The sequence below is a fragment of the Janthinobacterium sp. P210006 genome (genome assembly GCF_036231885.1).
GTDB classification, from domain to species: domain Bacteria; phylum Pseudomonadota; class Gammaproteobacteria; order Burkholderiales; family Burkholderiaceae_D; genus Janthinobacterium; species Janthinobacterium violaceinigrum.
In genome coordinates, this window is sequence record NZ_JAZARD010000003.1 from 173,015 (window position 1) to 402,717 (window position 229,703).

Below are 229,703 nucleotides of genomic sequence, written 5' to 3' on the forward strand. Positions count from 1 at the left end.
GCAGCCGCTCCAGGTGCAGCTTGGTGCCATAGCCCTTGTGCTGGTCGAAGCAGTACTCGGGATAGGCCGCATGCAGGTGCACGAGGGCCGCGTCGCGCGCCGTCTTGGCCAGGATGGAGGCGGCGGAAATCGCATCGACCTTGTGGTCGCCGCCGATGATGGCCATGCCGCGTACCGGCATCACGGGGCAGCGGTTGCCGTCGATCAGGGCCAGGGTCGGCACGGTCGCCAAGGCTTCGACGGCGCGGCGCATGGCCAGCATCGATGCCTGCAGGATGTTCAGGCGGTCGATTTCCTCTTCCGACGCTTCGGCAATGGCCCAGGCCAGGGCCTTGGCCTTGATCTGCGGCGCCAGCAGGTCGCGTTTGGCTTCGGTGAGCTTTTTCGAATCGCGCAAGCCGTCGATGGGCTGGTTCGGATCGAGGATCACGGCGGCGGCGAAGACGGGGCCGGCCAGCGGGCCGCGCCCTGCCTCGTCGACGCCGCAAACGATTTCGTCGGGCGAGAATGGCAAGTCGTCAAACAGGCCGGGATAGATATTTTTCACGTTGAGTCTTTGGTTGGTACGGCGGTTGAAGCGGTGATCGGGAGTTACTTGCGGTTGGCAGCGATGACCTGCATGACCGCGTTGGCGCTCTCGCGCGCACTGTCGCGCAGCAGGCTGTGATGCATGTCAGTGAAGCGCTGCACCAGGCGCAGGCGCCCGGGCACGTCGCTCAGCTGCTGCCACATGGCCTCGGCCAGCGCTTCGGGGCTGGCCGCATTCTGCAGCAGCTCGGGCACCAGGTAGTCGCGCGCCAGGATATTCGGCAAGCCTATCCACGGCTGGTAGCCCATGTGGCGCATGATTTCCCACGAGGCGCGCATCATCTTGTAGGCGATGACCATGGGCTTCTTGTACAGCGCCACTTCCAGCGACGCCGTGCCCGACGCCACCAGCACCGCATCGGCGGCGCAGATGGCCGTGTGCGAGCCGCCATCGGTCAGCAATATCTCGACGTCCTGCAGGCCCGCTTCGCGGACCAGCTGCAGGAAGTACTGGCGCTGCTTCTCGCCGGCCATGGGCGCGACGAAACGCAGGGAGCGGTCGCGCGCCAGCAGCAGCTTGCAGGCAGCCACGAATGCCACCGCATTGTATTTGAGTTCGCCCATGCGGCTGCCCGGCATCAGGGTCACCACATTGGCGTCTTCCGGCAAGCCCAGGGTGCGGCGCGCGGCCGCCTCGTCGGGCTGCAGGGGTATCATTTCGGCCAGCGGATGGCCCACATAGGTGACGGGCACGCCCGCCTTGCGGTAGATCTCTTCCTCGAACGGGAAGATCACCAGCATGTGCGAAACGGCCTTGATGATTTTCTTGATGCGTCCGCCGCGCCAGGCCCAGATCTGCGGCCCGATGTAATGCACGGTGGGGATGCCGCCTTGCTTCAGCTGCTGCTCCAGACCCAGGTTGAAGCCCGGGTAGTCGGCGCCGATGAAGACGGCGGGCCGCTCGGCCAGCAGCTGGTCGCGCAGCGCGTTCTGGATGCCCTTGATTTCGCGGTAGCGGGGAATGATCTCGAACAGGCCCCGTACCGTCAGCTTGTCCAGCGGCCAGTCGGAAACAAATCCCTGTTTGGCCATGTGCTCGCCGCCGATGCCGTGGAAGCGTGCGCCGGGCAGCTGCGGCACGAGGCCGGACAGCAGCCGGCTGGCCAGCAGGTCGCCCGACACCTCGCCGGCGACGATGGCGACCGACAGGCCGCTGGCCTGGTCAGCGGACGATGCCACGCGACGCCACGCCAAGGAATTCGCGCATGGAGCGAATGTGTTCCGCCACGTCGGGCGACGACGCCGCTTCTTCTTCGAACAGGGCTGCCTTGGATTCTTCCAGGGTCAGGCCGGAACGATAGATGATTTTGTACGCGGCGCGGATGCCGTTGATCTGTTCGCGCGTAAAGCCGCGGCGCTTCAGGCCTTCGATATTCACGCCATGCGCTTGCGCCGGATTGCCGTTCAACAGCACGAACGGCGGCACGTCCTGCGTCAGGCTGGTGCTCATGCCGACAAAGGCGTGTGCGCCGATCTTGCAGAACTGGTGCACATTGGCGAAACCGCTCATGATGACCCAGTCGCCGATTTCCACGTGGCCCGCCAGCTGGGCATTGTTCGAGAAAATCGTGTTGTTGCCCACCAGGCAGTCGTGCGCCAGGTGCACATACGCCGAAATCCAGTTGTCATTGCCCAGGCGCGTGACGCCGCCACCCTGCACGGTTCCCGTGTTGAAGGTGCAGAATTCGCGGATGGTATTGCGGTCGCCGATTTCCAGGCGCGTCGCCTCGCCCGCCCATTTCTTATCCTGCGGCTGCGCGCCGATGGAGGAAAACTGGAACAGGTGGTTGTCGCTGCCGATCGTCGTATGGCCGTCGATGACCACGTGCGGGCCGACCCTGGTACCGGCGCCGATGCGCACGTGCGGACCGATGATGGTGTACGGACCCACCTCGACCGAGCTGTCGAGCTCGGCCTTCGGATCGATGACTGCCGTGGAGTGGATGGCCGCCATTACTGCCCCGCTGGCTGGCTCGCAGACTGGCTCGCATCCTGCGCGCTGCGGATGGTGCACATCAGTTCCGCTTCCAGCGCCACTTTGCCGTCGACGGAACCGACTGCCTTGTATTTCCAGATGCCGCGCGAGACGCGCAGGATTTCCACGTCCATCTTCAGCTGGTCGCCCGGTTCGACAGGACGCTTGAAGCGCGCATTGTCGATGCCGACGAAGTACACCACCGAATTCTCGTCCGGTTTCACGCCCATCGACAGGAACGACAGCAAGGCCGCCGTCTGCGCCAGCGCTTCGATCATCAGCACGCCCGGCATGACCGGCTTGTGCGGGAAGTGCCCCTGGAAGAACTCTTCGTTCACCGTCACGTTCTTGATGGCGGTGATGGTCTTGTTCGCTTCCCAGTCCAGTACGCGATCAACCAGCAGCAGCGGATAGCGGTGCGGCAGCAGCGATTTGATGGCCAGGATGTCGAGGGTCTTTTTTTCAGTAGTCATTTTTCGTCTTGCGTGGTCAGTGTTTTAATTGTTTTTTCAAGCGTGCGGATCTTCTCGCGCATGCTTGACAGGTTGCGCACGATGGCGGCGCTCTTTTCCCAGTCGGCGTTCTTGGCCAGCGGATAAAAACCCGTGTACTGGCCCGGTTCCGCGATCGAGCGCGAGACCATGCTGCCCGAGCCCACGTGGACGCGGTCGGCGATCGTCAAATGGCCCAGCACCATGGCGGCGCCGCCAAAGGTGCAGTACTTGCCGATGATGGCGCTGCCGGCCACGCCGACGCAGCCGGCCATGGCCGTGTGCGCGCCGATATGGCAGTTGTGGCCGATCTGGATCTGGTTATCGAGCTTGACGCCGTCTTCGATGATGGTGTCGGCCAGTGCGCCGCGGTCGATGGTGGTGTTGGCGCCGATGTCGACATCGTCACCGATCACCACCCTGCCCGTCTGCGGGATCTTGATGTACACGCCGCCCTCGTTGGCGAAGCCGAATCCGTCGGTGCCGATCACGGCGCCCGAATGGATGATGCCGCGCTGGCCGATCACGCAGCGCGCATGGAACGTCACGTTGGCCAGCAGTTGCGTGCCCGCGCCGATGACGGCATCGCGGCCCACCACGCAGCCAGGGCCGATGACGCAGCCGGCGCCAATCACGGCGCCCGCTTCGATCACCGCGTGCACGCCGATGGAGGCGCTGGCATCGACTTGCGCGCTGGCGTCCACAAAGGCGCTCGGATGGATGCCGGCCGGGGCCTTGATCTCGTGCAGGGCGGCGAAATACTGCGCCGCGCGCGCGAAATAGACATAGGGATTCGGTGTGACGATGCGCGCGCCCGCGTACTCGGCGCCGATCAGCGCGTCGTCGGCCGGCGTGAGGATCAGCGCGGCGGCGCCGCTCTGGGCGGCCTGTGCGCGGAATTTACTATTGCTGAGAAAGCTGATGTGCGAAGCGCCGGCGTCGGCCAGCGGTGCGATCCCTGTCACTTCCAGGTTGGGATCTCCCGCCAATTGCCCACCGAAGCGTTCGACCAAGTCTCCTAGTCGAGTGCCCATCTGATTACCTTTATAAATACGCCTGCCAGTGCACGCAGCGCATGCACTGGCAGGCTTCAAACCGTGTCGATTACTTGTCCAGCGCCTTCAAGACCTTGTCGGTAATGTCGATGCGCGGGCTGGCCCACAGGGCTTCCTGCAGCACGATGTCATAGCCTTCGATATGCGCCATCTGCTGGATGATGGTGTTGGCTTTTTCCGCGATGGCGCTGCGCTCTTCGTTCGTGCGCTGGCTCAGGTCTTCGCGGAACTCGCGCTGGCGGCGTTGCAGCTCCTTGTCCAGCTCGAAAAACTCGCGCTGGCGCTTGGCGCGCTCCGCCTCGCTCAGGGTCGGCATATCCTTTTCCAGCGCTTCGTTGGCGACCTTGAAGCGGGCCGCCAGTTCCTGCACGGCCTTTTCGCGCGAGCGGAACTCTTCGGCCAGCTTGGCGCTGGCCAGCTTGGCCAGCCTTGATTCGTTATAAATACGTTCGCTGCTGATCCAGGCGATCTTCGACTCCTGAGCCTGCGCCTGCACCGGCAACAGCGAACTCCAGCACAATGCGATCACGGCAAGGGACTTGGGCAGGGTAGCGGATGCGGTGTTCATGATACTCCATGGTCAAAAAGTAAAAGCTGTCGCCCCCGTTCAGATGGCCGGTTAGAAACCGGTACCCATCTGGAACTGGAAGCGCTCCAGGCGGTCCGTCGGCTTGGCGTTCAGCGGCTTGGCATAGCTCAGCTTGAGCGGGCCCACCGGCGAAATCCAGCTGATGCCCAAGCCAGCAGAATAGCGCAATTGCGAGATCCGCATTTTTTCGCCTTCCTGGTAGACCTGGCCGCCGTCAAGGAAACCGAACCAGCGCAGGCTGCGGTCATTGCCCGAACCGGGGAATGGCATCTGCAGTTCCGCGTTGCCGATCAGGCGCGACGCGCCGCCCAGTGCATCGTTGGTGCTCGGTTCGACCGCGCCCAGCGAAGAACTCAGGTAGCCGCGGACCGAACCGATACCGCCGCCGTAGAAGTTCTTGAAGACGGGGTACACGTGATTGCCGATACCGTGGCCGTAATCGATCTCGCCCTTCAGCGCCAGGGTGACCTTGCTGAACAGCGGACGGAAATACTGGTGCTCATAGATGGCACGGAAGTATTTCTGGTCGCCGATCAGGTCAGCCTCCAGATTGACGCGCTGGTAGCGGCCGATCGATGGCGTCAGGGCGCTGTCGCGGCTGTCGCGCTGCCATGCCGCCGTCAGCGGGATGGAATTCGTGGTAGCCGAACCGATACCGTCCGACGGGCCGCCATTGTCGATCACGTACTGCTTGAAGCGGATCGGGCTGGTGATGTCCGTTTCGATGCGCGAACGCTCGGCGCCGATGCCGAAGAAGACGGTGTCGACTTCCGAGAACGGCACGCCGAAGCTGACGCGGCCACCCGTTTGCTTGATCTTGTAGCTGCCGATGTTCAGCGCCGGCGGTTCCGTCGTACGCAGGTAGACTTCGAAACTGCGCGAAATGCCATCGTCCGTATAGTACGGATTGGTTTGCGAAAACGCAATCGTACGGCTGTAATGGCTGGTATTGAGTTCGATGCCCACCGTGTTGCCGCTACCGGCGAAGTTGGCCTGCGAAATCGATGCCGACAAGGTGAACTTCTCCGACTGCGAGAACGCGCCGCCGATCAGGAAGTTACCCGTCGGCTTTTCCACCACCGTCACGTTGACGTCGACCTGGTCGGTCGTGCCCTGCGCTTCCGGCGTGTCGATGGTCACGTCCTTGAAGTAGCCCAGGCGGTCGACGCGGTCGCGCGACAGCTTGATCTTGTTGCTGTCATACCAGGACGATTCGAACTGGCGGAATTCGCGGCGGATGACTTCATCGCGCGTGGTGGTGTTGCCGGCGATATTCATGTGGCGCACATACACGCGCTTGCCCGGATCGATGAAGAAGGTAAAGCCCACTTCATGCTTTTCGCGGTTGATTTCCGGATTCGCGTTGACGTTGGCAAAGGCATAGCCGAACGTGGCCAGGCGGTCCTGGATGCGCTTGTTCGTGGCCGTCAGGCGCGCGCCCGAATAGATCTCGCCTTCGCGCATCAGGTTCAGGGCTTTCAGCTCCTCTTCGCGGCCGAACATCTCGCCTTCGAACTTGGTGCCGGCGATCTTGTACTTCTCGCCTTCGGTGATATTGATGGTCAGGTAGATATCTTTTTTATCGGGCGTGATCGACACTTGCGTCGAGTCGACCTGCATCTCGATATAGCCGCGGTCCAGGTAGTAGGACTTGAGCGACTCGATGTCGCCCGTCAGCTTGGTCTTCGAATACTGATCGGCCTTGGTGTACCAGCTGAACCAGCCGCCCGTGTTCAGGGCCAGCTGTTCGCGCAATTCCTTGTCGCTGAAGGCCTTGTTGCCGACGATGTTGATCTGCTTGATGCGGGCCACGTCGCCCTCGTCGACGGCAAACACCACGTTGACGCGGTTGCGCTCGATCGGCGTGACGGTGGTGGTGATCTTCACGCCGTACAGGCCATGCGACAGGTACTGGCGCTTGAGCTCCTGTTCCGCGCGGTCGACGGACGCCTTGTCGAAGATCTTGGCTTCACCGACGCCGATTTCCTTCAGCGCCTTGACCAGCACGTCCTTTTCAAATTCCTTGGTGCCGGTAAATTCCACGGAAGCGATGGCCGGGCGTTCCTCGACCAGCACCACCAGCACGTCGCCGTCGACTTCCAGGCGCACATCCTTGAAAAAACCCGTCGCATACAGGGCTTTGATGGCGGCGACACTCTTCTCGTCGGAGAACGTCTCGCCCACGCGCACCGGCAGGTAGCTGAAAACAGTGCCCGCTTCAGTACGCTGGATCCCTTCGACCCGGATATCCTTGACAGTGAATGGCTGGACGGCCAGCGCGTGGCCGGCACAGAAGGCCATGACGGCAGCGCCGATCAGGCTGCGACGAAAGGAAGGCAAGGCAAAACGAGCAGAATGTAATTTCATTGGGGTTATTCAATGGGTAAATCAATGGACAACATACACAAAAGATTGCTTGTGCGACTCACGCAATGGCATCAACCACGGCCCTAATTCAGCAATCGCAACACGTCATTAAAGACGGCAAGCACCATCAAGGTCAGCAACAAACCGATCCCCAGGCGCTGGGCAATCTCGCCTACGCGCTCCGGCAAGGGGCGTCCGGTCAAAACTTCCAGCGAATAATACAGCAAATGCCCGCCATCCAGAACAGGAATGGGTAGCAAATTCATCACGCCCAGACTGATACTGATGAAGGCGATGAAGCTCAGGTAGCTCACCAGGCCGATGCGCGCCGTCTGGCCCGCGTAATCGGCGATGGTAATGGGACCCGTCACATTCTTCAGCGAGACCTGGCCGGTGATCATTTTACCCAGCATTTTCAGGCTCATGACACTGGTATCCCAGACCTTGGCGGACGCCTTGCCCACGGCAGAAAACGGTCCGGAGGCCACGGTGATCATATCCGGCACCTGTCCCAGCTTTGCCTGGATCTTACCAACTGTTACAGCTCCCTCTGCTCCTGTGCCCGGCACGGCGTCCGGCGTGATGGCCAAGGTCAGGTCTTGGCCCTGGCGCAAGAGCTGCAATTGCAAGGTCCGGCCCGGCGCCTGGCTCAGGGTGGCGATGACGGCCGCCACGTCGTGCACGGGCTGCTCGTCGATGGCCAGCAGCTCGTCGCCCTTCTGCAGGCCGGCGCGCGCGGCAGCGCCGCCTGGCATGATTTCCATCAGGGTGGGCGCCGAACGGGCCAGGGTCAGGCCCAGCTTGCCCAGCACGTCGCCTTCCAGGTCCGTTTCCGTCAGGCTCGCCGTCGGCAAGGTCGCTTCCTGCTGGCCCCGGTCGGGACGGCGCACTTCGATGCGCGCCGGCTGCTTGTCGAGGGCGGCCTGGATCAGTTCCCAGCGCAGCTCGGACCAGCTGGCCACGGCCTTGCCATTCACCGCCTCGACCGTATCGCCGCTGCGCAAGCCTGCCGTATAGGCAGCCGTCTGCTCGGCCACGGGGCCCAGCTTGCTCGACGGCTCTTCGATGCCATGCATGAACAGGCCAGCGTACAGCACGATGGCGACGAGGAAATTGGCCAGCGGGCCGGCCGCCACGATGGCGATGCGGCGCCACACGCTCTGGCGCGTGAATTCGCGGCGCAATTCGCTTTCCGGCAAGTCGCTGAGGTCTTGTGCGCGGCTGTCGAGCATGCTGACATAGCCGCCCAGCGGCAGCGCGGAAATCGCCCATTCCGTCTGGTCCTTGCCAAACTTGCGCGAATACACCACTTTTCCCATGCCGATCGAAAAACGCAGCACCTTCACGCCGCACCAGCGCGCCACCAGATAGTGGCCCAGCTCGTGCAAGGTGATCAGTGAACCGAGCGCGACGATAAAGGCCAGCAAGGTAGTGATGAGCGTCATGCAGCCAGCCTTTGGGCGATATACGCGTGGGCGGCAGCGCGGGCCAGGCGGTCCTGCTCCATCACGGCCTCGATGCTGGAGGCGGCGCCATGCGGCACCGTCTCGATCACATGCGCGATGACGCGGTCGATCTGGCGGAAGCCGATCTGTTCGTCGAGGAAGGCTTGCACGGCCACTTCATTGGCCGCGTTGAGCAGGGCCGGCGCCGTGCCGCCTGCGCGCAAGGCGTCGAACGCCAGCGCCAGGCAGGGGAAACGGCGGAAATCGGGACGTTCGAACTGCAAGGTGGCCACCTGGGCCAGGTCCAGCTGCGCCACGCCGGAAGCGATACGCTGCGGATACGCGAGCGCATGGGCGATGGGCGTGCGCATGTCGGGATTGCCCAGCTGGGCCAGCACAGAACCGTCGATGTACGACACCATCGAATGGATCACGCTTTGCGGATGGATCAGCACCTCGATCTGCTCGGCCGGGGCGCCGAACAGCCAGTGGGCCTCGATCACTTCCAGGCCCTTGTTCATCATGGTGGCCGAATCGACGGAAATCTTGCGTCCCATGGCCCAGGTCGGGTGCTTGCAGGCCTGGTCCGGCGTGACCTTGTCCAGCGTCTCGACGTCGCGCGTGAGGAAGGGGCCGCCGGACGCCGTCAGCACGATCTTTGCCACGCCGGCGGCGCCTGGCGCGCGGCCATGGGCGTGCGGCATGCATTGGAAGATTGCGTTGTGCTCGCTGTCGATGGGCAGCAGCACGGCGCCGTTGTCGTGCACGGCGTCGATGAACAGCTGGCCCGACATGACCAGTGCTTCCTTATTGGCCAGTAATACTTTCTTTCCGGCACGTGCCGCCGCCAAGGTGGGCGCCAGGCCGGCCGCACCGACGATGGCCGCCATCACGCCCGTCACCTGCGGCGCGCTGGCAATGGCGCACAGGGCCGCCTCGCCATACTCGACTTGCGTATCGACGCCCTGCCCGCGCAGCAAGCGCGTCAGTTCAAGGGCCGCGTCAGCCGTGGCGACGACGGCGCGCTGGGGACGGAACTGCAGGCACTGGGCGGCCAGTTCGGCCACACGGGTATGCGCGCTCAGCGCATACACGCTGTATTGCTCGGGATGACGCGCGAGCACGTCCAGGGTAGACACGCCGATCGAACCGGTGGCGCCAAGGATGGTGATGTATTGCATGAGTTTCCTTAAAGCCAGCTGGCCACGAGGGCGGCAAATGGCAAGACCGGGATCAGTGCGTCGATACGGTCGAGTACGCCGCCATGGCCAGGCAGCAGGTTGCTGCTGTCCTTGATGCCGGCGCGGCGCTTCAATTGGGATTCGAACAGGTCGCCGACGATGCTGGCGGCGACGATCAGCAGCAGCACCAGCAAGGCGACCAGCCATCCGCGGCGCAATTGCAGCTGCACGGCGAAGGTGTCTTGCAGGACCGGCAGCGATGGCGCGGCAACGATGGTGATGGCGGCGATGACGAGCACGGCGATGCCGCCGCCGATGGCGCCCTCCCAGGATTTCCCCGGGGAAATACTTGGCGCCAGCTTGCGCTTGCCGAAAGCCTTGCCCGAGAAATACGCGCCGATATCGGCGATCCAGACGAGCGCCATCACGGACAGCAGGTACAGCGGGCTATGCAGGAACAAGGCGATGATGGCGACGAAGCAGCCGACGATGGTGACCGGATAGACCAGGCTGAGCAAGGTATTGCCCAGGCCTTCGGTGGGCGACAAGCCCGTCGCCAGCGAGGGCACGAAGCGGATCAGCCAGATGGCCACGCACAGGGCGAACCAGAAATTGAGCTGCGCCATGCCGTTGCCGACAAAAAACGTATAAGCGAAGGCAGCAGTCCAGACGGCGGCGATCAGCAGCGCCTGGCGATTTTTGAAAATGCGGAAGCTTTCCCATACGGCGGCGCCGAAGAACGCCGTGGCGATCACGGCGAAGGCGGGGAAATAATTCAGATACAGAACCGGCAGCAAGACCGCCAACAAGACCAGGGCGGTGATTATCCGTGTTTTCAGCATCAGTTTGTCTTTTCAGTTAGTTGCGCGCTGGTACGGCCAAAGCGCCGTTCGCGCTGCTGGTAAGACGCGATTGCCGCGTCGAGGCACTCGTCATTGAAGTCGGGCCAGAAGGTTTCGGTGAAAAACAACTCAGTGTACGCCAGTTGCCACAGCAGGAAATTGGAGATGCGCTGTTCCCCGCCCGTGCGGATGAACAGGTCGGGCTCGGGCGCATAGGCCATGGCCAGGTGCGGCGCCAATTGCTCTTCCGTGTATGCGTGCGTGGCGGGCTGGCCGTTGGCGGCAGCCTCGGCCGTCATTTTGTTGACTGCCTGCATGATGTCCCATCGGCCGCCATAGTTGGCGCAGATGGTCACCGTCAGGCGCGTATTGCGTGCCGTCTTGCGTTCCGCATTGGCGATCAGCGTTTGCAGCTGCTCATTAAAGCGCGACAGGTCGCCCACGACTTTCAGGCGGATGTCGTTGGCATGCATCTTGACCACTTCGCGTTCCAGCATGGTGACGAACAGGCGCATCAGCATCGACACCTCTTCTTCCGGGCGTCGCCAGTTTTCCGAGCTGAAGGCAAACAGGGTCAGATACTCGACGCCCCGCTCGAGACAGGTCTCGACGACGCCGCGCACGGCGTCGGCGCCCTTGACGTGGCCAGCCACGCGGGGCAGGAAGCGTTTGGTTGCCCAGCGGCCATTGCCATCCATAATGATTGCCACATGGCGCGGCACCGTGCCCACCTCGGGTACTGCCGTTGTCGAACTCGAATAGATCATGAAAACACGAATACCAAAAATAAAAGATAACTATTATGCGCCAAATAGCACTGCCCGGAAAAGCCATGCTTTCCCGGGCAGCGTCAAAAGAACTGAAAACTAGACCGTCAGCACTTCTTTTTCTTTGTCGACCACCATCTTGTCGATGTCGGCGATAAACTTGTCCGTCAGTTTCTGCACTTCTTCCGACGAGCGGCGCTCATCATCCTCGGAGCAGGCTTTTTCCTTGACCAGTTTCTTCAGCGACTCGTTTGCATCGCGGCGAATGTTACGCACGGCAATCTTCGCGTCTTCCGCTTCGCTCTTGACCAGCTTGACCATTTCCTTGCGGCGCTCTTCCGTCAGCGGCGGCGTCGGAACGCGGATCAGGTCACCCTGTGCCGACGGGTTCAAGCCCAGGTCCGCGTCGCGGATGGCTTTTTCGACGGTCGAAGCCATTTTCTTTTCGTATGGCTGCACACCGATGGTGCGTGCATCGATCAGGGTCACGTTGGCCACCTGGGTCAGCGCCGTCGGCGAACCGTAGTAGTCGACCATCACGTGGTCCAGGATACCCGTATGGGCGCGGCCGGTACGCACTTTGGCCAGGTCGGCCCGCAGTGTTTCCAGCGATTTCGTCATACGTTCCTGGGCGTTCTTTTTAACGTCAGCTAAGGACATGCTGCTCTCCAATCTTGATAACAATGAATATTCTACTTTGCCGGATTCAGCAAACAAACCCGCGCAGTCGGGAGTGCCGAAACCGTTCAGGGCAAGGCGCAGAACCGAAGACGCTACGAATAGTACATAACGTGGATCAGGCGCCGCAACGCAACCATGGACGGTTCTCGGTGCTCCTTATTTCTATACGTGGACCAGCGTGCCTTCATCCTCGCCCATGATGACGCGCATCAGCGCGCCTGGCTTGGTGATCGAAAACACCTTGATCGGCAGCTTCTGGTCGCGGCACAGGGCGAATGCGGTGGCATCCATCACTTGCAGGTGCTTGGCGATGGCGTCGTCGAACGTAATCGTGTTGAACAGGGTGGCGTTCGGATCCTTCTTCGGATCGGCCGTGTAGACGCCGTCGACCTTAGTGGCCTTCAGGACGATCTCGGCGCTGATCTCGGAACCGCGCAGGGCAGCTGCCGTGTCGGTGGTAAAGAACGGGTTGCCCGTGCCGGCGGCGAAGACCACAACCTTACCTTCTTCCAGGTATTGCAGGGCTTTCGGGCGGACGTACGGCTCGACGACTTGTTCGATGCCGATGGCCGACATGACGCGCGCGGTGATGCCCACGTGGCGCATGGCATCGGCCAGGGCCAGTGCGTTCATCACGGTGGCAAGCATGCCCATGTAGTCGGCGGTGGCACGGTCCATGCCTTGCGCGCCAGGCGCGACGCCGCGGAAGATATTGCCGCCGCCAATCACGATTGCCAGTTCCACACCCAACTTCGCCACCTCGGCCACATCGGCCACCATGCGCTCGATCGTGGCGCGGTTGATGCCGTAGGGATCATCGCCCATCAGGGCTTCGCCGGACAACTTGAGGAGGACGCGCTTGTAGGCTGGTTTTGACATGAGCTGGGGCTCCATAAATGAGGTTATTCGAGTATGACATGGCGCAGCGCCTTGCAGCGCCGGATAGGCGCGCGGGGCTGCCCATGCCGCCGCCCGGCACGACAGGTGCGGGCGGGCCAAAAAAACGGGCCTCTCGGCCCGCTTTACTTACGCTCCCTGGGAGGCAGCCATCTGTGCTGCGACTTCTGCTGCGAAGTCGTCTTGCTTCTTCTCGATGCCCTCGCCCACTACGTACATGGCGAAACCTTTGACGCTGGTGTTAGCCGCCTTCAGCATTTGCTCAACCGACAGCTTGTCGTTTTTCACGAAAGCCTGGTTCAGCAGGGACACTTCTTTCAGGTACTTCTGTACGGAACCTTCCAGGCGCTTGGCCAGGATTTCCGGCGATTGCGCTGGCTTGCCTTCGGCGGCCGCTTTGGCTGCGTCTTCTTCGGCTTTCAGTTGTGCAACCGAACGCTCTTTTTCGATCAGTTCCGCAGGAACTTGCTCGGACGACAACGACACTGGCTTCATTGCAGCAATGTGCATGGCCACGTCTTTGCCCACTTGCTCATCGGCGCCGTCGAATTCGACGATCACGCCAATGCGCGAACCGTGCAGGTACGAAGCCAGCTTGGCGCTGGTTTCGAAACGCTGGAAGCGGCGGATGGTCATGTTTTCGCCGATTTTGCCGATCAGGGCAGCGCGCACGTCTTCCAGGGTCTTGCCATCGAGTGGCAGGGCCAGCAGGGCAGCTACGTCAGCCGGGTTGTGTTCTGCTACCAGACGGGCAGCGTTGTTGGCCAGTGCCAGGAAATCGTCGTTTTTCGCAACGAAGTCGGTTTCCGAGTTCACTTCGACCAGGGCGCCTACGCCATTGGCGATGTAGGTTGCCACGACGCCTTCAGCGGTGATGCGTGCCGATGCTTTCGATGCCTTGCCGCCCAGTTTGACGCGCAGGATCTCTTCCGCACGAGCCATGTCGCCATCGGCTTCGGTCAGTGCTTTTTTGCATTCCATCATTGGTGCGTCGGTTTTGCCGCGCAATTCGCCTACCATCGCTGCTGTAATCGCTGCCATGTGTTTCTCCTGATTCGGTGAGTCGATAGTCGCGGCCGGGCATGCATGCCTCGCCAGCGGTCACTATCGTTTTTTTGTTAAAAAAAAGGGGGAGCTGCTGCCACCCCTTTTCCCTTACTGCTGTGCTTACAAACGGCTATCTTGCGATAGCCTGGCCATTAAGCCTGTTCGTTTACTTCGACGAATTCGTCGCCAGCGGCTGCTTTAACCATTTCAACAACTTCGTTACCGGCAGCTGCACGGCCTTCGATGATTGCGTCAGCAACACCGCGAGCGTACAACATGATGGCTTTCGAGGAGTCATCGTTACCTGGGATCACGAAGTTCACGCCTTCTGGGGAGTGGTTGGTATCGACAACGCCGATGACCGGGATACCCAGTTTAGCTGCTTCGGTGATCGCACCTTTGTGGTAGCCGACGTCCACAACGAAGATTGCGTCAGGAATGCCGCCCATGTCCTTGATGCCGCCGATCGATTTTTGCAGCTTGATCATTTCGCGGGAGAACATCAGCGCTTCTTTTTTCGACAGCTTCTCGATCGAACCGTCTTCGATCATCGCTTCCATGTCCTTCAGGCGCTTGATCGAGGTTTTGATCGTTTTGAAGTTGGTCAGCATACCGCCCAACCAACGTTGATCAACGAAAGGCACGCCAGCGCGTTGTGCTTCAGCAGCGATGATTTCGCGAGCTTGACGCTTGGTGCCAACCATCAGGATGGTGCCACGGTTTGCAGCCAGTTGACGCACGTGCTTCATTGCGTCCTGGTACATCGCCATGGTTTTTTCCAGGTTGATGATGTGGATCTTGTTGCGATGGCCGAAGATGAACGGCGCCATTTTTGGATTCCAAAAACGGGTTTGGTGACCAAAGTGGACACCGGCTTCCAGCATTTCGCGCATTGTTACGGACATTATTAACTCCAGGGTTGGGTCTGGAATCCGATCAGTCACCATACAGGCACCCTTGTCGACCGGATTCGCGTGTTTATATAAAATTAAAGACACTGTTTTACTGCATTGCTCAAAAGAGAATTCAAGCAACCCGGGATTCTACACCGAAATGCCCGCCGCATCAAGTGCGCGCGACAAATCGCCTGCCCTGCAGAAACAGCCCTTGCACCAGCGTGGTGCAAGGCGCGGCGGCGGCGCTTGCCGATCGCTATTTCCCCCACAAAACCCGGCCCGCCCATAGGAAGGAGGCGGCGGATTCAGGGCGCCTCGTTTATAATTTCGACATATTTGCAGACTTTCCCTCCCTTGCGCAGGAATCGTCTGTGCTTTTCACCCCGAATTCTTGCAGATTGCGAATTACACCATGTCCACCATCCGTATCAATACCGCCGCCGACATCGAAGGCATGCGCGTTGCCGGCAAGCTCGGCGCCGAAGTACTCGACTACATCACCCCCTTCGTCAAGGTGGGTGTCACGACGGGCGAACTGGACCGCCTGTGCCATGAATACATGGTCAACGTGCAAGGCACCATCCCTGCCCCGCTGAACTATTGCCCGCCCGGCTACACGCCCTACCCGAAGGCCATCTGCACGTCCGTCAACGACGTCATCTGCCACGGCATTCCCGGCGACAAGGTCTTGAAAAGCGGCGACTCCGTCAACCTCGACATCACCGTCATCAAGGATGGCTACCACGGCGACAACAGCCGCATGTTCCTCGTCGGCACGCCGACCATCCTGGCCAAGCGCCTGTCGGAAATCACCTATGAATGCATGTGGCTGGGCATCGACCAGATCAAGCCCGGCGCCCACCTGGGCGATATCGGCCACGCCATCCAGCAGCATGCGGAAAAAGCCGGCTACAGCGTGGTGCGCGAATTCTGCGGCCACGGCATCGGCAAGGTCTTCCATGAAGAACCGCAAGTGTTGCATTACGGCAAACCTGGCACCCTGGAACGCCTGGAAGCGGGCATGATTTTCACCGTGGAACCGATGATCAACTCGGGCCGCCGCGAAATCCGCGAAATGAACGACGGCTGGACCATCAAAACCAAGGACCGCAGCCTGTCGGCGCAATGGGAACACACGGTGCTGGTGACGGAAACGGGCTATGAAGTGCTGACCGTCTCGCCCGGCATGCCGCCACCGCCGGCCCTGATCCTGAACAAAGCCTGATACTCCACCGCACGCACCGCCACCCAGGGCCCAGATGAAAAAGCAAGTTCGGGAACAGCTGAAACAGCAACTGAAAGCCGACCGCCAGGTCGTCATCGGGGCCTTCCAGGCCGACGGCAAGCCTGAAAAACTGTTGCGCAGCCTGCGCCACAGCGTCGATGGCGTGCTGGCGCGCGCGTGGCAGGAGGCAGGTTTGCCGCCCGGCACGGCCCTCGTGGGCGTGGGCGGCTATGGCCGCGGCGAACTGTTCCCCTATTCCGATGTCGACCTGCTGATCCTGCTGCAGCAGGCGCCCGATGCGGCCACGCAGGAAAAACTCGAGGAACTGGTGCAACTGCTGTGGGACCTGGGCCTGGAAATCGGCCACAGCATCCGCACGGTGGACGAATGCCTGGTCGAATCGAAGGCCGACATCACCGTGCAAACGAGCTTGCTCGAGGCGCGCCTCGTGTGCGGCAATGCCGAGCTGTTCGCGCAATTGCAGCAGCGCTATGACGCGGCCATGGACCCGCAGGCATTCTTCCAGGCAAAAACGGCGGAAATGCGCCAGCGCCACGCCAAATACGAAGACACGGCTTTCAGCCTGGAACCGAATTGCAAGGAAAGCCCGGGCGGCTTGCGCGACCTGCAGGTCATCCTGTGGGTGGCCAAGGCGGCCGGCCTGGCCAATTCCTGGCGCACCCTGGCCACGGGCGGCCTGATCACCCTGACGGAAGCGCGCCAGCTGATGGAAAAGGAGCGCGCCTTCAAGGATATCCGCGTGCGCCTGCACCTGCATGCGGGCCGGCGCGAAGACCGCCTCGTGTTCGACGTGCAGACGGCCATCGCCGAATCGCTGGGCTTGCAGGCCACGGGCAGCGGGCCGCACATGCGCCGCGCCAGCGAATTCCTCATGCAGCGCTATTACTGGGCCGCCAAGACGGTGACCCAGCTCAACACCATTCTGCTGCAAAACATCGAAGCGCGCCTGTTTCCGCAGGACGATGTGGCCCTGCCCATCAACGCACGCTTCAATGAAGTCAACAGCCTGATCGATATCAGCGCCGACGATACGTTTGAGCAATATCCGTCAGCCATGCTGGAAGTCTTCGTGCTGATGACGGAACGCCCCGCCCTGAAGGGCATGACGTCGCGCGCCACGCGGGCCCTGTGGCACGCGCGCTTCAAGATCGACGCCGCCTTCCGCCAGGACCCCGTCAACCGCGCCCTCTTCCTGCGCATCATGCAAGCCCCGGTCGGCATCATCCATGCGCTGCGTCGCATGAACGAGATGAGCATCCTGGGGCGCTACCTGCCGAATTTCCGCCGCATCGTGGGCCAGATGCAGCACGACCTGTTCCACGTGTACACGGTCGACCAGCATATTTTGATGGTGGTGCGCAATATGCGCCGCTTCACCATGAGCGAACATGCGCACGAATATCCGTTCTGCAGCCAGCTGATGGCCGATTTCTCGCAATCGTGGCTGCTGTACGTGGCGGCCCTGTTCCACGACATCGCCAAGGGCCGCGGCGGCGACCATTCCAAGCTGGGCGTGGCCGACGCCACCCAGTTCTGCCAGGACCACGGCTTGTCCGCCGAGGACACGGAACTGGTAGCTTTCCTGGTGGAAAATCACCTGACCATGTCGCAAGTGGCGCAGAAGCAGGACCTGTCCGATCCGGACGTCATCGCCGCGTTCGCGAAAGTGGTCAAGGACGAGCGCCACCTGACGGGCCTGTACCTGCTGACGGTGGCCGACATCCGCGGCACCAGCCCGAAAGTGTGGAATGCCTGGAAGGGCAAGCTGCTGGAAGACCTGTACAAGATCACCCTGCGCGTGCTGGGCGGCGAGCCGCACACGGCCGACCGCGAACTGAAGAACCGCCAGCAGGAAGCGCTGGCCACCCTGCGCCTGTACGGCTTGCCGCCGGACGCCCACCTGAAGCTGTGGCAGCAGCTGGACGTGGCGTATTTCCTGCGCCACGACGCCTCCGACATCGCCTGGCAGACGCGCTCGCTGTATGACAAGCTCGACAGCAAGTTGCCGGTGGTAAAATGCCGGCTGGCGCCCATCGGCGAAGGCTTGCAGGTGGCCGTGTACATTCCCGACCAGCCCGACCTGTTCGCGCGCATCTGCAGCTATTTCGACCGCAAGAACTTCAGCATCCTCGACGCGAAGATCCACACGACCAAGAATGGCTATGCGCTCGACACCTTCCTCGTCACGGAGCAGAACTTCGCCAAGAGCTACCGCGACATCATCAGCCTGATCGAGCATGAGCTGGGCGAGCTGCTGCAGTCGCAAACGCCGCTGCCGCCGCCGGGCAAGGGACGGCTGTCGCGCCTGTCGCGCACCTTCCCCTTCCAGCCGACGGTGGACTTGCGGCCCGACGAAAAAGGCCAGTACTACCTGCTGTCGGTGGCCGCCAACGACCGCACGGGCCTGCTGTATGCGATCGCCAATGTGCTGACCAAATACCGCATCAACCTGCACACGGCCAAGATCATGACCCTGGGCGAGCGGGTCGAAGACGTGTTCCTCGTCGACGGTCCCGCGCTCAACAATGCCCGCAACCAGATATTGCTGGAAACCGATTTACTCGATGCGCTGAAAGTGTAAGCTTTCCGCGCAGCGCCTACCCTTACTGAAACTGAAACAACATGACCGAAGAATTATTACGCTTGTCCAAACGCATGTCCGAACTGGGCCTGTGCTCGCGCCGCGAAGCCGATGAATGGATCGCGCGCGGCTGGGTCCGCGTAGATGGCAAGGTGGTGTCCGAGCTGGGCAGCAAAGTCTACCCGAGCCAGCGCGTCACCGTGGAACGCCAGGCGGCGGCCGAGCAATCGAAGCGCGTCACCGTGCTGATCAACAAACCCGTCGGCTATGTCAGCGGCCAGGCCGAAGACGGCTACACGCCTGCCGTGGCCCTGATCAAGGCGGAAAACCGCTGGGCGGAAGACCGCAGCCCGGAACAGTTCCACCCCACGCAGCTGCGCAGCCTGGTGGCCGCCGGCCGCCTGGACATCGATTCCGTGGGCTTGCTGGTGCTGACGCAGGATGGGCGCGTGGCCAAGCAGCTGATCGGCCACGATACCGATATCGACAAGGAATACCTGGTGCGCGTCAGCTACACCAAGGGCGGCACCCTGCCCGACAGCGAGCTGAAAAAGCTCAACCACGGCCTGTGGCTCGACGGCAAGCCGCTGCTGCCGGCCAAGGTGCGCTGGCAAAATGAGGACCAGCTGAGCTTTACCCTGCGCGAAGGCAAGAAACGCCAGATCCGCCGCATGTGTGAAGCCGTGGGCCTGAAAGTGCTGGGGCTCAAACGCGTGCGCATCGGCAAGGTCAAGCTGGGCGACTTGCCGACGGGCCAGTGGCGCTACCTGAGCGCGGACGAACAGTTTTAAGCGACGGCATCAAGGCGGCATGCCGCGTGGCATGCCAGGCTACATAAGCAACAGGAATATAGTGATATAAAATCAATTATTGTGATTTACTTAGTAAATATTGCCTTAAACCTATACACTATTCCCCATTAGAACAAAAGAGATACGCTGTCGTGAACGATCCCATCCCCAATCCCCTGCGCAAGGGCGCGCCCAGCCTGGCCGACGTGGCCGAGCCGATGGCGCCCGGCACCAAGCCGCACCATATGAGCGACCCGTGGGATATCGGCGAAACCCTGTGCAGCCTGGCTGATAACGGCGACGCCATTTCCATCTACCCGACGGGCGGCGAAGACGTCATCATGGCGCGCATCCTGTCCGTCGATGACGACTTGCCGCAATTCGTGCTGGAACTCAATGAAGGCGCCACCCTGCCCGAAGGGGGCGCCACGTTTGTGTCGTGGGTGCAAAGCGCCAAGCTGCAATTTACGATCAATGGCGAATGGGAAGCGTATCCCGAGCGGCCCAACGTCTACCTGACCAACTTCCCCAGTCATTGCCTGGTGCTGGAGCGGCGCGAATCGGCGCGCCTGGAAACGCCGCTGGGCGTGTACTACCTGGCCGCCTTCGTGCTCGAAGGCCGGCCGTATGAATTGCAGCTGTACGATTTCTCGGCCGGCGGCATCGGCATGCGCGCCCACCCGCGCGACACGGTGGGCCTGTACGTGGGACGCAAGCTGTCGCGCGTGCGCCTGGAGCTGGGACCGGACAAGGTCATGATCGCCGACCTGGAAATCCGCCTGTCGCGCACCTTCCGCTCCTTCCTGCTGGGCGAGCAGGTGCAGATCGGCTGCCGCTTCCTGAACCTGACGGATGCCATGCAGGACGAGTTGAAAATGCTGCTCGATAACCTGGGCAGCAGCCGCAAGGTGCGCTAGCGCCCCTTCACGCATGAAAAATGGCCGCCCAGCTGATGCTGCGCGGCCATTTTTTGTACTCGTTCACTGCTATCGCCAGCAACATTTGGGGTCTGACCCGCCGGGTCAGACCCCAGGTGACGCAGCAATCAATCGTCGTCGTTGGGATCCAGATCAGGGAACATCACTTCCGTGTAACCGAATTGCGTAAAATCAACGATACGCATCGGATACAAAATACCGTGCAGGTGGTCCACTTCATGCTGCACCACGCGGGCATGGAAGCCGTCGCAGTCGCGGCTGATGGGCTGGCCAAACTGGTCCACGCCTTCATAGTGCAGCTCGCTCCAGCGCGGTACGCTACCGCGCAGGCCGGGCACGGACAGGCAACCTTCGAAACCCTCTTCCTTGCGCTCCGACAAAGGCGTCAGCACAGGGTTGATCAGCACGGTTTCCGGCACTTGCGGCGCATCGGGGTAGCGCAGATTCTGCTTGAAGCCGTAGATCACCAGCTGCAGGTTGACGCCGATCTGCGGCGCCGCCAGGCCCGCGCCATTGGCCGCATGCATGGTGTCGAACATGTCGGCGATCAAGGCATGCAATTCGGGGGTGTCGAAGTCACGTACGGGCTCGGCCATGCGCAGCAGGCGCGGATCGCCCATCTTCAGAATCTCGCGTACCGTCATTTTGCGTCCAGTGCCGATTGCAGTTCTTGCAGATAAGTACGGAAGGCAGCGCCCGTTTCCGCATGTTTCATGCCCATCGCCGTGGTTGCCTTCAGATAACCAAGCTTGGAGCCGCAGTCATAACGCTGCCCCTGGTAGCGGTAGGCCAGCACGCGCTCTTCGCGCATCAGGGCGGCGATGCCGTCCGTCAACTGGATTTCGCCGCCCGCGCCCGTGCCCAGGTTTTCCAGGTGGCCGAAGATGCGGCTGGTCAGCACATAGCGTCCCACCACGGCCAGGGTCGATGGCGCCTCTTCGGGTGCAGGCTTTTCCACGATGGCCGAGACCAGCTCCAGATCCGGTTGATAATTCTTTGCCGACACAATACCGTACTGTTTGGTTTCCGCGCGCGGCACGTCCTGCACGGCCAGCAGCGAGCAATTTTCATACTGGAAGACATCGGTCATCTGCGCCAGCACGGGGCGCACGCCCTCTTCCACATCCATGAAATCGTCGGCCAGCAAGACGGCAAATGGCTCGTCGCCGATCACGGGACGGGCGCACAGCACGGCATGCCCCAGGCCCAGCGGTGCCGACTGACGGATGTAAATGCAATTGATATGCTTGGGAATGACGTTTTGCACCATGTCGAGCAACTGGCGCTTGCCGGCCGCTTCCAGCTCCGACTCCAGCTCATATGCCGTATCGAAATGGTCTTCGATGGCGCGCTTGTTGCGCCCCGTGATGAAGATCATTTCCGTGATACCGGCCGCCACCGCTTCTTCCACGGCATACTGGATCAGCGGCTTATCGACGATGGGCAACATTTCTTTCGGCTGCGCCTTGGTCGCAGGCAAGAAACGGCTGCCCAGGCCGGCGACGGGAAAGACTGCTTTTCTGATTTTTTTCATGGGTCTTCTGTAATATTTCGAATGATTAATCCTGCGCGAGCAAGGCCAGCAAACCAGCCTCGTCGAGTATGGCCACGCCCAGTTCCTGGGCCTTGGCCAGCTTGCTGCCGGCGTCAGAGCCGGCCACGACATATCCTGTCTTCTTTGACACCGAGCCGCTGACCTTGCCACCGGCCGCTTCGATCAGCTCTGCCGCCTCGTCGCGGCTCATATTCGGCAAGGTGCCCGTCAGGACGAAGGTTTTGCCATCCAGCTTGCCGCCGGCGGCTGGCATTTCAGGCAATTGTGACAGCAATTCATCGCGCAGGGCGTCCAGTTGGACAAGCAGCCTGACATTGCTCTCATCGGCCAGCCATTGCGCCAGCGACTCGGCCACGGCGGCGGGCAAGCCGGCATGGAAGCTGGCGCCCTGCGCGGCCAGGCTGGCCAGGGTCACGCCCCGCTCCACCAGCTGCTTGCTGCGCGGCTCCGTCAGCTTGGGAATGCCGATGGCCGCCAGCAGCTTGGTCTGTTCCAGCTGCGCGCGCAGCTTGGCGCTGGGCGCGTGTTCGCCCTGCGGCGTGACACCCGCGTCAAGCAAAGCCTGCAGCGCCTGCTGATTCTTTTCCTCGGCAAAGAAATCGGCGATCGATACGGCCACCGTGCCGCCGATATCGGGCAGCACGCGCAGCAAGGCTGCCGGCGCCCGACGCACATGGTCCAAGCTGCCCAGCCATTCGGCCAGGGTCTTGGCCGTCGATTCGCCCACGTGACGGATGCCCAGCGCAAACAGGAAACGCTCCAGCGGCGGGCGCTTGCTTGCTTCGATACCGGCCAGCAAGTTTTCCGCCCATTTGGTGGGGATCTTGCCTTGTTGCACTGTTTCCGGTGTCGAACCATCGCGCTCGTCGGCGCGCAGCTTCATCTCCAGCAATTTATCCAGGGTCAGGCTGTACAGATCCGCCAGGCCATGCACGTATTCCAGTTCGACCAGCGTATCGATATACCGTTCGCCCAGGCCTTCGATATCCATCATGCGCCGGCCCGCAAAATGGCGGAACGCTTCCTTGCGCTGCGCCGAGCAGAACAGGCCGCCCGAGCAGCGCGCAATCGCCTCGCCCTCTTCGCGCACCACGTGCGAGCCGCACACGGGGCAGCTTTCCCGCATCTTGAACGGCGGCGGCGCCGGTTCCGGGCGCTTTTCCAGCACCACGGACAGCACCTCGGGAATCACGTCGCCGGCGCGCCGCACGACGACGGTATCGCCCACGCGCACATCCTTGCGCAGCACCTCATCTTCATTGTGCAAGGTGGCATTGGTCACCGTCACGCCGCCCACGGACACGGGCGCCAGGCGTGCCACGGGCGTCATGGCGCCCGTGCGGCCCACCTGGATGTCGATGCCCAGCACCACCGTCAGCGCTTCTTCGGCGGGGAACTTGTGCGCCAGCGCAAAACGGGGCGCGCGCGAGACAAAGCCCAGCTCCTGCTGGTCTTCCGTCGCGTTCACCTTGTAGACGACGCCATCGATTTCATACGGCAAGGCGGGACGGCGCGCGCCGATGTCCGCGTAGTAATCGAGCAAGCCCTGCGCGCCCTGCACCACCTTGCGCTCTTTCGACACGGGGATGCCCAGGGTGTCGTACCAGTCCAGCAAGGCCGAATGGGACACGGGCATGGCGGCGCCATCGAGGGCGCCGATGCCATACGCGTAGAAGCGCAGCTTGCGCTGCGCCGTGATGCGCGAATCAAGCTGGCGCAGGCTGCCCGCCGCCGCGTTGCGTGGATTGGCGAATTCCTTGTGCCCCGCTTCGCGCTGGCGTTCGTTCAGGCGGGCAAAGTCCGCCTTGAACATCATCACTTCGCCGCGCACGTCGAGCAAGGCCGGAATCCTGTCGCCCTGCAGGCGCAGCGGGATGCCGGCGATGGTGCGGATATTCGCCGTCACGTCTTCGCCCGTGGCGCCGTCGCCGCGCGTGGCGGCCTGCACGAACAGGCCGTGCTCATAGCGCAGGTTGATGGCCAGGCCGTCGAACTTCACTTCGGCCGCATACGCGACGTCGTGCCCATCGAGTTCCAGGCCTTCGCGCACGCGACGGTCGAAATTGACGATGTCGTCATCGGTGAAACCATTATTCAGGGACAACATCGGCACCGTGTGCACGACTTGCTCGAATTGCGGCAAGGGCGCCGCGCCCACGCGCAAGGTGGGCGAATCTGGCGTGCGCAAGTCCGGATGGGCCGCTTCCAGCGCCTGCAGTTCGACAAACAGCTTGTCGTACTCGGCGTCGGGAATGGTGGGATTGTCGAGCACGTGGTAGGCGTGCAGATGCCGATTGAGTTCGGCAGTGAGTGCCAGGACGCGCTGGGCGGCGTCCTGGTTGATCGGATCAGTCATTGTTGCGGGATTCTTCAGCTAAATAAACGCAGGGCGCGGGTGGAACCGGCCGGAATGTCGGCCGCGTCCATTTCCTGGTAAAACTCTTGCACCTGGCCGGCGATCTCGGCCAGCGCCGCGTCCGACAGGGCCTGGTTGTAATCGTCGACGATGGTGGCGTCGAGGCGGCCCACCAGCGCCTTGGCGCAGGCGACCATGGCGCCGAAACCGTCGCGCGCGGGCGCCACGCAAGGCACGTCCAGCAGCAGGGTCAGGCGGGGCGTCGTTTCCTCGGCCAGGGTGACATTCGTCGACAGCGAGAACAGATAGCTGCCATCGCCGTCCGGCATGACGAAACGGCCATCCGGGCGCACGTCGAAGCCCTGTTTTTCCAGCGCGAACAGCAAGGTGGAAATGGCCCACGGCGCGCCATTCGTGTGCAGGTTGACGCCCAGCTGGGCATCGTGGCCGGCCACAAAGCGGTGCAGATTGCGCGCTTCAGCCATCACTTCCATCATGTCGGGCACTTCCGGCTCGGCGCCGATCTCGTCGGCCACGCCACGCAAACGCGTGACCAGTTCCGAGTATTCCAGTTCATTCAGTGCCGTGCTGCGGCTGGCCAGCTGCACGCCACCCTGCATCTTGGTGTAGACACCGCCATGCGTAATCGGTTCCCAGTCGCCGTTCACATGCAAGCCGATGAAATGCACGGGCTTGTTGCCGACCAGGCGCAGGGTTTGCAGCACGGGCAGGATCTTGTCGCCGCGCACGGGCGCTTCCAGCGACAGGGGCAGCAGGCAATCGATCAGCGGGTCGACCAGGCTGGTCGCCTGCTCGCTGGCCGCGCTGACTTCTTCCTGCACGGGCGCGGCAGGGGCGGCGGCGGGAACGGCTTGCGCCACCGCATCATCCAAGGACGGCTCCGCATGCACGGGAGCGTCGGGCACGGGCGCCGCTGGCGGCGCGCCGAACGACGGTTCGGCCTTGACGGCAGGCGCGGCGTCGAAGCGCGGTTCCTGGCGCACGACGGGTTCCTGGACGTCGGCCACGGGGGCGTCGCCCTCGCGCATCAGCACGTCGTCGTGGTCCGTGGAAAAGGCGCGTTCCACGCTTTTCTTGGCCTTGTATTCCTGCCATTTGTTGTACGAGAAAACACCGACGATAAAGACGCCGCCGGCGCCGAACAAGGTAATTTGTAAGTCTGTCATGCTGCTTGTGCCTCGGTAGCAAAATTTGCGGCGGACTCCATGTCCACCGCCACGATGCGCGATACGCCCTGCTCCTGCATCGTCACACCGATCAATTGATGGGCCATTTCCATCGCAATCTTGTTATGCGAAATGAAAAGGAATTGGGTCTGGTCGGACATGCGCTTGACCATGCGGCAGAAGCGTTCCGTGTTCGAATCGTCCAGCGGTGCATCGACTTCGTCGAGCAGACAGAACGGCGCCGGATTCAGGCGGAACATGGAAAACACCAATGCGGTCGCGGTCAGCGCCTTCTCTCCACCCGATAACAGGTGGATGGTGGCATTTTTCTTGCCGGGAGGCTGCGCCATGACTTGTACACCGGAATCGAGAATCTCGTCGCCCGTCATGGTCAGCCTGGCCTGGCCGCCGCCGAACAGGATGGGGAACAGCTCGGAAAAGTGGTGGTTGACCTTGTCGAACGTGTCTTGCAGCAAGTCGCGCGTTTCCTTGTCGATCTTGTGGATCGCGTCTTCCAGGGTGTTGATCGCTTCCGTCAGGTCGGCATTCTGCGCGTCGAGGAAATTCTTGCGCTCGGAAGCCTGCGCCAGTTCGTCCAGCGCGGCCAGGTTGACGGCGCCCAGCGACGCGATGGCGTTCGTCAGCCGCGTCACTTCGCCCTGCAGATACGATGGACGCATGTCCGGGTGCAGCTTTTCCGTCAGGGCCGCCTCATCGGCGCCCGATTCCAGCAGCTGCTGGGCGAATTGTTCCTGGTTCAGGCGCGCGGCCTGTTCCTTGAGCTGCATTTCCATGATCTTGTCGCGCTGCGGCTGCAGGCTGCGTTCCGACTGCGTGCGCGCATCCTCGGACAGGCGCAGCTGCTGCGTGATCTGGTCCAGTTCATGGCGCGCGTCGGCCAGCGCCCGCTCCTGCGTGGTGCGGCGCTCGAGCAAGTCCTGCAAGCCGTCGGCGGCCGCGCCGCTTTCCAGGTTCGCCAGTTCCAGTTCGCCCGCCTGCAGGCTGGCCGTCACCTGCTGGGCCTGCGTACTGGCCGTGGCGATGTTACGGCGCAATTCCTCGATCTTCGCGCGGTGGGCTTTTTCCGCGTATTCCGTATCCTTGGCGGCCCGCTCCAGGTCGCGCAAGGCTTCGCGCGCTTCGGCCAGGCGTTGTTCCTTCTGCAGGAAGTCCGTATGGCCGTCTTCGTGCGCTTCCTGCAAGTTGCCCAGCTCCATGTCCAGCTGTTCGAATTTTTCTTCCGATTCCAGCTTGGTCTGCATCTGTTCCGCTTCCTGCGCGGCGATTTCGGCCAGGTCGGCGCCGATCTGCGTGCTGCGCTGGTTGAAGCGCGCTTCCACTTCCGACAGTTTCACCACGTCCAGCTGCAAGGTATGCACGGACGAGGTCAGCTGCTGTATGCGCAGGCGCAAGTCGGACAAGTTGCGCGTCAAGGTTCCCACGGCCGCGTCGGCCCGCACGGAACGGGCGCGCGCCTCTTCGGCCAGCAATTGCTGGGCGCGCAACTGCTTGCCGATATTGTCGATTTCCTGCTGGCGGCCCAGCATGCCTTCCTGCTCCGAGTCGGCCGCATAGAAGCGCACGCTGGTAGCCGTGACCACGTGACCGGCCCGCGTGACGAAATAGCCGCCCGGCGGCAATTTCGTCCGCTCGGCCAGCGCTTCGGCCGCGTCTTCCACGGCGTAGGCGTTGTACAGCCAATCCTGCAGCAAGCCGCGCAAGCCCGGATCGTTGAGTTTCAGCAAGTTCAGGAACGGTTTCAAGCCCGCCACTTCCGGCAGGGGCAGCGGCGCCACGGTCGATGGCGCATACAGGGCCAGCTTGGCAGGCGGCGCGTCGGCAAAGAAAGCCTTGGCCCAGTCGATGTTCGACAGTTGCAGGGCCGACGTGCGCTCGCGCAGGATCGATTCCATGGCCGCTTCCCAGCCCGCTTCGATCTGTAGCTTTTGCCACAGGCGCGGCAAAGTGTCGAGCTCGTGCTTTTTCAGCCATGGCTGAACCTTGCCCTGGGTCTGTACCCGTTCCTGCAATTGTTTCAAAGCGGAAAGACGCGCTTCCAGCTGGGCATTGGCAGCCGTTTCGGCATTGACTTGCGCCTGCGCCTCGGCCCGCTCCTGCTCCAGCTTGGGCTGCTGTTCCAGCGCTTCTTCCAGGTAGAAACCCTGCTCTTCCAGGGTTTGCTGCTTTTCTTCCAGTTGCAGTTTCAGGTTTTCCAGGTGACTGCTGTCGGGCAGGCTCAGGCTGTTCTTTTCCTGCTGCAGGCGCTCGCGGCGCGTCAACAGGCTGGCCAGGATGTTCGATGCGTTGCGCTGGTGCGCCGATTCCAGTTCCAGCTGCTGCTGGGCCTGCATAATCCGCGCGCGCGATTCCGTGCTCTTGTTTTGCGCGGCGCGCCAGGCGGCGTCCAGCTCGGGCAATTGCTCGCCCTTCTGTTCGGCCATCATTTGCGACTGTTCCACCTTGGCGGCCAGCTCTTCGAGGTGGAATTCCGCCTCTTCGATCTGTTCCTGGTACTCGACGCCCTGGCTGCTCCACTGGTCGCGCTGGGCCGTCAGGGTGGCCAGTTGCGCCTGCAGGCGCGCGCGAGATTCGATGACGAACTTGATCTGCGCTTCCAGGCTGCCGATTTCCGCATTCGTCTGGTACAGATGGCCTTGCGCCGTATGCAGGCGGTCGCCCACGGCAAAGTGCGCCTGGCGCATCTGTTCCAGGGTCAGTTCCACGTTGCGCAGCTTGGCCGTCTGTTCTTCCAGGTCCGTCTGCGCCTGTTCCACTTCGCGGAAATAGCGCGTCTGCTCGTTTTGCGCCTCGTTCTTGCGCAGCAGCCACAACAGTTTCTGTTTTTCTTCCTGGTCCGCCTGCAAGGCGTGGAAACGGGTGGCGACGGCCGCCTGCGCTTCCAGCTTTTCCAGGTTGGCGTTCAGTTCGCGCAGGATATCTTCCACGCGCAGCAGGTTTTCGCGCGTGTCCTGCAAGCGGTTTTCCGTCTCGCGGCGGCGTTCCTTGTATTTCGACACGCCCGCCGCCTCTTCCAGGAAGACGCGCAATTCTTCGGGGCGCGACTCGATGATGCGCGAAATCATGCCCTGGCCGATGATGGCGTAGGCGCGCGGGCCCAGGCCCGTGCCGAGGAAGATGTCCTGGATGTCGCGCCGGCGCACGGGCTGGCCGTTGATGTAGTAGGTGGAGGTGCCGTCGCGCGTCAGGGTGCGCTTGACGGCGATCTCGGCGTACTGGCCCCACTGGCCGGACGCCTTGCCATCGTTATTGTCGAACACCAGTTCCACGGAAGCGCGGCCGGCAGGCTTGCGGTGCGTGGAGCCGTTGAAAATGACGTCCTGCATGGACTCGCCGCGCAATTCCGACGCTTTCGATTCGCCCAGCACCCAGCGCACGGCGTCGATGATGTTCGACTTGCCGCAGCCATTCGGCCCGACCACGCCCACGAGCTGGCCTGGCACCTGGAAATTGGTGGGATCGACGAAAGACTTAAATCCCGACAACTTGATGGAAGAGAGACGCACGTGTTTTAGAGTTCCTGGCCTATGCTGGCGGTTGTTTTATGGGTGAACCCGGTTCATATTCAGTTCATGGCCGCCAGGGGCGCCATGATCACCATTGCGGCGGCGGCCTGGCCACTCACCGCAGAGAGTGGTTCATCATACCATTTCCTGATGCTTTTCTGGCCAAAAAACAGCAGCATCGAGTGCCGGCCGGCAGCATCTTAACGGGCTGGGCGGCCATCCTGCGCCAGTTTCCAGTCGTCACGGGAAAAAACGCGTTCATGGCCGGACAGCACCATGGCCAGTTTTTGCAGCCACTGCTCGGTCGGCATGGGCTCGGCCTTGAAGCTCAGCGCCACCATCAGCACCAGGCTGGCCAGGGCCAGCGCATGGCTGACGGCAAAATTCACGGCGCCGCGGGCATTCCACATGAAGCCCAGCGCCAGCGCCAGGCCCAGCACGCAGCCGCTGACGGCTTCCGACACGCTGTGCGCATGCACGACCACGCGCGAAATGGCCACCAGCACGGCAAACGCCACGCCCACGAGCACGCCGGCATGGCGCCAGCGCGGCGGGGCCCGCTGCAGCAACACGTACATCAGCACGGGAAACACGGCGCCGGCCCGCATGGCGTGGCCGCTGAAGCCCGTAAAATCGAGCGCGCTGCTGCCCACGCCCCAGCTCATGAAGGCCAGCTTCGACAGCACCACGAGGGCCAGGCCGCCGCCGTACCACAGGCTCCAGCTGAGCACCAGGCGCCACTGGCGCGAGACGAGCAGCCACAGGGCAATCGCCACGCCAGCCGGCCCCATCACGGACATATCGGCCGCAAAAGAAATCCCATTCCACCAAGTCATTGCGCCTGTACTTATTTCATGATCAGCTTGCACTATGCCACGACTCGGCCCTGTTCCGCGCGGCTTTTGCTGTGCTGCAGCGAAGAATTACATTCCATTACAAATTTTCCAGCCCCAACCCACCGGCCCGGCCGCCGCCAGGCCCGCGCCACAGGTCAGATATTCGTCAGGCGCTTGCCCTTGGGCGGCGCAAAGTCGCTGATCGATTCGATCAGCCCCACCTCCAGCGCCTGGTCGGCCGTCAGGTGCAGGTCCGAATACGCATGCACCTGCCACTGCTCTTCCGTCAGGCTGACGTGGCCGCGCAGGATGCGCTCGGTACGCATGTCGTCGGCGCGCAAGCCCTCGACGATGATGCTGAGCGCGTCGGGACGCGAACCGGGCGACGCCGTCGCATGCGACTTGTGCACCATGAAGCGGGCCGTGTCGCTGGCGTGGCGGTGGCGCCCCGCCAGGAACAGGGTGACGGCGATGGACGCGACGGCGCCTGCGTTATAGGTAATGATGTCGAGCGGCAACTTACTGAGGAAGTTGTACAGGCAGATGCCGTCGCTGACGTAGCCGCCATTGGACTGGATCAGGATGTGCGCGGTGGTGAGCTTGTCGTCCGTGATGTCGGCCACGGCGTTGAAGACGCGCCGCACCATATCGCTGTTGACGTCGCCCGAGAGGGTAAAGTAGCCGTGCTGCTCGGTGTTGTTTTGCGTCTCGCTTTGTGTAGTGTTCATGGCAGGCACCCGCAAGAAAGCCAGGATTTCATCATAGCGCATTCCCGCACGGCCAGGCGCCCTTTTGCAGCGGGCCAGCGCCCCTCCCAGCCCCGTAAACCGGGGCTTTTGCTGCAATTTGGCAATGTCTTTTCAGATTGACAGAAACACCCTGCTGGCATATATTCCTCCCACTTGATCGGGAGAGGGCAAACCAGCGTTGCCGCCGAAGGGGCACTACCCAAAAACTCTCAGGCAAAAGGACCGATCAGGCGGACTGAAGCTGTTGCTTTGGCGACACGTTTCAGCTCAACTCTGGAGAGCGGCCGCGGCATATGCCGGCGGCCCACCGAAGGGGCGCACGGGGCAAGCCCCCGTAATCTCTCAGGTACAAAGGACAGGGGGGTCAGTGATCACGCCGGAAAGCCGTGTTTGGCTATTGTGTGTTCTGTTAACTTCCCCTTTACCTTCGTCCCGAGGAATCCATGACGCTCAAAGCGACCCCACTCAACAACGCCCACCGTGCCCTTGGCGCCCGCATGGTCGATTTCGGCGGCTGGGACATGCCCGTCAACTACGGCTCGCAAATCGAAGAACACCATGCCGTGCGCCGCGATGCCGGCATGTTCGACGTGTCCCATATGTGCGTGGTCGATATCGAAGGCCCCAACGTGCGCGCCTTCCTGCGCGGCTTGCTGGCCAATAACGTCGACAAGCTGCAAGTGTCGGGCAAGGCACTGTATTCGTGCATGTTGAATGCCGAAGGCACCGTCATCGATGACCTGATCGTCTACTTCTTCAACGAAAACTGGTTCCGCCTCGTCGTCAACGCGGGCACGGCGGAAAAAGACGTGGCCTGGATGCAGCAGCAAAACAGCAACACCAACAGCGGCCTGACGATCACCGAACGCCGCAATGCCAACAATCCGATGGCCCTGGTAGCCGTGCAAGGCCCGAACGCGCGCGCCAAGGTCTGGCAAGTGCTGCCGCAGACGCAAGCGGCGTCCGAAGCCATCAAGCCATTCAACGTCGTCATCGTCAAGGACACGCCCTTCGGCGAAGTCATGCTGGCGCGCACCGGCTACACGGGCGAAGACGGCTTTGAGATCGGCGTGGCCGCCACCCAGGTGGAAGCGCTGTGGAACGCGCTGGCAGCTGCCGGCGTCAAGCCGGCCGGCCTGGGCGCGCGCGACACCCTGCGCCTGGAAGCGGGCATGAATCTGTACGGCCAGGACATGGATGAAAGCGTCAACCCGCTCGACGCGGGCCTGGCGTGGACCATCGACCTGGTCAGCGAACGCGATTTCATCGGCAAGGCCGCCCTGCTGGCCAAGGGCCAGAACGCGCAATTCGTCGGCCTGATCCTGCGCGAAAAAGGCGGCGTGCTGCGCGCCCATCAAAAAGTCATCATCGCCGGCAGCGCCGCCACGGGCGAAATCACCAGCGGCACCTTCAGCCCGACCATGCAGGAAGCGATTGCCCTGGCGCGCGTGCCGAACGGCGTCGCCGTGGGCGACACTGTGCACGTGGAAATCCGCGGCAAGCAGCTGGCCGCATCCGTCGTCAAGCTGCCTTTCGTGCGTAACGGTAAAATCCTGGCTGCGTAAGCGTATTAGAGCCGCCCGCAAGACCGTACAACCATAATCAATAACGAACACTTACCATCTGGAGCCACACATGAACATTCCTGCAGACCTGAAGTACACCGCTTCCCACGAATGGGTACGCCTTGAAGGCGACGGCACGATCACCGTCGGCATCACCGAGTACGCGCAGGACGCACTGGGCGACATCGTCTTCGTCGAACTGCCAACCGTGGGCAACACCTACGGCGCCGGCGACGACGCCGCCGTGGTGGAATCGGTCAAGGCAGCGAGCGACATCTACGCACCGATCGCCGGCGAAGTCGTGGCCGTCAACGACGACGTAGTCAACTCGCCAGAGTCGATCAACGCCGACGCCTACGCCAACTGGCTGTTCAAGATCAAGCCAGCCGACGTGTCGGCCCTGGACGGCTTGCTCGACGCTGCCGCCTATGGCGCCACCACCAGCGCCTGATCGCGTTTGACTCACGGGCCGCGTTTGCGGCCCGTTTGCTTTTTTCCAGCAGCGCCCGCGCGCCGCCTCCCGGTTTTTCAGTCTTTTTTGGCCTCTATATCATGACCCGCACCAGCCTGACCCAACTCGAAGCACGCGATGCCTTCATCGCCCGCCACATCGGCCCTTCTTCCACCGAACAGCAAGCCATGCTGGCGACCCTCGGCTATCCATCGCGCGCCGCGCTGATCGACGCCCTGGTCCCGGCCAACATCCGCAACAAGGGCGCCCTGCCCCTGGGCGCCTACTCGCAGCCGATGCCGGAACAGGAAGCCCTGTCGCGCCTGAAAGCCATCGCCGGCAAGAACCAGGTGCTCAAGTCCCTGATCGGCCAAGGCTATTACAACACCTTCACGCCAGGCGTCGTACTGCGCAACATCTTTGAAAACCCGGCCTGGTACACGGCCTACACGCCTTACCAGCCAGAGATTTCGCAAGGCCGCCTGGAAGCGATCCTGAACTTCCAGCAAGTGATCACGGACCTCACCGGCATGGGCATCTCGAACGCCTCGATGCTGGACGAAGGCACGGCCGCCGCCGAAGCGATGACCCTGATCCAGCGCGTGGGCAAGTCCAAGTCGAGCGTGCTGTATGTCGCCAACGACGTGCTGCCGCAAACCCTGGAAGTGGTGCAGACGCGCGCCCAGCCGATCGGCATCGAAGTACGCACCTTCGACCCGGCTGAAATCGAATCGCTGGACGCCTGCTTCGGCGTGCTGCTGCAATACCCGGGCGTGAACGGCGTCGTGCGCGACTACCGCGCCGGCGTGGAAAAGCTGCACGCGAATGGCGCCATGGTCATCGTCGCGGCCGACCTGCTGGCCCTGACCATGCTCACGCCTCCGGGCGAATGGGGCGCCGACGTCGTCGTCGGCAACAGCCAGCGCTTCGGCGTGCCGCTCGGTTTCGGCGGCCCGCACGCGGGCTATCTGTCCACGCGCGATGAATTCAAGCGCAATATGTCGGGCCGCCTGGTGGGCGTGACCGTCGACGCGCAAGGCAATAAGGCGTACCGCCTGGCCCTGCAAACGCGCGAACAGCATATCCGCCGCGAAAAAGCGACGTCGAACATCTGCACGGCGCAAGTGCTGCTGGCCGTGATGGCCTCGATGTACGCCGTCTACCACGGCCCTGCCGGCCTGCTGCAGATCGCCCAGCGCGTGCACCGCTTTACGGGTGTGCTGGCCGCCAACCTGAAGACCCTGGGCTATGGCGTCGTCAACGCGAGCTACTTCGACACCCTCACCATCAACGTGGCCGATGCGGCGCAGCTGCATGCGACGGCCATGCACCACGGCGTCAACCTGCGCAAGATCGACAATACCCACGTGGGCGTGTCGCTGGACGAAACCACCACGCGCGACGATATCGCCCTGCTGTGGAAGGTGTTCGCGCACGGCCTGGCCAACGCGCCTGCCGCGCCTGACCTGGACGCCGTCGAAGCAAATGTGACCAGCGCCCTACCGGCGCAGCTGGCGCGCGAGAGCGCCTACCTGACCCACCCCGTCTTCAACAGCTACCACTCGGAACACGAAATGCTGCGCTACCTGCGCAGCCTGGCCGACAAGGACCTGGCGCTGGACCGCACCATGATCCCGCTGGGCTCGTGCACCATGAAGCTGAACGCGACGAGCGAAATGATTCCCGTCACCTGGCCCGAGTTCTCGAACATCCACCCGTTCGCGCCCGATGCGCAAACTGTGGGCTACCGCGAAATGATCGCGCAGCTGGAAGAAATGCTGTGCGCCTTGACGGGCTACGCGGCCGTCTCGCTGCAGCCGAACGCCGGCTCGCAGGGCGAGTACGCGGGTCTGCTGGTGATCAAGGCCTACCACGAGTCGCGCGGCGAAGGCCACCGCAACATCTGCCTGATTCCGTCGTCGGCGCACGGCACCAACCCCGCCTCGGCCAATATGGTCGGCATGCAGGTGGTCGTCACCAGCTGCGACGCCAACGGCAACGTGGATCTGGCCGACCTGAAGGCGAAAGCGGAAAAGCACAGCGCCAACCTGGCCTGCGTGATGGTCACCTACCCGTCCACCCACGGCGTGTTTGAAGAAGGCATCCAGGAACTGTGCGAGATCATCCACTCGCACGGCGGCCAGGTCTACATCGACGGCGCCAACATGAACGCGCTGGTGGGCGTGGCCGCTCCCGGCAGTTTTGGGGGCGACGTGTCGCACCTGAACCTGCACAAGACCTTCTGCATCCCGCACGGCGGCGGAGGACCAGGCGTGGGCCCGATCGGCGTGGGCGCCCACCTGGCGAAGTTCCTGCCGAACCAGCGTTCGTCGGGCTACCAGCGCGACGCCGCCGGCATCGGCGCCGTCAGCGCCGCGCCATTCGGCTCGGCCAGCATCCTGCCGATTTCGTGGATGTACATCGCCATGATGGGCGCGGAAGGCTTGACGGCCGCCACCGAGACGGCGATCCTGGCAGCGAACTACATCGCGCGCCGCCTGGCGCCGCACTACCCCGTGCTGTACTCGGGCCACGACGGCCTGGTCGCCCACGAGTGCATCCTCGACCTGCGCCCGATCACGGACGCCACCGGCATCAGCAACGAAGACGTGGCCAAGCGTTTGATGGACTTCGGCTTCCATGCGCCGACCATGAGCTTCCCCGTGCCGGGCACCCTGATGATCGAGCCGACGGAAAGCGAATCGAAAGTGGAGATCGACCGCTTCATCGACGCCATGATCGCCATCCGCGCGGAAATCGCCAAGGTCGCCAGCGGTGAATTCGACCACGACGACAACCCTTTGAGGAACGCGCCGCACACGGCACAGGTATTGATGTCGGACAACTGGGAACGCAAGTACAGCCGTGAAATCGCGGCCTACCCCGTCGCTTCCCTGCGCCAGCGCAAATACTGGCCGCCGGTCGGCCGCGCCGACAACGTGTACGGCGACCGCAACCTGTTCTGCGGCTGCGCGCCGATCAGTTCATACGAAGAAGAGTAAGCGCCGGGCGCCCGCTCCGGCGGGCATATCGACGACAAGAAGGCAGGCCACGCGGCCTGCCTTTTTTTATGCCGGCACATCCACGTAGGTCGGATTAGCGCGCAAGCGCGTCATCCGACACAGGGTTGGCGCTGATGGCGATGTCGGATGACGCTCCGCTCATCCGACCTACAACGTGACAACGCTACAACGCCAGCAAGGCCGCGCCCGGCAATCCCAGGGCGGTGCCCAGCATCGTCAGCAACACGACATCGCGCCGCTCGCAGCGGGCGCGGTGCGAACTCCAGGCGGCAAACAGCAGGGCCACGGCCACGCCGCTGAGCGAAATACCCACTTCCGTCATGCCGGCTCTCCCCGAGGATGCGGCGCACCCGTCACTATTTCTTTTCTCATCGTCCTCATCCTTTTCAGTTAGCGAGCAACTTATCCACTTACCTACCTATCGGTAGGTAGCCAGTGTACAATAAAAAAGACGGCAGTGTCCATGCCGGTTTTTTGACAACACGAAGGAATCGCAATGCAGCAGAAAACCCCTCTCCCCGCCGCCAGTCTCGGGCTGGCCGCTTCCCTGGCCCTGGTGGCCGTGCTCGGTCCGGCCGGCATCGACATGTACCTCGCTTCGATGCCGGCCATGGCGCGCGAACTGCACACCTCGTATGCGAACGTGCAGCTGAGCCTGACCGTCTTCCTGCTGGCGCTGGGCGGCGGGCAATTGCTGTGCGGCCCCCTGACTGACATGCTGGGCCGGCGCCGTCCGCTGCTGGCCGGCCTCGCCGTCTACATTCTTGCCGCCGCATGGGCGTCGCAGGCGGACCAGCTGAGTATGCTGCTGCTGGCGCGGCTGCTGCAGGGCCTGGGCGCGGCGCTGACCCTGGTGGTCGTGATGAGCATGGTGCGCGACGTGGCCGATGGCGTCAAAGCGGCGCAGCTGTTTGCCCTCCTGATGACCATCGTGGGCCTGGCGCCCGTGCTGGCGCCCGCCGTGGGCGGCTTGCTCGACGCCCATTACGGCTGGCGCGCCGTGATGCTGGCCCTGGCCGCGCTGGGCGCCGTGACCTTGCTCAACAGCGCGCTGTTCCTCCCAGAAACCCTGCCGCTGGCGCGCCGCGTGTCGCCGCGCGGCATGCACCGCACGTATGCGCGCATCGCGCTGGACCGCGCCTTCCTGCTGCCTGCGCTGGCCCTGTCGGCCAGCTTCTTCTTCCTGTTTGCGTACATCGGCGGCGCATCGCTCGTGTACCAGCGCGATTTCAGCCTGTCCGCGGGCAGCTTCGGCCTCGTGTTCGGCGCCACGGGCGTGGCCGTGCTGCTGGGCGCCATGGCCAGCGGCCGCCTGGTGGCGCAGTACGGCGTGGCGCGCCTCTGCGTGGCGGGCAGCATGGCCATGCTGGGCGGCGCCGTGCTGGCCCTGCTGGGCGCATGGGCGGGAGCCGACATCGCCGCCGTCGTGCCGGGCATGTTCGTGGCCCTGTTCGGCCTGGGCATCGCGGAAGCGGCGCTGATGGCCATGGCCATGGGCTCGCAACAACGCGCGCTCGGTTCCACGGCCGCGCTGCTGGGTGCCTTCCAGATGACCTTGTCGTCGCTGGCCACGCCGCTGGCGGCCAGCCTGTCCGAAAGGGGGCCGCTGCCCTGGCTGCTGTTCTTGACCGCGGCCGGCCTGCTGGTATCATGGCTGACCCTGGCAACTGCGCGCGTCCATCCGGCACCCGCCACCAGCCTGGGGGCGCACTGACGCCTCACTCACTATCACCCCAATGATGAAAAAACGCTCGGCCTCGGCCGATAACATCTGTGCCGTCGCCGTCGTGCACTTTTCGGAACATGGCTACGATGCCTCGTCCCTCAGCGACATCGCCGAGCAGGCCGGCATGCGCAAGGCGTCGCTGTATTCGCACTTTGCCGGCAAGGACGCCCTCTTCCTCGACGTGTTTGCCGACGCCCTGGCCGAAGAGCAGGCGTTCATGGATGGCTGCTTTGCCGACGAGGCGGCGCTGCCCGCGCCCGGCGGCCAGCTGGCCGGCGCCCTGTATTGCGACCGCATGGCGCAGCGCTATGCGGATTCGGCCCATCTGCGCTTCTTGCTGCGCACGGCGTATTTGCCGCCCGCCCCCCTGCGCGTGGAAGTGGGCACGGGCTACGAAGCCTTGCTGGCGCAACTGCAGCGCCATTACGTGGCCAGCCTGGGCCGCCTGGCGCCCGCCCTGCCGCTGCAGCGCATCGCACTGTATGCGCAGGCCTACCTGGGCATCGTCGACAGCCTGCACGTGGAGCTGATCTACGCGGGCGGCGCCGCCCTGCAGCAGCGCCATGCGGCGCTGTGGCAGATATTGTCCGATTCGCTGGCGATGACCACGCAACCTGGCTGAGCATGCGGTCTGCCACAGCCACATTACACTTTGGAAACCTAAGATTTCTTCAGTTGACACTCTTGCAGCACGTGCATAAGATGCCCCCATTATTCATTTACGGAGTCCCACGTGGGTACTTGTTCTAGTGACAGTAGCCGATCTTGTATCGGTGATTGCCTCGGCAGCTAAACAGCAAGCAACACGGAACTCCGTTTCCTCCGTGCCTTGCCAAGCAAGGTGCGGTGTCTCGCGCGGCCAGTCTGGCTGCGCGCCTCTCCCCCTCTTTCCGACCGCGACCGGCTACTGACCCGGATTGCCCTCAAGCACCATGGCTGCTCATGGTACGCTTGCGGCACGCAAGTCTTGCCTGCGGCTGCGCCGCCCGTCAACACCTCGTCGTGAAAGGAAGAGCATGAATCTCTTCACCCGTTTGTTCGAATCGTTCCTGCGCAAGCGCCATACGGCCAGCCATTTCCGCCGCCGTGCGATGCCGCTGGAAAACAGCACGGCCCGCCCCGTGCCCGACCACCTGGCGCGCCAGTTGCTGACGGCCGCCCATGAAGACCTGGAAAGCGCCCTGAACCGCCTGCACACGCGCATCGAAGGCTTGCGCGATGCCGAGGCGCAAGTCATCGGCGCGCAGACGGGTCCGAACGAAGTCGAGCACGAAAAGCCGCTGGCCTGGTACCAGCACCTGTGGCTGTGCTACAAGAATCCGTTCAACCTGCTGCTCACCGTACTGGCGATTGTTTCCTACCTGACAGAAGACCCGAAGGCAACCATCGTCATCGGCACCATGGTGATCTTGTCGACCCTGCTGCGCTTCGTGCAGGAAGGCCGCTCGAACCGCGCCGCCGAGCGCCTGAAAGCCATGGTCAGCAATACGGCCACCGTGCTGCGCAATGGCCAGCGCATCGAGCTGCCCATCCGCCAGCTGGTACAAGGCGACATCATCGTGCTGTCCGCCGGCGACATGATTCCCGCCGATTGCCGCTTGCTGTCCGCAAAAGACCTGTTCGTCAGCCAGGCCGCCATGACGGGCGAATCCTTGCCGGTGGAAAAGATGGCCGAACTGGCCGACGCCCATGGCAAGGACCCGATGGAGCTGGCCAATTTGCTGTTCATGGGCACGAACGTGATCTCGGGCGCCGCCACGGCGCTGGTCCTGGCCACGGGCAACCGCACCTATTTCGGCACCATCGCCACGCGCGTGACGGCCACCGAGCGCACGCCCACGGCCTTCGAGGCGGGCGTGAACAGCGTCAGCTGGCTCTTGATCCGCTTTGCCCTCGTGATGGCGCCGCTCGTCTTCCTGATCAATGGCTGGACCAAGGGCGACTGGATGGAAGCGTTCCTGTTCGCCCTGTCCGTGGCAGTGGGCCTGACGCCGGAAATGCTGCCCATGATCGTCACCAGCACCCTGGCCAAGGGCGCCGTGAAACTGTCGAAAAAGAAAGTCGTCGTGAAACGCCTGGATGCCATCCAGAACTTCGGCGCCATGGACGTGCTGTGCACGGACAAGACGGGCACCTTGACGCAAGACAAGATCGTGCTGGAGCGCCACACCGACGTGTTCGGCCAGCAATCCGATGAAGTGCTGCAATTCGCCTACCTGAACAGCCACTACCAGACCGGCTTGAAAAACCTGCTGGACCGCGCCGTGCTCGACCATGTGGAACTGCAGACGGAAATGCAGCTGGCACGCGACTACGTGAAAGTCGATGAAATCCCGTTCGACTTCGTGCGCCGCCGCATGTCCGTCGTCGTCTCCGAGCGCGACGACCACCATGAACTGATCTGCAAGGGTGCCGTCGAGGAAATTCTCGCTGCCTGCAGCCACCTGCGCCTCGGCGGCGTGAGCATTCCGCTCGATGCGGCCCTGCTGGCCAAGGTGCTGGAAACCACGCACGGCCTGAATGCGGAAGGTTTGCGCGTGGTGGCCGTGGCCGTCAAGGAAGTGCCGCCGCACAAGACCGTGTACGGCGTGGCCGATGAAACGGCGCTGACCCTGATCGGCTATGTCGCCTTCCTCGATCCGCCGAAGGAATCGACGGCGCCCGCCCTGCGCGCGCTGGCCGAACATGGCGTGACCGTGAAAGTATTGACGGGAGATAACCACCTCGTGACGGCGAAGATTTGCCGCGAAGTGGGCCTGGCCGTGCATGGCGTGCTGCAAGGCCCGCAGCTGGACGACATGGATGACGCCACCCTGGCCAGGGCGGCCGAGGACAACACCGTGTTTGCCAAGCTCAGCCCGCTGCACAAGGAACGCCTCGTGCGCGCCCTGCGCGGCAACGGCCATATCGTCGGCTTCATGGGCGACGGCATCAACGACGCGCCCGCCCTGCGCGCGGCCGACATCGGCATTTCCGTCGATTCGGCCGTCGATATCGCCAAGGAAGCGGCCGACATCATCCTGCTGGAAAAGAGCCTGATGGTGCTGGAAGAAGGCGTGCTGGAAGGCCGCCGCACCTTCAGCAACATGCTCAAGTACATCCGCATGACGGCCAGCTCGAACTTCGGCAATGTGTTTTCCGTGCTGGTGGCCAGCGCCTTCCTGCCGTTCCTGCCCATGCTGCCGCTGCACCTGCTGGTGCAAAACCTGCTGTATGACGTGTCGCAGATCGCCATTCCGTTCGACAATGTCGACGCTGAACTGATCCAGAAGCCGCTGAGCTGGAACCCGCGCGACATCGGCCGCTTCATGGTGTTCTTCGGTCCCATCAGCTCGATCTTCGACATCAGCACGTTCATCCTGATGTGGCATGTGTTCGGCGCGAATACGCCAGAACAGCAAACCATGTTCCAGTCCGGCTGGTTTGTCGTGGGCTTGCTGACGCAAACCCTGATCGTGCACCTGATCCGCACGCCCAAGCTGCCCTTCATCGACAGCATCGCTTCCGTGCCCCTGCTGGTGGCCACCACTGCCATCATGGCCGTGGGCGTATTCCTGCCGATGGGACCGCTGGCGACCTACTTCAAGCTGCAAGCCTTGCCGTTGGGCTACTTCCCCTGGCTGCTGGGCATCCTCGTGTGCTACACCCTGCTGACGACGTTCATGAAACGCGTGTACCTGCGCAAATTCGGCTGGCAATAGTATGATGGGCCGCTCTTCCTCCTCACAAAGGCACGCATGAGCGGCTCCCCCCTTTCCAAACGCACGCAGGCCCTGCTGCTGTCCGCGCTGGTCTTTCCCGGCAGCGGGCATTTCCTATTGAAACGCAAGGCGCGCGGCTGCCTGTTTGCCGTGCCTGCGCTGATCGCGCTGGTGCTGGTGTTGCGCCAGATCATGGCACGATTGGATCAAATCATGGCACAGATCGACAGCGGCGCGCTGCCCCTCGATGTGCAGCTGATCGTGGAAAAAGTCGACGCCCTGTCCGCCAATGACGGCCCCGCCATGACGGTGGCCGTTTGTGTGCTGGTGGCGTGCTGGATCGGCAGCCTGGTCGATACCGTGCTGCTGAAACCCTGAGATTATTGTGACTTGGCGCCTGGCAAAGGCGTCTCAGCCCGCATCGTCCTTGACGCGGCGCGGCTTCGGTCCGCGCACGGCGGCAATGCGCGCCTCGCTGCGCACCTGCACGCGGCCGCTGAACCAGCCCTGCAAATCCTCGCCAAAGCCGGCCGGCGCCATGCTGCCCACGCCTTGCGCCAGGTCCGCCAGGGTGGTCTTGTCCAGCTCGGCGCGCATGCTTTTCTCGGCGCGCAGCATCAAGGCGTGGATGCCGCACACGCCGCTGGTCATCCAGCCGGGCGGCTCGCCTTCGTACAGGGTGCAGCGGCTGCGGATCTGCTGGCAATCGAACAGCGGTTTCGGACCTTCGATGGCATCCACCACGTCGAGCACGCTGATGTCGCCCGCCGGGCGCGCCAGCTGGTAGCCGCCGCGTATGCCTTCCGACGCCGTCACGATGCCCGCCTTCTCCAGCTTGGGGAAGATTTTTGCCAGGAACGAGACGGAAATGCCCTGCAATTCCGCCAGATCGCGGCTGCTGGCAGGCTCGGCAAGCGGCTGCGCCAGATACAGCAGGCAATGCAAGCCATACTCGGTGCCGCTTCCATAATGTGCCATGATGCCATTCCTCCGTTGCAAAACGGGGACTGTAGCACTCCCCGTTTGCAGCCGCAAGGTTACAGCGACAGCTCGAACGCGGGATCGGCCGCGGCCAGCGCCGCCGCGCTGTCGGCTGGCGGATAGATCACGCGGCCATTGATGGCCACCTTCAAGGCCTTGCCTTCGCTGCCCGTCATCCACACCTTGCGCTCCCAGCCCTGCGTGACGACGGCTCCCCACGCGCCCAGGTCCAGGCACGTCACATAATACGGCTGACGGTAGGGCCGCGTGGCCAGCCCCAGCAGATCGGCCACGGCATTGTCGCCCGAGGAACGTCCGAGGAACATGGCGTGCTGGCAACTCATCAGCGTGTGATTGCCATCGTCGTCCGTGGCCGCGACGGCCGCGTCGCCCGTGGCAAAGACCTTGCCTGCGCCTGGCACGCGCAAGTCGTTCGCCACCCGCAGGCGGCCCGCCGCATCCTTGTTGCCGGGAATCTGCGCCGTCAGCGCGCTGGCCCGCACGCCCGCCGTCCACACCACGGTGGCCGCCTCGATGCGCTCGCCATTGGCCGTCGTCAAGCCTTCCGCATCGATGGCGGCCACGGCTGAACCGAGCCGGCATTCCACGCCCAGCTCCGCCAGCGCCTGCTCGATCACGGGACGCGGTCCCGGCCCCAGGTCGGGACCGATGTCGGGCGCCCGCTCGACGATGATCACCTTGATCTCGGCATCCTGGCCCAGGATGGCGCGCAGGCGGGCCGGCAGCTCGGCCGCCAGCTCGATGCCCGTGAAGCCGCCACCGGCCACGATGACCGTATTGCGCGCAGCCGATGCGGGACGGGCGGCCAGCCCGTGCAGGTGCGCATCGAGCGCCACCGCGTCGTCGCGCTGGTCGGTGCTGAAGGCAAATTCTTGCAGACCCGGAATCTCCGGCCGGAACAGGCTGCTGCCTGCCGCCAGCACCAGGCGGTCATAGGCCAGGGTGGAACGGCTGCCGTCGGCGGCCACGATGTCGACTTCGTCGCTGGCACTGCGGATGGCTTCGACCTTGCCCGCGATGAAGCGCACGCCCGTGTCGTCGAACAGTTGCTGCAGCGGCGCCACCATGCTGGCGGGCGCCGGCTCGTACAGGCGCGGGCGCATCGTCAGCACCGCTTCGGGCGCCACCAGCGCCACTTCGATGTCGCCTGCCGCAACGTTTTCCAGCTTCAGGCGGCGCACGGCAGCCAGGGCACTCCACAATCCGGCAAAGCCGGCACCAATGATCAATACGCGCTGTGTCATGTTTTTTCTCCTTGATTTGATAACACAGACTATATCACTCCGTGTTATGTCGTGCAAGCGGACAACGTAAAATGGCACAGGCCGCCTTGCGGTCCGCGCCGCACTCGCGTAGATTCGCGGCACAACAATTATGGAAAGCACCATGCAAGAGGAGTCGGCAACATTGGAGGCGGCCGCGTTCAAGAGCGAGCGGACCCGGGCGCGCCGGCTGGCGGCGCAGGAAGGCATCAGCAACGACGTGGCGCTGCAGCGCATACTGGAACAGGCGGCCGGCACGCAAGGCCTTGCCGCCCTGCTGGCGTCGCGGGCGCAGGCGCGCGCCGCCGAAGCGCAGCGCAAGGCGCAAAAGATCAGCGACCGCCAGCAAGCGCAAGCGGCCCGGCGCCAGCCGGCGGGTCCCGCTTCGGCGTGGCGCGGCTGGTTCGACGGCTCCGCGCACCCGAATCCGGGCAAGCTGGGCATCGGCGCCCTGCTGCTGGGGCCGAATGGCGAACGCATTGAAGTGAGCGAGGCGGCCGGCTATGGCAACAGCAGCGAAGCGGAATATGCGGCCCTGACGGCCGTGCTGCAGGCGGCACTCGGCGTGCGTCCGCCACCCATGCAGCTGCTGCTGTACGGCGACAGCCAGGTGGTGATCAACGATGTATTGGGAACGACGGCGGCAGGCGCCAGGGGACTGGAAACGCAGAGGGCCACCGTAGTGGCCCTGCTGGAACAATTACACGATGTAACGCTATGCTGGCTGCCGCGCCACCGCAATGGCGAGGCGGACCGGCTGTCGCAGCTGGCGATCGCCGGCTGGGTGGAGGACGATCCTCCACCCCTTGCCATTTAGGCGGCGCGGCCGATCTGCAATGGCTCTTGCGGCGCCTTGGCCGCCGGGCGCTTGCCGCCGCTCACCGCCTTCAAGCCGCCGGCGCCGGCCTGCTGGCCAGTCAATTTGAACACGCTGACCACTTGCGCCAGGTTGTGCGCCTGGTGCTGCATCGATTCGGCGGCGGCCGCCGACTCTTCCACCAGTGCCGCATTTTGCTGCGTGACGGCATCCATCTGGCCGATGGCCCGGTTGATCTCGTCGATGCCCACGCTTTGCTCGCTGCTCGCTGCCGTGATTTCCGTGATGATGTCGCTCACGCGCTGCACGCTGTCGACGATGTCGTTCATGGTCGAACCGGCTTGCGCCACCAGCATGCTGCCCGCGTTGACTTGTTCCACGGACGCGCCGATCAGGGTCTTGATTTCCTTCGCCGCCGAAGCGGAACGCTGGGCCAGGTTGCGTACTTCGGACGCCACGACGGCAAAGCCGCGGCCCTGCTCGCCCGCGCGCGCCGCTTCCACGGCAGCATTCAGGGCCAGGATATTTGTCTGGAACGCGATGCCGTCGATGACACTGATGATGTCGACGATCTTGTTCGACGAGGCATTGATCGATTCCATCGTGCCCACCACTTGCGCCACCACTTCGCCGCCCTTGACGGCCACCTGCGCCGCCGAAGCTGCCAACTGGTTCGCCTGGCGCGCATTGTCCGCATTCTGTTTCACGGTGCTGGTCAGCTCTTCCATCGACGACGCCGTCTCTTCCAGGGAACCGGCCTGCTCTTCCGTGCGGGAAGACAGGTCCTGGTTGCCGGCTGCAATTTCCGTCGACGAGGTCGCGATGCTGTCCGTGCCCGTGCGCACTTCGCTGACGATGTTGAGCAGGCTCGTGTTCATGTCCTTCAGGGCCAGCAGCAGTTGCCCCGTTTCATCCTTGGCGCTGGCGTCGATCTGCGCCGTCAAGTCGCCATCGGCCACCTTGCGGGCGATCTCCACGGCCGTGCGCAGGGGGCGCACGATGCCTGTCGTCAACAGCCAGGCGCAGACGACGCCAAAGCCCAGCGCCAGGGTGGCCAGGGTCAGCAGCAGGTTGCGGCTGGTCTTGGCGACTTCATCGATTTCGCGCGCCGTGGCGTCGATGCTGGCGCGCTGGTGCTGCAGCATGTCATTGACCACTTTCAGGTATTTGGTCGAACCGGGCACGAAGACGCCCTGGAACGCCTTCTCTGCCTCCGCTTCCTGCCCATCCGCCTTCAGCTTCGACACTTGCGCGCGCGAATCGAGGTAGACCTTGCGCTGCTCGCTCACCAGGCGGAACAGTTCCTTTTCTTCCGGGCTGGAAATCAGCGCTTCGATTTTCTTTTGCAGCTCGCCCGATACCACGGACGACTGTTTCGCTTCTTCCGCGAAATACGCGCCCAGGGTCGTGTCGCTGCTGCGCGCAATGGCCGTGGTGCGGCGCACGCCACTGTCGATCTTCGCATACCAGTCGGAAATATAGCGCTCCTTGGCCAGCGGCAGTTCCATCATGCTGCGCGTGGCCATGGCCACGTCATGCAGACGCCACACGCTGATGCCCGTGATCAGCATGGAAAACAGCAAAATCACGGCAAAACCCAGGCCGAGGCGCACACCAATACTGACGTTTCTTAACAAATTCATGTGAATATCCTAAAAAAGCGGAACCAGACTATATAAAAAGGGAACAGCGAAGGGGGGACAGCGGCTGCCCGCGGCAGCCGCGGCAGCATCAGCGGGTGCCGCGGCAGCATCAGCGGGTGCCGATGCGCAAGGCAGTGTGCGGCGCTGCCGGGCGTTTCTGCGCCGGCTTTACGCCATGCACGCCGCCGGCGCCGGCCTGCTGGCCATTGAGTTTGAAGACGCTGACCACTTGCGCCAGGTTGTGCGCCTGGTGCTGCATCGATTCGGCAGCCGCCGCCGACTCTTCCACCAGCGCCGCATTTTGCTGCGTGACGGCATCCATCTGGCCGATAGCCCGGTTGATCTCGTCGATGCCCACGCTTTGCTCGCTGCTGGCCGCCGTGATTTCCGTGATGATGTCGCTCACGCGCTGCACGCTGTCGACGATGTCGTTCATGGTCGAACCGGCTTGGGCCACCAGCATGCTGCCCGCGTTGACCTGTTCGACCGAGGCGCCGATCAGGGTCTTGATTTCCTTCGCCGCGGAAGCGGAACGCTGGGCCAGGTTGCGCACTTCGGACGCCACCACGGCAAAGCCGCGGCCCTGCTCGCCCGCGCGCGCCGCTTCCACGGCCGCATTCAGGGCCAGGATATTCGTCTGGAAGGCGATGCCGTCGATCACACTGATGATGTCGACGATCTTGTTCGACGAGGCATTGATCGATTCCATCGTGCCCACCACCTGCGCCACCACTTCGCCGCCCTTGACGGCTACTTGCGCCGCCGAAGCCGCCAACTGGTTCGCCTGGCGCGCATTGTCCGCATTCTGTTTCACGGTACTGGTCAGCTCTTCCATCGACGACGCCGTTTCTTCCAGCGAACCGGCCTGCTCTTCCGTACGGGAAGACAGGTCCTGATTACCGGCTGCAATCTGCGTCGACGAGGTCGCGATGCTGTCCGTGCCGCTGCGCACTTCGCCGACGATGTTGAGCAGGCTCGTGTTCATGTCCTTCAGGGCCAGCAGCAGTTGCCCCGTTTCATCCCTGGCGCTGGCATCGATCTGCGCCGTCAGGTCGCCATCGGCCACCTTGCGGGCGATCTCCACGGCCGTGCGCAGGGGGCGCACGATGCCCGTCGTCAAGACCCAGGCGCAGACGACGCCAAAGGCCAGCGCCAGCGCCGCCAGCACCAGCATCAGGTTGCGGCTGGTGTTGGCGACGGCGTCGATCTCGCGCGCCGTCGTGTCGATCGTGGCGCGCTGGTGCTCCAGCAAGTCCGAGACCATCTTCTGGTACTTGGCGGCGGCCGGCACGAAGGTCTTTTCAAACACCTCGTTGGCCGCGTCGACCTGCGATTCGCCCTTCAGCTTGTAGACCTGGTCGCGCGAGCCGATGTACACCTTGCGCTGTTCCAGCAAGCCCGCGAACATGGCTTTTTCCTCGGGCTTGTCGATCAAGGCCTCGATCTTCTTTTGCAGCTCGGCCGAGCTGGCCGACGAGACTTTCGATTCTTCGGCGAAATAACCGCTGAGCGAGGTATCGCTGCTGCGGGCAATCGCGATGGTGCGGCGCACGGCGCTGTCGATGCGTCCATACCAGTCGGAAATATAGCGTTCCTTGGCCAGCGGCTGCTCCATCATGACGCGCGTGGCGCTGGCCACGTCGTGCAGGCGCCAGACGCTGATGCCCGTAATGAGCATGGAAAACAGCAAAATCACGGCAAAACCGAGTCCCAGGCGGACACCGATGCTGACGTTGCGTAATACATTCATGTGACTATCCTAAAAACCCGGATGCCGGCGTGGCGGCCGGCCGGCGCTCCCGCTCTGGGCGGGCGCTGGCTGGCTGACGTGGCGAAACGGGCGTAAAAAGTGAAACTGAAGTGAAACTGGCGCACGGTTCGGCTGAACCGTGCGCCAGGAAATGCGCTAGCGTGCGCCTTGCAGAAAAAGCAAACAATGCTTGGGGTCAATTGTTCCCTACAAACATGACCTAACTGACCTTCAGCAAGAATTTAGGCAGCCAGTTTTTCAATCAAACCCATGTCGGCGCTGGACATCAGCTGGTCGATATCGACGAGGATCAGCATGCGCTCGTCGATGGTGCCCAGGCCGATCACGTATTCCGTGTTGATCGAGCGGCCCATGTCCGGCGCCGGCTTGATCTGTTCCGGCAGCAAGGTGGTGACGTCGGAGACGCGGTCGACGACCATGCCCACCACGCGGTTGCCGATATTGAGGATGATGACGACGGTAAACTGGTCGTAGCTGGGAGTGCCCAGGTTGAACTTGATGCGCATGTCGACGATCGGCACGATGATGCCGCGCAGGTTGACCACGCCCTTGACGAACTCGGGCGCGTTGGCGATGCGGGTCGGCGTTTCATAGCTGCGGATTTCGCTGACTTTCTGGATGTCGATGCCATACTCTTCCTGGCCCAGGGTAAAAGCCAGGTATTCGGCAGCCTTGGCAACGGTTGCGCCAGCGTCGCTGGAAATGGTGTTCATGATAATCCTTTAGGAATGTCGCAGGACGCGCCTCTCACCGGCCTTTGGGCGCCCATATGGAATTTATTAAATAATGCACTGAAATTGCAATGCGGCAATGTTACCGCATGTAAATTTTCAGTGCACTAAAAAAGAGCATCGTTCTTTCCGCGAGATCACGATTACCTGACTTTGTCGCAAAAGCATCACGCCTGGATACCAGCCGCTATTGTGTCGCTATTGTGCCGCCTTCGCCCCGCCATCCTCTTCCGACGGCAGATTGAACGACACTGTATAGACAAAATCCATGGTGCAAGGCACACCGCTGCACAGTCCCGGCTTGTAGCGCTGCTTGATCGCGGCAGCTGCGGCAAAGTTCGCCATCTTGTCGTCCGGCGATTCGAAGATGGCCACTTCCTTGCCCTCCCCCTTGCTGTTGACCTGCACCGCCAGCACCAGCTTGCCCCGTACTTGCAAGATGCGCTGTGCCGCATACACCTCGCGCAGGAACGGCTCCAGGCCCTTGATCGGATAAGGAGGCTCGTCCGCGGCCGGCAAACCCTCGTACTGGTCTCGCACGCTCAGCTTCTGTTCCTCGGTCAATTGCGCATAGCTGTAATTCACGGGAATGCTGCCCTTGACACCCTTGCGCTTGATGATGGTGCCTGTCTCCGCCATATCCTCGCTCAAGGTATAGCGGGGAGCCTCCTGGGCCCAGGAAGCTGCGTGGCCGCAGGCAAGAAACAAACCGGCTATCAGCCAATAACGGGGCATTGATTATCCTTTGCAATGTGGAATTATTATTTTTCAAAAATATCTGATAGGCAATAAAATACCAAGGCGCGCATTCTGCTTAGAAGTAAATAAAAAAGCAAGTGCCTAAAGCAATGGATGCATGCGCGGCGGCGTTTTATGCCACACTGGCGGCCCCTGCTTTTTACGACTGTGAACATGCATTCTTTGCTTTCCCAATGGCAACCACGCCTGCTGGCGCTGGCCACGGCCGGCCTGGGCGACGACAGCGCCCACGACATCAACCACCTGCAGCGCGTCTGGCGCAATGCCAGTGTCCTGCTGCAAGAGCATGCGCAGGCCGACGCCCTCACCGTGATGGCCGCCTGCTACCTGCACGATCTGGTGAACTTGCCGAAAAACCATCCCGAGCGCCACCTGGCTTCGCGCCAGGCGGCAGCGCTGGCGTGCCGCCAGCTGGCGGAGCTGGATTTCCCGGCAGAAAAACTGGCCGGCGTGGCCCACGCCATCGAGACGCACAGTTTTTCCGCCGATCTGCCGCCGCACACGCTCGAAGCGCAGATCGTGCAGGATGCCGACCGCATCGACGCGCTGGGCGCCGTGGGACTGGCGCGGTTGTTCTATACGGCGGCGCGCATGGACAGCGCGCTGGCCCATGGCACGGACCCGCTGGCCCGGCATCGCGAACTGAATGACAAGGCGTACGCGCTCGACCATATCGTCACCAAGCTGGACAAACTGCCCGGCAAGATGCAGACGGCGGCGGGCCGCAGGCTGGCCGAACAGCGGCTGGCCGTGCTGACGGATTTCCGCGCCGCCTTTGCCCAGGAATGGGGAATTGCCGGCTAGCATGGGTGGCGATAGCCAGCACCGCCCATGCTGTCTATAATACAAGGCTCAGCTATCACGCCGTGGCGTCGGCAGGAATCTGCAACGCGCCGGCGCAACGCCAACAACTGAACTCCGCACGCCGCACGGCGGCGCGGAGTGCGCGCCGAAAGCATGCATGTCCGATAAAACCAGCCCCGACAGCCAATCACCGTCGTCCCCCGCCGCGCCCGCGCGTGCCGACAACCTCAATTTCATCCTCGTCTGCGTCTTCATCGACATGCTGGGCATCGGCCTCGTGGTGCCCGTGCTGCCCATCCTGATCGGCGACTTTGTCAGCGGCAAGGATCAGCAAGCATTCTGGTACGGCATCATGGCGGCCGTCTTCGGCTTGCTGCAATTCATCTTCATGCCCATGCTGGGCGCCATCAGCGACCGCGTGGGACGCCGTCCCGTGCTGCTGTACTCGATGGCCGGCATGGGCATCAACTTTCTCGCCACGGGCTGGGCGCCCAACCTGGCCTGCCTGTTCATCGGCCGCATCATCGGCGGCGTCTCGTCGGCCAGCATGTCGGTGGCGTCCGCCTATGCTTCCGACATTTCCACACCCGACAACCGCGCCAAGAGTTTCGGCAAGATCGGCGCCGCCTTCGGCCTGGGCTTCATTTGCGGCCCCATGCTGGGCGGCCTGCTGGGCGAGGTCAATCTGCACCTGCCGTTTTACGTGGCGGCGGGCCTGTCGGCGGCCAATTTCATCTACGGCTATTTCTTCGTGCCCGAGTCGCTGCAGCCGGGTCCGCGCGCGCCGTTCACCCTGGCCCGCATCAATCCGTTTGCCGCCCTGCTCAAGCTGGTGCGCCGCGTGGACATCCGCGGCCTCGTGCTGGCCTTCGGCCTGATGACGTTTGCGCAAATGATGCTCAACACCACCTGGGTGCTGTACACGCATTTCCGCTTCGACTGGACGCCGCGCCAGAACGGCATCGCCCTGTTCTGCGTGGGCCTGTGCGCGGCCGTGGTGCAGGCGGGCTTGCTGGGCATCCTCATCAAGCGCTTTGGCGAAGTGCGCCTGTCGCTGCTGGGCATGGCCTCGGGCGCCCTCACCTACCTGCTGTACGGCCTGGCCACGCAGGGCTGGATGATGTATGCGCTGATCCTGTGCAACCTGCTGGCCTTTGCTGCGGGCCCGGCCCTGCAAGGCATCATCTCGAAGGCGTCCGGCGCCGGCGAACAGGGAGAACTGATGGGCTCGCTGCAATCGATCAGCAGCCTGGGCATCATCATCATGCCTTTGCTGGGCAGCATGATCCTCGGTGAAGTGAGCCATTTGCCGCCCCAGGACTGGCGCATCGGCAGCACCTTCTATCTGTGCGCCATCATGCAAACCCTGGGCATCGTGGTGGCCTGGCGCTACTTCAAGGCACAAAGCGCGGCAAGACTTGTGGTTTCCACCACAAAGTAGTCAGCAGGATAATATTGCATTTGGGAAATAAATAGGCGAGAATGGGATAATCAACCGCGCGTTACCGACGCCCGGCATTCGATGGTGAGCAAGGATGGGTATGACTGACTTTTATTTCAGCGCCTGGCGCCGAACCGTGGCCGTGCTGGCGCTGGCGCTGCCGTCGCTGGCCGGTGCGCAATGCTCGCGCGACATCCAGGTGCCCGTCTCGGCCATCGGCGCCAGCGTGGTGGTCAATGGCGCCAGCATCGGCGGCATCTATCCCGACCTGCTGCGCAGCATGGGCACGCGCCTGGGCTGCAATTTCATCTTCACGGCCGTGCCGCGCGCCCGCCTGGAAGCGATGTTCGAGGCGGGCAAGGCCGACTTGCTGATGCCGGCCAGCAGCACCTTGCGGCGCGACCAGCATGGCCTGTTCATCCCCATGTTGGGCAGCCGCCCCCTGCTGATCTCGCTGCAGGGCGCGCGCGCGCCCATCAACACCATGCAGGAACTGATCGAGCGGCGCGAACTGCGCGTGGCGCTGGTGCGCGGCTACGACTATGGCGCACCGTACCAGGCGCTGGCAAAAGAGCTGAGCAGCCAGGGACGCCTGTTCTACGAAGTCGATGCGCTGTCCGTGGCGCGCCTGATGCAAAGCGGCTTCATCGACGCCACCATCATGGCGCCCACCATCCTGGCCGGCGTGGCGCAAAACGATGCGCGCGTGTATGGCCTGGCCGACCGCCTGCGCCTGGAAGCGCTGCCGGAATTACCGTGGGGCATGAGCGGCATCTACCTGTCGCGCAAGTCGCTGACGGCCGAAGACCAGGCGACCTTGCGCGACCTGCTGGAAAAGACGGGCCGCTCGGGCTCCCTGATGGACGCCTTCCAGCGTCATCACCGCCAGGAACTGCTGTCGCTCAGCATACGCCCCCGCTAAGGCTGGCATGTCCGGTCTTGTCGTCGCCGTCGTCCTGTTTGCCGCCCTCCTGCACGCCAGCTGGAATGCCATCGTCAAGTCGGGCAAGGATACCTTCCTCAGCACGGTGCTGGTGTCCGTGGGCGCCGCCCTGATCTCGCTGGCCGTACTGCCCTTCGTGCCTGCGCCGGCGCCCGCCAGCTGGCCCTACCTGGCCGCCTCGGCCGTGGCGCAGCTGGCCTATTACTCGCTGCTGGCGGCCGCCTACAAGGCGGGCGACATGAGCCACGCCTATCCGCTGATGCGCGGCAGCGCGCCGCTGCTCGTGGCGCTGGCCAGCTGGCCGCTGATCGGCGAACGGCTGTCTTCCATGCAGATGGGCGCCGTCGCCTGCATCTGCGGGGGCATCTTCGGCCTGTATGTTGCCGCGCGCACGCCCGCCATCGGCAGCGTGCCGAGAAACACGGGACGCGCCACCGCCTTTGCGCTGGGCAACGCCTGCGTCATTGCCAGCTATACCCTGATCGACGGTATCGGCGTGCGCCTGTCCGGCGCGCCGGCCGCCTACACGATGTGGATTTTTGTCTTGAACGGCGCGGGACTATTGCTGTGGACGGCATTGCGCCGCCCCGCCGACTTGCTTGCCTATGCGCAAACGCAATGGCGCCTGGCCGCCGTTGGCGGTTTCGGCACCCTGGCTTCGTACGGCCTGGCCCTGTGGGCCATGACACAGGCGCCCGTGGCCGCCATCGCGGCCCTGCGCGAGACGTCGATCCTGTTCGCCATCGCCATCGCCGCCCTGTTCCTGCGCGAAAAAATCAGCCCCCGCCGCTACCTGGCCATCGGCCTGATCGCGGCGGGAGCCATCCTGATGCGAATCGCTTAGCGCGCGTCGAGCGGCGCTATCGGCAACTCGATGGCGCTGGCCGCCCCTGCCGCGTGGTACACGCGCTGCGTCGCCTTTCTATAATGGCCGGGGTCGGCCAGGAAGATGTTCGGCACGTAAATTTGCGGATTGCGGTCGTACAGGGGGAACCAGCTCGACTGCACTTGCACGGCAATGCGGTGGCCGGGCAGGAAGACGTGATTTGCGTTCGGCAAAGCGAAGCGATAGCGCTCCACTTTGCCCGCCGGTATCGGCGTCGGGTGTTCGAAGCTGTCGCGGTAGCGGCCGCGGAAGATATCCATCGCCACGCCCAACTGGTAGCCGCCCATGGCTGGCTGCGACGGCACTTCGTCCGGATACACGTCGATCAGTTTCACCACCCAGTCGGCGTCCGTGCCGCTGGTGGCGGCAAACAGGTTGACCATCGGCGCGCCAGCGATGCGCACGGCCGTCTTCAACGGTTCGGAAACGTAGCTGAGCACGTCCGTGCGGTCCGCATAGCCGCGCTGGTCGCTGACCAGCCATGGCTTCCACACGTCGGCGTCGGTGAGGCGCACGGGACGGACCACGAAAGGCACGGGTTTCGCCGGATCGGCCACGTACTCATCGAACGCCCCTTCAGCCGCATCCGCAGCGCCCGATGGTGCCGCAAAACCCAGCTTGGAACCGTCCTGCAGGTAGATCGGCGTCAGTTTCGTGTCGCACGTCTCGCAAGCCAGCGGCCATTGCTGCAGGCGCTGCCACTGGTTGGTGCCGCTCTGGTACGACACCACGGGCGCCGTGTTCGCGTCCGGCGCGCCATCCTTCAGGTATTGATTGAGGAATGGCTGCATGACCTTTTCGCGGAACTGGCGCGCCGTGTCGCCGTCAAACTTCAGGGCGCCAAGGCTGGAACCGTCATAGTTGACGCCGCTATGGCGCCATGGGCCGATGGCCAGGTAATTGAGGTTGTTGCGCTTGTCGCGCCCCTCCATCGCCGCGTAGGTGGCGTAGGGGCCATAGATGTCTTCCTGGTCCCACTGCCCCACCACGTGCATGGTGGGCACGATCAGCGGGCGCTTGGCCAGGATCTTGTCGAGTGCCTGTTCTTGCCAGTAACTGTCGTAGGCTGGGTGCTCGAACAGTTTTTTCGTGTAGGTCAGCTTGTCGATGCCGAATTTCTTCGCGAAATCGCCGGCCGAGCCGATGCGCAGGTACGCGTCGTACTCGTCATACACGCCCAGCGCGGGCGCCTCAGCGCTGCCGCGGGCGCTCGTCTGCCAGGCCAGGTAGGACAGGCTGGGCATGCGGAAGGCGCCGTTGTGGAACCAGTCGTCGCCGCGCCAGCCATCGACCATGGCACTCATAGGGATGGCCACCTTCAGGGCCGGATGCGGGTCGACCAGGGCCATCAGCACCGTATGGCCTTCATACGAGGAACCCAGCATGCCCACCTTGCCATTCGTTTCCGGCACGTTTTTCACCAGCCAGTCGATCGTGTCCCACGCATCGGTGACGTTGTCCACCTTGGTATGGTTCAAGGGGCCGCGCACGGGGCGCGTCATCACATAATCGCCTTCCGAGCCATGCTTGCCCCGCACGTCCTGGAACACGCGGATGTAGCCGTTCTCGACCAGGGTGTCGTCGCCCTGCGGCAAGGTCGCCAGCATGCTGGGGCTGGCTGCGCGCTGGGCGCGGCGGGCCGCATTGTACGGTGTGCGCGTAAGCATGATGGGCGCTTTCTGGGCGCCTTTCGGCACGACGATCACCGTGTACAGCTTGACGCCGTCGCGCATGGGGATCATCACCACGCGCTTGACGTAATCGTTCAGGTCGGGCATCACCAGCTTGGCGCCGATATCGGGCGTCATGGGCGGCGTTTGCGCCAGCACGGGCGCAGCAAATAGGGAACTGATAACAAGAGCCAGACCGGTGAGCCGGACGGGGGACGAAACGCGCATACTGTTCTCCAATGGATTCATGCCACGCAAAAGTGGCCGAACGGCAATAGTACCCGGAAAGCAAGTCCTGCAGAAGGCCAGCCTCTGACGCGGCGCAGCAGATATATGGGGCCGCAACTTGACAGAACGCGTACGAACTGCAACCATAACGCCATGAAATTTATCCCGTCACAACACGCCTGCTTGAATTGGTGGTCCCGCTCACTCCGCGCGGCCACTGCATAGTGATGTGATCATGATCAACGCCGCCTCGATCGGTGGCGTAACAGGCTTCAGCCTGGATCATCCCCGATGCAGGCGGCTCGAAAGGAAACTTGATGAGCTTGCCGAACACCCCCGATACTCCCGACACCGATAACACCCCGGCCGCGCCCCTGTCGGCTGCCGCCATCGCTTCGCAATCCGTGATCCTGACGGGCGACCGCCCCACCGGTCCCTTGCACCTGGGCCACTTCGTCGGCAGCCTGCGCGACCGCGTCGCCTACCAGAACAGCTACAAGCAATTCATCATGCTGGCCGATGCGCAAGCGCTGACGGACAATATGGACGACATCGACAAGGTGCACCGCAACGTCGTTGAAGTGGCGCTCGACTACCTGGCCGTCGGCATTGACCCGACGAAAACGACCGTGTTCATCCAGTCGCAGATCCCGGAACTGGCCGAGCTGACCTTTTACTACCTGAACATCGTCACCGTGGCGCGCCTCGAGCGCAACCCCACCGTCAAGGAAGAAATCCGCCTGCGCGGCTTCGAGCGCGACATCCCGGCCGGCTTCCTCACCTACCCGGCCAGCCAGGCGGCCGACATCACGGCCTTCAAGGCGGGCGTGGTGCCCGTGGGCGAAGACCAGATTCCGATGATCGAGCAAACGAATGAAATCGTGCGCCGCTTCAACCGCATGTACAACCGCGAAGTGCTGATGGAATGCAAGGCGCTGGTGCCGGACATCGGCCGCCTGCCCGGCATCGACGGCAAGGCGAAGATGAGCAAGTCGCTGGGCAACACCATCAACCTGGGCGCAACGCCGGCGGAAATCACGGCTGCCGTGAAAAAAGTGTACACGGACCCGCTGCACCTGCGCGTGGAAGACCCGGGCCACTTGGAAGGCAACGTGGCCTTCACCTACCTGGACGCCTTCGATCCGGAAAAAGCGGCGCTGGCCGAGATGAAAGCCCACTACGTGCGGGGCGGCCTGGGCGACAGCATCGTCAAGAAGCGCCTGGACGTGGTCTTGCAGGAATTGCTGGCGCCGATCCGCGCCCGCCGCGAAGAGTTCGCCAAGGACAAGGGCCAGGTCATCCAGATGCTGAAGGAAGGCACGTTCAAGGCCCGCGAAGTGGCGGCCCGCACGGCCGATGAAGTCAAGTCGGCGCTGGGTCTCAACTATTTCTGACCACCGCTAGCAATAGCAAACTGATGCGCCCTGCCGGAGTCGGGTAGAATCCCGTCTCCGCCAGGGCTATTTTTTTGCCTAACCCAACAGCAAAGTCCGGGGTCGAACCCTTAGGGTCCGCCCCCGGCACTTGACTTAGGGTCACCATATATTGAAACGTAGCTAATGACCGACTCCGCTATCGAACAGCTGCTGCAGCAGCATTTTTCCATCGATGCGCTGCAACAGGCGCCCGCGCCCCTGCAGCAGGCGCTGCGCATGCTGGGCGGCTGGCTGGCTGCCGAGCGCGCCGAGCCGTATCCGCACACGCCGTATGCGGAACTGCTGACGCAACTGGCCGACACCAGCCTGCCCGCGCACGGCATGCCCGTGGCGGATTTCCTGCAGGAGCTCGACACCACCGTGCTGGCCAATACGGCCCAGCTGAACCATCCCCAATACATTGGCCACATGACGCAGGCCCTGCCCTGGATCAGCGTGCTGGCCGAAGCGTTTACGGCCACCCTGAACCAGAACCAGGTCAAGATCGAGACGGCCTATGTGTCGACCCTGATCGAAAAGCAGATCCTGGGCTGGCTGCACCGCCAGGTCTACCAGCAGGCCGACAGCGTCTACACGCAGGCGATGGCCGCCACCAGCGGCGCGCTGGGCAATGTCGTCAATGGCGGCACCATGGGCAATTTGACGGCCCTGGCCGTGGCGCTGGAAAGCCAATTGCCCGGCACGCGCAAGCGGGGCCTGTTTGCCGCCATGCAGGATGCCGGCCACGCGGGACTGGCCGTGATCGGCTCGGCCCGCAGCCATTATTCCGTGAAAAAGGCGCTGGCGACCCTGGGCCTCGGTGAAAACGCCCTGCACCTGGTGGCCGTCGACCGCGACAACCGCATCGACGTCGCCGCGCTGGAAGCCACGATTGCCGACTTGAAATCGCGCAATATCAAGGTCGTCGCCATGATCGGCATTGCCGGCACGACGGAAACGGGCGCCATCGACCCGCTGGCCGCCATGGCGGCCATTGCGGCTCGCGAAGGCATCTGGTTCCATGTGGATGCGGCCTGGGGCGGCGCCCTGCTGATCGCGGAACAGTACCGCGCGCTGTACGACGGCATTGCCCTGGCCGACTCCGTCGTCATCGACGGGCATAAACTGCTGTGGGTACCGATGGCGCAAAGCATGGTGCTGTTCAAGGACAGCGCCAGCCTGAACCTGCTGAAACACAACGCCAACTACATCTTGCGCGACAACTCGGGCGACCTGGGCCAGACCTCGCTGGAAGGCTCGCGCCGCTTCGACGCCCTGAAACTGTGGACCTCGTTCAAGGTGCTGGGCGTGTCCGGCTACACCACCTTGCTGCAACAGGCGGCCACCCTGTCCGGCCAGTTGCAGGACTTGCTGGCAGACCAGCAGGATTTCGAACTGCTCACGCGCTCGGACACCTTCATCCTCACCTACCGCTACGTGCCTGCGCATTTGCGCCAGCGCATGGAGGCCTTGCTGGCTGGCGGCCAGCTGGACGTGGCAACGGAGCTGAACAAGCAGCTGAACACGCTCAACGCCAAGCTGCAAAACCGGCAAAAGGCGCAGGGCCACAGCTTTGTGTCGCGCACGGTGCTCGAATCGACGCGCTACCCTGGCCCCACCAACGTGCTGCGCGTGGTCATGACCAATGTCAAGACGCGCCCCCACCACCTGCGCGCCATCCTGGCCGAACAGCGGGCCATCGGCCAGGCGCTGGTAGCCGAACTGGGCTTATAAAAGGCTGTTGTTAAAATTCAATAGTGTCCATCACCCGGCAGTGCTAGAATTTCCACCGGAGATGGCATTCCTCCCACGCAACTCTGCGTGAACCGCCCTCGGGCTGATGATGCCTGCACACTTTCCTGGATAGCCGGAAAGTTGCAGGCATGCGCCCGGCGCCAATGCAGCTTCCGCCACCTGTCCAGGTTCGGCCCACACCAGACGACTGGACACGCATGATGACCCGCCTCACCGCCCTCACCGATCTATTGCTGCATCTGCTGAAATGGCTGCTGCTCGCCTTTGCCGTGGCCGTCCTGGCCGGCACGGCCTCGGCCGGCTTCCTGTTCGCCCTCGACTGGGCAACCACGACCCGCCTGGCGCATGCCTGGCTGATCTGGCTGCTGCCCGTGGCGGGCTTTGCCGTCGGCTGGCTGTATTTACGCTACGGCAATAGCGTGGAAGGGGGCGCGAACCTGCTGATCGATGAAATCCACGATCCGAAAAAAACCATCCCCCTGCGCATGGCGCCGCTGGTGCTGGGCGCCACCGTCGTCTCGCACCTGTTCGGCGCCTCCGTCGGGCGCGAAGGCACGGCCGTGCAGATGGGCGGCGCGCTGGCGGACCAGCTGACCAAACTATTCCGCCTGGACAATGAAGACCGCCGCATCATCCTGATGGCCGGCATCAGCGCCGGCTTCGCTTCCGTTTTCGGCACGCCGCTGGCGGGCGCCATTTTCGGCCTGGAAGTGCTGGCCATCGGCCGCCTGCGCTACGAAGCCATGCTGCCCTGCCTGGCTGCTGCCGTCATCGCCGACCAGGTGGGCTTGCTGTGGGGCGTGCAGCATGTGCATTACGCCGTACCCGGCATTCCCGCCATTTCCGCCATTTCCGCCTGGACCCTGGGCGCCATGGTGATCGCCGGCGTGCTGTTCGGCGTGACGGGTAAACTGTTTGCGCAAGCCACGCACGGCTTGAGCGGACTGATGAAGCGCTGGATCGCCTACCCTCCCCTGCGTCCGCTGGCGGGCGGCCTCGTCGTCGCCCTCGCCGTGTGGCTGCTGGGCACGAATCGCTACATCGGCCTGGGCATCCCCACCATCGTCGATGCCCTGAAGGAGCCGCTGCCCGCCTGGGATTTCCTGGGCAAGATGGCGTTTACCATCGTCTCGCTGGGCACCGGTTTCAAGGGCGGCGAAGTGACGCCATTGTTCTTCATCGGCGCGACCCTGGGCAATGCGCTGGGACCGCTGCTGCACCAGCCCGCTGTCCTGCTGGCCGCCATCGGCTTCGTTGCCGTATTTGCGGGCGCGGCCAACACGCCCATCGCCTCGACCCTGATGGCCATGGAACTGTTCGGCGCCGAGATCGGCGTGTATGCGGCCATCGCCTGCGTGGTGGCCTATTTGTTTTCCGGCCACGCGGGCATTTACCGGGCGCAGCGCAGTGGCCACACCAAGCGCACGCCCCACAAGGAACTAGAGCCATGACCCAGAATATCTACGACAACGACGCCTTCTTCACGGCCTACAGCCAGCTGCCCCGCTCCGTGGGCGGGCTCGGCAGCGCACCCGAATGGCCGGCCTTGCGCGCCTTGCTGCCTGCGCTACACGGCAAGAACGTGCTGGACCTGGGCTGCGGCTATGGCTGGTTCTGCCGCTGGGCTGCGGAAGCGGGTGCGTCCCGGGTGCTGGGCGTGGACGTGTCGGAAAAGATGCTGGCGCAGGCGCGCGGCATGGGCGAACACCCGGCCGTCAGCTATGCCAGGATGGACCTGGAACAGCTTGCCGTGGTGCCAGCGGCCTACGACCTCGTCTACAGCTCGCTGGCATTCCACTACATCGACAATTTCGCGGCCTTGCTGGCCGCCATCCGTCATGGCTTGAAACGGGACGGCAAGCTGGTGTTTTCCATCGAGCACCCGATCTTCATGGCACCGCGCCAGCCCGGCTGGCTGACGGATGCGCAAGGCCGCAAGCGCTGGCCCGTCGACAGTTACCAGCAGCAAGGCCCCCGCGTATCGGACTGGCTGGCGCCCGGCGTGATCAAGCAGCACCGCACCATGGGCACGACCATCAATGCACTGCTGCAAGCGGGTTTCCAGCTGGAGCACGTGGAGGAATGGGGTCCCAGCGATGAACAGGTCGCCCTGCAGCCGGCGCTGGCGGAAGAACGCGAACGGCCGATGCTGCTGCTCATCGGCTGCGGCCTGGCGTAGTCCCCCTCAGCTGGCCACGTTGCGGGTAAAGCGCAAGGTGGATGGACCAGCGTTGACATAGCTGTACGCTTGCGCGCTGCTGAACACGAAAAAATCGCCCGTGGCCAGCCGTTTCGTTTCGGCCGCCAACTCCAGCTGCAACTCGCCTTCCAGCACATAGAGCATTTCGCTGAAGCCGGCCGGGTCCGCTTGCGCATCGTAGCGTTCGCCCGGCGCCAGGGTCCACGACCACAGTTCCACCTGCCGGCTGGCGGGCGCGGCACCGAGCAGCACGGCCTGGCTGGCCTGCGACTCGCTTTGCCACATCAGCACGCGCAAGCTGTCATGCGGCTGCCGCGGCGGCTGCACCAGGTCGACAAAGGCCACGTTCAAGGCGGCGGCCACATGGTCGAGGTTGGCCAGGCTGATGTTGGTGCCGCCCGCTTCCACGCCATTGACCATGCGCCGGCTCAGGCCCGACTTGCGGGCCAGCTCGTCCTGGCTGATACCGGCGGCCAGGCGCAAGCGCCGCAGATTTTTGGCCAGGTGTTCCAGCACGCCACCGGCCTCGGCTTGACTGCGCAATATATTGCTCCTATTATGATGGGAAATATTTTGCTCATAGCATAGCCCCCCATGAAAACACACGCAAGTCCCCCGCCCGCCCTCGGCCTGCCCGAACTGGCCCTGATCGCCATCACCTTCATCTGGGGCGGCACTTTTCTTGTCGTGCAACATGCCGTGACGGTCAGCGGTCCGCTGGCCTTCGTGGCGGCCCGCTTTGCCGTGGCCGCCAGCATCGGCGCCCTGATCTGCCGGCGCCAGCTACTCAAGCTGAGCAAGGCCGAGTTATTCACGGGCATGGCCATCGGCGTGAGCATCTTTGGCGGCTACGCGCTGCAAACCTATGGCTTGATGCATATCACCAGCAGCAAGTCGGCCTTCATCACGGCCTTCTATGTGCCCATCGTGCCGCTGGTGCAATGGCTGGTGTTCAAGCAGCGGCCCCGCCCTGCCGTATGGGCGGCCGTGGCGCTGGCTTTCGTGGGATTGGTACTGTTGACGGGCACGGATGGCTTGAGCATGGCATTTGGCACCGGCGAGCTGATCACGGCCGTGGGCGCCATCGCCATCGCCCTGGAAATCATCCTGATCAGCCGCGTCTCGCCGCAGCTGAACATCCTGCGCGTGACCATCGTGCAGCTGGCCACGGCATCGCTGATCGCCGTGCTGCTGATGCCCGTGATGGGCGAAGCGCCGCCGGCCCTCAGCCGGACCTTCATCCTCAGCGTGCTGGCGCTGGGCTGCGCCAGCGCGCTGATTCAATATGTGATGAACTGGGCGCAAAAGCGCATTTCCGCGACGAAGGCCACCTTGATCTACGCGGGCGAACCCGTGTGGGCAGGCGTCATCGGACGCATCGCCGGCGAGCGCCTGCCGGCACTGGCCATCGTGGGCGCGGTCCTGATCATTGGCGCGGGCATCCTCAGCGAGTGGCGGCCGAAAAAGGCACGCGGCGCGGCCGAGGCCCTGCAGCCATAGGGCGATTGCGCAACATCAGACCGACACCCTGGCCTTCAGCCCAGCCCCATCTCTTCTGGCCAGTCGGGAAAGCCCAGCGCGTGGGCGGCCCGTACCAGACTGGCTTGCTCTTCCACACTGGCATGCCGCAATTCGGCGGCGATCGATTCCAATGCGGCAATGTCGGTATCGGGATCACTTTCCTCCTGGCCTTCGATGTAGGTGGTGGCGAGTATCAGGGCGCGGGCGAGGGTATCGATATGCTGCTCCAGTAGTGATTCAAGAATGATGCTTCAATCGGCCGCGCGCCGCAGCGCCGCATCGCCATGCAGGGCAAACGGCACGGCCCTGGCCCAGCGGTTCGAGGACAGCGAGAACGTCAACGCGCGCACCTGGTGATACCAGCCGGCAGGCACGTACAGCATGTCGCCCGGCTCGACGATGCATTCGATCATGCTGGCCTGGCGCGCCAGCGGGAAACGCTCGAAATCGGGCGCTTCCGGGTCGAAGGGCGAGCCGAACAGGATGGCGTTCGCCTCGCTGGGATACAGGAAGGCGTCGTGGTGCGGCGGCGACAGGATGATGCGCTTGCGGCCCCACACTTGCGCAAAGATATTGTCGTCGTAATCGCAATGCAAAGGCGTGACCGTGCCGGCCGGCCCCACCCAGAAACGCGGCGGCCCCATCTTGTCGAAGTAGGTGGGCCAGTGGCACAGGCGGTTCAATTCGCGCAATTCCAGGTTGCCCAGATAGGGCGGCAATGCATGGCTCCCCTCTTCCACCAGGTCCAGGTATTGCCCCATCGACATGTCCTGCATGGCGCGGTCCGGCGCAAATGCCGTGTTGATGTAGTCGCCCACCCGCGCGCGCACGGGCACGTGGCTGAACTGTTCACGCAAGACCTCGGGCCCCAGCGCAGACAGGGGCCAGCGCTGCACCAGCCCCCGCATCAGGAAGGGCAAGCCTTGCGCGGCGCGCGCGCGAAAGGCGGCGGCGTCCAGCATGCCCAGGCGCGGCACGGCGCTGATGGCCGGCAAGCCGCGCGCTGCCTGCCTGATGGCTACGCGCATGGCGTCGATGGACGTGACGCCGCGCACCTGTGCATCCTTGTGTTCGCGCGCCAGCTTGCGCGCCAGGGCCGCTTCGGGCGAACTGAATTCGGCTGGCGGCCTGGGCGGCAGCGCGCGGGACACGATGGGGCTGGCCGCACGCTGGTGCGGCACTTTCTTTTCTACAGACATAAACCTTCTTTGCGATCGGACGCCGCGCGGCATGGCGCGGCAATGCGCCATTTTAAGCCAGCAAGGCCCGTTTCAGCACCTCGGCCTGCTCTCCCGCCTGACGCGCCTTCTCCGCGTATTCGCCGGCCGTGCCCGGATGCAGCCAGGCCTGGGCCTTGGCGGCCAGGTTCAGGTACAGCTTTTCCTTTTCCTGCAAGGCCCTGACGGCGGCCCAGATGGCGTCTTCCGCCTTGTCATGCTGTAACTCGCCGAGCACGTGCGCCGTGAAACTGTGGCCCGTGTGGCAGCGGAAACGCTGCGGCTGCTGGCCGTGCAATTCCCACAAGGTGCCCTGGCATTCAGGACAGGTGAAAGTGGATGGCGCGGCGATTTTTTCCAGTTGTTCCATGTTCCCCACTCCCCGGGCAAAACGGTTTTCCACGGCGATCCACGGGGGCGCGGGCTGCAAGGGCTGTGTTGCCTTGGGCGCCGCCGGCTTGCCGCTGGCCAGCGCCAACAGGGCTGGGCCGATCTCGGCGGCTGGCAGGCGCCAGTCCACCTCGACATGGTCGATCGCGCTTTGCGGCATCGACGGCGCCGCCGCGTCCTGCGGTTCCTGCACCAGCGCCTTGCCGCCGCAAGCCTTGATGGCCTGCAAGCCCGCCGTGCCATCGTCGAGGTAGCCGCTGAGGATCACGCCCACCACTTTCGGTCCGAAAGCGGCGGCGGCACTGCGGAACAGGGGATCGATGGCGGGACGCGTATGGTTTTCCTTGGGACCACGGGTCAGTTCGACCATCGCCCGGCCGGCCAGGTTGGCAACGAGCATGTGCCGGTCCGGCGGCGCCAGCAGGATGCGCCCGGCATGCACGGGTTCGCGCTCTTCGGCAAAGCGCACGGGCAAGGCGGCAGTCTTGCCGAGAATGTCGGGCAGCAGGCTCTTGCGCGCCCCCACATGCGCAACCACCAGCACGGGTGCCGGCAGACTGGCAGGCAAGGCGGCAAAGATGGAGGACAGCGCTTCCACGCCGCCGGCGGAAGCACCGATGAGTATCAAGGCCTGCATGCCAGCCCCTTTCGCTTCAGGTCCAGCAGGTATTCTGCTGCGCCCCGCATCGCGATTCCGTGCGCCGTTTAACACAGGACCTCATGAAACCATGACACCCCGCGACGCATCGGCGCCGGAGAAAACCTGGGGAGCGGCAGCGAGTTGTGGCCAAGCAGCGCAACCGTACTTTACGCCGAGCCGGTGAGCATCTCAGGCCGCAAAGCGCGACGCGCAACAGGTTTGCTCGGGCGTCCTCAGACAGGCGTTTTGAAGATGGGATCGACGATGAACTGCTGCGCCTTGATGCGCAAGGTACGCTCTTCGTCCAGCTCGGCGCGCGTTTCGCCCAGCTCTTCGCGTTCCGCTTCCAGTTCCAGGCGCGCGGCCGCCAGTTCCGTTTCCACGCGCGTCAGGCTTTCCAGCTTCAGCTGGGCCTGGATCAACTCGGCGCGCGCCGCTTCGGCAGCCTCTTCCAGGCGTGGGATGCCTTCGAGCTTGAACTGCGCCTTGGCCAGGTCCATGCGCGCCTGTTCGGCCGCCTCTTCCAGGCGCGGCAAGCCTTCCAGGCGCAGCTGCGCCTTGGCCAGGTCCGTACGTGCCTGGTTCGCTACTTGCCGCTCGCGTTCAAGTTCCTCGCGCAAGGTTTCCAGCTCGCCCGCCTGCAGGTCGAGCAACTCTTGCTGGCGCTCGTTCTCGCTGGCCAGGTCCATCAATTCCTGTTGATTGTCGTTCATCTCGGCTTCATGCGCGCTGTGGCTGGCGCTTAATTCCTGTCCTACATAATCGAGGATGGCTTGCTGCAGCACGGGCGACAGTTCGGCGGCGGCAGCGATCTGGCGCTGCGCGCCCGCCTTGCGGCGCTGCAGCAGCTTGCTGATGGTGCCCAAGCAGGCGCCGTTGCCCAACCGTTCGCGCAAGGCGCGCACCGTGATGGCCTGGCCTTCGCCTGCCATCGCTTCCATTGCCGCATTGATCTGTTCCGCGCTTACTTTTGCCATTGTCGTGTGCTCTTGAATGTTACTCAGGGTCATCTGGGACTATCTTGCCCAGGGGCATCATCTTATGCCAGCGGCGGCAAAGCGTAAAGTATTTCTCAATAGAAATTGCAATTGCACAACGGAACCGTGTGCAAACATGCGGCTTCCGCTGTTTTACTCTTCCAGCAAGCCGTTTTCCGTGAGCATGTCCTGCACCAGTTCCAGCCGCAGCACGGGGTTGTCCTGGCTCAGCAGTAGTTGTTTTTGCATGGCGGTCAGGGACAGCAGCTCGCACCAGCGGTTCGCCACCCAGCCGCACTCGTCGAGCCGGTATGGGGGTTGCAGGGGCATTTGGTCGGGGGGAATCTTCTGCTCCTGCAAGGTGCGTATCAGTGCGCCGAGCGCGTCGGCCACGTTTTGCTGTTCTTGCGGGATGGGAATGGCTTTATCGGCCGGCAAGGTTTCAACCTGCGCCATCCACAAGCCATGCTTGAGCTGTCCGCTGGAGACGATGTGGAAGCGCTGCATGCCCATGCATTTGATTTGCAGCAAGCCAGACAGGGGCGCGGACCAGTCGATGATACGCGCCAGGGTTCCCACGGGCGCCAGGGTTTCCTGCTGGCCCGGCTTGCGCACTTCCGTGCCGTCCAGCAGCTGCACCACGCCGAACGGCTGCTCGCCCATGATGCACTGGCGTATCATGTCCAGATAGCGTACCTCGAAGATCTGCAGGGGCAGATAGCCATCGGGATACAGCACCGTATTGAGCGGGAACAAAGGTATCGAGGTCATAGGCGCATGATGATGGCACGAATGGCATATCCGTGCAGCGCGCCTTGCCCTGCCTGGCCAACTTCCCCGATTACTTGTAGAAGCGGCGCTTCTTGGCTCGCTCGGCCGCTTTCGGCGCCAGCACCTTGACGGTTTTTTTCTGGATGGCGCCGCCGGCGGACGTGCCCGGCACGCGGTGTTCCGCTTCGTAACCGGGCTCTTCGCTGCGTTTGAGGGTTTGGCGCGTCAGCGCTTCCACGGCCGACAGCAGTTCCACCTCGTCGGCGCAGACGAGCGAGATCGCTTCGCCCGAGGCGCCCGCGCGGCCCGTGCGGCCGATGCGGTGGATATAGTCTTCCGCCACGGTGGGCAAGTCGAAATTGACGACGACGGGCAATTGGTCGATGTCCAGGCCACGGGCGGCCACGTCGGTTGCCACCAGCACCTGCACCTCGGCAGATTTGAAGCGGGCCAGCGCGCGCAGCCGGTTCGGCTGGGTCTTGTCGCCGTGAATCGAATCGGCGCGCACGCCCTGCTCCAGCAAGGTATTAACCAATTGCTCGACGCCCTTGCGCGTCTTGACGAAGACCAGGATCTGGCCCCAGCGCTTTTTCTTCATCAGGTGCAGGAACAGTTCCGGCTTGCGTTTCTTGTCGCACACGATCACCGACTGTTTCACGGCCTTGACCGTGCTGTTGCGCGCGCTCACTTCCACCGAGACGGGATCCTTCAGCATGGTCTTGGCCATGGCGCGGATGGCGTCCGAAAAGGTGGCCGAGAACAGCAGGGTCTGGCGCTGCTTGGGCATGGTCATCAGCAGCAGATCGAGTTCGCGCTCGAAGCCCAGGTCCAGCATGCGGTCCGCCTCATCCAGCACCAGGGTCTGCACCTGCTCGAACTTGACGGCGCCCTGCGTCTGCAAGTCCAGCAAGCGGCCCGGCGTGGCCACCAGCACGTCGAGGCCCTTGCGCAATTTGCTGATCTGCGGCTCGATGGGCACGCCGCCATAGGCGACAAAGCTGCGCAGCGGCAAGTTGCCGCCATAGCTGCGGAAACTGGCATAGACTTGCTCGGCCAGTTCGCGCGTGGGCACCAGCACCAGCACGCGCACGCACTGGGGCGCCACCACGCCTTCCAGGGTCAGGCGCTGCAGCAGCGGCACGGCAAAGCCGGCCGTCTTGCCCGTGCCCGTCTGGGCGGCAGCCATCAGGTCGCGCCCGGCCAGCACGGCAGGAATCGCTTGCGCCTGCACGGGCGTGGGCTTGGCATAGCCGAGCTCTTCAAGTTTGCGGACCAGGGGATCGATCAGGCCGAGGGAGGAAAACGTCATGGGGAAAGCAATCTTGGCAAAGTAAAAGGTGGCGCGCACGGACGGGCCGTGCGCGCGATTGCCGAGATTATAGGCCAGCGGGGATGCCGGCCGGGGTTTTCAGCACGAGAGTGCCAAGCAAGCGGCAAGTACGCCGCAAGCAGGCAGCGCCGTCAGAACTTCATTTCCAGGGTGGCGCGCGCCTGGGGCGAGCTGGGCGAAATGCTGTTGCGGATGATCGTGCCGCTGGCGTCCGCATACGTAGTGGTGCTTTCGAAGTCCTGCGCCAGCAGGTTGGACACGGCCAGGCGCAGCTGGTTTTTCGCATCGAATTTCCACAGCGCGTAGATATCGAGGTCGCGCCGCGGCGACGTGTAGGCGCTCTGGCGTTCGGTGATGCGCACGGGGCCGCCATTGCGGAAATTGAAGCTGCCGCCCGTGGTGAGCATGCCATCGGGCGTCTTGTAGTCGAGGCCGAAGTTGCCGCTGACGGGCGTTTGCTGGTCGAGCCTATTATCCGGCCCCGGCACCTGCTCCACCTGCGACCAGTTGCGGCTGACGCTGGCGCGCAAGTCGATGGCGGGCACGGGTGCGGCCAGCACGGCGCGCAGCGGGAACTTTGCTTCCAGTTCCAGTGTCTGCGTATTCGCGCGGCCATCGTTGACGGGCGTGGACACCCAGCGCTCATTGATGAACAGCAAGCCCTGGCGCGTGTAGCCATCGATGCGGCGGGCCGACGCGCGCGCGCTGAGCAAGGCGCCTTCGGCCCAATAGTGTTCGTACGAAGCGTCGATGCCCAGCGCCAGCTCCGGTTTCAGATATGGATTGCCTTCGCGGTCAGGGTCCGTCTGGCTATTGTTGGTCGAGGTATTGCGGCGCGGAATCAGGCTGGACGTGGGCTGCGCCTTGTAGGTGCGCGTCAAGGCCAGGCGCACCTGGTCGCCCTTGGTATCGGGCAACTTCCACAGGGTTTGCAGCAGCGGGCTCCACACGCTGGTGCGCTGATTTACTTCGTCATAGGTGTCGCCCGCGCTGCGCGTATCGATGCCTTCCCAGCGCACGCCCGCATACATGGACCAGCGCGGCGTGAGCTCCCATTCATCCTGCACGTACAGGGCCAGGCGCTTGATGGTGGCGTCGAAGCCTTCATCGCTGTTGACGGGCGGGCGCGCGCCCGACGCGTCCTGGGCCGCTTCGCGCTGCCGGCGCGCTTCCTCGCGCTCCGTGTAGGCGCCATCCCAGCCCATGGACAAGGCATGGCCGGGCAGCAAGGGCGTGGAATACTTGCCGGTCGAGCTGACACCGTTTTCCGTCGCCTTCACGCCCACCTTGCGTTCGAGCGCCAGGCCGCTGCCATCGATAAAGCCCTGCTGCAGGCTGTCGGAGGTATTGCGGGCGGCCGAGCCGCCAATTTTCAGTTCCAGCTTGGCGCCGCCGTCCAGCTTGTGCACCCACGTCAGGTCGCTGCGGCCGAAGGCATTGTGGTTGCTGGAGCTGCCCGTATTGGTGTCGTAATCGGGGCGCAAGCCCAGCGCCGTCTCGGCGCGGCTGAAATTGCGGTGGTTCGAGCGGCCCCCGTTGAAGAAGAATTGCGCCGTCAGGCTGTCGCCGCCGGCCAGCACCCAGTTCAGGCGCGGCGACAGGTTGATGCCTTCCGGACGGCCATCGCCCGTGCCGCTGGTACGGCGCAGCAGGTTTTGCCGGCCGTCGGGCGCGTAGCCCAGTTCCAGTCCGGGATTGTCGTAATGGTAGTCGTAGCGGAACAGCGAGCCGGCCAGCGAATACGAGAAATTGCCGTCGCGGTCGGACAATTGCACGTTGACGCTGGGCGAAAAGCTCACGTCGCTACCCTGCACGCCCAGCTTGAGCTCGCGCTGCGCCGTTTTCACGGCTTTTTTCAGCACCACGTTGATGGTGCCGGCGATCGACTGCGTGCTGTACTCGGCGCTGGCCGCGTGCAAGATCTCGATGCGCTCGATCACGTCGGGCGACAGGGTGTCGAGCGAAAAACCGGCCGGCGCCCGTTCGCCGTTGAGCAATATCTGCGTGTAGCCGCTGCCCAGGCCCCGCATGCGGATTTCGCCGCCCGAGCGTCCGGCCGCGCCGGACACGGTAATGCCGGGCAGGCGCTTGAGCACGTCGGTGACATTGCTGTCGCCATACTTGAGGATTTCCTCGCTGCTCACGATCATCTTGCTGGCCGTATCGTCGCGGCGCGGATCGTAGCCGCTGCCCTTGACTTCGACCTTTTGCATGGCAGGCGCGGCGGCCTTTTCGGCCTTCAGCGGCGCAGAAGGGGCAACAGCGGCAGCATCCGTCTCGGCGGGCGTTTCGGATTGCTGGGCCTGGGCATTCCAGGCAAGTAACACAGCGGAACAAAGTACGGTAAGGCGTAGGCAACGGCGTGGCATCATGACCTGGCTGAAAAAAAGTTGGCTGAATAAAAATGGCTAAAAGCTAAAAAACAGGCCGCCGTATTGTGCTGCAATTTTTTCCGACTGGCACAGTTTCCTGAAAATATTTCCTATGGCAAATTAAATTCGGTGGCAGACTGCGATACGCACCCTTGCATACGGCGCATATCATTGCGCGCCACATCGCCGCTATAATGCGTTTTCATCATTATTCCCATCACCCCGTCAAAGGCTTCCCATCGTGTCTGACCGTCTTGCCGTTTTGCCTCAATATCTGCTGCCCAAGGGAGCGTTGACCAACTTTGCCGGCCGGATCGCCGGTGCCAAGGGCGGCGCCATGACCACACGGTTGATCCGCTGGTTCGTCAGCCGCTACAACGTCAACATGGATGAGGCGCTGGACCCGGACATCACGCACTACGCGAGCTTCAACGACTTTTTCACGCGCGCGCTGCGCCCCGATGCCCGTCCGCTGGCCAAGGCCGACTACGTGTGCCCCGTCGACGGCCGCATCAGCCAGTTCGGCACGATCGACAAGGACCAGATCTTCCAGGCCAAGGGCCACCATTTCAGCACCACGGCCCTGGTGGGCGGCGATGCGGCCCTGGCGGCCCAGTTCGAACACGGCAGCTTCGCCAATCTGTACCTGAGCCCGCGCGACTACCACCGTATCCACATGCCCTGCGATGGCCGCTTGACGCGCATGATTTATGTTCCCGGTGAACTGTTTTCCGTCAACCCGACCACGGCGCGCGGCATTCCCGGCCTGTTCGCCCGCAACGAGCGCGTCGTCTGCGTGTTCGACACGGCCAACGGCCCCTTCGTCATGACCCTGGTGGGCGCCACCATCGTCGGCAGCATGGCCACCGTCTGGCACGGCGTCGTCAACCCGCCCCGCACGGGCCAGGTGCGCGACTGGAGCTACGTCAACGACAACGTGGTGCTCAAGCAAGGCGAAGAGCTGGGCCGCTTCCTGCTGGGTTCCACCGTCGTCATGCTGTTCCCGAAGGACACCGTGGCATTCAATGCCAACTGGCAACCGGCCGGCCCCGTGCAACTGGGCGAAGTCATGGGCAACCTGCCCAAGTAAGACAGCACGACGCGCGCCTATACGGGCGCGTCGGTGCGGTACATCTCTTCCATCAAGTCCAGAAACGCGCGCGTCTTGGCCGGCATCAGGCGCCGGCCGGGAAACACGGCCCAGCCCGTGACCAGCGGAAAGCTCCATTCCGGCAGCACGCGCACCAGTTCCCCCGTCGCTACATAGGCCTTGGCAAAGCGGTCCGTGCTGGCCGCGATGCCCACGCCCGTGCACGCCATGCGCACCAGCAATTCCGGCGAGTTCGCCAGCAGGCGCACGGGCAAGTCCCGTTCCCACGTTGTCTTGCCGCGGATCAAAGTCCAGTGCACGAGGCCATGCACGGACCGTGGCAAACTGAGCAAATCGTGACCATACAGATCGTCGGGATGCTCGGGCAAGCCGTGCACGCTCGTGTATTGCGGCGAGGCATACAGGGCCAGGGTGCTGAAGGCCACGCGGCGCGCGGCCAGGCTGGCGTCGTCGGGCAGGTTGCCCATGCGGATGGCCAGGTCGAAGTTCTCTTCCAGCAAATCCACGCGGCGCGCCGACAAGTCCAGTTCCAGCGAGATGGCCGGATAGCGGCGCACGAACTCGGCCAGCACCTGGCGCATCAGCGCATCGCCGAAATCGGCCGGCATGGAAATGCGCAGCAAGCCGCTGGGCCCCGCCTGGCGGTGCTGGGCCAGCGCGCCGGCCGCCTCCGTTTCCTCGACCACCTTGCGCGCATGCTCGAGCAGGCTGGCGCCAAACTCCGTCAGCGCCAGCTTGCGCGTGGTACGCAGCAGCAGCCGTTCGCCCAATTTCGCTTCCAGCAGCGAGATGCGGCGCGACAATGTGGACTTGGGCAAGTCCACGCGCTGGGCAGCACGGCTGAAACTGCCGCATTCGACGACGCGCGCGAACAACAGCAAATCTCCGGGATCGATATCCATCACTGACCTTTACACTTAATTGTTCCATTAGTGGATTAATGTTATCCATTTTAACGGCTTCCGCATCAATTTTGGAATTGCTATAGTTCATCCATCGCAAGACACCTCACAACGGAGAAACAAGATGAACATCCTGCAAATCAATTCCAGCGCCCGCAGCACCGGCTCCGCCTCGACCCGTCTGGCTGACGCCATCGTTACCCGCGTACAAGCCGCCAACCCGGGCGCCGCCCTCGTGCGCCGCGACCTGGCCGCCGCACCGCACCCCGTGCTCGACGAGCCGACCCTGCAAGCGCTGTTCACGCCAGCAGACAAGCGTACGCCGGAACAAGCGGCCCGCATCGCCCTCGACGATGCGCTGATTGCGCAAGTGCAAGCAGCTGACGTGATCGTCATCGGCGCCCCCATGTACAACTTCGGCATCACCGTGCAACTGAAAAGCTGGTTCGACGCGATTGCCCGCGCCAACGTCACCTTCAAATACACGGAAAACGGCCCCGAGGGTCTCTTGACCGGCAAGAAAGTCTATGTGGGCCTGTCCCGCGGCGGCTTGCACCGCGACAGCGCGCACGACAGCCAGGTGCCTTACCTGAACACCATGTTCGGTTTCCTGGGCATGACCGACGTGCAGTATGTGTATTCGGAAGGCATGGGCATGGGCCCGGAAGCCGTGGCCAAGGCGCAAGCGCAAGCGGACGCCGAGATCAACGCGATCCTGGTGTAATCCCCAGCAGTGAAAGGGACGGCGCACTGGCGCCGTCCCGGCCTAGAGGAGAGAACAATGAGCGATACCACCACCGTCAACAAGCCACGCGCCGTCGAGCGCGTGATCGCCGGCCAGGCCGTCATGGATGGCGCCGGCGTGAAGATCAACCGCGTGCTGACGCAGCAGCTGCAGCGCCGCCTCGACCCGTTCTTGATGCTCGATAACTTTGCCAGCGACAAGCCGAACGACTATATCGCCGGCTTTCCCGAGCATCCGCACCGGGGCTTCGAAACGGTCTCGTACATGATCACGGGGCGCATGCGCCACAAGGACAGCGCGGGCCACGAAGGCTTGCTGACGTCGGGCGGCGTGCAATGGATGACGGCCGGCAGCGGCGTGATCCACTCGGAAATGCCGGAACAGGAAGAAGGCGTGATGGAAGGTTTTCAGCTGTGGCTGAACCTGCCCGCGCGCGACAAGATGCGCACGCCGTGGTACCGCGATTTCACGAGCAGCGAAATCCCCCGCTATACGACGGACGCGGGCGTAAAAGTGCAAGTGATCGCCGGCGCCAGCCATGGCGTGACGGGCGCCGTGCAGCGCGAGCTGACGGAACCGCTGTACCTCGACATCGACTTGCCGGCGGGCACCAGCTTCGAGCAACCGCTGCCGGAAGGCCATAACGCCTTCCTGTACACGTTCCGCGGCGAAGTGCAGGTGGACGGTAAGGCCGTGCCCGCCCTGCGCATGGCGATCTTTGCCAACACGCCAGGTTCCAACGGCGTGCGCATCGAGGCGCCGCAAGGCGGCCGCGTGATTCTCGTCGCCGGCCAGCCCTTGAACGAGCCGATCGCGCAGTACGGCCCGTTTGTCATGAATACCCAGGCGGAAGTGTTCCAGGCCGTGCAGGACTTCCGCGAAGGCAAGTTTGGCGAGACGGCGGCGCAATAAAGTTGCCTGTTCCATCAAAAACCTGCAGTCCTCCGGGCCTGCAGGTTTTTTTCGTGCCGACTATATTGTTGCTTTTCAATTACACTGACGGCAACATCATTCCACAAAGCATTCCATGCAGCCCACGCCCAGCAACACCGAACACGACGCCACCCATTTGCACGCCCACCTGAAAGGCGATGCCAAGCACACCCATTCGTTCGAGGGGCGCAGCCAGAGCATCCTCGCGTGGGCGCTGGGCCTGACCCTGTCGTTTGCCGGCATCGAGGTGGCGGCCGGCTTCCTGTCCAATTCGCTGGCCCTGATTTCCGACGCGGGCCACATGGTCACGGACGCGGCCGCGCTGGGCCTGGCACTGCTTGCGCAACTGATCGCGCGCCGCCCGCCCTCGCCGCGCCACTCGTTCGGCTTTGGCCGCGCCGAAGCGCTGGCCGCCTTCGTCAACGGCCTGGCCATGCTGTGCGTGGTGGGCTGGATCTGCTATGAAGCCGTGCTGCGCTTTTCCTCCCCGCAACCCGTCAAGGGCGGCATGGTCTTCATCGTCGCCTTCATCGGCCTGGCGATCAATGTGGTGGTGGCGTGGGTCTTATCGAAAGACAAGCAGAGCGTCAACACGCGCGCCGCCCTCGTGCACGTGATGGGCGACTTGCTCGGCTCCGTCGCCGCCATCGTTGCCGGCGCCGTCATTTACTTTACGGGCTGGATGCAGATCGACCCGCTGCTGTCCGTGCTGGTGTCCCTGCTGATTTTAAAGTCGACGTTCGGCGTGCTGCGCGAGTCCTACCACTTCCTGATGGAAAGCGTGCCCATGCACATCGATTACATCGCCGTGGGCACGGACGTGGAACAGGTGGACGGCGTGATTGCCGTGCATGACCTGCATGTGTGGGACATGTCGCCGGGCCAGCCGGCCCTGATCGGCCACGTGGAAATCGAGCACCTCGACCATTGGCCGAAGGTCTTGCGCGCGATCAAGAAGATGTTATTGAGCAAGCATGGCATCGACCACATCACCCTGCAGCCGGAGACGGCCGCGATGGCGGGATTGCATGCGGGTGACAAGACGCATTAACACCAAGTTCAACAAGCGTCACAACGTCTGACAAAACCGTAGCGAGCGGAAGGTAGAGGTGGTCGAGAAGCGCAACCGTACTCTAGTACGGTGAGCATCGCAGGCCGCCTATACCGACGCGCAGTAGGTTTGGTCAGGCGTCAGCTACGCCGTGCCTCCAGCACCCCGCTCACATCCTTGATCACATTCAAGGCCTTCAACAACTGCGCCGTCGAGCTGATCTCGGCCGTAAAAGTCATGCGGGCCTGGCCCTTGGCGCTTTGGGTGTTGACGCCGATCACGTTGATCTTTTCGCGCGAGAAGATTTCGGAGATGTCGCGCAGCAAGCCCTGGCGGTCGCCGGCGAGAATGAAAATATCGACCGGATACACGGTATCGTGGCCACCCGTGCTGCCCCACTCCGTGAAGATCACGCGCTCGGGCGCCTTGGCGCGCATTTCCTCGAAATTCTTGCACGTGGCTCGGTGGATGGAAACGCCCTTGCCGCGCGTGACGAAACCCACGATGCTGTCCGGCGGCGCCGGCTTGCAGCACTTGGCCAGCACCGTCATCAAGCCCTCGGTACCCACTACCAGCACGCCGGACTTGGCGCCCTGCTCCACGCTGGACGCGCGGCTTTTTCCCACCAGCACGGCGTCTTCCGGCACCGCCACTTCGCCATTGTCGTGCAGCGCCTGCTCCACGTGGCGCAGGCTGAATTCATCCTTGCCGACCGACAGGAACAGCTCGTCGACCTTGGCAAAGCCCAGCTTTTGCGCCAGCGCTTCGAGATTGACGGCCGTCTTGCCTTCGCGCTGCAACGATTTTTCCACCAGCGCACGGCCATGGGCCAGGGTTTCCTGCATGTCGATAGCGTGGAACCAGGCGCGGATTTTTGACCGCGTGCGCGTGCTGACGGCGTAACCGGCGCTGAGCCAGTCGCGCGACGGCCCGGCCGTGCCCGGCGCGCCCTTGGCCGTGATGATTTCGCAGGTCTGGCCATTCTTTAATTGCGTATTCAGGGGCACCATAATGCCATCGACCTTGGCGCCGCGGCAGCGGTGGCCCACGTCCGTATGCAGGTGATACGCAAAATCGACGGGCGTGGCGCCGACGGGCAATTCCAGCACCCGCGCTTGCGGCGTCATGACGAAGATGCGGTCGTCCAGGGTGGCGGACTTGAGTTTTTCCACCCATTCGCGCTGGATTTCCTCCTGGCCCACGACGGCGTCGGCCACCTCGGTTTTCCACGCCAGCAACTGGCGCAGCCAGGCGATCTTTTCGTCGTACTTCTGGCCGGCAAAGTTCGAACCGCCCTCTTCCTTGTAGCGCCAGTGCGCCGCCACGCCGTATTCGGCAAAGCTGTGCATTTCATTGGTGCGGATTTGCACTTCCAGCGGCCGGCCATCCTCGGCCGTCACCACCGTGTGCAGCGACTGGTAACCGTTGGGTTTCGGCCGCGAAATGTAATCGTCGAATTCCTTCGGGATGGGGGTCCAGATATTGTGGACCACGCCCAGCACCGTGTAGCAAGTCTTCACGTCGGCAACGATGACGCGGAAGGCGCGCACGTCGTACAGGGCCGTGAAATCGAGCTCCTTGCCGCGCATCTTGTTCCAGATGCTGTAGATGTGTTTCGGGCGGCCAAACACTTCCGCCTGGATGCCGGCCGACGCCAGTTCCGTCTGCAGGCGCAGGATCGCCGAGGACACGAAGCCCTCGCGCATCATGCGCTTTTCTTCCAGCATCTTGGCGATGCGTTTGTACGCTTCCGGTTCGATGAAGCGGAACGACAAGTCTTCCAGTTCCCACTTCAGCTGCCAGATGCCGAGGCGGTTGGCCAGCGGCGCGTACAGATCCAGCGTTTCCTTGCCGTATTCGCGCGTCATTTCGTTGAACAGTTTTAATTCAGCGAAGTAACGCAAGGTCGTCACGCACGCTGCCAGGCGCACCAGCACGACACGCATATCGGAGGCCATCGCCAGCAGCATCTTGCGCAAGGTTTCCACCTGGGCCACGGCTTGCTGCGCCGCATTCTTGCCCCGGCCTGCGCTGCCGCCATGCTGCGCCTGGGTCAGCGCGCGCAAGCGGATCAGCTGGCGCACGCCCGTGGCCAGGTCGCACACCTGCTTGCCGAAGCGCGGCTCGATATCGGCCGCGGTGTCCGGCTCGAGCAGGGTCAGCTCGAACATCAGGCCGGCAATGCGCGTTTCCGCATCGCTGCGCAGGAAAGCCAGGGTGGTGGCCACGCCGATGGCGAAGTCCAGCGCGGAGCGGCCGGCAAAGGTCAGCTTGTCGCCATACGCGTCGGTGGCATACGCGAGCGCGTCCAGCACGCGCGCGCTGTCCGGCGCACTCAAGCCCTCTACCAGTTGTTCCGAGGTGGCGCTATTCGGGGCCGAGATGGAAACCATGTGATACCTTATAAACTTAACAACTCAATAACTGAATAACAATAACTGAATAACTTAGCGCTCTGCAGCGATGATGACGATTTCTACCAAGCAAGCCGGATTGGCCAGTTTCGCTTCCACCGTGGCGCGCGGCGGCGTGTGGCCGGACGCGACCCAGTCATCCCACACTTCATTCATGCCGGGGAAATCCTTCATGTCGGCGATGTAGATCTGGCACGACAGGATGCAAGTCTTGTCGCTGCCTGCTTCCATCAGCAAACGGTCGACGTGGCCCAGCACTTCGCGCGTCTGGCCGACGATACCCTGCGTCGTGTCTTCGGCGATCTGGCCGGCCAGGTAGATGGTGTTGTTGTGTATGGCTACTTCGGAGAGGCGCTTGCCTACGTGCAGTCGTGTAATTTCCATGCTCTTCTTTCAGTCGTTTCAAAATCTGTACAGCGTTACCGGCTATTTATTTGCCCAGCAAAAACTTGCGGGCGATGGCGATCTGGTCGTCGTGGACGAACGTGGGCGCGTGGCCCACGCCGGCGATTTCCACCAGTTCCGCCTTCGGGCCGCGGCCCAGCATCAAGGTGGCCGTCTCGTGCGACAGCAAGTCCGATTCCGACCCGCGCACCAGCAAGGTGGGGCAGCGCACGGCATCGTATGCGGCCCACAGCATGGCTTCGTCGCTGGCCGCCGATTCCGGCGTGGCCGAGCGGAACGGCATGGCCAGGCCCATATCGTAGTGGCGGCGCCAGTGGCCATCCTTGTCTTGCCGCAGTACATCCACCGCCAGTTTATGCCATTCCGCGTCCGTATGCGGGCCGAAGCTGGCGGACACGTCGCGCACAAACTTGGCGCCCTGCTCGAAGGTTTCGAAACGCAAGTCCTGGCCGATGTAGTCGCCGATGCGCTGCAACGCTTCCGGCGCCAGGGTGGGACCGATGTCGTTCAGGACCAGCTTGCTGATCGGGCAGTTGGGCAACGATGCCAGGCCAAGGCCGATCAAGCCGCCCATCGAGGTGCCGAACCAGTCCACCGTCTGGCGCTCGCCATTGGCCAGCACGCGCGCCAGCAGGGTCACCATGTCGCTCACATATTGCGGTACGCGGTAAAACTGCGGATTGGCCAGCCAGCCCGAGCGCCCGCGCCCCACCACGTCGGGGCAGATGACGCGGTAATCGCTGGCCATGGCGCGCGCCAGGTTGTCGAAGTCGTCCGCCACGCGCGTCACGCCATGGGCGCAGACGAGTACGTTCGGATTGTCGGGCGCGCCCCACTCCTTGTACGACATGGTGTGCAAGCCTGCAGGGGAGATGCACTGGACGGATTTGATGCTCGCTTCGATCATGCCATTCCTTATCACACCGGAAAAACCTGCTGCGCGTCGGTGGTTGCGGCCTGCGATGCTCACCGTACCAAAGTACGGTTGTGCTTCTCGGCCACAACTCCCTTCCGCTCGCCAGGGTTTTGTCCGGCGTCGTTATTTGGTAGTAAAAAACAAAGAAACCGGCGATTTGCCGGTTGCCTCGCGCGCGACGCTACGGCAGTGTAGCGCAGCGCGGGCAATGCTCCAAGCGCACGCCTGAAATGCTGCGCCGCAGCACGCCAGTCATGGGGCAATACCCGATATAGCGAAAATGCATATCTGCGGTTATCCACAATTGAGCGGGCCTGGCAATGGGCGGATGATCGCAGCATCAACCCGCAAGAGGAGACCACTCGTGAAAAAACCATTCTATAAAATCCTGTACGTGCAGGTGCTGTTCGCCATCGTGGCCGGCGTGCTGCTGGGGGTGTTCTACCCTTCGAACGCCGTCGACATGAAACCGCTGGGCGACGGCTTTATCAAACTGATCAAGATGATCATCGCCCCGGTGATCTTCTGTACCGTGGTCTCCGGCATCGCGGGCATGCAGGACGTCAAGAAAATCGGCAGAGTCGGCGGCAAGGCCCTGCTGTACTTTGAAATCGTCTCCACGTTCGCGCTGGCCATCGGCTTGCTGGTTGCCAATATCCTGAAACCGGGCGCCGGCTTCAACGCCGATCCGGCCCACCTGGACGCCAAGTCGATCGCGCAATACACGCACGCCGAAGGCATGACCACCGTCGACTTCCTGATGAACATCATCCCGAAGACCTTCGTCGATGCCTTCGCCAAGGGCGACATCCTGCAAGTGCTGCTGATCGCCGTACTGTTCGGCTTCTCGCTGTCCCTGCTGGGCGAGCGCGGCCGTCCCGTCACCAAGCTGATCGACGAGCTGTCGCATGCCATCTTCGGCATGGTCAACATCATCATGAAAGTCGCTCCCATCGGCGCATTCGGCGCGATGGCCTTTACCATCGGTAAATACGGCCTGGCGTCGCTGATCCCGCTGGCTAAACTGATGGGTTCGTTCTACCTGACCTGCTTCCTGTTCGTCTTCGTCGTGCTGGGCCTGATCGCCAAGTACACGGGCTTCTCCATCGGCCGCTTCCTGCTGTACATCAAGGAAGAACTGCTGATCGTGCTGGGCACGAGCTCGTCGGAATCGGCGCTGCCGGCCCTGATGAAAAAACTCGAGCGCCTGGGCTGCTCGAAACCGGTGGTCGGCCTGGTCGTGCCTACCGGCTACTCGTTCAACCTGGACGGCACCAACATCTACATGACCATGGCTGCCCTGTTCGTGGCACAGGCCACCAACACGGACCTGACCATCTGGCAAGAACTGACCATCCTGGGCGTGGCGATGCTGACCTCGAAAGGCGCCTCCGGCATCACGGGCGCCGGCTTCATCACCCTGGCCGCCACCCTGGCCGTGGTGCCGACCATCCCCGTGGCCGGCATGGCGCTCATCCTGGGCATCGACCGCTTCATGAGCGAATGCCGCGCGCTGACGAACTTTGTCGGCAACGGCGTGGCCACCATCGTCGTGTCGAAATGGGAAAAAGAACTGGACATGGACAAGCTGCACAGCGAGCTGGCACATCCAACCCACCCGACCGACGACGCCTATGTCGCCCCGACCGTAAATATCGTCAAGTAAGCCGTACGCTTCATTGAAAAGCCCCGCAGAGCGATCTGCGGGGCTTTTTTCATGCGCGCGGGTTTTATTGCATCATCAACATAGAGTAAATCATGCATCAATATTTCATTAGATGATCAATGAATGAAAAACGATTACAGTTACACCACTGTTCGCCGGCAAGCTCCCGCATAATGACATTGCGTTAATGCAAGCCTGACACCGAACCATCCACCCTTTTGAATGGAGTACGTCATGTCCCTCACGCCCGCCTTCTACGCCACCTGGAGCCCACGCCTGCTGGGCCTGCTGCGCATCATCCTCGGCTTCCTGTACATCCAGCACGGCACCGCCAAGCTGTTCGGCGCGCCCCACGTGGCCATGTTCGACGGCCTGCAACTGTTTTCCCTGATGGGCGCGGCCGGCGTGCTGGAACTGGTGGGCGGCGCCCTGCTGCTGGTCGGCCTGTTCACGCGTCCCGTCGCCTTCATCCTGTCGGGCCAGATGGCCGTCGCCTATTTCATGATGCACGCGCCAGCCGCCTTCCTGCCCATCCTGAACGGCGGCGAAATGGCCGTCATGTACTGCTTCGCCTTCCTGTATTTCGCGGCAGCGGGCGCCGGCGCCTACAGCCTGGACGGCTTGCGCGGCAAGGCTGGCGCATAAAAAAAGGGCGGACATCGCTGTCCGCCCTGCTTCGATACGACGCTCCGCTTGCTTACACGGCGGACACGTCCAGCTCAGCGCCCGTGGCCGCCTGCACTTGTTCCTTGCTCACGCCTGGCGCCAGTTCCACCAGTTTCAAACCGTTTTCCGTCACGTCGATCACGCCCAGGTCGCTGATGATGACGTCGACCACGCCCACGCCCGTCAGCGGCAGGTCGCACTGTTTCAGCAGCTTGTGCGACGTCGTGCCATCCTTGGCCGTGGCCACGTGTTCCATCAGCACGACGACGCGCTTGACGCCGGCCACCAGGTCCATGGCGCCGCCCATGCCCTTGACCATCTTGCCTGGAATCATCCAGTTCGCCAGGTCGCCTTTTTCCGACACCTGCATGGCGCCCAGGATGGCCAGGTTGATCTTGCCGCCGCGGATCATGCCGAACGAGTCGGCCGAGCTGAAGTAGGCGGCGCCCGGCAAGGCCGTCACCGTCTGCTTGCCCGCGTTGATCAGGTCCGCATCGACTTCATCGTCGGTGGGAAACGGGCCGATGCCCAGCAAGCCGTTTTCCGACTGCAGGAACACTTCGATATTCTCCGGCACGTAGTTCGCCACCAGGGTCGGCAAGCCGATGCCCAGGTTCACATAAAAACCGTCCTGCAATTCTTTCGCCGCGCGCGCGGCCATTTCGTCTCTAGTCCAAGCCATGATGTTCTCCGTATTCTTTTTTAAGCTTCGGCGCGCACGGTGCGCTGCTCGATGCGTTTTTCCGGGTTCGCGTTGACCACGATGCGGTGCACGAAGATGCTGGGGGTATGCACCTGGTCCGGGTCGATCTCGCCCACTTCCACCAGTTTTTCCACTTCGACGATGGTGATCTTGCCCGCCATGGCCACGTTCGGGTTGAAATTGCGCGCCGTCTTGCGGTAGACCAAATTGCCCGCGCGGTCGGCCATGTAGGCTTTGACCAGCGATACATCGGCCACCAGGCTGCGTTCCATCACGTATTGTTCGCCGTCGAATTCGCGCAGCTCCTTGCCGTCGGCAACGATGGTGCCCACGCCGGTTTTCGTGAAGAAGGCGGGGATGCCGGCGCCGCCGGCGCGCAGCTTCTCGGCCAGGGTGCCTTGCGGCGTGAATTCCAGCTCCAGTTCGCCGGCCAGGTACTGGCGCGCGAATTCCTTGTTTTCGCCCACATAGGAGGCGATCATTTTCTTGATCTGGCGCGTGGTCAGCAGCTGGCCCAGGCCGAAGCCGTCCACGCCCGCGTTGTTGGAAATGGCCGTCAGGCCCGTCACGCCCGAATCGCGCAAGGCGCCGATCAGGGCTTCGGGGATGCCGCACAGGCCGAAGCCGCCGACGGCGATGGTCTGGCCATCTTGGACGATACCGGCCAGCGCCGAGGCGGCGTCAGGATAAACTTTATTCATGGGTGTCCCTCTATCTTTTGTTAAGCTTTGGTCTTGAGTCCATGACTCAGGCAGCGACTCAGCATAAAATACGCGAGTGGAAAGTACAATACCGTAGAACTACCGGCACCGTGCCGGCAATCCCCCTGTGAGAGTGATACGTATCAGATGAACGCCGCGTCAGCCATCGATTATGAAAGCATCTTCCTGCACGCGCCCGTGGGCATGTGCATGTCGGAAAACCGCATCATGCGCAGCTGCAACGAAGCACTGGCAGCCATGTTCGGCTATGCGCGGGCCCAGCTGGACGACCAGTCGTTCGAAGTACTCTACCCCACGCACGATGAATTCCTGCGCACCGGTGACCGCATCATTCCCATCATGAACGCCAAAGGCCGCTATTCGGACGAACGCATCATGCGGCGCAGCAATGGGGAATTGTTCTGGTGCCACGTCACGGGCCACGCCATGCTGGCCGCGCAGCCGCTGGGGCCGGGCATCTGGACGTTCGAGGATGTCAGCGAGAAGCGTCCCGTGACGGCGGAGCTGACCCCGCGCGAGCGCGAAATCGCTGCCCTGTTGGTGGAAGGCAAGACCAGCAAGGTCATCGCCCGCCAGATCGATCTCAGCCCCCGCACGGTGGAAATGCACCGTGCCAAGCTGATGCGCAAGTTCGCCGCTTCCACGTCGTCCGAGCTGGTGCACAAGCTGGTGGGCTTGCAGCTGCAGCGCTGACGACGCGTTAAGGCGCGCCGCCCTGCTCCCGCTTGGCCTGTTCGTACTTGATGATTTTCAGTACCCTGGAATTGGCAAAATACTGGATGCAATTGAGGGGCGAATAGAAAATATCCGTCTTCCATTCGCCCGACACCAGTTCCTTGCCCGTCGGGTCGTCCGCCGGCTGGAAGATCGTATCGGCCAGAATGCGATGCACGCCCGACACATTCGGTCCCGATTCATGCCACGTCGAACTGTGCATGACGACGAAATCGCCGGGATTCAAGATCGGCGTGACCTTGACGAACTTGATGCTGAAACTGTCGGGATTGATTTCGCCCGCATCGCCGAGATAACCGAGTTTATGCGAGCCCGCATAAAAACTCATCGCACCATTCTCTTCATCCACGCGGCTCAAGGCGGTAAAGATGCTGCATTTGTTCAGGTTACCCAGGTGGTAGCAGCTATCCTGATGCAGAAAGACCTTGTTCGGGCTGAACGCATCCTTGATGACGAAGCGGTGATTGTATAGCGCCACGTCGGGACCGAATATGCGCGACAGCGTTTCGGCATAGACGGGTGCGCGGTACATTTCCAGCAAGGTTGCGGGCAATTCCTCCGTCAGCGAAACGGGATTGGCCTGGCTGACATTGCGGCCCGAGCGCAGCTTGGCATCGTAGAAAATATCCCATGCATGCTGCCACTGCGCCAGCAGGTCCGGCGCAATGGCATTGCGCACGACAAACACGCCCGTCTCCCGGAATACTTCGGGCAGGAATTGCTCCCCGCTGATGCGCCGCAAAACGTCTTCGGCCTGTTCAGTTACCGCAGCCAGTGTCATCGCCACTCCTAGATAAAACGGAACGTCAGTTCGTTGTCTTGCGTGTTCTTGAACTTGTTGCACTTCGCCAGCACGTTATATTTAATGGGGAACAGTTCGCGGTCCGGCGTTTCCAGAATGTCGATTTCAATGATGTCGAAATCGCGCAGCAAGGCGCTCCAGCCATGCTCGGTAATACGCCAGCAATCCGGGATCGGGCCATGGATGCGCCAGTTCAAGGGAGCGGAAATGAGCAGATAGCCTTCATGCTTGAGGATGCGGCGGATTTCCTTGACGGTGTCGAACGGATTGAGCGTATGTTCGATCACTTCCAGGCACACGACGCAGTCATACGCGCTGTCCGCGATGGCCGTGTTGACCTTGGTGATGTCGCCCACCAGAGTGGGGCTGTAGGTATCGACGATATCAAAGGTATCGACGTTGAAATTGCTGAAGTTTTCGCGCACGGTGGAGCGATCCTGCGGCCCCACTTCCAGCAGCTTGCCCGTTTCACCGGCAAGCTTGGCGGCGGTTCTTGCAACAAAAGCGTTCAAGTGGTCGCGCGCCAGCTGAAATGTGTCATTATCAAACTTCGAGGGAGTTGCCATCGTAAAATTCTCGTCTAGTGGTTATGCTGGGACGCTATGCCGCAAGCAAAAACATCATAGCCGCTAATTTTCCACGTGGCAACAATCCCCTGGCCTGGCCCCTACATGCTGGCCATGCCGCCATCGGCCGAGATGATGGCGCCGTTGATGAAATGCGAATCCTCGCCCGCCAGCAGCAACAGCAGGCCATCGAGGTCTTCCGGCTTGCCCGGACGTTTATTGGGCAGCATTTCGATCAGCTTCTTGCCCTGCTCGGTGGCAAAGTAATCTTCGTTGATTTCCGTGGAAATGTAGCCGGGGCAGATGGCGTTCGTGTTGATGCCGTACTTGCCCCACTCCACGGCCATGGCGCGCGTCATGTGCACCATGCCCGCCTTGCTCATGCAATACACGCCGATCTGCGGCAGCACCTGCAAGCCCGCCATCGAGGCGATATTGATGATGCGGTGCTGTTTCTTCGGGTCGCCCTTGGCCCGCGCGATCATGCGCTTGGCCGTCTGCTGGGCCACGAAGAACGACCCGCGCAGATTGGTATCCATCACGAACGAGTAATCTTCGGGCGTGACGTCGACCAGGCGTTGCGTGGTGGAGACACCGGAGTTGTTGACGAGGATATCGATGGGGCCCGCTTCCGTTTCCGCATGCGCGATGGCCGACTTGATGCTGGCAAAGTCGGTCACGTCGAGCGACACCACGTGCGCGGCACCGCCGTCCGCTTCGATTTCGGCGCGCAGCTCCTTGAGGCGTTCCGTGCGGCGCGAAGCGAGCACGACTTGCGCGCCGGCCTGGGCCAGCACTTTCGCAAAGCGCGCGCCGAGGCCGCTCGATGCGCCGGTAATCAGGGCAATCTTGCCCTCGAAATTGACTTCTATGCCCACGAGCTACTCCTGTTTTATTTTAGATAACACTTTGCGCCGTGCCGATGGCAGGCGGGCAAAATCGCCCGCGGCGCACTCGAGCAAAAGTAAACGCCATCATTACACAAAATGGCCGGATTTAGATTGCGGCGAGGGGCAATGTCACGCAAAATGGCGCCAAAGTTGCAATCCTCGCCAAAAACAAGCACACTCGTGCTTAAATTTCTTCGAAGATTCCTCACCCACCCATTTAGTGACTATAAATCGAGACCATGACACAGCCTAATAACTTAGTTGAACAGTACGGACCGCGCGAAACCATGGAATACGACGTGGTGATCGTGGGCGGCGGCCCCGCAGGCTTGGCGGCCGCGATCCGCCTGAAGCAGCTGGCCGCTGAAAAGAGCCAGGAAGTGTCCGTCTGCGTACTGGAAAAAGGCGGCGAACTGGGCGCGCATATCCTGTCGGGCGCCATCATGGACCCGAAAGCGCTGACGGAACTGATTCCAAACTGGAAAGAACTGGGCGCGCCCCTGAACACGGAAGTGACGGAAGACCGCATCCTGTTCCTGACCGAGACCAAGGCATATAAAACGCCGGGCTTCGCCGTGCCTGCCTGCTTTGAAAACCACGGCAACTACATCGTTTCCTTGGGCAATGTGGTGCGCTGGATGGGCCAGCAGGCGGAAAACCTGGGCGTGGAAATCTTCCCCGGCTTCCCTGCCGCGGAAATCCTGTACAACGACGACGGCTCCGTAAAGGGCGTAGCGACCGGCAACATGGGCGTCAAGCGCGACGGCGAACCGGGCCCCGACTTCCAGCTGGGCATGGAATTGCACGCCAAGTACACCCTGTTTGCGGAAGGCGCACGCGGCCACCTGGGCAAGCAATTGATGGCCAAGTATGACTTGAACGCCGGCAAGGACCCGCAATCGTACGGCATCGGCATCAAGGAACTGTGGGAAATCGACCCCGCCCAGCACAAGCCGGGCCTGGTGATCCACTCGAGCGGCTGGCCGCTGGACACGAAAACCTACGGCGGCTCCTTCCTGTACCATCTGGAAAACAACCAGGTGATGGTCGGCTATGTGGTGGGCCTGAACTACGAAAACCCGTACCTGTCCCCGTACGAGGAATTCCAGCGCTACAAGACCCATCCGGAAATCCGCAAGTTCTTCGAAGGCGGCAAGCGCATCTCGTACGGCGCGCGCGCGATTGCGGCCGGCGGCCTGCAATCGTTGCCGAAACTGGTGTTTGCGGGCGGCGCACTGATCGGCTGCGATGCGGGCTTCCTGAACATGAGCCGCATCAAGGGCAGCCACGCAGCCATCAAGAGCGGCATGCTGGCGGCGGACGCGGCCTTCGGCGCCCTGGGCGAACAGCGCCAGCACGACGAACTGACGAGCTACCCTGTCGCGTTTGAGCAATCGTGGCTGCATGAAGAACTGCACGTGGCGCGCAACGTCAAGCCATGGCTGTCGAAAGGCCTGTACCTGGGCAGCCTGATGACGGGCATCGACCAGCTGATCTTCCGCGGCAAGGCGCCGTGGACCCTGCACCACTCGCATGGCGACCACGAATGCCTGAAGCCGGCCGCCCAGTCAAAGAAGATCGTGTATCCGAAACCCGACGGCAAGCTGACCTTCGACAAGATGTCGTCCGTGTTCATCTCGAACACGAACCACGCGGAAGACCAGCCCATCCACCTGACCTTGAAGAACGCCAGCGTGCCCGTCGACGTCAACCTGGCCACGTATGCGGGTCCGGAAGCCCGTTACTGTCCGGCCGGCGTGTACGAGTTCGTGAAGAACGACGACGGCGCCGAACGCCTGCAGATCAATGCGCAGAACTGCGTGCACTGCAAGACCTGCGACATCAAGGACCCGACGCAGAATATCGTATGGGTGACACCGGAAGGCGGCGGCGGACCGAACTATCCGAACATGTAAGCTTCGGCCCCATGCATGGCGACAGCGTCGCCAGCTGGCAGGAAAACAGCGCGCTCCCTCACGGTAGCGCGCTGTTTTTTTATTAAAAATATCATATTCCCCTACGCTTTGACCGGCCAGCAACACCTTGTTTGCCTTGCGATGGCATTCCTGGACAAATTCCACCCGGAAAGTTTCTCAGAAGCACTTCCAGCAGTTACAATTCTCTCTGCTAAATATTTCACCTCCCGTCCGCCCATGAACGCAAACGCCCTTCCAGCAGTGCCCTTCGACGCCGAATTGCAGCAGGCAATCACCGAACACCAGGCGGGCCGTTATGCGGAGGCGGAAGAGCTTTACCTGGCGATTTTGCAGGCGCAGCCGTATCACGCCATTGCCAACCACAATATGGGTTTGCTGGCGGGACAAGTCGGGCAATACCAGGCGGGTTTGCCGTATCTGCACAAGGCCCTGTCCGTCAACCCCGACGAAGGCCAGTTCTGGCTGTCGTACGCGGATGGCTTGCTGAAGGCAGGCGAACGCGAACAGGCGCTGGAGATCGTCACGGCGGCCATCGCCCGCGGGCTCGATAACGAACAGTCGCAAAGCTTGCGCAACCGCATCGAATTGGCGATCGCCGCCACGCCGACAGCGCAGGAAACGCAGCACGTCATCGCGCTGTATCAAGCGGGCCAGCATGCCGAACTGGAAGCGGCCAGCCGCGACCTCACGCAGCGCTATCCCGAATCGGACTTTGCCTGGAGCGTGCTGGGCACCGCCTTGCAATTACAGGGCAAGGATGCCTTCGATGCACTGCAAAAAACCGTGCAGCTGGCGCCCAACGATGCCGAAGCGCATGGCAACCTGGGCACCGCCTGGCAGGAACGGGGCATGTACGCGCAAGCCATCGACAGCTACGCGCGCGCGCTGGAATTGAATCCGGACTTTGTCGAAGCCTACGGCAACCTGGCGGCAGCGCTGCAGGCGCAAGGCGAGCTGGAGCAAGCCGAGCAGGCATACCGGCAGGCGCTGGCGCTGCGCCCCGACTACGCGAAGGGCCATTTTAATTTAGGCAACACGCTGAAGGCCATGCAGCGCAGCGCCGAAGCCGTCAGCTGCTATCAGCGGGCGCTGGCCCTGCTGCCCGGCGACGCAGAAATCTACCTGAATCTGGGCAACGCCCAGCAAGACTTGAAACAATGGCAAGCTGCCATCGTCAGCTATCGGGCCGTGCTGCAACTGGCGCCGCACACCAGGGACGCCCATGCCAATCTTGCTGCGGCACAACACGAAGCGGCAGAATATGATAACGCCGTGGCCAGCTACCGGCGCGCCATCGCGGCGCAGCCGGACGAAGCCACGCTGCACAACAACCTGGGGCGCGCGCTCCAGTCGCTGAACAAGGCGGACGAGGCCATTGCAGCCTATGAACAGGCGATCTCGCTCGACGGCGGCTTCACCCAGGCGCTGAGCAATCTCGGATTGCTTCAATGCAAACAAAAAAACTATGCGGCGGCAATCGGCTACTGCGAACGCGTGCTGCAGCTGCAGGCCGGCGATGCGCAAGCCTGCATCCAGCTCGCCATCGTCCATGGCGCGGCCGAGAACCGGGACCATGCGCTGAAGTATTTCCAGCAAGCTATCGAGCTGGCGCCCGACAGCGCCGTGGCGCACAACCATCTGGCGGACTACTACAGCACCATCAAGCGCTTTGAACCGGCGATTGCCGCCTACCGCCGTACGCTGGAACTGGACCCCGACAATAGCGAGGTGCATAACCATGCCGGCGTCGCATTGCAGGAGCTGGGCCGCTACGAGGAAGCCGGCGCGGCCTACGCGCGCGCGCTGGAGCTGGAACCGAGAAATACGTCGGCGCTGTGCAACCGGGGAGCGGCGCACCAGGCCCAGCAGCAACTCGACCAGGCCAAACAGTCCTACCTGGAAGCCCTCGCCATCGACCCGCAATTCGCCCGCGCGCACTTTGCATTGGGCAATTGCCATGTGCTCATGAACGACAGGCTGAAAGCGCTGGAATGCTATGAGCGGGTGCTGGAGATCCAGCCCGACTATCGCGACGCCTACGTCAATATCAGTGCCACCTTGAGCAATATCGGCCGCATAGATGAAGCCATTGCAGCCTGCCGCAAGGGCCTGGCCCTGTGCCCGCTGTGGGAAACCCTGTTCAGCAATTACCTGTTCCTGCTGTCGCACAGCGCCGACATCGACGCCGAAACGCTGTTTGCGGAACACCGGCGCTTCAGCGACACCTTCGAAAAACACATTGCCGAAACGCACAGCGGACACGGGAATTCCCGCGATCCCCTGCGCACCCTGAAAGTCGGCTTCGTCTCGGGCGACCTGCATAACCATCCGATACCGCATTTCCTCATTCCCGTGCTGGAAAACCTCGTCGATGGCGTCAAGCTGTCGCTGCATGCCTACCATAACAATCCGCAAAACGACGAGGTCACGCAACGCCTGCGCGAACTCATTCCCCACTGGCGCCAGGTGGAGCACCTGTCCGACCCGGAGCTGGCGCAGCTGATCCGCGACGATGGCATCGACATCCTGATCGACCTGTCCGGCCACACGGGCAAGAACCGCCTGCTGATGTTTGCCGCCAAGCCGGCGCCGCTCCAGGCGAGCTGGATCGGCTATCCGCTCACCACGGGCCTGGAAGCGATGGATTACTACCTGAGCGATCCATTCTTTTCGCCGCCCGGCAGATTCGACGACCAGTTCACGGAAAAACTGCTGCTGCTGCCTGCCTGCGCACCGTTCCTGCCATCGGAATATGCGCCCGGCATCGAGCCTGCGCCCGCGCTGAGCAATGGCTACCTCACCTTCGGCAGCTTCAACCGCCTGAGCAAGATCAATCGCCAGGTGGTCGCGCGCTGGTCCAGGCTGCTGCGCGCCCTGCCCGATTCCCGCATGCTGCTGGCCGCCATGCCCACGTCGGCAGCGCCCGAGCAATTGCGGGACTGGTTCGACGCAGAAGGCATTGCGCCGGAACGCCTCACGTTTGAAGGACGCACGGGCATGAGCCAATTCATGGCCATGCACCACCGCGTCGACCTGTGCCTCGACACCTTCCCGTATGGCGGCGGCACGACGACCTTCCACGCGCTGTGGATGGGCGTGCCGACCCTGACCACGGCCGGACCGACCTTGCCCAGCTGTGCCGGCACCTCCATCCTGCGCCAGGTCGAGCTGGAAGAGTTCATCGCCACCGACGACGACGATTTCGTGCGCAAGGGCGTGGCCATCGCGGCCAACCCCATGCTGCTGGGCGCGTACCGCCTCAGCGTGCGCCACCGGCTGGAACGCTCGACCATGGGCAAGCCGCAACTGATCGCGGAAGGATTCGAGAACGCCTTGCGCATCGCCTGGCAGCGCTGGTGCGAAGGCTTGCCGCCCGTTTCGTTCGAAGCCCCCGTGGCCGTGCCCAACCCGCCGATCGGATTATGATGAGCGCTCAAAAAAACAAACCCGTCTATGTGACCCAGCCCCTGCTGCCGCCGCTGGAGGACTTCCTGCCGTACCTGGAGACGATCTGGGACAACAAGATCCTGACCAACGGCGGCCCCTTCCACCAGCAGCTCGAGCAGGCGCTGTGCGACTACCTGGGCGTCAAGCACATCTGCCTGTTCGCCAACGGCACGCTGGCCCTGATGACGGCCCTGCAGGCACTGCGCATCAATGGCGAAGTGATCACGACGCCGTACTCGTTCGTCGCCACCGCTCATTCTTTGCTGTGGAATAACATCAAGCCCGTGTTTGCCGACATCGAGCCGCACAGCCTGAACCTCGATCCTGGCAAGATAGAAGCGGCCATCACGCCGCAGACGACGGCCATCATGCCCGTGCACTGCTACGGCCGGCCATGCGATATCGAAGCGATCGAGAAAATCGCCGACAACTACAACCTGAAGGTGATCTACGACGCGGCACACGCGTTCGGCGTGCGCCACCAGGGGGGCAGTGTGCTCAATCACGGCGACCTGTCCGTGATCAGCTTTCACGCCACCAAGATCTTCAACACCTTCGAAGGCGGCGCCATCGTCTGTCCCGACGCCAAGACCAAGCAGCGCATCGACCACCTGAAAAACTTCGGCTTCGTCGATGAAGTGACCGTCGTGGCCGCCGGCATCAATGGCAAGATGAGCGAGATCAACGCCGCCTTCGGCTTGCTGCAGCTCAAGGGCATCGACGGCGCGCGCCAGAAGCGCAAGGCGATCGACGCGCATTATCGCCAGCACCTGGCCGGCATCGACGGCATCACTTGCCTGCAGCAGGGCGATGGCGACGCGGCCAACCATGCGTATTTCCCGATACTGGTGGGTCCCGGCTACCCGCTGGCCCGCGACGCCCTGTTCCAGCTGCTGCGCGACCAGGAAATCTATGCGCGCCGCTATTTTTATCCGCTGATCAGCGACTTCCCCATGTACCGCGGCATGCCGTCCGCCGCGCATGCGAACCTGCCTGTGGCGCGCCTGGCGGCGTCGCAGGTGATCTGCCTGCCCATCTATCCGGACCTGGAGATGCACACGGTCGACGCCATCGTCGCCATGATCGCCGCCCCCGTACTGGCGCAGGAGCAGGCAAGGAGCATCGCCTGATGCATATTTCCACCGAAACCAATTTCACGGGCGTGGCCGAAGACCATCGCTGGTCGCCGGAATTCACGGTGCTGGGCTACGAGGATGGCGCCATCAGCACCCTTCCCCACCAATTTTTCCGCGACTGGCTGGACCGGGAACCGGAAGGCTGCCACTTCTATATCGGGCGCTGCTCCGGTTTCGGCGTGGGTTCGCTGGTGAAATACGACAGCGCGCAGCAAAGCCTGTGCGTGGGCCGCTACGTGGCCGGCGGTTCGCGCCTGCGCTTCCTGCTCAATGGCCAGCACGAGATGCGCACCATCTCCACCTACATGCTGTCGCTTGCCGGCGGCGGATTGAAGAACGTCGTGGCGCCAGAGTACGGCGACACCGTGATCCGGAACGACGTCTGGATCGGCGACGAAGTGATGGTCCTGGGCGGCAGCATCATCGACAACGGCTGCGTGATCGGCGCCCGCTCGCTGCTGCCGCCGAATTTCCGCAGCGAACCGTATGGCGTGTATGCGGGCTCGCCCGCGCGCCTGATCCGCTACCGCTTCCCGGAGAAAGTACGGGCCGCGCTGGTCGAACTGGCCTGGTGGGAAATGCCGCTGGCCTGGGTACGCGAAAACAATGCCATGTTCCTGGAAGACATGTGCACGGACGAGGCAAAGGCCCTGCTGATCATCGACATCCTCAAAAACAGCCGCCAGGAATGGGAACGCGAGCACGGCAAGATATCCGCCTGAGGATAGCATGCTGCCCCCATTCCCCCTGACGCCACCGACACCTGACCCAACGGCCCCGCATGCAGAACCACGCCCAACTTACCGCCATCGCCTATCACCTGCCGCAGGCCACGCTGACCAACGACGCCCTGGCGCAGGAACTGGGCGACTGGTCGGCGCAAAAGATCTTCGACAAGACGGGCATCGCCGAACGGCATATCGCCGGCCCCGATGAAACGGCCAGCGACCTGGCCTACCATGCGGCGGAAAAGCTGTTCGCCGAGCACGCCATCGGGCGCGACGGCATCGACTTCCTGATCCTGTGCACGCAGGCGCCCGACCATTTGCTGCCCAGCAGCGCCTGCATCCTGCAGCAGCGCCTGGGCTTGCCTACCTCGTGCGGCGCGCTGGACATCAACCTCGGCTGTTCCGGCTATGTGTATGCGCTGGCGATGGCCAAGGGCCTGATCGAGGCCGGCATCCGCAAGCAGGTGCTGATCCTGACGGCCGACACGTATTCCAAGTTCATCAATCCGCGCGACCGCAGCGTGCGCACCCTGTTTGGCGACGCAGCGGCGGCCAGCGTGGTGAGCGGCGGCGCTGCGCAGCAGGCCCTGGGGCCTTTCGTGCTGGGCACGGACGGCAGCGGCGCGCAGAACCTGATCGTCCCGGCCGGCGCCATGCGCCTGCCCCGCAGCGCGGCCACGGCAGTGGCAAGCGAAGATGCCTCGGGAAACTGGCGCAGCCAGGACGACCTGTTCATGGACGGCGCCGAGATCGTCCAGTTCACACTGGGCGCGGTGCCGCGTACAATGCAGGAATTGCTGGCAGCCGCAGGCAAGACGCTCGACGATATCGACCACGTGATCTTCCATCAGGCAAATAAATTCATGCTCGACGCCTTGCGCCGCAAGATCCGCATCCCGGAAGACAAATTCGTGATTGAAATCGATACCGTGGGCAATACCGTCTCGTCGACCATACCGATCGCCATCGCGCGCGCGCGCCAGTCGGGCCGCATCCAGCCCGGCGACAGCGCCCTGCTGCTGGGCTTTGGCGTCGGCTATTCGTGGGCCGGCACCCTGGCGCGCCTGTAGGGCTGCGCACCGATCCACGGACGGCACGGCGCCAGGACCACCCCGCTCACTGACATCTCATAGACCTGTTACTTATTCCGAAAGAAATGATTATGCAAGAATTCTTCAACGGCATGGCCGACATCCTGGAAATCGACGCCGACAAGATCGGCCCGCAGCTGAACCTGGGCGACTACGCCTGGGATTCGCTGGCCATCATCTCCACCATCGCGCTGGTCGACGACCTGTTCGACCAGATGCTCGATGGCCAGGCCCTGGCGCAATGCGTGACCCTGGCCGACGTACTGGCATTGATCACCGTCAAGGCCTGAACATGTCCCGCCTGCGTCTCGCCTCGGGCTTGCCGTTTACCGCCGCGCACCTGGCCCTGCGCGGCGTCGTCTGCGCCCTGCCGCGCACGGAAATCCACAATGCCGCGTTCGAGGAGCGCTTTGGCGCCGCCGGCGTGGCCGACGTGAGCAAGATGATCGGCGTGCAGTCGCGCCGCCGCGCGCCGGAAGGCCAGACCACGGCCGACCTGTGCCAGGCGGCGGCGGAAGCCCTGCTGGCAGACCTGGGCTGGGAACGCGACAGCGTCGATGCGCTGATTTTCATCTCGCAAACGCCCGACTATGTGCTGCCGGCAACCGCCTGCGCGCTGCATGGCCGCCTGGGCCTGCACAAGGCCTGCGTGGCATTCGACGTCAACCTGGGCTGCTCGGCCTACGCCTACGGCCTGTGGCTGGCATCGAAAATGCTCGACGGCCAGGCCATCGGGCGCGTGCTGCTGCTGGTGGGCGACACCATCAGCAAGACGGTCGACGACAGCGACCGCGCCACGGCGCTGCTGTTTGGCGACGCGGGCACGGCCAGCGCGCTGGAATTCGACCCCGCGGCAGCGGCCAGCCACTTCATCCTGGGCAGCGACGGCAGCGGCGAGCGCCACCTGATGATGGCCGCCAGCGCCTGCCGCCCCTACCTGGGCGACGATGCGCGCCTGGCGCAGCGCGATGCGGCCAAGCTGTACATGGATGGCGGCGAAATCTTCAATTTCACGCTGAAGAACATCCCGCCGCTGGTGGCCGACCTGCTGCATTTTTCCGGCCGCCAGGCGGAACAGATCGATGCGTTCCTGTTCCACCAGGCCAATACCTTCATGCTCAAGCACATCATCAAGAAGACCAAGCTGCCGCCCGAGCGCGCGCCCATCAATATGGACCGCTACGGCAATACCTCGAGCGCCTCGATCCCGCTGCTGATCTGCACCAGCCTGGGGGAGCAGGCGCAAGGCAAGACCGTGGCCATGTTCGGCTTCGGCGTCGGCTATTCCTGGTCGGCCGCCCTGCTCGATCTGGGGTCGCTGAGCGTCAACCGCCTGATAGAGATCTGATCCCATGATATTTACTTCCGACATGCTCGCCGGCCAGCGCATCCTCGTCACCGGCGCGTCGTCCGGCATCGGCCGCGATACGGCGCTGCTGCTGGCGCGCTGCGGCGCCCAGCTGCTGATCACGGGCCGCGACGCGACGCGCCTGGAGCAGACCTTGCAGGCGCTGCCCGGCGACGGCCACGTGGCTGAAACGCTGGTGCTCGATGGCGGCGACCACATCGTCGACTTCATGAAGCGGGCCAGCGACGAGCGGCCTTTTTCCGGCCTCTTCCACGCCGCGGGCGTGGAATTGCTGCGCCCCGTCAAGCTGTCGAAGGCGCAGCAGTTTGACGACGTCTTCGACTCCAGCGTGAAGACGGCGCTGGCGCTGGGGCGCGCGGCCGCCCTGCGCGGCGTGATGCGCGATGGCGCGGCGCTGCTGTTCATGTCCTCGGTGGCGGGCCAGAGCGGCCAGTCCGGCATGAGCGTCTATTCGGCGGCCAAGGCCGCCATCGACGGCCTGGTGCGGGCCCTGGCCGTGGAACTGGCGCCGCGCGCGATGCGCGTCAACAGCATTGCCGCCGGCGCCGTCGCCACTGAAATGCATGCGCGCCTGACGCGCGGCCTGCCCGACGAAGCGATGCAAGCCTACCAGCAGCGCCATCCCCTGGGCTTCGGCTGCAGCGACGATATCGCGCAGACGGCGGCCTTCCTGCTGTCGCCGGCGGGACGCTGGGTCAGCGGCGCCACCTGGGCCGTCGACGGCGGCTACCTGGCACGCTGAAGCGGCACGCCCATCCGCCTGATCACCTACTGGAAACCGCATGAAAAACATCATCGTCGTCGGCGCCGGCCGCTTTGCCCGTGAACTGCTGTGCTGGCTGGAAGACAGTCTCGATCCCGCCAGCGAGCGCATCGCCGGCTTGCTGGACGACACCCTGCCAGCCATGCCCGCGCTGGACGCCGACTATGCCTACCCCGTGCTCGGCAGCATCAGCGCCTATCAGCCGGCCCCCGGCGACGCGCTGCTGCTGGCGATCGGCGCGCCGCAAGACAAGCTGCGCATCGCCGAGGAACTGGCGGCGCGCGGCGCGCGTTTCCACACGCTGATCCACCCGAGCGCCATCGTGGCGCGCACGGCCCGCCTGGGCCAGGGCGCCGTCGTCTGTCCATTTGCCCTCGTATCGGCCGGCAGCGACGTCGGCGACTTCGTCACCATCAACAGCTATTCCAGCATCGGCCATGACGCCGTGCTCGGCAAAGGCTGCACGCTCAGCTCGCACGTCGACATCACAGGCGCCGTGCGCCTGGGCGCGGCCGTGATGGTGGGCTCGGGCGCTTCCGTCCTGCCCCGTGTCGCCGTCGGCGAGCGCGCCACCGTCGGCGCGGGCGCCGTGGTGATGCGCCGCGTCGCCGATGGCGCCACCGTATATGCCCAACCGGCCAAGACCTTATGACTGCCATGCAACAAGCACAACAACTGCGCGACGGCTTCTGGCACCTGCTGTGCCATCGCAGCGAACTGCCGTCCAGCGGCGACTATCTGAAGATGGAATGGCTGGGAGAAGAAGTGGTCGTATATAACGACCAGGGCAATCTGCTCGCCTTCGACAATCTGTGCCCGCACCGCGGCACGCGCTTTTTCACGGAAACGCACGGCAACGCGCCGCTGGCCTGCCCCTACCACGGCTGGTCGTACCGGGCCGGCACCATGCATATCCCGTGCCGCGAACGCTATGCGCAAGCCGACCTGGACAACGCAAAGCTGCACACGCTGCAACTGGACTGGTGCGCCGACTTCCTGTTCGCCGCGCCCGCGCCACGCATGACGCTGGAGGAGCAGCTGGGCGACACCTACGCGCTGCTGGCCGATATTTCCTTCAATATCGCGGGCCGCAGCGACGTGAACGCCTATGCCTACGAGTGCGACTGGCGCATCGCGCTGGAAAATGCGCTGGAACCGCTGCACGTGCCTTTCGTTCACCCGGAATCATTAGCTGAATTACAACTCGGTGACGGCAGCAACCAGTTTACGCCGTGGACTTCCGTGTGGCAGGCGGAACTGGGCAACGCATCCATGGCAAAAAAATTGCGCTCCATCAAGCGCCTGTTCCAGCTGGACCAGCAATACGAAGGTTATCAGAGCCTGTACCTGTTTCCATTTACCATGCTCTCGTCGACTTACTCGTATTCCTACTCGCTGCAGCATTTCTTCCCGTCCGCGCAGCCGTGGCGCACGCACTTTTCCAGCCGCCTGCTCAATGGGGCCGCCAGTCCGTCCAGTGCGGCCGCCCTGCAAGGCTTTTTCGATTCCAGCGCGCGCATGAACCGGCAGGTATTTGACGAGGATCATGCCATCTGCAAGCGCATCGCCAAGGATGCGGCCGACAATCCCCGCTTTGGCATCCTGTCGAGCGACGAAGAGAAAATCGCGCATTTCCGTGCCTGCCTGCAGGCCGCCACCGCCGACTAAGCCCCCGTACGGGAGCAAGCTCCCGGGCCCCGGCAAGGCTGGCAAAATAATTTAAAAGTTTTTCCTCAAAGCATTTAATTAAACGGCGGGACCTGTCGCCTTGTGAAGTTGGGAGCAGCTAAAAGTCGCTCCTAACCGCAACCACCCAATTAGGAATGACACCATGCTGAGCCTTCACACCAACGCTGCCTCCCTGTCGGCACAAAATTCGATCTCGAACACCCAATCCAAACTGTCGACTTCGATGACGCGCCTGAGCACCGGCTTCCGCATCAATTCGGCCATGGACGATGCTGCCGGCCTGCAAATCGCAACGCGCCTGAAAGCACAAACCAGCGGCATGACCGTTGCCATGAACAACACGCAAAACAGCACCTCGCTGCTGCAAACGGCTGAAGGCGCGTTCGCCGAAGTCACCAACATGCTGGTGCGCATGAAGGATCTGGCCACCCAGGCAGCCGATGCTTCGTCGACCGCCAACGACAAGACCGCAATGCAAGCTGAATACAATGCATTGGGCCAAGAGCTGTACAACGTCATGACCAACACCACGTTCGGCGGCACCAAGCTGCTGGGCGACGGCACCGCAGGCAAGGGCACGCTGTCCGCTTCGATGACGTTCCAGATCGGTGCAAGCTCGACGGAAAAAATGAGCTTCGACGTGTCGGGCAACCTGACCTCGCTGAACGCTGCCCTGACGGGCCTGAGCGCCAACTTCGCCGCCACCGCATCGACGGGCGCGACGGAACTGACCACGTCCGCCAACAACACCATCGGCCTGCTGGCTTCCGCCATCGACAGCGTCAGCACCGTGCGTTCGGCACTGGGCGCGACGGCTAACCGTCTGGACCACGTCAACACCAACTTGTCGAACATCGCCACCAACACCAAAGCTGCTACCGGCCGCATCATGGACACCGACTTCGCTACCGAAAGCTCGAACATGACGTCGTCGCAAATGCTGCTGCAAGCTGGCACCGCGATGCTGAAACAAAGCAACAGCATGTCCTCGATGGTCATGTCCCTGCTGCAATAATATCGGCCTGGCCGCTTGCGGCCCGTTCATTGAAGCCAGACTGCGGTCTGGCTTTTTTCATATCTGCAGCCCCGCCACGCAGTACGGCAGCGTCATTCGCCCCATCGAATGAGCTTGCCAGCAAAAAAATCATAGCATTCGAAGAAAATTTCCTTAAAGCATTTAATTAATGCCGCGGTACGGTCGTCTTGTACTGATGGGAGCAGGAAAAAGGCGCTCCTAACCGTAACCACCCAATTAGGAATGACACCATGCTGAGCCTTCACACCAACGCTGCCTCCCTGTCGGCACAAAATTCGATCTCGAACACCCAATCCAAACTGTCGACTTCGATGACGCGCCTGAGCACCGGCTTCCGCATCAATTCGGCCATGGACGACGCTGCCGGCCTGCAAATCGCAACCCGCCTGAAAGCACAGACCAGCGGCATGACCGTTGCCATGAACAACACGCAAAACAGCACCTCGCTGCTGCAAACGGCTGAAGGCGCGTTCGCCGAAGTCACCAACATGCTGGTGCGCATGAAGGATCTGGCCACCCAGGCAGCCGATGCTTCGTCGACCGCCAACGACAAGACCGCAATGCAAGCTGAATACAATGCATTGGGCCAAGAGCTGTACAACGTCATGACCAACACCACGTTCGGCGGCACCAAGCTGCTGGGCGACGGCACCACGGGTTCGGGCGCCACCCTGTCGACGTCGATGACGTTCCAGATCGGCGCAAGCTCGACGGAAAAAATGAGCTTCGACGTGTCGGGCAACCTGAGCTCGCTGAACGCTGCCCTGACGGGCCTGAGCGCCAACTTCTCGAGCGCTGCCTCGACGGGCGCAACCGAGCTGACCGGCACCGCCAACAACACCATCGGCCTGCTGGCTTCCGCCATCGACAGCGTCAGCACCGTGCGTTCGGCACTGGGCGCGACGGCTAACCGTCTGGACCACGTCAACACCAACTTGTCGAACATCGCCACCAACACCAAAGCCGCTACCGGCCGCATCATGGACACCGACTTCGCTACCGAAAGCTCGAACATGACGTCGTCGCAAATGCTGCTGCAAGCTGGCACCGCGATGCTGAAACAAAGCAACAGCATGTCCTCGATGGTCATGTCCCTGCTGCAATAATATCGCCCTGGCCGCTTGCGGCCCGTGCCTCGAAGCCAGACTCCGGTCTGGCTTTTTTTTCGCCCGCACAACCATGCATTCCCGGCATATTTAACTAAATTGCCATCACGTTTAACGATGTTGCCGGCATAGTCGCCTATACAAGGTAGAACACCGAACAATCGCCTACCGGAGCCGCCACGTGCTGAGCATTCATACCAATACTGCCGCACTGTCAGCCCAGCGGGCCATGGGCTGGGCCCAGCAAATGCTGTCGACGTCGATGACGCGCCTCTCCACGGGCTTTCGCATCAACTCGGCCATGGATGACGCGGCCGGCCTGCAGATCGCCACCAGGCTGAGCGCCCAGACCAGCGGCATGGCGGTGGCCATGCGCAACACGCAAAACAGCACCTCGCTGCTGCAGACGGCCGAAGGCGCGTTTGGCGAAGTCACCGCCATGCTCGTGCGCATGAAGGACCTGGCCACGCAGGCGGCGGACGCCTCGTCGAACCAGAAAGACCGCGACGCCATGCAGGGCGAATACGATGCGCTGGGCGCCGAACTGTACAACGTGATGACGAACACCCGCTATGGCGGCACTTTATTGCTGGGCAATGGCAGCGCCGGCAAGGGCACCCTGTCGCAAGCGATGACGTTCCAGATCGGCGCCAGCGGCAGCGAGACCATGCAATTTAACGTGTCCGGCGACATGGGCAGCCTGGATGCGGCGCTGCAGGCGATCTCGGTCAATTTCGCGCCAGGCGCCACGGCGGGCAGCGAATTTGCCAGCAACGGCAGCGCCAACGGCATGATCGACCAGCTGGCGGCAGCCATCGACAAGGTCGGCAGCGTGCGCTCGGCGCTGGGCGCCACGGCAAACCGTCTCGGACATGTCTACAATAACCTGTCCAACATGATTACCCATACCAAGACCGCCATCGGCCGCATCATGGATGTCGACTATGCGGCGGAAAGCGCCAACATGACCTCGGCCCAGATGCTGATGCAAGCCAGTACGGCCATGCTCAAGCAAAGCCAGAGCATGAGCAAGCTGATTCTTTCTTTACTGCAATAATTGCTGGCCGGGCGCGATGGCGGATCCTATTCATACTTACCACCTGGAAGCAATGGCATGGCGATAGACCGTATTTCATCGGGCAATCCGGCTCCCCTGATTACCCAGCGCCTCGACGTCAGCCCCGCCACGCCCATGGTGCCGGGCGTGGTGCAGCCGCTGGTGCCCATCGGCCCCTACATGGCGCCCGCGCCCGACGCCGGTACCCTGCCCGCGCAACTGCAGCAGGGCCAGGACGGCCTGGCGTCGCTCATCAAACCCAATGCCGATGGTGCGGGCGGCGCCATGCCGCGCGACAGCAGCGCCATGCAAGTCAACCAGCTGTTCTTCACGCGCCAGCTGATATGGCAGCCGCCCGACGCGGCGCAGCTGGCCGCCTCGTGGCGCGTGATGGTCAAGACCTATGGCGAGCAGTACGCCGCCCTGCAGGAACAGGCGCGCGGCCAGCATGTGCCTGGCAACCTGTTCATGGCGGAACAGCAGCCGGCCCTGCTGCGCGAAGGCCCCCGTCCGCCATTGACGGTGGACAGCGAAGCGTGGCGCTTTGCCGTGTATGGCTGGGCCGGCCAACGCCTGCTGCTGCGCGTGCTGGCCAGCGACGAAGATGAAGACGGCGCGCCACGGCGGCGCGGCAAGGTGGCGCTGCGCGTCGAAGTAATCATCCTCGGCATCGGCCGGGTGGTGATCCAGATGGAGCCGGCCGGCGATGGCGTGCTGCTGGAACTGGCCGCCGATGAAGACGGCGCCCTGCGCCACTTGCGCCTGGCCCTGCCCGAAATCGCCGACGCCGTGCGGCGTGCGGGCCTGCGCCTGGTGCGCTGCCGCCTGAACCGCCAGCTGCACGCGCAGCGCGTGCACGGCAACTATCCGATGCAGGCGGCGGCCGCGTCGCTGTCGCTGCCCCTGTTCCGCGCCATGGCCGAAGTGGCGCTGCTGCTGACGCAGCCGCCGGCGGAAGCGGCGGCCAATCCCGACGAGCCCGCGGCACCGCCGGCCGAGGCCGAAGAGGAACCCGTCATCGTCTCGAAGGAAGTGGCGGCGCCGTTCGGCTACGACTATGGCGACGAGGAAGACGCGGCGCAAGGCAGCACCGTGCTGCTGCTGGCCGACGGCCAGGAACACGATCTGCTGCCGCCCATCGACGAGCAGGATTGAGGCGGCGCAATTAGTGCAGCACGATGGATGCGGCACAATTGATGCAGCAAAAAAAACGGCGCCCTAAGCGCCGTTTTTTTTGTTTAGCCCACCGTGCCGATGATGCTCACTTCGCGGTTTTCCGGGATTTCGTTATACGACAGCACATGCAGGCCAGGCGCGAACAGGCGCGCGTAGCGGGCCAGCAGCGGGCGGATCTGCGGCAGCACCAGCAGCAGCGGCGGCGTGGCCTGCTGCTTCATCTGCTCGCGCGCCACCGGCATGTTCACTTGCAGCTGCGACAGCAGGTGCGGGTCGATCGGGTAGTTATCCAGGGTGATCTTGCCCGACTGGCGCGCCTGGTTCAGCGAACCGAGCAGCATGTTTTCCAGTTCCCCGCCCAAGTTAAATGCCTGCATTTCCATCTTCTGGCCGAACAGGCCGCTGACGATCTGGCGCCGCAGCGCGCAGCGCACTTCAGCCGCCAGCAGGATCGGGTCTTTGGTCGTTTCCGAACTGTCGAGCAAGGTGGTGGCGATCGGCACGATATCTTTCAGGGACACGTTTTCTGCCAGCAAGACGCGGAACACGCGCAGCAGCTGCGTGTGCGTGAGCGCCTTGTCCAGCGCGCCCGCCAGCTTTGGCGACATGGCCGTCAGGCGTTCCATCATGTTGGAAACGTCTTCGTGGCGGAACAGCTCCGGCAAATATTCGCGCACCATCTTCGACAAGTGCGTGGCGATCACGCTGGGCGCCTCGATGACCTGGTAGCCCAGGCCCAGCGCATGCGCCTTTTCGCCGGGCTCGATCCACGTGACGGGCATGCCGTAGGCGGGTTCGATGCCGGGGATGCCGTCGAGCTGGCCATACACGTTCGGCGACGGGATCGCCATCAGGCGGTCGGCCTGCACTTCCGCCTGCGCCACCACGGTGCCCGACAGCACGATCGCATACTGCGACGGTTTCAGGGCCAGATCATCGCGCACGCCGATGTTCGGCAACAGCAAGCCCATCGACTCGGACAGGCTCTGGCGCACGCCCTTGACGCGCTTGTTCAGCGGCTCGCCCTGCGTCTTGTCGACCATGCCCACCAGCTTGTAGCCTAGCATCACCATCAGCGGCTGCACGGCAGGCAGCTGCTGCCATTCCAGCTCGGCCGGGCGCTCGTCGCGCAAGGCTGCCTCGATGGCCGCCATGCCGGCCGCGTCGGGCCCCTTCACGCGCTTGGTCAGGCGCCAGGCCACGAACGCCAGCACGGCGGCGAAGGTCATGAACATGAACCACGGCATGCCCGGGATCAGGGCCAGCGCCACCATCATGCCGGCCGCGCTGAAGATCACCGTCGGCGAGGTCAGCACCTGGCCCGCCACTTGCTGTTCGAAATCGCCCGAATCGCTGATGCGGGTGACCAGGATGGCGGCGGCGGCCGACAGCAGCAGCGCCGGGATCTGCGCGACCAGGCCATCGCCGATGGTCAGCAGTGCGTACTGGCGGAAAGCGTCGCCGAACGACAGGTCGTGCATCAGCGAGCCGATGGCCACGCCGCCCACCATATTGATGATCAGGATCAGGATACTGGCGACGGCATCGCCGCGCACGAACTTCGACGCGCCGTCCATGGCGCCGTAGAAATCCGCTTCGGCAGCCACGTCCTTGCGGCGGATCTGGGCTTTTTCCTGGTTGATCAGGCCGGCGTTCAGGTCGGCATCGATGGCCATCTGCTTGCCCGGCAAGGCGTCCAGCGTAAAGCGCGCCGACACTTCCGAGATGCGCTCCGCACCCTTGGTCACGACGGCGAAGTTGATGATCATCAAGATCACGAAGACCACGATACCGACGACGAAGTTACCGCCGATCACCACGTTACCGAAGGCCTCGATCACCTTACCGGCCGCATCCGCACCCGTATGACCGTGCAGCAATACCACGCGCGTGGACGCCACGTTGAGGGTCAGCCTGAGCATGGTCGTGGCCAGGATCACCGTCGGGAAGACGGAGAAATCGAGCGGCCGCTTGGCCGAGACGCTGACCAGGATGACGATCAGTGCCAGCACGATATTGAATGTGAACAAGATATCGAGCAGCACGGGCGGCAGCGGCAGGATGATCATCGCCAGGATCACCAGCAGGAACAGCGGCGTGGCGAACTTGTGGCGGCGCATTTCGGCAACCAACCGGTTCAGGAAATTCATGAAGGTACTACCTCGCTCAAATAAGATGGCACGACCACCTCGGTGGGAAATGGGGGCTGGGCGGCACGCTGCCCAGTACGGAATGCTTTCAGCTGCAGGATGTAGTTGAGCACCTGCGACACGGCCTGGTACAGCTGCACGGGAATCTGCTGCTGCACCTGGCTGGTGTTGTAGATGGCGCGCGCCAGCGGCGGCAACTCCAGCGTCTCGATATTGTGTTCCTTCGCCACTTGCCGGATATACAGCGCCATCTCGTCGACGCCCTTGGCAACGACAAACGGCGCCTCGGCGCGGTCCTGGTCATACTTCAATGCAACGGCGTAATGCTCGGGGTTGACGATCACCACGTCGGCGTCGGGCACGGTCTTGCGCACGCTGCGCCGGCCGATCTGCTGCTGCAGCTGGCGGATGCGCTGGCGCACTTCGGGGCGGCCTTCGCTGCTCTTGTGCTCTTCCTTGACATCCTGCTTGCTCATGCGCTGATTGCGGGCAAAGAAAAACGCCTGCGCCGGCACGTCGATGATGGCAAACAGCACGAAGACGGAGATCAGCGCCATCAGGCCGTCGAGCATCAGCGCCGAACCGTCGAGCATGGCTTGCTGCAGGGGGCGGTGCTGCAGGTCCACGTACTGCGTCAGGCTGGAACGGCTCACATGCACGAGCACCATGCCCAGCACGACGGCCTTGGCAATCGACAGGCCGAATTCAAAAGCATGCTTGGGCGCAAACAAACGGCCCAGGTTCTTGGCCGGGCTCAGGCGCTCCATCTTCGGCATCCAGTTCTTCGTGCTGATGACCCAGCCACCGGGGATCAATGAGCCGAGCACCACGAACAGGGGCACGCAGAACAGGGGCACGATCATCTTGATCAGCAAGCCCACGGACGTGGTAAACGCCATCGACATGGCATTTTCCAGCGCGCCCGTGCTGTCGAGCGGCATGAAGGCCATGGCGAACAGCGCGCGGAAACTGTCCAGATAACCGGGCAGCAGGTAGATGAAGACCTTCATGCTGATCAGGATGCCCAGCGCCGTCGACAGGTCGCGCGAACGCACCACCTGCCCTTCCTGGCGCGACTTCTTCAGCTTCTGCGCTGAAGCCTTTTCGGTCTTGTCGCCCGTGCTGCTATCGGCCATGGGCCCCACCTTTCCGCACGTGCCCTATAAGCGTAGCGAGCAAGTTCAATGCCGGGTTGAGTAGCGCAGCTGTACGGAGGTACAGCGAGCAACGGATGCCCGGAAGTGGACTGCGCATTAGCTTGTTGGCACGTGCGCTATCCATGGGCCACCCGCATCTGTTCGGCGATCATGTCCAGCACGCGGTTCGTCATGGCGACATAGTGCTCGGGAATAAAGCGCACGATCTGCACCAGCATCAGCAGGCCGAACATGGTGATCATGGAAAAACCCAGCGAAAACAGGTTCAGCGACGGCGCCACGCGGTTCAGGAAGCCGAAGCCCAGCTGCACCACCATGGTGGAAAAGACGATGGGCAAGGCCAGCAGCATGGCGGCGGCGAAGATCCACGCCACGTTGTACGCCACCGTCTGCAGCAGCATCGGCCCGTAGCCCTGCCCCACGGGCCAGGCCGTGAAACTGGCGCCGATCACGCCCGTCAGCACGAGGTGGCCGTCGATGGCGAAAAACACGATCATGCACATGATGGTGAGCAAGCCCGTGATCACGTCCGACGAGGTGCCGTTGAGCGGATCGTTCATGACGGCCATGGAAAAGCCCACCTGGCTCGACACCAGGTAGCCGAGCACCGACATGACGGACATGGCGAAATGGAAGGCCAGGCCGAGGACGAAACCGATGATGGCCTGCTCCAGGGTGGCCACGAGGGCGTGCAGGGAAAACGGATCGATCTTCAGCAAGTCCTGCGAGATGCCCGACGCCTGCATCACGGGCAGCATCAGGATCGCCAGCACCAGCGACAGCAGCACCCGCACGGGGACGGGCACCATGGCGTCGCCGATCACGGGCGAGGCGCTGAGCATGGCCAGGATGCGGCAGAACGGCCACCACACGGCCAGCAGAAACGGCAGCACCTGATTGAAAATCTGATCCATGGCGCGCGGCGCTATCCGACCAGGGTGGCGGCGCGCTGAAAAATGGACACGCAATAATCCATCAGGTAACCGGCCATCCAGCGGCCGGCCAGGATCAGGGCCAGCAGGGTGACCAGCAGGCGCGGCAGGAAACTCATGGTCTGTTCATTGATCGAGGTGGCCGCCTGCACCAGCGCGACCAGCAGGCCCATGAGCAAACCCGGCACGACCAGGATCACCACCAGCAGCATGACGACATGCAGCGCTTCGATGATCAGGTCGACGGCGACTTCAGGGGTAAACATGGATCAGTAGCCCTGTATGCTGGTAACGAGGGTGTTGACGGTCAGGGTCCAGCCGTCGACGAGCACGAACAGCAGCAGCTTGAACGGCAGCGAGATCACCAGCGGCGACAGCATCATCATGCCCATAGCCATCAGCACGGACGCCACCACCAGATCGATGATGAGGAACGGGATGAACAGCATGCAACCGATCTGGAACGCCGTCTTGAGTTCGGACAGCACGAATGCGGCCAGCTTGACCGTGAAGCTGTGGTCTTGCGGGCGCATGGTGGACGGCTCGCCCGCCAGGTGCGCGATCTGCGCCAGCGCCGCCTTGCTCGTCTGCGCCAGCATGAAGCGCGAAATCGGCACTTCGGCAATCTTCAGCGCTTCCTGCATGCCGATCTGGTCGCGGTCGTAGGGCACGAATGCTTCCTTCCAGACCTGGTCGCCGATGGGACGCATGACCAGCAAGGTGAGGATCAGGGCGATACCCGTGACGATACGGTTGGGCAAGCCCTGCTGCAGGCCCAGGGCCTGGCGCAGCAGGGACAGCACGATGACGAAACGGGTAAAGCTGGTCATCATCATGACCATCACGGGCAGCAGCCCGAGCAGGGTCATGACGACGAGGATCTGCATCTTCACCGACAGGTCGGTCTTTGCGCCCGGCACCACGCCGGACAGCAAATCCTGCGCCCCGGCGGCGCTGCAGCACAGCATCAGAACGGGAACAGCCAGCGCGGCAGCCAGCGCGCCGCGGCGCCGGCTCAAACCGGGTACCGCCAACTTCATGCTGTCATCAGGTCGAGATTGAGGCCGTCGAGGTCGATGACTTTCAGGCCATAGTTCTCGCCGGCCACCACCACTTCGGCACGGCCGATCGGCGTGCCATTGACCTTGATCACCAGCGGTTCACCGGCCAGCATGTCCAGTTCGATCACGCTTTCCGGACCGATGGCCATCAGCTCTTCCAGCGAAATGCGGGCCGAGCCCACTTCCAGGGTCAGGGTGACGGGAATCTTGCGCATCATCTGGGGAATGTCGCGCCGCGCGCGGGTGCTGGCCACGTCGGACACGTCGCCCTGGTCGATGATCATGTCATCGCCCAAGTCTTCCAGCAGGGTTTCGCTCTGGTTGGTATCGGTCATATTCATATTATTCGACATCTTCAAATGAGGTTAAACAGAGCTTGCCCTTGTGTTCGGAAACAGCAGCTGTAAATAAACGGGAATCGTCGAGCATCACGTCGGTGCGGCTCAGGCTGACGGGAATCACGTCGCCCACGCGCAAGTCGAACAAGGCGCCCAGTTGCACCTGTTTGCTGACGAGACGGCCTTCCAGGGTCACTTGCAAGCGCGAAGCGAGCGGACGCACGCTGCGCAGCGCCTTCTTCGCCTGCGCGCGCTCGGGCAGCAAGCCGCGCAGCACGTCGGCCATCAGGCGCTTGTCGAGCGAGAACCAGAAGTGGCCACTCTGCCCCGCTTCCACGTCGCTGAGCGCCACGGTGACGATCCAGCTGCCGCGTGCCGGGTGCACGCCGGACTGCACGGCGACTTCGGCACTGGTGTCGATGTCGCTGCTCTTGCCCAGGGTTTGCAGGTTCTTGTGGACGCGGGCGAACAAACTGCTGACCAACTGTTGTCCCAGCACCACAGCGAGGCGCTCCTCCGTGGCCGTCACGCGGACCTGCGCGGGATCGGGCAGCGCGCCCTTGGCGCCGGCACTACCATAGCGATAGTTCAGCACGCTCAAGAGTATCTGGCGTTCGAGGGTAAAGCCCAGCTGGCTGGCCGGCGTGGAAAAACTCAGCCAGCGGTTCACGCTGTCCTCGTCTTCCACGCGCGACAAGTTCACGGCGTCGATCTGGAAATTGCCCCAGTAGCGACGGCTCATCGGCTGGCGCAGGGCCACGGCCAGGTCGTCGCGCAGCTGGGCGCCGAATACATGCAGCAAGTGGACAGGACGTCCAAGCAGACAGGAATCGAGGACTTGATGGCGCACAGTTTGATCTGTCTTAGTGGTTATCATGTGGGTCATGTCGTATTGCGGTGGCAGAACAAATTATACGGATCGCCCGAAATTAAATACAGCATCATCTTGACCTTGCCGACGGGTCCGCAAGCAAACGATTGCGCATCGTATCGCATGCTAGATGACTACGGTGCTGAACAATACATGAAAATGCTAAATATTGCCATGTATCAATATTCCTTGAGCCAATCCTCTCTTTACTTTATAGTTGCCCCGAGGTAAGCTTATAGCGAGAAAATAGTGATTTGCAGTGCGCCATTCCGCTTACCTGATTCCGGTTTTTATGGCAGTTTCCAGTCCTCTTATTGCCACCAGCAGAAACTCTTATCAGTTAAATATTAGTTATCATGGCCATGTAAATCATGTCGGCGTGGGTTTGCTGGGTTTGTTTGAGTCTGCTTGAGCGGATGGTGTGGCAACTGATAAAACTGATGGGTCTGCAGGTCGGGCCGGGCAGGATGGCATTCCATGCACGACTGCCGGAATGGCAACACCAGTATTTCTGATTGATACGTCACCGCATATTGAAAGTAGAGGGCAAGATGAGCAACGAACTCGCAGGTCTGATCAAGGCCGATCTGGCAGCACTGAGCAATGACGCGCGCGCCCTGGGCGCCAGCATCGCGCCCGCCGCCCAGTTCGGCGCGCCGGAACAAGCCGGCTTCTCCTTTGCGCAAAGCATGAAAGACGCCATCGGCAAGGTCAACGGCGATGACCGCATGGCCGCACAGAAAATGAGCGACGTCGACAGCGGCAAGAGCGACGACATGGTCGGCGCCATGCTGGCCAGCCAGGAAGCAAGCCTGTCCTTCTCCATGTTGATGCAAGTGCGCAACAAGGTCATGGGCGCCGTCGACGAACTCATCAAACTGCCTCTGTAATCTTCACGTCCTGATCCCCGCCCAGCCTCCCAGCGAAAGTTACCCCAAGTGATTACCACCATGAAGTCCGCATTTGCGCGCTGGCGCCCTGGCGCCCAGCCCGCCATCCCGCCCGCCCTGCTGAAAAACCTGGTTCCCATCGTCGTGCTGGCCATCGGCATCACCGCCATGGTGACCATGTATGCCTGGCGCGACCAGGCCAACTACAAGCCGGTGTTTGGCGCGCGCGAAAAAGTGGCCGTGACGGACATGATGGCCACCCTGGACGCCGAGCACATCCCCTATCGCCTGCATCCGGACAGCGGCCAGGTGCTGGTGCCCGACGCCATGCTGGGCAAGGTGCGCATGCTGCTCGCCTCGAAGGGTGTGACGGCGCAGCTGCCGGCAGGCCTGGAACTGATGGACAAGAATGACCCGCTGGGCGTATCCCAGTTCGTGCAGGACGTGCGCTTCCGCCGCGGCCTGGAAGGCGAACTGGCGCAAAGCATCATGACGATGGACGCGATCGCTTCGGCGCGCGTCCATCTGTCGATTGCCAAGTCGACGTCGTTCGTCGCCAGCGACGGCGACAAATCGTCCGCTTCCGTGGTCGTGGCGCTGAAACCGGGCCGCACCCTGGCGCCGGAACAGATCGCCGCCGTCATCAATATGGTGGCCGGCAGCGTCGCCAGCCTGGCGCCCACGCGCGTGAGCCTGGTCGACCAGGGCGGCAACCTGCTGTCCTCGCACGTCGACCTGACGGACGGCTTCGATGCCTCGGCCGCCGGCAATGAAGGCGCGAAGCGCTTCCAGGATGAGATCCGCCGCAACGTCACGGGCCTTTTGGGTCCCGTCATCGGCGAAGACAACTTCAAGCTCAGCGTGACGGCCGCCGTGAACAACGACCGCGTGGACGAAACGCTGGAAAAATACGGTGAAGCCCCGAAAGTGACGAGCGAAGCGATGCGCGAAGAGCAGGAACGCAACCGCACCGTGGCCGGCATTCCCGGCAGCCTGTCGAACCGTCCGCCAGCAGCGGCCGTGCCGGCCCCGGCCGACGCCACGGGCGCCGCGCCCGCCGATGGCGCGCCGAAACCGTCCGACGACGGCACGGCCCGCAAGAACGCCACCACGCGCCAGTACGCGTATGACCGCAGCATCACGCAGATCAAGCGCAGCCGTGGCCGCCTGGAAAAACTCAGCGTCGCCGTCGTCCTCAACAGCGCCGCCGCACCGAATCCGAAGACGGGCTGGACTCCTGCCGAACTGGGCAATATTGAAAAAATGCTCAACAGCGGCCTGGGCATCAACGCCCAGCGCGGCGACAGCCTGAGCCTGACGGCGCTGCCCTTCCCGGCCAAGCCGCCCGTGGCGCAGTGGTGGGAAGAGCGCGACACCGTCGTCGATTTCAGCAGCTGGCTGCTGTACGCGCTGGGCGCCGTCCTCGGCTACTTCCTGATCCTGCGTCCGCTGATGCGTCTGCTGACCTCGCGCCTGGCGCCGCCGGCACTGAAACAGATCGATCCCGCCCTGGCACTGGCCGGCAGCACTGCCGCAGGCGCCAATGGCGTAGCCGCCGCCGGCGCGCCGGCGCTGGGCCTGAACGGCTTGCCTGCCCTGGAAGGCCAGGCGGCAGCCGCCACTGGCGGCAGCATGCCGGTCGTGCCTTTGCTGGAAAACTATGACTTGCCGCCACCAGGCTCGGCGGTCGACGTGATGGTCGACCACCTGAAAGTGCTGGCTGAAAAAGAACCCGAGCGTGTCGCCGAAGTCGTCAAACAATGGATGCAGAAAAATGGCCGAACTCAACAACAATAATCCCTCCGACGGCGCCGAATACGAAAGCGCCAGCCTGAACCCCGTGGAACAGGCTGCCATCGTGCTGCTGAGCATAGGCGAAGAACAGGCGGCCAATGTACTGCGCTGCCTGTCGCGTGAAGAATTGCTGGAAGTCACGCAAGTGATGTCGCGCATGAGCGGCATCAAGGTCGAGTCCGTGAAAACGGCCATGCAGACCTTCTTCGACGATTACCGCCAGCAAAGCGGCGTGCACGGCGCCTCGCGCAGCTACCTGAAGCGCTCGCTGGACATGGCGCTGGGCAGCGATATCGCAAATAGCGTGCTGAACAATATTTACGGCGACGCCATCCGCCCCAAAATGGCGCGCCTGCAATGGGCTTCGCCAAAATGGCTGGCCGAATACATCGTCAACGAGCACGTGCAGATGCAAGCCGTGTTCCTGGCCTTCCTGCCACCCGCGCTGGCGGGCCAGATCCTCGACGCCCTGCCCGTCGAAGGCCGCGACCTGGTGCTGCTGAACCTGGCACGCCTGGACGAGATCGACCGCGACCTGCTGGTCGAGCTCGACGAACTGGTGGGCCGCTGCCTGGGCACGCTCGACACGCAAAGCACCAGCGTGGAAGGCATCCGCCAGGCGGCCGAGATTCTCAACCGCATGCCGGGCAACCGCGCCGCGCTGGTCGAACTGCTGCGCGCGCACGACCCGGAAGTGGTGTCGGAAATCGAACTGAGCATGTACGACTTCCTGATCCTGGCCACGCAGAGCGATGTCACGCTCACGCGCATCCTGGAAGACGTGCCGATGGAACAGTGGGCCATCGCGCTCAAGGGTGCGGAACCGTCGATCCGCGACGCCGTGCTGAAAACCATGCCGCGCCGCCAGGCACAAAGCTTCGAAGACATGATGCGCCGTTCCGGCCCCGTGCCTTTGAGCCGCATCGAACAGACGCGCCAGGAAATCATGGCCACCGTCAAGGGCCTCGCCGATGCGGGCGAGATCGAAGTGCAACTGTTTGCTGAAGCGGTGATCGAATGAAACACTTCCGCTCGTATCGTTTCCCGCCCCTGTCGCAATTCATCGCCGCCGGCCAGCGCGCCTCCAACGAGGATACGGATGGCCAGTGGCAGGCGTCCGTCTCGGAAGGTTTCGAGCAGGGCCAGCGCGACGGCTACGAAGTGGGCCTGGTGCAAGGCCAGCAGGATGGCTACGACACCGGACGCAGCGATGGCATGGCGCAGGGCCGCGAAGAAGGCCGCAATGAAACCCTGGTGGCGCTGGACCGCCTGGCGCGCCCCGTCGACGCCATCCTGCGCGACCTGAAAAAAGTACGCGCCGATTACCGCGAAGCGCAGCGCAAGGAAGTGGTCGACCTGGTGGCCAAGGTGGCGCGCCAGGTGATCCGCGCGGAACTGGCGCTGCAGCCCGTGCAGTTGCTGGCCCTGGTCGACGAAACCCTGGCCTCCATGCCGCCCACGCGCGAAGAAATCGACGTTTTCCTCAATCCGGAAGAATTGAAACGCATCAGCGAACTCGATCCGAAGCGCGCCAAGCGCTGGAACCTGATCGCCGATGCGCGCCTCGACGCGGGCGAATGCCGCATCAAGGCGGGCGACAATGAAGTCGACGCGGGCTGCCATCAGCGCCTGTCCGCCTGCATGGAACAGGTCAGCAGCCACCTGGCGCTGGCCGCCGAACACGCAGACCAGGGCGCGCCTGCATGATCGCCGACACGCTGCGCAGTTTCGAGATCGGCGATATTCCGGTCGCGACGCCGACGGGCCGCCTGGTCGGCGCTTCCGGCCTGCTGCTGGAAAGCGCCGGCTGCCGGCTGCACACGGGCCAGCGTTGTCAAATTGAAACTGTGAACGGCGAGTGGCTCGATGCGCAGGTCGTGGGCTTCCGCGAAAAACTGTCCTATCTGATGCCGTTCAAGAAGGCCACGGGCCTGACCACGGGCGCGCGCGTGCTGCCCCTGCCCGACAAGGCCAGCCTGCAGATCGGCCCGTCGTGGCTGGGCCGCATGGTCAATGGCCTGGGCGAGCCGATCGACGACCTGGGCCGTCTCGGCGGCGAACACATCCTGGAAGTCACGCCGCCGAAGATCAATCCCCTGAAGAAACAACCGGTGGTCGAGCCGCTGGACGTGGGCGTGCGCGCCATCAACAGCATGCTGACCCTGGGCAAGGGCCAGCGCGTGGGCCTGATGGCCGGTTCCGGCGTGGGCAAGAGCGTGCTGCTGGGCCTGATCACGCGCCAGACGGTGGCCGACGTGGTCGTCGTCGGCCTGATCGGCGAACGGGGCCGCGAAGTGCGCGAATTCGTGGAAAAATCGCTGGGCGCCGACGGCTTGAAAAAGGCCGTGCTGGTGATCGCGCCGGCCGATGAATCGCCATTGATGCGCATCATGGCAACCGAACTGTGCCATTCGATCGCCGCCCACTACCGCGACCAGGGCAAGCACGTGCTGCTGCTGGTCGACTCGCTGACGCGCTATGCGATGGCCTTGCGCGAAGTGGCGCTGGCCCTGGGCGAGCCGCCGGCCACGCGCGGCTATCCGCCGTCCGTCTTTTCGAACTTGCCGCAACTGGTGGAAAGCGCCGGCAATGGCGCCCACCCGGAAGGCAGCATGAGCGCCATCTACACGGTGCTGGCCGAAGGCGACGACCAGCAGGACCCCGTGGTCGACACGGCGCGCGCGATTCTCGACGGCCACATCGTGCTCACGCGCGAACTGGCCGAGCGGGGCCACTACCCCGCCATCGACATCGCCGCCTCGATCAGCCGCTGCATGGCGCAGGTGATCACGCCCGACCACATGCAGGCGGCGCGCGCGCTGAAGGCATCGATGGCGCGCCATGCGCGCGTGCGCGACCTGATCCCGCTGGGCGCCTACGTGCCCGGCGCCGACCCGATCACCGACCGCGCCGTCCAGCTGCACGCGCCCATCGAAGCCTTCCTGTGCCAGGGCACCAAGGAAGAGGCGCCGATGGGACCGTGCATCGAACAACTTGAACAGATCATGGCCTAGGAGCATACGTGAGCGACGCGCATACCATCCGCAACCTGACCACCCTGGTCGGCCTGCGCAGCACCGAAGTGGAACGCCTGCAAGGCGAAATGGCGGCGCAGACGGCCGTGCGCGAGCGCTACCAGAAAAACCTGGAACGCCTGACGGGCCTGTACACGGATAGCGGCCCCAGCGGCGCCCTGCCCCTGGCCCTGTCCGTCAACTGCGGCAACTTCAAGCAAGCCGTCATGCAGATGGCCGACCAGCACCGTACCGACCTGCACCTGCACGAGGCCAACATGGCCGTTTCGCAGCGCGCCCTGAATACGGCCTGGGCCAAGCGCGAAGTACTGGACCAGGTGCTGACGCAAAAACAGAAACATGTTGCAAACGAGCAACAACGTGTCGATGCCAAGCGGCAAGACGAACTGGCAACGCAATTCTGGTTCCGCGGGCAGGTAAAATGAGGTTTGTGTAAGTTTCTTTCAGGAAAACTTCACGAAACGGGAATAGGGGTCGCCTTGTACCGGTATATCCCTTTATTCAGGAGTCTGGCATGGCAAGCGTAATTACCGCACCGCAATACGATCCAATCACCACGGCTGAAAAGCTGGCGACCAAGGCAGTTGCGACGCAAAAAGCGGACCTGATCGCCAAGAATACGCTGGCCAACAACACCGCGACGGCGCTGGGCAACCTGAAAACGGCCATTTCGGCCTTCCAGACCGCCATGACGGCGATGACCACCAGCAAATCCGTGCTGAGCCAGGCAGCCACCTTCAGCAATACGGCATATGGCACGGCCACGGCCGGCATCAAGGCCACGCCGGGCAACTACTCGTTTTTTGTGGAACAGCTGGCCACCGCGAGCCAGACTTCGTATGGCGGCTTGAGCACGATCAACGTGGCCGACGGCACGGGCAACCTGAAAGTGAAAATCGGCGATGGCGTGGGCGACAACACGCTCGACATCGACCTGGCCGCTGCCGACAAGGATGGCGACGGCAAGCTGACGCCGCAGGAAATGGCCGCGGCCATCAACGGCAACAGCAAGAACAATGCGCGCGTCACGGCATCGATCATCAATATCGGTAACCAGGCTCAGCTGGTCCTGACGTCGAACGTGACCGGCGTGGAAAACGCCGTCACGCTGGACGCGAACAGCGTCGCCAATACCACCTTGAAAACGGCGCTGACGGACTCCGCCAACATCAAGACCATGGTGGCGGCCAAGGATGCCGTCGTCTGGCTGGGCGCCCAGGGTACCGGCACCAAGATTACGCAGGCATCGAATACCTTCACCAACGTGCCCGACGTGAAGATGACGTTCACCAAGGCCATGACGGCCGGCGACAATCCCGTGACCGTCACGGTGGGTACCGACAATGCCGGCACCATCGCCAATGTGCAAGCCTTCGTCGATGCCTACAACAAGCTGAAAAGCCTGATGGATGGCATGGCCAGCCCTGGCGACCCGGCCAAGAACGTAGCCGCCGGCATTTTCGCCCACGACTCGGGCCTCAATTCCCTGCGCACCAGCATGGGCGACGCCCTGCGCATGACGGTCGACGGCGTGTCGCTGGTGTCGTATGGCATTACTGCACAACGCGACGGCTCGATCAGCCTGAACAGCGCCAAGCTGACGGCCAAGCTGGCCGACAACCCGGGCGGCCTGGACAAACTGTTTGGCAACAACAGCCTGTCCGCCCCTGCCGGCGTGCTGGGCGGCCTGGACAAGGTGCTGGCCCAGTGGGGCAACGTCACCAAGGGCCAGATCACCCAGCGCCTGGCCGCCAACGACAAGCTGCAAAAGAACCTGAGCACGAGCATGGACCGCCTGAGCGCGCAGTACGACACCGCCTACAAGCGCTATCTGGACCAGTTCACCCGCTTGCAGATCCTGCAAGAACAGATGCAAAAGAACGCCGACATGTTTGATGCCATGTTCGGCAACAACAAATCCTAAGGCGGGCGCGCCCGCCGCGCCGCAGCCAGTTAAACCGTGAAACAGTGAGAACCAAGACATGTTGAACAATGAAGCTTACGGCAGCTACCACGCCGTCAACCTGGATTCCCAGACCGCCCGCGCCACACCGGTCGAGCTGGTGCTGGTGCTGACGGACGGCCTGCTGGAAGAACTGGCGCGCGCGCGCGGGCATATCGTGGGCAAGCGCTACGAACAGAAGGCGATCAGCCTGGACAAGTGCACGCAGATCATCAACGGTTTGTCGAGCTCGCTCGATTTCGACAATGGCGGCGAAGTGGTGGTCAACCTGGCGCGCCTGTACGACTACTGCGTGGCGCGCCTGTACACGGCCGGGATCAAGCTGGACCCGACCCTGATCGACGAAGTGACGACCTTGATGACGACCATCAAGCGCGGCTGGGTGGGTGTCCAGGCCAACAATGCCTAGGCGCGCTGCGCTGCAGCAGCTGAGCCGGCAATTGAGCGCGGCAGTCGCGCAGCCGGACTGGGAAGCGCTGGAAAAACTCTCGGCCAGCCTGGCGAAAAACATCCCGCTGCTGGCCGAACGGGGCGCATGGAATGCGCTGGAACAAACAGAATTGTTGCAATTGCGCAAAATTCACGCGCAAGCGGTTAAAATTTGCTCTGAGGAAAAAGAACGCCTGGGTTTACACCTGGGTGCATTACAGGCAAATAAGGAAGGTTGGGTCGCCTACGCCGCGCTCGGCGAATACGACTCGGACGGGAATCAAGCATGATCATGAACTTCAACACGGCGCCGGCCGCTCCGGCACCGGCAGCCAATGCGGCACCCGCATCGGCGCCAGCGCCGGCACAGATTACCACCGTGCCCGGCACGCCGGGCTATGGAAGCAGTGCCGCTGCCGCTGGCAACGGCGTCGCCCCCTCCGCCCTGCCCCTGTTCGCGCAGGTGCTCGACGTGACGGGCGGGCAGACGGCCGATACGGCTGCCGGCGAGACCAATACGGCTGCGCCCGCCAAGGAGAGCGACAGCGACAGCCAGGCCGACAGCAGCCTGCCGGCCATGGCCGCCCCCATCCTCGGCTTGCCCGTCGCCATGCTGCCGCCGGCAGACGCTGCCGTGGTCGAGGCGCGCGCCAGCGCGCAAGCGCAAGTACAGACACAAGCGCAGGCAAATGTGGCGCAAGCCAATCCGGCACTCAACATCAGCCTGCATCCGGCTGCCATCACACTCACGGCCCAGGCAACGGCGCAACCGGCAGGCCGCGATACGCGCGAGCCGCTGGCCGCCGCCAACCCGGCGACGGCGGCCAAAAGCAGCGCACCGGCACAGCCCTTCGAATCGCTGCTGCAGCAAAGCGCTCCGGCCACAGCCGCCGTCCCTGCCGCTACCGTTGCCACGGCCGCGCGCGACGGCGAGCGCGGCGCCGCGACGCCGGCACCCGCCGCGCCCAACCAGGGCTTGACGGGCCTGGCAGGCACTCCCGCAACGGCAGCCCCGGCCGGCGACACGATCAAACTCAACGGCCCTGCCCAGCAATGGCAGGAACCGCTGCGCGAAGCGCTGGGCGAACGGCTGCAGACGCAGATCGGCCGCAACAGCGAGCATGCGACGATCCGCCTGGACCCGCCCATGCTGGGCCGCATTGAAATTTCCATCCGCCACACGGCCGGCGCGCTGCAGGTGAACGTCACGGCGTCGAATTCGGAAGTGTTGCGCCAGTTGCAAGGCATCGGCGAGAACATGCGCAGCGACCTGGCGCAGCGCCAGTACACCGAGGTGGCCGTCAATATCAGCGCCACCCCGCGCAGCCCCGCCGCCCAGGCCTTTGCCGAAGGCGATGCGCGCGGCCAGCGTCAACCGGGCCGCCAGCAGGACGATGCCGAACCGGGCCGCGCCCTGTCCGACGGCACGCCGACCGGCACGTCTTCCAGCACCACTTACGCCATGCATGAGCGAGAGTACACCTGATGAATATGAAAATGAAACTGATAGGCGGCTTTGTCGCCGTGGCCGTGCTGGCCGCCGGCGCGGCTGGCGGCGCCATGTGGTACCTGGCCAAGCCCGTAGCCGGACATGCCGAGGTGGCCGAAGCGAAAGCCCCGCCGCCGCCTGCCACGGGCAAGAAGGCGCGCAAGTTCATCACCCTGGATAAGGTCATCGTGATGCTGCGCCGCGGCCCTGGCGATGCTGAAACGCATTACCTGTCCGCTGACCTGGTGATCGCCACCACCGAGGAAAAGGAAAAGCTGACCAAGGACCACTTGCCGCTGATGCGTTCGATCGCCGTCAGCACCCTGTCGAGCTTTCCAATGGACAAGGCGCAGACCATGACGGTGGAGCAGTATGCCGAGCAGATCAACAAGGCATTCAATGTCAGCTATGAGCGCGAACAGATGGAAAAGCCCTTCACGGAAGTCATGGTCGGCAAGCTGATCATTGAATAAGCCAACACGCCAGCCGACCTAGTGGGAGATCCCGTGGCCTATGTAGAGCAATACCAGGAAGCGTATGGCGCCGGCGAATACGCGGCTGCCAGCGCTTGCGCGGCCGTGCTCAGCGTTGCTGAAGAGCAACAACATCTGGTGGCCTATGCCCCTTTGGTGAAGCGCATCGTGCGCCAGCTCAATTCGCAGGTGTCGGGCGCCATCGACCGCGACGACATGGAACAGATCGGCCTGATGGGCTTGCTCGAAGCCTTGCGCCGCTACGGCGTGCCGGACCAGTCGTTCGGCAGCTATGCCAGCCTGCGCATCCGCGGCGCCATCCTCGACGAGCTGCGGCGCCAGGACTGGCGTCCGCGCGCCGTGCGCCAGGAAAGCCACCGCCTGCGCGACAGCGTGCGCGCCCTGACCCGGCGCCTGGGACGCGAACCGCTGGAAGCGGAAATCATGGCGGCCCTGAAGCTGACGCCGGAAGCCTTCCAGGAATACCAATTGGCGGAAAACGCCGAGCTGATCGCCAGTTTCGACGAAGTGCTGCAGGAAAGCCTGGGACAGGCCGACAGCGCACCGAGCCCGGAAGAGCAATTGATGGTCCGGCGCAGCCTCGAGCAGGCACTGCGGGCGCTCGATGAACGCGAGCAGCGCGTGATCCAGATGTATTACGAATTCGAACTGAGCTATAAAGAAATCGCCGCCGTACTCGACCTGAGCGACGCCCGCGTCTGCCAGCTGAACAAGACGGCACTGGGCAAGATGAAAGCCATGCTGCAAGACGCATAAGTTTCAGTAGTAGTTTCAGCAAAACCCATCAAATTGATGCAGCACAATGACGCAGAAAGGCAGTTGACATGGTAATTATCGGTATCTTAATCGTGATGGGGTGTGTATTCGGAGGCTTCGCCCTGATGGGCGGCACCGTCCACGCGATCTGGCAACCGGTCGAGTTGATCATCATCATCGGCGCCGCCGTCGGCGCCCTGGTGCTGGGCAACCCCAAGCATGTACTCGGTGAAATGCTGCACCAGATGCGCAAGATCGTCACGCACAAGAAGCAAGGCTCGGAATTCCAGCGCCAGTTACTGCTGCTGATGTATGAACTGCTGCAAACGGCCGCCGGCGGCCTGAAGGCCCTGGACGCGCACGTCGAAGCCCCGCGCGAAAGCGCCCTGTTCCAGCGCTATCCGCTGGTGCTGGAAGAGCCGAAGCTGCTGGCCTTCATCGTCGACAACTTCCGTTTGATGGCAATGGGCAAGATCAACGCGCATGAACTCGAAGGCGTGCTGGAACAGGAACTGGAAGCCATCCACGATGAGCTGCTGCAACCGTCGAAGTCCCTGCACAAGATCGCCGAAGCCATGCCCGGTTTCGGTATCCTGGCCGCCGTTCTCGGCATCGTGATGGCCATGAATTCCGTGGCTGACGGCGCCGATGCGGCGGAAATCTCGGAAAAAGTGGGCGCCGCCATGGTCGGTACCTTCATCGGCATCTTCTTCTGCTACGGCGTGCTCGATCCGATGTGCAACATGATGAAACAGCTGGTGGGCGAGGAAGGCTCGACCATGGAATGCGTGAAGGTCGTGCTGGTCACGCACGTGGCGGGCAAACCGCCCCTGCTGGCCATCGATGCGGGCCGCCGCCTGGTGCAGCTGAACATCAAGCCAAGCTTCGCCCAGCTGGAAAGCTGGATCAATGCGCTGGAAGATGGCGGCGCCGAACAAGAGCAAGGCCAAGGCCGGGGAGGCCGCCGTGCTAAAGCCGCATGAGAAACATGAACAGGCCATCATCAAGCGTGCCGGCCGCAAGCATGACGACGATGGTCACGGCGGCGCCTGGAAAGTAGCGTTCGCCGACTTTTGCCTGGCCCTGCTGTCGCTGTTCCTCGTGCTGTGGCTGATGGCCGCGCGCGAGCAGCAGGCGATGAAGGAAATCATGATGGATGCGTCGGCGGGCAGCCGCCAGGGCGAAGGCCAGGGCGTCATGCCGGAACAGAAAGGCGGCCCCCGCGGCAGCCTGATCGAGCGCTTCCCCATGCCCCGCAAAGGCACGGGCGACACGCGCACGGAAGGCAAGCAGACGCAGGATGGCAAGGCCGGCGCCGCGCCGCAAAACCAGACCAAAGTCAGCTACCAGTCCCCGGAAGACTTGATGGCCCTGTCGCGCGCGCTCGATAAGCTCAGCGATGAAGCGGGATTGAAAAGCAACTTGCAGTCGGTGATCACGCCGTACGGCTTGCGCGTCATGTTGCACGATACGGACAAGCAAGGCATGTTCGTGCGCGGCAGCGCCGTGCCGACGGACCGTTTCCGCAAGCTGCTGCGCCAGATGGGCCCCGTGTTTGCGCAAATGGAAAACCAGATGCTGATCGTGGGCCATACGGATTCCTTGCAGTACGCCAATAACGGCTATGAAGGCTATTCCAACTGGACCCTGTCGGCCAACCGCGCCATGTCGGCGCGCGCGCAATTGCTGATCGGCAGCATGAGTCCGGACAGCGTGCTGCAGGTGGTGGGCATGGCCGACCGCGCGCCGCTGGACGTGAAAAATGCCAGCGCGGGCATCAACCGCCGCATCGAACTGTTAATATTGACGCGTGGCCAGGCCGACAGCATCGCCGCCATGTTCGGCATGGCCGGACAAAAGGTGCAAGGCGAAGAACTGCAGGTGGGTGAACCGGATTCGGGAACCTTGCAGCGCCTGCGCGAAAAACTGGGCCTGCCCGCAAAGAAGGAGCGGGATGAGCATGCAAATTAAGGGCAAGGGTCAACGTATGAAAATCTCCTCGGGCAATACCGGTGCTGCCGTACGCAGCAGCGCCGTCGCGCCTGCCGAGGCGATCGCCGAGCACGCGGGCGCCGCAGGCGCCATGGCCGGCTCGTCGGCGGGAGCGGAACTGCAATCGGCCGTGCTGCAACCGGCCATGGCCGCCCTGCGCGCCATGCCCGAAATCGACCACGAGCGCGTGGCCATGCTGCGCGATGCGCTGGCCAAGGGCGAGTTGCCGTTCGATCCGTCGAAACTGGCAGGCCTGATCCAGCGTTTCCACGGCGGTGAATCGTGACCGCGCCGCGCAAGGGCATCACGCGCCAGGAAGCCGTGCGCCGCGTGCTGCACGGCATGCAGGAAGACAGCGTCGGCTATGCCGCCCTGCAAACCTTGCTGGAAGAACAATTCCAGGCCACCCTGCACCACCGCAGCACGCAGCTGACAGAGCTGGCCGAGCAGGTGATCGCCGCCGTCGAGCCCCTCGATGCGCGCCGCCGCCAGCGCGTCAGCCTCGTCACCGCCCTGCTGGGCCCGCAAGGCGATATGGCACAATTATTTGCGTTGTTGCAAGAAGACGCACGCAGCAAGGCCGAGGCCAACTGGGCGGCGCTGGAACAGATGGTGCTGGAATGCAAGCGCCTGAATATCCGCAACAGCGATTTGTTAACAGAGCAGTACAGCATCATGCAGCGCGTGCTGCATGGCGAGGAAGATACGTATGCGCCAGGCTGATTTTTCACAGATGCGCGCCATGGCCGCCACGCCGTCGACGATGGCGACGCATGCCGTGCAAAGCAATATGCACGCGACTCCTGCCACCATAGCCGCCGGCAGTTTCGGCAGCGTGTTCCAGCAGGTGCAGGGCGAAGTGGCCCGCTTCATCGAGCAGGGCGGCGGCAACGCCACCCACCTGAGCCCGCAAGGACGCGCCTACCTGGAACAGAGCCAGCCCGTCAATGTGCTGGGCAGCATCAACCAGGGCGGCGAGATCGGCGAAGTGCAGCAGCAATTCCTCGCCTCGATCAAGCCGTGGACGGAAGAAACGGGCGCGCGCCTGGGCGTGGCGCCGGAAATCGTCGCCGCCCACGCGGCGCTGGAATCGGGCTGGGGCCAGCGTCCGCTGCGCCAGGGCACGGGCGCGGACACGAACAATCTGTTCGGCATCAAGGCGGGCGGCAAGTGGCAGGGCGACGTGGCCAGCAACCTGACGACCGAATATGAAGCGGGCAGCGGCACGGCGCTGAAGAAAACGGAGCGCTTCCGCAGCTATCCGGACCAGGCCAGCGCCTTCCGCGACTATGCGCAAGTGCTGCTGGACAATCCCCGCTACCGCGCCGCCCTGAACACGGGCACAGACGCGGGCGCCTTCGCGCAAGGCCTGGCGCGGGGCGGCTATGCCACCGATCCCCACTACGCCGCCAAGCTGACCCAGCTGGCGACGCGTTTGCAGCGCACGGCCGCCGCAGACTGATCGTCCTTAACGGCCGGGAATTTCGGCCGGTTCCACCACGCCCGCATCGACCACCCTGGCACGTATCACCGTGCCGCTGGTGGCGTTGCGCACGCGTATCACCTCTCCCAGCGCGCCCGGGTCCATCGCTTCGCCGGCCATGCTCACTTCCACCTGTTCCTTGCGCGCCACGATGCTCACCGCACTGCCCCGCTTGATCAGCATCGGCGCAGCCAGCTGCCCCTGGCGCAGCACTTCGCCGGCACGCAAGCTGCGCCGGCTCGACAGGCCGACGGCGCCGGGCAAGGAGGAAATACTGTCCGGCACCATCGTCACGTCGCGCCGCGCCAGCGTCACGTCGCCCGCCTGCAACGGCGTATTGGCCGTGACGGGCACGTTCGTCACGGCCACCTGGGCCGTGATCGTGCCGCGCGCCAGCATTTCATAGCGCCAACCGTTGCTTCCAGGACACACTGCCACAAAGCGCATGCGCTGGGCCGAGCGGCTGTCCGCCGATTCCAGCGCAACGGGCGCCGCGCACGCGGGCAAGGGGCGCGTGCTTTTCACGACGGTCACTTGAAACTGGGGTTCCAGCAGTCCTGCCGTGGCCGCCTGCTGTGTCAATTGCTCGCGCGCCAACTGTTCCACACGCGAAAATATATTGTCGGCTGGCAATTCTGCGCGTCCTGCACTACTATATAGGCTGGTCAGAAAAAATAGGCCCGGAAGCAGTATATGAGGATGTGGCACCCTGTTTCGGATCATCGTAATGCTGTTGAAATGAATCATTGCTAACCTTAATCAAAGATACTGAAGCGGCATGACCTTACCATGCGTCAACATGACCAGGCTGGGATTTTACCTCTGCACCACCTATTTTCTAGCCCGAACCGCAAAAAGCACGATCGAATTCAATACAAAGGATGACCATGGGGATTAATTTCAAGGACGCGCTGGGCGTGCATGCCGATGCACTGGCGCTGCGTGCCGACCGTACCCGCGTGCTGGCGGCCAACATCGCCAATGAAAACACGCCCGGCTTCCAGGCCATGGACATGGATTTCGGCAGCGCCCTGCAGCAGTTGCAGGACAATGAAGCGGGCCTGCTGTCCACCGATGACGACGCCAGCGCCCTGTACCGCGTACCCTACCACCCCAGCCGCGACGGCAATACCGTCGAAATCGGCGTCGAACAGGCGGCGTTCTCGCAGAATGCCACCGACTTCCAGACCAGCCTTACTTTCGTCAACATGAAACTGAAGGGTCTGTCCAAGGCCATTTCCGGACAATAAGGATCAGCATGAGCTTCCAGGATATTTCCAAGATCGCCGGTTCGGCGATGGCGGCGCAAACCGTGCGCCTCAACACCATCGCCAGCAACCTGGCCAATGCCGATTCCGTTGCCGGTTCCGAAGCCGAAACCTACCGCGCCCGCAAGCCCGTGTTTTCCGCCGTGATGGATGGCCCCGGTGCCAGCGGCGCCGGCGGCAGAGTACAGGTGCTCGACGTGGTGCAAAGCGATGAACCGTTGCGCAAGGTCTATGAACCGGGCCACCCGATGGCCAATGCCGACGGCATGGTGTTCTACCCCAACGTCAACCAGGTTGCCGAAATGACCGACATGATGTCGGCTTCGCGCGCGTTTGAAACAAATGTTGAAGTTCTGGGCCGCATCAAGTCGATGCAGCAATCGCTCCTCAAATTAGGTGAAGCATAATCCATGGAAACTAATCTCTTTACAAACAACACCGGCGGCAGCAACAGCGGCAGCAATGCCGTCAAGTCGCAGAGCAATGCCACCCAGGACATGTTCACCAAATTGCTGGTCGCCCAGATCAAGAACCAGGATCCCCTCGCGCCGACCGACCCGAGCCAGTTCGTCAATCAATTGACGCAGCAGGCCCAGACGGAAGCGATGCAGAACCTGTCGGCGCTGACCAGCGCCAATGCCAGCGTGCTGCAATCGATGCAGGTGCTGGCCCTGGGCGCGCAAGTGGGTTCCGAAGTGATGGTCAACAGCGAAACGGTGCAGCTCGACAAGAGCAAGGTCAGCGGCAGCATCGCGCTGGCGGCCGGCACCACCAAGACCACCGTCACCCTGAAAGGCATCGACGACAAGGAATACAAGATCGAACTGGGCGCCAAGACCGCCGGCACCGTGCCCTTCACCATCGATCCCGTCGCGCTGGGCATGCCTGCCGGCACCTATACCATGGCGGTCACCACCAATGGCACCGAAAAACCAACGGTCGACATCGCAGGCAAGCTCAACAGCGTGCGCCTGTCGTCCAGCGGCAGCATGATCCTGAGCGTGTCGAACCTGGGCGAAGTCAACCCTGGCGCGATCACCGGTTTTAACGGTAAGACGGCCTGATCCGCCCTTCCCTTCGTTTCCTGAACACTAATCTCGTCCTTCACTAAAGGAAGTCAACATGAGTTTCGACATCGCCCTGTCCGGTATCCAGTCCATCAACCAACAGTTGAACAGCACCAGTAACAATATCGCCAATGCGGGCACCTATGGTTTCAAGAGCAGCCGCGCCAACTTTTCGGCCATGTACGCCGGTTCGCGCGCCACGGGTACGGAAATCGGCTCGCTGACGCAAAGCATGTCGCTCAATGGCGGCGTGCTGAATACGGGCCGCGCGCTCGACGCGGCCATCGATGGCCGCGGCTATTTCGTCACGCGCGATGCGCAAAACACCATGAACTACAGCCGCGTCGGCATCTTCTCGGCCAGCAATGAAGGCAAGCTGATCGATGCGAATGGCCGCCTGGTGCAAGGCTATGCCGCCGTGAAAGGCAGCACCACCCTGGGCACCATGGGCGACATGATCATTCCGACGGGCCAGATTCCCGCCGTGGCATCGACCAAGCTGGCGTATGCCGCCAACCTGTCGTCCGAATGGACCGTGAAGACCCCGGCGTTCGACAAGACCAATGAGCTGAGCTACAACAGCGGCAAGTCCTCGATCGTCTACGATTCGCTGGGCGCCAAGCACTCGCTGGGCCAGTACTTCGTCAAGACAGCGGCGGGCGTGGACGTGCACTACACGTTCGACAATGTCGACGTGGCGCCGGTGACGAACATGACCTTCGACACCTCCGGCAATCTGCTGACGGGAAAAACGGCCACGCCGACCCTGCCGACGCCGCCTGGCGCAGCGGCCATGACGATCGCCATCGACTACACGGGCACCACCCAGTTCGCCGGTGAAGCAAACACCTCGACCGACCGCGCCGACGGCTATGCCTCGGGCACCTACACGGGCGTGGAACTGGCCAACGACGGCTCCGTCGTGGCGAAATACACGAACGGCCAGAAGCAAAGCATCGGCGTGATCGCGCTGGCCACCTTCCCTGACGAAGGCGCACTGACCGCCGTCAACGATACCAGCTGGGTTGCCTCGACCACGTCCGGCACCGCCATGTACGACCGCCCCGGTGTCGGCATGGCCGGCAAACTGGTGACGAGCTCGCTGGAACAGTCGAACGTCGACATCACCTCCGAACTGGTGGGCCTGATGACGTCGCAGCGTAACTACCAGGCCAACTCGAAGGTCATCTCGACCGAGAACGCCATGCTGCAATCGCTGATGCAAGCGCTGTAATCCACGATACGCAAAGGTAAAGAGCAATGGATGCGCTGATTTATACCGCCATGAGCGGGGCCGACCGCGCCCTGCGGGCACAGCAGGTACACGCCAACAACCTGGCCAATATCGAGACGGGCGGCTTTCGCGCCAACATGGAAGTGTCCACTGCCCAGCCGCTGCAGAACGGCTATGGCTACGACGACCGCCACATGACGCAGACGCAGTCGAGCGCCATCGGCACGCGCACGGGCACCATCAAGGAAACGGGACGCGAACTCGACGTGGCCGTCACGGGCCACGGTTTTCTCGCGGTGCAATGGCAAAACGGCGAAGCCTACACGCGCGCCGGCGCCATGGACCTCGATGAAACGGGCGCGCTGACCATCAACGGCCGTCCCGTGCTGGGCGAAGGCGGTCCCATCACGATTCCAGAGCACACCAGCCTGTCGATCGGCGCCGACGGCACGATTTCCATCCAGGTGCCGGGCACCGCGCAAATGCAGACGGTCGACAAGCTCAAGCTGGTCAACGCGGAAGCGGGCGAGCTGACCAAGAACGAGGCGGGACTGATCGTGGCGCGCAGCGGTGAAGACTTGCAGGCCGACCCCACGGTACGCCTGCGCGACCGCCACCTGGAAGGCAGCAACGTCTCGGCCGTCGAGGAAATGGTCGCCACCATGAGCCTGAACCGCAGTTTCGAGATGCAGATGAAAGTGTTCAAGGCCAGCGATTCCATGACGGAATCCGGTAACCGCCTGCTGGGCGCTTAAGCCCAACGCCAACCAATTATCAGGAGTAAACCATGAATCCAGCAATGTGGATCAGCAAGACGGGCGTGCAGGCACAAGATGCCAAACTGCAAGCCATCGCCAATAACCTGGCCAACGTCAATACCGTTGGTTTCAAGCGCGACCGCGTCGTCTTCGAAGACCTGTTTTACCAGGTCGAGCAGCAGCCGGGCACGCAGCGCGCCGACAACACCCTGTCGCCATCGGGCGTACAGCTGGGTAACGGCACGCACATGGTGGGCACGCAAAAGGTGTTTACCACCGGCAGCCTGCAAACGACGAGCCGCGAATTCGACGTGGCCATCACCGGCAACGGCTTTTTGCAAGTGCTGCGTCCGAACGGCGAAGCGGCCTACACGCGCGCCGGCCAGCTGGGCATCAATGAAAACGGCGTGATGGTCAACGCCCAGGGCTTGCCCCTGGTGCCGCAGATCACCGTGCCCAACAATGCCACGGCCATCACCATCGGCGAAAACGGCATGGTCACGGCCACCGTGCCGGGCAACGTCAACGGTACCCAGCTGGGCCAGCTGAACCTGACCAGCTTTGTCAACCCGACGGGCTTGCTGGCACTCGGCGAAAACCTGTTCCAGGAAACGGCATCGAGCGGCACGCCGACGGAAGGCCGTCCCGGCGAAGGCGCCCTGGGCAAGCTGAAACAGTTCGCGCTGGAAGGCTCGAACGTGCAGGTGGTCGAAGAGATGGTCGACATGATCGCGGCCCAGCGCACCTATGAAATGAACACCAAGGTGCTGTCGGCCGCCGACAATATGCTGCAATACCTGGCGCAAGCGGCACGCTGATGACAGTCGCCATGAAAGCCACGGCGGGCTTGCTGCTGGTGCTGATGGCCGGTTGCGCCAGCCAGCCGGCCGCGCCGGTAGCGCCCAGCTTTTCCGATACGCCGCTGCCCGTGGCGCCGCGCAGCGCTGCGCGCGGCGGCGTGGGCGGCGGCGTTTTCAATCCCGACGCGGGCCTGGACCTGATCTCGGACAGCCGCGCCTTCCGCGTGGGCGACGTCGTCACGGTAGCCCTGCAGGAAACCACGCAGGCCAGCAAGAAGGCCGGCACCTCGTTCAACAAGGGCTCGTCCGTCGGCGTGAAGGCGGCCAATATCCTCGGCAAGACCCTGCCCAAGACGGGCATCGACCTGTCGGCCGACCGCAACTTCGCGGGCGACTCGACCAGCACGCAGCAAAATGCGCTGTCCGGCGCCATCACCGTGATCGTGCAGGAAGTGCTGCCGAACGGCTTGCTGCGCGTCCAGGGCGAGAAAACGCTGACCCTGAACCAGGGCGAGGAATTCGTGCGCCTGCGCGGCTACCTGCGCGCGGCCGACATCGATTCCAACAACCAGGTCTCGTCCTTGCGCATCGCCAATGCACAGATCGCCTATTCCGGCCAGGGCACCCTGGCCGAAGCCAATACACCAGGCTGGCTGACGCGCTTCTTCGTCGGCCCATGGATGCCGTTTTAAGGTGACCTCATGAAATTTCGTTCCGCCCTGCCCCTGGCAGCCATGCTGGCCGCGCTCTCCGGCTTTGCCCTGCCCGCCAGCGCCGCGCAAGTGCTGCGCAACCTGGTCAGTATCGAGGGCGTGCGCGACAACCCGCTGGTCGGCTATGGCCTCGTCGTGGGCCTGAACGGCAGCGGCGACACCACCCAGGTGAAGTTTTCCAGCCAGTCCGTGGTCAATATGCTCAAGCAGTTCGGCGTGAAGATGCCGGACGGCGCCGAAGCAAAAAGCAAGAACGTCGCCACCGTCATGGTCAGCGCCGTGTTTCCACCAGGATACCGCCGTGGCCAGGCCATCGACGTGACCGTCTCGTCGCTGGGCGATGCGAAAAGCTTGCGCGGCGGCACCTTGCTGCTGACCCAGCTGCGCGCGGCCGACAATGAAACGTATGCGCTGGCGCAAGGCAACGTGGTCGTCGGCGGCCTCAACGCCACCGGCAAGAGCGGCTCGTCCGTCACCGTCAACACGCCCACCTCGGGCCGCATTCCCAACGGCGCCAACATCGAGCGCGAAATCCTCAGCGATTTCTCGACCAAGCCGACCGTCACCCTGAACCTGCGCCACCCGCATTTCGAGACGGCCATCAATATCGTCGAAGCCGTCAACCGCCGCTTCGGCGCCGTCGCCACCACGCGCGACGCCACCAGCGTGGAAGTGCTGGCGCCGGAAAACCCGACCCAGCGCGTGGCCTTCATGGCCAAACTCGAAGCGCTGTCCGTCGATGTAGGCGTCGACACGCCGAAAGTGGTCTTCAATTCGCGCACGGGCACCGTGGTCATCGCCGAAGGCTTGCGCGTGAAGGCGGCCGCCGTCACGCATGGCTCGCTGAAAGTGGTCATTTCCGAAAGTTCCAACGTCAGCCAGCCGGCGCCGTTCGGCCGCGGCCAGACCACCGTCACGCCGCAGTCGAAGGTCTCCGTCGACCAGGGCAACGGCAATATGTTCAAATGGCCGGCCGGCGCCAAGCTGCAAGCCATCATCGACGTGGTCAACAGCCTAGGCGCTTCGCCCGATGACATCATGGCAATTTTACAAGCCCTCGACCAGGCAGGCGCCATCGAAGGCGAACTGGTGGTCATATGATGAATATCAACGACAGCAGCAGCGCCCTGCCCTCGGCGCTCGACGACCGCTCCCCTGCGGCAGCCACGCCGGCCGACCCGCGCTATGCGGCCAAGGCCACCGAGGCGGCCGTCAAGTTCGAGGCGTTCTTCATCTCGCACATGCTGCGCCAGATGCGTTCGGGCACGCGCGAGATGGCGGGCGAGGACAGCGTCTTCAAGGACCCCATCAACAGCGACATGCTGGAAATGGCCGACAACCTGGTGGCCGACAAGATGGCCGGCCAGCGCGCCTTCGGCATCGCCGACGCCATCCTGCGCCAGCTGCTGCCGGCAGCGGGCGCCCCCGTGGCCGCCAAAAGCGCTGTCAAGACCGACAATATTGCAGCGCCGCTTAATAAATCCGTCTGAAGCGTCGCCTGTACAAGGTAACAACGATTCAATGCCTGCCCTCCCGCACGCGCCACTCTCTTCACGAAAGAAACTTGCCCAATGAGCATCATCAGCAATGCATTGTCAGGCAGCATCGCCGCCCAGGCCGCACTCAATGCGGCCAGCCAGAACATCGCCAACCTGCAGACGGCAGGCTATACCCGCCAGGGTGTGCTGCTGACCTCGCTTGGCGCAGGCGCGGGCGTGCGCTCGGCAGGCAATGGCGTGGAAGTGTCGGCCCTGCTGCGCTTTGCCGATGCCTATAAAAGCCAGCAAATGTGGCGCGCCGCATCGGACCAGGGCGCCCGTTCGCAGACCCAGCCATACCTGACGCAGCTCGAGCGCGTGATGGGCGACGATGCTTCCAGCATCAGCAACGGCATCGACGGCTTTTTCGCTGCCCTCAATGCCTCGGCCGTCGACCCTACGTCGACGCCGCTGCGCCAGCAGATCGTCACCTCCGCCGACGCCATGGCGCAACGCTTCAACAGCATCAGCACCGTCATGAGCAACCAGTTGCTGTCGGTGCAGCAGCAACGGGCGGCGATCGTGCCGCAAGCCAATACCACCCTGGCCAATATCGCCGCCCTGAACCAGCGCATCAGCACTTCCACGGCCGCGGGCACGAATGTGTCGTCGCTGATGGATGCGCGCGACCAGCTGATCGACGGCCTGGCCGCGCAAATGGGCATCGAAGTGCTCGACCAGCCGGACGGTTCGCGCAATGTCTCGCTGAAATCGGGCCAGCCGCTGGTCATCGGCAGCATGGCCGGTACCCTGAGCAGCAACATGACGAACACGGGCCAGCAAACGCTGAGCCTCGATTTCGCCAAGTCCTCGTACACGCTCGATCCGGTGGCCATCGGCGGCCAGATGGGCGGCCTGGGCGAGTTCGAGCAAAATACCCTGAAGCCGCTGCAGCAGTCGCTGCAGGACATGGCCACCCAGCTGACCAGCAAGGTCAACGCGCAGCTGGCACTGGGCAAAACCATGGCGGGCACCACGGGCGGCCCCCTGCTGGTCTATACCAATGGCAAGCTGAGCATTACCCCCGGCTTCAACGCCAAGGACCTGGCCCTGTCGCTGACGGGCGCGGCTGGCGATAGCGGCAACTTGCAGAAATTGATCGATATCAAGAACCAGCCGATCACCGTCAGCTGGGTAGGTTCCGTCCTGATGAGCGATGCGGATACGCAACTGGTCGGCAAGCTGGCCATCTACAGCCAGCAGAACCAGGCGCTGCTGAAGACCTCCAATACAGTGCGCGCGCAAGCCATCGACGACTGGAAGTCCACCAGCGGCGTGAACAAGGATGAAGAAGCGATGAGTCTGGTGGAATTCCAGAATATGTACCAGGCAAACATGAAAGTCATTTCCGTGGCGAATACCTTGTTTGATGCCACTTTGCAAATGATGGGTTAAGGAGAAACATATGCGTGTCGCCAGCAGCCAGTACCAATCGCTGATCAATATTTCGCTCCAGCAAAACCAGGAACGCATCAATTACCTGACCCAGCAGATGTCGTCGGGCCTGCGCATCCAGCTGCCATCGGACGATCCGATCGGCAACGTGCGCATTTCGCGCCTGACGCGCGAGCAAGCCATGGTGACCCAGTACCAGGACAATATCGCCACGGTCAAAGTGCGCCTGCTGAAAAACGAGAACTACCTGTCGAGCATGGTTACCGACATGGGCCAGGCGCGCGACCTGCTGGTGTGGGCCGCCGACGGCAGCAATACGCCGGGCGACCTGAATGCGATGACGCAATCGCTGACCGCCATGCGCGACAGCGTGCTGTACACGGCCAACCTGAAGGACCAGGAAGGCCGCTACATGTTTTCCGGCACGGCCACCGACCAGGCGCCCATCAAGTACGACCCGGCGGCAGCGCCCGGCTCGCGTTACAGCTACGTCGGCAATACCGACACGCAGACCGTCGTGGTCGGCAATGGCGTGACGCAGGCGGCCAACGTCGACGTGAAGAACCTGGAAGTGTGGCTCAACAAGATCGATCTGGTCGTCACCACGCTCGGCACGCCGGGCGTCAACCCCAACGATCCGGCCGTGCGCGCCATCGTCAACGACGGCCTGGGCGGCACCGATGACGGCATGGATTTGCTCTCCGGCAAGATCGCCATCTTCGGCGGCGCGCAAAACATCCTCACCACGCTTTCCGGCAACCTGGCCAATGTGTCGCTGTCGAACGATTCGGCCCTGCTGGACCTGAAAAAGACCGACATGGGCGCGGCAGCCATCGAACTGACCGGCTACCAGACGGCCCTGCAGGCAACGTACAAGGCCTACACCAAGGTCGGCACCATTTCCCTGTTTGATCTTCTCTGACCATCATGCAAATCGTTCAGACCTCTTCCTCTTCCGGCGTCAATGCCAAAGGCGCCGGCACAGCCCGCGTCGTCGATGACGCGTCCGCCGCCATCAACGGCAATGCCGGCGCGCGCAGCGAGGCGCCGGCGGCGAGGAGTTCGACGGCAAGCCTGCAGCGTGGCCTGAGCAACTGGGATCACCAGCTGCAGGGAGAGATTTCCAACGCGCAGCAAACGCTGGACTACCTGGAACGCAGCAGCAGCCAGCTGCAGGCGCTGAAAAGCGAACTGGCGGCCAAGCTGGCCGCGCGCCAGGGCCGCGAAGGGCAAGTCGAAGCGCGAGTACGCCAGTTCAGCAATACCTGGCGCCAGCGCGCCAGCGCCTCGGGCGGCACGCTCGATGCCCAGCTCAGCTATAGCAGCCCGCAGGCGGCACAGCAGCAGTTCAGCATCCGCGGCCTGACCATGGCCAGCCTGCAGGAAGGCCCGCAGGAAGTGCTGGCGTTTTCCGTGGGCGGCGCGAACCAGGCCTTGCGATCGGTAAATATCGAACCCGGCCTGAGCGAGAGCGAAATCGTGTCCCGCTTCGACCGCGCGTTGATGCCGTCAGGTATCAGCGTCAAGCGGGGAGAGAATGGCGAACTGGTGTTCAGCACGCCGGAAGCCAACTGGAACAACGTGCGCGACAGCCTGTCCGTGCGCGGCAGCGGCGTGCGCTACCCGACCGGCCAGATGAGCCGCGTGCGCACGGATGCGGAACCGGCCGCCATCGCCCCGGAAGAATGGAATACGGGCGACGTGGAAGCCCTGCGCGCCACCTTGCAGCAAGTGGTGCAGGCGCTGGCGCAGCTGCAGGCGGCGCGCAGCTCCGTCAGCCTGGCCCTGGCGCAAGCCACGGGACGGGTCGCCCGCGCGCAGCCGGTGCAGGCGAACGTCAGCATGGATACGCTGGCGGAAAACTTCACGGAAAAGGCCAGCCAGCCCGGCTATGAATCGCTGCTGGCGATCAGCTCCGCACTGGTCGGCATCAGCCGCGAACGGGTCGTCGCCCTGCTGGGCCTGGAATAAGCTCCCTCCTGCTGCGTGCGCCGCCCTGGCGCACGCAGCAATAAAACCGGCGCGCCCCCTATCTGCGGGCCGTGGAAATCCGTAAGATGCTGCTGTCGCTTGCTCATTGACAAATACGCCAGTGCATCCCGTCATCCACTTCCGGAGTTCCCTTGATAAAAACCGCCGCCCGGCTGCTCAGTTACGCCCTGCTGGGAAAATCCGACAAGCAGCCCCTCGATATCGCCAAGGTGCGCAAGGTATTGATTTTGCGCAACGACAAGATCGGCGACATGATCGTTACTTCGGCGCTGCTGCGCGAACTGAAGAAAAACTATCCGCACTGGCAGATCGACGTGGCCGCCAGCAGCGCCAACCGCGATGTCGTCGCCGGTAACCCGCATGTGAACGAGATCCTCATCTGGGACAAGCAGCCGCTGCTGCGCGACTTGCGCACCACCATCGCCGACCTGCGCCGGCGCCGCTACGACGTCATCTTCAACCCCTACAACCGCTTTTCGATTCCCTTGCTGCTGCGCATAAAATGGCTGGGCGCCCGCTATTTGACGGGCTTTGCCATTCCCAAGTACGGCACCTCGACCGCCAATCTGGGCATGTTCGACCATACGGTGCCGTGCGACCGCAGCCGCCACATCCTGCACAGCTTTTTTGCCACGTTCGGGCAGTTTGGCCTGCGCGACATCGACATGCGCTATGAACTGTTCGGCGTGGACGCGCACGCTGCCCGGGTCGACGCCGCCTGCGACACCCTGCTGCGCACGCATGAAGGCTTGTTCTGCCTCAATTTCCAGGGTAGCAATGCGCAGCGCACGGTCAGCGTGGCCGACGCCCAGCGCTGCGCCGCCGCCCTGGCCGCGCGCTACCCGCGCCATGCGCTGCTGGTGGTCGCCGCACCGGGCACCGAGGCGCGCGCCGCCGAGATCGTGCGAGGCGCCGGCCATGCAAATGTGATGAGCGCGCCGCCCACGGGCCACATCCTCGAACTGGCGGCCCTGATCCGCCGCTGCGAACTGGTCGTGTCGCCCGATACGTCGGTGATCCACATCGCCTCGGCGTATGACAAGAAGATCGTCGGCTACTACATCCGTACCGACAACTACCGCTGGTTTTACCCGGCCAGCCGCCGCCATGCCGTCATCCTGGCGCAGGGCCTGACCCTGGCCAAGGTCAGCGCGGCCGAGACCCTGGCCGCCGCGGAACAGCTGATGGAGGGCGACGGGCCGCTGGAGGTAACCGTTCAGGCAGCCGACTGAGCCGCCAGCAGGCGGTCCATCTGTCCCGCCGGCAAGGCGCGGGAAAAGAAATACCCCTGCGCATAGTCGCAGCCGGCAGCGCGCAGCAGGTCGCGCTGCGATGCCGTCTCCACGCCTTCGGCCACGACTTTGAGCCCCAGCCGCTGCGCCAGCGCGATCAGCGCTTCGCACAGGCCCAGTCCCGCATCATCGCGGCCCAGTTCGCCAACCAGCGTGCGGCCGATCTTGAGGAAATCGAGATCGGCCGTTTTCAGGCACGCGAGCGACACCTGGCCGCTGCCGAAATCGTCGAGCGCCAGCGCCAGGCCCATGGCGCGGAACTGGCGCAGGCGTTCCACCACCTGGCGCGCCTCGTCGAGCAGCACGGCTTCGCGTGTTTCGATGACGATGGCGCCGGGCGCCAGGCCCTGGCGCGCCAGGTGCCCGCCCCAGTCCTGGTACAGCGCGGCGTCGCAGCGAAATTCCACGGCCGACTTGTTGATGCTGATCTGGAACGCGGCGCCATGCTCGTCTTGCCACCGCCGCGCCTGGCGCACGACCTGGCGAAACACCCACTCGCCGATATCGATGATCAGGCCGTTCGCCTCGGCAAAGCCGATGAAATCGGCGGGCGCCAGCAAGCCGCGCAGCGGATGGCGCCAGCGCAGCAGCGCCTCGGCCCGCTCGATGCTGCCATCGCACAGGCGGATGATGGGCTGGTAATGCACTTCGAACTGGTCCTGCGCCAGCGCCACGCGCATCTCGCGCACCGTGAGGCGGCGCAGGTCGGCCGCCTGCTGCAAGGCGGGCGTGAAATAGCTGTAGCCGTTGCGCCCGGCACTCTTGGCCGCGTACATGGCCTGGTCCGCTTGCCGCAGCAAGGTGTCCGTTGCCTCCGCGTCGGACGGATACAGCGCCACGCCCACGCTGGCCGACACTTGCGCCGTGTCGCCGTCGAGCACGAACGGCAGGGCCAGCGCAGCCGTCAGTTCCTGCAGCACGCGCTCGATGCCGCCCAACTGGCCCACGCCGGCCAGGATGACGGTGAATTCATCGCCGCCCAGGCGCGCTACCGTATCGGTGGCGCGCACGTGCTCGCTGATGCGCAGCGCCGCCTGGCGCAGCAGCATGTCGCCCTTCTCGTGGCCCAGGCGGTCATTCACCTGCTTAAAATGGTCGAGGTCGATGAACAGCAGGGCCAGGCAAGTACCCTCGCGCCGTGCATGGAGCGCCTCGTGCTGCAAGCGATCGAGAAACATCTGGCGGTTCGGCAAGCCCGTCAGCGAGTCGAAATTGGCTTGCCGCCAGATGCGCTCGGACGCCGCGCGCTGCGCCGTGATGTCGCTGACCAGCGCCAGCGCCCCCAGGTAGGTGCCGCCGGAGTCGAAGATGGGATTGGTGGCCAGGGTGGCCCACAGGGTGCTGCCGTCGCGCCGCAGGAACTTGAATTCGTGGCGCTCGGCAATGCCATCCTGGCGCCGCGCAATGTTACGCGCCAGGAGGGCCCGTCCCTCGTCATCCATGAAGGCGGCCAGCGGCTGGCCCAGCATCTCCTCGATCTGGCAGCCCAGCATGTGCGCCATCTTGGGATTGACAAAGCTGGTCAGCGCCTGCGCATCGATTTCCCAGATGCCCTCTTCGGCGCTGTGCACGATGCGCCGGAAGCGCTCTTCGCTGCGTTCCAGCGCGGCCAGCTTGCCCTCGGCTTGCTCCAGCACCAGGCGCAGCGCCTGGCCGTTCGGATCGGCGCTGCCCAGCAGGCTGACGGGCATGCCCGCCTCGCGCGCGCCGGGACGGGGCCGCACCTGCAGCTGGATGCGCTCGGGCTCGCTGCTATTGAGCACGCGCTGCACGAACTGGTCGTAATCGTGGCGGAACGCTTCATGCACATAGGAACGGAACAACACATGACCGGGATGGCCGCGCGCCAGGCCGAACAGTTCGGCCGCCACCAGGTTGACCTGCAAGATCACGCCGTCGAGGCCCAGCACGAAATAGGCGACGGGCGCCAGCAGGTACAAATCGTTGAAATAGGCTTGTTCACGTTCCGCCTTCATCCGCTCCGGGCTGAAGACGCCATCGTCCAGCAGGGGCGCGGCATGCGGCAGCACGCCGTCGTGGCCGCGCGGGGAGGAATCCGGAGCAGGTACCGCTTGCGGAGGCATGTCCATGGCTGTCCTTTGCACCGCCGCCCAGGCAAACAGGTGGGTGCAGTAACGAGACTAGCACGCGCCACGCGCAGTGTCGAGCCATGCCTGCCATGCATAACATTTCTACAACATGAAGGTCAGCGGCCCATGCCCCGCCGGCGCAAGCCGAAATCATGGCCCACCACCAGCAAGGTGCTGGCCACCAGGCTGGACAGGCCCACGATCAGCTGGATCAACTTATCGTCAGGCAAGATCCACAGCGATGAATCCGGCGTCGCGCAACCCGTGGCGGCGCTGATCAGGGGAGACACCCAGGCCGCGTCCGGCGTCACGTCCAGCACGACGGCGCCGTCGGCGCTCGTCTGCATGTAGATGTCGCCGCCCTCGGCCAGGGTAAAGCAGATGCCCACGCCCGTTTCCGTGGCGCGGATATTGTCCTGCATGCTGCGGTTATGTTCCTCGATCCACACTTCCACGTCGTATGGCGTTTCCAGGTGTTCCCACGGACGGGGGCGGAAACGGGGACGTTCATCCGCACTGGCGGGGGTATCGGCGGGGGTAACTGGAATGTTGCTGTCTGCTGCGCCTTGCATGCTTGTCGACCTCTTCTGCGGTGATGCGGCGGGACCGGTTGCCCGCCAGCCGCCATTATCCACCGTTCGCGGCCAGCATGGTATTGCTGGCGCATATCAATCAGAAAAACTGACAGCTATTAACTTTTAACATCAGCATACCTGACTTAAAATAAGCACCACTTCATCTCTACAGGCTTTACATGCAAGGCATCAAACGCAAAATCGTCTACGTCACCGCCTTTGAAATCATCGGCATGGCCATTTCCACGGCCTGGCTGACCCTGCTCTCGGGCGAATCGCCCACCAGCACGGGCCCGCTGGCCATCATGATCACCACCATCGCCGTGATCTGGAACCTGCTCTACAACACGGCTTTCGAATACTGGGAAATCCGGCAAGTGTCGCGCACGCGCACCGTCTGGCGCCGCATCCTGCATGCGATCGGCTTCCAGATCACGCTGGTGATCTATCTGATCCCGCTAATCGCCTGGTGGCTCGACATCAGCCTGTGGCAAGCCTTCGTGCTGGACTTCGCCCTGATGCTGATCATCCCGTGCTACAGCTTCATCTTCAACTATTTCTTCGACGGCCTGTTCGGCGTGCCCCTGTCGGCGCAGCAGCCGAAGGAAGAACCGGCCGGCCTTCACGGCGCTGCCGGCACCTCGGTCAGCAACTGAAGAAAGGACCGCGCCGCCATGCCCAGCGGCCGGTCCTTCATCCACACCAGGTGGATGGGCACGACCAGGCCGTTGCCCGTATTCTTGAAGTCCACCGTGCGCACCCGCCCTGCCGCCAGCGAATGCTCGATGGCCGAGGCGGCAAAGTTGCCCCAGCCTAGTCCCGCCTCCACCATCGCCAGCGCCATCGGCAAGCTGTCCGTGCGCCAGTAGGACAGGCCCACCACGGGGCGCGCATCGGCCAGGTCCAGTTCGCGGCTGGCCACGATGATCTGGCGCAAATTCACCAATTCCTCGATATACAAGGGCCGGCCCGCCACGTCGGGCGGATGCCGGGTCGAAACGATCGCCAGCAAGGCATCGCTGCCCACCAGCTGGAACTGTTCCTCGTGATTGATGCGCCCGCCCGCGAAAGCCATGCAGGCGCTGATGCGGCCCCGGTGCAGCATGTCGAGCACGTCGTCCTGCGGCGCCGTCAGCACTTCGATGTCGAGCAGCGGATGGCGCAGCGACAGCGCGCGCACGGCGGCCACGAACGGTGCAGGGTCGAGCTCGGCCGCGATGCCCAGCGAAATGCGGCTTTCCAGTCCCTGCGACAATTCCTGCACGTGCAGGTGCAACTGCTTCAACTGTTCCGCGATCAGGCGCGCATGGGGCAGCAAGGCCAGGGCGGCGGGCGTGGGCACGGCTTCCCGTGCGCCCCGGTCGAACAGGGCGATGCCCAGTTCCGCCTCGATATTGGCCATCGCCATGCTGACGGCCGACGGCGCCCGGCGCAAGGCGCGCGCCGCGGCCGAGAACGAGCCGCCGTCGACGACGGCCAGGAACAGTTCGATGTTATGGCTGGAAAGTTTCATGGACATGGTGGAAGGTGCGGCACTTTCGGGCGCGCGGACGGTCAAACGGCTAGGACAAACTCAGGAGCAGCCATGCCGCATGCACTCGCCTGCCGCCGCGGCGGCTATGTATCGGAATTTACGCGTTTTATCGACGGCTATCTGCGCGACCATCCCCAGGCGCAAGCGAGCCAGCGCCTGGGCTGGCGCATCTACTGGGAGCGCCCTTTGAATGTCGAGCAATGGCGGCGCGCCGAACGCGACAAGGTGCCGGAGCCGCCGTATCACTACGACTGATCCAAACAGCGCCGCGCGCGGCAGCGGCGTGCGGCCGCACAGCGCGCCGCGCGCCGGTGATCAGGCTTAGCCTTTCCAGGTGCGCTGGAGGCCCGTATCCGCATGGATCCAGCCGCCGCGGGGGCCGGAACGGTAATAGAAGCCCACGCCGCCCTGCTTGAAGCTGCGCACGAGCGAACCGAGCACTTCCGCGTTCAGGTTGGCCACGCGGATATCGGCGGCGCGGCCCGAGATGTGCAGCGACTGGCGCGCGGCCGGCACGCCCGCTTCGCGCAGGCGGCTGTTCGACTCGGCCGTGCGATAGCCGGACAGGATCTCCAGCGGCTGCTCGATGCCGTAGCGGGCCACGAATGCTTGCGTGCCCCACAGGGTTTCCAGCAGTTTCGGATCGATGGGCGCCGTCTTCTTGCCGTTCACGTCGCGCAGCAAATGGCACAGTTCCTGGTAGGCCGAATCGATGACTTCGCCATCTTTCCAGTACAGCAGTTTGGCTTTTTCATTGCTGGCCGGACGCACCACTTCCAGGGTGCGGGGCTTGAGCCAGAATTCCAGGTCCAGCGCCTGCGCGTCGAAGATGTCCGGCGGCGGTTCCATCTCGGTGATGGCCTGGCGCGACTGCGAAGTGAGCGAGCGGTCGACGCTGGCCAGTTGCGTGGGCTGGGGCGGCACGGCCGTGCGCGGCGTGCGCGGCTTGGCGCTGGCCGAAGCCGATGCGGGAGCGGCCGTGCGCGAGGCGCAACCGATGAGGGGAGTGGCTACCAGGCCCAGCGCGGCCAGGCCCATACCGTGGTGTAGAAAATTTCTGCGCGATGCCATAGTCAGTCCAATTTAACGATAGGAATACTATAGCGTATTGTGCTGCGAAGAAAAACCCTCAAAGCCTATCGTGTCGCCCTCATTTCCGTCCCAGACGCGCCCTACGCGGCCGCGGCGCTGGCCGCGACGTCCTGCCTGGCCTGCGCCAGCGCCGTCAAGGGCTTGTCCAGCAGATAACCCTGGGTCACGATGGGCAAGCCCGTGAGGGCCGCGACGCGCTGCAGCGCGGCCAGCGCAGCCGGCGTATCCAGGCGCTTGAAGATGACGCGGATTTTCGCCGCATGACACAGGGTGACGAAGCTGGCGACGGCCTGCTCGTCGCTGAGGTTGCCCGCATCGAGCTTGAACGCATGCGGGTGCAGGCGCTCGAGCATGCCCGTTGCCTCGTGCACGCTGGCCACGTTGATGGCCAGGCGGAAACCGTTGCGCCGGTAATTGTCGGCCACGTAATTGAGCAGCCAGCCCTGGTTCGGCGTGACCGTCGGCAATTGCAGCACGATGCGCTCGATGGGCAAGCCCAGCGCGTCGAGGATGCGCTGGAAGGCGTGGCCGTGATTGCTGCTGACGGCGCTCAACAGGCGGTCATGCACGTTCAGGTACAGGTCGGCCTGCTCCGCTTCCGCCTGCCGGAAAAAATTGATGGCGTGCAGCATGCGGCACAGCCGGTCCAGTTCCACCGACTCGTCGTCGCTGGCCGCGTGGTCGAGCAAACGCCACAGCGACAAGCCCTCGTCCGCCTTCGACACGCTGCGCGCCAGACCCTCGAACGCCACCAGCTTGCCGCTCTCGAGTTCGCGCAGCGGCTGGAAGGCGCTGGTCATGGTGCAATTGAAGAAGCGCCCCAGCGCCCTGCCCTCCCCGTCGAGCCAGACACTGGTGCCTGCCTGGGTTTGATGCGACAAACGGGCCAGATAGTTTTTCAGGACGGGAAATGGCATACATGCTCCTTCATAGGGCCGCGCCGGCTGCCCTCATGGGGAAGGCGGCGCCAAAGTGTGCAGAGTAAGGCAGGGACAACCGAAGGAGAACGAATGGTTTCGCCATTTGATATGCGCCCAGCAGATATGGGCGCCGCAACGGACAGCGCATAACGATAGTCAGAAACATTCCTTCACGCCCCTGCCGCCCGCCTTTACTGTGGGCGTGTACCGATACCATCAGGAAGGGCCGCCATGTGCCAGTTACTCGCAATGAACAGCAGCAAGCCCGCTGCACTGGGATTTTCCTTTGCCGGCTTTGCCGAACGGGGCGGACGCACGGACGAGCACCGCGACGGCTGGGGCATCGCCTATCATTCCAGTAGCGGCTGCACCCTGCTGACGGACCACTTGGCCGCCATCGATTCGCCGCTGGCCGCCACGGTGCAACAGCATCCCGTGAAGGCAAAAAACATCGTCGCGCACATCCGCAAGGCCACGCAGGGCCGCATCGCGCCGGAAAACACGCACCCGTTCGCCCGCGAACTGTGGGGCAAGACCTGGTCGTTCGCCCACAATGGCGACCTCAAGACGTGGCGCGCCCCCGCCAATGCCCACTACCAGGCCAGCGGCGACACGGACAGCGAGCAGGCGTTCTGCCACCTGCTGGCCCGCTTGCGCACGCAGTTTCCCGCGGGCGAGCCCACGCGCGCCGACTTGCGCGCCGCCATCGCCGACGTCGCCAAGGAGATCGCCGCGCACGGCAGCTTCAATTTCATCCTGTCGGACGGCGAGCTGCTGTTTGCCCACTGTTCCACGCACCTGCACTATGTGATACGCGAATACCCGTTTTCCGTGGCGCAACTGATCGACTGCGAACGCAGCATCGACTTTCGCCAGCACAATCACCTGGATGACCGCATCGCCGTCATCGCCACGCATCCGTTGACGCAAAACGAGGACTGGCTGGCGTTTGCGCCCGGCGAGCTGAAACTGTTTGCCGGCGGCACCTTGCTGCAGGCAAACGATAGCGCACCGCAAGGCGTGTATATCCAGATCAGTTATTGAGGGAAATGCGTGAGGAAAAGCAGGAAAGCGGAGGAAAGGCCCGCCGCCGGATGGGCGGGCTGAGGTGCGGGGTGGCCGTCAGGCCGAATTGCAGTTGCAAAAGCGCTTGCGCTTGGGGTCGCCGCTGGAGATGCCTGCGGGATCAATCTGCTTCCAGCAAAAAATCGTTTCCACGCCATACGGCGAGCGCACATTGCCCGCCTCGACATAGCCCTGCTTGACGAAAAAGGCCTGGCTGCTGGCCGTGCTGTGCAGTTGCAGGGCCTTGATGCCCCACTCGCGCGCCTGCGCTTCCAGCTGTTCCACCAGCGCCTTGCCGGCGCCGCGGCCTTGCGCCTCGGGCAGCAGGTAGCACAGGGCCAGCTTGCCGGCGCGCGTCAGCAGGCCGACGCCGACGACGGCGCCCTGCTCGACTGCGACCAGCGAAAAATTGGTGGGCGACGCGAACCAGCACGCCACCATCTGCGGTGTTTTATTGCCCAGCCAGGCTTCCAGGATGGCCGGATCGTCCCGATGATCGAGGCTGCAGCATTCGACGATGGAGCGTCGTAATACGTTGCACGCCTCGAAAGCGTCGGTCGATGTTGCAATACGAATTTCAAGACTCATGTACGCTCACAAAATATTCCAGTTGCCGATGCAGGCGGTTCTACCCCTGTATCGTGCGATTCGACTATACACCAAGCGGCGCAATCAGGTTTTTTGCCGCGCGCCACGGGCTCGTTTTGCCTATGACGCAATGCTTGCAGACTAAGTGCTGATGCACACCTTGCCCACGAATGTTTCCAAAAATCGATATATGTTTTTTAGCGCAAACGGGAATCGGATCTAAGCATATTACGAAAAATTCGTTTCTTTTCCGGCCGGAATTTTAGACTATGTCTATCTATTCTCACAACAAGAGTTCAACATGACCAATTCCAACGCCGTATCGACTACCGCAACGACGCTCGCCCAACGCTCGCGCCGCTGGTTCCTGGCCAGCGCCCTGGCCGCTTCCGCTGCCGCCGTGAGCCTGCCCATGAGCGTGTCCGCCGCCGAACCCGTGGTCTTGCTGAACGCCTCGTACGACGTGATGCGCGAATTGTTCAAGGATGTGAATCCCGCTTTTATTGCTGACTGGAAAGCCAAAACGGGCGAAACCATCACCATCAAGCAATCGCACGGCGGCTCGAGCAAGCAGGCGCGCTCCGTGGCCGATGGCCTGGAAGCGTCCGTCGTGACCATGAACCAGGCCAACGATATCGATATCCTCGTCGACCGCGGCCTCGTGGTGGCCGACTGGGCCAAGAAATTCCCGAACAATGCGGCGCCGTTCTATTCCACCATGGTATATCTGGTGCGCAAAGGCAACCCGAAACAGATCAAGGATTGGGACGATCTGGCCAAGCCCGGCATCAAGGTCATCGTGCCGAACCCGAAAACATCGGGCAATGGCCGCTACACTTACCTGGCAGCCTGGGGCTATGCCGTGAAAAAAGGCGGCAGCGAAGCGCAGGCGCGCGAACTGGTGACCAAGCTGTTCAAGAACGTACCCGTGCTGGACGGCGGCGGCCGCGGCGCCACCACCACCTTCACGCAGCGTGAAATCGGCGACGTGCTGGTAACGTTTGAAAACGAAGTGCAGCTGGTGCGCGCCGAATTCGGCGACAACTTTGAAGTGGTGTACCCAAGCATCTCCATCCTGGCCGAGTCGCCCGTGGCCGTCGTGGACAAGGTGGTTGACCGCCGCGGCATCCGCAAGGAAGCCACGGCTTACCTGCAATACCTGTACTCGGAACCGGGCCAGGAACTGGTCGCCAAGCACTACCTGCGTCCCCGTTCCGCCGCGGTCGCCAAGAAATACGCGGCCAGCTTCAAGCCGATCACCCTGTTCACGATCGACGACGTGTTTGGCGGCTGGAAACAGGCGCAAAAGAAACACTTTGACGATGGCGGCGAGTTCGACAAGATTTATCAGAAGTAAGCACGCCACACTTGAAAAAAAACCGGGACATGTCCCGGTTTTTTTATGGCGGAGCGCCAGCGTCCCATTCCAGAGCGCTGAACAGGCTGGCGACCTCGCTGCTGCGGCGCGTGCCCGTCTTGGCCAGGATCGCCTGGATCTGGCTGCGCACGGTGCTGATGCGCACGCCCCTGCGCTGCGCGTACTCGGCAGGTTCCACGCCGTCGGCCAGCGCCAGCGCCAGCGCCCATTCGGCGCCCGTCAAGCCGCATGGGCGTTCGGCCGTGCCAGGCCAATGCCGCCGCCCTGCGCGGAACAGCGGCCGCAGGGAAAGCATGGCCATCGCCGCCCCATCATCGCCGGTACCGCCCACTCCCATGCGCACGGGCAACGGCAGGATGCCAATTTCCAATGCCGGCCGTCCATTCTCATCGCAGGCATACAAGGGGGCGGGACGGTGGCAGGCCAGTCCTGCGCACGCTAGCCGCACACGCTGCGCCAGCAGCTGCTGCAACTGGCTGGCGCGCACGTCCACGCTGCCGCCGCGCAAGGCAAGCAGGGGGCGCGCCGGAGGCATGGCGGCCAACAGGCGCTGCGCCGCCTGGTTCATGAAAACCAGCCGCAACGCCGCATCGACGAGCAGGATGGCGCGAGGCAAGGTATCGAGCGCCTCCCAGGCCAGCGCGCCATGGGCCTGGGCCTGCTGTGCCGTATCGCGCAGACGTAACACATTCGGCAGATGGTCGAGCACGCGCTGCAGCTGGCTGCGCGTGTTCCGGTCATAGAGACCCTGGCCCGCGGCACGGTGGGCCGACAGGATGGTGAACGCGCCATTGTCGGGGACGACGCCGCTGCAGGAATAGCGCACGCCCGCGCGCAAATAAAAATCCTGGAAATACTCGCTGCGCGCCACAAGCTGTTCGCTGAAGTAATCCTGCATCAGATGCATGCGCCCCAGCGGCCCCCGGATCAGCACCGCATAACCGGGGTCGAGCGCGTGATAGTAACGGCGGTAGCCGTGCTCCCAGGCCTGCTCGTCCAGGCCGGTGACACAGGCGCGCGACGGCGCAGCTCCCGCTTCCGGCTTGAGGAAACAGCAGGCCACATCGCCGCCAGCCAGCCGCGCGAACGCGCGCAGGGCCACACTCCACTGCGCCGGCTCCAGTGCCGCCCGGTAAAAGGCGGCGATGACGGGATCGGCGCCTTCGTTATTCATCCCCCCTCCTAACGGTGCTGCCTCCTTCAAGTGAAGGATGCGCACGCACGCCAAGGCTAGCACCATGGTGGCAATGGCGGCGGCATTCGGCGCTGCCGCCAGCCGATCAATGCAACTATCAACGTTCAAGGAGCCGCATCATGCCCGCCACCTATACCTCCGTTTCCGATCACGCCGTATCGACCCGCATCCCCGCTGCTCCCTGGCGCCTGCTCATGGGCGGCACGGTGCTGCTGTTGCTCTCGGCCTGCGCCAACCTGCACACCATCCACCGCAGCACCGAACTGCCTGGCAATGGCAAAGCCATCCATCTTGATTCGCCACAACGCGTGATGTACGCCACTGCGAATGGAAAAGCTTGCACCGAACCAACACCAGATGCCCTGCAATCATACATTTCCTCATTCGGCGGCGCGTTCAGCGCGGGTCCCGATGGCGCCTCAGTCTCCAACGCCCTGAAAGCGAATGCCGTTGGCGTGGGGCTGCATTCACAAACCATCACTCTGATGCGCGAACACCTGTTTCGTATCTGCGAATATGCGCAAAACAACTGGCTGAACAGCGCAGACATCATGCTGCTCATGGAACGTTCGCAAAATCTGACCTTGGGCGTTCTGGCAATCGAACAACTGACCGGCGCAGTCGTGACAAGGCCAGCGACGTCCGACCCTGCTACATCCCAGCCTCCTTCCACAAAAGTAGCGTCCGATATCCTCACCACGAAAGCAGAGTTGGACCTTGCAATGAAAAAAGAAGAAGCCTTGCAAACCAAGATCAAGGAGGAGCGGAACAGTATGAATGCGCCAACAAACTTCCCCATAACAGGCAACAACGGCACAGATCCTGCCGCGGTCTCTTTCCTTAGAACCGGGGAACAGAGCACAAGTTCCGCTGCCGAAACAAAAGTCGAGTCTGCTACAGCGTTCGCCAATGACCTGAAGGCACTGGCGCAGGTGCAGGCAGAGCGCGCTGAGCTGGAGATGAAGCTGGATAATTTACGGGCGCAGGGCGAAGCCGCAACCAGCACCTCGCGGGTTAGCGAAGGCACGGCAGACACCTTGGCCAAAGCCAGCACGGCCATTGTTGAAATGATACTAAATAAAGGAAATCTTGCAGATATGTGCATCACCTTCATGAATCACCCGGAAAACTTCTCAACAACGAGCCAATACTATCAAGACGTGATGGAACAATGCAGAACTGCAATAGAAGCGAACATCGATATTGCCAGCACCCCACAGTCGGCCACCCTCTATGCGCCGCGCCCTTCCTTGCTGACGCCCGCAGCCGTCAAATGAAGACAGGGCTGCTGACCATACACACGACCTCGGCGCGCCCTCCATCGTCCAGCCATGCACACTTTGCTGAACGCCTCGCAGCTGACACCGCCGACGGCGTGCGGCGCAGCTGGCAAGTCAGCGCTGCCAAGTGCTGCTCACATGCGGCGAGGTGGACACCCCAGGCCCCTCGGCCTGGGACTGCAGCATGTATGCATCCACATCAGCGTCCATGGACGATGGCAACAGGAGCGTCTGCGTCATTGCAGTAGAAGCAAACTTGCCGTGTCCCGGCAGTACCGCTGGCGCTCTCTTTTTCGCATAACCATATGCGCATCGATTCGTGTTCAAAATCCCGCGCGCGCCGTACTCTGGCCATGTCGCGCCGCACGGCGTATCACGGGCATAAAGGAAACATCATGGCTATCTCGGAAGTGAATGTACGCAACCAGTTTCGCGGCAAGATCAAGGAAATCATCTTTGGCCCCGTGGTGTCGGAAGTGGACGTGGAAACGCCGCACGGCATCGTCACCTCGGTGATCACGTCGCGCTCGATCAAGGACCTGGACTTGAAAGTGGGCAGCGAAGTCATCGCGCTGGTCAAGTCGACGGAAGTGTCGATCGCCAAGATCCAGTAGGCAGCGCCTGCCCATGCGCCGCGCCGTTGCCATCTGGCAACGGCGCGGCGTTTGCATCAGGGCTTGATGTACACATAGCCTTCCTGCGCCTGCAGGCGGCTCAGTTCGGCCACGCCCGACGGCACGATGACGGCTTCGGGCAGCACGCGCTGGCGGTCGATATTGCGTCCTTGCAAGGTGTTATTGCAGACGCGAAAGCTCACGCCCCGCTTGACCAGCTCGCGCACCACCACGTCATACGGATAGCCCTGCTTGTCGATGGCGCCGTCGAGCAGGAAGTCGATGCCGGGGCCGTGGGCGACCAGCACGATGGTGGCCTGCGGGCTGGCATCGAGGTGGTTGCGGATATTCCGCAGCGCAGCCGTGGCATTGCTGGCGTCATTGACGTGATACACGACCTTTTCCTCCTTTTGCGCCCCGTGGGCGGCAGTGCAGGAGAGCAAGGAAAGAAGGATGGCGGCGAACCAGCGGCGTAGAATTGTCATGAGAAGTCCATAGGGTGGCAGATTAAAAACATTGCCATCATATCAATCCCTGAACAAATAGGTAAACGTGCGGCTGACGGGCAGCTTTTCCGTACTGCCCCGCAGCAGCACCTGCATGCGCTCGGCGTCGATGCGTTCGGCCGCCTCGATGGCCTTCACATTGACCATCGTGCCCCGGTGGATTTGCCAGAACTGTGCGGGATCGAGCCCGCCCAGCAAATCCTTCAGCGGCGTGCGCACCAGCGCTTCCGAGCCGGCCAGCACCACGCGCGTGTACTTGGTGTCGGCCTGGAAAAACAGCACTTCATTGACATCGATCAAACGAATTTGCTTCCCCACGCTGGCCTTGATCCATTTTAGTTTTTCACGCGGGGGCTCCGGCAGCGCTGCGCGCAGCGACTGCAGCAAATGGGCCATGTCGGCCGGCTGGGCGCCCAGCTTGTCGCGCAGGCGGGCCAGCGCCCGCTGCAGGCGCTCGGCCTGCACGGGTTTCAACAGATAGTCGACGGCGCCCGCGTCGAACGCGTCGACGGCATACTGGTCGTAGGCCGTGACAAACACCACGTGGGCGCGCTTGCCGATGCGCTCGGCCACTTCCAGGCCCGACAGGCCAGGCATGCGGATGTCGAGAAACACCACATCCGGTTCATGCTCGAGGAAACCGTCCCAGGCATCGTTGCCGTTTTCCGCCACCAGTACGATGCGCGCCTCGGGCCAGGCCAGCGCCAGCATCGTCTGCAGGCGCTCGCGCATCAGCGGTTCGTCTTCCGCGATCAGGATGGTGGTGTTCATGCGGCAGGTTCTTTCAGGCTGGATGCAATTTTAATGGGAAGCAATATCTCGGCGATCACACCGCCTTCTTCGCCGTCGCGCACGCTCAGGCTGGCGGACGGAGCGGACAGCAACAGCCGGCTGCGCACGTTTTCCAGGCCCAGGCCGCCGCCCTGCCCGCTGCCAGCGCCGCCTTCCGGCAAGCCCATGCCCGTATCCTGCACGCGCAGGCACAGCATGCCGTCCCTCCGCAGCGCCGACACGCTGATCCGGCCGCCCCGCAGGGACGGTTCGATACCGTGCTTGATGGCATTTTCCGCCAGGGTCAGCAAGATCATGCTGGGGATCATCGCGTGCGCACACCCGGCCGGCAAGTCGATACCAAAGGACAGGCGCGCGCCCATGCGCGCCTGCATCACGCGCAAATACGCGGCTACCATGTCGAACTCGCTTTGCAAAGGCACTTGTTCACTGCGCATCTCGGCCAGGCTGGCGCGCAGGAAGGCGATCAGGTCGGACGTCAGCGCCGCGGCCCTGGGCGCTCCCTGCTCGGCCAGCTGCTGCACGGCGCCCAGGGTATTGAACAGGAAATGCGGTTCGATCTGCGCGCGCAGCAGGCGCAGCTGCGATTCGCTCAGTTCGCGCGCCAGGCGGTCGCGCTCGGCATCCTGCTGCAGCTGCAAAGTCAGCGCTTCGTACTGCCGGTTGCGCCAGGCAGTCACGATCGCCAGCGGCACCAAGTAAAACAAGCCCGCTACCAGCAAGGCAACGCCGCCCACGCGCAGCAGGCGCTCGAAGGCCATGCCCATGGAACCGGTATCGCTCAGACCGGCCAGCAGCACGCCGGCCGAGACTCCGGCCGCGCAGGTCGACACGATCAGCAAGAGTTTCTTGAACTTGTAGCGCACGGAACTGCGGTAATTGAACCAGACGCCCACCAGGCCCCACGCCAGCGCAAAACCCAGGCCGTTGCTGAAGATTATGGCCTTGAGCAATTCGAACCTGGCCGGCAGCAGCAGGTGCAGGACGGCGCCGATAGCGCTGAACAACAGCATCAGCTTGAATGCGGCGATATAGAAACCGGCGCCGCGATACTTGAGCAGGAAATCGTGCAGCTGCTGGCGCTCGATCGGCGTCAGCCTGGCCAGCTTCATGGCGACGTAGCGGCGTCCCCGTCCCTGGACTTGCTCCGCCATCTCGGGATGTTTCAATACGCGCAGCGATTCGTCGTCGATGCTGCGGTACCAGTCCGTACATTTTTTTAACACGATGCGTTCTCCGTGGTCTGTGATTCAGGCATGAACGCAGTCTACGGCGCCCCGGTTGCGGGGCATAGCGCGGGGCGACGAAGCACGAAGCGGCAGGCATCAACGACGACGCGCGCGCTGTCTGCCGGACCATGGCTGCCAATATTGCTGAAATAATACGAAGTTTCCATAACGAAATCAATAATTGCGTAACAATTTTCACTACGGCAAGAATAGCCCCATTTATTTGCCAAATTGGCCGCAACACAGCCTGTGGCGCCCTTATCCCGTAGACATCGCTTGATCTTTAATGGTATTGTTTAAGCTTGGCAAATATTGCCTCCGAGACACACTCCGCGTCCCCGCGCAGGCCTGTCCCGATTTTGCGCGCAGCGCCCTCGATGGCGCCCCAAAACTGCTTTCCCACATACAATCCCATGCTCAAAAAAATGTTCGCCGCAGTGCTGATGACGCTTTCCACAGCGGCCATCGCCGTGCCCTTCGGTTCCCAGTCGATACTGGTGGTCGAAGACGGCACAGGCAAAGTCTTGCTTGAAAAAAATTCCAACGTGGTGGTGCCCATCGCCTCGCTGACCAAACTCATGACGGCCATGGTCGTGCTCGACTCCAAGGCGAATATGCAGGAAGAGATCAGCATCGACCGCGAAGACGTCGACACCCTGAAGCACAGCACCTCGCGCGTGCCCGTGGGCGCCACCCTGAGCCGCCACGACGTGCTGCAACTGGCGCTGATGTCGTCCGACAACCGCGCCGCCGCCTCGCTGGCGCGCACCTTCCCCGGCGGCCCCACCGCCTTTGCCGTGGCCGTCAACGCCAAGATCAAGGCGCTGGGCATGCACCAGACCGTGATCGAGGAGCCGACGGGCTTGTCTCCGAACAACCAGTCGACGGCAGCGGACCTCGTCAAGATGGCCGTGGCCGCCTCGCGCTACCCGGAAATCAGCCGCATCACCACCGATTCGAAGGACGTGATCCAGATCAAGGGCCGCGATGTGGAATACCACAACACGAACCGCCTGGTGGGCGCCAAGGGCTGGGATATCGGCCTGTCGAAGACGGGCTACACGAATGAAGCGGGCCGCTGCCTGATCATGCGCATCAAGTCGGCCGGCAAGTTCGCCACCATGATTCTGCTCAACGCGCGCGCCAATTCCGTGCGCGCTATGGACGCCGTCAACATCCGCCGCATGCTGGCGGCCGAAAACGGCATCGAAGAGCCGAAAGTGATGCGCGCTTCCGTCAGCCGGCACAAGAAGGCGCCGGCGAAGCCATCGAAGCGCCGCCGCGCCAAATAATTATTTCGCTTGCCGGTTGGTCATCACCACGCCGGCAATCGTCACCGCGCCGCCCACCAGCATCGAGACGAGCACGGGCTCGCCCAGCAGCGCCGCCGCCAGCACGATGCCGAACACGGGCACGAGGTTGTTGAACACGGCCGTGCGCGACGGTCCCAGCGCCTTCACGCCTTCGTAATACCAGACAAAGCCGATCACCGTGCCGAACACGCCCAGGTAGCCGATGGCGACCCACACTTGCCAGCCAAAGCTGTGCCACGGCACTGTGGGAAATTCCACGGCCGCCCCCACCAGCAGGAAAGCCAGGCCCCACATAGCCGCATACGTGGTGGCCGCTATCGGCGACAAGCCCTTCAGCGCCACCCGGCCGATCAGGGTGTAGGCAGCCCAGCTGGAAATACCACAGAACATGAAGATCTCGCCGGCGCCGATGCCGCCGCCCGTGCCATGCAGCACGCCGGCGATATCGCCGCGCGTGATGACGATGGCCGTGCCGCAAAACGCCAGCATGATGCCCAGCCACTTGAAGGAACCGAGCCGTTCGCGGAACAGCATGGCCGACGCCAGCGCCGTGACGATGGGGTTCAGGGCCACGAACAGGGCCGTGCGCCCGGCCGGCATGCGCGACAGGGCCGCCAGGAAGCACAGGTTATATAAGAAGATGCCCGTCAGGCCCAAGGCGGCCGTCGTCGCCAGCTGCTTGCGGTCCAGGCGGGGCAAGCCCCCTTCCAGCTTCCAGGCCAGCACGACGAGCAGCAGCACGGCCACGCCGAAGCGTCCGCTGGCGGCCGTCATGGGCGGCATCTGCTGCGCCAGCACGCGCCCGGCAATAAAGGTACCGCCCCAGAACAGGGCGACGAAAATCAGTTTGATGTAGACGAACGGCGACTGCACGGCGAGCAGCGGGGCCTGGGGTACGGCGGAAGAAGACATGGGATATCCTAGGGTGCATCCTGAAGGCCGCTTGTGTGGCGGGTGATATGCGTATATATTAATACTAATATCAACTCATGAAATAATGAGCAAATACTCATAACTCAACAAAACCACACCATGACCTTCACGCAGCTGGAAATTTTTACTCTGGTGGCCGAACTGCACGGCTTTTCCGCCGCCGCCGCGCAGCTGGGCATCAGCCAGTCGGCCGTCTCGCATGCATTGAAAGCGCTGGAAAAGGAGATGGGCGTGGACCTCATCGTACGCCACCAGGCCTCGGCCGAGCTGACGGACGTGGGCCGCCAGCTGCTCGTGCGCGCGCGCGAAATCCTCGGCCTGTCGGAAGCCATGCGCCAGGAAGCGGCCGACGTGCTGGGACAGCGCCAGGGCACCCTGCGCATCGGCTCCTTCGGTCCCACGTCGTCGCTGAACCTGCTGCCGGCCATCACGGCGCAATTTCGCCTGCGCTATCCGGGCATCGACCTGCGCATCGACGAAGGGGCCGACCATGAAGTAGTGCAGTGGATACGCGAGCGCAGGGTCGATGTCGGCTTCGTCGTGCTGCCCGACGAGCGTTTCGATACGGCGCCGCTGGTGGAAGACCAGATGATGGCGCTGGTGCCGCGCAGCCACCCGCTGGCGCAGCTCAAGACCATCACCCTGGCGCAGCTGTGCGAGGGGCCGTTCATCATGTCCGAGGCGGGCTGCGCCTGCCTGATCGAACCGCTGTTCGCCAACGCGGGCTTGCAGCCGCACGTGCCCTACCGCATCAGCCAGGTCATCACCATCCTCGACATGGTCAGCCGCGGCGACGGCCTGTCCATCGTGGCCGAACTGGCCCTGCCGCAGCGCCTGCGCGAGCAGTATCCGGAACTGGTCGCCCTGCCCTTGAACCCGCCCGTCAGCCGCAAGGTGGGCCTGGCCGTGCGCGACCGGCGCCAGAACACGCCGGCCACCAACGCCTTCTTCGACGTGGCAAAGCAGATGGCGCCGACCCTGGCGCCCCGGCGCGCCTGAGCGCTGCCTAGAAAGTCTCCCATTCCTCGGACGGTTCCGTCCTGCGGGCCGCCGCTTGGGCGGCAGGACGGCTGGCGATGCGCTGCACGACCGGGGGGCGCGCCGCCGGTTTGAGCGGCGCTGGCGCTGGTCCGTCATCGAGCTTGAACACGCCCACCACCTGCGACAAGGTGCTGGCCTGATCCTGCAGGCTTTCCGCCGCGGCGGCGGCCTCTTCCACCAGGGCCGCATTCTGCTGCGTCACCTGGTCCATTTGCGCGATCGCCTGGTTCACCTGTTCGATGCCCGAGCTTTGCTCGGCGCTGGCGGCCGTGATCTCGCCCATGATGTCGGTAACGCGGCGCACGCTGTCGACGATTTCCTGCATCGTCGCGCCGGCCTCGTCGACCAGGCGGGCGCCCGAATCGACCTTGCCCACCGAATCGTCGATCAGCAGCTTGATTTCCTTGGCCGCCTGGCTCGACCTCTGCGCCAGGCTGCGCACTTCCGTCGCCACCACGGCAAAGCCCCGTCCCTGCTCGCCCGCGCGCGCCGCTTCCACGGCCGCATTGAGCGCCAGGATGTTCGTCTGGAAGGCGATGCCGTCGATGACGCTGATGATGTCGACGATCTTCTTCGACGAGTCGTTGATCGACGCCATGGTATCGACCACCTGCGCCACCACTTGTCCGCCCTTGCTGGCCACGCCGGACGCCGATTGCGCCATCTGGTTGGCCTGGCGCGCATTGTCCGCGTTCTGTTTCACCGTGCTGGTCAGCTCCTCCATCGAGGCGGCCGTTTCTTCCAGCGAGCTGGCTTGCTGTTCCGTGCGCGACGACAGGTCCTGGTTGCCGGCGGCGATTTCCGTCGACGACACCTTCACCGATTCGCTGGCCGTGCGGATTTTCACCAGCACGGCGGCGATCTTGTCGATGAAGCGGTTGAAGGCGCCCGCGATCTGCGCCAGTTCATCCACGCCGGAAGCGTCGAGGCGGCGCGTCAGGTCGCCTTCGCCCGAGGCGATATCGTCGAGCGCATCGCGCACCAGTTCCAGGCGCTTGAGCATTTTAAAGACCAGCAGCGACAGCAGCAGCGCCGCCAAGCCGGTCAGCAGCGCCGCCGTGACGGTGGCCGTCGTCAGCATCGTCTGCAAGGCCTGCATGGCTTCCTGCTGGTCCAGCACCACGGCCAGCAGCCAGTCGGTACCGGCCACGCGCGTGACGTACAGCATGCCGTCGCGCTCGTTCAAGCGCACGGCCTCGCTCGTGCGCGTGCTTTCCAGGCGGTTGACCTGCGCGGCCGACAGCGCGGCATCGAGCTTCGTCACCGGCTGCAGGCTCAGGTCCTTGTTGGCATGGGCGATGATGGTGCCGCTCTGGTCGACCAGGAAGGCAAAGCTGTGCGGCGTCGGCTTGATCGCCACCACGTTGGCGATCACCGTATCGAGCAGCACGTCCGCGCCCGCCACGCCGCTCGGCGCCTCCTTCGGCCCGACGGGCGCCGTGAACGACACCACCAGCTTGTGGCTGGCCGCGTCCACATACGGCGGCGTCAGCATCGGCACGCCCGCCTTGACGGTATCCGTGTACCAGGCGCGCGCGGTGGGATCGAAATCGGCCGGGCGGCCCGGATGGGTAAACACGGAGCGCTTGTCCGCGTAGCCGATGAACACTTCCGCAAAATCGCCGGCCTTTTCCGCGATCTGGAAGGCGCGCAGCGGATCGGGCGTCTCGGCCGACATGACGACGGACGCCATGACCTTTTTCTTGCCATCGACCCATTGCGCCAGCACGGCCGACTGGCTTTGCAGCAGTTGCTGCATCTGCTGGTCCGAGGACGCCAGCATGCTGCTGCGCGTGGTGACGTAATTAGCGACCGACAAGGCCAGCATGGACAGCACGACGATGGCGACACAGATGAGGACCAAGCGCGTGCGAAGGGAAGACAACATGATGGACTCCTGGTTTCGATGTTGATGGTATCGACACGCGGCGCTTGCGCCGGCAAGCGGGAGCTGCCGAAAATTGCCACGTGTCAATATTTTACATTTCGCAGTTTTACACAAAAATCGGAACAGGAGGATGAAATATTTGGAATATTCAATGAAGAAACCACAGGGGAAGCGCCGCGGCGTCCATTGACAACACGCGAAAATTGCTAGACATTTAACTTTTACATGAACAGCGAGCAATTGCGCCCCAACATGCCCACCCCGCACCGGCAGCACCGATTGCCCCTGTCTCGCTGTGCGCTGGCACTCTTTTTCAGCGTGGCAGGCCTGCTGCATTTCATTTTCCCCGCCGCCTATGCGGGCATCATGCCGCCGTGGCTGCCTGCGCCGCTGCTGCTCGTGTATGTCAGCGGCGCCTGCGAGCTGGCCGGCGGCATGGGCCTGCTGCCCGTGGCTACGCGGCGCCTGGCCGGCATCGGCCTGATCGCGCTGTCGCTGGCCGTGCTGCCGGCGAATGTGCAGATGCTGCTGAATGCGCGCGCGGCGGGCGATCCCGCCTGGCAGCAAGCCTTGCTGCTGGCGCGCCTGCCCCTGCAGGCGGCGCTGATCTGGTGGATCTGGACGGTCAGCCGGCAAGCGGGCCGCTAGCCGGTCAGGCCCCGATCAGCCCTCGCAAGCCGCTGGCCCGCTGCGTGCGGCGCAGGATCGCGTCGAACAGCACGGCCTGCGTGGGCGAGACGAGGGTGAAGAAATCGCGCGCCCGCGTGATGCCCGTGTAGACCAGTTCGCGCGCCAGCATGGCGCCGCCTTCCTGCGGCAGCACCAGCACCGTGTGGCGGAATTCCGAGCCCTGCGATTTATGCACCGTCATGGCGAACGCCGTCTCCACGTGGCGCAAGCGCGTGGCCAGCACGCTGCGCACGTTCTCGCCTTCCAAAAAGTACACGCGCAGGGAACCGGGCCGCGCCGGGTCGCGCAGGGTCAGTCCGATGTCGCCATTGAATACGCCCGTGCCGTAGTCGTTGCGCGTGACCATCACGGGACGGCCCACATACCATTCGCTGCGGCGTATCAGGCCTTCCTTTTCCAGCCGCAGTTCGATGGCCGTGTTCAGGCCCGCCACGCCCCACTCGCCTTCGCGCACGGCGCACAGGATGCGGAACGACTCGAACGCGTGCAGCACGGCGCGCACCCAGTCGTCGTGCTGCGCATGGACCTCCCCGCCCGCATTCACCAGCGCCAGGTAGGGCTGGTAGCCGCCCGGCGCGTCTGCGCGGCCGCGCAAGGCCAGGCGCAGCACGTCTTCCTGCTGCGCCGGCACGCTCCACGCCAGCTGGCCGCCGCTGTCGCCGGCGAAGCACGCCCTGGCCAGGTCGGGCCTGCCGCCATTCACGGCCAGCGCCAGTTCGCCAATGGGGCCGCTGAAGCGGTGGCTGTGGCGCAGCATCACCGTCTGCTGCGCCAGCGCGCCGGACGCTCCCGCAAAGCCGGGGGGAATGGCCACGCCGCTGGCCGCCTGCGCATACGCGATGGTGTCGTCCGTGTAGCCGCCCGCCTGCGCATCGTGGCACAAGTCGCCGAGCACGGCGCCCGCTTCCACGGACGCCAGTTGATCCTTGTCACCCAGGAGGATCAGGACCGCCTTGGGCGGCAAGGCGTCGAGCACCGACGCCATCATCTCCAGATGCACCATCGACGCTTCATCGACGATCAGCACGTCGACCTCGAGCGGATTGCCCGCGTGGTGGGCAAAGGCGCGCGTATCGGGCCGCGCGCCCAGCAAACTATGCAGGGTGCGCGCCGCGCCCATGCGCCGCGCCAGTTCCAGCAGGGGCAAGCCTTGATCGCCGCGCGCCGCCTTGGCCGCCAGCCCTTCGAGCGCCTTGTCGATCGACTGCTTCAGCCGCGCGGCCGCCTTGCCCGTGGGCGCGGCCAGCGCGATGCGCAGCTGCTCCGGCTGCGGCGAGACGGCAAACAGCAGGGTCAACAGGCTGGCCACCGTGTACGTCTTGCCCGTCCCCGGCCCGCCCGTGATGATGGCCACCTTGCCCCGCAGCGCGATGGCGCACGCCACCTTTTGCCAGTCCGGGCCGCCGTCCCGGGTTGGCTGGTCGAACAGGATGTCGAGCCATTGCCGCACCTGCGCCAGCGGCGGCGTGCCCAGATCCTGCGCGCGGGCGGCGATTTTTCCGCCCACCAGGCGCTCGTCGCGCCAGTAGCGGCGCAAATACAGGCGCGCCCCATCGAGCACCAGCGGCTGGCACACGTCCGGCGCATCCACTTGCCACACTTGCGGCGCGCGGGCCAGCAGCGCGCGCCAGCCATCCACGCTGTCGGGCAGCGGGCCGGAAACGGCCAGCACGCCATGCCACAGTTCCTCGCTCCAGCCCAGCAGCTGCGACGGTTCGCTGGCCAGGTCCGCCAGCATCAAACAGCTGTGGCCACGCCCTTCCAGCTCGGACAGCACCACGCATGCGACGGCCACGGCGGGCGCATCCGGCGCCTGCTCGTCCAGGCTGGCGATGAAGCGGGCAAAGGCGGCGCTCAGGCGGCGCAGATGGCCATCCTCGGCGACGCCGTCGACATGGGCCAACAAGGCGTTCATCTGTGCGTCATGCTGCATGGTGTTCCGTTTCTTCTAACAGTTGATCGAGGCCGTCCAGCAGTTCCAGCTGCGGCGCCAGCCAGTAGCAGCCATGCGTATCCCCATTCGCTATGCCGCGCAGGAACAGGAAGATGGCGCCGCCCAGGTGTTCGGCCGGGTCATACGCGTCGCCCAGGCGGCTTTTCAGCAGCCGGTGCAGGGCCAGCATGTAGATGGCGCCCTGGATATCGTAGCGGTGCTGCGCCATGCCCGCCGCCAGTGCGGCCGTGTGGTAGGCGGCGTCGTTGGCGCCCAGCGCATTCGACTTGTAGTCGAGCACCCAATAGCGGCCATCCTGTTCGATCACCAGGTCGGCAAAGCCTTTCAGCATGCCGTGCAGCTGGCGCCGCGGCAGCACGGGACGGGGCGCGCCGTCGAGCAGCAGGCGCGTGCACAGCTGGTCAAGCGCACCCGTGGACAGGTGCTCGCTGGGGAACCAGAACTCCATCTCGGACAGGGTGCTGTCCAGCTGCGACAGCGACGCATCGAGCAGCGGCAGCGGCGTGACGGCGACTTCCCTGAGCCAGGCGATGGCGTCTTCCTGGCGGTGGCCCCAGCCCGCCCGCTCGCAGCGCGCGGCCAGGCGCGCGTCGAAGTGCGCTTCGTGGACGCTGCCGAAGCCTTCGCTCCCCATCCATTCGAGCTGCTCGTGCAGGAAATTGCCGGGCACGGAGCCGCGCGGGAAGCGGTGCCAGGGCGCGTCGCCCGTCTGCAGCGGCGAGACCGCTGGCACGCCCGTGCCGTCTTCCAGCAGGGTTTCTTCCAGCGCCCGCTGCGGCACGTGCGGGGCCGCCACGGCGCCGATCTGGCGCGTCAGCGACGTAAAGCTGCCCACCGACCAGTCGCGCTCGAATTCGCCCGCGAACACGGGCGCGGGGCGCAATTCAGGGCGCCGCTCGATCCGGTCCAGCACCGTGCAGGCGTCGGGCTGCGCCAGGGAAGCCACGTAGATGGCGTCGCAGCTGCCCGCCACCTGCTGCCAGCGCAGCAGCAATTGCTCCGCCGGCAGCTTGTCGCCGCCCGTCAGCAGATAGCCGAGCGCCGATTCGTGCAAGGTATTCTCGCCCGCCTTGCGCGCCGCTTGGGCGGCCACGCCCAGCCACAGGAAGTGGCGCGCGCGCGTCAGGGCCACGTACAGCAGGCGCAGGTCTTCCTCGATGCGCGCTTCCTCGACTGCCGCCATCGCCTCGTCGGACAGCGACAAATCGAGGCGGCGCTCGCCATCCTCGCCCGCATAGTCGAAGAAGCTGCGGTTGCGCTTGTCCACCTTGCGCGCCGTGACGGCAAACGGCAGATACACGAGCGGGTATTCGAGGCCCTTGGATTTGTGCACGGTGATGACTTTCACCAGCTCCGCATCGCTTTCCAGGCGCAGCACGCGCTCGTCGCCGCCCTCGCCTTCGCCCGCGATCTGCTCGGCCAACCAGCGTATCAGCGCCTGTTCGCCATCGAGCTGGCGGCTGGCCGATTGCAGCAGTTCGGCCAGGTGCAGCAGATTCGTCAGCCGCCGCTCGCCGCCCGTCTGCTGCAGCAGCATGGCCGGCAGCTGCAGTTCGTGGATGAAGCGGCGCAGCATGGCCAGCACGCCCTGGCGCTGCCAGATCAGGTGCAGGGCCTTCAGTTGCTCGACCCGGCGCTCCCATTCCAGCTCGTCGCTGGACAGGCGCGCCAGCTCGCCCAGCGACAGGCCGATGGTGCGCGTGGCAAACGCGGCGCGCGCCAGTCCCCCGTCGAGGGGATTGGCCAGCGCCGCCAGCCAGCGCAGCACGTCGGCCGCCTCTTCGCTGTCGACGACAGAATCCTTGTCGGACAGGTAGACGCTGGCCACCCGGCGGCGCGCCAGCGCGCGGCGGATGGCCGCCGCTTCCTTGCGGTCGCGCACCAGCACGGCCACGTCGGCCGGCTGCAGCCGCACGAAGCCGTCCGGGCCATCGAAGCCCGCCTGCGGATCGCCCAGCATTGCGACGATGTGTTCCGCGCAGTGCTGCGCGAAATACTCGCGGTAGCTGTCGCCGCGCAATCCTTCATCGCTGGCGCAGGCGGCCAGCAGCGCCGGCATGGCGCCATCCTTCGTGACCAGGTATTCGGCGCGGCCCTTGGCATCGACGGCTTCGAACGGCAGCGGATTGTCATCGCCCTTGCGGTAGCGGAAGGCGCCGGCCGGCACTTCGGCGCGCTCCGCATGCAGGAACAGCTGGTTGACGGCCGCCACCAGGGGCGCCGTGGAACGGTAGTTGGTGCCCAGCTGGTAGTGGCGCCCTGCCGTGGCGCGCCGCGCCGCCAGGTAGCTCTGGATGTCGGCGCCGCGAAAGCCGTAGATCGACTGTTTCGGGTCGCCGATCAGGAACAGCCCCAGCGCCGGGTCGTTGTCGGCAATGCGGTACAGCAGGTTGAAGATCTGGTACTGGGCCGGCGCCGTATCCTGGAATTCGTCGACCATGGCCAGCGGGTACTGGTCGATGATGCGCTGGCGCAGGGCCGCGCCATTCTCGCCGGCCAGCGCGTCGTGCAGCCGCTGCAGCATGTCGGCAAAACCGAACTGGCGCGACTGGCGCTTCAACTGGTCCATGCGCCGCGCGATGGCCGCCGCCGCATGCAGGTGCAGCTTGTGCGCCAGCGGCGTGATGGCGGCCAGCGCCCGCCCCAGTTCTTCCGTATGCTCGAAGCACTCGGGCACTTGCGCCGTAAAACTCTTGGCAAACGCGTCTTCGATGCCGAACGGCGTCAGGCGCTCCCACGCCTTGGCCGTGATGGCCGGCTGCAGCAACAGCGGATCTTGCGCCCAGCGGCGCAAGCCGTCGAACCATTTCGCCAGGTTCTCCGGCTTCATCTTGACGCCGTTAAAACACTTGGGATTGACGGCGCGGTGATCGTTGATCCACGCGGCCATGCCGTCCACGCGCTCGACCCAGCCCGCCTTCAGGCTGGCCAGCTGCGCGGCCAGCGCCCGCTGTTCGCGCGCGATCAGCGCGGACAACGGTTCGTCCTGGGCCATGGCCATGATGTCCGAGCGGCGCGCCAGCTCGCGCGCGCCTTTCTTCAGCGCGCCCACGTCGGGCCAGCAGGCCAGCAGCACGTCCAGCGCCTGCGGCGGCAACGGGTACACCTGCTGGCGCCAGTAATCGTGGGCCGCATCCTCGAACAGGGCCTGCTCATCGCTGACCAGTTCTTCGTCGAACAGGCTGCCGCTGTCGAACGCATGCTCGCGCAGCATGCGCTGGCACCACGCGTCGATGGTGAAAATGGCCGCTTCATCCATCGTCTCGGCGGCCAGCATCAGCCGGTGCGCGGCCTTCTGCCGTTCGCTCTCGTCCGGATACGCCACCAGCAAGGCGTCGAGGAACGGGTCGCTGCCGCCCGATTCCATGCCAACTTCGCGGCGAAAATAGGCGGCCGCCTCGATCAGGCGCTCGCGCACACGGTTCGACAGTTCGCGCGTGGCGGCGCGGGTAAACGTCATCACGAGGATATCGGCCGGCAGCAGCGGCCGCGCGTAGCGGCTGTCGTCGTCGCCGTGGCCCAGCACGAGGCGCACGTACAGCGCGGCGATGGTCCAGGTCTTGCCCGTGCCGGCCGAGGCTTCGATCAGACGCGAGCCGTGCAGCGGGAACGCCAGGGGGTTGAGCAGATGGCTCGTCATTGTTCTTCTCCGGCGCCGTCATCGGGCGCGCTGATCGGGTCGATGGTGATGTTTTGCTGCAGCCAGTCGGCCAGCGGGCCATACAGCTCGCGCGTGCAGTCCTGCCACGCTTCCTCGGCGGCCAGCGCGGAAAACTCGGGCCACAGGCGCGCCAGGCACAGTTCGTCGCGTTCGCCGGAGACTTCAAAGCCCCCATCGTAGACGGCGCGCGGGTCGCCCTGCTGCACCAGCGCCAGGCCCGTCTTGCACGCCGTGGGCAACGGATGGTTCATGCCTTCGCGCCACAGCGCCAGCAAGGTGGCCAGCGCGGCGCGCGAAGCGGCCGGATCGAGCGGCGCCATGCAGACGATGGCGTCGCGCGCCACCAGGTAGCCGGTGACGGGGAAGTCCAGCGCGGCGGCGGCCAGCTGGCGCAGCCACATCAGCATCAGCTTGTCGCCGCGCGCCTGCCCCCCCTTGTCCGTCACCTTCGAGGAAATCTGCATCAGCCAGGCCGTGTCGCGCCCGTTGCTGCACAATCTGTCGAGCCAGTCGTCGATCTGCAGCTCGCCAAACGGCAGATTGATGGCCCGCTTGTCGGCCGCGTACGGAAACGAGGCGCGCAGGGACAGCCACGCACTGCGCACGGGCACCAGCGCCTCGACCAGCTGCGCCTGCACCTGCTGGCCGATCAGGCCGATGGGCAGCACGCCTTCGCGCGCCAGTTTTCCCGCGCGCGCTTCCAGGCTGGCGCGCACGTCTTCAAGCGCTTCGACGGCGCCGCCGTCGTCCAGCATCGTGTCTTCCAGCAGATAGCGTTCGAGCGCATTGAGGCCGAACGGTTCTTCATCCTCGCCCAGCATGGCCGCATCGGCAAAATACACGCTGAGGCGGCGGCGGAAAAAGTATTTGACGGGCTGGCGCAGAAAGCTGGCCAGCTCGCCCAGCTTCAAGCGCGTGCCGGGATCGAGTTCGTAGGGGCCCAGCGCCAGCGCCTCCGCATGGGCTGCATCGGCGTCGGCATGCGCCACGCGCCATTCGCGCGCGTAGGTCAGCAAGCCATCGGCCTCGAAATAGCGGCGGCTGAACGGCTGCAGCGCATGTTCGGTGGTGAGCGATGCCAGGTGCCGGTCCAGCGACCAGCCGGCGGCCAGGTAATCGCGCAGCTGCGACACCAGCACGGACGGCGGCTGCTCGGAATTGTCGCGCACATTGCGCCCCACCCAGCTCACGTACAGTTTATCGCGCGCGGCCAGCAAGGCTTCGAGCATCAGGTAGCGGTCGTCGTCGCGGCGCGAGCGGTCGCCCGGGCGTGCCATGCCGGGCAGCGCCAGCAAGTCGAAATCGGCCTTCTGCGCGCGGCGGGGAAAATCGCCATCGTTCATGCCCAGCAGGCAGACCACGCGGAACGGCACGGCGCGCATCGGCATCAGCGTGCAGAACGTGACGCCGCCGGAGACAAACTGGTGGTTCAGGGTGGGCTCGTCCAGCGCGCCCAGCCACGCCACGCGCAGCACGGACAGCGGCACCTGCTCGACGAAGCCCGCATGCCCGCAGGTTTCCAGCCAGCCCAGCAAGGCGCCTTCCAGCTGCGCCAGGGTCAGGCGGTCGCCCTCGTCGTCGGCGTCGAAAAAAGCGGCCAGCAGCGCGCGCGCCTGCTCGCCCCACTCGGCTGGCGTGCGCGCGCCGGCCAGCACCGTGCGCCAGTGCAGCAGCGCCTCGACCAGTTGCGCCAGGGAGCCCGCCAGCGCCGCATCGAGGCCGCCCACTTCCCCATACGGCTCGATGCCGCCAAAGCTGGCGCCACTGCCGCTGGCATAGCCGAGCAGCATGCGCCGCACGCCGAAGATCCACGCATTCTGTTCCCCGGCCGCGCCCAGCCCCAGGCCGGCGCGGTGCGCCTGGTCCAGGCCCCAGCGCACGCCCGCCCCTTCGATCCAGGCGCCCAGGGTGGCCAGGTCGTCCGGCTGCAGGCCAAAGCGGGCCGCCAGCGCGGGCACGTCGAGCAGGTCGCGCACTTCGCTCTGGCGGCAGCGCTGCTGCGGCAGCTGCAGCAGCCACTCGAGCGCGACGAGCAGCGGGTTGACGCTGCGGTCCTTCACGTCGCCGATCTCGAACGGAATGAAACGCTCGTCGTTGCGCCGGTACTGGCCGAAGACGGCGTGGATGGCGGCCGTGAAGGTGTCGATGTCGGGCACCATCACCACCACGTCGCGCGGACGCAAGCCCGTTACGGTGCTGTGCGCAAACATGGCCAGCAGCTGGTCGTGCAGCACTTCCACTTCGCGCTGCACGCTGTGGGCCACGTGAAATTCGATCGAGCGGTCGGCCGCATCGGGCGGCGTCTGTTCGTGTTCGGCCAGCGGGCGCAGTTCACGGATGGCCACCTGCACCTGCTGCAGCAGAGTCTCGCCCGTTTCTTCGCCAAACAGGTCGATGCGCAGGCTGTCGTCGCGCCCTTCGGCGGCCGCATGCTCGTCGAACTCGTCGAGCATGCGGATGAAATCGCGCCCCTGCCTGCCCCAGCTGGCCAGCAGCGGATGGCTGTGCGCGTGCAGCGCTTCGAGGGGAATCTGCGCCAGGTCGTGGCCATTGCGCTGGCGCTGGCGCTTGTTTTGCGCGCGCAGCAAGTCGCGCCCGTCGATGATGTCGCCCCAGTAGAACTGGCACGGATTCGGTACGGCCAGCACCACTTGCGTGTGGCGCGCCAGCGCGGCCAGCGCCTGCAAGGTCTGGTACGGCAGGGCCGACACGCCGAACAGCACCACGCGGCGCGGCAGCTTGCCGGCCGGCGCCTCGCCGGCGGCAATCGCCGCCAGAAAGGCGTCGTGGATGTCGGCGCGGCCCGTGTCGCGCTCGAATTCGTCGACGTCGGCCGCCACGGCGCGCCACAACTGCGCCTGCCAGCGCTGGTCTTGCTTCAGTGCGATGGCCTCGTTGCGGGCCGTGCGCAGCTGGTCGCGCCCCGCGGCCCAGTCGGCCAGCCAGTCGGCGCGGTAGACCTGGTACTGGTCGAACAGGTCGGCCAGGCGCTCGGCCAGCTGCAGCCGGCGTTCGCTATCGCCGTCGGCAAGGAAGTAGCGCAGCGGCGCAAACACGGGGTCGGCCAGCAGCGACGGCAGCAATCGCATCAGACGCCACGTCAGCGGGGATTTGTCGAACGGAGACACGCGCGGCACGCGCTCGCGCCCCAGCATGCCACGGTAGCTTTCCCACAGCAGGCGCGCCGGCAGCGCGATGCGCGTGGCGGCGCACACCCCCATCTCCTCGGCCAGGGCGATCTTCAGCCATTCGGCCACGCCGTTCGACTGCACCAGGAAGATATCCGTTTCCAGGGGCGCCAGCGGATGCTGGCGCAGCCACTGGAAGACGGCGGCGCGCAGCTGTTCCAGCTGGTTGCCATGCAGAATGAGGAGGCCGGGCGTGACGGGAGTATGCATGCTGATCCGATGAGTTGCCGCGCCTCCGGCCGGGTGGCCGCAGGCGTCAAACGCGTATTATCGCCGCTGCCTGCGTCAGGGGGCGTCGCTGGCGGCAAATTCCAGCGAAATTTGTTCTGCCACCTGCGCCAGCGCGGGGGCCAGCGCCGCCAGCAGGACGCGCGCCTGCTGCAGATCGCCGCCCCGGCGCAAACCCTCGATCGACGTGCACAGGCCTGCAAACGCATGCGCGCCCACTGCCAGCGCCGACGATTTGCTGCGGTGTCCCAGGTCCGCCAGGCGTCCCAGGTCTTCCAGCGCCATGGCCTGCTCCATTTCGGCGATGCCGTCGCGCGCCGTGTCCAGGAACAGCTGGGTATATTTGCGCATCTTCACGGTGTCGTTGCTGAACGTGAGCGCCAGGGTGGCCAGGTCGAGGATGGCCGTGTCGCGCAGCTCCAGCGCGGCATCCGACGGCGCCGCTTTCGGCGCCGCCACCAGCCTGTCGCCCGGGCGCGCGCGGCCCACGCTGCCGATGCCGCCCCGCAGGCGGAACCATTTTGCCAGCAGGTGGAACAGCAGATTGGGCGCGATCGGCTTGGTCAGGAATTCATCCATGCCTGCCGCCAGACAGCGGGCGCGGTCTTCGCTGCCCGCATTGGCCGTCATGGCGATCACCAGCAGGCCGCTGAGCTGCGGGTCGGCGCGGATGCGGCGCGTCGCCTCGAAGCCGTCCATCTCCGGCATCTGCACGTCCATCAGCACGCAATCGTAGCGCTGGTGGGCCAGCAATTCCAGCGCCTCGCGGCCATTGCAGGCCACGCAGACGGTGGCGCCTGCGTCTTCCAGCAATTCGCAGCCCACCTGCTGGCTGAAGACGTTATCTTCCACCAGCAGGATGGAGGCGCCGCGGATCACGCCCAGCACTTCCGGTTCCACTTCGGCGATGCGTTCGTCGCCCGCCTGCGCGCTTTTTTCCAGGCGCGCCGTGAACCAGAAGGTGCTGCCCAGGCCCGGCTGGCTGTACACGCCCACCTTGCCGCCCATGAGTTCAACCAGCTGCTTGCTGATCACCAGCCCCAGGCCGCTGCCGCCATACTTGCGCGTGGTCGACGGGTCGGCCTGGTGGAAGGAGCGGAACAGCTGCGCCACCTCTTCCTGCTTCATGCCGATGCCCCGGTCCTGCACCTCGAAGCGCAGCATGCCGTGGCTGCCGCGCTCCTCGGACTGGCGCACGCGCACGAAGATGCTGCCGTTGTCGGAAAACTTGATGGCGTTGCTGGCCAGGTTCAGCAAGACCTGCTCCAGGCGCAGCGGGTCGCCGCGCCAGCGCTGCGGCAGCTCGGGCGCGATATCGAACTGCAGCGCCAGCCCCTTGACGGCGGCCGCATCCCCGAGCTGGCTGGCGATGTTCGCCAGCAGGGTGTCGAGCCGGAAGTCCAGCACTTCCAGTTCCAGCTTGCCCGCCTCGATCTTGGAAAAATCGAGGATATCGTTGATCAGACCCAGCAGATGCTGGCCCGAATGGAAGATTTTTTGCAGATAATCGCGCTGGCGCGCATCGGCCACCGATTTCAGCGCCAGGTGCGCCATGCCGATGATGCTGTTCATCGGCGTGCGGATTTCATGGCTCATGTTCGACAGGAAGTCGCTCTTGGCCTGGCTGGCCGCGTCGGCCTGCTCTTTCAGGCGGTGCAGTTCCGTCACGTCGGTGGACAGGCCGATGAGCCCCGTGACGGGACCGGGCAAGCCCAGCGGCACCTTCACGCTCCACAGGTGGTGCACCTGGCCCTGCGCATCGACGAAGCGCTCTTCGCCGACGAACTTGCTGCCGCTGTCGAAGACCTGGCGTTCCGTCAGCTGCACCGACGCCGCCGCATCGCCGAGCATCAACTCGCCATCCTGGCGGCCGATCAGCTGCTCCGCCGAGCGGCCCAGGATCTTCGCCGTGCGCGCATTCACGTAGCGGTAGCGCAGGTCGGCATCCTTCATGTAGACGTAGGCGTCGACGCTGTCGAGCACCGTATCGAGCAGGGTGCGCTGCGCCACCGCATTGCGGCGCGAACGGTACAGGGTAAAGATATAGCCATAACCGAGCAGGGTGCCGGCCACGCCGACGGCCAGCGCCAGCCACGGGAAATAGCGGTCGAAACCGCTGTACAGCTCCGTCTTGCGCACGCGGAAATGGGCTTTCCAGACGCCGCCCTGGTACGCCACGGGCAGTACCTGGTCGAAATAGGCGGCATCGCTGCCCGGCTGCGGCGGCACCGCCGCCAGGTCGCCATCATCGTTGAACAGCAGGCGGTCGCGCGGCGTGATGGACAGGACCCCGCTGGCCGGCAAGGGGTCGGCCGCGCTGTACAGGGTCAGGTGCAGCGGTTCCAGGGCGCTGCGTTCGAGCGCGCTGTGCACGAGCTGCGCCACGCCGAAGCCGATGCCCACGGAGCCCTGATAGGCGGCCCGGCGCTCGTCCACGCTGCCTTGCGGCATGCCGTTGCGGTACACGGGCAGGCGCATGCCCAGGCCCACATGCGCGGGCGGCCCCTTGATCATGATGACCTGTCCCGACGCGCTGACTTCGCCGCTGTCGCGCGCCTGCGCCAGGGCCTGCGCCACCAGCGGGCTGGCGCCGATGTCGACGCCCATGCGTTCGGCCAGCAGGGAATCGGGCTCCAGGTAGGTGAGCACCGCGTATTCCGGCCGCTCGCCGGGAGGACGGATGGTGAAATCGGGATAGCCGCGCGGGGTCAGGCTGGTGTCCTTGCGCACGGCCTCGATGAAGGCGGCGCGCTGCGCCGACGGGACGGCCACCGCGTAGTTGACCGATTCGATGGCAGGGAACTGGCGCGCGATGTCGAGGCCGGCCACGTAGTCGTGGAACTGGCGGCGCGTCAGCTGGTCGCTGGTGCGGAACAGGGCTTCGAGCCCGCGCAGCAGGTCGGAATAGCTTTTCACGCGCGTGACCAAGCTATGCTGGGCGCCATGCGTGAGATTGTCGAAACGCTGTTCGGCATCGTCGTTGACCGTGCGCGCTGCGCCCGCATACAGGGCGCCGCCCACCGCCAATGCCAGCAGCAGCCCGCCCGCCCAGATCCTGCTACCCGCTGCCGTCCCGCCCTTGCTCAAAGTGTGCATTGTCGATCGCTTATTCCGGTTCCTCAAATGTGCGGCGCCCCGCCGCCCAGCAAGTACGAGGATACTATCAAAGCCCCTGCGCGACGCATCCGTGCATGAAAAAAAGCACGCGTGATGGTTGCCCTGGAAAACACCTGGCGCCTATGCGGGCTGCAGCGCCTCCGCCAGGAAGTCGCAGAAGGCGCGCACTTTTTCCTGCACATGGCGCCCATCGGGCGTCAAGGCATACACGCCGCGCCTGGCCATGCCGTGCGATGGCAGCACGCGCACCAGGGCGCCGCTGGCCAGCAGGGGCACGGCGACGAAGGACGGCAGCGCGCCCACGCCGATGCCCGCCACCAGCATATCGGCCAGCAGCAGGCTGCTGTCGGCGGAAAAACGCACGGGCAGGACGATGCTGCTCGCCCCTTCCGGGCCGTCCAGCTGCCAGACGCCGGGACTGTCGGCCAGGCGGTAGGCCAGGCAATCGTGGCCGTGCAGGTCCTGCGCCAGCCGGGGCGTGCCGCGCCGCGCCAGGTAGGCGGGCGCCGCGCAGATCATCTGTTCGACGTCGCCCAGGCGGCGCGCCACCAGGGTCGAATCGGCCAGCGCGGCGCGGATGCGCAGCGACACGTCATACCCCTCGCCCACCACGTCGCGCAGGCGGTCGTCCAGGGTCATCTCGATCCTGACGTCCGGGTAGCGGGCCATGAAGACGGGCAGCAGCGGCGACAGCACTTTCAAGCCGAACGACAGCGGCGCATTCACGCGCAGCCGCCCCGCCACCTTGCCCGCGCAGCCGCGCGTGGCCAGTTCCAGCGCGTCGACCTCGTCGAGCAGGCGGCAGCATTCAAGATAGTAGGCACGGCCGCCGTCCGACAGGCTCATGCGCCGCGTGGTGCGCACCAGCAGCACGGTGCCCAGCCGTTCCTCGAGCTGGCGCACCTGCTTGCTGATGGCGGCCGCCGACTGGTTCAGGTCCTGCGCCGCCTTGCTGAAGCTGTCGCGCTCGACCACCTTGCGAAACACGCGCATGTGCGCCAGGACATCCATGATTCTTTCCTTGCAGTTGAATATCTTATTATTTTATCGCTGATTATCATACAAATAAAAAATAATATGATGGCGGCTTCTTTCTTCACCTGACACAAGGAGCACCCCATGTTCACACCATCGACCGCCCTGAGCGCCCTGCTGCTGGCCCTGCTGGCAAGTACGGCGCAGGCCGCCGCGCCCGCTGCCGCCCTGCCCGACGTGGGCATCAGCCCCTGGGGCCCGCAAGATGAAATCGGCCGCCTGAACCTGATGACGCCAGCCTCGCGCGCCGCCATCCTGGCCCGCATCGACGGCGGCAAGAGCTACGACCTGGCCGTCGATTTCTATGTCGGCATGCCTAGCTGGCAGGCGGCAGGCGATCCGCCCTACCAGATGTGGATGACGCACACGCCCAAGGGCAATGTGGTGGCCGATTCCATGCACGTGGGCGAAACCATGAACCGCCACGTCAGTTACACGGGCTCGGCCGTGTCCATGTATGCGCACATGGGCACGCATATCGACGCGCTCAACCATTTCGGCCTGAACGGCAAGATCTGGAACGGTTTTACGGAAGAGCGCTACCTGGGCGACCGGGGCTGGACGGTGACGGGCGCGGAAAAGCTGCCGCCCATCGTGGCGCGCGGCGTGCTGATCGACGTGGCCGTGGCCAAGGGTTTATCGCAACTGCCCGACAACTACCGGGTCACGCGGCAGGATTTGCGCGCCGCGCTGGCGCAACAGAAGGTGACGCTGGAAAAGGGCGACGTGGTGCTGATACGCACGGGCCGCATGCAGCACTATGAGCAGGCGCAAGCGTACATGGCGAATCCGCCCGGCCTGTCGCTCGATGCGGCGAAATTCCTCGTGGAAGACGGCGGCGCCATGGTGGTGGGCGCGGACAACCTCAGTTTCGAGGCGTTTCCATCCGAAGTGGCGGGCAATTACCTGCCCGTGCACACCTATCTGCTGGCGCAGCAGGGCACGCCCATCCTGGAACTGGTCGACCTCGAAGCGCTGTCGCGCGACAAGGTGTACCAGTTTGCCTTCATCGGCGCCTCGCTGAAATTCCGCGGCGGCGACGCGGCACCCATCCGTCCCGTGGCCCTGCCGATCCGCTGAGCTCAAGCGGAAACGGACCGCTGCGCCCCCGCGCCATGGTCATCCCAGGCGTCGGCGCAGCGCACCACGTCCCCCACGACGATGATGCTGGGACTGCCCAGGCCGCTGGCCAGCAAGTCGGCGGGCAAGGCCTGTAAAGTGCTCAGCAACTGGCGCTGCGCCGGCAAGCTGGCCGACTGCACCACGGCCACGGGCGTGCCGGGCGCCATGCCGCCGGCCAGCAAGCCCGCCTGGATGGCCGCCACCCGGGCCACGCCCATGTAGATGACGAGGGTGAGCTTGCTCTGCGCCAGTGCTGCCCAGTTCGGTTCAGAGGCGCTGTCCTTGCCGTGCCCCGTGACGAAGATGGCGCCCTGGCTCCAGGCCCGGTGCGTGAGCGGTACGCCGATGCCAGCCGGCGCGGCCAGGCCGCTGCTGATGCCGGGTATCACCTCGACGGCCACGCCGTGGCTGCGCAGATAGGCGCGCTCCTCGCCGCCCCGTCCGAACAGATAGGGGTCGCCCCCTTTCAGCCGCACCACGTGCAGGCCGGCGCGGGCTTCGGCCAGCATCAGGCGTTCGATGAAGGCTTGCGGCGTGGAAGCGCAGCCGCCCCGCTTGCCCACTTCGACCACGCGCACGCCAGGCGCCGCATGGGCCAGCATGGCCGGGTTGACGAGGTCGTCGATCAGCACCACATCGGCCCGCGCGATGGCGTTTACGGCCTTTATTGTGAGCAGGTCCGGGTCGCCGGGACCTGCGCCCACCAGCGTCACGCTTCCAAGTTGCGCCATGATGAACTCTCCCATTAAAAAAAGTGGCCGATGGCAAACGACGCCGCATACGCTTCCGGCGCGCTGCCGTCCCACACCACGCCGTCGCACAGGATCGACCTGCGCATCGGCGACGCGGGCAAGGGCGTGCCCGTCATTTCCGCCGCCTGGCGGTACAGGTCGATGCGGCTGACTTGCCGGGCCACGGCCAGGTAATCGGGTTCGTCGCGCAGCAAGCCCCAGCGCCGGTGCTGGGTCATGAACCACATGCCGTCGGACAGATACGGAAAATTCACGGCGCCGTCCTGGTAGAACTGCAGGCGCTGCGCCTCGTCCCAGGTCTTGCCCAGGCCATCCTGGTAATGGCCGAGCATACGCGGCGCCAGCATTTCCTGCGGCGTATTCAGATAGGCCGGCGCGGCCACGGTGGCCGCCATGGCCAGCCGGTTGGCGTCGCTGGCGTCGATCCAGCGCCCCGCCTCGAGCACGGCGGCGATCAGGGCGCGGCAGCTGTTCGGATGCTGGCGCGCAAACGCGGCGCTGGTGCCCAGCACCTTGCCCGGATGGTCGGGCCAGATGGCGCCGCTGGTGGTGGCCGTCACGCCCACGCCATCGACGATGGCCTTGTAGCCCCACGGTTCGCCCGCGCAAAAGCCATCCATCTGGCCCGCGCGCAAGGCCGCCACCATCTGCGACGGCGGCACCGTCATCACGCGCGCGTCGCGCAGCGGATCGATGCCATGCGCGGCCAGCCAGTATTGCAGCAGCATCGCATGGTTGCCGGTCGGAAAAGTATGTGCAAACGCAAACGGCCGCGCCGCGGCGCGCATGTGCCGCGCCAGAGTGGGACCATCGTGGGCGCCCTCGCGCGCCAGCGCCGCCGACACGGTGACGGCCTGGCCGCTGCGGTTGAGGTTCATCAGCACGGCCATGTCGTGCTGTTGCCCGCCGACGCCCATCTGCACGCCATACACGAGACCGTACAGCACGTGGGCCGCATCGAGTTCGCCATTGTGCAATTTGTCGCGCACGCCGGCCCACGACATCTCCCGGCTCAGTTCGATCTTGATGCCGTGCCGTTCATCGAAACCCAGTTCCGCGGCCATGATCAGCGAGGCGCAATCGCTGAGCGGCAGGTAGCCGATGCGTATCGTCTGTTTTTCCGGCTGCAGGGTGCGCATCGCCTGGGCGCCATATTGTTCCTGCTTGTCCGCTTGCTCTGTCATACCATTCCTTGCTGATAAATACTGTTTTTCCGCGCCGCCATGGGCAAGGTTCCCCCCGTCCAGCAGCAAGGACCGTGCCTGTGCCCACCTTGTGCCGGACGGCTGGAAATGCACCGCGATGGTGCGCTGCACCAGCATGTGTCAGGAAATGAATGCGTCATCCCAGCAAGTCCTCCACGTCGAGGATGCGCTGGGCGATCTCGGCCAGTTTCAATTTCTTGTTCATGGCCATGCTGCGCAAGCGCTGGTAAGCCTGCTCTTCCGTCAAGCCGTGATGCGTCATCAACAAGCCCTTGGCCCGCTCGATCACCTTGCGTTCGAGCAATTTGTGCCGCGTGTCGAGCAATTCGGCGCGCAATTTTTCTTCCTGACGAAAACGCGCCAGCGCCACGTTCAGCACGGGTTGAATGCGTTCGGCTTGCAAGCCGGCCACGATGTAGGCGGACACGCCGGCCGCCATGGCAGCGTCGATGCTGGCCGTGGCGCCGTCTTCCGTAAACAGCACGATGGGGCGGCGCTCGTCGCGCGTGGCGATGACGATGTGTTCGAGCACGTCGCGCGCGTCAGATTCCGCGTCGATGATGATGAGGTCAGGCTGCAGTTGCGCGATGCGCTCGGGAAGGTAGAGGTCGGCTGGCAGCGAGGCGACGATGTCGAAGCCCGATTCCAGCAAGCCGATGCGCAAGGCATTGCCGCGCTGCACTTGGGCAGCCAGCGCCGCATCCGCGTGCACGCCGTGCTCGACGATGGTATTGACGACGACAATGCGCAGGGGGCGGTCTGGCGCTGGCTGGGTACGGCTGGACGTCATGGGAGCGATCTGCAATGGCTAAACAATTAGCCATTACAGTAAGCAAGAAGCGAACCAGCCGGTTTTGCGGCGGAGTCTTACTTCAGGGTCGGCATGGCAAACTCGGCGCCCGCCGCCGTCGATGCGGGCCAGCGCTGCGTGACGGCCTTCTGCTTCGTGTAGAAGCGCACCGATTCCGGGCCATGCGCATGGTGGTCGCCAAACAGGCTGCGCTTCCAGCCGCCGAAGCTGTGGAACGCCATCGGCACGGGGATCGGCACGTTGACGCCCACCATCCCCACTTGCACGCGATGCGTGTATTCGCGCGCCGTGTTGCCGTCGCGCGTGTAGATCGCCGTGCCATTGCCGTATTCATGCGCATTGACGAGGTCCAGCGCCGTGGCAAAGTCGGGCACGCGCACGATGCACAGCACGGGGCCGAAGATTTCCTCTTTATAGATCGTCATCTCCGGCGTCACATGGTCGAACAGGCTGCCGCCGAGGAAAAAGCCCTGTTCATGGCCGGGCAAGACGAAGCCGCGCCCGTCACTGACCAGCTTGGCGCCTTCCTTGACGCCCGTGGCGATGTAGCCCGCGATCTTGTCCTTGTGCACTTGCGTGACGACAGGCCCCATCTCGGCCGACAGGTCCATGCCCTGCGTGATCTTCAGGGCCGCGATGCGGGGCACCAGCGCCTCGACCAATTGATCGCCCACATTGCCCACCGCCACCACGACGGAAATGGCCATGCAGCGCTCGCCCGCCGAACCGAAGGCGGCGCCCATCAGCGCATCGACCGTCTGCGCGATATCCGCGTCCGGCATGACCACCATGTGGTTCTTGGCGCCGCCCAAGGCTTGGACGCGCTTGCCCTGGGCGCAGCCCGTGGCGTAGATGTATTCGGCAATCGGCGTGGAACCGACAAAGCTGACGGCGCGCACGTCCGGGTGATGCAACAGCCCGTCCACGGCTTCCTTGTCGCCCTGCACCACGTTGAAGACGCCGTCCGGCAAGCCCGCATCCGTCAACAGCTGCGCCAGCAGCAGGCTGGCCGACGGGTCGCGCTCCGACGGTTTCAGCACGAAGGTATTGCCGCAGGCGATCGCCATCGGGAACATCCACATGGGCACCATCACGGGAAAGTTGAAGGGCGTGATGCCCACGCAGACGCCCAGCGCCTGGCGGATCGACCAGGCGTCGATGCCGCCGGCCACCTGCTCCGAATACTCGCCCTTCATCATTTGCGGGATGCCGCAGGCAAACTCCACCACTTCGATGCCGCGCGTCACTTCCCCCTTGGCATCCGTGAACACCTTGCCGTGCTCGGCCGTGATCAGGGCGGCCAACTGGTCCGAGTGCTCTTCCAGCAATTCCTTGAACTTGAACATGACCCGCGCGCGGCGCAAGGGCGACGTTTGCGACCAGGCGGGAAACGCCGCATGGGCGGCGGCCACGGCCGCGTTCAGCTCGCTCGGCGTGGCCAGCGACACCTTGGCCGTGACGGCACCCGTGGCGGGATTGAACACGTCGCTCGTGCGCTCGGAACACGAGGCCATGGGGTTGCCACCGATAAAGTGGCCGATCTGTTGCGTTGTCATCTTCTTGTCCTCGTTTATTTCGTCATCAGCCACTCGTGGGCCGGGTCGTTTTTAAAATGCCATACGCGTTTCGGGCCGGCCATCACGTTCAGGTAATAGCCGTCATAGCCATACGGCACGGTGACGGGGTGGTAGCCGCGCGGCACCATCACCACGTCGTGGTTTTCCACGGCCATCGCTTCATCGATGGAACGGTCATCCGTATAGACGCGTTGGTACGCAAAGCCCTGCTCCGGGTTCAGGCGGTGGTAATACGTTTCTTCCAGCGAGCTTTCTGTCGGAATATTGTCGTCGTCATGCTTGTGCGGCGGATAGCTGGACGAATGGCCGGACGGCGTCACCACCTCCACCACCAGCAAACCATCGGCCTCGGCCGTTTGTGGCAAGATGTCGCACACATAGCGCGTATTCGCGCCCTTGCCGCGCACGGAGCGCGTCATCGACTGCGGGTCGATCAGGCGCGCCGGACGGCGGGTCGTGGCGGGCGCGCTGCACAGCGCCACTTCCGCGCCGCTCACGGCCGTGATGCGCACTGCGGTTTCCAGCGGCACATACACGGCATACGGCGAGCGCTCCTCGAAGACGCTGGCGCGCCCGCCGATGGCTTCCCAGGTCTGCCCGCCCGCCTGCACGGTGACCGTGCCCGTCAGCACGACGACGCACAGTTCGCGGCTGCCCGTGTCCAGGTTCAACTGTTCGCCGGCCGCCAGCCGGTGCGCGGCAAAGCCCACGTGCGTCCAGCCGGCCGATGCCGGCGTCACCTCGACGATGGTCGAACCAGGCCGGGCCTTGACCAGCAGCGGGCTCATGCCGCCTCCCGGCCCAGGCGGGGAATGGCGTCGACCAGCCGGGCCAGGTAATCGTGGCCCATCTTCGCGTATTCATAGCTGGGCGCGACGGCCGGATCTTGCTCCGCCTCCACCACCAGCCAGCCTTCGTAGCCATGCAGATACAAGCGCGTGAGGATGGCGGGGAAATCGATGCTGCCGTCGCCGGGCACGCTGAACGCGCCATTGATGACGGCCTGCAAAAAACTCCAGTGGCCATTGCGGGCCAGCTTCACCACGTTGGGACGCACATCCTTGCAATGCACGTGGCAAATCCGGGCGATGTGCCTGTTCAGCACGGCCAGCGCATCGCCGCCGGCAAACGTGATGTGGCCCGTGTCGAACAGCAAGCCCACTTCCGGCCCCGTCAAGGCCATCAACTGGTCCACGTCGGCGGGGGTTTCCACGTAGGCGCCCATGTGGTGGTGGTAGGCCAGGCGCACGCCGTGGTCCAGCAAGTGTTGCGCAAATGCCGTCAGCTTGTCCGCATACTCCTGCCATTGCTGCTGCGTCTGGAAGCGGGGGCGTTTATACAAGGGGCGCGGCTCGCCCTGGATGGCGTCGGCCACTTCGCCGTACACCATGACGGTGGCGCCGCTGCCGGCCAGCAGCCGCAGATGGGGGCCCACGGCAGCGATTTCCTCGTCCACGGACCGGTGCGCCAAGCGCCCCGAATACCAGCCGGAAACGCACGCCAGGCCATACTTGCCCAGCACGGCGTTCAGGGCGGGAGCGTCCTTGGGAAACTTGTTACCCAGTTCAAAGCCCACGTAGCCGATCTCGGCGCCCTCTTTCAAGGCCGTTTCCAGCGGCGTCTCGCCGCCCAGGCTAGGCAAATCGTCGTTCATCCACGAGATCGGGTTGATGCCGATCTTCACATTCCATGTAGTCATTTTTGTTGTCCTTGGCGGTCAAGTTCATAACGGGCGCGCGCAGCTTGCACGCCGGCTTGCGTCGAGACTTCGGGCACGGCCACTTCCCACCAGCAACCGCCCTCCTCCGTCGTGCGCATGTCGTCCGTATTGATGCAGATCAGATATGTGCGCGGTGCGGCGCGGGCCCGCTGCATGGCATCGTCCAGCTCGGCAATCGACCCCGCATGTTCGCTCAGGGCGCCCAGGGACCGCGCATGCAGGGCGAAGTCGATGCGCGGTGCGCTGTCGGGCAGCATATTGTTGAACGACGCATTGCCGCACGCCTGCTGCAGGCGGTTGATGCAGCCGTAGCCCCGGTTGTCGAGCACCACGATGATGAGTTTTTTATCCAGCATGACGGAGGTGGCGATTTCCGAATTCATCATCAGATAGCTGCCATCGCCCACCATGACGATCACCTCGGCATCCGGTTTTGCCATCTTGACGCCCAGGCCGCCCGCAATTTCATAGCCCATGCACGAGTAGCCGTATTCCATGTGATAGCCGCCGGGCGTGCTGGTGCGCCACAGCTTGTGCAGTTCAGCCGGCAAGGTGCCCGCCGCGCAGACGACGATGTCGCGGGTGGTCGAGTCGCTCGATGAGCGCTGCACGGCGCCGATGACTTCGCCGTCATACGGCAAGCCGGCCACCTCGCGCTTGCCCGTAATCGCAGCCACCGTCGCGCGCCAGGCGTGGCCTGCCTGCTGTGCGCGGTCCAGCCACTGGCCCGCGCTGTTCCAGCTGCCCAGATGGCGGGACAGACCTTGCAGCCCGAGGGTTGCGTCCGCCTGCACACCGAGGCCACGGCGTTTCAGGGCGTCAAAACTGTTGACGTTCAGGCTCACCAGTTGCGCCTGCGCAAACAGCGAGTTCGATCCCGTCGTGAAATCCTGCAAGCGCGTGCCCACGGCCAGCACCACGTCCGCATCGGCCGCCAGGCTGTTCGCGGCAGGCGAACCCGTCACGCCGATGGCGCCCAGCTGCAGCGGATGGTCCCACGGCAGCGCGCTCTTGCCCGCCTGCGTTTCCGCCACGGGAATGCCGTGGCGCTCAGCAAACGCCTGCAAGGCGGCGCCGGCCTTGCCGTACAGCACGCCGCCGCCGGCCACGATCAGGGGCTGCCTGGCATTTTTCAACAGCAGCGCCGCCTCTTCCAGCTCCTGCTCCACGGGGGGCACGGCGCGGAAACGCACGGTGCGGGGCGTGAAGAATTCCTCGGGGTAGTCATACGCCATCGTCTGCACGTCTTGCGGCAGCGACAAGGTGACGGGGCCGCAGGCAGCCGGGTCCGTCAAGGCGGCAATGGCGCGCGGCAAGGCCGTCAGCAACTGTTCCGGATAGACGATGCGGTCAAAGTAACGCGACAGCGGCTTGAACGCGTCATTCACCGACACGCTGCCGTCCGTGCCGTCTTCCAGCTGCTGCAGCACCGGGTCCGGTGCGCGCGAGACGAACACGTCGCCGGGCAGCAAGAGCACGGGCAGGCGATTGACGTGGGCCAGGGCTGCCGCCGTGAGCAAATTCGTGGCGCCAGGACCGATGGAACTGGTGACGGCCAGCATGCGCCGGCGCATGTGCGCTTTCGCATACGCAATGGCAGCGTGCGCCATCGCCTGCTCGTTGTGCGCCCGAAACGTGGGGAAGACTTCCTTGTATTGGTACAGCGCTTCGCCCAGGCCCGCCACGTTGCCGTGGCCAAAGATGGCGAAGGCGCCGCCGAACAGGGGAACCAAGGTCCCATCGCCCTCTTCCGTGCGCAAGGCGGCCAGATAGCGGACCAGCGCCTGCGCCATGGTCAAACGGATGGTGGTGGCGCTCATGCTGCACGCTCCAGGCGGTTGCGCGTGCGCTGCCACAGGGAAATCAACTGTTCGAAGTTGGCGCGCACGGCGGCGATCAGGCCCGCATCGTCGATGTCGCCGGCCAGCCAGCGGCGGCTCGGTTCCTGGAAGATGGTGCGTCCCACCATGAAGCCGCGGCACGTGCTGCTGGCACTGGCCTGTTCGAAACTGGCGGCCAGCGCATCGATGGGCGCGTTCAAGCCCAGCAAGACGACGCCACGGCAATACGGATCGCGCTCATGCACGAGGGCATCGATCGCTTGCCATTGCTTGGCAGACATGCTTTCCAGCTTCCACCATTCAGGGTAAATGCCCAGGTTGTACAGGCGCTTGACGGCGCGCAAGACGGTGTCATGGCCCTTCGGCAAGGCATCCGACGGTATGACTTCCAACAACAGTTCGTGACCGCTCACTTGCGCCGCGTCGTACAGGGCCTTGATCTGCGCTTCCTGCTCCAGGCGGTTTTCCACGGCATCGTCCGGGTGCAGCTGCACCAGGCATTTGATCACGTGTTCCTTCGGCCAGCTGAGCAGGTGCGAACCGATGGAACGGCCCCAGTCGAATTGCAGCGGGTTCGATCCCGGCAATTCCACGGGACGGCCTATCCACCAGCCCCGCCCCGTCGCATCGTTGAGCGCATCGACGCCGTAGCGGCCATCGATCAGCACGCCCGTCTTGCCCGCCAGTTTCAATGCCGTTTCCGTCTGCGCCACGGCTTGCACCATCAGCTGCTTCAAGGCTGCAATGCGCGACTCGGATGCGCCCGTCTGTTGCGCCAGCTCGAAGAATTGCGTGCGGTGGTCGAAGGCAAACACGCACAGTTCATCCCACTGCGGGCGCGCCACCGTCGTACGGTGCAGGCGGGACAAGGTGGCGTCCTGGTCCGGTTGCGTGAGCTTCGCCGCGTTGGCCAGGAAATAGTCGAGTTCCACGGGCGACGGCATGGCCGGCGCGCAGCCGTGGCGCGATACGACCAGGGCGCCGCAGCCATTTGCGTAGCGGCAGCACGCTTCGTAATCCTCGCCCCGCAGCCAGCCTTTCAGGAAGCCCGACAGGAAGGCGTCGCCCGCACCCAGCACGTTCAGCACTTCCACGCGCACGCCCCGGTAGTTGTATGCATCGTCGAGGCTGGCCGGCACCACATTGTCGATGACGGCGCTGCCCAGCGGGCCCCGCTTGACGACCAGGGTGGCCAGCGTGGCGGCCCGCACGGCGCGCAGGGATGCCATGATGTCGGCGCCGCCGCCGGCAATCATGAATTCCTCTTCCGTGCCGACGATCAGGTCGAACTGCGGCAAGATCGCCTGCAGGTGGCGCGTCACGCCGTCGTTCGAGACGAAACGCGTTTCGCCGTCGGCCTTGCCGGACAAGCCCCACAGCACGGGCCGGTAATCGATGTCGAGCACGGTACGCACATTGTTGGCACGGGCCAGCTTCAAGGCTTGCATGCTGACGGCGTGCATGGCAGCCGTGGAAAAGTGCGTGCCGGTGATTAACAGCGCCTTGCTCGACGCAATGAAGGCCGCATCCACCGACGCCGGGTCGATGGCCATGTCGGCGCAATTGTCGCGGTAGAAAATCAGGGGGAACGTGTTTTTATCCTTGATGCCCAGCATCACCAACGCCGTCAAACGGTCGCGGTCGATGCCCACATGGCTGACGTCGCAGCCTTCTTTCGACAAGGTGTCCGTCAAAAAACGGCCCATGTGGTCGTCGCCCACTTTCGACAGCATGGCGGACTTCAAGCCCAAACGGGCCGTGCCGAAGGCGATATTCGCCGACGAGCCGCCCAGGTACTTGGCAAAGCTGGTCGCGTCTTCCAGCGGGCTGCCGATCTGCTGCGCATACAGGTCCACCGCCAGGCGGCCCAGGCAGATCACGTCCAGCGCGCGTCCCTGGGCAAATTGTGTCGGGTTATTCATGGTTATCCTTAAATCGTGACACCGTCGAGTTCAGCCATCAGCGTTTGCATTTCCGCACCGCCCGCCATCATGTCCAGCAAGGCATCCTTGGTCACCGTATCCTTGGTGAACGTGCCCAGCGACTTGCCCCGGTTCAACAAAGTGAACGAATCGCCCACCGGATACGCATGGTGCACATTGTGCGTAATGAAGATCACGGAAATGCCCCGTTCGCGCGCCTTGTAGATCAGTTTCAGCACATTGAACGATTGTTTCACGCCCAGGGCCGCCGTGGGCTCGTCGAGGATCAGCACGCGGGCGCCGAAGTGGATGGCGCGGGCAATGGCCAGGCACTGCTTTTCGCCGCCCGACATGGTGCCGATGGCCTGGTGCGGGTCGCGCACCATGATGCCCATCTCGGCCAGCTTGGCGCGCGCCGTTTCGGCCGCGTAGTCGATATCCATCACGGGTACCAGGCCCAGCAGCTTTTTCATCGGCTCGCGGCCCATGAAGAAATTGCGCGCCACGGACAACAGCGGCACCAGCGCCAGATCCTGGTAGACGGTGGCCACGCCCATGTCCAGCGCCTCGCTGGGCGAATTGAAGACGACGGGCTTGCCATCGACCAGGTATTGACCGTCGGTCGGCTTGTGCACGCCGGCCAGGGTCTTGATCAGGGTGGACTTGCCGGCGCCATTGTCGCCCAGCAAACAATGCACTTCGCCCTCCTTCAGCCGCATGGTGATGTTCTGCAGCGCCAGCACGGAGCCGAAACGCTTGCTGACGTTTTCCAGGGCAAGAATATGTTCGCTCATGATCTATCTCGCTTCCGTGACGCGTGAGCGTACAAAGTTATTGAACAGCACCGCGATCAGCAGCATGACGCCGAGGAAGACGCGGAACCAGTCCGAATTGATGTTCGTATAAGTGATACCGATCTGCACCACGCCGAAGATCAGCGCGCCGAAGCAGGCGCCGACGACGGAACCGTAGCCGCCCGTCAGCAAGGCGCCGCCGATGACGGCCGCGATGATGGCTTCGAATTCCTTTTGCATGCCGCGGTCGGCAGCGGCCGAACCGATATCGCACACTTGCAAGGTGGCAAACAGGCAGGCGCAGAAGGCCGTGAAGACAAACAGGGAAATCTTGACCTTGCGCACCGGCACGCCCACATTCTTGGCCGCGTTCGCATCGCCGCCCACCGCAAACATCCAGTTGCCGAAACGGGTGCGCGACAGGACAAACGCGGCGCCGGCGGCCAGCACCAGCCACCAGGCGATCACTTTCGGTATGCCTTTCACCAGGGGCGAACCATCGTCGAGCACGGCGATCCAGCCATGCGCGCCCATCCAGTGGAACAAGCCCGTGGCGACATTGCCGTGGAACAGCAGGCTGGCCAGCCAGTCATTGGCGGCCAGGTCGCCCACGCCGCTGACGATCGTGCGGTTGGCAAACATGATCGACAGGGCCAGGGTCAGGCCCCGCAGGATGAACAGGAAAGCCAGGGTGACGATGAACGAGGGCAAGCGCGTCTTGATGACGATGTAGCCGTTCAGCCAGCCCAGCGCCATCGAGCCGGCGAAGGCAAACAGGATGGCTGCCCACAAGGGCCAGTGGAAATAGATGGTCGGGATGGCGATCATCATGCCGGCAAAGCCGATCATGGAGCCGATCGACAGGTCGAATTCACCGGCGATCATCAGCAGGCAGGCGCCGATGGCGATGATGCCCAGGTAGGATGCCACTTGCATCCAGTTGACGACGCCATCGAGGTTGAACATGCCGGAATCGCCAGCCGTGATGACGAAGAAGGCAAACACGAGCACCGCGCCGGAAATCGAGGCGAACTCGGGGCGGCCGAAAAACCGTTTGACCCAGCTGGTCGTGCCTACGCGCTCATCGGCGGCGACTGGCTTGCTGGCGGCGCCGGAAGGCGGGGGAGGATTCATGCCGGGGCTAGCCAGGCTGGATTTAAGCGCAGTCATACGAATTCCTTTCAGTAATACTTGCAACAATTCCTGCTACCAATACCAATTACTTTCCTGCCAGCATCGCTGGCGCCAGGCGTGGCGGTCCCGTACGCCGCCTGCCCGAAGGCAGCGCGGCGTGGTGCACACTGTGGCAATTGAGAAGATCAGCGGTATTGGCCCGCGTATTTTTCGACCTTGGCGATGTTTTCCTTGGTCACGAAACCGGGGCCGGAGCTGATGTGGCGCGGGCCATAGATCGGTGTCAGGCCGTATTCCGCCAGGCGCGCCTGGTATTTCGGATTGGCAATCAGGATTTCCTTGACCTTGGCCAGGTCCGTGATCTTCTGCTGTTTCATGATGGCCATCACGGCGACAGGAATATAGCCTTGCAGGTAGGGCTGCTGGTCGATGGCGAACTGGATGCTGCCATCCTTGATGCCCTTGGCAATTTCTTCCGACAAGTCGAAGCTGGCGAAATACATCTTGCCCTTCAAGCCCATTTTCTCGACGGCGCGCATGGCGGGCGGCGCCGAATCCGGTCCCAGCGCCAGCACGGCCTGGGTCTTCGGATTGCTGCGCAGATAGGCGCTGACCTTGCTCTCGATCACGCCAGGGTCGACGCCATTCGTGTCGAGCGTGGAAGATTTGAAATCGACGCCCAGCGCATCGGCAAAACCGCGGCAGCGTTCGAACGACGACGCATTCATCGCATAGTGATTCACGCACACGAACGATTTGATGCCCGCTTCCTTGGCCCGCTTGCCCGCGCCCAGGCCCGCGTCATACTCGGGCTGGCCCACGTGCATGATGGCCTTGAGCTGCTCGCTTTGCGCGAGGGTGCCTGAGTTGATGGTCACGAGCATGATTTTCTTGGCGACCACCGTGCCCAGCGGTTTTTGCAGCACGCTGAAGTCGGCGATGTCGGCGATCAAACCGTCATAGTTGCGCGCCGCCGACTGCTCGATCAGGCGCGCCATGTCGGCCAGGTCGCCATTCGGCGGATTGCGGTAGTCGACGGACACGTTGAAGTCCTCGCCAGCCTGCTTGATGGCGTTCTTGATGGTATTCCACCAGGAATCGGAGTCCGGCGCATGGCTGACCATGACGAATTTCTCGCCGGCCGCATGGCTGGTGGCCGTGCTCAATCCCAGGCTCAGACCCAGGCTGGCGATGGCCAGACACTTCAACAAACCCTTGCTTTTATTGCTATGCATGAATGTCTCCTAGACGGATTATTTTTTATAGTTGCGAGCTTTTATGAAGGGTGTCACCGGCCTGGCCTTGCGGCACGCAAACCGATGCACTGCGCACAGCTTAGGCCACAAAAAAGACAAATGCAATAAAATTTTCAAAATAAATTTAAATAGAAAATCATTTCTATTTTCTGGATTCGCTCCTATAATTCTCGCCAGAACCAGCCGCAGCAATCCTGTGGCCCAGCAAGCAACCGAGGAAAAAAACATGGCAGCCACCGCCCCCATCGAACAGCTGATGCAGCACATTGCCGCCGAGTACGACAATCTGTCGCGCCAGCTGAAAGTCATTGCCCAATACATCGAAAAACACCGGGCCAGCCTGATGCTCGAGCGCATCAGCGACATCGCCACCGCCTGCGACGTGCAGCCATCGGCCATCGTGCGCTTCGCGCAGCGCTTCGGCTATACGGGCTTCAGTGAAATGCAGGACGTGTTCCGCCAGGCTTACACGGACCAGGCCGGCGCCACGCCCGATTACCAGCAGCGCATCCGCAAGCTCATTTCCACGCGCGACGCGGCCTTGAGCGCGGGCGACCTGACGCGCGAATTCGTCGGCGCCAGCCGCGCCGGTCTCGACGACCTGGCTGCGGGACTCGACGACGCGCAGCTGGAAGCGGCCGTCAACCTGCTGCTGAAAGCGGACAACATCTATGTGATCGGCGTGCGCCGGTCCTTTCCGATCGCCTCCTACATCGCCTACGCGCTCGAACACACGGACAAGCGCGTGCACCTGATTAGCGGACTGGGCGGCATGCACCGCGAACAGATGCGCAGCGTGCGCGAACGCGATGTGGCGATCGCCATCAGTTTCTCGCCTTACGGCAAGGAAACCCAGCAGTGCATCAAGGCGGCGCAGGACAAGGGCGCCAAGGTCCTCGTGATTACCGACAGCAAGCTGGCCCCGCTCGCGCGGGCCGCCGACGCGCTGCTCACCGTCACCGAGGGCAGCGCCTTTGCCTTCCGCTCGCTGACCAGCACCATCTGCCTGTGCCAGGCGCTGTTCATCGCGCTGGCATACAAATTAGAGCTCGACATCGAAGAAATCCACACCCCAGGAGAACATGATGATTGAAGTAGCATTGTTTGGCGCCGGACGCATCGGCAAGATCCACGCGGCCAACCTGGCCGCGCAACCCGACGTGCAGTTCAAGTACGTGGTCGACGTCAACCAGGAAGCGGCCGCCGCGCTGGCCGGCCTGCATGGCGGCAGCAGCGCCACGGTGGAAACGGCACTGGCGGACCCGGCCATCAAGGCCGTCGTCATCGCCTCCAGCACGGACACGCACGCGGACCTGATCCTGCGTTCGGCCGCCGCCGGCAAGGCCATCTTCTGCGAAAAACCCGTCGACCTGACGATCGACCGGGCGCGCGCCTGCGCCGCCGCCGTGAAGGAAGCCAAGGTGCTGTGCATGCTGGGTTTCCAGCGCCGCTACGACCCCACCTTCAACGCCGTCAAGACGCGCATCGAAGGGGGAGAGATCGGCACGCCGGAATTGCTGGTGGTCACCAGCCGCGATCCCGGTCCGCCGCCCGTCAGCTACATCAAGGTCTCGGGCGGCATCTTCAAGGATATGCTGATCCACGATTTCGACATCTTCCGCTGGATACTCGACGATGAAGCCGTCAGCGTGCACGCCACGGGCAGCTGCCTGGTCGACTCCGCCATCGGCGAGGCGGGCGACCTGGACACGGCCGTCGTCACCATCCGCACGGCCAAGGGACGCTTGTGCCAGATCAATGCCTCGCGCCGCGCCGCCTATGGCTACGACCAGCGCTTCGAAGTGCTGGGCAGCGCCGGCATGCTGCAGGCAGGCAACCACAAACCGACGGAAGTGACGGCCTATGGCTCGGCGAACGTCAGCGTGGACAAGCCGGAAGATTTCTTCCTCGAACGCTATCGCGTGGCCTACGCGCAGGAAATGGCGCATTTCTTCGACGCCCTCAGCCACGGCACGCCGCTGCGCACCACCGTCCACGATGGCTTGAAGGCCCTGGAACTGGCCGAGGCAGCCACCCTGTCGTGGCGCGAACAGCGCGTGGTCACTTTATAACTCAACAATAAAAATATCTGGAGACAAGATGTCATCCCCAACATTAAAAGTCGGCATCGTCGGCCTGGGCCGGCTGGGCCAGCGTCACGCCATCAACCTGGCGCAGCGCGTGCCCAACGCCGAAGTCGTGGCCGCCTGCAGCCCCGTGCCAGCGGAACTGGACTGGGCCGCCAGCACGCTCGGCATCGCCACCGGCTATGCCGACTACGACGCCCTGCTGGCCCACCCTGGCCTGGACGCCGTGTTCCTCGTCACGCCCACGTCACTGCATGCAGACCAGATCATCGCCGCCCTGCGCGCCGGCAAGCACGTATTTTGCGAGAAACCGCTGTCGCTGGACCTGGCCGACTGCCTGAAGGTGGAAGCGGAAGCGGCGCGCCACCCGCAGCTGACCGTCATGATCGGCTTCGTGCGCCGTTTCGACGCCAGCTACCATGACGCGCAGCAAAAGATCGCGCAAAGCCTGATCGGCAAACCCTACCTGGTGCGTTCGCAGACGTGCGACCAGAACGACCCCAGCGGCGCCTTCATGCGCTTCGCCCCCACCAGCGGCGGCATCTTCCTTGATTGCAGCGTGCACGATATCGACCTGGCGCGCTGGCTGCTGGGCAATCCCGTGCCCAAACGCGTGTATGCGAGCGGCACCAACGCGATCCACACGGGTTTGCAGGCGTTCGGCGACGTCGACAATGGTCTGGCAACGGTGGAATTTGCCGATGGCAGCATGGCCAGCTTCATGGCTTCGCGCACCATGGCGCATGGCCATGAAACCCTGACGGAAGTGTTCGGCACGGGCGGCCGCCTGGCAGTGGGCAGCAATCCGCGCCTGAACCGGGTGGAAATCTCGGATGCGCATGGCGTGCGCAATGAATGCACGCCGGATTTCTATGCCCGCTTCGCCGACGCCTTCCTGATCGAGGCGCAGGAATTCACGGATGCGGCACTGGGCCGGCGCACCCTGTCCCTGACCTTGCACGACGCGACGGAAGCGACGCGCATCGGCCTGGCCATGACGCAAGCGATGCGCGAAGCGCGGCCCGTGGCGTTTTAAGCCGCCAGGGGATTCAGGCAGCCGGCACGGGAAATGGACGTTCGGGCTGCCTGGGTTCCACGGCCAGGCGCAAGCCCATGGCATCGAGGATGGCCGTCAAGGTGGCGAGCGAGGGATTGCCTTCGGGCGACAAGGTCCGGTACAGCTGGGTAGGATTGAGCTTGGCCGCCTGCGCCACGGCAGGTACGCCGCCAAAGGCGCGCGTCAGCTGGCGCAGCACGGCCAGCAGTTCGCCATGGTCGCCGTCGGCGAGGATATTGTTGATCAGTTCCAGGGCGAAGGCGGGATCGTCGCGGTACAGTTCGGCCATCGCCTCGTCATGCGAGCGGTCTCTCGGTGGTTTGCGGATGTCCTCGCTCATGTCCCCTCTCCTTCCAGTCGTGCCAGCAGGCACAGGCGTATTCGATGTCTTTCGGATGCGTGCGCTTGCGCCACCGCACAGCAATAAAATGATCTGTCGTACGTCATGCTCGTCCATAAACGAAGGAAGTTCAAGGAGGAAGTCACGCCTGCACCTAAAAAAGACGATCTCCCATCTTGCCGTCAAAACGCGCAGCACAGGCCGTGAACATCGGGTTCACTGAGCCATATCAAGATGTATTTTTCTAATGGTCATACGGAAATGAGGTCGCCACCGTCCACCTCACGCCTGCGCCAATGCGCTATACAATAAGCGCCTGCCAACCGCGAACAACCTTGCCGCCATGACCAATAACGACAGCAACACTCCCCTCCTTGCCGACGTGGCCGAACGCTACGTCAAGCTGGTCCTGGCCATGGGCCAGCACGACGCCTCGTATGTGGACGCCTATTACGGCCCGGCCGCCTGGCAGCAGCAAGCGAACGCCCAGCCGCAGAGCCTGAACGATATCCAGGCTGCCGCGGAAACCGCGCTGACCCTGCTGGCCGGCGACGCCTCCTTGCGCGCCCTCAACCTGCGCAAGCAGCTGCAAGCCGTGCTGGCCAAGGCGGACATGCTGCAGGGATCGCGCCTCGATTTCGACACGGAGAGCGCGCGCCTGTACGACGCCGTCTCGCCCCATCACAGCCGCGCCTGGTACGAACAGCTGGTGGCGGAAATCGACACCCTGCTGCCCGGCGACGGCACGGTCAGCGAACGCGTGAACGCCTTGCGCGCGCAACTCGTCATTCCCGCCGACAAGCTGCGCGCCGTCATGGATGCGGCCATCCGCGCCGGCCGCGAACGTACCCTGCAGCACATCGCCCTGCCGGAGGGGGAAGACTTCGTCCTGGAATTTGTCACCGACAAACCGTGGAGCGGCTACAACTGGTACAAGGGTAATTACCAGAGCGTAATCCAGATCAATACCGACTTGCCCGTGTATATAGACCGCGCGGTCGACCTCGGCTGCCACGAAGCGTATCCGGGCCACCACGTGTACAACGTGCTGCTCGAGCGCGACCTGGTGCGCGGCAAGGGCTGGATGGAATACTGCATCTATCCGCTGTATTCGCCGCAATCGTTGATCGCAGAAGGCACGGCCAATTACGGCATCGAACTGAGTTTCACGGATGCAGAGCGGCTGGCATTCGAACAGCAGGTGCTGTACCCGCTGGCCGGCCTCGATCCCGCGCTGGCGCCCCGCTACGCGCAGCTGAACCGCCTGCTGGCCAAGCTCGGCTATGCCGACAACGACATCGCGCGCCAGTACCTCGAAGGCAGCCTGACCCGCGAAGAAGCGCTGGAATGGCTGGTCAACGTGCGCCTGTATCCTGCCGAAAAGTCTGCGCAGCGCCTGCAGTTCTACGATGCCATGGGTGCCTATGTGATCAATTACAACCTGGGCCAGGACATGGCGAAAGCGTATGTGGAACGCCAGGGCGCAACGCGCGCCGAACACTGGGCCGCCTTCCGCGACCTGATGTCCTCACCCCGCGTGCCCAGCGATCTGCTTGCCTGAGCCTTACTCCGGCGGCAGCCAGTACAGGGGCAAGGCCACGGCCAGACACGCCAGCCCCGCCAGCAGCATGGCCAGCTGGAAGCCGGCGGCCAGCGACGCAACCTGCCCCGCCCGCTCCAGCAGTGCGGCGGCGCGCACGTTCATCACGCTGCCCAGCACGGCCACTCCCAGGGTCATGCCCGCCTGCCGCAAGGCATTCAGGATGGCCGACGCCAGCGCGGCACGCCCGCCGTCCACGCTGGCCATCGCCAGCAGGCCGGTGGCGGGCACGGCCAGTCCCATGGCCACGCCCAGCAGCAGGAACACGGCCGCGACGATGGCGTACGGTGTCTGCGGCGCCAGGGCCGCCGCGGCCAGCAGCACCAGCCCCGCCAGCACATAGCCCCCCAGCATCAGACGCCGCAACGGCACGTGACGGCTGAGGCGGCCGAAGCACAGGGAAACGATGGCCATGGCCGCGAACTGCGGCAACATGCGCCAGCCGCTGGCGCCGGCCGCCCAGCCCTGGATCTGCTGCAGGTACAGCGAAAAGAAGAACAGGCTGCTGTAGCAGGCAAAGCCCAGCACCAGCGAAGCCAGGTTGACGAGCGCAAAGGTCCGGTCGCGGAACAGCCGCAGCGGCAGCAAGGGGCGCGGCGCGCGCGCTTCCACGGCAAGGAAGGCGGCAAAGGCCAGCAGCGCCAAGGCCAGCGCCAGCCACGCGTACCCGCCGCCGTGCCCGGACTCGCCCAGCGCGATCAAGCCATAGGTGAGCGCGCCCAGCCAGACGATGCTGAGCACCTGCCCCGTCCGGTCCAGCGCCGCCTGCCCGTGGTAGCGGCGCTCGGGGATGCCCCAGGCGCCCAGCAGCAGGGCCAGCAAGCCCAGCGGCAGGTTGATCAGGAAAATGCTTTGCCAGCCCGTGGCTTCCAGCAGCATGCCGCCCAGCAGCGGCCCCAGGATCAGCGCCAGCGCGCTGAAGGCGGACCAGCCGCCGATCACGTGCGCCCGTTCGCGCGGGTCGGGAAAGGCATGGCTGAGGATGGGCATGGCGCCCGGGATCAGCAGGGCCCCCGCCACGCCCTGCACGGCGCGCCCCGCCAGCAGCAGCGGCAGGCTGGCGGCCAGCGCGCACAGCAGTGACCCGGCCGTAAACAGGGCCACGCCCAGCAGCCAGATGCGCTTGTGGCCATGCTGGTCGCCCAGCGGCCCGGCCGACAGCATGCAGGCCGACAGGCACAGCGCATACGCATTGACCACCCACTGCAAGCCCGCCATGTCCGTCGCCAGCGCCGTCTGCAGGGTGGGCAGGGCCACGTTGACGATGCTGATGTCGAGCGACGCAAGAAAGGTGCCCAGGTATGCGGCAGCCACCAGGGCCGCGCGGCGATAACGCTGCATGGAGTCGCTCCTATGTTTGAGTTCGCTTTCATCATAACCATCGACCGACCGTCGGTCAATTAAAAATCAACCGTGTGCACGCGGACGCTTGGGCGGCGCCTGCGCTTCACTTATACTGGGCGCATGACCACGACACGCCCCGCCCAGACCGTCTTGCCCGATGCCGCCCCGCCGGCACCCGCCCGCCCCCGCACCAAGCCGGCCGAAGTACGCCTCGATGAATTGATGGCCGCCGCAGAGCGGCTATTCCTGGACCAGGGCGTGGAAGCGACCACCGTCAGCGACATCACGGCGCTGGCCGGCGTGGCGAAAGGCACCTTCTATCATTACTTCCCATCCAAGCATGAAATGCTGGCGGCGCTGGCCGCACGCTACACGGCCCGTTTCCTGGCCAGCCTGGAAACGGCAGTCGGCCTGTGCATGCCGCACGACTGGGAGGGCCGGCTGCGCGCCTGGGTGCAGGCGAATGTGGCCACTTACCTGGCCACCTGGCGCCTGCACGACATCGTCTACACGCACCACCGCCGCAGCATCGGCATCGATTCCACAGACAATCCCGACAAGAACGCCATCCTGGCGCAGCTGGGCGCCATCCTGGCAGGCGGCGCGGCAGCGGGCGCATGGCCAGCCCAGCCGCGCCTGGCAGCGCTGATGATTTACTCGGCCGTGCATGGCGTGACGGACGACGCCATCGCCGCGCAACTGGACGATAGCAGCGCCTTTGCCGCCGACGTGGCCGACGCCTGCCTGCGCATGCTGGGCCGCTGACGGCACGCAGCCATTGTGGGCTGCGCCTGCGCGGCATCAAGCGGCGGCGCCGCGCGCCGCCCATACTGTGATTTTGGAGACTATGGCCATGCACCGCACTTTCCCCCGCCTCCCCGCCCTGCTGCTGACCCTGGCCTGCCAGGCGGCCTTCCTGCCGCCGGCCCTGGCCCGCGATGCCGCCACCTTGCCCGCCCTGAGCGCGCGCCAGCAGGCGCTGATGGCGACCGTCGTGGGCAGCGCCGCCCAGCCGCGCATCGTGCAGGTGAGCCTCGATGAACTGCATCCCACCCAGCCGGCCATCGGCTACGACCAGGTGTATTACAAGCTGGGGCGCTATGCGGCCGAAGAAAAGCGCATCGCCGACATCGCCAAGCCGAAAAAATTTGCCGACCTGTGCGAAGCCAATGGCCAGGGCGACGTCGTGCCCGGCACGGCCAACGCGGCCGGCGCCACCCTGAGCGCGCCGCCGGCCGGCTACCGCTGCAAGGCAGCCGTGGGCAGCCATCCCGACGACATGAAGACCGTCGTCATCGGCCCGCGCGGCACCTTGTACCTGACCGATGGCCACCACACGCTTTCCACTTTCTGGGATGCCGATGGCGGGCGCAACCACCAACTGAAGGTGTGGGTCAAGGTCAGCGACAATTTCAGCGCGCTGGACGAAACGGCGTTCTGGATGCGCATGCGCGCGGAAAACAAGGTGTGGCTGAAAAACGGCCAGAACCAGGCCATCACACCGCAGCAGCTGCCGGCCGCCATCGGCCTCACATCGCTGGGCGACGACCGCTACCGCTCGCTCGTCTACTTCACGCGCGAAATCGGCTACGAGCCGCCCGGACACGCCACGGAATTTCTCGAGTTTTACTGGGCCGACTGGCTGCGCGGCAAACCCGAGCTGGACCTGGCGCGCATCGACCTGCTCGACCCCGCCGCGTATGCCGGTGCGATCCTGCTGGCCGCGCAAGCGATGGTGGCGCTGAAGCCAACGGATATCGTCAGCGGCGGCAAGCGCGCGGCAGACCTGGGGGCGCTGGACGAAGTCGACCGCGAGACACTCGATGAATTGACGCAGGACAAAGGCAAACTGCGCTACGCCATCGGCTACCGGAAGTCGCTGCCGCGCCAGTAACATGCGGGCGTGTCATCATCCTGACATCTGCGCCCGCTAGCATGTCGGCACTTTTTATGCCGACATCACGGGACACCATGTACAAGAACAGCCTTCGCCGCACGACCCTATCCCTCGCCATCGCCGTGACGCTGGGCGCCAGCCTGGCTGCCTGCGGCGGCCACGACTACCGCGACGATGCCACGACGCCCGTCGCCCCCGTCGATCCCGTCACTCCCGCGCGCGTGCTGAACGTGGTGGCGGCCACCGGCAAGGCCGTGGCGAATGCCTCCGTCTCCGTGCTCGACGCCGGCAAGAATGTCGTCGGCAGCGCCACCACGGACGCGAATGGCAAAGCGGCCATCACCCTGGTTGCCACGGCGAAGGCGCCCTTCCTCGTCTCCGTCACGCCGGCAGGCGGCACCACGCTGTACGCACTGTCGCTGAAGGAAAGTGCCGTCAACCTGACGCCGCTCACCTCCGTCATCGCCATGCAGCTGCTGGGCAGCATTCCCTCGAGCGCATCCCCCGCCAGCCTGGCCGCCATCGATGCGGCCAGACTGCAAACGGCGCAGACGCAGCTGGGCAGGGCCCTGGCGGCACCCATGCAGACCCTGGGCATGGCGGCCAGCTACGACTTCGTCAACGGCGCCCTGACGCCGAACAGCAAGGACCCGGCCGACGTCCTGCTCGACAACCTGCAGGTAAAACAGAGCGGCACCGATATCGACATCGTCAATGCCAGCGGCAGCATCGTCGCGCAGATCATCGATGGCGGCGCGCCTATGGCGACCGGCAAGAGCGTGCTGGAAACGCCGCCCGTGCTCAGCGCGCGCCAGCAAGTGCTGGCCGCCACGGCCGCCGGCACCGATGCGGCGCCCGTCTTCCTGCAAGTGTCGCTCGACGAACTGCGCCCCACGCAGCCAGCCGTCGGCTACGACCAGATCTACTACAAGCTGGGCCGCTACGGCGCGGAAGACCAGATCATGGCCAAGACCAACAAGCCGAAGAAATTCGCCGAACTGTGCGAAGCCAACGGCCAGGACGACGTGCTGACGAAAACGGCCAACGTGGTCGGAGCCACCCTGAGCAACCCGCCCGCCGCCTTCCAGTGCAAGTCCGCCGTGGGCACCAAGCCGGGCGACATGAAGACCGTCGTCATCGGCCCGAACGGCACCCTGTACCTGACGGACGGCCACCACACGTTCAGCGCCTTCTGGGATGCGGACAATGGCCAGAACCATCAGCTCAAAGTGTGGGTCAAGGTGACGGACAATTTCAGCAAGCTCAATGAATACGATTTCTGGGCGCAGATGAAAAAGGTCAACAAGGTCTGGCTGAAGGATGGCGGCAACAAGGCCATCGCCACCAGCCAGCTGCCGGCGTCCATCGGCCTCAAATCGCTGGGCAACGATCCCTACCGCGCCCTCGTGTACTTCACGCGCGACGCGGGCTACGTGGTGCCATCGACGGCCACGGAATTCCTCGAATTCTATTGGGCCGACTGGCTGCGCAAGCAGGCCGGCGTCGACCTGGCCAAGACGGATACGAGCGACGCCACCGGCTACATGGCCACCATCAAGACGGCTTCGCTGGCGATGGCGGGCCTGAAGGCGGGCGACATCGTCAGCGGCGGCGTCACGGCGCAGGCGCTGGGCTGGACGGGCGTCTTCAGCCAGGCGGCGCTGGACGACCTGGTCACGCCAACGGGCAAGCTGAGCTACGCCATCGCGTATAAAAAATCGCTGGCCAAGTAAGCGCGGCGCAAACGACAACGGCCCGCCTGTCAGCTGACAGGCGGGCTGTTTTCTATCGCAGTTGCTGCTTACGCGATGCGCTCGCCGTTGGCCGGATCGAACAGGGCCGCTTTCGACAGGTTGAACGACAGCTGCATGGTCTGCCCCGGCAGCACGGCTTCGCGCGGGTGCGTGCGGCAGGTCACGGCGGCGCCGTTCAAGCGCGTCGTCAGCAGGGTGTCGGGACCGGTCGGCTCGACGAGGTCGATCAGGCAGCCCAGTTCCTGGCCCACGTCGCCGTGCGCGCTGCTCATGTCCGTGATCTGCTCCGGGCGCACGCCCAGGATCACGTCGCGGCCCGCATGGCTGCGCAGCTTGTCGGCCGGGAATGGCAGGACCAGGCGCATGCTCTTGCCCGCGTTGTCGATGACGGCAAATACCTCGTTGCCCTCGATGACAGGCTTGACGGTAATGAAGTTCATCGACGGCGAGCCGATGAAGCCGGCCACGAACAGGTTCGCCGGATTGTCGTAGATTTCCTGCGGCGTGCCCAGTTGCTGCACCACCCCATCCTTCATGACGGCGATCAGATCGCCCATGGTCATCGCCTCGATCTGGTCATGCGTGACGTAGACGATGGTGGCTTTCAGGCGCTGGTGCAGCAGCTTGATCTCGGCGCGCATTTCCACGCGCAGCTTGGCGTCCAGGTTCGACAGCGGTTCGTCGAACAGGAACAGCGACGGCTTGCGCGAAATGGCGCGGCCCATGGCCACGCGCTGGCGCTGGCCGCCCGACAGCTGCGCCGGACGGCGGTCCAGCAAGTGCGTGATCTGCAGCGTTTCGGCCACGCGGGCGACGATTTCTTCCTGCTCCGCCTTCGGCACTTTTTTCACGTTCAGGCCGAACGCGATGTTTTCGCGCACTGTCATCGACGGGTACAGCGCATACGACTGGAACACCATGGCGATGTCGCGGTCCTTCGGCGGCAGGTCGTTGACCACCTTGCCGTCGATGAGGATTTCGCCCGACGTGACGCTTTCCAGGCCGGCCACCATATTGAGCAAGGTCGACTTGCCGGAGCCGGAGCCGCCGACGAGGATCAGGAACTGGCCATCCTTGATTTCGATGTCGATGCCCTTGAGGACTTCGACGCCATTCGTGTACACCTTGCGGATGCTGCGTATCGATAAACTGGACATATTCTTTCCTTAACCTTTGACTGCGCCTGCGGTCAGACCGCGCACAAAATAACGGCCTGCGACCAGATAGACCAGCAGGGTCGGCAGCGCGGCAATCACCGCGGCAGCCATGTTGACGTTGTATTCCTTCACGCCCGTGGACGTGTTGACCAGGTTGTTCAAGCCCACCGTGATCGGCTGCGAATCGCCGCTGGCGAACACGATGCCGAACAGGAAGTCGTTCCAGATCTGCGTGAATTGCCAGATGATGCAGACGACGAAAATCGGACCCGAAATCGGCAGCACGATCTTGCGGAAGATCAGGAAGAAGCCGGCACCGTCGATGCGCGCCGCCTTGATCAGCTCTTCCGGCACGCCGATATAGTAGTTGCGGAAGAACAGGGTCGTGAAGGCCGTGCCATACACCACGTGCACGAAGACGAGGCCCGTGGTGGTATTGGCCAGGCCGAATTCGCCCAGCAGGCGCGCCATCGGCAGGATCACCACCTGGAACGGAATGAAGCAGCCCACCAGCAAGGCGGCAAACAGGATTTCCGAACCGCGGAAGCGCCAGTGCGCGAACACATAGCCGTTGAAAGCGCCCAGGAAGGTCGAGATCAGCACGGCGGGAATCACCATCTTGATCGAGTTCCAGAAGAACGGCTGCATGCCGTCGCAGGTGACGCCCGTGCAAGCCGAGGACCAGGCCTTGGACCAGGAATCGAACTGCCACACGTGCGGCAGTGCCAGCAGGTTGCCGCTGCGGATCTCGTCGAGCGACTTGAACGACGTCGACAGGGTCACGTACAGGGGCACGATGTAGTACACCGCAAACAGGATCAGCAGCAGGTATACAACCACCCGTCCGAGGGTGAGGCGATTATTGCGTGTAGGTGTCATCTCATCGCCTTTGCGCTGCGCGTTTCCAGGTACATCAGCGGCACGAGCACGGCCACGATGGTGGCCAGCATCATCATTGCCGATGCCGAGCCCAGGCCCAGCTGGCCGCGGGTGAAGGAAAACTGGTACATGAAGATGGCCGGCACGGACGACGAGTTGCCAGGTCCGCCAGCCGTCAGTGCGATGACCAGGTCGAAGCTCTTGATGGCGATATGCGCGAGGATCAGCAGCACGCTGAAGAACACGGGACGCATGGCGGGAATCACGATGCGCCAGTAAATCGTCGGCAAGGACGCGCCATCGACTTGCGCCGCCTTGATGATTTCATCATCGATGCCGCGCAGGCCCGCCAGGAACAGGGCCATGACGAAGCCCGACGATTGCCAGACGCCGGCGATCACCACCGTGTAGATGGCCATGTCGGAGTTCACCAGCCAGTCGAAGGTAAACGAGGTCCAGCCCCAGTCGTGCATGACCTTTTCCAGGCCCAGGCTGGGATTGAGCATCCATTTCCAGGCCGTGCCGGTGACGATGAAGGACAGCGCCATCGGATACAGGTAGATGGCGCGCAGCGCGCCTTCGGCGCGGATTTTCTGGTCCAGCAGGATGGCCAGGAACAGGCCGATGGCGATGCTGCAACCGATGAACAGGACACCGAAGATGCCGAGGTTCTTGAGCGAGGTCCACCAGCGCTCATTGTCGAACAGCTCGACGTATTGCACCAGGCCGGCGAACTCGTAGTTCGGCATCAGCCGCGATTCGGTCAGCGACAGCCAACCGGTCAAAAAGATAAAACCATAGACGAATACCAAGCTGGCGATGAGCGTGGGGCCCAGCACCATCTGCGGTATCCATCGGTCGAATTGCTTGCGTATGGACATAGGACAGCCGTAGAAGTAGAACTGCGTGTGGCGCCGGCCTGGACGAACGCCAGGGCGGGCGCCTGCGATGCATGCGATGCAGAGGGCGCCGGCGGGAGTGCCGGCGCCGTCGTGATTACTTCACTTTTGCCGCTTTGGCCAATGCGGCAACCGCGTCTTTCGAGCTCATGTTGGTGTTCATGAACTTGGCGATGACGTCGGTCACGGCGCCTTGCGTGGCCGATGGCAGCGCCATGCCGTGAGCGAACGATGGCACCAGGCCGCCGTTCTTGTTGGTGGCGTCCATGTCTTCCATCGATTTCAGGGCGCAAGCGTCAAACTTGTCCTTGGAAACGCCGGAACGCACGGGGATGGAACCCTTGTTCAGGTTGAAGATCGACTGGAACTTCGGATTCATGATGGCGTTGGCCAGGGCGATCTGCCCTTTCTTCGCATTCGCATCCTTTTGCGTGAACATGGCAAACGAATCGATGTTGAAGGTGTAGGCCTTGTCCGTGCCAGGAGCGGCCACGCACAGGTAGTCCTTGCCCGGTACCTTGCCGGCAGCCGTGAACTCGCCCTTGGCCCAGTCGCCCATGAACTGGAAGCCGGCCTTGTTGTTGATGACCATGGCGGTGGCCAGGTTCCAGTCGCGGCCTGCCGCATCCTTGTCGATGTAGGTCTTCACCTTGCCCAAGGTGTCGAACACCTTGAGCATGGTCGGGCCCGTCAATTCCTTCTGGTCCAGCTTGAGGATGGCCTTTTTGTAGAATTCCGTGCCGCCCACGCCCAGCGCGACGGATTCGAACACGGTGGCGTCCTGCCATGGCTGGCCGCCGTGGGCGATCGCGATGCCGCCCGATTTCTTGATTTTCTCGGCCGCGTCGAAGAACGCATCCCAGGTGGTCGGAGTGGTGGCCACGCCGGCTTTTTTCAGCACTTCCGGATTGACCCACATCCAGTTGACGCGGTGGACGTTGACGGGAGCGGCGACGTAGTGGCCCTTGTATTTCATGATGTCGGCGACGACTTTCGGCAGCACGGCATCCCATTTTCCTGGAATGGCGGCATCATCGATATTGGCCAGCACGCCTTCCGCGCCCCACTCCTGGATCGACGGGCCCTTGATCTGGGCGGCCGTTGGCGGATTGCCGGAAATGACGCGGGTTTTCAGCGCGGTCGCGGCGTTTTCGCCAGCGCCGCCAGCCACGGCGAAGTCTTTCCAGCCGAAGCCGCTTTCTTTCACGATTTGCTGCAACTGGCCCACGGACTTCGCTTCGCCGCCGGAGGTCCAGTAGTGCAACACTTCCACGTCGGTCGCAAAGGCGCTGCCAGCAAATGCCAGGGTGGTCAATGCGGCCAGTTGGGTAATCTTGAATTTCAGTTTCATCTCCACATTCCTTTTTTGATCAAGCTTTTAGGGGGCTTCGGCATACGGGGGCCGAAAAAGGTGAAATCTGCGCCTGTACCGGCGCTCTTGTGCTCAGACCCGCTTGCAAACGGGCATCATCTTGGTATAAAGACGGCGCCGTGATCCATGAAATGACTACATTGCATTTATATCACGGGACGGCGCCAAAAACGCATCCGCGAAGGATGCGCCAGGTTGATCTGCATTACAAACATCAACACTGAACAAAACCGTCGCGAGCGGCAGCGATTTGTGGCCAGGAAGCGCAACCGGGCTGGAGCACGGTGAGCATCGCAGGCCGCAAAGCGCGCCGTGCAGCAGGTTTGGTCCGGTGTTTAGAACCAGGTTTCCACTTGGAAGCCGTAGGACGTGCCGCTGGTATTGTTGTTGTAGATCGGGCCGCCGTTGTTCGATGCGTTGACCGAGGCGGTGGCTGCATCGTTCCATTTGCCGTAGGTGACAAAGGCGCGCAGTTCAGGACGCGACCACAGGCCAGGACCGGCCGAGATCGTCGGCGCGATGGTCAGCTTGGTCAGGCGCTTGGCCGGCAGGCCGCCCGCTTGCGTCACGCGGTCCGTACCCAGTTCGCCCACCAGCTTGAAGTTGTTGGTGAATGCGTACACAGGACGCACGCCGACCGAGGTCCAGGTCGAGGAACCGTTGGCGTTGGACTCGTCTTTTTGCCACAGGGCGACGAATTCCATGCCGAAGTTGGCCAGGGGCTGGATCGCCATGTCATTGAAGATGCGCGTGCGTTTGACGTCCGAGCCGAAATTGGTGTCGCCCGACGCGCCGAACTGCGCGCCCTTGCCCGTGCCAGGGCCGACGCCGTATTGCACGCCGAAGGTATTGCCGCCGCCGAAGACTTTGGCTTGACGGTGGAATGCCGACAGCTGCCAGCCGTTGTGTTTCTTGCCGTATAAGTCGTTGTCCTTGCCTTCACCGATGATGTAGGTGGCGGCCAGGTCCAGGGTGCCGTTTTCATTGACGGGAATCTCGCCGTAGATGAAGTTCTGGCGCACGGCGGACTTGGTGCTGACGACGCCGGTCGGCGACACGGTGTTGATGTCGTTGTCCTTGAAGAAGGCGTACGAGAATTTGCCTGGGCCGGCAGGAATGCGGTCCAGACCGGCACCCGTGCCGTTCATATTGATGTATTGCAAGTCCAGCATGTGGATGTCAGGACGGTAGTAGAAACGTTTACCGATCCAGGCCGTGCCGCCGTTCAGGAAATCGAGTCCCTGCGCTTCGACATAGGCCTTGACGATGCCCAGCTTGTTGTCGCCGAAATCCGAGTTTGGCGCATACGCGTTGACCCAGATGGTGGCCAGGTAGTTGACGCCGCCGGAATTGGCGATGGACTTGGTGTAGCCGAATTCCGTGTAGGCGTCGCACTCATTGCCCAGACGGTATTTCATGGTATTGCCGCCCAGGCCGAAGCAGCCTTGCGAACCGCCGTCGCCCGACGTATTGCTGCCGGCGCCAGCGCGCAGGTAGCCATGGAAGCCTTCGGAATCGGATGGATACATTGGATCGGCGGCAGCGGAACCGCTGGCGATGGCTAAGACGATGGCAGCTGGCAGTGCTTTCAACACGGCCTTCAACATGGTGCGATGCAGCATGGTAAGTCTCCTCAGTAATTTGTTTTTATCTAGTCATTCGTGGCCGAATGTACTGGCCAGAATTCTTTCCAGCAGGGACATAGTAACTATACTACGAACAAATATCAACATATTATGTTGTAATCCTACGACTACTCTGCGACACTTTATTTGCGTACCGAGATGCGCGTTGACTGCCCTGTTTTTTCCCGCTGACGCCACCCTTTCTGGCACGCTGGACAAGCAATTGCGCAGGCATCCCGCATTTTTCGGCACGCGGCACGTATACGAATTAAAATCCTTGGTTTTTGCCCATAACGACAGTGCGCCGCCACGACAGCGCACGCAGACGAGACTAAGCACCGCCATGAAAATTGATGAAAAAATGGAAGTAGCAGGCAGCGATCCGGCGGAGCGTTTCAGTGATGGGCCGCGCCTGCTGGCAGACATCGGCGGCACCAATGCCCGCTTCGTGCTCGAAACGCGCCAGGGCCACCTGGAAGCGGTGGCCGTGCTGCCCTGCGACGACTACGCTTCGCTGCTCGACGCCATCACCGCCTATATCGATAGCAGCGAGGCGCGCGCCGCCGGTTCGGCGCGCGTGCGCCATGCCGCCATCGCCATCGCCAATCCCATCGACGACGACAATATCCGCATGATGAACCATCACTGGTTCTTCTCGATCGAAGCCATGCGCGAAGCGCTGGGCCTCGATACCTTGCTCGTCGTGAACGACTTCACGGCGCTGGCCATGGCCCTGCCCTACCTGCGGCCCGACCAGCGCCTGCAGATCGGCGGCGGCATGGCGCGCGCCGACAGCGTCATCGGCCTGCTCGGTTCGGGCACGGGCCTGGGCGTGTCGGGCATGATCCCCGCGGAAGACCGCTGGATCGCACTGGGCAGCGAAGGGGGCCACGTCAGCTTCGCCCCGTGCGACCAGCGCGAGATGGACGTGCTGTCCTTCGCCTGGCGCGAACTGTCGCACGTCTCGGCCGAACGGCTCGCCTCCGGACGGGGGCTGGAACTGATCTACCGCGCCCTGTCCGAACGCGCCGGCAAGCCCGATGCGCTGCCGCTGCTGGCGGCCGAAATCACCAGCCGCGCCCTGAACAACGAATGCGACGTGTGCATCGAAGCGGTGGACTGCTTCTGCGCCATCCTCGGCTCCATCGCCGGCAACGTGGCCATGACCCTGGGCGCGCTGGGCGGCATCTATATAGGCGGCGGCATCGTGCCGCGCCTGGGCCCCCTGTTCGAACAGTCGCAGTTCCGTGCCCGCTTCGAGCAAAAGGGCCGCCTGAACGAATACCTGGCGCAGATCCCCACCTTTTTGATCACGGCCGAACTGCCCACGTTCCTGGGCATCGCCGCCATCCTGGCGCAAAAGCTCAAGCGCGCCCATTCCGGCGCGCCCGTGCTCGAATCCGTGCGCCAGGCTCGCGGACGCATGAGCCCTTCGGAATGCAAGGTGGCCGACTGGGTCCTGAAGGAGCCGAACGCCATGCTGACCCTGCCGATCGCCGAAATCGCCCAGCGGGTGGGCGTGAGCCAGCCGACCGTGATGCGCTTTTGCCGCTCGATCGGCGTGCAGGGCCTGGCCGATTTCAAGCTGAAGCTGGCCTCCGGCCTGACGGGCGGCGCCATCACGGTGGCGCACTGCCATGTGGAGATTTCGGACTCCGATGCGGAACTGGCGCGCAAGGTACTGGGCAACAACGCCTCGGCCGCGCTGGCCATGCGCGACATGCTCGACGTGAAGGCGCTGACGGCCGCCATCGAACTGCTGCGCGGCGCGCAGCGCGTGGAATTGCTGGCCGTGGGCAGCGCCCGCGTGGTGGCCGACGACATGCAGCACAAGCTGCTCAACCTGGGCATCGTCAGCAGCTTCTTTGCCGATCCGCAGGCGCAGGAAATGAGCGCCGCCATGCTCAAGCCGGGCGACGTGGCGCTGGTCATTTCCCGTTCGGGCGCCCTGCCCGAGCTGCTGCGCACCGTCAAGGTGGCGCAGGGCTGCGGCGCGCGCGTGCTGGCGATTACGGCCAGCGGTTCGCCGCTGGCCAAGCTGGCCGACGTGCTGCTGACCCTGAACCACCCGGAAGGCAACCTCAATTTCGTGCCCATGATCGTGCGCCTGCTGCAGCTGATGATGCTCGATATCCTGTCGGTGGGCCTGGCGCGGCGCGACACGGCGCAGCGCACCAGCGCCGCCGAGCTGGAAGAGGGACAACTGCACGGCATGCGCATCAGCGGCAAGCTGAAATTCGGTGGCCACCTCGAATAAGGCGGCCCAGGCCGCATTGGATGCCGCCAGCGGCGCCACCGTGCACGACGTGGCGCGCATGGCCGGCGTATCGGCCATGACAGTGTCGCGCGTGATCAACGGGCGCGCCAGCGTCAGCACGGCCACGCGCGACAAGGTCGAGGCGGCGATTGCCGCCCTGCGCTACCAGCCCAACCTGGCGGCCCGCGCCGCCCGCACGGGCACCCTGCGCATCGGCCTGCTGTACAGCAACCCCAGCGCGGCCTTCCTCAGCGAATTTTTAGTTGGCGCCATGGACCAGTGCCGCCAGGGCGGCGGCCAGCTGCTGCTCGAGCGCTGCGGCGACCTGGCCAGCCAGCGCACCGCCATCGACTGCCTGGTGGCGGCCGGCGTGGACGGCATCCTCGTGCCGCCGCCCCTGTGCGATTCGCCGGAAGTGCTGGCCCAGCTGAACGGCATGGGCATCCCCGCCATCGCCGTGGCCACGGCGCGCCCCTCGCCCGGCGTCTCGGCCGTGCGCATCGACGATTACGAAGGCGCGCTGGCCATGACGCGCCATCTGCTCGCACTGGGCCACCGCGACATCGGCTTCATCGAGGGCGACCCGGAACACACGCCCGCCCTGCTGCGCCGCCAGGCCTTCGAGGACGGCATGCGGGAAGCGGGCCTGCAGGTGCCGCCGCACCGGGTGGTGCAAGGCTACTTCACCTACCGTTCGGGGCTCGATGCGGCGCGCCAGCTGCTGGCGCAAGCACCGCACCCCAGCGCCATCTTCGCCAGCAACGACGACATGGCCGCCGCCACCCTGGCAGTGGCGCACGGCATGGGCTTGCAGGTGCCGCAGGACGTCAGCGTGTGCGGCTTCGACGACACGCCCGTGGCCACCACCGTGTGGCCCGAGCTGACCACGATCCACCAGCCCATCGCCGACATGGCGCGCGCCGCCGTCAATCTCGTCATCGACGAGATCCGCCAGCGCCGCAGCGGGGAAACGGCGCCCGCCACGCATCATCTGATGGCGTACACCCTGATGGCGCGGGCGTCGACGGGCCCCGTTACGCAGGCGTAGACCCGCCGGCTCTGAGCCCGGCATTGACCGCAGAACTGCTACTGCTGGCGCACCACCGTGCGCGCCGCCAGCGACTCCACCAGTTCCACCGATGGGGGTGAACCGCCGGCCGCCAGGCAGGCGCCCGCCCCGGCCGCGACGGCAAAGCGCAAGTGCTGGCCGCCGCCCGCATCGGGCCGGTACATCAGGCTGTACAGCAAGCCGCCGATGCTGGCGTCGCCCGCGCCCACCGAATCGACCACCTCGATGGCAGGCGGTGCCGCCTGCCATGTGTGCTCGCCCTGATACAGGGCAGCGCCCTGCGCGCCACGCGTATACAAATAGGTGGCTTGCGGATTCCAGCCGCGCAGCACGCCAAACGCGCCATCGATGTCGTCGTGGCGAAACAGGCCCGCCAGGTCTTCGTCCGACACTTTCACCACGTCGGCCAGCGCCACCATGCAGCGCAGGGTGGCGTCGTAGCGCTCGTCCATCATGACGCGGAAATTCGGGTCGTAGCTGATCTTCACGCCCGCCGCCTTCAGTTCCTGCGCCAGCGCCACCAGCTTGCCCGCCAGCGGTTCGCGCGCCAGGCTGATGCCGCCGAAGTGCGCCCATTGCGCCCCCTGCATCCAGCCGCCCGGCAGCTGCGCCGCGTCGAAATGCAGGTCGGCGCTGTCGTCGCCGATGAAGTAATAGGTGGGCGGATGCAGTTCATGCACGATGGCCAGCAGCGGCGACTTCGCCTGGCGCTGCAAAAAGCGCATGTCCAGGCCTGCCGCTTCGGTGGCAGCGGCCAGCGCATCGCCGAACACGTCGCGGCTGACGGCACCGGCAAAGGCGCTGGGCACGCCCAGGCGCGCCATCACGCGCGCCACGTTCCAGGTCGAGCCGCCCACCTGGCTGCTCCAGGAGTCGGCGCCCGTGCGCAGCATGTCCGTCAGCGCTTCGCCGGCCGATACAAAAGTGGGGAAAACGCCGTTCATGCGGCACCGCCGATCACGTTCAGCACTTCATAGCAGGCGCCCATGGTGTGGTAATCGACCTTGCCGGCCGGGCTTTTCTCGTCGCTGATTTTCTGGTTCCCGGGCGTGAGGATGCGGTACCAGGCGCCGTGTTCATGGTCGACGAAGTGCCGCCAGCTGTAATCCCAGATCTTGTCGTAGCTGAGCCAGTAGGCGTCGTCGCCCGTGCGCGCGGCCAGCACGGCGGCAGCGGCAAAGCTTTCCGCCTGCACCCAGAAGTATTTGTCGCCGTCGCAGATCTCGTCCTGCGGACCGAAACCGTAATGGATGCCGCCATGCGCGCCATCCCAGGCCTTGGCCAGCGCCGTGTCGTACAGGGCGCGCGCACGGGGCAGCAGCCAGTCCGACGGACCGGCCATGAACCGGCTGTGGCGCGCCATGATCAGCAGCAGCTTGGCCCATTCCGTGAAGTGGCCCGGCTGGTAGCCCCAAGGACGGAAGATATTGCTCTTGTCGTGCAGATTGTATTCCCAGTCGATCGACCAGTCGGGTTTGTAGTGCTCCCAGATCATGCCGTTCGCCAGACCTGCCTGGCGCACGGTGATGTTGTGCGCCAGGGTTTCCGCGCGGTGCAGGTAGCGCGCCTCGCCCGTCGCCTCAAAAGCGGCCAGCATCGCTTCGCAGGCATGCATATTGGCGTTCTGGCCCCGGTAGCCGTCCAGCGTGACCCAGTCGGCGCTGGCCACGTCCGCGTACAGGCCGTGTTCGGGCAGCCAGAAACGCTGCTCCATCAATTCGAAGGTTTCATCCAGGTAGGCGTGCGCTTCCGTCACGCCAGCTTGCAAGGCATGCGCATACGCGAGCAGCACGAAGGCCAGGCCGTAGCAGTGGTTGGCGCCGTCTTCCACCGTCTTGACGCCGTCTTGCCACTTCAGTTGCCAGGCGTAGCCGCCCGTGGCCGGGTCGCGGTGCGCATCGCGCAAGAAGGCCACGCCGTGGCGCAGGGCCGCCTGGTAATCGTCACCGCCGAAATGGCGGTATGCCATGGCGTAGTTGAAGATGAAGCGCGTGCTGCTGACCAGGTGGCGCGTGCTGGCGTCGTACACGGTGCCGTCGTCGCGGAAAAAGTGATAGAAGCCGCCGCTCGGGTCAACAGCGCGCGGGTGATAAAAGTGCATCGTGTGCAGGATATGCTTTTCGAGCATGTCCCTGGAGCGGAAATCGGGATTCATGGGTCTCTCATGATATTGTTATCGATAACAATGATGATAGCATGCCGTTTTCGCGCCGTCTCGGTCTATCAGGGGACTTTGCTCTCCCGCAGTTTTTCCCGCCACAGCGCCGCGCGCATGGGGCTGGCCTGCTGTCCCAGCTCGCCCTTATCGTACACCTTGACGAGCCGCTCGATGGCTTCCGCGTCGCCCTGCTTCGCCGCCAGCAGGTACAACTCGAAGGGCTTGGGCGCCGGCCCTTGCCGCGTCGCTCCGCCACGCCCCTGTTCCAGCAGGCGCGCAAAACCCGTCTGGCCCGGCGGGCTTTTGGCGATGGCCGCCATCTCGTACCAGCCCAGGGCCGCCTCGTCGCTCTGCGGCGCGCCCCGCCCCACTTCATACGCATACGCCACATTGTTCAAGCCGGAGGGATCGAGCGCCTTGGCCGCCTTCATGTACCAGGTGAATGCTTCCTTGCGCTGCGCCTCGTCCTGCGCCATCATCATCAGGCGGTAGCCGATTTCATTGTAGGCAGGGATGAAGCCGTTTTCCGCATAATATTTCAGCCAGTGCAGCGCGTGCGCCTGTTCTTCCGCGCTGCTGTGGATATTCTCAAAGTGCTGGGCCACCGTGAAATTGGCCAGTTCCACGCCTTGCGCGGCGCCCTTGCGCGACCAGTATTCGCCAAGCTTGCGGTCCACTGCCATGCCCTGGCCAAGCGTATAGGCGACGCCCAGGAAGGCTTGCGCGGGACCGTTGCCGCCTTCGGCCGCCTTCTTCAGCCACGCCAGGCCCCGGTCGCGGTCGCGCGGCGTGCCCACGCCCTCGTGCAGCATCTGCGACAGTTCCAGCTGGGCGGCCGTATCGCCCCCTTCCGCCGCGCGGCGCGCCTTGTCGAAAGCGGCGACCTTGTCCGGCGACATGTCGGCCGGGCGGTCGATCACGGCCTGCACGCGCGCGCGCATGTCATCGAGGCCGGACATATCGAATTCGACCAGCGCCGGATGCTGGCGCGGTTCGCTGGTGGACGCCGGCTGCGCCAGCACGGGCTGCGCCAGGGCCAGGCTCAATACAAACAGGATGGTCTTCATTTCTTTTCTGCCTCTGCCACTGCCTCTGCCAGTTTATCGCGCCATTCGGCGGCGTCTTCGGCACTCGCCTGTTCTCCCAGTTCGCCCTTGACATACACCTCGATCATGCGCCGCATGGCGGGCAGGTCGCCGCTCCATCCGGCCCGCTCGTACCAGACCAGGGCCCACTTGTCCGACTGCGCCACGCCCAGGCCCAGCTCATGTGCGCGGGCCAGGTTGCGCATACCGGCCGGCTCCTTTTCACGCGCCGACCTGTAATACCAGTGGAAAGCCTCGCCGCGGTCCTGTTCATCGACGGCCGCGCGCATCAGGTGCTCGCCCAGCGCATTGTAGGCGGGCACAAAGTGCTGCTCGTTCGCCGCCGCCTTCAGCCAGGTGATGGCCAGCGCCTGCTCTTCGGCACTGCTGCCGCCATCGATGAATTCCATCGCCAGGATGGTTTGCGCCTCTGCGTCGCCCTGCGCCACGCCCTTGCGCAGCCAGTATTCGCCCTGCACGCGGTCGATGGGTACCTTGCCGCCCAAGGTGTAGGCCACTCCCATGGCCGCCTGCGCAGGCGCATAGCCGCCTTCGGCCGACTTGCGTATCCAGGCCATCGACTGCGCCGTGTCCTGCGGCGTGCCGACGCCCAGCTGCAGCATGCGCGCCAGTTGCAGCTGCGCCTCCACGTCGCCCGTTTCCGCCACGCGCCGGGTCTCGGCAAATTCGGCGATGCTTTCCGGGCTATGGCTAGCCGCCTCAGCCCTGACCTTGATGGCGAGCAGCTGCAGGTCGAGCAAGGTGGGCGAGGTCTGGGCCAGGAGCGGCAACGGCAGCAGGAAAGGAATCAGCAAAAGAAATTTCTTGGGCATGCGAAGGTATCGGGAAGAAGAAAACACGCATGGTAGCCGATGCCATGCCAGACAGGCGCGCACTGCACGGGAAGTTTGACAGCGCACGCTGGCAGGCTTACATTGCACGAGCCCACCACTTACACAGGAATGCCATGAACCGCCTATCGAAAACCGCCTTGACCTTGCTCGTCGCCCTCGCCGCCAGCGGCGGCGCCAGCGCCGCCGACACCCAGCTGACGGGCTGCGCCGCAAAGCGCGAAGGCATCCGCAGCGAATTGCGCCAGGCGCAGGAACAGGGCCTGTCCGACAAGGTCGCGGGCCTCACGCGCGCGCTCGACGAAGTCAACGCCCACTGCCGCGACAGTACCCTGGTCGAGCGCCACAACAAGAAAATCGTCAAGGCGCAGGCCAAGGTGAACCAGACGGAGCGTTCGCTGCGCCTGGCCCAGGAAGCCAATAAAGAGCCGAAGAAGATCGCCAAGCTGGAAGGCAAGCTGGAAAAAGCCAAGGCGGAATTAGCCGCCCTGCAGGCCCAGCAGCCTTAAGCCTTACGCCTTCTCGCCCAGCAGCTGATAGATGCTGGAAAAATCCAGCGCGCCCGACCCCGCCTTGCTGTGCAAGCTGTACAGATTGCGCGACAAGGCACCCAGCGGCACGCTCGCCCCGCTGGCCAGCGCGCTTTCCACGGCCAGGCCCAGGTCCTTGAGCATCAGGTCGACGCCGAAGCCGCCCGTGTAGCCGCGCGACGCGGGCACGTTCTCGGCCACGCCGGGGCACGGGTTGTACACCTCCAGGGTCCAGTTGCGGCCCGAGCTTTTCGCCATCACGTCCGACACCACCTTCGGGTCCAGGCCATTGGCCACGCCCAGGCGTATCGCTTCGCTGGTGCCGATCATCAGTATCCCCAGCAGCATGTTGTTGCAGATCTTGACCGTCTGCCCGCAGCCTGAACCGCCCGCGTGGAAGATGGCCTTGCCCATGATTTCCAGATAGGGCCGCGCCGAGTCCAGCGCCGATGCTTCGCCGCCCACCATGAAGGTCAGGGTGCCGTTGGTGGCCCCCGCCGTGCCGCCCGACACGGGCGCGTCCAGCATGGGCAAGCCCTTGTCCTGCGCGGCGCGACCCACCTGGCGCGCCGCCTCGGTGGAAATCGTCGAGCAGTCGATCAGCAGGGTGCCGGGCCGCGCCTGCGCCAGGATGCCCGTCTCGCCCAAAGGGTTACCCAAATAAGCACCCAGCACGTGGCGGCTGGCCGGCAGCATGGTGATGACGATGTCGGCGGCCCGGATCGCCGCCGCCTGGTCATCGGACACGAGGCCGCCGCCGTCGGCAAACTGCTGCACGCTGGCCGGCACCAAATCAAAACCCGTCACCGCATGGCCGGCCCGCACGAGGTTTTGCGCCATGGGCAAGCCCATGTTGCCCAGGCCGATGAAAACGATGTTTGTGCTCATCGCCGCCCCTTATTTCATCGAGATGGTGGTATTGACGCCGCTGCCGCCATCGTCCGGGGCGAACCAGCGCGCCGTGACGGTCTTGGTCTGCGTCCAGAAGTACAAGGCCTGCTTGCCGTTCGGGCCCAAATCGCCCAGTTTCGACGCGCGCGATCCCGTGAAGCTGAAATAGGCGACGGGCACGGGGATGGCCACGTTGATGCCCACCTGGCCCACGTCGATCTCGTTCTGGAACTTGCGCCCTGCCCAGCCGGACGAGGTGAAGATCGAGGTGCCGTTGCCGTTCGGGTTGGCGTTGATGAAGGCGATGGCCTGGTCCAGCGTATCCGTCTCCACGACGCACATGGCGGGGCCGAAGATTTCCTGCGTGTAGACGGAGTTCGATGCTTCCACCTTGGAGAAGATCGTCGGCCCCATGAAGTTGCCGCCTTCGTAGCCGGCCACCTTGTGGCCGCGGCCGTCGAGCAGCAGCTGCGCGCCTTCGTCCACGCCCGCCTGGATCAGCTTTTCCGCGCGCTGCATGGCTGCTTTCGAGACCATCGGCCCCAGGTCCGCCTCGCGGTCGCTGCCCGGCCCCACTTTCAGGGCCTGCGAGCGGGCGACGATTTCCGGCAGCCAGGAACGGGCCTCGCCCACCAGCACGACGACGGAATTGGCCATGCAGCGCTGGCCGGCCGCGCCGAACGCGGCGCCGATCAGGTTATTGATCGCCTGTTCCTTGTTGGCGTCGGCCAGCACGACGCAATGGTTTTTCGCGCCCATCATCGATTGCGCGCGCTTGCCCGATTCGCTGGCGCGGCGGTACACATGCGTGCCCACGTGGGTGGAGCCGATGAAGGACACGGCCTTGATGTCGGGATGGTCGCACAGCATGTTGACGACGTCGGCGCCGCCATGCACGACGTTCAGCACGCCGGCCGGCAAGCCCGCCTGGTACATCAGCTCGACCAGGTACATGGTCGAGGATGGGTCCTGTTCCGACGGTTTCAGCACGAAGGTATTGCCGCAGGCGATAGCGATGGGGAACATGAAGCACGGCAGCATGACGGGGAAGTTGAATGCCGTGATGCCGGCGCCCACGCCCAGCGGCTGATAGATATTGTAGACATCGACGCCATTGGCCGCGTTTTCCGCGATCTCGCCCAGCTGCAGGGTGGCGATCGAGCACGCGTGCTCCACCACTTCCAGGCCCCGCATCACTTCCCCTTCCGCGTCGGGCAGGGTCTTGCCGTGCTCGCGCGTGATCAGTTCGGCCAGGGCGCCTATGTTTTCGCGGATCAGGTGCTGGTACTTGAGCATGATGCGCATGCGCGCCGCCAGCGGGGTATTGCGCCAGGTCTTGAACGCTTCCTTGGCCGTGGCGACGGCCAGGTTCACTTCATCGGGCGTGGAAAACGGCACCCTGGCGACGAGTTCCTGCGTGGCCGGGTTGACGACGTCGCGCCATTCCGTGCTGGTCGAGGCGTGGTGCTTGCCGCCGATATGCAGGGGGACGGCGGGGACTTGGGTGAGGGCTTGGTTCATTTTTTGAGACTCCATGATGTCGGTATTGGTTGAATTCACCCCAAAGTCGAAACTGCCGGGGTCAGTTCCTTCGGAATCGGGATTTTCCCCATTGGGGGAAATCCCCCCTGAGGGTCCAGCCCCAGTATTTGCCCTTCGGGTTTATCTTGAATTACTTCTTGACCAGGTTGCACGCCGCCGCATCCATCGGCTTGAACGCCTGGTCGGCAGGGATGGTGGACAGCACTTTCAGGTAGTCCCATGCGCCCTTCGATTCGGCCGGGGTTTTGACCTGCACCAGGTACATATCGTGGATCACGCGGCCGTCGGGGCGGATCGAGGCATTGTTCATGACGGCATCCTTGATGGGCAGTTCGCGCATCTTCTGGGCGACGATCTTCGAGTCGTCGCTCTTTGCGGCCGCCACCGATTTCAGGTAGTGGTAGACGCTCGAATACACGCCCGCCTGCACCATGGTCGGCTTGGCGCCCTTGTTGAGGGCCTCGAAGCGTTTGGCAAACGCGCGGCTGCGGTCATCGTAATCCCAGTAAAAACCGTCCGCGTAGACGAGGCCCTGGGCCGTGTCCAGGCCCAGCGCGTGCACGTCGGACAGGAACACGAGCAAGGCGGCCAGGCGCTGGTCCTTGCCGCTGCCGATGCGAAATTCGCGCGCCTGCTTGATGGCCGACACCGTGTCGGCACCGCCGTTGGCCAGGCCGATCACCTGCGCCTTCGAGCCCTGCGCCTGCACCAGGAAGGACGAAAAATCGGATGCGTTCAGCGGATGGCGCACGGCGCCCACCACGGTGCCGCCATTACGCTTGACGACATCGCTGGCATCCTTTTCCAGCGAATGGCCGAACGCATAATCGACGGTGACGAAGTACCACGATTTCTGTCCCAGCTTGGTCAGCGCCGCCGCCGTGCCGGCCGCCTGCGAATACGTGTCGAACATCCAATGGAAGCCGTTCGGCGAGCAATCCTCGTTCGTCAGCCGCCCCGTGGCCGGGCCGCTGAACATGGCGATGCCGCCCTTCTCCTTCATCAGCTTTTGCACGGACAGGGCCACGGACGAGTTGGTGAGGTCGGCGATGGCATCGACCTTGTCGCGGTCTATCCATTCGCGCGCCTTGGAGGCGGCGATGTCGGCCTTGTTCAAGTGGTCGGCCGACAGGATCTCGATCTTCATGCCCTTGCATTCGGCCTTCAGGCAATCCTCGACGGCCATCTGGCTGGCGACGACGGAGCCGCGCCCGCCCATGGCCGAATACGGGCCGGACATGTCGGTCAGGATGCCGATCTTGACGACGCCATCGGAAATCTGCGCGTGCGCGCCGGTGAAAGACAGGGAAAGCGCCAGCGCGCCCATGGCCAGAACGGTCTTTTTCATGCGGTGTCTCCTGAGGGGTAAGGGTTTTTCTTATATGTATATCTGCATTCTGCATGTGTAAAAATATGCGCTCAAGTGAAATTAATGCATAATTCCTTTGCAAAAATGCACAAGGAGAACAAAGTGCTCGATTGGGACAATGTACGGGTCTTCCTGGAACTGACGCGCAGCGCCGGTCTCGTCGATGCGGCGAAAAAGCTGGGCATCGACCATTCCACCGTGTCGCGGCGCATGCGCAAGTTCGAGGAACAGGTGGGCACGCAGCTGTTCGACCGCAACTACGTGGGCTACCAGCTGACGCCCGAAGGCCACCGCCTGATGGAATACGCGGAAACGATGGAAAGCACGGTGTTTGCCGCCACCGAAGAGCTGGGCGAACACAATCGCCTGTTGTCGGGCCAGGTGCGCCTGGGCGCCACCGAAGGCTTCGGCGCCATCGTGCTGGCGCCCCACCTGGCACAGTTTTGCGGCAGGTACCCGCACATCAGCGTGGACCTGATCGCCGTGCCCCGTTTCGTCAGCCTGTCCAAGCGCGAGGCGGACGTGGCCATTTCCATCGAGCGCCCCCTGTCCGGACCGTATGTGGTGACCAAGCTGTCCGACTACCGGCTCAAACTGTACGCCACGCCAGCCTACCTGGCGCGCCACGCGCCCATCACCAGCGTGGCGCAGCTGGCGCAGCACCCGATCATCGGCTACGTGGACGACCTGGTCTTCAGCGCGGAGCTGCGCTACATGGACAATGTGGCGCCCGACTCGCTGCGCGCGTTTCGCAGCACCAGCGTGATCGCCCAGTACCACGCGGCGCGCGCGGGCCAGGCGCTGGCCATCCTGCCCTGCTTCGTGGCCCAGCAGTCGAACGAGCTGGTACCCGTGCTCGACGGCGCGATCGACCTGACGCGCGCCTTCTGGATGATTTCGCCCAGCGAGCGGCGCAACATCGCCCGGGTCAGCGCCCTGTGGAATTACCTGCGCACGGCCATCGACCTCAATCACGCCTACCTGATGGGCGAGGCGGCCACGCCCAGCTGGCCCGCCTGAGCACGCGGCGGCGCGCTACACTGTCGCCACATACCGATCAAAGGAGATGCCATGCTGATGGATGCGAACCAGGCCGTACTGGTGATAGTCGACCTGCAGGGCCGCTTGATGCCGGCCATTCACGATGCGGGCCTGGTGCTGGCGCAGAACCTGCGCCTGGCCAGGATCGCCCGCCTGCTCGACGTGCCCGTGCTGGGCACGGAACAGAACCGCCAGGGACTGGGGCCGAATGTGGAAGAAATCGCCGCCCTGTGCGAACGCACCTTGCACAAGACGCACTTCGGCGCCTGTTTTGACGGCTTGCAAGCCATCCTGCCGCCCGGGCGAAAACAGATCGTCGTCACGGGCTGCGAAGCCCATGTCTGCATGCTGCAGACGGCCATCGGCCTGCTGGAACTGGGCTACGACGTGATCATCGCCATCGACGCCGTCGGTTCGCGCCAGGCGGCCAGCCGCGACGCGGCCCTGGCCCGCCTGGACAGGCTGGGCGCGCAACTGGTGACGGTGGAGATGCTGGCCTTTGAATGGTTACACGACTGCATGCACCCGCGTTTTCGCGAGGTCCTGGCGCTGATTAAATAGATAGCAGGTTTAAGCCAGATCAAGCCTGTCGGCGATCCATTTGCTAGCTTGGTAACAGCGCCGCCACTGCGAGCGGTGCGCCTTCCACATCAGCAAGGGAGCCATCATGGCCTACATCCTACGCGGCAAGCTGTGCGGCTTGATCTGTGCCGAGTGTCCTGAAGCCTTATCCCACGTCACCGTGCGCCTGTACCGGCCGCGCGAATCGCAAAACGTCACGGCCCTGGCCGTGGCCAGCGCCAAGGAAACCTTCGCCATCCTCACGGACGAGGAAGTGCAGGCGAAAGCGCCGTTCCTGCTGGCCGAGGCGCGCACGGACGACGACGGCAACTACACGTTTACCCTGGGCGAACAGGACAGGTACCAGGGCGAGGCCGTGGAAGTGGACGTGCTGTGCCCCACCGTGCCCCACCTGAAGCCGGGGCCGAAAGACCCCGTGCCCCTGCAGTTTTCCATCACCACCGTGCAGCCCCGCTGGCGCCAGGTCGACAATGATTTCCTCGCCGTCTGGGACTATTGCCTGCCGCAGCGTTTCTGGTGCCTCGTGCGCGCCCGCTTCGGCGCCTGGACCATCTGCGGCCGCTTGCGCACGTGCGACGCGCCCCACACGCCGATCGCGGGCGCCACCGTGCATGCGTTCGATGCGGACTGGCTGCAGGACGATGCGCTGGGCGACGCGGTGACGGACGCCAGCGGGCGCTTCCGCATCGATTACCTGACGTCGGACTTCACCTTGACGCCGTTTTCACCGTTCATCAACGTGGAATTCGCCAGCGGCCCCGACGTGTATTTCACGGTGCAGCTGGGCAGCGTGACCATCGTGTCGGAAACGCAGGCCGATGGCCGCCAGCCGGGCCGCGAAAACGTGGGCCACTGCTTCTGCGTGGAATTGTGCTCGAAAGACGTCCTGCCGCCCGATGTGGAAGGCGTACCCCATTGGCAGCAGGTGGAAATCTTCGACATCCACCCGTTTCCGTCCTTGGCGGGCTTTTCCCCGCAAGGCTATGCGGGCGGCGCGGGCGCTTCGTATGTGTTTGCCGGCGGCGTCACCCTGAAGGGCAATTGCCCGCTGCGCAACAGCGCCATCCCCGCCAATCCGCTCGAATACCGCTTCCTCATCGGCGAATGGTCCTGGCCCGGCGGCAGCGACGACCCCACGGCCCTGCCCACGGTGGCGCCGGCCAGCCTGGCGCCGCTGACGCAGATACTCGGCACCCTCGTCGGCTATGTGTTTTACACGAATGGACTGGGCTTGAGCGACTCGGCACAGGTGATCGTCGACGCGGGCGATCTGAAGCCGGGCGGCTGGATACGCGTCGATGGCAAGCCCGTCACCGTGGACATGCGCGACGGCACCACGGCCGTCGTCAACGTGGCGCCCAACATCTTCCTGCGCACGTTTGATTTGCTCACCGTGAATACGCCCGCCATCACCAGCCTGCATCCGGCCAAGCTGCCGGGCGGCTTGCCCATCCTCGACGCGGGCCGCAGCCTGACGGCGGCCGAGAGCGAACCGATACGCCGCTACCGCCTCGGTTTCGAGGTGCGCGATGGAAGCACCCTGGCGCTGCTGGCCACGGACGGACTCGACTCCATCGTCTTCGACAATTCGCCCGTCATCGTGGCGCTGGACCTGGAAGAGTTGCGCAGCAATGCCTGCAACCCCATCGCAAGCGGCCTCGTGCACATCCTGTACACGATAGACCATCCGCATTTGCGCTTTTTCAATATCACGATTTCCAACAACAACGGCATCCAGCACCCGCCGCCACCGCTGCCGGCCGCCAGTTTCACGCCGCCTCCGCCGCCGGGCAACTACCTGTTCCGCGGCGGCGCGGGCGGCCCTCACCTATCGGGCAACAATGGCGGCTTCCCCGTCAACGTGGCGCTCGATCCGCCCTGCGCCTACCGCGTGGCGATTTCTTGGCAAACGCGGCATTACCTGGCGTCGTCGCACAGCATTGATCGCCTCTATTGCAAATAACGGGTAACAACCTGCTACGCGTGGCGACTTGCGGCCTGCGGTGCTCGCTGTGCTCTTGCACAGTTCCGCGCCGAAGCCGCAATGCACTTCCGCTCGCTACGGTTTTTCAAGCGTTATTCTTGATCAGAAATAGCGCACCCATGCCCATTGCGAAGTGCGCTTGTAGCGGGCGAACGCGCGGCAGGGGAAGTACAGCACGGGCATCAGGGCCAGCGCGATCAGCCACACCTGCCAGATGTGCTCGACGCCGTAGCGGGCACCGTGGTTGGCGCCCAGCACGGCCGTCAGGACGAGGCCGATGGCCAGCAGCAGGTATAAATGCAGCAGATAGTAAAACATGGGCGCGCCGCCAAACGTGGCGCACGCCCGCGTGCACCAGTTGTCGATGCTTTCCAGCCAGGCCAGGCCCAGCAAACCCAGGCCCAGGGTGAACAGCAGGAAGTCCAGCGAAGGCGGATACTTGGTAAAGTTCAGCACGCTCATGGCCGTGCGCAAGGCCGTCTCGCCCGCCACCCACGGCAAGGTTTCGCCATAGAGATTGAAGCCGCGCAGCACGGCCAGCAGCAGCAAGCTGCCCCCGCCCAGCGCCAGCAGCCAGCGCCGCCGTGCGGCAGCGGACAATTCCCGTGCATACAGGGGGCCGGCCGCATAGCCGAGCACGATCACGCCTATCCACGGCAGCAGCGGGTAGCTGACCTTGATTTTCATGGCGCCATCGGCCACCAGATAGCCGCGTTGCAGCAGCACCGTCAGCGCGTAATAGGCCAGGCTGCCCTCGTCCGCGCGCAAGCCGGTGACCAGATGCTGGCCCGCGATGATCGCCACGCCCAGCAGCACCAGCACGTTTAACGGCAGCCGGTGCAGCACGGCCAGCGCCATCATGGCCAGGCCGATGACCCAGATCACTTGCAGATACAGCACGGCGGGCGGAAACGCCCCGCTCCAGGCGAAGTTGACGAACACCAGCTCCAGCACGACCAGCAGCAAGCCCCGCTTGAACAAAAAACCCGCCGCGCTGCGGGGGCCGGCGGCCGGATGCGCATACAGCCAGGCGGACAAACCCGTCAAAAAGACGAACATGGGTGCGCACACGTGGGCCGCCAGGCGCGTGAAGAACAGGGCCGGATCGACGCCGGCCGCATCCATCGGGTCGCTGACCTGATGATGGAGGAAGACGGTTTCGCGCACATGGTCGAACAGCATGATCAGCATGACGAGGCCGCGCATGACGTCGATGACGGCGATGCGGGCGCGCAGGGGTGTAGAGGAAGTCGATGTCATGGCGATAGCTTAAAAACGGTAATGCGCATTCAAGGTGAGCGTGCGCTCGGCCCCCGGCGCCACCCACAATGGGCTGTAGGAACTGGCATAGTAGCTGCGGTTGAACAGGTTTTCCACGTTCAACGCCAGGCGCAATTGCGCGTTGGGCGCATACGATGCCAGCAACCTGGCCGTCGTGTAGGCCGGCAGGGTGAAACTGCTGCTGACGGCCACGTCGCCCAGGCGCTCGCCCACATGGTGCACGCCGCCGCCCACGCTGGCCGTGCCCGTGCCCAGCGCGAACTGCTGCGTGGCCAGCAGGTTGGCGCTGTGGCGCGGCACGTTGGCAAAGCGGCTGCCCGTCACGATCGTCGCGTCGCCGCGCGTGACGGTGGCGTTGGTGTAGGCGTAGGCGCCCGAGACGCGCAGGCCGCGCGCCACTTCGCCCGACACGTCCAGTTCCAGGCCCCGGCTGCCCACCTCGCCCGCCGCGATGGCAAAGTCCGTGTTGGCGGGATTGGTCGTCAGCACATTGCGCTTGCGGATATCGTACACGGCCACGGTGCCCGTCAGCTTGCCCGTTTCCAGCTTCGCTCCCAGCTCATACGAGCGGCTGCGCTCGGCCGGAAATGCCTGGTTGGCGATGCTGATGCCGCTGTTGGGCCGGAAACCCTTGGCCGCGCTCGCATACAGGGACCACGCTTTCGACGGCTGGTACACGAGGCCCGCGCGCGGACTGGTGGCCGACAGCGACTGGCGGTTGCTGACGTTCAGACGATTGTTCCTCACGTCCTGCGTGTACGTGTCGTGGCGCACGCCGGCCAGGGCCTTCCATTGCGCGCCCAGGTCCAGCTGGTCCTGCACATACAGGCCGCGCGCCCTTTGCCCTTCCTGCGTGTCGATGGACAGGGCCAGGGGATCGGCCTTGCCGCCGTACGCGGGATTGAAAATATCGATGGCATACGCATTGGCGGCAGTGGGATTGCGGCGCAGCTGCACCCGGTGGTCGTCGAAATGATAGGCATCGACGCCGGCCAGCACCTCGTGCGCCAGCGCGCCCGTCCTGAACTTGCCCAGCAACTCCACGCGGGCCGACACGTCGGTGGCGGAAAAATCGCGGTGGCGGCGCTGGCGGTTCAGGGTGCGGCCATCGGCCAGCAGCTTGTTCGCCTCGGTCGAAAAACCCTTCAATTCGCTGTCGCGGTAGGAAGCGCCCGCCTGCAGCGTCCAGTCGTCCGACAGCGCGTGGTGAATGAACAGCTGCTGCCCCAGCGACCTGACCGTCATGGGACCGTCGCCCGGTTCGCCCAGGAAGCGCGACACGGGCAGGGCCCCCAGCTTGCCGTTCACGGCCACCACGCCCCGGTCGAACGGTGCGCGCTGCTGCACCGCTTCAATTTCATACGATACGCTCGTGTGTTCGCCCAGCAGCCAGAGGAAGGAAGGCGAAAACAGGCTGCGCTCGACCTTCAAGGTATCGCGGAAGCTGTGCCCTTCTTCATGCGCGGCGTTCAGGCGGTAGGCGATGGTGTCGCTCACGGGCCCCGTCAAGTCCACGGCGGCGCGACGCGTCTGGAAACTGCCGAAGGACAGGTCGGCGCTGTATTCGGGCGCGAACTTCGGCTTTTTCGTCGTGATGTTTACCGTGCCGCCCGGTTCGCCCCGGCCGTACAGGGCCGACGCCGGGCCTTTCAGCACTTCCACGGTCTGCGTATTGCCCCCGTCGCGCATGCCGTTGTAGCCGCGGCTGGAACTGAAACCGTTGACCATGTAGTCGGAGCCGAAATTCGGATCGCCCGTGAAGCCGCGCATGGCGTAGCTGTCCCACAGGCCGCCCAGCGGGCTTTGTTTTGCAATGCCGCTGGCCAGGTCCAGCGCGCCGGCCAGGGTCGTCACGCCCGCATCGCGCAGCAGGTCGCCGGTGAGCACGCGCACGCTTTGCGGCAGATCCATCAGCAATGCATCCGTCTTGGTGGCGCCCGTGGCGGACAGGCTGCGGTAATGCTGGCGCTCCGCCTTGACGGTGACAACGTCCGGCGCATCGGGCTTGTCGGCGCCAGGGTCGGCTGCCAACACCAGGGGAGAGGCGGCGGCCAGCAAAAGCGCAACGGGGCGGCGGTAAGATACGGACATGGACATGGACATGGAATTCCTGACGAGAGCGCAAATCAATGCAATAGGCTTGCATTATAATTGATAATCAATTCTCATTAAAGCCTGTGCGGAAGATCTGCGCCAGAAAATCCACGAACACTTGCACCTTGGCTGCCCGCAGCTGGCGCGGGTGGAACAGCGCCCACAAGTCCGGTCCCCGCGTGCGAAACGGTTGCAGCACGGGTACCAGGCTGCCTTCGCGCAGCGGCTGCAGCACGGAGACGGACAGCGCCTGCACGATGCCGCAGCCGGCCTGGGCGGCGGCGATCATCGATTCGATATGGTCGAAAGCCAGGGCGGCGGGCGGCGTGTGCGCATAGGCTTCACCGCCCCCGTCGGCCTGGAACAGCCACGGCCGCACCAGCCGCGATTTCGGATACAGGAAATGCAGGCAGGCAAACCGCTCCAGTTCCTGCGGCGACTGCGGCATGCCATGCCGGGCGACAAAGGCGGGCGAGGCGCAGCACAGATAATCCATCGTGAGCAGGCTGCGCGCCACCAGCGACGAGTCCTGTGGCGCGCCGATGCGCAGCATCACGTCGATGCCCTCTTCTACCATGTCGACCAGGCGGTCGCTGACGGTCAGGCGCAGGGCGATGTCGGGGTAGGCGGCGATAAAGCGGGGCAAGGCGGGCGCCACCAGGTTGCGGCTGATGCTGCTGGGCATATCCACGCGCAAGCTGCCCGATGGCCGCTCGGCCGCCTGCAGCAGGCTCGATTCCAGCGCCGCCATGCTGGCCAGCATCTGGCGCGCCTGCGCATGGCATTGCATCCCTTCGGCCGTGAGCGACATGCTGCGCGTGGTGCGCTGCAAGAGGCGCACGCCGAAATGCTTTTCCAGCGCCGCCACCTGGTTTGTCACGGACGAGGTGGAAATGCCCAGGCGCTGCGCCGCCTTGCTGAAGCCGCCCGCCTCGACCACGGCGCAAAACACCTGCATTGCTTCCAGCCTGTCCATGTTCGATTCCTCCTGTTGTGCAGGCGATTATCCACGATACTGAAATAGTGCATCGGGCCGCGCCCCGTTTTTCCTTGTGCCGTCCCCGCCTAGACTGCGGCATCAACCACAGGAGAATCCCATGCAAGCCCTCGTCCTCACCAGCTTTGCCGCCCCCATGACCATTGAGCACCTGCCCGTGCCGCAGCCCGGCCCCGGGCAAGTCCTCGTGCGCATCGCCGCCAGCGGCGTCAATCCGCTGGACACGAAGATCGCCGCCGGCACCGCCCCGCACGCACGCCCCCGCCTGCCCGCCATCCTCGGCATCGATGTGGCCGGCACGGTGGCGGCGCTGGGCGACGGCGTGACGACTTTTCACGTTGGCGCAACAGTCTATGGCATGGCGGGCGGCATCGGCGGCATCCAGGGCTCGCTGGCCGAATACGGCGTCTTCGATGCCGCCCTGCTGGCGCCCGTGCCGGAATCGCTGAGCCTGCGCGAGGCGGCCGCCCTGCCCCTCGTCTTCATCACGGCCTGGGAAGGTTTGATGGACCGCGCCCGCGTGCAGGCGGGCGACACGGTGCTCGTGCATGGCGGCGCGGGCGGCGTGGGCCACATGGCCGTGCAGCTGGCCGTGGCCCAGGGCGCCACCGTATTTGCCACGGGCAGCGCGGCCAGCCGCGACACTATCGAGGCGCTGGGCGCGCGCTTCATCGATTACCGGACCAGCACGGTGGACGGCTACGTGGCCGAACACACGGGCGGCGCCGGTTTCGACATCGTCTACGACACGGTGGGCGGCGCCACCCTGGACGCCAGCTTCAAGGCAGCCAGGCTGCATGGCGGCCACGTCGTCAGCTGCCTGGGCTGGGGCACGTTCGACCTCAGTGCGCTGACGGCGCGCGCGGCCAGCTATTCGGGCGTGTTCACCCTGCTGCCCCTGTTGAGCGGACAGGGCCACGCGCGCCATGGCGCGATCTTGCGTGAAGCTAACAAGCTGGTCGATGCGGGCAAGCTGCGCGTGCGCCTCGATGCCCGCCGGTTTGGCTTGCGCACGGCGCACGACGCGCATGCGGCCCAGATGGACGGCAGCGCGCGCGGCAAGCTGGTAGTCGATGTCGCGGACTGAAGGCCGCTTGTTTCATGGGCCGGGAAGCGTTAATATGCAAGCATAAACTTGCATATTAACGGAGGTAAAAATGGGGGGACCGGGAATGCGTGAAAAGCTGGAAAAACTGCTGGCGGGCGGACGCGACAACGCCCTGCTGCGCTTTGGCCTGGGCGATGCCTGCCTGAAGGACAATGATGCGGAGCAAGCGGCCATCCACCTGGCGCAAGCCACCGTGCAGCAAGCCGGCTACTCGGCCGCCTGGAAACTGCTGGGCAAGGCCTTGCTCCAACTGGGCCGGCCCGATGAAGCGCAGGCCGCCTGGACCACCGGTATGACGGTGGCCCGGCAGCAAGGCGACCTGCAAGCCGTCAAGGAAATGACGGTGTTCCTGACACGCCTGCAGAAACAGCAGCAGGCGGCACAGTAAGACGGCTTAATGCGCGTGCGCAGCGCCCTTGGCCTCGGCGGGCAGCGTTTCGCCCCGCTCTTTCGCCAGGCGCTTGGCCAGCAAGCCGCCCGCTTCGGCAGCGTAGGCGCGGCACGCGCCGGCGTCGATCAGGGGATTGTCCGCGCCGTTGCGTCTGGCCGCCTTGCCCAGCACGTCCGTCGTGCCCGGATGCACGGGAATGATGATGTCGCATGGCAAGGCGGACACCTTGGCGATGCTCGCTTCGAACGAGGCCGAAATGTCGCGCGTCTTGCCCTTGCCTGTGTAAGTGAAATCGCCGCTCGCATACGGGTTCAGGCTGTCCGCATACACGACGTCCAGGCAGCGGTCGCCTTCGCACGAAGTCCAGGTCCACGTCGTGCCGCCCGGCGTATGGCCTGGCGTCATGTGGGCCGTCAGGGTCAGCGGCCCCACCTTCACGGCATCGCCCTCGCCCACCACCTTGACCTTGGCGACCTTGGCCACATGCACGACGGGATTGGCCTGGTACTGCGGATCGTCCTTGCCATTGGTGCCACTTTGCAAGCCGAGGGCGCCCGAGGCGCTGGCTACCACGGTAGCGCCGCTGGCCCGTTGCAGTGCCGCAATGCCGCCCGCATGGTCCCAGTGCGCGTGGGAATTGAGGATGTATTTCACATCCTCGATGCGAAAGCCCAGCGCCTGGATGCTGGCAATGATCAGGGGCGCCGATTGCGGCAGCGCGCCGTCCAGCAGGATATGGCCCTGCGGGCTGGTCACCAGCACGGCGGACAGGCCGGCCGTGCCCACGTACCAGGTATTGCCAAAGACATTGAACGGCTTGACGGGCGCGTTCCATTCCTTGCAACTGTCGCAATTGACAGGTTTATCCTGCACCGGTGCGGGCGTCTTTGCCTGCACCGTACCCGCTGCCATGGTCGCAACCGTAGCCAGCATCAACTTCGCCAATAGTGTCATCATCATCTCCAGAGTGTAAAAAAGAAAGGCGGCCGCGACGCGGCGCGCCAGGGGGGATCAGTACATATGGCCCGTCCTGCCGGCCAGGGTGTCGCGGATATTGCCCGCGTCTAGCGAGCGCCGCTGCGCGCCATCGGCGTCCAGCAGCACCACGGTGACGTGCTTGCCGCCGCTGCGCATGCGCATGGTCAGGCAGCTGCCCGCCTCGTTGCTGCTGCCCGTCTTCGACAGCAGGATGTCCCAGCCCTTGCCGCCCACCAGCGGATTGGTGTTGTGCAAGGTGCGCGTCCGGCCATTGACGGCCACGCTGGCCTGCGGGTGGCTGGTGATGCGCGCGATGTCCGGATAGCGCGCTGCCGCCGCCACGATCTTCGCCACCTCCGTGGCCGTGGACGTATTCGCAGGCGAACTGCCGACCGGCTCCGTCAGAGTGGTGCGGCGCAATCCCAGCTGGTGGATCTTCGCCTGCAGCGCTTGCGCAAAGGCCGTGCTGCCGCCGGGATAGGTGCGCGCCAGCGCGGCGGCGGCCCGGTTTTCGGACGGCAGCAGCGCCAGTTGCAACAGCGCGCCGCGCGACACGGCCGCGCCATCGGCCAGCACGCCGCGGCGCTGCATCGACGAGTCGCCGTCCGCGTGCACGATGCGCAGCTTTTCATCGGGATCGAGGCCCGCGTCCAGCACCACCATGGCCGTCATCAGCTTGGTGATCGAGGCGATGGGCACGACGGCATCCGCATCTTTCGCCATCAGCACCTTGCCGCTGGCGTCATCGAATACCAGCATGTGTTTTGCGCTGACGGGCAAGGCCAGCATGCCGGCGGCGGCATCGGCCAGGATCGCCCCGTTGACGGCAGGCTTGCCCTGCACCTGCAGCAGCAGGGTGGCGCAGGCCAGCAGCAAGGCAGGCAAGGCCAGCTTCCAGCCGGCCGTGTCGGGACCGGGCGCCAGCAGGCGTTCTATGCGCGTCAGCAAGGCCCCGCCCCGGGCCGACATCAGCAAGCCCGGCTGGCTGGGCGCGACAGCGTGCAGGGACAGCGCATGCAGCGCCGTGGCCAGCTGCTGCGGGTCCTGCAGCGCTTGCGCCGCCAGGGCGTCGGCCACCTGTTCCCGCTCGGCCCGCATGCGCGCCGACAGCCACCAGACGACGGGGTGAAAAAACAGCAGCGCCTCGGCCACGCTTTGCAACAGATTGACCAGGTAATCCCAGCGCCGCACGTGTGCCAGTTCATGCGCCAGCAGCGCTTCCAGCAAGGCGACGGGCATGCCGCTCAGCAAGGCAGCCGGCAGCAGGATGACGGGGCGCCAGAAGCCCACCGTCACGGGGCTGGACAAGCCCGCATGCAGCTTGAGCGGCACCTGGCGGCTGCGATGCAAGCCCATGCGCTGCGCCAGCGCATCGACGCGCGCCTGCCAGATGGCCGGTGCGGCCACTGCCTGGCGGCGCAGCTTGCCGACCCAGGCCAGGCCCAGGCACAGGCGCAAGCTCATCAATCCGACGCCGGCACCCCAGGCCAGCACCAGGGCCGGCATCCACGCTTGCAGCGCGGCGCGCCAGGTGGGCGGCGCCTCCATCGCCAGGCGGGCGGGCGTAGCGTGCGACAGCAGCGACAGCAGGTGCACGAGGGGAATACACAGGCACAGCAGCAGCGCCAGCGCGCAGACGGCATAGCGCGAGCGTGCGCTGGCGTGGCGCAGCAGCCGCAGCAGGACAGCGGAGACGGCACCGACGATCACGCCCTGCCAGACGAAATACAGCAAGACCCAGCCCAGCGCGGGGACAAGCTTGCCCACATCGATGCCGAGATGCATGTCCAGGTTCATGGCGTCTTGCCGTCCTTGCTCCGCAGGATTTTTTCAATTTCCAGGCGTTCCGCGTCGCTCACGTGCTCGCGCAGCGCCGTCAGCACCAGTGCCTTGCCGGAACCGGAAAACACCTTGCCGATCAAGTCCTTGAGCAAACTGGTCTGCAGCTTTTCCTGCGCTTCGACGGCAGCATACAGCTGCGGCCGCTGGCTCTCATCGCGGCTCAGCAGGCCCTTGCCATGCATCAGCTGCAGCTGGCGCAGCACGGTGGCGTAGCTGGCGTCGGCGCGTTCTGCGGCCAGGGCGTCGTACACGGCGCGGGCGTCGGACGGACCGCGCTGCCACAGGATGCGCAGCAGGTCCAGTTCGGCGGCCGTGGGATGGGGAGTGGAGGTATTTTTTAGCATGACGCTAGAATACCCAGTCTAGAACTCGATGTCTAGAACTTTTTTTCTAGATTGTGGATGCGGCTAAAAATCGCGCAGGCTGTCGAACACGGCATACAGCGCCGCCACATCGGGCAGCGGCTCTTGCGTCAGCACCTGTTCCAGCGCCACATAGATTTCATCGCGCTCCACCGTCTCGATGATGCTGGAACGCCGCTCGATCTGGTTGAACACGGTGACATAGTCGGCGACCATCTGCTGCGCGATGGCTTGCGCGGCCGCGCCATCCTTGACCGCATCGATGGAGCGCGCCGTGGCCAGCAGCTTTTTATACGCCTGCGCGGCCTTTTTGGCGTACGCGGCCGAAATGTGTTCGCGGCCATCCCAGTCGCGGAACGGATTGTCCAGGTTTTCCGCCAGCCACTCGGGCTTGCGCGGCCGCGTCACCGACAGGCTCAAACCCAGCGCCGCCGCCTTTTTATAGCTGGCCTTGATGGCCTTGGCCGCATCGGCCGGCAGGCTGGCCAGGCACAGGCTGGACAAGGACGGCAATTGCGCCGGAGTGGGAAAGTCGTCAGGGCCGTAGCCAAACAATTCATACGCGGTGAAGTCTTGCAAGTGCGCCAGCCTGGCGATGCTGGCCATATTCGACGCCAGCCCCGGCTTGCCCCAGACGGTCAGCTCAGTCAGCCCGGGAAAACGCTGTGCCACCACGTCGAAATCCACGACCGGCATGGCGCTCAGCGACAGGTGCCTCAATTCATCGAGGCCGTGGAATGGCGCCAGGGCGCCGCCACACTGCAGGCGCAGGAAGCGCCCTGCATGCGGGTCGTCGATGCGCAGCGATGGCGACGGCGCGCCATTCAGTATCAGGGTGTTCAAGCCCTCGTTCAGGCGCAGCGATTGCAAGCCTGCGGCATGCACGATGAGGCGGCTGACATTGCTGTTGCTCAAGTCGAGTTCGCTCACCGTCGATGACTGCCACTGCACTTCGCTGATGATCGGATTGCCGCTGATATAGGCGGCCAGCGCCGCGCTGCCGTGGCGCGTCTCGATCGCCGTCAGGCAGGGCAGCTGGTCCAGTTCGGACAGGTCGCCGAGCGCCTGCAGGATGCTGTCGCCGATGCGGCTCGTATTCTGGCGCAAGGCCTGGCCGCCTATGCGCACTTCCTCGCTCGATGCGGCCTTGAAGCGCTGGCGCCTGGCCGGGTCGACCTGCTCCCAGCGGCGCTGGCGCCAGACGCTGTCGCCCACGTGCCAGCCGCCGCTGTAGCTCTTCACTTGCGTATCCACCAGGGGCGCGGCATTGGCCACCAAGGTGTAATGGCGCGGCACCCAGGCATTGACGAAACTGTGGTCGTGGCGGCGGTTCCAGAAATAGTAATCGCACACCAGCGGGCGCATCGTCTGCACGACGGCGGCATCGGGCAAGGCGTCGCCTGTCCAGTCCAGCTCCAGGATGGCGGCCAGCGGCGCTCTCCCGGACGAAGGGTCGTCCTCGATGGCCGTGACCTGGCAAGCCACATACTGCTGCAGCCTGGACGAAAACACGCTGTAAATATCTCCAACCTTGGCAAGCACGTCATATCCTTGTATCGAACGGTGAGGGCCGCACGATAGCAAAGATTGGCGACGCGCGGCGTACGCGCCGCCAAGGTATTTACCGGCTCAGTCCGCGTGCAGCTTGTGGTGCATGCGGCGCAAGCCCAGCCAGACGGCCGCCGCCACGAACGGCACCAGCGCGCCGACGAGGATTTCCGGATTCACGGGCAGCCCCATCACCTTGGCCGCCTTGCCCGTGTAGCTGAACAGGCCGATCACGTAATACGAGATGGCGGCCACGGACAAGCCTTCCACCGCTTGCTGCAAGCGCAGCTGCTGCGCGGCGCGGGCGTTCATCGATTGCAGGATTTGCCGGTTCTGCAATTCCTGCACGATGCCCACGCGCGTGCGCAGCAAGTCATTCGTGTTGGCAATACGCTGCGCCATCGCTTCCTGGCGGCTGGCCATCGCTTCGCACGTATTCATGGCGGGCGTCAGGCGGCGGTCCATGAATTCCTCGACCGTGGGTATGCCCTCGATGCGCACTTCGCGCAACTCGTCGATGCGGGCCTTGACGAGGCCCATGTAGGCTTTCGAGGCGGAAAAGCGGTAGCTATTGTCGAGCGACAGCTTTTCAATGCGGGCCGCCAGGCGCGTGATGCGGTCGAGCAAGGCTTGTTCGGCCACACCCTCGTCGGCCTTGACCAGGCCCGGCGCGTCGTCCGTATCGACCATGGCGGCGGCCAGGGTCGCCAGTTCGTTCTCGATGGCGTTCAACGATGGCGCCGCCTGCATGGCGTAGGGCAAGCCCAATAAAGCCATCATGCGGTAGGTTTCGATTTCCAGCACGCGCTGCACCAATCGGCCCGACTGCTGCGAGCGCATGCCCGCGTCGCGGATGACGAAACGGCTGAAACCGTCGGACTGGATGGTGAAATCCGTCCACAATTCGCCGCCCTGCAGCACCTTGCTGCCGGCCAGGGTATTGCCTTCAAACACGCGCGACAAGCCTTGCATGAAAATCTCGGCCGGCTCGGTTGCCTGCTCCAGCACCACGTGGGCAGCCACCATCAGCTTGCCCTTCAAGCCCGCCAGCCACTGCTGCGGCAATTGCGCCAGCGGCATGCGCTCGAACGCCTGTTCCAGGGGCACGGCGGTACCAGGATGCTCGGCGAAGGTAAACGTGGCAAATTCCGTATGGCATTCCCACTTCAGGCGGAAGCGGCCAAAGTCGTAATAAAAATACTTGGCTTCGGCGGCAGGCGGCGTGACACCGAAATGCGTGCACAGGGCCGCCAGGGTGGCATGCTGGGCAGCCATATTCGACGCGCCCGGCGCCGCGCTGTCGTCCTTGTAGACGGCCAGATGGGTGATCAGCTCGGGGGCGTCGAGCTGCAGGAAGGGCCGCGAGTGGATTTCCGCAGCCAGCGGCACGCGCAAGGCGTGGTTCAAACTGGAGTTAATCAAGTGCATGATAGCCAAAGGTAAAGTTGCAAAACTGCTTAGACCCGCGCGCGTGCTGTGCTGCCCGCAGCGGGGGTCTGATTGTCACAGTGTAACAAAGCAGAAAGCATGCCATCCTTTTCCAGGGCCTCTCATGCTGTTTTGGCAAGTCCAGTGACGCCCTGCCCTGCCCCCTGGCGCGTGCCCAGCCACCAGAATACGGCGGCCAGCACCACGGCCGAGGCCTGTCCCAGCGCCAATTTGAACGCGCTGTCGAACAGCAGCGGTGCGACAAAACCGGACACCAGCGCAAACACCAGCATTTGCACGAAGTTTTGCAACGATGCCGCCAGGCCCCGCATCTGCGGGAAGATGTCCAAGGTGGACATGGTCATGCCCGGCAAGGCCAGCGACATGCCGAACGCGTACAGCATCACGGGCACGACGGCAAACGGGATGCTGGCCGCGAACCAGTGGTTATACGCAATGTTGAGCGCGCCCGTGGCCGCCATGGCCAGCAAGCCCCAGCGCACCAGCACGGTGCTTTTCACCGCATGCGCAAGCCTGCCCGACAGGGCCGAGCCGCCCACCAGGCCGGCCACCATGGGGACGAACATCCAGCCGAAGGCCGTTTCCGGCAGGCGCAGCAGTTCCAGGATGAAATGCGGGGCCGACGCGATGTACAGGGCGAAGCCGCCAAAGGCAAAAGCCACGGCCAGCGAACGCAGCAGGAAAGCCCGGTGGCGCAGCGCCAGCCAGTAATTGCGTGCGATATTGCTGGGGTGAAAAGGCTGGCGTTGCTCAACGGATAAACTTTCCGGCAAGCCTTTCAGGCTGGCGAGCAACAGCAGCACGGTGACGGAAAACGTGAACACGAACGTCGATTGCCAGCCATACGCCACGTGCAGCCAGCCGCCGATGATGGGGGCGATGGCAGGCGCGATGCCGAACACCATCATGATATTGGCCAGCATCTTTTGCGCGGCCGCGCCCGACAGGCTGTCGCGCACGATGGCTTGCCCGATCACCCGGCCCGCCCCCGCCGACGCGCCCTGCATGCCGCGGAAGAACAGCAGCCAGCCAAAGCTGGGGGCAAACGCGGCGCCGATGGAGCCTGCGGCAAAGATCAGCAACGATGCCAGGATCACGGGACGGCGGCCGAACGAGTCGGACAAGGTGCCGTAGAACAAGGTCATGAAGGCATAGGCAGCCAGGTAGACGCTCAGGGTCTGCTGCACCAGCACGCTGCTGACGTCGAAATGCGTGCCGATCGCGGGAAACGAGGGAAGAAACGTATCGGTGGCGAACGGGCCCAGCATGGCCAGCCCCGCCAGCACCAGTGTCAGCTTGCGCGCCTTCATGCGCCCGCCTGCGCGGCATGCAGGCGGCGCAAGCCATCGAGGGCCGCCAGCGAGAATTGGGATACATGGCACGCAATGCTGGCGATACCGGCCTCGTCATACGTGATTTCCGGCGCCACCAGTTCATGCACGATGCGCGAGCGGGCATAGAACACGGCCTGGCCGATCACGCTGAACACGCATTTCTGCACCACGTCCGCCGGCATGGCCGGCCCCACCACGTCACGGATCAAGCCCGTGAACAAGGCATGCTGGGGCCGCACATTGCGTTCGGCCAACTTGTGAATGGCAGCCGTCGGTTCGATCAGTTCACGCGCCACCAGGCGGCTGAACAGCGACGCGGGGCCCGAGCGCAGCATGTCGGACACGAGCGCCTCGATGGCCAGGCGCAACTGCTCCACGGGCGGCAGCTGCGCCCGCGCACTGGCGGCGGCCACGTCGGCAGCCGACGCCTGCGCCAGCGCGCGCGCATGGTCGAAGGCGGCCAGGTGCAGCTCTTCCTTGCTATGAAAGTAATAATTGACCATCGCCACGTTGACGTGGGCCGCTTCGCATATCCGGCGCACGGATGCGAGCCGGTAACCTTCGTCGGCAAACAGGTCCGCCGCCGCCTGCAGGATGCGCGCGCGGGCCGGTTCCGTTTCCTGGTCACGTCTCTTTTCTTCTGTCATGCCATTCCCATCGTTTAAACAGCTGTTTAATTTTATGGAATTATATCAAACAGCTGTTTAATTTCAGGTGGACGCAAAAAAGCCCGGCGAACCGGGCTTTTCAAGGGCGCATCGGCAGCTTAATGCTTCATGGCCGGCATCGGGGCCGAGGCGGCGCCCAGCGGACGGGCCACGGCATTGACTTCGATGGTTTCGCGGTGCTTGTCCTCGCCTTCGACGACCAGGGTCAGCGGAATCTTGTCGCCCGCCTTCACCTGTGCCTTGAGGTCCAGCAGCATCACGTGGTAGCCGCCCGGTTTCAGTTCCACGGCTTTGCCGGCTGGCAAGGCGATTTCCTTGACCTGGCGCATGCGCATCATATTGTCCGCCATGCTCATTTCATGGATTTCCGCCACGCCGGCCACGGGCGAGCGCACTTCCAGCAGGCGCATGGCTTTCGGCGCCGTGATCTGCATGAAGGCGCCCGTGGCTTTTTGCTGGGGCACGGTGGCGCGTACCCACGGGTCGGTGATCTGCACGCTGCTTTGTGCGATGGCGGAGAAGGACAGCACGGTCAGGGCCGTGGCCAGCAGGGTTTTCAAATGGGTCATGATCAATCCTTTCGTGAGAGTTACAAGGTGTATTTCGATTTCATCAGGGTCTTGATGTCCTGCACGCACTCGTCGCCCGTCAACTGGTGTTTCAGGCCCAGGCGCATGCGCCCCTCGGTATCGAGCACATAGCTGATGGCCGTGTGGTCCATCGTGTACGAACTGCCGCTGGGCACGCGGCGGTAGAAGACCTTGTAGTTGAAGGCCGTCTGCGCCGTATTCTTCGGGTCCGTGCGCAAGCCCAGGAAACTGGGGTCGAAGGCGCGCATGTATTCGCCCAGCAACTCGGGCGTATCGCGCTCGGGGTCGATGCTGATGAAGATCACTTGCAGCTTGTCGCCATCGGCGCCCAGCTTCTGGCGGATTTCCAGCGCGCGCGACAGGGCGGTCGGGCACACGTCCGGGCATTGCGTGAAGCCAAAGAAGACCATCACATACTTGCCCTTGAAGTCAGCCAGGGTGTAAACCTTGCCGTCGGGACCGCTCAAACTGAAATCGGGCTTGTAATCGCCGCCCGTCAGGTCGAGGCCGTTGTAATGGGGTTTCGGTGCTGGCTCGCAAGCGGCAAGCGTCAGCAATCCCGCCGTACCGGCGAGAAGAAATAAACGACGTTTCATGGTATTTCCGGCCCAATGGGCGTAGTGGATACAGTTGGATGCTCTGCCGCAAGGCGGCAGGTGGAACAGCGGTGCCCGCAGGCTCAGGCCGGCGGCGGGCCGCGCGGGCTGGCGCCCAGCCACGCGAACGGTGCTTGCGGCGCCTGGTAAAACAGGGGCGGATAGTGGTCGTGGCCGCCGATGACGGCCAGCGGCGGCGATGACGATGGCGGCAAGCCCACGCTGCCCGCATGGCTCATGCAGAACGGGCAATGCTCGATGTGGTGCAGCACGGAATCGGTGGTGGATTTGACGGCCGGCGCCAAATCCGCTTGCGTGTAGACGGCGCCGCTGGCCGAGCAGATCTCGACGGCGGCATTGTTCGCGTTCGCGTGCAGCGAGGCAAACGCATACGACAGGGACGGCGACAGCGCATTGAGCAGTATCGCCAGGCAGGCGAACCACATATGCCACTGTTTGCGCTTGAAGAAAGGTCCCATGCCGCCGATTATAGCGGAGTATGGCTATCGCGTTGCGCGGGCGCGTCCGCCTGGCCCCGCAGGAACAGGCTGGGGCGCACGCCGGCCACGTCCACGCAAGCGTCGCAAAACGCGGGGATCGAGGCAAAGCCGGAACCGGCCGCCACTTGCGCCAGGTCGCGCCCGCCGTCTTCGCCGTCGGCGCTCCCCTGCGCCGCCGTGTGCAGCGCGTGCGCCAGGCGCTGCTCGCGCACCAGGCTGAGCAATGCCTCGCCCTCGGCAAACAGGCGCGCCCTGGCCTTGTGCGGCGTCACTTGCCACAGGGCCGCCAGGCGCGCCGCCGTCCACT

General features: G+C 63.9%; 207 protein-coding genes and 3 riboswitches (2 of these 210 running past the window's edge). Of the genes, 97 read left to right on the forward strand and 110 right to left on the reverse strand.

All coding sequences use genetic code 11. The features are described from left to right. The 15 genes from rnhB to rpsB form a co-directional block, all read right to left on the reverse strand. Positions 1-547: the 5' portion of a ribonuclease HII gene (gene rnhB, locus VPH41_RS14775; RefSeq protein ID WP_328570612.1), read on the reverse strand. Its footprint begins 92 nt before the window's first position; only the first 547 of its 639 coding nucleotides appear in the window; it begins with the start codon at positions 545-547; its stop codon lies off the left edge, out of view. Positions 548-591: 44 nt separating this feature from the next. Then, positions 592-1,767, reverse strand: a complete 1,176-nt coding sequence (gene lpxB / locus VPH41_RS14780) for a lipid-A-disaccharide synthase (protein ID WP_328570613.1) — start codon at positions 1,765-1,767, stop codon at positions 592-594. After that, a complete protein-coding gene (gene lpxA / locus VPH41_RS14785; protein WP_328570614.1) occupies positions 1,751-2,542 on the reverse strand; it encodes an acyl-ACP--UDP-N-acetylglucosamine O-acyltransferase in 792 nt (263 codons plus the stop codon). The genes lpxB and lpxA overlap by 17 nt, the downstream gene beginning before the upstream one ends. Beyond that, a complete protein-coding gene (fabZ, locus tag VPH41_RS14790; protein ID WP_071077748.1) occupies positions 2,542-3,036 on the reverse strand; it encodes a 3-hydroxyacyl-ACP dehydratase FabZ in 495 nt (164 codons plus the stop codon). Before fabZ ends, lpxA begins: the two co-directional genes overlap by 1 nt. Beyond that, positions 3,033-4,088, reverse strand: coding sequence for a UDP-3-O-(3-hydroxymyristoyl)glucosamine N-acyltransferase (gene lpxD, locus VPH41_RS14795; protein WP_328570615.1), 1,056 nt, complete (start codon positions 4,086-4,088; stop codon positions 3,033-3,035). The genes fabZ and lpxD overlap by 4 nt, the downstream gene beginning before the upstream one ends. Positions 4,089-4,158: 70 nt before the next feature. Next, positions 4,159-4,677, reverse strand: coding sequence for an OmpH family outer membrane protein (locus VPH41_RS14800; protein WP_071324020.1), 519 nt, complete (start codon positions 4,675-4,677; stop codon positions 4,159-4,161). Between the two features lie 51 nt (positions 4,678-4,728). Next, positions 4,729-7,065 carry an outer membrane protein assembly factor BamA gene (gene bamA, locus VPH41_RS14805; RefSeq protein ID WP_152283265.1) on the reverse strand — a complete coding sequence of 779 codons (2,337 nt, stop codon included), beginning with the start codon at positions 7,063-7,065 and terminating at the stop codon, positions 4,729-4,731. An 83-nt stretch (positions 7,066-7,148) separates the two neighbouring features. Beyond that, positions 7,149-8,510 carry an RIP metalloprotease RseP gene (rseP, locus tag VPH41_RS14810; RefSeq protein WP_328570616.1) on the reverse strand — a complete coding sequence of 454 codons (1,362 nt, stop codon included), beginning with the start codon at positions 8,508-8,510 and terminating at the stop codon, positions 7,149-7,151. After that, positions 8,507-9,691, reverse strand: a complete 1,185-nt coding sequence (gene ispC, locus VPH41_RS14815) for a 1-deoxy-D-xylulose-5-phosphate reductoisomerase (RefSeq protein ID WP_152283263.1) — start codon at positions 9,689-9,691, stop codon at positions 8,507-8,509. The genes rseP and ispC overlap by 4 nt, the downstream gene beginning before the upstream one ends. Before the next feature lie 8 nt (positions 9,692-9,699). Further along, positions 9,700-10,533, reverse strand: coding sequence for a phosphatidate cytidylyltransferase (locus VPH41_RS14820; RefSeq protein WP_328570617.1), 834 nt, complete (start codon positions 10,531-10,533; stop codon positions 9,700-9,702). Further along, entirely contained in the window at positions 10,533-11,300 is a 768-nt protein-coding gene (gene uppS, locus VPH41_RS14825; protein ID WP_152255329.1) for a polyprenyl diphosphate synthase, read from the reverse strand. The genes VPH41_RS14820 and uppS overlap by 1 nt, the downstream gene beginning before the upstream one ends. Positions 11,301-11,399: 99 nt before the next feature. Then, the gene (frr, locus tag VPH41_RS14830; RefSeq protein ID WP_092802600.1) at positions 11,400-11,960 is read right to left on the reverse strand and encodes a ribosome recycling factor; all 561 of its coding nucleotides are present in this window, start codon (positions 11,958-11,960) and stop codon (positions 11,400-11,402) included. Between the two features lie 183 nt (positions 11,961-12,143). After that, the gene (pyrH, locus tag VPH41_RS14835; RefSeq protein ID WP_092715775.1) at positions 12,144-12,860 is read right to left on the reverse strand and encodes a UMP kinase; all 717 of its coding nucleotides are present in this window, start codon (positions 12,858-12,860) and stop codon (positions 12,144-12,146) included. Positions 12,861-13,007: 147 nt separating this feature from the next. After that, positions 13,008-13,919, reverse strand: a complete 912-nt coding sequence (tsf, locus tag VPH41_RS14840; RefSeq protein ID WP_086145235.1) for a translation elongation factor Ts — start codon at positions 13,917-13,919, stop codon at positions 13,008-13,010. A gap of 158 nt (positions 13,920-14,077) precedes the next feature. Next, positions 14,078-14,830: a 30S ribosomal protein S2 gene (gene rpsB, locus VPH41_RS14845; RefSeq protein ID WP_152283262.1), complete on the reverse strand. Its 753-nt coding sequence runs from the start codon at positions 14,828-14,830 to the stop codon at positions 14,078-14,080. Positions 14,831-15,233: 403 nt separating this feature from the next. Between rpsB and map the strand changes: the two genes are divergently transcribed. The 4 genes from map to VPH41_RS14865 all read left to right on the forward strand — a co-directional run bounded on the left by map (position 15,234) and on the right by VPH41_RS14865 (position 20,356). After that, positions 15,234-16,046, forward strand: a complete 813-nt coding sequence (map, locus tag VPH41_RS14850; RefSeq protein ID WP_035826955.1) for a type I methionyl aminopeptidase — start codon at positions 15,234-15,236, stop codon at positions 16,044-16,046. Positions 16,047-16,080: 34 nt separating this feature from the next. Beyond that, the gene (locus VPH41_RS14855; RefSeq protein ID WP_152283260.1) at positions 16,081-18,648 is read left to right on the forward strand and encodes a [protein-PII] uridylyltransferase; all 2,568 of its coding nucleotides are present in this window, start codon (positions 16,081-16,083) and stop codon (positions 18,646-18,648) included. 41 nt (positions 18,649-18,689) lie between these two features. After that, positions 18,690-19,439, forward strand: coding sequence for a pseudouridine synthase (locus tag VPH41_RS14860; protein ID WP_034752263.1), 750 nt, complete (start codon positions 18,690-18,692; stop codon positions 19,437-19,439). 152 nt (positions 19,440-19,591) lie between these two features. Then, entirely contained in the window at positions 19,592-20,356 is a 765-nt protein-coding gene (locus tag VPH41_RS14865) for a flagellar brake protein (RefSeq protein WP_328570618.1), read from the forward strand. A gap of 128 nt (positions 20,357-20,484) precedes the next feature. Here VPH41_RS14865 and def read toward each other — a convergent pair whose 3' ends face one another. The 7 genes from def to VPH41_RS14900 all read right to left on the reverse strand — a co-directional run bounded on the left by def (position 20,485) and on the right by VPH41_RS14900 (position 30,563). Further along, positions 20,485-21,021, reverse strand: coding sequence for a peptide deformylase (def, locus tag VPH41_RS14870; protein ID WP_152255325.1), 537 nt, complete (start codon positions 21,019-21,021; stop codon positions 20,485-20,487). Next, positions 21,018-21,911 carry a UTP--glucose-1-phosphate uridylyltransferase GalU gene (gene galU, locus VPH41_RS14875; RefSeq protein ID WP_328570619.1) on the reverse strand — a complete coding sequence of 298 codons (894 nt, stop codon included), beginning with the start codon at positions 21,909-21,911 and terminating at the stop codon, positions 21,018-21,020. Before galU ends, def begins: the two co-directional genes overlap by 4 nt. A 25-nt stretch (positions 21,912-21,936) precedes the next feature. Continuing rightward, positions 21,937-24,288, reverse strand: coding sequence for an NAD-dependent DNA ligase LigA (gene ligA, locus VPH41_RS14880; protein ID WP_328570620.1), 2,352 nt, complete (start codon positions 24,286-24,288; stop codon positions 21,937-21,939). 14 nt (positions 24,289-24,302) lie between these two features. After that, positions 24,303-25,475, reverse strand: coding sequence for a cell division protein ZipA C-terminal FtsZ-binding domain-containing protein (locus VPH41_RS14885; protein WP_328570621.1), 1,173 nt, complete (start codon positions 25,473-25,475; stop codon positions 24,303-24,305). Further along, on the reverse strand, positions 25,472-28,999 hold the full coding sequence (smc, locus tag VPH41_RS14890; RefSeq protein WP_328570622.1) for a chromosome segregation protein SMC: 3,528 nt from the start codon (positions 28,997-28,999) through the stop codon (positions 25,472-25,474). Before smc ends, VPH41_RS14885 begins: the two co-directional genes overlap by 4 nt. A gap of 200 nt (positions 29,000-29,199) precedes the next feature. Then, positions 29,200-29,835 (reverse strand): phosphatase PAP2 family protein, encoded by a 636-nt coding sequence (locus VPH41_RS14895; RefSeq protein WP_287773500.1) that lies wholly within the window; start codon positions 29,833-29,835, stop codon positions 29,200-29,202. A gap of 155 nt (positions 29,836-29,990) precedes the next feature. After that, a complete protein-coding gene (locus VPH41_RS14900) occupies positions 29,991-30,563 on the reverse strand; it encodes an ATP-dependent Clp protease proteolytic subunit (protein ID WP_226941412.1) in 573 nt (190 codons plus the stop codon). Between the two features lie 169 nt (positions 30,564-30,732). Continuing rightward, a riboswitch (glycine riboswitch) is annotated at positions 30,733-30,819 on the forward strand. A 28-nt stretch (positions 30,820-30,847) separates the two neighbouring features. Beyond that, a riboswitch (glycine riboswitch) is annotated at positions 30,848-30,953 on the forward strand. Positions 30,954-31,027: 74 nt separating this feature from the next. Between VPH41_RS14900 and gcvT the strand changes: the two genes are divergently transcribed. From gcvT to gcvP, 3 genes are all read left to right on the forward strand, one after another. Then, positions 31,028-32,149 carry a glycine cleavage system aminomethyltransferase GcvT gene (gcvT, locus tag VPH41_RS14905; protein WP_287773496.1) on the forward strand — a complete coding sequence of 374 codons (1,122 nt, stop codon included), beginning with the start codon at positions 31,028-31,030 and terminating at the stop codon, positions 32,147-32,149. 70 nt (positions 32,150-32,219) lie between these two features. Then, entirely contained in the window at positions 32,220-32,600 is a 381-nt protein-coding gene (gcvH, locus tag VPH41_RS14910; protein ID WP_035818129.1) for a glycine cleavage system protein GcvH, read from the forward strand. 101 nt (positions 32,601-32,701) lie between these two features. Then, positions 32,702-35,602 carry an aminomethyl-transferring glycine dehydrogenase gene (gcvP, locus tag VPH41_RS14915; RefSeq protein WP_328570623.1) on the forward strand — a complete coding sequence of 967 codons (2,901 nt, stop codon included), beginning with the start codon at positions 32,702-32,704 and terminating at the stop codon, positions 35,600-35,602. A gap of 184 nt (positions 35,603-35,786) precedes the next feature. Here the strand turns inward: gcvP and VPH41_RS14920 are convergent, their stop codons facing one another. Next, positions 35,787-35,945, reverse strand: coding sequence for a hypothetical protein (locus tag VPH41_RS14920; RefSeq protein ID WP_171985004.1), 159 nt, complete (start codon positions 35,943-35,945; stop codon positions 35,787-35,789). Between the two features lie 174 nt (positions 35,946-36,119). Between VPH41_RS14920 and VPH41_RS14925 the strand changes: the two genes are divergently transcribed. From VPH41_RS14925 to VPH41_RS14940, 4 genes are all read left to right on the forward strand, one after another. Then, complete coding sequence (locus tag VPH41_RS14925) at positions 36,120-37,337, forward strand: Bcr/CflA family efflux MFS transporter (RefSeq protein ID WP_328570624.1); 1,218 nt, start codon at positions 36,120-36,122, stop codon at positions 37,335-37,337. A 22-nt stretch (positions 37,338-37,359) separates the two neighbouring features. Beyond that, a complete protein-coding gene (locus VPH41_RS14930; RefSeq protein ID WP_328570625.1) occupies positions 37,360-37,971 on the forward strand; it encodes a TetR/AcrR family transcriptional regulator in 612 nt (203 codons plus the stop codon). 394 nt (positions 37,972-38,365) lie between these two features. Further along, complete coding sequence (gene mgtA / locus VPH41_RS14935; RefSeq protein WP_328570626.1) at positions 38,366-41,050, forward strand: magnesium-translocating P-type ATPase; 2,685 nt, start codon at positions 38,366-38,368, stop codon at positions 41,048-41,050. Between the two features lie 36 nt (positions 41,051-41,086). Continuing rightward, positions 41,087-41,428: a hypothetical protein gene (locus VPH41_RS14940; RefSeq protein WP_328570627.1), complete on the forward strand. Its 342-nt coding sequence runs from the start codon at positions 41,087-41,089 to the stop codon at positions 41,426-41,428. Positions 41,429-41,461: 33 nt separating this feature from the next. Here the strand turns inward: VPH41_RS14940 and VPH41_RS14945 are convergent, their stop codons facing one another. Both VPH41_RS14945 and VPH41_RS14950 read right to left on the reverse strand, forming a co-directional pair. Then, the gene (locus tag VPH41_RS14945; protein WP_328570628.1) at positions 41,462-42,028 is read right to left on the reverse strand and encodes an RrF2 family transcriptional regulator; all 567 of its coding nucleotides are present in this window, start codon (positions 42,026-42,028) and stop codon (positions 41,462-41,464) included. Between the two features lie 59 nt (positions 42,029-42,087). After that, positions 42,088-43,296: an NAD(P)/FAD-dependent oxidoreductase gene (locus VPH41_RS14950; protein WP_328570629.1), complete on the reverse strand. Its 1,209-nt coding sequence runs from the start codon at positions 43,294-43,296 to the stop codon at positions 42,088-42,090. A 142-nt stretch (positions 43,297-43,438) separates the two neighbouring features. On the opposite strand from VPH41_RS14950, the gene VPH41_RS14955 reads away from it, so the two are divergent. Further along, a complete protein-coding gene (locus VPH41_RS14955; RefSeq protein WP_328570630.1) occupies positions 43,439-44,131 on the forward strand; it encodes a ribonuclease HI family protein in 693 nt (230 codons plus the stop codon). Here VPH41_RS14955 and VPH41_RS14960 read toward each other — a convergent pair. The 4 genes from VPH41_RS14960 to VPH41_RS14975 all read right to left on the reverse strand — a co-directional run bounded on the left by VPH41_RS14960 (position 44,128) and on the right by VPH41_RS14975 (position 49,011). After that, the gene (locus VPH41_RS14960; protein WP_328570631.1) at positions 44,128-45,774 is read right to left on the reverse strand and encodes a methyl-accepting chemotaxis protein; all 1,647 of its coding nucleotides are present in this window, start codon (positions 45,772-45,774) and stop codon (positions 44,128-44,130) included. The two genes, VPH41_RS14955 and VPH41_RS14960, sit on opposite strands and share 4 nt — an antisense overlap. Positions 45,775-45,883: 109 nt before the next feature. Then, positions 45,884-47,524 (reverse strand): methyl-accepting chemotaxis protein, encoded by a 1,641-nt coding sequence (locus tag VPH41_RS14965; RefSeq protein ID WP_328570632.1) that lies wholly within the window; start codon positions 47,522-47,524, stop codon positions 45,884-45,886. 242 nt (positions 47,525-47,766) lie between these two features. Then, entirely contained in the window at positions 47,767-48,258 is a 492-nt protein-coding gene (locus VPH41_RS14970; RefSeq protein WP_152283242.1) for a chemotaxis protein CheW, read from the reverse strand. A gap of 216 nt (positions 48,259-48,474) precedes the next feature. After that, positions 48,475-49,011, reverse strand: coding sequence for an energy transducer TonB (locus tag VPH41_RS14975; protein ID WP_328570633.1), 537 nt, complete (start codon positions 49,009-49,011; stop codon positions 48,475-48,477). Between the two features lie 177 nt (positions 49,012-49,188). Here VPH41_RS14975 and VPH41_RS14980 point away from each other — a divergent pair, with 177 nt between their 5' ends. From VPH41_RS14980 to VPH41_RS14995, 4 genes are all read left to right on the forward strand, one after another. Next, entirely contained in the window at positions 49,189-49,839 is a 651-nt protein-coding gene (locus VPH41_RS14980) for an HD domain-containing protein (protein ID WP_328570634.1), read from the forward strand. A 157-nt stretch (positions 49,840-49,996) separates the two neighbouring features. After that, positions 49,997-51,280 carry a TCR/Tet family MFS transporter gene (locus VPH41_RS14985; protein WP_328570635.1) on the forward strand — a complete coding sequence of 428 codons (1,284 nt, stop codon included), beginning with the start codon at positions 49,997-49,999 and terminating at the stop codon, positions 51,278-51,280. A gap of 100 nt (positions 51,281-51,380) precedes the next feature. Then, the gene (locus tag VPH41_RS14990; RefSeq protein ID WP_152283238.1) at positions 51,381-52,202 is read left to right on the forward strand and encodes a substrate-binding periplasmic protein; all 822 of its coding nucleotides are present in this window, start codon (positions 51,381-51,383) and stop codon (positions 52,200-52,202) included. A 7-nt stretch (positions 52,203-52,209) separates the two neighbouring features. Beyond that, positions 52,210-53,067 (forward strand): DMT family transporter, encoded by an 858-nt coding sequence (locus tag VPH41_RS14995; RefSeq protein WP_287772654.1) that lies wholly within the window; start codon positions 52,210-52,212, stop codon positions 53,065-53,067. Here VPH41_RS14995 and VPH41_RS15000 read toward each other — a convergent pair. After that, complete coding sequence (locus VPH41_RS15000; protein ID WP_328570636.1) at positions 53,064-55,007, reverse strand: CocE/NonD family hydrolase; 1,944 nt, start codon at positions 55,005-55,007, stop codon at positions 53,064-53,066. The genes VPH41_RS14995 and VPH41_RS15000 overlap by 4 nt on opposite strands. A 317-nt stretch (positions 55,008-55,324) precedes the next feature. Here VPH41_RS15000 and trpS point away from each other — a divergent pair, with 317 nt between their 5' ends. The 4 genes from trpS (at position 55,325) to VPH41_RS15020 (ending at position 60,356) form a co-directional block, all read left to right on the forward strand. Continuing rightward, entirely contained in the window at positions 55,325-56,401 is a 1,077-nt protein-coding gene (gene trpS, locus VPH41_RS15005) for a tryptophan--tRNA ligase (protein WP_226941409.1), read from the forward strand. Between the two features lie 165 nt (positions 56,402-56,566). Then, positions 56,567-58,156, forward strand: coding sequence for a pyridoxal-dependent decarboxylase (locus VPH41_RS15010; protein WP_328570637.1), 1,590 nt, complete (start codon positions 56,567-56,569; stop codon positions 58,154-58,156). A 48-nt stretch (positions 58,157-58,204) separates the two neighbouring features. After that, positions 58,205-58,279: riboswitch (Fluoride riboswitch) on the forward strand. A gap of 98 nt (positions 58,280-58,377) precedes the next feature. After that, the gene (locus tag VPH41_RS15015) at positions 58,378-59,628 is read left to right on the forward strand and encodes a voltage-gated chloride channel family protein (RefSeq protein WP_328571226.1); all 1,251 of its coding nucleotides are present in this window, start codon (positions 58,378-58,380) and stop codon (positions 59,626-59,628) included. Further along, a complete protein-coding gene (locus VPH41_RS15020) occupies positions 59,625-60,356 on the forward strand; it encodes a class I SAM-dependent methyltransferase (protein ID WP_328570638.1) in 732 nt (243 codons plus the stop codon). Before VPH41_RS15015 ends, VPH41_RS15020 begins: the two co-directional genes overlap by 4 nt. A gap of 6 nt (positions 60,357-60,362) precedes the next feature. On the opposite strand, the gene VPH41_RS15025 is transcribed toward VPH41_RS15020, so the two are convergent. Next, positions 60,363-60,920, reverse strand: a complete 558-nt coding sequence (locus VPH41_RS15025) for a helix-turn-helix domain-containing protein (RefSeq protein ID WP_328570639.1) — start codon at positions 60,918-60,920, stop codon at positions 60,363-60,365. Between the two features lie 51 nt (positions 60,921-60,971). Between VPH41_RS15025 and VPH41_RS15030 the strand changes: the two genes are divergently transcribed. After that, positions 60,972-61,877 carry a DMT family transporter gene (locus tag VPH41_RS15030; protein ID WP_328570640.1) on the forward strand — a complete coding sequence of 302 codons (906 nt, stop codon included), beginning with the start codon at positions 60,972-60,974 and terminating at the stop codon, positions 61,875-61,877. A gap of 272 nt (positions 61,878-62,149) precedes the next feature. Here VPH41_RS15030 and VPH41_RS15035 read toward each other — a convergent pair whose 3' ends face one another. The 6 genes from VPH41_RS15035 to VPH41_RS15060 all read right to left on the reverse strand — a co-directional run bounded on the left by VPH41_RS15035 (position 62,150) and on the right by VPH41_RS15060 (position 69,436). Continuing rightward, positions 62,150-63,097 (reverse strand): cupin-like domain-containing protein, encoded by a 948-nt coding sequence (locus VPH41_RS15035; protein WP_328570641.1) that lies wholly within the window; start codon positions 63,095-63,097, stop codon positions 62,150-62,152. A 52-nt stretch (positions 63,098-63,149) separates the two neighbouring features. Further along, positions 63,150-64,142: a chemotaxis protein CheB gene (locus VPH41_RS15040; protein WP_328570642.1), complete on the reverse strand. Its 993-nt coding sequence runs from the start codon at positions 64,140-64,142 to the stop codon at positions 63,150-63,152. Between the two features lie 236 nt (positions 64,143-64,378). After that, entirely contained in the window at positions 64,379-65,122 is a 744-nt protein-coding gene (locus tag VPH41_RS15045; protein ID WP_046684938.1) for a DNA-binding protein, read from the reverse strand. Between the two features lie 153 nt (positions 65,123-65,275). Then, on the reverse strand, positions 65,276-65,893 hold the full coding sequence (locus VPH41_RS15050) for an LON peptidase substrate-binding domain-containing protein (RefSeq protein ID WP_152283229.1): 618 nt from the start codon (positions 65,891-65,893) through the stop codon (positions 65,276-65,278). A 70-nt stretch (positions 65,894-65,963) separates the two neighbouring features. Beyond that, positions 65,964-67,202 (reverse strand): DEAD/DEAH box helicase, encoded by a 1,239-nt coding sequence (locus VPH41_RS15055; RefSeq protein WP_328570643.1) that lies wholly within the window; start codon positions 67,200-67,202, stop codon positions 65,964-65,966. A gap of 152 nt (positions 67,203-67,354) precedes the next feature. Further along, on the reverse strand, positions 67,355-69,436 hold the full coding sequence (locus VPH41_RS15060; protein WP_328570644.1) for a TonB-dependent receptor plug domain-containing protein: 2,082 nt from the start codon (positions 69,434-69,436) through the stop codon (positions 67,355-67,357). 400 nt (positions 69,437-69,836) lie between these two features. Here VPH41_RS15060 and asd point away from each other — a divergent pair, with 400 nt between their 5' ends. Further along, positions 69,837-70,685 (forward strand): archaetidylserine decarboxylase, encoded by an 849-nt coding sequence (gene asd / locus VPH41_RS15065; RefSeq protein ID WP_328570645.1) that lies wholly within the window; start codon positions 69,837-69,839, stop codon positions 70,683-70,685. Positions 70,686-70,702: 17 nt separating this feature from the next. Here asd and VPH41_RS15070 read toward each other — a convergent pair whose 3' ends face one another. Then, positions 70,703-71,608 (reverse strand): LysR family transcriptional regulator, encoded by a 906-nt coding sequence (locus VPH41_RS15070; RefSeq protein WP_152283226.1) that lies wholly within the window; start codon positions 71,606-71,608, stop codon positions 70,703-70,705. Positions 71,609-71,732: 124 nt separating this feature from the next. Between VPH41_RS15070 and VPH41_RS15075 the strand changes: the two genes are divergently transcribed. The 3 genes from VPH41_RS15075 (at position 71,733) to VPH41_RS15085 (ending at position 74,337) form a co-directional block, all read left to right on the forward strand. Beyond that, positions 71,733-72,332 (forward strand): FMN-dependent NADH-azoreductase, encoded by a 600-nt coding sequence (locus tag VPH41_RS15075; RefSeq protein ID WP_328570646.1) that lies wholly within the window; start codon positions 71,733-71,735, stop codon positions 72,330-72,332. 57 nt (positions 72,333-72,389) lie between these two features. Then, a complete protein-coding gene (locus VPH41_RS15080) occupies positions 72,390-73,265 on the forward strand; it encodes a pirin family protein (RefSeq protein ID WP_328570647.1) in 876 nt (291 codons plus the stop codon). Between the two features lie 115 nt (positions 73,266-73,380). Continuing rightward, a complete protein-coding gene (locus VPH41_RS15085) occupies positions 73,381-74,337 on the forward strand; it encodes a cation diffusion facilitator family transporter (RefSeq protein WP_328570648.1) in 957 nt (318 codons plus the stop codon). A gap of 140 nt (positions 74,338-74,477) precedes the next feature. Here the strand turns inward: VPH41_RS15085 and VPH41_RS15090 are convergent, their stop codons facing one another. Genes VPH41_RS15090 through VPH41_RS15100 form a run of 3 tightly spaced genes read right to left on the reverse strand, consistent with a single transcriptional unit; the run spans position 74,478 to position 78,063 of the window. Next, entirely contained in the window at positions 74,478-76,730 is a 2,253-nt protein-coding gene (locus VPH41_RS15090) for a RelA/SpoT family protein (protein WP_328570649.1), read from the reverse strand. Positions 76,731-76,784: 54 nt separating this feature from the next. Beyond that, positions 76,785-77,135 (reverse strand): RidA family protein, encoded by a 351-nt coding sequence (locus VPH41_RS15095; protein ID WP_034784210.1) that lies wholly within the window; start codon positions 77,133-77,135, stop codon positions 76,785-76,787. Positions 77,136-77,181: 46 nt separating this feature from the next. After that, complete coding sequence (locus VPH41_RS15100; protein WP_328570650.1) at positions 77,182-78,063, reverse strand: alpha/beta fold hydrolase; 882 nt, start codon at positions 78,061-78,063, stop codon at positions 77,182-77,184. A gap of 337 nt (positions 78,064-78,400) precedes the next feature. On the opposite strand from VPH41_RS15100, the gene VPH41_RS15105 reads away from it, so the two are divergent. Beyond that, positions 78,401-79,738, forward strand: a complete 1,338-nt coding sequence (locus VPH41_RS15105) for a dicarboxylate/amino acid:cation symporter (protein ID WP_226938839.1) — start codon at positions 78,401-78,403, stop codon at positions 79,736-79,738. Between the two features lie 234 nt (positions 79,739-79,972). After that, a complete protein-coding gene (locus VPH41_RS15110) occupies positions 79,973-80,383 on the forward strand; it encodes a DoxX family protein (protein WP_152283222.1) in 411 nt (136 codons plus the stop codon). Between the two features lie 52 nt (positions 80,384-80,435). Here the strand turns inward: VPH41_RS15110 and VPH41_RS15115 are convergent, their stop codons facing one another. Beyond that, the gene (locus tag VPH41_RS15115) at positions 80,436-81,086 is read right to left on the reverse strand and encodes a CoA transferase subunit B (RefSeq protein WP_152255279.1); all 651 of its coding nucleotides are present in this window, start codon (positions 81,084-81,086) and stop codon (positions 80,436-80,438) included. 20 nt (positions 81,087-81,106) lie between these two features. Then, positions 81,107-81,808: a CoA transferase subunit A gene (locus VPH41_RS15120; protein ID WP_077403224.1), complete on the reverse strand. Its 702-nt coding sequence runs from the start codon at positions 81,806-81,808 to the stop codon at positions 81,107-81,109. A 147-nt stretch (positions 81,809-81,955) separates the two neighbouring features. Between VPH41_RS15120 and VPH41_RS15125 the strand changes: the two genes are divergently transcribed. Further along, positions 81,956-82,522 carry a LuxR C-terminal-related transcriptional regulator gene (locus VPH41_RS15125; protein ID WP_034784217.1) on the forward strand — a complete coding sequence of 189 codons (567 nt, stop codon included), beginning with the start codon at positions 81,956-81,958 and terminating at the stop codon, positions 82,520-82,522. Positions 82,523-82,529: 7 nt separating this feature from the next. Here VPH41_RS15125 and VPH41_RS15130 read toward each other — a convergent pair whose 3' ends face one another. The 3 genes from VPH41_RS15130 to VPH41_RS15140 form a co-directional block, all read right to left on the reverse strand. Beyond that, positions 82,530-83,345, reverse strand: coding sequence for a phytanoyl-CoA dioxygenase family protein (locus VPH41_RS15130; protein WP_287772278.1), 816 nt, complete (start codon positions 83,343-83,345; stop codon positions 82,530-82,532). Positions 83,346-83,353: 8 nt separating this feature from the next. Continuing rightward, positions 83,354-83,878, reverse strand: a complete 525-nt coding sequence (locus tag VPH41_RS15135) for a class I SAM-dependent methyltransferase (protein WP_328570651.1) — start codon at positions 83,876-83,878, stop codon at positions 83,354-83,356. Positions 83,879-84,033: 155 nt separating this feature from the next. Further along, entirely contained in the window at positions 84,034-84,810 is a 777-nt protein-coding gene (locus VPH41_RS15140; RefSeq protein WP_070221564.1) for an SDR family oxidoreductase, read from the reverse strand. Between the two features lie 251 nt (positions 84,811-85,061). On the opposite strand from VPH41_RS15140, the gene VPH41_RS15145 reads away from it, so the two are divergent. The 14 genes from VPH41_RS15145 to VPH41_RS15210 all read left to right on the forward strand — a co-directional run bounded on the left by VPH41_RS15145 (position 85,062) and on the right by VPH41_RS15210 (position 101,336). Continuing rightward, positions 85,062-86,738 carry an electron transfer flavoprotein-ubiquinone oxidoreductase gene (locus VPH41_RS15145; protein WP_174718100.1) on the forward strand — a complete coding sequence of 559 codons (1,677 nt, stop codon included), beginning with the start codon at positions 85,062-85,064 and terminating at the stop codon, positions 86,736-86,738. A 237-nt stretch (positions 86,739-86,975) separates the two neighbouring features. After that, positions 86,976-90,185, forward strand: coding sequence for a tetratricopeptide repeat protein (locus VPH41_RS15150; protein ID WP_328570652.1), 3,210 nt, complete (start codon positions 86,976-86,978; stop codon positions 90,183-90,185). Then, positions 90,185-91,336: a DegT/DnrJ/EryC1/StrS family aminotransferase gene (locus tag VPH41_RS15155; RefSeq protein ID WP_442906272.1), complete on the forward strand. Its 1,152-nt coding sequence runs from the start codon at positions 90,185-90,187 to the stop codon at positions 91,334-91,336. The genes VPH41_RS15150 and VPH41_RS15155 overlap by 1 nt, the downstream gene beginning before the upstream one ends. Then, positions 91,336-92,064, forward strand: a complete 729-nt coding sequence (locus VPH41_RS15160; RefSeq protein ID WP_328570654.1) for an acetyltransferase — start codon at positions 91,336-91,338, stop codon at positions 92,062-92,064. The genes VPH41_RS15155 and VPH41_RS15160 overlap by 1 nt, the downstream gene beginning before the upstream one ends. A gap of 59 nt (positions 92,065-92,123) precedes the next feature. Beyond that, positions 92,124-93,140, forward strand: coding sequence for a 3-oxoacyl-ACP synthase III family protein (locus VPH41_RS15165; RefSeq protein WP_328570655.1), 1,017 nt, complete (start codon positions 92,124-92,126; stop codon positions 93,138-93,140). Between the two features lie 92 nt (positions 93,141-93,232). Continuing rightward, a complete protein-coding gene (locus tag VPH41_RS15170; RefSeq protein ID WP_215409569.1) occupies positions 93,233-93,451 on the forward strand; it encodes an acyl carrier protein in 219 nt (72 codons plus the stop codon). A 2-nt stretch (positions 93,452-93,453) separates the two neighbouring features. Continuing rightward, entirely contained in the window at positions 93,454-94,509 is a 1,056-nt protein-coding gene (locus VPH41_RS15175; RefSeq protein WP_328570656.1) for a ketoacyl-ACP synthase III, read from the forward strand. A 7-nt stretch (positions 94,510-94,516) separates the two neighbouring features. Continuing rightward, positions 94,517-95,272 carry an SDR family NAD(P)-dependent oxidoreductase gene (locus tag VPH41_RS15180; protein ID WP_328571227.1) on the forward strand — a complete coding sequence of 252 codons (756 nt, stop codon included), beginning with the start codon at positions 94,517-94,519 and terminating at the stop codon, positions 95,270-95,272. Between the two features lie 40 nt (positions 95,273-95,312). Beyond that, a complete protein-coding gene (locus VPH41_RS15185) occupies positions 95,313-95,945 on the forward strand; it encodes an acetyltransferase (RefSeq protein ID WP_328570657.1) in 633 nt (210 codons plus the stop codon). Between the two features lie 5 nt (positions 95,946-95,950). Next, positions 95,951-96,961: a Rieske 2Fe-2S domain-containing protein gene (locus VPH41_RS15190; RefSeq protein WP_328570658.1), complete on the forward strand. Its 1,011-nt coding sequence runs from the start codon at positions 95,951-95,953 to the stop codon at positions 96,959-96,961. Between the two features lie 163 nt (positions 96,962-97,124). Further along, positions 97,125-97,997, forward strand: coding sequence for a flagellin N-terminal helical domain-containing protein (locus VPH41_RS15195; protein ID WP_328570659.1), 873 nt, complete (start codon positions 97,125-97,127; stop codon positions 97,995-97,997). A gap of 251 nt (positions 97,998-98,248) precedes the next feature. Next, positions 98,249-99,124: a flagellin N-terminal helical domain-containing protein gene (locus VPH41_RS15200; RefSeq protein ID WP_328570660.1), complete on the forward strand. Its 876-nt coding sequence runs from the start codon at positions 98,249-98,251 to the stop codon at positions 99,122-99,124. Positions 99,125-99,305: 181 nt separating this feature from the next. Further along, a complete protein-coding gene (locus VPH41_RS15205; protein ID WP_328570661.1) occupies positions 99,306-100,181 on the forward strand; it encodes a flagellin N-terminal helical domain-containing protein in 876 nt (291 codons plus the stop codon). A gap of 57 nt (positions 100,182-100,238) precedes the next feature. Further along, positions 100,239-101,336: a hypothetical protein gene (locus tag VPH41_RS15210; RefSeq protein WP_328570662.1), complete on the forward strand. Its 1,098-nt coding sequence runs from the start codon at positions 100,239-100,241 to the stop codon at positions 101,334-101,336. An 83-nt stretch (positions 101,337-101,419) separates the two neighbouring features. Here the strand turns inward: VPH41_RS15210 and VPH41_RS15215 are convergent, their stop codons facing one another. The 7 genes from VPH41_RS15215 to VPH41_RS15245 form a co-directional block, all read right to left on the reverse strand. Further along, positions 101,420-103,507 (reverse strand): flagellar biosynthesis protein FlhA, encoded by a 2,088-nt coding sequence (locus VPH41_RS15215; RefSeq protein ID WP_152283214.1) that lies wholly within the window; start codon positions 103,505-103,507, stop codon positions 101,420-101,422. Continuing rightward, positions 103,504-104,643 (reverse strand): EscU/YscU/HrcU family type III secretion system export apparatus switch protein, encoded by a 1,140-nt coding sequence (locus tag VPH41_RS15220; RefSeq protein ID WP_328570663.1) that lies wholly within the window; start codon positions 104,641-104,643, stop codon positions 103,504-103,506. Before VPH41_RS15220 ends, VPH41_RS15215 begins: the two co-directional genes overlap by 4 nt. A gap of 137 nt (positions 104,644-104,780) precedes the next feature. After that, on the reverse strand, positions 104,781-105,578 hold the full coding sequence (locus VPH41_RS15225) for a flagellar biosynthetic protein FliR (RefSeq protein WP_328570664.1): 798 nt from the start codon (positions 105,576-105,578) through the stop codon (positions 104,781-104,783). An 11-nt stretch (positions 105,579-105,589) separates the two neighbouring features. Next, positions 105,590-105,862 carry a flagellar biosynthetic protein FliQ gene (locus tag VPH41_RS15230; RefSeq protein ID WP_034757874.1) on the reverse strand — a complete coding sequence of 91 codons (273 nt, stop codon included), beginning with the start codon at positions 105,860-105,862 and terminating at the stop codon, positions 105,590-105,592. A 3-nt stretch (positions 105,863-105,865) separates the two neighbouring features. Beyond that, on the reverse strand, positions 105,866-106,636 hold the full coding sequence (fliP, locus tag VPH41_RS15235) for a flagellar type III secretion system pore protein FliP (RefSeq protein ID WP_092715676.1): 771 nt from the start codon (positions 106,634-106,636) through the stop codon (positions 105,866-105,868). Continuing rightward, a complete protein-coding gene (locus VPH41_RS15240) occupies positions 106,633-106,998 on the reverse strand; it encodes a FliM/FliN family flagellar motor switch protein (RefSeq protein ID WP_046684914.1) in 366 nt (121 codons plus the stop codon). Before VPH41_RS15240 ends, fliP begins: the two co-directional genes overlap by 4 nt. A gap of 1 nt (position 106,999) precedes the next feature. Next, entirely contained in the window at positions 107,000-107,797 is a 798-nt protein-coding gene (locus tag VPH41_RS15245) for a FliM/FliN family flagellar motor switch protein (RefSeq protein ID WP_328570665.1), read from the reverse strand. 620 nt (positions 107,798-108,417) lie between these two features. On the opposite strand from VPH41_RS15245, the gene VPH41_RS15250 reads away from it, so the two are divergent. From VPH41_RS15250 to VPH41_RS15330, 17 genes are all read left to right on the forward strand, one after another. Further along, positions 108,418-108,756 (forward strand): flagellar hook-basal body complex protein FliE, encoded by a 339-nt coding sequence (locus VPH41_RS15250; protein WP_099380180.1) that lies wholly within the window; start codon positions 108,418-108,420, stop codon positions 108,754-108,756. A gap of 60 nt (positions 108,757-108,816) precedes the next feature. Beyond that, positions 108,817-110,553: a flagellar basal-body MS-ring/collar protein FliF gene (gene fliF, locus VPH41_RS15255; RefSeq protein ID WP_328570666.1), complete on the forward strand. Its 1,737-nt coding sequence runs from the start codon at positions 108,817-108,819 to the stop codon at positions 110,551-110,553. After that, entirely contained in the window at positions 110,531-111,571 is a 1,041-nt protein-coding gene (locus VPH41_RS15260; RefSeq protein WP_077403172.1) for a flagellar motor switch protein FliG, read from the forward strand. Before fliF ends, VPH41_RS15260 begins: the two co-directional genes overlap by 23 nt. Continuing rightward, positions 111,568-112,257: a flagellar assembly protein FliH gene (gene fliH, locus VPH41_RS15265; RefSeq protein ID WP_152283210.1), complete on the forward strand. Its 690-nt coding sequence runs from the start codon at positions 111,568-111,570 to the stop codon at positions 112,255-112,257. The genes VPH41_RS15260 and fliH overlap by 4 nt, the downstream gene beginning before the upstream one ends. Beyond that, positions 112,254-113,564, forward strand: coding sequence for a flagellar protein export ATPase FliI (gene fliI, locus VPH41_RS15270; protein WP_152283209.1), 1,311 nt, complete (start codon positions 112,254-112,256; stop codon positions 113,562-113,564). Before fliH ends, fliI begins: the two co-directional genes overlap by 4 nt. Positions 113,565-113,572: 8 nt before the next feature. Continuing rightward, on the forward strand, positions 113,573-114,010 hold the full coding sequence (locus tag VPH41_RS15275) for a flagellar export protein FliJ (RefSeq protein ID WP_070289072.1): 438 nt from the start codon (positions 113,573-113,575) through the stop codon (positions 114,008-114,010). An 89-nt stretch (positions 114,011-114,099) separates the two neighbouring features. After that, entirely contained in the window at positions 114,100-115,509 is a 1,410-nt protein-coding gene (gene fliD / locus VPH41_RS15280) for a flagellar filament capping protein FliD (RefSeq protein WP_328570667.1), read from the forward strand. A 58-nt stretch (positions 115,510-115,567) separates the two neighbouring features. Further along, positions 115,568-115,957 carry a flagellar export chaperone FliS gene (gene fliS / locus VPH41_RS15285; RefSeq protein ID WP_034757830.1) on the forward strand — a complete coding sequence of 130 codons (390 nt, stop codon included), beginning with the start codon at positions 115,568-115,570 and terminating at the stop codon, positions 115,955-115,957. A gap of 31 nt (positions 115,958-115,988) precedes the next feature. Continuing rightward, a complete protein-coding gene (locus tag VPH41_RS15290; RefSeq protein ID WP_226941407.1) occupies positions 115,989-116,267 on the forward strand; it encodes a hypothetical protein in 279 nt (92 codons plus the stop codon). After that, complete coding sequence (locus VPH41_RS15295; protein WP_328570668.1) at positions 116,264-117,463, forward strand: flagellar hook-length control protein FliK; 1,200 nt, start codon at positions 116,264-116,266, stop codon at positions 117,461-117,463. The genes VPH41_RS15290 and VPH41_RS15295 overlap by 4 nt, the downstream gene beginning before the upstream one ends. A gap of 5 nt (positions 117,464-117,468) precedes the next feature. Further along, positions 117,469-117,939 (forward strand): flagellar basal body-associated FliL family protein, encoded by a 471-nt coding sequence (locus VPH41_RS15300; RefSeq protein WP_226938836.1) that lies wholly within the window; start codon positions 117,469-117,471, stop codon positions 117,937-117,939. A gap of 33 nt (positions 117,940-117,972) precedes the next feature. Further along, entirely contained in the window at positions 117,973-118,716 is a 744-nt protein-coding gene (locus VPH41_RS15305; RefSeq protein WP_152283099.1) for a FliA/WhiG family RNA polymerase sigma factor, read from the forward strand. Positions 118,717-118,784: 68 nt separating this feature from the next. Then, the gene (gene motA, locus VPH41_RS15310; RefSeq protein WP_034757817.1) at positions 118,785-119,699 is read left to right on the forward strand and encodes a flagellar motor stator protein MotA; all 915 of its coding nucleotides are present in this window, start codon (positions 118,785-118,787) and stop codon (positions 119,697-119,699) included. Further along, positions 119,626-120,687, forward strand: a complete 1,062-nt coding sequence (locus tag VPH41_RS15315) for a flagellar motor protein MotB (protein ID WP_152283098.1) — start codon at positions 119,626-119,628, stop codon at positions 120,685-120,687. Before motA ends, VPH41_RS15315 begins: the two co-directional genes overlap by 74 nt. Before the next feature lie 16 nt (positions 120,688-120,703). Continuing rightward, the gene (gene flgM / locus VPH41_RS15320; protein WP_092715702.1) at positions 120,704-120,994 is read left to right on the forward strand and encodes a flagellar biosynthesis anti-sigma factor FlgM; all 291 of its coding nucleotides are present in this window, start codon (positions 120,704-120,706) and stop codon (positions 120,992-120,994) included. After that, positions 120,991-121,431, forward strand: a complete 441-nt coding sequence (gene flgN, locus VPH41_RS15325; RefSeq protein ID WP_328570669.1) for a flagellar export chaperone FlgN — start codon at positions 120,991-120,993, stop codon at positions 121,429-121,431. The genes flgM and flgN overlap by 4 nt, the downstream gene beginning before the upstream one ends. After that, positions 121,418-122,170 (forward strand): glycoside hydrolase family 73 protein, encoded by a 753-nt coding sequence (locus tag VPH41_RS15330; RefSeq protein WP_328570670.1) that lies wholly within the window; start codon positions 121,418-121,420, stop codon positions 122,168-122,170. Before flgN ends, VPH41_RS15330 begins: the two co-directional genes overlap by 14 nt. A gap of 6 nt (positions 122,171-122,176) precedes the next feature. Here the strand turns inward: VPH41_RS15330 and flgA are convergent, their stop codons facing one another. Next, the gene (flgA, locus tag VPH41_RS15335) at positions 122,177-122,824 is read right to left on the reverse strand and encodes a flagellar basal body P-ring formation chaperone FlgA (RefSeq protein WP_328570671.1); all 648 of its coding nucleotides are present in this window, start codon (positions 122,822-122,824) and stop codon (positions 122,177-122,179) included. Positions 122,825-123,078: 254 nt separating this feature from the next. On the opposite strand from flgA, the gene flgB reads away from it, so the two are divergent. From flgB to VPH41_RS15400, 13 genes are all read left to right on the forward strand, one after another. Further along, the gene (gene flgB, locus VPH41_RS15340) at positions 123,079-123,441 is read left to right on the forward strand and encodes a flagellar basal body rod protein FlgB (RefSeq protein ID WP_034758109.1); all 363 of its coding nucleotides are present in this window, start codon (positions 123,079-123,081) and stop codon (positions 123,439-123,441) included. Between the two features lie 8 nt (positions 123,442-123,449). Continuing rightward, entirely contained in the window at positions 123,450-123,866 is a 417-nt protein-coding gene (gene flgC / locus VPH41_RS15345; RefSeq protein WP_152283095.1) for a flagellar basal body rod protein FlgC, read from the forward strand. A 3-nt stretch (positions 123,867-123,869) separates the two neighbouring features. Next, positions 123,870-124,523, forward strand: a complete 654-nt coding sequence (locus VPH41_RS15350; RefSeq protein ID WP_328570672.1) for a flagellar hook capping FlgD N-terminal domain-containing protein — start codon at positions 123,870-123,872, stop codon at positions 124,521-124,523. A 58-nt stretch (positions 124,524-124,581) separates the two neighbouring features. Beyond that, positions 124,582-125,760, forward strand: a complete 1,179-nt coding sequence (locus VPH41_RS15355; RefSeq protein ID WP_152283094.1) for a flagellar hook protein FlgE — start codon at positions 124,582-124,584, stop codon at positions 125,758-125,760. 26 nt (positions 125,761-125,786) lie between these two features. Next, entirely contained in the window at positions 125,787-126,515 is a 729-nt protein-coding gene (flgF, locus tag VPH41_RS15360; RefSeq protein WP_152283093.1) for a flagellar basal-body rod protein FlgF, read from the forward strand. 32 nt (positions 126,516-126,547) lie between these two features. After that, the gene (gene flgG / locus VPH41_RS15365; protein ID WP_170909686.1) at positions 126,548-127,336 is read left to right on the forward strand and encodes a flagellar basal-body rod protein FlgG; all 789 of its coding nucleotides are present in this window, start codon (positions 126,548-126,550) and stop codon (positions 127,334-127,336) included. Then, positions 127,336-128,010, forward strand: a complete 675-nt coding sequence (flgH, locus tag VPH41_RS15370) for a flagellar basal body L-ring protein FlgH (RefSeq protein ID WP_328570673.1) — start codon at positions 127,336-127,338, stop codon at positions 128,008-128,010. Before flgG ends, flgH begins: the two co-directional genes overlap by 1 nt. 9 nt (positions 128,011-128,019) lie before the next feature. Further along, entirely contained in the window at positions 128,020-129,132 is a 1,113-nt protein-coding gene (locus VPH41_RS15375; RefSeq protein WP_152283092.1) for a flagellar basal body P-ring protein FlgI, read from the forward strand. Continuing rightward, positions 129,129-129,521, forward strand: coding sequence for a flagellar biosynthesis protein FlgJ (locus VPH41_RS15380; RefSeq protein WP_405002811.1), 393 nt, complete (start codon positions 129,129-129,131; stop codon positions 129,519-129,521). The genes VPH41_RS15375 and VPH41_RS15380 overlap by 4 nt, the downstream gene beginning before the upstream one ends. A gap of 81 nt (positions 129,522-129,602) precedes the next feature. Next, the gene (flgK, locus tag VPH41_RS15385) at positions 129,603-130,964 is read left to right on the forward strand and encodes a flagellar hook-associated protein FlgK (protein ID WP_328570674.1); all 1,362 of its coding nucleotides are present in this window, start codon (positions 129,603-129,605) and stop codon (positions 130,962-130,964) included. Positions 130,965-130,974: 10 nt separating this feature from the next. Next, positions 130,975-131,886 (forward strand): flagellar hook-associated protein FlgL, encoded by a 912-nt coding sequence (gene flgL / locus VPH41_RS15390; RefSeq protein ID WP_328570675.1) that lies wholly within the window; start codon positions 130,975-130,977, stop codon positions 131,884-131,886. A gap of 5 nt (positions 131,887-131,891) precedes the next feature. After that, a complete protein-coding gene (locus VPH41_RS15395; protein WP_328570676.1) occupies positions 131,892-132,935 on the forward strand; it encodes a hypothetical protein in 1,044 nt (347 codons plus the stop codon). A gap of 152 nt (positions 132,936-133,087) precedes the next feature. Then, a complete protein-coding gene (locus VPH41_RS15400; RefSeq protein WP_328570677.1) occupies positions 133,088-134,188 on the forward strand; it encodes a glycosyltransferase family 9 protein in 1,101 nt (366 codons plus the stop codon). On the opposite strand, the gene VPH41_RS15405 is transcribed toward VPH41_RS15400, so the two are convergent. Together VPH41_RS15405 and VPH41_RS15410 are read right to left on the reverse strand one after the other, a co-directional pair. Further along, a complete protein-coding gene (locus tag VPH41_RS15405) occupies positions 134,173-136,338 on the reverse strand; it encodes a putative bifunctional diguanylate cyclase/phosphodiesterase (RefSeq protein ID WP_328570678.1) in 2,166 nt (721 codons plus the stop codon). The two genes, VPH41_RS15400 and VPH41_RS15405, sit on opposite strands and share 16 nt — an antisense overlap. Positions 136,339-136,454: 116 nt before the next feature. Beyond that, on the reverse strand, positions 136,455-136,910 hold the full coding sequence (locus VPH41_RS15410; protein ID WP_328570679.1) for a hypothetical protein: 456 nt from the start codon (positions 136,908-136,910) through the stop codon (positions 136,455-136,457). A gap of 182 nt (positions 136,911-137,092) precedes the next feature. Here VPH41_RS15410 and VPH41_RS15415 point away from each other — a divergent pair, with 182 nt between their 5' ends. Beyond that, positions 137,093-137,569 (forward strand): PACE efflux transporter, encoded by a 477-nt coding sequence (locus VPH41_RS15415; RefSeq protein ID WP_287772586.1) that lies wholly within the window; start codon positions 137,093-137,095, stop codon positions 137,567-137,569. On the opposite strand, the gene VPH41_RS15420 is transcribed toward VPH41_RS15415, so the two are convergent. Continuing rightward, a complete protein-coding gene (locus VPH41_RS15420) occupies positions 137,536-138,432 on the reverse strand; it encodes a LysR family transcriptional regulator (RefSeq protein ID WP_226941388.1) in 897 nt (298 codons plus the stop codon). The genes VPH41_RS15415 and VPH41_RS15420 overlap by 34 nt on opposite strands. Positions 138,433-138,498: 66 nt before the next feature. Between VPH41_RS15420 and VPH41_RS15425 the strand changes: the two genes are divergently transcribed. Continuing rightward, positions 138,499-138,702 (forward strand): DUF3460 family protein, encoded by a 204-nt coding sequence (locus VPH41_RS15425; RefSeq protein WP_152283088.1) that lies wholly within the window; start codon positions 138,499-138,501, stop codon positions 138,700-138,702. Positions 138,703-138,768: 66 nt separating this feature from the next. Here VPH41_RS15425 and VPH41_RS15430 read toward each other — a convergent pair whose 3' ends face one another. Beyond that, positions 138,769-139,518, reverse strand: a complete 750-nt coding sequence (locus tag VPH41_RS15430) for a YcbK family protein (protein ID WP_442906273.1) — start codon at positions 139,516-139,518, stop codon at positions 138,769-138,771. 101 nt (positions 139,519-139,619) lie between these two features. Continuing rightward, positions 139,620-140,456, reverse strand: a complete 837-nt coding sequence (locus tag VPH41_RS15435) for an EAL domain-containing protein (RefSeq protein ID WP_328570680.1) — start codon at positions 140,454-140,456, stop codon at positions 139,620-139,622. Positions 140,457-140,690: 234 nt separating this feature from the next. Here VPH41_RS15435 and VPH41_RS15440 point away from each other — a divergent pair, with 234 nt between their 5' ends. Continuing rightward, entirely contained in the window at positions 140,691-141,503 is an 813-nt protein-coding gene (locus VPH41_RS15440) for a class II glutamine amidotransferase (RefSeq protein WP_328570681.1), read from the forward strand. A 78-nt stretch (positions 141,504-141,581) separates the two neighbouring features. Here the strand turns inward: VPH41_RS15440 and VPH41_RS15445 are convergent, their stop codons facing one another. Beyond that, positions 141,582-142,112, reverse strand: a complete 531-nt coding sequence (locus VPH41_RS15445) for a GNAT family N-acetyltransferase (RefSeq protein ID WP_152283085.1) — start codon at positions 142,110-142,112, stop codon at positions 141,582-141,584. A gap of 301 nt (positions 142,113-142,413) precedes the next feature. Here VPH41_RS15445 and VPH41_RS15450 point away from each other — a divergent pair, with 301 nt between their 5' ends. Beyond that, the gene (locus VPH41_RS15450; protein WP_328570682.1) at positions 142,414-143,469 is read left to right on the forward strand and encodes a sulfate ABC transporter substrate-binding protein; all 1,056 of its coding nucleotides are present in this window, start codon (positions 142,414-142,416) and stop codon (positions 143,467-143,469) included. A 43-nt stretch (positions 143,470-143,512) separates the two neighbouring features. Here the strand turns inward: VPH41_RS15450 and VPH41_RS15455 are convergent, their stop codons facing one another. Further along, positions 143,513-144,664: a helix-turn-helix transcriptional regulator gene (locus VPH41_RS15455; RefSeq protein WP_328570683.1), complete on the reverse strand. Its 1,152-nt coding sequence runs from the start codon at positions 144,662-144,664 to the stop codon at positions 143,513-143,515. Between the two features lie 140 nt (positions 144,665-144,804). On the opposite strand from VPH41_RS15455, the gene VPH41_RS15460 reads away from it, so the two are divergent. Then, entirely contained in the window at positions 144,805-145,962 is a 1,158-nt protein-coding gene (locus VPH41_RS15460) for a hypothetical protein (protein WP_328570684.1), read from the forward strand. A gap of 398 nt (positions 145,963-146,360) precedes the next feature. Next, complete coding sequence (locus VPH41_RS15465; RefSeq protein ID WP_034757699.1) at positions 146,361-146,579, forward strand: TOBE domain-containing protein; 219 nt, start codon at positions 146,361-146,363, stop codon at positions 146,577-146,579. Positions 146,580-146,635: 56 nt separating this feature from the next. Here the strand turns inward: VPH41_RS15465 and VPH41_RS15470 are convergent, their stop codons facing one another. Genes VPH41_RS15470 through VPH41_RS15480 form a run of 3 tightly spaced genes read right to left on the reverse strand, consistent with a single transcriptional unit; the run spans position 146,636 to position 149,103 of the window. Beyond that, on the reverse strand, positions 146,636-147,064 hold the full coding sequence (locus VPH41_RS15470) for a DsrE family protein (protein WP_152283082.1): 429 nt from the start codon (positions 147,062-147,064) through the stop codon (positions 146,636-146,638). Between the two features lie 42 nt (positions 147,065-147,106). Continuing rightward, the gene (locus tag VPH41_RS15475; RefSeq protein WP_328570685.1) at positions 147,107-147,856 is read right to left on the reverse strand and encodes a LytR/AlgR family response regulator transcription factor; all 750 of its coding nucleotides are present in this window, start codon (positions 147,854-147,856) and stop codon (positions 147,107-147,109) included. Then, positions 147,853-149,103, reverse strand: coding sequence for a sensor histidine kinase (locus VPH41_RS15480; protein WP_328570686.1), 1,251 nt, complete (start codon positions 149,101-149,103; stop codon positions 147,853-147,855). Before VPH41_RS15480 ends, VPH41_RS15475 begins: the two co-directional genes overlap by 4 nt. A gap of 416 nt (positions 149,104-149,519) precedes the next feature. Between VPH41_RS15480 and VPH41_RS15485 the strand changes: the two genes are divergently transcribed. Then, complete coding sequence (locus VPH41_RS15485; RefSeq protein ID WP_152255233.1) at positions 149,520-150,398, forward strand: serine hydrolase; 879 nt, start codon at positions 149,520-149,522, stop codon at positions 150,396-150,398. Here VPH41_RS15485 and VPH41_RS15490 read toward each other — a convergent pair whose 3' ends face one another. Further along, positions 150,399-151,331, reverse strand: a complete 933-nt coding sequence (locus tag VPH41_RS15490) for a DMT family transporter (RefSeq protein ID WP_328570687.1) — start codon at positions 151,329-151,331, stop codon at positions 150,399-150,401. Positions 151,332-151,451: 120 nt separating this feature from the next. On the opposite strand from VPH41_RS15490, the gene VPH41_RS15495 reads away from it, so the two are divergent. Beyond that, the gene (locus VPH41_RS15495) at positions 151,452-152,351 is read left to right on the forward strand and encodes a LysR family transcriptional regulator (protein WP_152255231.1); all 900 of its coding nucleotides are present in this window, start codon (positions 151,452-151,454) and stop codon (positions 152,349-152,351) included. Positions 152,352-152,358: 7 nt separating this feature from the next. On the opposite strand, the gene VPH41_RS15500 is transcribed toward VPH41_RS15495, so the two are convergent. After that, the gene (locus VPH41_RS15500) at positions 152,359-154,281 is read right to left on the reverse strand and encodes a methyl-accepting chemotaxis protein (protein ID WP_328570688.1); all 1,923 of its coding nucleotides are present in this window, start codon (positions 154,279-154,281) and stop codon (positions 152,359-152,361) included. A 252-nt stretch (positions 154,282-154,533) separates the two neighbouring features. Here VPH41_RS15500 and VPH41_RS15505 point away from each other — a divergent pair, with 252 nt between their 5' ends. Next, complete coding sequence (locus tag VPH41_RS15505; protein WP_328570689.1) at positions 154,534-154,929, forward strand: DoxX family protein; 396 nt, start codon at positions 154,534-154,536, stop codon at positions 154,927-154,929. A 4-nt stretch (positions 154,930-154,933) separates the two neighbouring features. Here VPH41_RS15505 and recD read toward each other — a convergent pair whose 3' ends face one another. The 5 genes from recD to VPH41_RS15530 all read right to left on the reverse strand — a co-directional run bounded on the left by recD (position 154,934) and on the right by VPH41_RS15530 (position 168,130). After that, positions 154,934-156,904, reverse strand: a complete 1,971-nt coding sequence (recD, locus tag VPH41_RS15510; protein ID WP_328570690.1) for an exodeoxyribonuclease V subunit alpha — start codon at positions 156,902-156,904, stop codon at positions 154,934-154,936. Next, the gene (gene recB / locus VPH41_RS15515; protein ID WP_328570691.1) at positions 156,894-160,565 is read right to left on the reverse strand and encodes an exodeoxyribonuclease V subunit beta; all 3,672 of its coding nucleotides are present in this window, start codon (positions 160,563-160,565) and stop codon (positions 156,894-156,896) included. Before recB ends, recD begins: the two co-directional genes overlap by 11 nt. Then, on the reverse strand, positions 160,562-163,984 hold the full coding sequence (gene recC, locus VPH41_RS15520) for an exodeoxyribonuclease V subunit gamma (RefSeq protein ID WP_328570692.1): 3,423 nt from the start codon (positions 163,982-163,984) through the stop codon (positions 160,562-160,564). The genes recB and recC overlap by 4 nt, the downstream gene beginning before the upstream one ends. A 75-nt stretch (positions 163,985-164,059) precedes the next feature. Continuing rightward, on the reverse strand, positions 164,060-167,098 hold the full coding sequence (locus VPH41_RS15525) for a CHASE domain-containing protein (protein WP_328570693.1): 3,039 nt from the start codon (positions 167,096-167,098) through the stop codon (positions 164,060-164,062). Positions 167,099-167,239: 141 nt separating this feature from the next. Continuing rightward, complete coding sequence (locus VPH41_RS15530) at positions 167,240-168,130, reverse strand: LysR family transcriptional regulator (RefSeq protein ID WP_328570694.1); 891 nt, start codon at positions 168,128-168,130, stop codon at positions 167,240-167,242. Between the two features lie 108 nt (positions 168,131-168,238). Here VPH41_RS15530 and VPH41_RS15535 point away from each other — a divergent pair, with 108 nt between their 5' ends. Continuing rightward, positions 168,239-169,234, forward strand: coding sequence for a cyclase family protein (locus VPH41_RS15535; protein WP_328570695.1), 996 nt, complete (start codon positions 168,239-168,241; stop codon positions 169,232-169,234). 2 nt (positions 169,235-169,236) lie between these two features. Here the strand turns inward: VPH41_RS15535 and cobA are convergent, their stop codons facing one another. From cobA to VPH41_RS15590, 11 genes are all read right to left on the reverse strand, one after another. After that, positions 169,237-170,007, reverse strand: coding sequence for a uroporphyrinogen-III C-methyltransferase (gene cobA, locus VPH41_RS15540; protein WP_328570696.1), 771 nt, complete (start codon positions 170,005-170,007; stop codon positions 169,237-169,239). A 14-nt stretch (positions 170,008-170,021) separates the two neighbouring features. Then, on the reverse strand, positions 170,022-171,212 hold the full coding sequence (locus VPH41_RS15545) for a CmpA/NrtA family ABC transporter substrate-binding protein (RefSeq protein WP_328570697.1): 1,191 nt from the start codon (positions 171,210-171,212) through the stop codon (positions 170,022-170,024). A gap of 157 nt (positions 171,213-171,369) precedes the next feature. Then, positions 171,370-172,023, reverse strand: coding sequence for an ANTAR domain-containing response regulator (locus VPH41_RS15550; protein ID WP_328570698.1), 654 nt, complete (start codon positions 172,021-172,023; stop codon positions 171,370-171,372). A gap of 77 nt (positions 172,024-172,100) precedes the next feature. Beyond that, the gene (locus tag VPH41_RS15555) at positions 172,101-173,600 is read right to left on the reverse strand and encodes a CoA-acylating methylmalonate-semialdehyde dehydrogenase (RefSeq protein ID WP_328570699.1); all 1,500 of its coding nucleotides are present in this window, start codon (positions 173,598-173,600) and stop codon (positions 172,101-172,103) included. A 14-nt stretch (positions 173,601-173,614) separates the two neighbouring features. Next, positions 173,615-174,409 (reverse strand): 5-deoxy-glucuronate isomerase, encoded by a 795-nt coding sequence (gene iolB / locus VPH41_RS15560; protein WP_328570700.1) that lies wholly within the window; start codon positions 174,407-174,409, stop codon positions 173,615-173,617. Further along, positions 174,406-175,320, reverse strand: a complete 915-nt coding sequence (gene iolE / locus VPH41_RS15565; protein WP_328570701.1) for a myo-inosose-2 dehydratase — start codon at positions 175,318-175,320, stop codon at positions 174,406-174,408. The genes iolB and iolE overlap by 4 nt, the downstream gene beginning before the upstream one ends. Further along, entirely contained in the window at positions 175,317-177,161 is a 1,845-nt protein-coding gene (iolD, locus tag VPH41_RS15570; protein WP_328570702.1) for a 3D-(3,5/4)-trihydroxycyclohexane-1,2-dione acylhydrolase (decyclizing), read from the reverse strand. Before iolD ends, iolE begins: the two co-directional genes overlap by 4 nt. Continuing rightward, positions 177,158-179,104: a bifunctional 5-dehydro-2-deoxygluconokinase/5-dehydro-2-deoxyphosphogluconate aldolase gene (locus VPH41_RS15575; protein WP_328570703.1), complete on the reverse strand. Its 1,947-nt coding sequence runs from the start codon at positions 179,102-179,104 to the stop codon at positions 177,158-177,160. Before VPH41_RS15575 ends, iolD begins: the two co-directional genes overlap by 4 nt. Positions 179,105-179,112: 8 nt before the next feature. After that, complete coding sequence (locus tag VPH41_RS15580) at positions 179,113-179,898, reverse strand: ATP-binding cassette domain-containing protein (RefSeq protein ID WP_152255214.1); 786 nt, start codon at positions 179,896-179,898, stop codon at positions 179,113-179,115. A gap of 3 nt (positions 179,899-179,901) precedes the next feature. Then, on the reverse strand, positions 179,902-181,032 hold the full coding sequence (locus VPH41_RS15585; protein WP_193317513.1) for an ABC transporter permease: 1,131 nt from the start codon (positions 181,030-181,032) through the stop codon (positions 179,902-179,904). 185 nt (positions 181,033-181,217) lie between these two features. Beyond that, entirely contained in the window at positions 181,218-182,267 is a 1,050-nt protein-coding gene (locus VPH41_RS15590) for a sugar ABC transporter substrate-binding protein (RefSeq protein WP_287772624.1), read from the reverse strand. Positions 182,268-182,484: 217 nt separating this feature from the next. On the opposite strand from VPH41_RS15590, the gene VPH41_RS15595 reads away from it, so the two are divergent. The 3 genes from VPH41_RS15595 to VPH41_RS15605 are packed head-to-tail and all read left to right on the forward strand — an operon-like array spanning position 182,485 to position 185,411. Next, the gene (locus tag VPH41_RS15595) at positions 182,485-183,381 is read left to right on the forward strand and encodes a MurR/RpiR family transcriptional regulator (RefSeq protein ID WP_442906274.1); all 897 of its coding nucleotides are present in this window, start codon (positions 182,485-182,487) and stop codon (positions 183,379-183,381) included. Next, positions 183,374-184,360 carry an inositol 2-dehydrogenase gene (iolG, locus tag VPH41_RS15600; protein ID WP_328571229.1) on the forward strand — a complete coding sequence of 329 codons (987 nt, stop codon included), beginning with the start codon at positions 183,374-183,376 and terminating at the stop codon, positions 184,358-184,360. The genes VPH41_RS15595 and iolG overlap by 8 nt, the downstream gene beginning before the upstream one ends. Positions 184,361-184,388: 28 nt before the next feature. After that, positions 184,389-185,411 (forward strand): Gfo/Idh/MocA family oxidoreductase, encoded by a 1,023-nt coding sequence (locus tag VPH41_RS15605; protein ID WP_328570704.1) that lies wholly within the window; start codon positions 184,389-184,391, stop codon positions 185,409-185,411. 13 nt (positions 185,412-185,424) lie between these two features. On the opposite strand, the gene VPH41_RS15610 is transcribed toward VPH41_RS15605, so the two are convergent. Next, positions 185,425-185,772 (reverse strand): helix-turn-helix domain-containing transcriptional regulator, encoded by a 348-nt coding sequence (locus VPH41_RS15610; RefSeq protein ID WP_328570705.1) that lies wholly within the window; start codon positions 185,770-185,772, stop codon positions 185,425-185,427. Between the two features lie 343 nt (positions 185,773-186,115). Between VPH41_RS15610 and VPH41_RS15615 the strand changes: the two genes are divergently transcribed. Continuing rightward, a complete protein-coding gene (locus VPH41_RS15615; RefSeq protein ID WP_328570706.1) occupies positions 186,116-187,333 on the forward strand; it encodes a hypothetical protein in 1,218 nt (405 codons plus the stop codon). A 3-nt stretch (positions 187,334-187,336) separates the two neighbouring features. Here VPH41_RS15615 and VPH41_RS15620 read toward each other — a convergent pair whose 3' ends face one another. Then, complete coding sequence (locus VPH41_RS15620; RefSeq protein ID WP_328570707.1) at positions 187,337-188,713, reverse strand: MFS transporter; 1,377 nt, start codon at positions 188,711-188,713, stop codon at positions 187,337-187,339. Between the two features lie 123 nt (positions 188,714-188,836). On the opposite strand from VPH41_RS15620, the gene VPH41_RS15625 reads away from it, so the two are divergent. From VPH41_RS15625 to VPH41_RS15635, 3 genes are all read left to right on the forward strand, one after another. Then, positions 188,837-189,481 carry a TetR/AcrR family transcriptional regulator gene (locus VPH41_RS15625; RefSeq protein ID WP_328570708.1) on the forward strand — a complete coding sequence of 215 codons (645 nt, stop codon included), beginning with the start codon at positions 188,837-188,839 and terminating at the stop codon, positions 189,479-189,481. 88 nt (positions 189,482-189,569) lie between these two features. Beyond that, a complete protein-coding gene (locus VPH41_RS15630) occupies positions 189,570-190,610 on the forward strand; it encodes a ParB/Srx family N-terminal domain-containing protein (protein WP_328570709.1) in 1,041 nt (346 codons plus the stop codon). A 56-nt stretch (positions 190,611-190,666) separates the two neighbouring features. Then, the gene (locus VPH41_RS15635; RefSeq protein ID WP_328570710.1) at positions 190,667-192,346 is read left to right on the forward strand and encodes a ParB-like protein; all 1,680 of its coding nucleotides are present in this window, start codon (positions 190,667-190,669) and stop codon (positions 192,344-192,346) included. A gap of 68 nt (positions 192,347-192,414) precedes the next feature. On the opposite strand, the gene VPH41_RS15640 is transcribed toward VPH41_RS15635, so the two are convergent. The 5 genes from VPH41_RS15640 to VPH41_RS15660 all read right to left on the reverse strand — a co-directional run bounded on the left by VPH41_RS15640 (position 192,415) and on the right by VPH41_RS15660 (position 198,296). Then, positions 192,415-193,524 (reverse strand): ABC transporter ATP-binding protein, encoded by a 1,110-nt coding sequence (locus VPH41_RS15640; protein ID WP_152255204.1) that lies wholly within the window; start codon positions 193,522-193,524, stop codon positions 192,415-192,417. Between the two features lie 9 nt (positions 193,525-193,533). Then, complete coding sequence (locus VPH41_RS15645) at positions 193,534-194,403, reverse strand: carbohydrate ABC transporter permease (RefSeq protein WP_034777933.1); 870 nt, start codon at positions 194,401-194,403, stop codon at positions 193,534-193,536. Further along, the gene (locus VPH41_RS15650) at positions 194,400-195,284 is read right to left on the reverse strand and encodes a carbohydrate ABC transporter permease (protein WP_010397323.1); all 885 of its coding nucleotides are present in this window, start codon (positions 195,282-195,284) and stop codon (positions 194,400-194,402) included. Before VPH41_RS15650 ends, VPH41_RS15645 begins: the two co-directional genes overlap by 4 nt. A 115-nt stretch (positions 195,285-195,399) precedes the next feature. Further along, complete coding sequence (locus VPH41_RS15655) at positions 195,400-196,653, reverse strand: ABC transporter substrate-binding protein (RefSeq protein ID WP_086143001.1); 1,254 nt, start codon at positions 196,651-196,653, stop codon at positions 195,400-195,402. A 356-nt stretch (positions 196,654-197,009) separates the two neighbouring features. Then, complete coding sequence (locus VPH41_RS15660) at positions 197,010-198,296, reverse strand: maltoporin (protein WP_328570711.1); 1,287 nt, start codon at positions 198,294-198,296, stop codon at positions 197,010-197,012. A gap of 346 nt (positions 198,297-198,642) precedes the next feature. Between VPH41_RS15660 and VPH41_RS15665 the strand changes: the two genes are divergently transcribed. After that, positions 198,643-200,556 (forward strand): glucokinase, encoded by a 1,914-nt coding sequence (locus tag VPH41_RS15665; protein WP_152255201.1) that lies wholly within the window; start codon positions 198,643-198,645, stop codon positions 200,554-200,556. Further along, a complete protein-coding gene (locus VPH41_RS15670; protein ID WP_328570712.1) occupies positions 200,540-201,604 on the forward strand; it encodes a LacI family DNA-binding transcriptional regulator in 1,065 nt (354 codons plus the stop codon). Before VPH41_RS15665 ends, VPH41_RS15670 begins: the two co-directional genes overlap by 17 nt. Before the next feature lie 38 nt (positions 201,605-201,642). On the opposite strand, the gene VPH41_RS15675 is transcribed toward VPH41_RS15670, so the two are convergent. The 4 genes from VPH41_RS15675 to VPH41_RS15690 form a co-directional block, all read right to left on the reverse strand. Further along, positions 201,643-202,569: a carbohydrate kinase family protein gene (locus tag VPH41_RS15675; RefSeq protein WP_328570713.1), complete on the reverse strand. Its 927-nt coding sequence runs from the start codon at positions 202,567-202,569 to the stop codon at positions 201,643-201,645. Further along, positions 202,566-203,780 carry an AGE family epimerase/isomerase gene (locus VPH41_RS15680; protein WP_328570714.1) on the reverse strand — a complete coding sequence of 405 codons (1,215 nt, stop codon included), beginning with the start codon at positions 203,778-203,780 and terminating at the stop codon, positions 202,566-202,568. Before VPH41_RS15680 ends, VPH41_RS15675 begins: the two co-directional genes overlap by 4 nt. A 68-nt stretch (positions 203,781-203,848) precedes the next feature. Further along, positions 203,849-204,850 (reverse strand): tetratricopeptide repeat protein, encoded by a 1,002-nt coding sequence (locus VPH41_RS15685; protein ID WP_328570715.1) that lies wholly within the window; start codon positions 204,848-204,850, stop codon positions 203,849-203,851. Then, positions 204,847-205,683 carry a tetratricopeptide repeat protein gene (locus tag VPH41_RS15690; protein ID WP_328570716.1) on the reverse strand — a complete coding sequence of 279 codons (837 nt, stop codon included), beginning with the start codon at positions 205,681-205,683 and terminating at the stop codon, positions 204,847-204,849. Before VPH41_RS15690 ends, VPH41_RS15685 begins: the two co-directional genes overlap by 4 nt. Positions 205,684-205,835: 152 nt before the next feature. Here VPH41_RS15690 and VPH41_RS15695 point away from each other — a divergent pair, with 152 nt between their 5' ends. Beyond that, positions 205,836-206,228 carry a DUF1090 family protein gene (locus VPH41_RS15695; RefSeq protein WP_193317509.1) on the forward strand — a complete coding sequence of 131 codons (393 nt, stop codon included), beginning with the start codon at positions 205,836-205,838 and terminating at the stop codon, positions 206,226-206,228. Positions 206,229-206,231: 3 nt separating this feature from the next. On the opposite strand, the gene mmsB is transcribed toward VPH41_RS15695, so the two are convergent. The 3 genes from mmsB to VPH41_RS15710 all read right to left on the reverse strand — a co-directional run bounded on the left by mmsB (position 206,232) and on the right by VPH41_RS15710 (position 210,009). Continuing rightward, positions 206,232-207,137: a 3-hydroxyisobutyrate dehydrogenase gene (gene mmsB, locus VPH41_RS15700; RefSeq protein ID WP_328570717.1), complete on the reverse strand. Its 906-nt coding sequence runs from the start codon at positions 207,135-207,137 to the stop codon at positions 206,232-206,234. A 9-nt stretch (positions 207,138-207,146) separates the two neighbouring features. After that, the gene (locus VPH41_RS15705; RefSeq protein WP_328570718.1) at positions 207,147-208,661 is read right to left on the reverse strand and encodes a CoA-acylating methylmalonate-semialdehyde dehydrogenase; all 1,515 of its coding nucleotides are present in this window, start codon (positions 208,659-208,661) and stop codon (positions 207,147-207,149) included. 151 nt (positions 208,662-208,812) lie between these two features. Beyond that, positions 208,813-210,009, reverse strand: coding sequence for an ABC transporter substrate-binding protein (locus VPH41_RS15710; protein WP_442906293.1), 1,197 nt, complete (start codon positions 210,007-210,009; stop codon positions 208,813-208,815). A 144-nt stretch (positions 210,010-210,153) separates the two neighbouring features. Between VPH41_RS15710 and VPH41_RS15715 the strand changes: the two genes are divergently transcribed. The 3 genes from VPH41_RS15715 to VPH41_RS15725 all read left to right on the forward strand — a co-directional run bounded on the left by VPH41_RS15715 (position 210,154) and on the right by VPH41_RS15725 (position 213,637). Then, positions 210,154-211,071 carry a LysR family transcriptional regulator gene (locus tag VPH41_RS15715; RefSeq protein ID WP_328571230.1) on the forward strand — a complete coding sequence of 306 codons (918 nt, stop codon included), beginning with the start codon at positions 210,154-210,156 and terminating at the stop codon, positions 211,069-211,071. A 51-nt stretch (positions 211,072-211,122) separates the two neighbouring features. Continuing rightward, positions 211,123-211,653, forward strand: coding sequence for an isochorismatase family protein (locus VPH41_RS15720; RefSeq protein ID WP_328570720.1), 531 nt, complete (start codon positions 211,123-211,125; stop codon positions 211,651-211,653). Between the two features lie 106 nt (positions 211,654-211,759). Next, positions 211,760-213,637 carry a hypothetical protein gene (locus tag VPH41_RS15725; RefSeq protein ID WP_328570721.1) on the forward strand — a complete coding sequence of 626 codons (1,878 nt, stop codon included), beginning with the start codon at positions 211,760-211,762 and terminating at the stop codon, positions 213,635-213,637. Between the two features lie 123 nt (positions 213,638-213,760). Here the strand turns inward: VPH41_RS15725 and VPH41_RS15730 are convergent, their stop codons facing one another. The 3 genes from VPH41_RS15730 to VPH41_RS15740 all read right to left on the reverse strand — a co-directional run bounded on the left by VPH41_RS15730 (position 213,761) and on the right by VPH41_RS15740 (position 218,009). Further along, positions 213,761-214,918, reverse strand: a complete 1,158-nt coding sequence (locus VPH41_RS15730) for a DUF1624 domain-containing protein (protein WP_328570722.1) — start codon at positions 214,916-214,918, stop codon at positions 213,761-213,763. A gap of 9 nt (positions 214,919-214,927) precedes the next feature. Then, on the reverse strand, positions 214,928-217,036 hold the full coding sequence (locus VPH41_RS15735; protein WP_328570723.1) for a TonB-dependent siderophore receptor: 2,109 nt from the start codon (positions 217,034-217,036) through the stop codon (positions 214,928-214,930). Between the two features lie 61 nt (positions 217,037-217,097). Beyond that, the gene (locus VPH41_RS15740; protein ID WP_328570724.1) at positions 217,098-218,009 is read right to left on the reverse strand and encodes a LysR family transcriptional regulator; all 912 of its coding nucleotides are present in this window, start codon (positions 218,007-218,009) and stop codon (positions 217,098-217,100) included. Between the two features lie 121 nt (positions 218,010-218,130). On the opposite strand from VPH41_RS15740, the gene VPH41_RS15745 reads away from it, so the two are divergent. Further along, positions 218,131-219,117, forward strand: a complete 987-nt coding sequence (locus VPH41_RS15745) for a zinc-dependent alcohol dehydrogenase family protein (RefSeq protein ID WP_328570725.1) — start codon at positions 218,131-218,133, stop codon at positions 219,115-219,117. 70 nt (positions 219,118-219,187) lie between these two features. Beyond that, positions 219,188-219,526 carry a hypothetical protein gene (locus VPH41_RS15750; RefSeq protein ID WP_328570726.1) on the forward strand — a complete coding sequence of 113 codons (339 nt, stop codon included), beginning with the start codon at positions 219,188-219,190 and terminating at the stop codon, positions 219,524-219,526. 6 nt (positions 219,527-219,532) lie between these two features. Here VPH41_RS15750 and bla read toward each other — a convergent pair whose 3' ends face one another. From bla to VPH41_RS15805, 11 genes are all read right to left on the reverse strand, one after another. After that, positions 219,533-220,462, reverse strand: coding sequence for a subclass B3 metallo-beta-lactamase (bla, locus tag VPH41_RS15755; RefSeq protein WP_328570727.1), 930 nt, complete (start codon positions 220,460-220,462; stop codon positions 219,533-219,535). 78 nt (positions 220,463-220,540) lie between these two features. Next, the gene (locus VPH41_RS15760; protein ID WP_328570728.1) at positions 220,541-222,304 is read right to left on the reverse strand and encodes a M56 family metallopeptidase; all 1,764 of its coding nucleotides are present in this window, start codon (positions 222,302-222,304) and stop codon (positions 220,541-220,543) included. Beyond that, complete coding sequence (locus VPH41_RS15765) at positions 222,301-222,693, reverse strand: BlaI/MecI/CopY family transcriptional regulator (protein WP_328570729.1); 393 nt, start codon at positions 222,691-222,693, stop codon at positions 222,301-222,303. Before VPH41_RS15765 ends, VPH41_RS15760 begins: the two co-directional genes overlap by 4 nt. A 63-nt stretch (positions 222,694-222,756) precedes the next feature. Then, a complete protein-coding gene (locus tag VPH41_RS15770) occupies positions 222,757-224,253 on the reverse strand; it encodes a hypothetical protein (protein ID WP_328570730.1) in 1,497 nt (498 codons plus the stop codon). Positions 224,254-224,340: 87 nt separating this feature from the next. Next, on the reverse strand, positions 224,341-225,687 hold the full coding sequence (locus VPH41_RS15775; protein WP_328570731.1) for a DUF3422 family protein: 1,347 nt from the start codon (positions 225,685-225,687) through the stop codon (positions 224,341-224,343). A 122-nt stretch (positions 225,688-225,809) separates the two neighbouring features. Continuing rightward, complete coding sequence (locus VPH41_RS15780) at positions 225,810-227,018, reverse strand: multidrug effflux MFS transporter (protein WP_328570732.1); 1,209 nt, start codon at positions 227,016-227,018, stop codon at positions 225,810-225,812. Next, the gene (locus tag VPH41_RS15785) at positions 227,015-227,689 is read right to left on the reverse strand and encodes a CerR family C-terminal domain-containing protein (RefSeq protein WP_328570733.1); all 675 of its coding nucleotides are present in this window, start codon (positions 227,687-227,689) and stop codon (positions 227,015-227,017) included. Before VPH41_RS15785 ends, VPH41_RS15780 begins: the two co-directional genes overlap by 4 nt. Positions 227,690-227,808: 119 nt before the next feature. Continuing rightward, complete coding sequence (locus tag VPH41_RS15790) at positions 227,809-228,279, reverse strand: copper chaperone PCu(A)C (RefSeq protein WP_152255182.1); 471 nt, start codon at positions 228,277-228,279, stop codon at positions 227,809-227,811. Between the two features lie 20 nt (positions 228,280-228,299). After that, positions 228,300-228,896, reverse strand: a complete 597-nt coding sequence (locus tag VPH41_RS15795) for an SCO family protein (RefSeq protein WP_152255181.1) — start codon at positions 228,894-228,896, stop codon at positions 228,300-228,302. Between the two features lie 83 nt (positions 228,897-228,979). Further along, positions 228,980-229,342, reverse strand: a complete 363-nt coding sequence (locus tag VPH41_RS15800) for a DUF2946 domain-containing protein (protein ID WP_152283100.1) — start codon at positions 229,340-229,342, stop codon at positions 228,980-228,982. Positions 229,343-229,383: 41 nt separating this feature from the next. After that, positions 229,384-229,703, reverse strand: the 3' portion of a protein-coding gene (locus VPH41_RS15805) for an AraC family transcriptional regulator (RefSeq protein WP_328570734.1). The gene runs 304 nt beyond the window's last position; only the last 320 of its 624 coding nucleotides appear in the window; its start codon lies beyond the right edge, outside the window — the gene reads right to left on this strand; it ends in the stop codon at positions 229,384-229,386.

Bases quoted from the DNA above. Each gene is read 5' to 3' on its own strand.
- VPH41_RS15445 (WP_152283085.1), bottom strand. From the start codon at position 142,112: ATGAGTCTTGAAATTCGTATTGCAACATCGACCGACGCTTTCGAGGCG.
- VPH41_RS15490 (WP_328570687.1), bottom strand. From the start codon at position 151,331: ATGTCTTCTTCCGCCGTACCCCAGGCCCCGCTGCTCGCCGTGCAGTCG.
- VPH41_RS15355 (WP_152283094.1), top strand. From the start codon at position 124,582: ATGAGTTTCGACATCGCCCTGTCCGGTATCCAGTCCATCAACCAACAG.
- VPH41_RS15635 (WP_328570710.1), top strand. From the start codon at position 190,667: ATGCCGACATCACGGGACACCATGTACAAGAACAGCCTTCGCCGCACG.
- VPH41_RS14965 (WP_328570632.1), bottom strand. From the start codon at position 47,524: ATGAATGTATTACGCAACGTCAGCATCGGTGTCCGCCTGGGACTCGGT.
- VPH41_RS15175 (WP_328570656.1), top strand. From the start codon at position 93,454: ATGTCCCGCCTGCGTCTCGCCTCGGGCTTGCCGTTTACCGCCGCGCAC.
- VPH41_RS14920 (WP_171985004.1), bottom strand. From the start codon at position 35,945: ATGACGGAAGTGGGTATTTCGCTCAGCGGCGTGGCCGTGGCCCTGCTG.
- VPH41_RS15260 (WP_077403172.1), top strand. From the start codon at position 110,531: ATGGCCGAACTCAACAACAATAATCCCTCCGACGGCGCCGAATACGAA.
- VPH41_RS15100 (WP_328570650.1), bottom strand. From the start codon at position 78,063: ATGATCGAAGCGAGCATCAAATCCGTCCAGTGCATCTCCCCTGCAGGC.
- VPH41_RS15405 (WP_328570678.1), bottom strand. From the start codon at position 136,338: ATGGACATGCCTCCGCAAGCGGTACCTGCTCCGGATTCCTCCCCGCGC.
- VPH41_RS15220 (WP_328570663.1), bottom strand. From the start codon at position 104,643: ATGGCCGATAGCAGCACGGGCGACAAGACCGAAAAGGCTTCAGCGCAG.
- def (WP_152255325.1), bottom strand. From the start codon at position 21,021: ATGACGGTACGCGAGATTCTGAAGATGGGCGATCCGCGCCTGCTGCGC.
- VPH41_RS15660 (WP_328570711.1), bottom strand. From the start codon at position 198,296: ATGCTGCATCGCACCATGTTGAAGGCCGTGTTGAAAGCACTGCCAGCT.
- fliP (WP_092715676.1), bottom strand. From the start codon at position 106,636: ATGAAGTTGGCGGTACCCGGTTTGAGCCGGCGCCGCGGCGCGCTGGCT.
- VPH41_RS15350 (WP_328570672.1), top strand. From the start codon at position 123,870: ATGGAAACTAATCTCTTTACAAACAACACCGGCGGCAGCAACAGCGGC.
- VPH41_RS15200 (WP_328570660.1), top strand. From the start codon at position 98,249: ATGCTGAGCCTTCACACCAACGCTGCCTCCCTGTCGGCACAAAATTCG.
- VPH41_RS14955 (WP_328570630.1), top strand. From the start codon at position 43,439: ATGCAAGAGGAGTCGGCAACATTGGAGGCGGCCGCGTTCAAGAGCGAG.
- VPH41_RS15430 (WP_442906273.1), bottom strand. From the start codon at position 139,518: ATGGCATCGCGCAGAAATTTTCTACACCACGGTATGGGCCTGGCCGCG.
- VPH41_RS15170 (WP_215409569.1), top strand. From the start codon at position 93,233: ATGCAAGAATTCTTCAACGGCATGGCCGACATCCTGGAAATCGACGCC.
- VPH41_RS15420 (WP_226941388.1), bottom strand. From the start codon at position 138,432: ATGTCCATGAAACTTTCCAGCCATAACATCGAACTGTTCCTGGCCGTC.
- VPH41_RS15395 (WP_328570676.1), top strand. From the start codon at position 131,892: ATGCAAATCGTTCAGACCTCTTCCTCTTCCGGCGTCAATGCCAAAGGC.
- VPH41_RS15455 (WP_328570683.1), bottom strand. From the start codon at position 144,664: ATGAATAACGAAGGCGCCGATCCCGTCATCGCCGCCTTTTACCGGGCG.
- trpS (WP_226941409.1), top strand. From the start codon at position 55,325: ATGAGCTTGCCGAACACCCCCGATACTCCCGACACCGATAACACCCCG.
- VPH41_RS14800 (WP_071324020.1), bottom strand. From the start codon at position 4,677: ATGAACACCGCATCCGCTACCCTGCCCAAGTCCCTTGCCGTGATCGCA.
- VPH41_RS15485 (WP_152255233.1), top strand. From the start codon at position 149,520: ATGCTCAAAAAAATGTTCGCCGCAGTGCTGATGACGCTTTCCACAGCG.
- fabZ (WP_071077748.1), bottom strand. From the start codon at position 3,036: ATGACTACTGAAAAAAAGACCCTCGACATCCTGGCCATCAAATCGCTG.
- bamA (WP_152283265.1), bottom strand. From the start codon at position 7,065: ATGAAATTACATTCTGCTCGTTTTGCCTTGCCTTCCTTTCGTCGCAGC.
- VPH41_RS14900 (WP_226941412.1), bottom strand. From the start codon at position 30,563: ATGAACACTACACAAAGCGAGACGCAAAACAACACCGAGCAGCACGGC.
- VPH41_RS15645 (WP_034777933.1), bottom strand. From the start codon at position 194,403: ATGACACCTACACGCAATAATCGCCTCACCCTCGGACGGGTGGTTGTA.
- VPH41_RS15155 (WP_442906272.1), top strand. From the start codon at position 90,185: ATGAGCGCTCAAAAAAACAAACCCGTCTATGTGACCCAGCCCCTGCTG.
- lpxA (WP_328570614.1), bottom strand. From the start codon at position 2,542: ATGGCGGCCATCCACTCCACGGCAGTCATCGATCCGAAGGCCGAGCTC.
- VPH41_RS15620 (WP_328570707.1), bottom strand. From the start codon at position 188,713: ATGCAGCGTTATCGCCGCGCGGCCCTGGTGGCTGCCGCATACCTGGGC.
- VPH41_RS15640 (WP_152255204.1), bottom strand. From the start codon at position 193,524: ATGTCCAGTTTATCGATACGCAGCATCCGCAAGGTGTACACGAATGGC.
- rpsB (WP_152283262.1), bottom strand. From the start codon at position 14,830: ATGTCCGTAACAATGCGCGAAATGCTGGAAGCCGGTGTCCACTTTGGT.
- flgK (WP_328570674.1), top strand. From the start codon at position 129,603: ATGAGCATCATCAGCAATGCATTGTCAGGCAGCATCGCCGCCCAGGCC.
- flgF (WP_152283093.1), top strand. From the start codon at position 125,787: ATGGATGCGCTGATTTATACCGCCATGAGCGGGGCCGACCGCGCCCTG.
- frr (WP_092802600.1), bottom strand. From the start codon at position 11,960: ATGTCCTTAGCTGACGTTAAAAAGAACGCCCAGGAACGTATGACGAAA.
- VPH41_RS15585 (WP_193317513.1), bottom strand. From the start codon at position 181,032: ATGAATCCTCCCCCGCCTTCCGGCGCCGCCAGCAAGCCAGTCGCCGCC.
- VPH41_RS15465 (WP_034757699.1), top strand. From the start codon at position 146,361: ATGGCTATCTCGGAAGTGAATGTACGCAACCAGTTTCGCGGCAAGATC.
- VPH41_RS15295 (WP_328570668.1), top strand. From the start codon at position 116,264: ATGATCATGAACTTCAACACGGCGCCGGCCGCTCCGGCACCGGCAGCC.
- VPH41_RS15625 (WP_328570708.1), top strand. From the start codon at position 188,837: ATGACCACGACACGCCCCGCCCAGACCGTCTTGCCCGATGCCGCCCCG.
- VPH41_RS15045 (WP_046684938.1), bottom strand. From the start codon at position 65,122: ATGGCAAAAGTAAGCGCGGAACAGATCAATGCGGCAATGGAAGCGATG.
- VPH41_RS14925 (WP_328570624.1), top strand. From the start codon at position 36,120: ATGCAGCAGAAAACCCCTCTCCCCGCCGCCAGTCTCGGGCTGGCCGCT.
- VPH41_RS15795 (WP_152255181.1), bottom strand. From the start codon at position 228,896: ATGAAACGTCGTTTATTTCTTCTCGCCGGTACGGCGGGATTGCTGACG.
- VPH41_RS15665 (WP_152255201.1), top strand. From the start codon at position 198,643: ATGAAAATTGATGAAAAAATGGAAGTAGCAGGCAGCGATCCGGCGGAG.
- VPH41_RS15450 (WP_328570682.1), top strand. From the start codon at position 142,414: ATGACCAATTCCAACGCCGTATCGACTACCGCAACGACGCTCGCCCAA.
- VPH41_RS15195 (WP_328570659.1), top strand. From the start codon at position 97,125: ATGCTGAGCCTTCACACCAACGCTGCCTCCCTGTCGGCACAAAATTCG.
- VPH41_RS15525 (WP_328570693.1), bottom strand. From the start codon at position 167,098: ATGCACACTTTGAGCAAGGGCGGGACGGCAGCGGGTAGCAGGATCTGG.
- VPH41_RS15710 (WP_442906293.1), bottom strand. From the start codon at position 210,009: ATGGGCGCGCTGGCGCTTTCCCTGTCTTTCACCGGCGCGCACGCGCAG.
- VPH41_RS15050 (WP_152283229.1), bottom strand. From the start codon at position 65,893: ATGACCTCGATACCTTTGTTCCCGCTCAATACGGTGCTGTATCCCGAT.
- VPH41_RS15630 (WP_328570709.1), top strand. From the start codon at position 189,570: ATGCACCGCACTTTCCCCCGCCTCCCCGCCCTGCTGCTGACCCTGGCC.
- ligA (WP_328570620.1), bottom strand. From the start codon at position 24,288: ATGACTGATCCGATCAACCAGGACGCCGCCCAGCGCGTCCTGGCACTC.
- VPH41_RS15765 (WP_328570729.1), bottom strand. From the start codon at position 222,693: ATGCTAAAAAATACCTCCACTCCCCATCCCACGGCCGCCGAACTGGAC.
- gcvP (WP_328570623.1), top strand. From the start codon at position 32,702: ATGACCCGCACCAGCCTGACCCAACTCGAAGCACGCGATGCCTTCATC.
- VPH41_RS15735 (WP_328570723.1), bottom strand. From the start codon at position 217,036: ATGTCCATGTCCGTATCTTACCGCCGCCCCGTTGCGCTTTTGCTGGCC.
- VPH41_RS14990 (WP_152283238.1), top strand. From the start codon at position 51,381: ATGACTGACTTTTATTTCAGCGCCTGGCGCCGAACCGTGGCCGTGCTG.
- VPH41_RS15605 (WP_328570704.1), top strand. From the start codon at position 184,389: ATGTCATCCCCAACATTAAAAGTCGGCATCGTCGGCCTGGGCCGGCTG.
- VPH41_RS14960 (WP_328570631.1), bottom strand. From the start codon at position 45,774: ATGAATTTGTTAAGAAACGTCAGTATTGGTGTGCGCCTCGGCCTGGGT.
- flgB (WP_034758109.1), top strand. From the start codon at position 123,079: ATGGGGATTAATTTCAAGGACGCGCTGGGCGTGCATGCCGATGCACTG.
- VPH41_RS15555 (WP_328570699.1), bottom strand. From the start codon at position 173,600: ATGACAACGCAACAGATCGGCCACTTTATCGGTGGCAACCCCATGGCC.
- galU (WP_328570619.1), bottom strand. From the start codon at position 21,911: ATGAAAAAAATCAGAAAAGCAGTCTTTCCCGTCGCCGGCCTGGGCAGC.
- VPH41_RS15745 (WP_328570725.1), top strand. From the start codon at position 218,131: ATGCAAGCCCTCGTCCTCACCAGCTTTGCCGCCCCCATGACCATTGAG.
- VPH41_RS14930 (WP_328570625.1), top strand. From the start codon at position 37,360: ATGATGAAAAAACGCTCGGCCTCGGCCGATAACATCTGTGCCGTCGCC.
- bla (WP_328570727.1), bottom strand. From the start codon at position 220,462: ATGCTGGCTACGGTTGCGACCATGGCAGCGGGTACGGTGCAGGCAAAG.
- VPH41_RS14945 (WP_328570628.1), bottom strand. From the start codon at position 42,028: ATGGCACATTATGGAAGCGGCACCGAGTATGGCTTGCATTGCCTGCTG.
- VPH41_RS15680 (WP_328570714.1), bottom strand. From the start codon at position 203,780: ATGAATCCCGATTTCCGCTCCAGGGACATGCTCGAAAAGCATATCCTG.
- VPH41_RS15650 (WP_010397323.1), bottom strand. From the start codon at position 195,284: ATGTCCATACGCAAGCAATTCGACCGATGGATACCGCAGATGGTGCTG.
- VPH41_RS15145 (WP_174718100.1), top strand. From the start codon at position 85,062: ATGACACAGCCTAATAACTTAGTTGAACAGTACGGACCGCGCGAAACC.
- VPH41_RS15780 (WP_328570732.1), bottom strand. From the start codon at position 227,018: ATGAAGGCGCGCAAGCTGACACTGGTGCTGGCGGGGCTGGCCATGCTG.
- VPH41_RS14885 (WP_328570621.1), bottom strand. From the start codon at position 25,475: ATGACAGACTTACAAATTACCTTGTTCGGCGCCGGCGGCGTCTTTATC.
- VPH41_RS15705 (WP_328570718.1), bottom strand. From the start codon at position 208,661: ATGAACCAAGCCCTCACCCAAGTCCCCGCCGTCCCCCTGCATATCGGC.
- ispC (WP_152283263.1), bottom strand. From the start codon at position 9,691: ATGCAATACATCACCATCCTTGGCGCCACCGGTTCGATCGGCGTGTCT.
- VPH41_RS15250 (WP_099380180.1), top strand. From the start codon at position 108,418: ATGAGCAACGAACTCGCAGGTCTGATCAAGGCCGATCTGGCAGCACTG.
- VPH41_RS15725 (WP_328570721.1), top strand. From the start codon at position 211,760: ATGGCCTACATCCTACGCGGCAAGCTGTGCGGCTTGATCTGTGCCGAG.
- VPH41_RS15550 (WP_328570698.1), bottom strand. From the start codon at position 172,023: ATGACGTCCAGCCGTACCCAGCCAGCGCCAGACCGCCCCCTGCGCATT.
- VPH41_RS15750 (WP_328570726.1), top strand. From the start codon at position 219,188: ATGGGGGGACCGGGAATGCGTGAAAAGCTGGAAAAACTGCTGGCGGGC.
- VPH41_RS15695 (WP_193317509.1), top strand. From the start codon at position 205,836: ATGAACCGCCTATCGAAAACCGCCTTGACCTTGCTCGTCGCCCTCGCC.
- iolE (WP_328570701.1), bottom strand. From the start codon at position 175,320: ATGACTACATGGAATGTGAAGATCGGCATCAACCCGATCTCGTGGATG.
- VPH41_RS15655 (WP_086143001.1), bottom strand. From the start codon at position 196,653: ATGAAACTGAAATTCAAGATTACCCAACTGGCCGCATTGACCACCCTG.
- motA (WP_034757817.1), top strand. From the start codon at position 118,785: ATGGTAATTATCGGTATCTTAATCGTGATGGGGTGTGTATTCGGAGGC.
- VPH41_RS14995 (WP_287772654.1), top strand. From the start codon at position 52,210: ATGTCCGGTCTTGTCGTCGCCGTCGTCCTGTTTGCCGCCCTCCTGCAC.
- VPH41_RS15685 (WP_328570715.1), bottom strand. From the start codon at position 204,850: ATGAAGACCATCCTGTTTGTATTGAGCCTGGCCCTGGCGCAGCCCGTG.
- cobA (WP_328570696.1), bottom strand. From the start codon at position 170,007: ATGGCGCAACTTGGAAGCGTGACGCTGGTGGGCGCAGGTCCCGGCGAC.
- VPH41_RS15210 (WP_328570662.1), top strand. From the start codon at position 100,239: ATGGCGATAGACCGTATTTCATCGGGCAATCCGGCTCCCCTGATTACC.
- VPH41_RS15615 (WP_328570706.1), top strand. From the start codon at position 186,116: ATGACCAATAACGACAGCAACACTCCCCTCCTTGCCGACGTGGCCGAA.
- fliF (WP_328570666.1), top strand. From the start codon at position 108,817: ATGAAGTCCGCATTTGCGCGCTGGCGCCCTGGCGCCCAGCCCGCCATC.
- fliD (WP_328570667.1), top strand. From the start codon at position 114,100: ATGGCAAGCGTAATTACCGCACCGCAATACGATCCAATCACCACGGCT.
- VPH41_RS15470 (WP_152283082.1), bottom strand. From the start codon at position 147,064: ATGACAATTCTACGCCGCTGGTTCGCCGCCATCCTTCTTTCCTTGCTC.
- VPH41_RS15120 (WP_077403224.1), bottom strand. From the start codon at position 81,808: ATGAATAAAGTTTATCCTGACGCCGCCTCGGCGCTGGCCGGTATCGTC.
- VPH41_RS15675 (WP_328570713.1), bottom strand. From the start codon at position 202,569: ATGAACGGCGTTTTCCCCACTTTTGTATCGGCCGGCGAAGCGCTGACG.
- VPH41_RS15160 (WP_328570654.1), top strand. From the start codon at position 91,336: ATGCATATTTCCACCGAAACCAATTTCACGGGCGTGGCCGAAGACCAT.
- iolD (WP_328570702.1), bottom strand. From the start codon at position 177,161: ATGAGCGCCACCACCATCCGTTTGACCATGGCGCAGGCGCTGGTCCGC.
- VPH41_RS15085 (WP_328570648.1), top strand. From the start codon at position 73,381: ATGCAGCCCACGCCCAGCAACACCGAACACGACGCCACCCATTTGCAC.
- uppS (WP_152255329.1), bottom strand. From the start codon at position 11,300: ATGATCTATTCGAGTTCGACAACGGCAGTACCCGAGGTGGGCACGGTG.
- VPH41_RS15415 (WP_287772586.1), top strand. From the start codon at position 137,093: ATGCAAGGCATCAAACGCAAAATCGTCTACGTCACCGCCTTTGAAATC.
- VPH41_RS15580 (WP_152255214.1), bottom strand. From the start codon at position 179,898: ATGAGCGAACATATTCTTGCCCTGGAAAACGTCAGCAAGCGTTTCGGC.
- VPH41_RS15720 (WP_328570720.1), top strand. From the start codon at position 211,123: ATGCTGATGGATGCGAACCAGGCCGTACTGGTGATAGTCGACCTGCAG.
- VPH41_RS14950 (WP_328570629.1), bottom strand. From the start codon at position 43,296: ATGACACAGCGCGTATTGATCATTGGTGCCGGCTTTGCCGGATTGTGG.
- VPH41_RS15740 (WP_328570724.1), bottom strand. From the start codon at position 218,009: ATGGACAGGCTGGAAGCAATGCAGGTGTTTTGCGCCGTGGTCGAGGCG.
- VPH41_RS15125 (WP_034784217.1), top strand. From the start codon at position 81,956: ATGAACGCCGCGTCAGCCATCGATTATGAAAGCATCTTCCTGCACGCG.
- VPH41_RS15435 (WP_328570680.1), bottom strand. From the start codon at position 140,456: ATGCCATTTCCCGTCCTGAAAAACTATCTGGCCCGTTTGTCGCATCAA.
- VPH41_RS15130 (WP_287772278.1), bottom strand. From the start codon at position 83,345: ATGACACTGGCTGCGGTAACTGAACAGGCCGAAGACGTTTTGCGGCGC.
- VPH41_RS15030 (WP_328570640.1), top strand. From the start codon at position 60,972: ATGAAAACACACGCAAGTCCCCCGCCCGCCCTCGGCCTGCCCGAACTG.
- iolB (WP_328570700.1), bottom strand. From the start codon at position 174,409: ATGAGCCCGCTGCTGGTCAAGGCCCGGCCTGGTTCGACCATCGTCGAG.
- VPH41_RS15240 (WP_046684914.1), bottom strand. From the start codon at position 106,998: ATGAATATGACCGATACCAACCAGAGCGAAACCCTGCTGGAAGACTTG.
- flgM (WP_092715702.1), top strand. From the start codon at position 120,704: ATGAAAATCTCCTCGGGCAATACCGGTGCTGCCGTACGCAGCAGCGCC.
- VPH41_RS15095 (WP_034784210.1), bottom strand. From the start codon at position 77,135: ATGGAAATTACACGACTGCACGTAGGCAAGCGCCTCTCCGAAGTAGCC.
- VPH41_RS15785 (WP_328570733.1), bottom strand. From the start codon at position 227,689: ATGACAGAAGAAAAGAGACGTGACCAGGAAACGGAACCGGCCCGCGCG.
- VPH41_RS14975 (WP_328570633.1), bottom strand. From the start codon at position 49,011: ATGCCCCGTTATTGGCTGATAGCCGGTTTGTTTCTTGCCTGCGGCCAC.
- VPH41_RS14895 (WP_287773500.1), bottom strand. From the start codon at position 29,835: ATGACTTGGTGGAATGGGATTTCTTTTGCGGCCGATATGTCCGTGATG.
- VPH41_RS15495 (WP_152255231.1), top strand. From the start codon at position 151,452: ATGACCTTCACGCAGCTGGAAATTTTTACTCTGGTGGCCGAACTGCAC.
- VPH41_RS15460 (WP_328570684.1), top strand. From the start codon at position 144,805: ATGCCCGCCACCTATACCTCCGTTTCCGATCACGCCGTATCGACCCGC.
- recD (WP_328570690.1), bottom strand. From the start codon at position 156,904: ATGCAGCATGACGCACAGATGAACGCCTTGTTGGCCCATGTCGACGGC.
- VPH41_RS15055 (WP_328570643.1), bottom strand. From the start codon at position 67,202: ATGACGTTTTCCTCCCTCGGCCTGATCGATCCCCTGGTCCGCAAACTT.
- VPH41_RS15775 (WP_328570731.1), bottom strand. From the start codon at position 225,687: ATGCACTTGATTAACTCCAGTTTGAACCACGCCTTGCGCGTGCCGCTG.
- VPH41_RS15500 (WP_328570688.1), bottom strand. From the start codon at position 154,281: ATGTTGTCTTCCCTTCGCACGCGCTTGGTCCTCATCTGTGTCGCCATC.
- VPH41_RS15190 (WP_328570658.1), top strand. From the start codon at position 95,951: ATGCAACAAGCACAACAACTGCGCGACGGCTTCTGGCACCTGCTGTGC.
- VPH41_RS15315 (WP_152283098.1), top strand. From the start codon at position 119,626: ATGCGCTGGAAGATGGCGGCGCCGAACAAGAGCAAGGCCAAGGCCGGG.
- VPH41_RS15380 (WP_405002811.1), top strand. From the start codon at position 129,129: ATGATGAATATCAACGACAGCAGCAGCGCCCTGCCCTCGGCGCTCGAC.
- VPH41_RS15230 (WP_034757874.1), bottom strand. From the start codon at position 105,862: ATGTTTACCCCTGAAGTCGCCGTCGACCTGATCATCGAAGCGCTGCAT.
- mmsB (WP_328570717.1), bottom strand. From the start codon at position 207,137: ATGAGCACAAACATCGTTTTCATCGGCCTGGGCAACATGGGCTTGCCC.
- VPH41_RS15215 (WP_152283214.1), bottom strand. From the start codon at position 103,507: ATGAATTTCCTGAACCGGTTGGTTGCCGAAATGCGCCGCCACAAGTTC.
- VPH41_RS15015 (WP_328571226.1), top strand. From the start codon at position 58,378: ATGACCCGCCTCACCGCCCTCACCGATCTATTGCTGCATCTGCTGAAA.
- map (WP_035826955.1), top strand. From the start codon at position 15,234: ATGTCCACCATCCGTATCAATACCGCCGCCGACATCGAAGGCATGCGC.
- VPH41_RS15020 (WP_328570638.1), top strand. From the start codon at position 59,625: ATGACCCAGAATATCTACGACAACGACGCCTTCTTCACGGCCTACAGC.
- VPH41_RS15060 (WP_328570644.1), bottom strand. From the start codon at position 69,436: ATGCAAAAGGTCGAAGTCAAGGGCAGCGGCTACGATCCGCGCCGCGAC.
- VPH41_RS15610 (WP_328570705.1), bottom strand. From the start codon at position 185,772: ATGAGCGAGGACATCCGCAAACCACCGAGAGACCGCTCGCATGACGAG.
- VPH41_RS15545 (WP_328570697.1), bottom strand. From the start codon at position 171,212: ATGACAGAGCAAGCGGACAAGCAGGAACAATATGGCGCCCAGGCGATG.
- VPH41_RS15070 (WP_152283226.1), bottom strand. From the start codon at position 71,608: ATGGATATCGATCCCGGAGATTTGCTGTTGTTCGCGCGCGTCGTCGAA.
- flgC (WP_152283095.1), top strand. From the start codon at position 123,450: ATGAGCTTCCAGGATATTTCCAAGATCGCCGGTTCGGCGATGGCGGCG.
- VPH41_RS15440 (WP_328570681.1), top strand. From the start codon at position 140,691: ATGTGCCAGTTACTCGCAATGAACAGCAGCAAGCCCGCTGCACTGGGA.
- flgL (WP_328570675.1), top strand. From the start codon at position 130,975: ATGCGTGTCGCCAGCAGCCAGTACCAATCGCTGATCAATATTTCGCTC.
- VPH41_RS15790 (WP_152255182.1), bottom strand. From the start codon at position 228,279: ATGACCCATTTGAAAACCCTGCTGGCCACGGCCCTGACCGTGCTGTCC.
- VPH41_RS15425 (WP_152283088.1), top strand. From the start codon at position 138,499: ATGCCGCATGCACTCGCCTGCCGCCGCGGCGGCTATGTATCGGAATTT.
- gcvT (WP_287773496.1), top strand. From the start codon at position 31,028: ATGACGCTCAAAGCGACCCCACTCAACAACGCCCACCGTGCCCTTGGC.
- VPH41_RS15730 (WP_328570722.1), bottom strand. From the start codon at position 214,918: ATGACATCGACTTCCTCTACACCCCTGCGCGCCCGCATCGCCGTCATC.
- VPH41_RS15410 (WP_328570679.1), bottom strand. From the start codon at position 136,910: ATGCAAGGCGCAGCAGACAGCAACATTCCAGTTACCCCCGCCGATACC.
- recC (WP_328570692.1), bottom strand. From the start codon at position 163,984: ATGCATACTCCCGTCACGCCCGGCCTCCTCATTCTGCATGGCAACCAG.
- VPH41_RS15010 (WP_328570637.1), top strand. From the start codon at position 56,567: ATGACCGACTCCGCTATCGAACAGCTGCTGCAGCAGCATTTTTCCATC.
- VPH41_RS14855 (WP_152283260.1), top strand. From the start codon at position 16,081: ATGAAAAAGCAAGTTCGGGAACAGCTGAAACAGCAACTGAAAGCCGAC.
- VPH41_RS15330 (WP_328570670.1), top strand. From the start codon at position 121,418: ATGCGCCAGGCTGATTTTTCACAGATGCGCGCCATGGCCGCCACGCCG.
- recB (WP_328570691.1), bottom strand. From the start codon at position 160,565: ATGACGAGCCATCTGCTCAACCCCCTGGCGTTCCCGCTGCACGGCTCG.
- VPH41_RS15475 (WP_328570685.1), bottom strand. From the start codon at position 147,856: ATGAACACCACCATCCTGATCGCGGAAGACGAACCGCTGATGCGCGAG.
- VPH41_RS15225 (WP_328570664.1), bottom strand. From the start codon at position 105,578: ATGGATCAGATTTTCAATCAGGTGCTGCCGTTTCTGCTGGCCGTGTGG.
- VPH41_RS15000 (WP_328570636.1), bottom strand. From the start codon at position 55,007: ATGCGCGTTTCGTCCCCCGTCCGGCTCACCGGTCTGGCTCTTGTTATC.
- VPH41_RS14860 (WP_034752263.1), top strand. From the start codon at position 18,690: ATGACCGAAGAATTATTACGCTTGTCCAAACGCATGTCCGAACTGGGC.
- fliS (WP_034757830.1), top strand. From the start codon at position 115,568: ATGTTGAACAATGAAGCTTACGGCAGCTACCACGCCGTCAACCTGGAT.
- VPH41_RS15035 (WP_328570641.1), bottom strand. From the start codon at position 63,097: ATGTCTGTAGAAAAGAAAGTGCCGCACCAGCGTGCGGCCAGCCCCATC.
- VPH41_RS15800 (WP_152283100.1), bottom strand. From the start codon at position 229,342: ATGTGGTTCGCCTGCCTGGCGATACTGCTCAATGCGCTGTCGCCGTCC.
- pyrH (WP_092715775.1), bottom strand. From the start codon at position 12,860: ATGTCAAAACCAGCCTACAAGCGCGTCCTCCTCAAGTTGTCCGGCGAA.
- VPH41_RS14980 (WP_328570634.1), top strand. From the start codon at position 49,189: ATGCATTCTTTGCTTTCCCAATGGCAACCACGCCTGCTGGCGCTGGCC.
- lpxD (WP_328570615.1), bottom strand. From the start codon at position 4,088: ATGGGCACTCGACTAGGAGACTTGGTCGAACGCTTCGGTGGGCAATTG.
- gcvH (WP_035818129.1), top strand. From the start codon at position 32,220: ATGAACATTCCTGCAGACCTGAAGTACACCGCTTCCCACGAATGGGTA.
- VPH41_RS15115 (WP_152255279.1), bottom strand. From the start codon at position 81,086: ATGGCTTGGACTAGAGACGAAATGGCCGCGCGCGCGGCGAAAGAATTG.
- fliH (WP_152283210.1), top strand. From the start codon at position 111,568: ATGAAACACTTCCGCTCGTATCGTTTCCCGCCCCTGTCGCAATTCATC.
- tsf (WP_086145235.1), bottom strand. From the start codon at position 13,919: ATGGCAGCGATTACAGCAGCGATGGTAGGCGAATTGCGCGGCAAAACC.
- VPH41_RS14970 (WP_152283242.1), bottom strand. From the start codon at position 48,258: ATGAACACCATTTCCAGCGACGCTGGCGCAACCGTTGCCAAGGCTGCC.
- VPH41_RS15590 (WP_287772624.1), bottom strand. From the start codon at position 182,267: ATGCATAGCAATAAAAGCAAGGGTTTGTTGAAGTGTCTGGCCATCGCC.
- iolG (WP_328571229.1), top strand. From the start codon at position 183,374: ATGATTGAAGTAGCATTGTTTGGCGCCGGACGCATCGGCAAGATCCAC.
- VPH41_RS15575 (WP_328570703.1), bottom strand. From the start codon at position 179,104: ATGAATAACCCGACACAATTTGCCCAGGGACGCGCGCTGGACGTGATC.
- rseP (WP_328570616.1), bottom strand. From the start codon at position 8,510: ATGACGCTCATCACTACCTTGCTGGCCTTTATCGTCGCGCTCGGTTCA.
- VPH41_RS15110 (WP_152283222.1), top strand. From the start codon at position 79,973: ATGTCCCTCACGCCCGCCTTCTACGCCACCTGGAGCCCACGCCTGCTG.
- VPH41_RS15300 (WP_226938836.1), top strand. From the start codon at position 117,469: ATGAAAATGAAACTGATAGGCGGCTTTGTCGCCGTGGCCGTGCTGGCC.
- VPH41_RS15375 (WP_152283092.1), top strand. From the start codon at position 128,020: ATGAAATTTCGTTCCGCCCTGCCCCTGGCAGCCATGCTGGCCGCGCTC.
- VPH41_RS15505 (WP_328570689.1), top strand. From the start codon at position 154,534: ATGCCCACCCCGCACCGGCAGCACCGATTGCCCCTGTCTCGCTGTGCG.
- flgH (WP_328570673.1), top strand. From the start codon at position 127,336: ATGACAGTCGCCATGAAAGCCACGGCGGGCTTGCTGCTGGTGCTGATG.
- VPH41_RS14940 (WP_328570627.1), top strand. From the start codon at position 41,087: ATGAGCGGCTCCCCCCTTTCCAAACGCACGCAGGCCCTGCTGCTGTCC.
- VPH41_RS15535 (WP_328570695.1), top strand. From the start codon at position 168,239: ATGTTCACACCATCGACCGCCCTGAGCGCCCTGCTGCTGGCCCTGCTG.
- VPH41_RS15040 (WP_328570642.1), bottom strand. From the start codon at position 64,142: ATGCAGGCCTTGATACTCATCGGTGCTTCCGCCGGCGGCGTGGAAGCG.
- VPH41_RS15080 (WP_328570647.1), top strand. From the start codon at position 72,390: ATGAGCGATACCACCACCGTCAACAAGCCACGCGCCGTCGAGCGCGTG.
- mgtA (WP_328570626.1), top strand. From the start codon at position 38,366: ATGAATCTCTTCACCCGTTTGTTCGAATCGTTCCTGCGCAAGCGCCAT.
- VPH41_RS14985 (WP_328570635.1), top strand. From the start codon at position 49,997: ATGTCCGATAAAACCAGCCCCGACAGCCAATCACCGTCGTCCCCCGCC.
- VPH41_RS14820 (WP_328570617.1), bottom strand. From the start codon at position 10,533: ATGCTGAAAACACGGATAATCACCGCCCTGGTCTTGTTGGCGGTCTTG.
- VPH41_RS15185 (WP_328570657.1), top strand. From the start codon at position 95,313: ATGAAAAACATCATCGTCGTCGGCGCCGGCCGCTTTGCCCGTGAACTG.
- flgG (WP_170909686.1), top strand. From the start codon at position 126,548: ATGAATCCAGCAATGTGGATCAGCAAGACGGGCGTGCAGGCACAAGAT.
- VPH41_RS15165 (WP_328570655.1), top strand. From the start codon at position 92,124: ATGCAGAACCACGCCCAACTTACCGCCATCGCCTATCACCTGCCGCAG.
- VPH41_RS15075 (WP_328570646.1), top strand. From the start codon at position 71,733: ATGAACATCCTGCAAATCAATTCCAGCGCCCGCAGCACCGGCTCCGCC.
- VPH41_RS15760 (WP_328570728.1), bottom strand. From the start codon at position 222,304: ATGAACCTGGACATGCATCTCGGCATCGATGTGGGCAAGCTTGTCCCC.
- fliI (WP_152283209.1), top strand. From the start codon at position 112,254: ATGATCGCCGACACGCTGCGCAGTTTCGAGATCGGCGATATTCCGGTC.
- VPH41_RS15150 (WP_328570652.1), top strand. From the start codon at position 86,976: ATGAACGCAAACGCCCTTCCAGCAGTGCCCTTCGACGCCGAATTGCAG.
- VPH41_RS15090 (WP_328570649.1), bottom strand. From the start codon at position 76,730: ATGGTTTCCATCTCGGCCCCGAATAGCGCCACCTCGGAACAACTGGTA.
- VPH41_RS15530 (WP_328570694.1), bottom strand. From the start codon at position 168,130: ATGGATGTCCTGGCGCACATGCGCGTGTTTCGCAAGGTGGTCGAGCGC.
- VPH41_RS15105 (WP_226938839.1), top strand. From the start codon at position 78,401: ATGATCGCAGCATCAACCCGCAAGAGGAGACCACTCGTGAAAAAACCA.